Below are 166,428 nucleotides of genomic sequence, written 5' to 3'. Positions count from 1 at the left end.
TGGCTAGGCTGTACGCGATGTCCGGGCCTTTGTCGCGAGGATTCCGACGAGCCATTGCGAGGGCAAGCACCAAGGCATTCTCCGTGGCCATCCCACGCGCCGCATACGGCGTGCCACCGCCTACCTTGCCCGGCTCCCTCCACGCGGTAGAACCGGCAAGCTGACCGAGCCGCTCAAGGAACCCGGCTCGATTGTTCTGGATTTCGTTATTCATGGCTTCCCCTCGTGTGGTCGGAAGAACTGAACTCACGGTTCCGCAATTCGCGCGACATCCGTGCTACCTGTGATTGCGCTTTCCCGAGGCGATATCGCGCGGCGGCAAGCTGCCTGGCGATTTCGTGAGCAGGCCAGTCCTCGAATCCCGTTGCCGCCTTAGGACGCGCTTGGCCTGCTCCCTTAGCCACGGCCGGCACTCCGCCTGCTCTTCCTCGCTCAGCCGGTCGATCATCGGCCCCCACTTCATCGGGTCGGGTTCCCGGCGCATGATCTCGATGGCCCGGCCCAGGTGGTGATAGACGGTCATGCATGCTCGTCCCCGATCAGCGTCCACAGCTTGCGGGTGGGATGGTCATTACCCATGCGCTCCCCTCGCACCCGCCCGCGGCGCGCCATGGCACAGAGGTGCGCGACGAGTAGCTTGCGGGGCCACGCCAGTTCGGCGTTGATCTCGGCAGTGGTAGCCGGCCCTTCAGCGAGGACGCCGGCGATCTTGTCGGCTTGGGGCGCGGGCCGCTTCATGCCGCTTCGAGCACCACATCGAGGCGAGGATTGACCCTGTCGATGCCAGCTCGCCGAATGCGAAGGTCAACGATCTGGCTGTCGTCCTCGTACAGCCGAGCTGCCTGCATGGCGTCCTGGGCAGCCTTCAGGAGGTTGTCGAGGTCGCGGCGGCGGGCATCGGGCATGCTGGCATGGATTGTCAGCACAACGGGTGCCCGGCCGAGGCCCTGCACCCTGGCAATCATCACGGCTTCGGCTACTCGCGCACGGTACGCCCTGCCCTCCTTCGACAGCAGGACCTTGGCGCCGACGTGCCGCCATATGCGGTTGGTCGATGGTGGGAATGGAATCGACAGGCGGATCATGCGGCTTCCCTCCGGATGGCTTCCTGCGTCCGTAGCACGCCCTCGGCGTGCCAAAGGCGCAGTTCGGTTGTGGTGTGGATGGTCTTCAGGCGACCGTCTACTGCGTCGTGGCAGCGGGAGCAGCCCCATGCACCCTGCTCGTCGTCGGGCTTCTGGCCGGCGCCAGTGGCGAGGCGGTAGTGGCAAAGCACTACCGTGCCTACATCGTGCGAGCAGATGCCAGGGACGCGGATCATGCAGGGGCGACCTTCGGCAGCGCGGCGCGCAGCGGTCATCTTCGGCCGGGACCGTTTCACGACCTTCCGCTTCGGGAACGTCATCGCCTCGACTGCCTTGGCGCCGCCGTCGGCGCGGCCCATGGATGCCACCCGGCCAAGCGCCGGGCCGCGACGCATGGGTGTCTTGCGGGAGAGGTGCTTGGTGGTCTTCATGCGCGGCACCAGTGAGGTACTGGCAGCGTCGGATCTTCGGTGACATCAACACCAAGTATCTGCACCGACTTCACTGCGGAGCCAGGATTCACCAGCCGATCCCAAACGATTGTAGGAACCGTCAGGCTCGTGATCTGGAATCCGTCGCCTTGCAGAACGGCCATGATCGAGCATTCGATGTTGCTCATTGCCGTAAGGCGCCGCTCGTGCGCTTCTTGATGGCTTGTCATGCCGCCCACCTCTGCTCGCCATGGAATGGATCGGGGTCTGGCACGTCGATGCCTGCCTCGGCAGCGATGCGCTGCACTAGGTTGTAGAACTCGGCGAAATCGCGCTTACCGAGTACCTCGCGCTCGCCCTGCTCGTTTGTGGTCGTCGTGCGCCGTGGCCGACGGCGCTGCTGTCCGAAGACCGTCACGACGTCCCAGCCGAAGAACCGGCCGCAGAACTCGTGATGCAGCTCGTCGGGCGTGTATCCGGTCGCCTCGGTCAGGCGCGGATAGGCCAGCCCCCACAGGGCGGCGTTCTGCGGGGGCGTGCGCTCCTTACGCGCCTCCTTGATCTCAACCAGGAACGACTTGTGAGCGGGCAACCGATCAATGAACGCATGGACATTCGCCTTCACCTGCTCGCGCTCGGGGCCGTTGGCGTTGAGGGTGTACTTCTCGCTCATGCCATACCTCCGAGGCGAGCCGCGCCTGTGATCAGGTAGATTTCGTTGAGAACCGATGGGTCCAACGCCTTCGACTTTTCGATGGTATCGATCTCGTCGAAATCCACGCCGAGATCAGAAAGTCGCCGAGCTGCCCATTCCGCCACCTCGCGCGTTGGTGCCGTAACGGCCGCGCAGCCTGTTGCTGGATGCGTGGCAACCCACTTGCCCTTCCGGTCAAACACGCCGCGGTGAACGACGAAGTAGCCAATGGGATCACCCACCACTTCCGTATCAAACTGGGTGCCGCGAACAGTTACTTTGACCTTGGAGTTCATGCCCGCACCTCATTGCATCCCACACAGCGTAGATATGAAGAGCCATCACGGCGATGGGCGCGGCGCCATTCGTGGCCGTGGCGCAGACAGATGAGGGTTCGTGTAAGGAGATTGGAGAGCATCAGGCGGCCCTCGGAGGTTCGGGGGTTTCGTCGGCCGCCCTCTCCTGCTCAACCTGCGCAGCTCGCCGACGAAGAAACTCGGAGACCTCGGCAAGGTGCTTGGCGGCTACCTCGGGCGATGCTGGCTTGTGTTCTTCCGTGCCGTGGGAAAGCGCCCCGGCTACGGGCTCCGGAAGCGCCCCGCCGTTGATGACGTGCTCCCGGGCCAGCTCGTAGGCATCCCGGAGGATCTTCTCGGCCTTATCGCTGGTAGCGGCGCGGAAACGGTAGGCGTCCACATACGACCAGACCTGGCGCACGAACGGGGTCATGGGTCGCGTCTTGTCCCCAAGGATCAGCTGCACCGCTGCGATGCTGGGGATGCCCATGCAGCGCGCACGGAACTCAGATAGCGTCGGCGGCCAGGGATCGGATGAAGAAACACAGGCCTTCAGGCCGGCGCCCAGCTGCTCACCGGTGACGCCCGCAAGTCCACGCGCCCAGGTGTTCGCCGTCTCGGTCAACTTGCCGGCGTCGGTCTCCGCAGCAGCACCGTGGACGCTGGCCCACTTCGCGCCGTAGATCGCGACCATGCGCAACCAAAGCTGCCGCATCGCTGCTGAAGTCGGCATATCACCAGCCATGACCGAGTTCCCTCTGTTCGGCGGCGATGGCGGCTTCCCGGGCCTCGCCCTCTGCGTAGAGCCGCTCGGCCCGCTCGGCAAGGCTTTCTCGATGATCGTTTCGATCTGCTGCATGATTTCCTCCCGTCTTCGGGTCAAGCCACTTCGCCTCAAGGCCTTGCCAGCCGCGCAGGACGCAGGTCGCCAGCGCCTCGTCCACCGCGTAACCCTTCGCCGCCGCGCGATGCAGCTCGGCGCCCATGGCGCGTATCACGGTCTCGCTGACGTCGGCGCGTTTTTTCTTCCTCAGGGCAAGCCAGTCGGAGAAGACCTGCTCGGAGGGGATTGACGGCCAGGAGCCGAAATCGAACTGATGCAAAATTTGCACGGGCTCGCGTTTATTGGCGGATGCTCTACTGATGGATGCTTTTACTGGTGGTTGTATGGTGGTTTGGGTGACACCCATGTCACCCGTCTCTGTCGCAGATGTCACCCGTCTTGTCATAGATGTCACCCGTCGAGGTGCTTCGTTTGTCACCCGTGACAGATTGTCACCCGTGACACCCATGTCACCCGTCTCGATTGCTCGGACATTGAGCTGGTACTGGCGGGTTTGACCAGGAGCACCGCCGGAGTCATTTCCGACAACGGCCACCCAGCCTTCATCTATCAGGTCGTGAACGACACGCTTTGCCTGCCGCTCGCTGATCGACGCGCGCGTGGCAAGAGCCTTGATCGAAGGGTGGCAGCTAGACCCCTGATCGTTCGCCCAGTCGCACATGGCGAGCAGGATCATTTTCCGGGAGGCCGGCATGTTGAGACGCCATGCCGCTGTCATAAGAGCGATGCTCACGCAGGCCACCACGGCTCAGCAGCCCGACCAGTGACCATGCAGCGCCTTTTGAGGGCCCTCTTAACGAGGCCAGCGGTTTCGCACTCGCTGATGCGCCGCCCGAGCACGTAACGATCGATACCGGTGTGCTGGGACAGCTCAGCCATGGTGCAGCCTGGGTAATCGCGAACGGCAGCGGCGGTCAGCCTCTGCTGCTCTGCCCGCTTCCCACTGGCCGTGTGGGACTCAGCCGCAAGGTGCGACGTCACAGGGTCACTCCCGCGCGCAGCCGGTGTTTCCACGGTGCGCATCGGTCGATCCCAGTGCGATTCTTGTCGGATCATGTCAGTCATGAGTCCCCCGATGAGGGCCCCTTAGTGGGACCACGTTGGAGCGGTTCTTGGGCAGGATGTATCGAGCTTCGATGGCTCGTCGTGCCAGGTGAGCAGTGGCCAGCTCAACGCTGATGCCATGCTCGTTTGCGTACTTCTCGACCTTCGCGAATTCGTTCGGCGTCAGGTCTATGGGTTCGGTTTCACGCACGGGGCCTCCATAGGGCCTGGATTGGGGCCTTCAGGCGACGCGCTTTTCTTCGCTACCCTGTTCGAACAGAGCCAATCCCTGCAACACAAGATCGCGAAGAAGCACTGCCGGCTGCGTCTTGTTGATCCGCGCCAGTGCATCTACCAAGTCGCGCTCATCGTCGTTGAGGCGGACCTTGATGATCTTTGTGCGCAGGTGGGTCGGGTCGGCGTACATCGGCAAATCCTTTGAGGAACTGATATGTGGGGAAATGGACGAGCGGCGCCCTGCCGCCCGGGGGAGTTAGGCGAAGTCCGGCCTGGCAGAAACGTATGGGTGAACGGTGGGAAGATTTGCGCAGTGCTCGCACCATGCACGGTGCACAGCAATAGGGACTTCCCAGTAAGTTCCAAACTCCGGATGGACTTTCTGCTCCAGAAGCCCGCGCTCAATAAGCGGCTGAACTGTTCGGCGTTGCGGCCTAGGCAGCAAGGTCGACCCTTCAACGTATCCCTGATACGTCAAAATCCACTGTTGAGCGCGAGTAAGGCCGGAGAAGTCGTAGTCCATGGCTCAAGCCGCCTTCCGCTTGGTGGCGCGCTTGGGGGCTTCGCCGAAGACATCCGGCTTCAGCTCGTACCTCAAAGCAAGTGCGTGCTCCCTTGGGATTGGCTTGTCATCTGCCCACATGGAGACAGCCGTACGCGAAATGCCCAGCGCGTCAGCCAAGGCCTGCTGGGTTCGGTATGCCGCAACTGCGTCACGCTTGTAGATATCCATGGCCTCGGATTGTCAGGATGCTGACTTTAGAAGTCAAGACCCTGACCGTTGGGAACGGTAAATTTCCTGACATGGAAAATCCGGACCTAGGCGCCATTGCCAGATTGGCACGTACGCGCGCGAAGCTCACTCCTCAGGAGGCAGCCGACCTGATCGGTTGCTCCCGACCGCTCGTCCTCGCTTGGGAGAAGGGCGATAACACCCTGCAAGGGAGTAAGTACCTGCTCGCTGCTGCCCGTGCGTACGCGGTTCGGCCCGAGTGGCTATCGTCCGGCGAGGGAGACGATGGCTATCCATGGACGGACACCGCCGTCGACAAAAATAAGTCTCATGCAGTACCGAGATTTGAGACGAGCGGGTCCTATGTTGCCTTCCCACTCATGGAAGGATTCGCGGGAATGGGAAAAGGCGACTACGTGACGGACTACCCCGAGGTGGTCGAGAGCCTCCGCGTATCGCGGGAATGGGTCGAGCGGAAGCTGCCAGGTGTACCGCCGGAGGCGATCAGGGTAATCACCGGCCGCGGCGACAGCATGAAGGGCCAGTACAATGACGGCGACCTGATCTTCATCGACACCCGAATCAAAACGTTCGATCAGGACTCAGCGTATTGCTTCCGATGGGAAGGACGTGTCCTCGTGAAGAGGCTGCAATTCGTGGGTCGCAAGACGCTGCGCATCCTGAGTAAAAATCCAGACTATCCGGCGATCGACGCTCCGATGGAAGAGATCGAGATAGGCGGCCGCGCTTTGGCCGCTTGGACGCTCAAGGATTTTTGACCCTCGCCACTACATCTCCGGATCTCAACAAAGGACGTTACATGGCCCTCATCAACTGCCCAGATTGCAACTCGGAAGTCAGTGACGCCGCTCCGGCGTGCCCGAAGTGCGGTCGGCCTATCGCACCACCCGTACCTGACACTCGATCGGTTCGGCCGTCAGCATCCCCGAAGAAGAGCAGCAATGTTTCGGCCGCAACGGTAATCGTCGCATTCGGTTTTCTAGCGTGGTTTATCTACGGGAAGGCAACGGAGGATCAGCGGGCTAATCAGCAGCCAGTAGCAGCCGAAGCACCCCGCTCCGCCCCCACCATAGAGTCAACACCAGATCAGCTGCAATCTGCCTATGACACCAACGAGGTGGCGGCAGACAATATCTTCAAGGGTCACGCGCTTAGGATTGTTGGAAGAGTCGCATCTATCGACAAGGACTTCACTGACTCGGTAGTCATCAGGTTCGTCACAACAAGTCAGCTGCTTGGCGTTTCTGCGAGCCTGGAAGATTCTGAGAAGAATGCAGCCGCCAAACTTCGCAAAGGGATGAAAGTCTCCGTTGACTGCCAAAATATCATGCGAGTCGTTGGCTCACCTGCCGCGTCAAAGTGCGTCATCGCTCCGGGAACTTGATTACGAGGGAAGCCTCAATGCCCCACCCCGTCGTAGACTGGTCCCAAGCCCCGAAGCTCGCCCGATGGTGGGCGGTCGACGCCGATGGCACGGCCCACTGGTTCCTGGCCCCGAATGTCCAGGCCTTCACGACCTTCTGGTTCAGCGAGCCGGTGCCTGCGCCGGACTTCGGGCATGTGGGGGACTATAGGGAGAGTTTGACGGAGCGGGCGTCGATTTAGGCCGGTCATTTAACCCTGACAACTAATGAGCAAGGAGCAGGCCAATGGCTAGACGGAAAAAGGGCGGCATTCCGGGCGTATCGTTTTCATGGAAACGAGCCACCGGCATCTCCGCCGCGAAAGGAAAGCTCTCGCGTCAGCTAGGCATTCCGCTTACACGCTCGGGTCGCCAGAGGAAGCTCGGAAAGGCAATGGGATGCTGTGTGCCCGCCGCGTTCCTTCTCTGCTGCGGAGGAGCTTCGCTCTACGGGGCGATGCGGCTGGTCATCTACATGGCCGGATAGGCGAAGCCTATCCGCCAAAAAAGGACTGTCCATGCAGATCAGTGGCCGTATACACTGAAATCATGGTCAAGCCAAAGTAGGTGAAAAATGTCGCCCGACCTGAAGCCGACCATTGCCTTCATACCGCTGAAGCGAAGCGACCAAAGCTTCACATCCTCGGTTACGATCCGAGGAATTTCTTTCTTAATCGACGTTCTGGAAATATTCTCTTTCCCAGATCCATGTCTAGGCGCCTGCTCAATCTGACTCCAGTCCATCTTGCTAAGATGCCTGAGTTTAGCGATCAATTGCCTTTGATCTGCGTCTTCGCAATCACTTAGATCATGGCCGTTCTGTAGGTGACGAAGACAGAAGACCGGGTAATTTAAGCTGGCTGGCTTAGATGCGGATTGCTTAGGAGCAATGCGGCCACCGGCATCCTGCCTGTTCCCTTTGATCTTCATCAAGCGACAATCTGCCCCCGAAAGAAGTCCGTCATCGCAGCGGGAGTAATCTCTTCATTAATTTCAACGTTCGCCCAAGGTGCTTCTTCGTGTGTCATATTCCGAAGCTTCCAGGCCGAGTACTGGCCAAGCACTGTGTAGACCTCGTCCACAACGCCTCGGGCCTCATCATCAATCACATTACGATCAAATCCATCCGGCTTAGGAATCGGATTTGCCCCATGCCCTTTGTAGGCCTCCCACACTGACAGTGTGACCGGACCATGCTGCCAAGCGACAATCCTGTCAGCAAACAGCGGACGCCCCAAAATTGCAAGGCAATATCCCTGCGCGTAATAAACAAGCTTCTGAAGCTTGAGATGAGAAATCAACTCACCTGAGTCTTCGTCAGTGAGCGAAAGGATGTACTTGGCTACATCGATTGCCGTAGGCATGGATCAATCCTCCTGAGACACGCGCTCAGACAGCGCCCTCCCGAGCACTGCCCATGAGGCAACTCCGGGAAAAGCAAGCATTGTCAGCAGCGCGGCCTAATGGGAACCACATGGGTATCTCCAGCCGTCCAGAACTCCATTGTACCGGTTGTATCAGTACAAATACAGCTCCTTCTTATCGTGATCTCAATGCTTTTTCCTTGGCATTCAGGCAGTTCCGAAAACGCTTAGCTGAAGCTTTTCATGCCTCCTCTGGCACCCTCCCCGCCCGCACCAACACGACCGGCTCGCCGTACTCCCCGGCCTCGATATCGGCCGCCTGGCTCCAGGCCAGAACTCCCTCGCACGTTTCAACTAGGCGCTCAGCCTTGCCCCTCGCCTGGCTTTCCGTTTGAAGAGCCACCGCCGGCATAGGTGCCAGCTGGCCACGCTTGCCGGCCTTGAAGCCCTGTACGAAGTAGATGGTTTGCATGGTGTCTCCTAGATGGGGATCCATGGTGTCGCGAGGGCGTCGCACGAGGAGAGATGAAAATAAACGAACCCTGAATAATGTCAGTGCGCTGACAAAGGAATTCTGTCAGCTTGTTGACAGCAACTGTCAGCTTACTGACAATAGCTCCAACGCCGGCCCACCCGGCATGGAGACAGGCATGAACGCCAACGTGCACATTCGAGTTTGCGGGGTTGAGACCCCCAGCCCGGAGAAGCCCAGCCAGGCTATCCCGAGGATCTCTGTCCAGGTGAGCGGCAAGGGCGGTTTGGGTCCCTGCACCATGTTCAGCCTGAGCGAGTCGGAGACCCTTACGCTCATTGCCTCCTTGCAGGAAGGCCTTCGCCAGGCAAAGGCCAAGTGCGAAGCCCTGGATCAGGTCGAGGCTGCGCCATGAAGACCTTCGACGTCCTCGGTCTTCTCTGTCTCGGTATGGCCTACCTGATACCTTCACAGCGGATCGAAGCGTGGCTGACCTTCATCGTCCTGGCGCTGATCTGCTTCATCGTGGCTTTTGCCATGGCGGTCTGGGAAGCGACTCAGGAGGACGTGCTGTGAGCGCCTTCGAAGCCCGCACCGACCGTGCAATCGCTGACCACTACGACAGCGTAGATCGTTACGACGATTTCATTGAATCGACGACCCGCCGCCTTGGTGCCGACGACGACACGCTGGCCGATGGTATGAGCGACGCGCTGTATGACCCGCGCACCCGCTCGCAAGTACTGCGCCTCGTCCGCTCAGGCGACCTACTCGCCGCCATGACGCTCATCCGCGATCACGCCCAAACCACCTACATCAACGAACAGGCCGAAGTGGCTGCGCTCAAGGAGTTCCGGTGATGAACAACGTTATCCAGTTCCCCTCCAAGTACCTCGTCATCACCAAGCTGGTGAATGGCAAGCGCGTCACTCGTCCGTTCCGTGGCGACTTCAAGGACATCCCCAGGGGCTACAGCTGGTGCGGGCGCCGCGTCATCACCAAGGGAGCTGCGGCGTGAACAATATCCACTACCGAACTCAGTACTGGATGGATGCGTTTGAAGCGGCATGCGAGGAATGCGGTCTTGCCTCGGCATTCGATGCGCTCACGGACGAACAGAAGCTAGCCGCTGCCGAACTTATCGAAGGCGCGGTGGAATGCCAGGACCAAGCCTTCGGCCCGACTCCGACAAATCCCCTTATCGACGAAATTGCCGAACTCAAACGCTCTCATGCATCTGAACTAGCCAGAGAAGCAAAACGCTTCGACGTGCTTTTGAATGAAGCCTGCCGCGTCGCTCGCGTTGACCCATCAAGGGTTTCTGTGAGCGAAACAGAACTACTAGTGCACAGGAACTGATGGAATGAGCACCGAGAAGAAGGTGGATGTGCTCGGCATCCTCGAAGAAGTCCCCCACAAGATCAATTTCCGCTGGACGTTCCACAAGCAGGTGTCCAACGACCTGGATGCCTGCCGCCAGGTCGTAGCCGAGCTTATCGAAGCTGCGCGCGAGGTTGAAGCGGATGCGTCATCGCTCGGCATGAGCACGACGCGCCTCACCGCCGCCCTCGCCCGCGTCGGGGGTGCGCCATGAACGCCTTCGACCGCTACCTGGAAGAAGTTGGCCGGTCCGCCCAGAAGCGCCGCCCGATGACTCGCCCTGAATGGCGTGCCCTTATCGCAGGTATCGGAATTCCTCTCGCTTTCCTTCTGATTCTCGTCGCGTTCTGTCCGCGCTGAGCCCCGATCACAACACGCCGGGCGTGCCCGGCAAAGGAATCTTCATGGGCTACAACACGCGTTTCAACGGCACCCTGACCTTTACGAGCGAGCCATCGGCCGCCCAGTTGGCGAAGCTAAATACCTTTCTCGGCGAGGACTGTCGCGAGCACCCCGAGTGGAATGCGGGCGGCAAGGCTTCCTACATCGATCTGGTCATCGCCCGCGACTTCTCCGGCTTGGAGTGGGACACCGGCACAGAAAAAACCTACGGCCTTGAGGAGAGCGTGAACGTCATCGTCCGCGAGATGCGCAAGGAATGGCCGAGCTTCGGTCTCGCCGGCACGCTCATTGCCCAGGGCGAAGACTTTGACGACCGCTGGGCTCTCGTCATGGGGGAGGACGGGTTCGCATCTCGGCAGCCAATCGCGATCGCCGGAAACGTCGTTCAGTGCCCTCACTGCAAGCAGAAATTCGCCGTCGAATCGGCAGCTTCGTAATCCACCTCGCCCACCGCGCCGGCGGACACCGGCAAAGGATTCCCGTGAGCACCAACATGATCGTTGTGCAGGCCAGTGCGCTCGCCAAATCGCTCTCCATCGAAGCGGAGCCGCAGGAACTTGTCACTGTTCTCAAGGCAACCGCTTTTAAGGGCCAAGTCAGCGACGCCCAGATGATGGCGCTTCTGGTGGTGTCGAACCAGTATGGCCTCAATCCGTGGACGAAGGAAATCTACGCCTTTCCCGACAAGAACAATGGCATCGTGCCAGTTGTTGGCGTAGACGGCTGGTCCCGCATCATCAACACCAATGACCAGTTCGACGGCATGGAGTTTGAATACGGCCCACTGGATGGGAAGCACCACGAATGGATCGAGTGCATCATCTATCGGAAAGACCGCAGCCGGCCCACGCGCGTCCGCGAGTACTGGGATGAGGTCTACCGCAACGGCATCGGTCCATGGCAGAGCCACGGCAAGCGAATGCATCGCCACAAGGCGACGATCCAGTGCGCCCGCCTTGCTTTCGGCTTTGTTGGGATCTACGACCAGGACGAGGCCGAGCGAATCATCGAGGGTGATTACAAGGTCGTCGGCAACCGGCCCGGCATCGCAGCCGTTGAGCGCACCGTTCCCGAGGACTCCCCCGAACGCGACCTGCTGATCGCTGACCTGAATGCCGTGTCCGATAACGGCATGGACGCCCTCATGAAGGAATGGGAGCGCATCGGCAAGCCTTCCCGTCAGCTGGTAGCCGACCGCCTCGAAGGATTTAAGGAGCGAGCATCCCGCGCCGATTCGATCGCGGCGGGCAATGTGGCCACCGATTCCGGGGAGGTCCAGTGATGGAGCAGAACAGCCCCGAGTGGTGCGCAGCGCGTGCAGGGAAGATCACTGCAAGCCGCATGTGTGACGTGCTGGCCTACACCATCGGCGAAGGCGAATTTAAGAGCGGCCCGCGCAAAGGCCAGCCGCGTCCGTCCCTCGACCTACAGGCACGCCGTGATTACATCGGCGACATCCTTGCCGAAATCCTCACCGGTGAGCCCAAGGCACAGACGCGGGCAAAGACAATGGATTGGGGCCATGACGTAGAGGCCGCCGCACGGGCCGCCTACGAGGCCGAGACAGGCCAAATCGTCGAGCTTGCGGGCTTCGTGCTGCACCCGGGCATCGAATACCTGGGCTGCTCCCCAGATGGCCTTATCGGCGCCGACGGCCAGCTGCAGATCAAGTGCCCGGCCAATCCCGCAATCCACGTAGCGACGCTGAGCGGAGGCATGCCCGCCGAACACATGCCCCAGGTGCAGGCGGAGATGCTGGTCACCGGGCGCGGCTGGAACGACTTCGTGAGCTTCGACCCGCGCATGCCTCTGAACTGCCGTCTCTACATCGAGCGTGTTCACCGAGACGACGCCTACATCAACGACCGACTGATCCCGTCCTGTGCGTCTCTATGGGAATCGGTGCAGTCGCTGCTTGAACAACTGCGGCAGCGTGCCGCCTGACCCCTTTTCAACAGCGCCGGCGCCGCCGGCAAGGATTTCCCATGTCCAAGCGCACCGCACCTCAGATCGAAACCGCATCGGAAGAAGCTGCCCTGCATGACACTCCCATCCAGGTAGCGGAAGCCACGCTCCTCGGCGACATCATGAAATTCGTCGTCGATGAGCTGAAGGCAGCTCCTGATGTCTGGCAGAAGCTCAGCCAGCACAAGCAGGACGAAGTGATCTATCGCATCGACTCCCGCGCGCGGCAGCTCGTTGGCCAGGTGGTGGACATCATCGCCAGCAATGACCGCCCGACGATTGCGGCGACCGTCGAATCCGTGACCGTCAAGGAAGGCATCAAGGCCGTCCTGACCCTTTCGAAGACCGACGAGCAGCGTCATGAGCTGTTCGATGCTGCGGGTCGCCCGGTGTTGCTGGTAGTCGCCAGCAAAGAGGAATTCCTGGGCGGTGCTGATCGCGTGAAGTCGGATCCCGACCAGAAGCCGTTGAACGGCTTCGGCGACATGGACGACCTCGAAAACGCTGCCTGATCAATCGGGAGCGCTTCGCGGCGCTCCCTCTTCTTCACGGAACCGATGAGCATGACCACCGCCCCCGACAGCGCCACCCTTGCATCGCTTATCGAGGCATTCCGACATCGCGAGCAGATCGGCATCGCCAAGTATGGCGTGACGGTAGATCGTACTGACCTCACGCACGTCAAGTGGTTACAGCATGCCCTAGAAGAAGACATGGACCGGTGCCTGTACATGCAGCGCGCTATCGATACTGCGATCGCACTGATAGCCGAGCGGGACAGGATGAGAGACGCCTTGAATCTCATCGACTCCATGCGATTCGATCCACTTCCTATCGGTTGGGCCGCTGACATCGCCCACGAAGCCCTACAGGAGTCCGTTGCATGACCACCGACAAGACCAGCCAGAACGAGTTGTACGGCTACAGCCTGGACGGAGAGACGTTCCACGGCCGATATGCCACGCGCGCCGAAGCCCTTGCCGAGGGCATCAAGGCGGCCATTGAGGACGAGCGTGACACAGTTACCACCGGACGGCACGACGCCCCGCCCCACACATCCGAGTTCATGCCAGACATTGACGACATCCTGGAGCACATGGCTCAGAAGGCGTCTGACGATTACGACGGCGAGGATTGGCCGGACGTCGGCAAGGACGATGTGATGGAGGCTCGCCAGCAGCTGGAGGCCGCGCTCGATGCCTTCGCGAACGCAGTGCACGCCGTCTCGCCACCGTGCTTCCACTACGTAGTGGACGAGCAGACCCATGACGTCCCGGGAGCATCCGCATGACCGACAAGACCAGCACCGCGCCCGTGATGTCGTGGACAAGCCGCACTGCACTCCCGCGCGTCAACCCTGCGCAAATGGTTCGGATAGCCAAAAACTATGCACGCGTAGACCAGCAGCATAGTTACACCCAAGTCGATGACTTCATGCCGCACGATTGGGTTGTTGCTGCCATGTGCACGGCTTACGACGCCGGAAGGCAGAACATCATCGATGGGACACACACTGACGGGTTCACCCCGGAGGCCATTGAAAGCGTGCGACGCATCTTCGCCCCCACCCCCGATGTAGTGGGCGGGGATGTGGTGGGTTGGCACGCTCCCGATGAAATCCCAGCCACGAAGCCAAATGATCGCGACTTCTTCCAGATCGCGGTTCGCCGGAAGCGCTCGGACAAGGTTTTCTCCTTCCCCGCCGTTTACTGCAACTCACTCGCCCTGACCGTCGAATACGATCCTGAGGAGTCGTCAGGTAACAGGTGGAGTTCCCATTTCCTCTCTGAGGAACTAGCCGACGAAGGCGAGATGGGATTCACCGGATGGTGGGATATCAAGAGCAACAGCGAGTACGACACCTACTACGAGCCTGCCTTGGAAGATGGCGACGAACTGATCGGTTGGTGCGAGCTACCACAGTGGGGAGCCGCCCCGCGCGTACAGGGCGATGCCGACCACAATTTCGTCAGCCGACAGGTTGGTCTGGCGTGGGCTGAACTGCAACCCGATATGACGGAGCGCGAGCAGCGAGCGCGTGGTCATCTTGATGCGGCGCTATCTGCCCTCTCCGCCCAGCCGAAGGGCGAAGCCGAGAGTCAGTGGCGTGTCGATGTGATACGGGCCATGGATGAGATCGAACCTCAATGGCGTGATATCGGCGCCGCTGCATCCATCCGCGCATTGGGTTTGAGGTGTGCCAAGCGGATCACCATACGATCTGAGGACGACAGCAGTCCTGCCAATGCCGTCGCATACCTGGACATCGGTGTCGGGGGTTACGTGGATGTTGGCAGCGATCTAAGCGACGACCAGCTTGCCGAACTGCCGATGGGGCGGCATATGCTTGGGATCATCGGCACCTTTGGCGTCAACGGTTTTGCCGAAGCCCACCCTGCCGAGCAGACGAGGGGCGATGGGGTGGTGGAAGCAATGATTTCAGCAGCCATTTCGCTTATCAATGGCGCGGAAGAATGCGAGACCGCCGATGGCCTGATGAACGCTGCGCAGCTCCACCTTTGGCATGCGCTCGAAGACGCTATCGAAAAGGTTGGACCGGCCGAGATTTCGGATTTCGCCCCGCGACAGGCTGTGCCGGATGGGGTGCATAATCGACGACTGATGCAGGCGAGCGGCTTCGGTTCGCTACTGGCCGAAGTGCTTGGATCGAGCGCTCAGCTGTCGTCTGATCTGCGTGAGCGCGTGCGGCACGCTGTTGAAGACAACGAGGATTACTTGGCGCAGGTTCTCGCCGCCCCGTCAGCCGGGCGGATGGGGGTGGATCAATGAGCGTGCTGGATAAGGCAGTGGAGGATGCTGCACGGGCAGAAAGAAAGCGTCGCGCAAAGTTGATAAGAAATAGGACCATTAGAAACCCAAGATTTTATTTGCTCATTGTCGTTTCGGTTGCCCTCCTCCCCGTCTCGCTTTCAGTGTGGCTGACAAGCCTAATGGCCGATTGGATGAAGCGGTCATCGGACACCGTTGAACAATTTTTCGTCCGCCTACTTTCACCCCTAAACCGGTGGGTCGATGCCGGAGAACGCAAGGAAGACGCAGCATGACGACCAACTACATCGCCGCCGCGAGGGAGGTGACCAATGCGTAAGCTCACGCTGTACCGCGACGACAGCACGACGCAAGTCGTTTACGAGAACGTGAAGCACTACTTCTGGCTGGCTGCGAATACGGTTCTTTCGATCGCCATCGTGACGGATACCGCTACGGGAGCCCATTACTACGTGCAGTGGCCGCGCGAGCGATTCTGCTGGTTCAAGGATCAGCCGATGCCGCCTGCCGAACAGGAGGTGCCCAATGCGTGATCCTCGCATTCAACCCGTAGCGGGCGACGTGCTTCCCAGCGGTCGCCACACCTACTACGTCATCGACGCCCGCGATGGCGAGGTCCGCTACACGCAGGACCATCCACCCGTGCCAGTCGATACGGTGTCGCTGGACGAGTGGATAAGGTCAGCCGCGAAAGACACGGTTGTAACTCTTGGCGAACAGGAGGTGCCGGGACATGGCTGATTACTACGTCCACATCGTTACCGAGCATCAAGACGACGCGCTGGCAGAGCTACATATGCGAGCCATCCCTGCTGTTGGCGACGGCATCCGCCTTGGCAATATGAGCCTATGGCGCGTCACTTATCGCGTCTGGCAGCTCAACGAGGCTCGTGAGGATGGAGCGCAGCGAGTCAACATAGGAGTACAGCGGCTATGACCCTAACCTACTCCACCTACGAGCTGTGGCAGGACGAAAAGTATGCGGTTTCCGTCACTGGCCCTGAAGATCAGGCACTACAGCAGATCAAGCACTACGCCATGGTCTACGGTCAGGATGGCCCCGTGACCGTCTACAAACGCCAAGGACGCAAGCGCATCGAGGTGATGCCATGACCCTCACCCCTGAGATGGTGGAGACCGCCCTTGGCAAGATTGCCGAGGCCCAGACGGTACTGCGGGAGCTGGATGCCGGACTGCGGAAGGCGCGAGCCCAGGACTGGGCCGGCCACGGGCCACATGAGATGAATGTTGCTGGGTGCCTGGTCCGTGACGGAGCCTGGGTGGCTGCGAATTCCGGCCTCAACGACGTTTACGCGATGCTCCGCGCCCAGTCCCAGCGCGCGGCGGGGGTCGAGGCCAAGCTTGACGCTCCGGCGAAGGTCGGCGCGGTCGTCTTCAGCAAAGGCGTCTCCTGGTCATCGGTCATCGCCTGTGCCCAGCGAGCCTACGCCCATAAGGATGACCCGAATCCCTCGGCCGAGGATGTGGAGAAGCTGCGCGCCCTCATCGACAGGGTGGGAGGTGGCTCATGACTCACCTGCCGTTCTTCCTTGGCGGCCTTTATCTCGGCGGAATCATTGTATGGGCCGCAATGATGCGTTGGGCGATCACGCGGCAAGGTGAGCTGATAGACAAGCTGCAATCTTCGCGCGAAGACGTAGCTCGACTGAAGCTCCTGATGAAGCTCAACGGCTACGACGAACATTCACCGAAAGACAGGGCGGGAGGTGGGGTGTGAGCCGGACGAGGAAAGGTCGTAAGGCGCCAGGCTTCGAGTATTGGTCGCGTCGCCCCGGAAATCGACATGGGGGCGCCCCTGGATCCTTGACGAAGAGGAACACGCACAAGAGCGAGCGCCAGAAGGGTAGGAAGGACGAAAGGGAGAGCGCGTCATGACGACAACGCTCTGGCTCACGCCCGAGGAAGTGGCCGATCTGACGGGCTTGGATAAGCCCTGCAAGCGCCGCGACACGCAGTGCATTAGTGCACGACGCCGCCTACGCCCATGCGCTGGTGTTGGCGATGAAAGAAATCGACTTTGATGGTTTTTGTACGCCTGTGCAGGCAACTATCACCAGAGCAAAGCAACTCATGCGCGAATGGGGATATGGGGAGGACCAGAAGTGACCACTATTGGTGACATGGTTGCAGAAGTATGCGGCCCACTATCAAGCGAAGATGTGAGGCGTCTACTGTGGGGTGCAAGCAGCTACCCATTCGGAGACTTCGATAGCGTCAAAAATACGCTTAGTAAGTCTTGGTCCAAAGGTGGGCAGACTGTCGATGGCGCAATACAGCGGGCTGCCGATGAACTAGATCGAGCCTGGGAAGCAGGAAGGCCCGAACGGGAGGGGGTGGAAGATGGCGGCGGCTAACGACGATTCGATGTGGAATGCCGATGCTGTGGCAGCGTTCCTGGGCGGCGTCTCACGACGGCACTTTCTGGAGCGCATCGCCTGCAAGCCGGGTTTCCCTACCCCCTATCAGCTCAGTCGAAAGGTCAAGCTGTGGTATCCATCCGAGGTAAAGGATTGGGTGAAGCGGAATAGGATCAATCAAGCCGCTTAGCCATGTCCTCGGCTGATTCTTCGTAATAGAGCATGAGACTTTTCAGGTCGCGATGGCCGATAGCTCTGGCGAGCTGCATCACGTCGAGCTTCTTTGACAAACGCCAGATGGCTTCAGCTCGGGAATCGTGAAAGTGTAGATTTTCAATACCGCTTCTGTCCCTGACTTTTCGCCATAAAGCGTCGCGCTCGCGGTCGTCTAGGTCGAAAATCTTCCCATCGCCCTTCGGGAAGCATTTAAGGATTGTCACGGCCTCAGTGGATAGTGGGACGTCCCGGCTGTCCCCGTTTTTCGTCTTCGGAAGGTGAGCCACCCGCTTGCGAAGGTCTACATTGGCCCAGGTGAGTCCAAGTATCTCACTCGACCGCATGGCTGTTTCTAGAGCCAAGTGGAAGGCCATCATAGTTCGATCGGTAGCCGTCTTCACGGCGTACTCATTGGTCATTCCAGAGGCGATCTTCAGGGCCTCAATCTCTTTCTTCGTGATGCGCCTACGCCTGCCACCGGGCGGCTTGGGGAGTGAAAGGCCTTCTAGGGGGCTTTCATGCATCCATTGCCAGTCGCCAGCGCACATTTTGAAGACGGACCGGAGCAGGTTGATGTCCCGCAACACGGTCGCCGGCTTAACGGTCTTCAGCCGGGTATCTCGCCAAGTAGCCAAGTCGGACCGGTCTAGATCCTTCAGCAGGATATCGGCCATCTTCAGGCGGCACATGGCGTTGCACCGCGTGACCTCCCACGTCTCGCCAGGACGACCCGGAGAGACCTCTTTGGCGAATCGACGGAGGGCGTCCCCAAGCGTCCTGTTGGGCATCTTGCCGACCTTTCCAGCCGCTTCCTTGTCCATGGCCCAAGCGGATGCCTGCTGTTTCGTGGCGAAGACCTCCGTCTCGCGCACACCCCTGATAGACACCTGGGCGCGCCACTTCTTCCCTAGCTTGTAGATACTCGCCATCCCACCCTCCGTGCACACGCATGTGCAGCGATTGTGCACGAGCATGCGGGGCATGGGTATCGACGGTGGAGAAGGGCACATGCGAAAAGCCCCTAAATGCCTTATATATCGGGCTTTTAGGGGCTATCGAGGATCACTGTGGATCGGTATGTGGTGCCGGAAATAGGAATCGAACCTACGACCTCATCATTACGAATGACGCGCTCTACCAACTGAGCTATTCCGGCGAGAGGCGGAATTGTAGGTAACCCGACGCCCGGACGCAAGCCTCAACTGGCGAGGCGGAGCTCCTTGGGCAGCGCGAAGGTGATGTTCTCCGCCTCGCCGTCCAGTTCCCGCACGCTACCGGCGCCCCAGGACTGGAGTCGGGCGATGACTTCCTGCACCAGCTTCTCGGGTGCGGATGCGCCGGCCGTGACGCCGATGCGGGCCTTGCCGTCGATCCAGGCTTTCTCGATGTGCTGGGCGCCGTCGATCAGGTAGGCGGTGACGCCCTGCTTCTCGGCCAGCTCGCGCAGGCGGTTGGAATTGGAGCTATTCACCGAACCGACCACCAGCACGAGGTCCACGGCATCGGCCAAGCGGCGCACGGCATCCTGGCGGTTCTGCGTGGCGTAGCAGATATCGTCCTTGCGCGGGCCTTCGATGGCGGTGAACTTCTCGCGCAGGGCCTTGATGATGGCGATCGTGTCGTCCACCGACAGCGTGGTTTGCGTAACGAAGGCAAGCTTTTCGGGCTGCTCCGGCACGAGGCGAAGCACATCGTCGACCGACTCCACCAGGTAGATCTGGCCCGTGTTGGCCTGGTTCCACTGGCCCATGGTGCCTTCGACTTCCGGATGGCCTGCGTGCCCGATCAGGATCACGTCGTAACCGGCGCGACCCAGGCGGGCGACCTCCATGTGCACCTTGGTCACGAGCGGGCAGGTCGCATCGAACACCTTGAGACCGCGGCGATCGGCTTCCTCGCGGACGGCCTTGGGCACGCCGTGGGCGCTGAAGATCACCGTGGCGTTGTCCGGCACCTCGTCCAGTTCTTCCACGAAGACGGCGCCATCGGCGCGCAGGCGCTCGACAACGTACCGGTTGTGCACGACCTCGTGGCGGACGTAGATCGGCGCGCCATAGGATTCGAGCGCACGCTCGACAATGGCGATGGCGCGATCGACACCGGCGCAGAAACCGCGGGGATTGGCGAGGAGGATATCCAAGAGGTGCCTCGTGACGGCCTGGAGCCGCGAGTGGGGAGCCTGGGCATTATCGCATGGCTGCCCGTGACGTGTAGGAGCGCGCCTTGCGCGCGACCCGGCCGGTCGCGCGCAAGGCGCGCTCCTACAGGCGATCAGGGGCGCTTGGGGGAGCCGGAGAAGATACTGAACACGATCAGCGCCACGGCGCCCACACTGATGGCCGAATCGGCCACGTTGAACACCGGGAACGGGTAGCTGCCCAGGAAAACCTGGATGAAGTCCGTCACCTTGGCGGCGTGGAGACGATCGATCAGGTTGCCCAGGGCACCGCCCACGATCAGCGCCAGCGGCAGGGCCGTGCGCCAGTCGTTTCGCGATGTGCGGGCCAGCCACACACTGAGCATGGCACTGATACCCAGGGCCAGCAGGGCGAAGAACCAGCGCTGCCAGCCGGCGCTGTCGGCCAGGAAGCTGAACGCGGCGCCGGTGTTGAAGGTGAGCGTCCAGTTGAGGATGCCCGGAATCACCGGATGCGGCGTCTCCGCCGGCTGGAGAGCCGTGAGGGCCCACCACTTCGTGAGCTGGTCGAGCACGATCATGGCGGCGGCGAGCCACAGCCAGGACAGCGCATTGGGTTTGGGACGTAGGGTCATTCGGTCAGCCATGGTTTACGGGAGCGACCCGCGCCCTCCGGTGGCGCGGGTAAAGGGGACGACGTCGCCGGGTCAGAACCAGCGACGGTCCTCGCCCTGCCCCGTTACGTTCTCGACGCAACGGCCACAGAGTTCCGGATGGGCAGGATCGGCACCCACGTCGGGGCGGTGGTGCCAGCAACGCACGCACTTAGTGTCGTCGTTGACGCTGGCCGAAACGTAGACCTCGCCGAGCTCGGTTTCCACCTTCTCCGCCGAATCCGGGCGACCATCGACCGGCGCAAGGATCGCATCGGAGGTGATGAAGAAGAAGCGAAGCTCGTCGGCCGACTCCGCCAGCGCGGCCTGTACGGCCTTGTCCGCATGGATGGTCAGCGTGGCGTCCAGCGAGGCGCCGATCTGACCCGCCTTGCGCATACCCTCAAGCACGCGAGAAGCGGTTTCGCGGATAGCGATCAGGTTTGCCCACCAGCCGCGCTTGTCGGCGTCCTGGCGCACGTCGAGACCGTCGTAGAACGTGTTGAACAACACCGATTCATCGCGCGAACCCGGCAGGTGCTGCCAGATTTCCTCGGCGGTGAAGCTCAGGATCGGCGCGATCCAGCGCACCATCGCCTCGACGATGCGATACATCGCGCTCTGTGCGCTGCGACGACCCTTGCTGTCGGTCGGCATCGTGTAGAGACGATCCTTGGTCACGTCGAGGTACAACGCGCCGAGTTCGTTGGTGCAGAAGTTCTGCACGCGCTGGACGATCTCGGGAAAATCGTAGCGCTCGTACGCCGCGACGATGGCCGCCTGCGTGTCGGCCGCCTGCTGCACCGCCCAACGATCCAGTTCGAGGCAGGCGTCGGTGGCGAGCAGGTGCTTGTCCGGATCGAAGCCGTCGAGGTTGCCGAGTAGAAAGCGCGCCGTGTTGCGGATACGGCGATAGGTATCCGACACGCGCTTCAGGATCTCGTCCGACAGCGACATTTCATTGCGGTAATCGGTGGAGCAGATCCACAGGCGCAGGATGTCGGCGCCCAGGGTCTTCATGATGTCCTGCGGCTCAATGCCGTTGCCCAGCGACTTGGACATCTTGCGGCCCTGCGCGTCCACGGTGAAGCCGTGGGTGAGCACATGGTCGTACGGCGCACGGCCGTGGATGGCGGCCGAGGTCAGCAGCGACGACTGGAACCAGCCGCGATGCTGGTCGGAGCCTTCCAGGTACATCACCTTGTACTCGGACGCGCCGTTGGCCTGCAGTTCGGGACGTGCACCGATCACGGCGTGGTGGCTGACACCCGAGTCGAACCAGACATCGAGGACGTCGGTGACCTTTTCGTACTTGTCGGCGTCGTCGCCGAGCAGGTCACGCGGGTCGAGGGTGAACCAGCAATCGATGCCCTCGCCTTCCACGCGCTTGGCGACCTTCTCCATCAGCGCGACGGAATCCGGGTGCGGCTCGTGCGTGTTCTTGTCGATGAACAGGGTGATGGGCACGCCCCAGGTACGCTGGCGCGAGATGCACCAGTCGGGACGACCGTCGATCATGCCGGCGATGCGCTCTTCGCCCCAGCCCGGCACCCAGCGCACGCTCTTGATCGAGGTGAGCGCGGTGCGGCGAAGGTTCGCTTCTTCCATGCTGATGAACCACTGCGGCGTGGCGCGGTAGATCACCGGGGTCTTGTGGCGCCAGCAGTTCGGGTAGCTATGGGTGAGCTTCGCGGCGGCCAGCAACACGCCACGCGGACGCAGCAGGTCGACGATGACGTCGTTGGCCTTCCAGATGTGCTGGCCGGCCAGGGCCACGTCGCCCGCGAGCGGGACGTCGCTGCGATACACGCCGCGACCGTCCACGTAGTTGAGCGTGCCGATGCCGTAGTGGAGGCCCACGGCGAAGTCTTCCGCGCCGTGGTCGGGCGCGGTGTGCACGGCGCCGGTACCGTCTTCAGCCGACACGTGGTCACCGAGGATCACCGGCACCTTGCGGTCGTAGAACGGGTGCTGGAGCAGCTTGTTCTCGAGGACAGCGCCCTGCACATGGCCGAGCACGGTCACTTCGTCCACGCCATAGCGGGCGAGCGCCTTGGCGGCGAGCGCCGAGGCGAGCACCAGCAGCACGCGCTTGCCGTCGCGCGCCGGGCCTTCGACGAGGGCGTATTCGATCTCGCCACCGAGCGACACGGCCTGGCTGGACGGCAGCGTCCACGGCGTGGTGGTCCAGATGGGCACGGCGACAATGGCGTCGCCCACGTCCACGCCGAACTCCGCACCGATTTCCTTCGGATGGATCGCGTCATAGGCGACATCGACGGCCGGCGAGGTCTTCTCGCCATATTCGATTTCCGCCTCGGCCAGCGCCGAGCCGCAGTCGAAGCACCAGTACACCGGCTTGGCGCCGCGCACGACGTGGCCGTTGTCGACGATGCGCGCCAGGGCGCGGATCATGTCGGCCTCGTAGGTGAAGTCGAGCGTGCGGTACGGCTTTTCCCAGTCGCCCAGCACGCCCAGGCGCTTGAAGTCGCCGCGTTGCAGGTCGATCTGGGCCAGCGCGTACTCGCGGCACTTCTGCCGGAAGGCGGCGGCGTCGAGCTTGTCGCCCGCCTTGCCGAACTTTTTCTCGATCGCGATCTCGATCGGCAGGCCGTGGCAGTCCCAGCCCGGCACGTAGGGCGCGCGGTAGCCGGCCATCAGCTTCGACTTGACCACGACGTCCTTGAGCACCTTGTTGACCGCATGACCCAGGTGAATGGCACCGTTGGCGTACGGAGGGCCGTCGTGCAACACGAACACCTTGTCACGGCCGGCGGTCTTTTCCTGGATCTGCGCATAACGACCGACACGCTCCCAGGTGGCCAGCCACTCGGGCTCGCGCTTGGGCAGGTCGCCGCGCATGGGGAACGCGGTCTGCGGCAGATTGATGGTGGTCTTGTAATCCTGGGTCATCGCTGGGAACCGTGGTTGTTTCGGGTCGCGGCCCGGGGGCCGCGCATCGCGTCATGCATCGACAAGTATGGGGTTCATCCCAAGGGCCTGCCGGGCGGCGATCTCGTCCTTGCGCATTTGTGCGGTCAGGGCGTCGAGGCCGTCGAATTTTTCTTCGTCGCGCAGTTTCCGCACGAACTCCACGCCGATGCGCTGGCCGTAGAGGTCGCCGGAGAAATCGAAAAGGTGGGCTTCGAGCAGGGGCTCGCGCACCTCGTTCACCGTGGGACGGAAACCGAGGCTGGCCACGCCGGGCCAGCTGCACGGACCGTCGCCCACGCCCACGCGCACCGCGAAGATGCCCTGGATGGGGCTCACGCGATCGCGCAGGTGGACGTTGGCGGTGGGATAGCCCAGCGTGCGACCGAGTTGCTGGCCATGCTCCACGTGTCCGTCGATGACGAAGGGACGGCCCAGCAGGGTCGTCGCGTCGGCGAAGCGGCTTTCGGCGAGCAACGTGCGCACCTTCGAGGAGGAGACGCGCTCACCGTCGACGAGGACGGGGGCCACGGCGTGGGCTGTGAAACCTAGCTCGGCACCCATTCGCTGCAGCAGGGCGAAATCGCCACCGCGCTTGTGGCCGAAGCGGAAGTCCTCGCCCACCCACACTTCGCGGGCGGCGAGCCGCCCCACGATCACATGGCGGACGAAGTCCTCGGCGGACATCTCGGTGAGGGCCTGATCGAAGCGCAGGGACAACAGCTCGCGGATACCCGCCGCGCCCATGCCTTCGGCCTTCTCGCGGACACCCGACAGACGCGGCACCGACTCCTTCGAGAAGTAGGCACGCGGCAGCGGCTCGAAGGTGATCACGGCAGGGGCGAGCCCCTGGTCGGCTGCACGGCGACGGACCTCGGCGAGGATCGCCTGGTGGCCCAGGTGCAGGCCATCGAAGGCGCCGATCGCGACGACGCTGCCTTCGGGCGCTAGGCAGGCCCCGTCGACATCACGATGAAGTCGCAGGGTCATGCGCGGGCGTCCTGGAATCGATGCGGAATAAAAGCCATCGGGCCAGTATAGCGGCCCCATTGCGGCGCACAATGCGAGGCTAGGCCCCTCATCGCGCCCGCAGGTCGCGCAGGCGGAAGCCCATGGCGAACAACGCCACCACGTAGGCTCCGCCCCCTGCCCCGACCAGCACGGCGAGACGCCACACACGCTCCCACTTCTCCACGTCACTCCACTCCGGCCAGACGTACAAGCCAGCCAGCAACACCGCGACCATCACGGCGCAGGACACGCCCAGGCGAGCCAGATGACGCCCCCAGCCCGGCTGGCGGGTGTACACCCCGGCCTTGCCCAGCCAGCGCCAGAGCAGCACGAGGTTGAGGTAGCTGGCCAGCGCGCTGGCCATGCCCAGCGCCATGTGCAGGCCCGGAATGGTGGAGATCGCCTCGAACCACGAGCCCGCCTTCTGCGCCGGCGTGGCCCAGAGGAAGAACAGCACGGCCAGGAAGATCACGTTGAAGACCATGTTCGACACCAGGGACGCCACGCCCGCCCTCACCGGGGTGCGGGTGTCCTTGCGCGCGTAGAACGCCGGCAGCACCACCTTCACCAGGGCGAAGGCCGGCAAGCCGAAGCTCAGCGCGGAGATCGACATGGAGGCCATGCGGGTGTCGAACGCCGTGAATCGACCATGCTGGAAGATCGTCGCCACCAGCGGCACCGAGAGGATCATCAGGGCGAACATCGCCGGCACGGCGATCAGCAGCGTGGTGCGAAGGCCCCAGTCCAGCGCCTTCGAGAAGCCATCCTTGTCGGTGGCCACATGATGGCGCGACAGCGACGGCAGGATGACTGTGCCCAACGCCACGCCAAACACGCCTAGCGGCAGTTCGAGGAAGCGATCGGCCTGCGATAGCCAGCTCTGCGAACCCGCCACCAGCAGCGACGCGATGATCGTGTCGAGCAGCAGGTTGATCTGCGCGACCGAGGAGCCGAACAGCGTCGGCACCATCAGGCCCATGATCCGGCGCACGTCCGGCGACTGCCAGCCCCAACGCGGCATCGCCAGCAGGTCGAGCTGGCGCAGGGCCGGCAACTGGAACACCAACTGGAGGATGCCAGCGACCAGGATCGCCCAACCCATCGCCATGATCGGCGTATGCAGGCGCGGCGCCAGCCACAGCGCGCCGCCGATCATGCAGAGGTTGAGGATCACCGGCGTCAGCGCCGGCAGGCCGAAGCGGTGGAAGCTGTTGAGCGCGCCGCCGCACAGGGCGGTCAGCGAGACGAACAGCAGAAAGGGGAAGGTGAGCCGCAGCAGATTGACCGTGAGGCCGAACTTCTCGGGCGTCTCGACGGCCCCCGGGGAAAACAGCGCGGTGACCTGCGGCGCGAAGATCACGCCCAGCGCCACCACCACGAGCAGCACCCCACCCAGCGTGCCGGAGGTTCGCGACATCAGCTGCTTGAGGTCGTCGTGCGGGCGCGTCTCCTTCACCTCCGTGAAGACCGGCACGAAGGCCGTCGAGAACGAGCCTTCGGCGAACAGGCGGCGCATGAAGTTGGGAATGCGGAAGGCGACCCAGAACGCATCGGTGGCGGCGTTGGCGCCGAACGAGGCGTTGATCGCCATGTCGCGGACCAGGCCGAGCACACGGGAAACCATGGTCATGCCGCTGAAGGACAGCATGCCGCGAAGAAGGCTGGGGGTTTTCATCCGTGCAACGGTTACCTTGGGCGGTCGGGACGGCCCCGGAAAGGCCGCCGCAAACCCATAGTTTGACAGCGGGAGCCGGGCGCGGGACAGTCTGTCGTCTGGCGATTCACGGACGGGCAAGCCCCTCCCGCCACGACCCTTCATGGGAGAAAGGCTAACCTATTGACGCGCCCCATTTTTGGTCGCACAATGGGTGTCTTTTTTAAAACCAACCGAACTCTGGAGCTTTACCTTGGCCAACATCAAGTCCGCGAAGAAGCGTGCGCGTCAGTCGGAGCAGCGCCGGCTGCGCAACGTCAGCGCGCGTTCCATGGTGCGTTCCGCACTGAAGAAGGTCGTCAAGGCGATCGACGCCAAGGATAAGGCTGCTGCCGCCTCGGCCTACGCCGTTGCCGTGCCGGTCATGGATCGTTACGCCGCCCGCGGCCTGATCCACAAGAACAAGGCCGCTCGTCACAAGAGCCGCCTGAACGCGAAGATCCGCGACCTGGCTTAATCGCCTGCGCGACATCGCTGTAGCAAAAAAGCCGGCTTTCGCCGGCTTTTTTGTTGCCTCGCTACCCCTGTAGGAGCGCGCTTGCGCGCGATGGAGGTTACGACAACCCCACCCCACGCAAGCGCGCGCCCAGCGCTACAAATCCCTCATACGGACATCGTCCGCCGCTTCCGTCTTCTCGCGCATGGCAGCACGCTCGGCGTCGAAGAACTGCTGCACCTTCAGACAGACATCCCAGGTGCCCACCTGGCCAGCCGCCGAGACCAGGAACCAGGGACCCATCCACTCCAGGCGAGCCACGATATCGTTGGCCACGGCATGCAGCTCCTCCTCATCGGAGAACACGTCGGACTTGTTGATGACCAGCCAGCGCGGACGACCGACCAGCTCGGTATCGAATTGCTCAAGCTCGCGCTCAATGGTGCGCACCTGCTCGACCGGGTCGGAGCCGTCGATCGGCCGGATGTCGACCACGTGCAGCAGCAGGCTGGTGCGAGATACATGGCGCAGGAACTGGATACCGAGGCCCGCGCCGTCCGCCGCACCCTCGATGATGCCGGGGATGTCGACAATCACGAAGCTCTGGTCGATGCCGACGCGCACCACGCCAAGGTTCGGATGCAGGGTCGTGAACGGGTAATCCGCCACGCGCGGCGTCGCCGCCGACACGGCACGGATGAAGGTGCTCTTGCCGGCATTGGGGAAGCCCAGCAGACCCACGTCGGCCAGCAGGCGCAGCTCGAACTTGAGGTCGCGCACCTCGCCCGGCGTACCCGGCGTGGACTTGCGCGGAGCACGGTTCACCGAGCTCTTGAAATGGATGTTGCCCAGGCCGCCACGACCACCCTGCGCCACTTTCAGGCGCTGGCCATGGGCCGTGAGATCGCCGATCTCCTCGTCGGTATCGACATTGGTGACCACCGTGCCGACCGGCACGCGGATCTCGATGTCATCGGCGCCCTTGCCATACATCTGGCTGCCCATACCGCCCTGCCCGCGCTTCGCCTTGAACGAGCGCTGATGCCGGAAATCGACCAGGGTATTGAGGCCTTCGTCGGCAACCAGCCAGACGGAACCGCCATCGCCGCCGTCACCACCGTCGGGGCCACCAAAGGGGATGAACTTCTCACGACGGAAGCTCACGCAGCCGTTACCGCCGTCACCGGCTTGGACTCGAATCTGGGCTTCGTCGACGAATTTCATGGGACAACCTGCTGGAAGCGCCGACCGTGTCGGCAGGAGATGGAACGGCCTTACAAACGAAAAGCCCCGCCATGGGCGGGGCCTTCGCTATCGCATCGTGGAGGCTTACGCCTGGACGACGTCGACGAACTTGCGGCCCTTGTCGCCGCGGGTCTTGAACGACACAGTGCCGTCGACCAGCGCGAACAGGGTGTGGTCGCGGCCGAGGCCGACGCCCACGCCGGCGTGGAACTTGGTGCCACGCTGACGAACGATGATGTTACCGGCTTCGACAGCCTGACCGCCGTAGATCTTCACACCGAGATACTTCGGGTTCGAATCGCGACCGTTGCGGCTGGAACCTACGCCTTTTTTATGTGCCATGACTCATATCCTCCGGCGACTCAGGCGTTGATGCCCGTGATCTCGATTTCGGTGTAATGCTGACGGTGTCCCTGCGTGCGCTTGTAGTGCTTGCGACGACGGAACTTGACGATGCGGATCTTATCGGCGCGGCCGTGGGCGCGAACCTTCGCGCTGACGGTGGCACCGGCGACCAGCGGGGCGCCGACGGTGATCGACTCGCCTTCGCCGACGAGGAGGACCTGGTCGAACGTGACGGTGGCGTCGACATCGGCGGTGAGCAGTTCGACGCGCAGGACTTCGCCCTGCATCACTCGGTACTGCTTGCCACCGGTCTTGATGACTGCGTAGCTCATGGTTGTTTCCTGGTTTATGTAGTTCTTCTTGGGTGTTGCTGGTGTTACGAACCGCGAATTATAGCGGGAGGGAAAAGGCAAGGTCAATCAGTTGGTTAAGACTGAGGACTGACAGGCGGCCCTGAACTCCGCACAAAAAATACCTTACAAATCAACATGTAGGAGCGCGCTTGCGCGCGATCGCGCGCAAGCGCGCTCCTACAAGGAGGGTTACTTCTTGGGTGCGGGTGCCGGGGCGGCGCCGGTCGCCGGGCACTGGCCCTGGGCGTTCAGGGTGCCCTGGCCCTGGAGCTGGGCGATCATCTGCTTGCCGCGCTCTTGGCCCCACTCCTTGCCGATCTGCATGCCCTCGGCCATGGTCGCGGGCATTTCGCGGATCACCTTCTGGCCGGTCGGGGTGGAATAGAACTTCAGCAGTTCATCGATTTCCTTGTCGGTGAAGTGCTTCTGGTAGACCGGCACCATGCGGCCGATCAGCTGATTGGTGGCGTTGGCATCCACGAAGCCCTGCCAGTAGCTGGCGGGGATGCACGGCAGCGCGTTCTGCATCACGCCGGCCATCTGGCTGTTCATCTGGCTGAGCATGCGCCCCATGCCCACCACGTCCATCAGTTTCCGCACCTGCTGCTCACTGGGCTGGGCCGCCATGGCCTGCCCCGCCGTACACATGGCCAGCACGAGGCCGGTCGCGATCCCTGTCCACTTGCGCATGGGTATGTCCTCTTCGGATGGGTGGTGCCCCTCCCCGGGGCCGGCTCATGGTAGCCGGGGCGGACGGCAACGGGTAATCCCCGGACAGAACCGCATCGGCCGCAAAAGGTTTGTGAGGGTACGTCACATATCGCCCACGGATAGGGGCTGGACACCCTTGCTATAGTCGTCGTTTCCCCCATCTTTGTCGGCACATGGACAGCATTCGCATCCGCGGCGCCCGCACGCACAATCTCAAGAACATCGACCTCGACCTGCCCCGCGACAAGCTCATTGTCATCACGGGGCTGTCCGGGTCCGGCAAATCGTCCCTCGCCTTCGACACCATCTATGCCGAAGGCCAGCGACGCTACGTCGAGTCCCTGTCCGCGTATGCGCGACAGTTTCTCTCGATGATGGAAAAGCCGGACGTGGACACGATCGAAGGCCTCTCGCCGGCCATCTCGATCGAGCAGAAGTCGACCTCCCATAACCCCCGCTCCACCGTCGGTACGATCACCGAGGTGTACGACTACCTGCGCCTGCTCTACGCGCGCGTCGGCACGCCCCGCTGCCCGACCCACGGCACGCCGCTGGAAGCCCAGACGGTCAGCCAGATGGTGGACACCGCCCTGGCCCTGGACGCCGACAAGCGCTGGATGCTCCTGGCGCCCGTGATCCGCGAGCGCAAGGGCGAGCACGTGCAGGTGTTCGAACAGCTGCGTGCCCAGGGCTTCGTGCGCGCCCGCGTGGACGGCGCGGTCTACGATCTCGATGCCGTGCCGCCGCTCACCCTGCGCCAGAAGCACACCATCGAGGCGGTGATCGACCGCTTCCGTCCGCGCGATGACATCAAGCAGCGCCTGGCCGAGTCCTTCGAGACCGCCCTGCGCCTGGGCGATGGCATCGTCATCCTCGTGGACATGGACGACGCGAAAGCGCCGGAACAGCTGTTCTCGTCGCGCTATTCCTGCCCGCTGTGCGATTACTCGCTGCCTGAGCTGGAGCCGCGCCTGTTCTCGTTCAACTCGCCGGTGGGCGCCTGCCCCACCTGCGACGGCCTGGGCGTCACCCAGGTGTTCGACCCGGCCCGCGTGGTGAACCATCCGGAGCTGAGCCTGGCCGGCGGCGCCATTCGCGGCTGGGACCGTCGCAACGCCTACTACTACCAGATGATCGTCTCGCTGGCGAAGTACTACGGCTTCGATCCCGAGACGCCCTGGCGCCAGCTGCCGAAGTCCGTGCAGAACGCCGTGCTCAACGGCTCGGGCAAGGACCTCATCCCGTTCCGCTACGTCACCGAACGCGGTGGCAAGGTCACCCGCGAACACAAGTTCGAGGGCATCCTGCCGAACCTCGAACGCCGCTACCGCGAGACGGAATCGGCCGCGGTCCGTGAAGAGCTGAGCCGCTACATCGCCGACCATCCCTGCCCCGATTGCGGGGGACAGCGCCTCAACCCTTCGGCGCGCAATGTCTTCGTGGCCGACAAGGCCATTCCGGAGCTGACCTCGCTGGCGATCGATGTGGCCCTCGACTTCTTCGCCAAGCTCAAGTTGGCCGGCTGGCGTGGCGAGATCGCGGTGAAGATCGTCAAGGAGATCCGCGAGCGCCTCACCTTCCTCAACGACGTGGGCCTGAACTACCTCACGCTCGACCGCCAGGCCGACTCGCTGTCCGGTGGCGAAGCGCAGCGCATCCGCCTGGCCAGCCAGATCGGCGCCGGCCTCGTGGGCGTGATGTACGTGCTCGACGAGCCGTCCATCGGCCTGCACCAGCGCGACAACGAGCGCCTGCTCGGCACCCTCACCCGCCTGCGCGACCTCGGCAACACCGTGATCGTGGTGGAGCACGACGAGGATGCCATCCGCGCGGCCGACCACATCCTGGATATCGGCCCCGGTGCCGGCGTGCATGGCGGCGACATCGTCGCCGAAGGCACGCTCGAGCAGGTGTTGAAGGCGCCGCGCTCGGTCACCGCCAAGTACCTCACGGGCGAGCGTGGCATTGAGGTGCCGAAGAAGCGCCGCGAAGCGCGCGACGGCCAGTGGATCGAACTGAAGGGCGCCACCGGCAACAACCTGAAGGACGTGGACGTCCGCATCCCCGTGGGCACGTTCACCTGCGTCACGGGCGTTTCGGGCTCGGGCAAGTCCACCCTGATCAACGACACCTTCTATCGCATCGCGGCGATGGAATTGAACGGCGCCAGCGAACAGCCGGCCCCGTACACGTCGATCGAAGGCCTCAACCTGTTCGACAAGGTCGTGGATATCGACCAGTCGCCGATCGGACGGACGCCGCGCTCGAACCCGGCCACGTACACCGGCCTGTTCACGCCGCTGCGCGAGCTGTATGCACAGGTACCGGAGGCGCGCTCGCGCGGCTACACGCCGGGCCGCTTCAGCTTCAACGTGCGCGGCGGTCGCTGCGAAGCCTGCGAAGGCGACGGCATGATCAAGGTGGAGATGCACTTCCTGCCGGACGTGTACGTGCCCTGCGATGTCTGCCACGGCAAGCGCTACAACCGCGAAACGCTGGAAGTGCTCTATAAGGGCCACACCATCGCCGACGTGCTCGACATGACGGTGGAGGACGCCTTCAAGCTGTTCGAGAACGTGCCGGTGATCGCCCGCAAGCTGGAAACCCTGCGCGCGGTGGGTCTGGACTACATCAAGCTCGGCCAGAGCGCCACGACGCTGTCCGGCGGCGAGGCGCAGCGCGTGAAGCTGTCGAAGGAGCTGTCCAAGCGCGACACGGGCAGCACGCTGTACATCCTCGACGAGCCCACCACCGGCCTGCACTTCCACGATATCGAGCAGTTGCTCGACGTGCTGCACAAGCTCGTCGAGCACGGCAACACCGTGGTGGTGATCGAGCACAACCTCGACGTCATCAAGACCGCCGACTGGCTCGTCGACCTCGGCCCCGAGGGTGGTGCCGGCGGTGGACGCATCCTGGTCAGCGGCACGCCGGAGACCGTGGCGACAACGAAGGCATCGCATACCGGCCGCTTCCTGTTGCCGCACCTGAAGCCGATCCGCACCGTCGCCAAGCCGACCAAGCCCGTCGCCACGAAGAAGGCGGCGACCAAGGCGGCTCCTGCCGCGAAGACCGCCAAGACCGCGAAGAAGAAAAAGACCGCATGAGCCACGACGACACGACCACGCCCAAGCCGTTGTTCATCACTCCGATGGACGTCCGCTGGCAGGACCTCGACGCCTACAACCACGTCAACAACTCCAACTACCTGGTGTATTTGCAGGAAGCCCGCTTGAAGTGGCTGCAGGACCTTCCGGGCAAGTGGTACAGCCCGGAGGCCGCACCCGTCATGGCGCACAGCGAGATCAACTACCGCCTGCCGATCGAATGGCCGGCCAACGTCGAGATCGAGCTGTACCTCAACCGCCTCGGCACCAGCTCGATGACCATCGGCCATCGCATCCTGGATGCCGACGACGCCACCCGCATCCACGCGGACGGCAGCGTCACCATGGTCTGGATCGACACGAAGACGGGGCGGCCGGTACCAGTGCCGCAGGCGGTCAAGGATGCGGTTGGCGCCTGAAGCCTTCCTGTAGGAGCGCGCTTGCGCGCGATGGGGGTTGCCGCAAGCCCCCATCGCGCGCAAGCGCGCTCCTACAGTATTCATCTCGCCTCGGTATGATCCCTGACACGGGCATCCAAGGAGAGAGAGAAACATGCTTCGTCGTCCCCTCACCCTGGCGATCGCCCTTGCGGTCGCCCTTCCCGCTTTCGCCGCCGACGAGCGCACCGCGCTCACCCTGTACCGCGCCGATAGCGACCAGCTTTTCGCCACCAATGGCGACGCCGTCTCGGGCGACGGTTATGCCGTCGTCCACGAACGGCGCGCCTTCAACCTCACGGGCGGCACCCAGGACCTCTCCATCGGCGGCCTGCCGTCCGCCCTGGACAGCGAGGCGCTCAGCCTGCGCTTTCCCGGCAAGGGCGCGCACGTCGTCTCGCAGCGCCTGCTGCTTGGCCAGGGCTTCGACGCCGCCGTGAACGGCCTGGTGGGTCACGACGTGACCGTCATCGGCAGCAGCGGGCAGCCCATTGCCAGTGGCAAGCTCGTCCACGGTGGCGATGCGCTGGTGCTGCGCGATCCGAACAACGGCACCAGCGTCGTCAAGGAGTACGCCGCGCTGCACGTCACCGACGCCGCCGAGATCGCCCGCGGCTCGACGCTGCAGGTGCGTGTCACCGGCGGCTCGGCGGGCCAGACCGCCGCCCAGCTCGACTACCCCACTTCGGGCCTCGGCTGGCGTGGTGCGTATGTCGCCACCCTCGCGCCGGGCAACACCTGCCGCATGAGCTTCGACGCGTCGGCGAGCATCGCCAACCGCAGCGGTCGCGACTGGAAGGACGTGTCGCTCAAGCTCGTGGCAGGCGACGCCAACCGCGCCAAGGCCGCGCCGCAGCCGAAGATGTTCATGGCCCGCGCCATGGCCGCACCCGCGCCCATGGCGGCGGGGATGGAAGACGCGATGCCCGAGCAGGCCACGCTGGGTGACCTGCGCACCTACTCGCTGCCGACCGCCGTGGATCTGCCCGACGGCAGCGTCACGCAGACGCCGCTCTACGACAGCCGCACGATCGATTGCGAGCGCGAATCCATCTACGACGCGAACGGCGGCATGGGCTATATCCCGCCGCGCCCGCGCATGGAGCGCGAGATGGGCCTGCCCAACAGCACGCCCGTCGTGTCGCGCGTGAGCTTCAAGGCGTTCGACAGCCTGCCCGCCGGCTATGTTCGCGTGCTCACCGCCGACCGCGACGGCAACGCGGAACTGCTCGGCGAAGGCCGCATCGACGACACGCCGAAGAACAAGCAGGCCATCGTCACCCTCGGCAACGCGTTCGATCTTCGCGCCACACGCGAACAGACAGCGTTCACGGCCAGCGCGCCCGAACATCGGATCGACGAAAGCATCCGCCTGACTTTCACCAATGCCGGCAAGGACGCGCGCGTCGTCACCGTGCATGAGCATCCGAATCGCTGGCGTGCGTGGACGGTCACCTCCTCGTCGATCAAGCCGACGAAGACCAACCCGGAACAGCTGGAATTCAAGGTGACTGTCCCCGCAGGAGGCACCGCCACGCTGGATTATTCGGTGCGCTACACCTGGACAGACAACGATCTTTCAAAGGATTGATCGGCGTTTGACGATCACTGGCCCGCATGGCGTGCTCCGCCTTGTGGGCCAGCTACTGCCGGATCGGACGCTGAAGCGACTCCCATGACCTCCGATGGGCGGTCATAATGGCTTTCCATCCTCCATCCGGACAGGTCCATGCTCGATATCCTTCCTCACGACGGCGGCATCCACGAAATCCGCATGGCGCGTCCGCCGGTGAACGCGCTGGACCTCGCCCTGGTGAATGCGCTGCGTGACGCGGTCGAATCCGCACCGGCCAACGGTGCGCGCGGCATCGTGCTGTCGGGTACGCAAGGGATGTTCTCGGCGGGTGTCGATGTCCCTTCCCTGCTGCAGAAAGACCACGCCGGCGTCGCCGACTTCTGGAACGCCTTCTTTGCCCTGTGCGGCGCCATCGCCGCGTCGCCGATCCCCACCGTGGCGGCGATCACCGGGCATAGCCCGGCCGGTGGCGCGGTGCTGTCGCTGTTCGCCGATTACCGCATCATGGCGCACGGCGTCTACAAGATCGGCCTCAACGAGGTGCAGGTCGGCATGGCCATTCCGGAGCCGATCCAGTTCGCGATGCGTCGACTTGTCGGCCCGCATCGCGCCGAGCGCCTGCTCGTTGCCGGTGCCATGGTCGACGCCGAGCAGGCCCATGCGATCGGCCTGGTCGACGAACTGGCCACCGTAGAACAGGTAGTGACGCGTGCCGTGCTATGGCTGGGCGACATGCTGAAGCTGCCGCCGAAGGCGATGCTTGGCACGCGCGCCATCGCGCGAGCGGATCTGGTCAAGGTCTGGGGTGATACCGAAGGACTGCTCGATCCGTCGTTTATCGACGCGTTCTTCTCGGACGAAACGCAGGCGGTATTGAAGGCGCTGGTCGCCAAGCTCAAGGCCAAGTGATGTAGGAGCGCGCTTGCGCGCGATCGCACGCAAGCGCGCTCCTACAGGAAGCCTCGAATGCCGGCGATACCTTGTCCCGCGTGCATCCGCGCGTCGAACACGTCGCTCGGCCCCACGCCGCCCAAGGCGAACACCGGCAGCGACGCCGCCTCGGCCAGGCGCGCGAAGCGTGGCCAGCCCAGCGGTTCGGCGCCCGGATGGCTGGCGGTCGGCATCACCGGGGACAATGTCGCGAAATCGCAGCCCAGCGACGATGCCAGGGCCAGTTCGTCTGCGTCGTGGCAGGACGCGCCCACCCATTGGGTCCACGGCAGCGGGCGCTCGCGCAGCCCGCGCAATTGATCCGACGAAAGGTGCACGCCCAGTCCGAGCGTACGTGCCGTATCGATATCGCGATTGAGCAGCAATGACGCGCCAAAGCGTTCGATATCCGGCAGCAGGCTCGCGATCGCCTCGCGGCTCGTCGCCAGCGATGCATGCGGAACGCGCCATTGCAGCAGGCGCTCGCCACGCGCCAGCGCCACGCGCACCCGCGTGCACGCTTCCTCGACGGAAACGTCCGACGGCGTGATCGGGTAGTGCTCCGGCAACTTCAACGCGGCGAGGATGGGTCGATCGGCCGGGGCAAGCATGGCCGGATCGATATCGGCGGGAAGGCGCCAGTCGATGGCGGCAGCGTCGAGCGCGGCGGGTTCGCCACGCCATGCGCGCGCCACGATGGCTTCCAGGCACATGCCCTTCTCGCCATAGGACCAGGGCACGCGAATCAGGGGCTCGAAGGACAAGGGCTCGACGGCGATGCCGAGTTCTTCGTCCAGCTCGCGCACAAGGGCGCTATCGGGCGACTCGCCCGGCTCCAGCTTGCCACCGGGAAACTCCCACATGCCCGCCAGGTGCTTGCCTGGCGGACGCTGGGCGATGAGGATGCGGCCGGCCCCGTCCACGAGGACGCCGGCGACGACATGCATCATCCGTTGTAGACGTACTTGACCATGTCGAAGGAATGCGGATGGTCCTTGTCCTTCGCGTGATGGACGCGCGAGACCTCGGTCCAGTGCTTGAAGTCGACGCCCGGGAAGAACACGTCGGCCCCTTCGAACGCGTGGTAGACGTAGGTCAGGTAAAGCTCGCGGGCATACGGCAGAGCCTCGCGATACACCTCGCCGCCGCCGATGACCATCAGGCTGGTATGGCCGCAGCTGGCCTGGGCCTCGGCGACCGAGCGCACGGTGATCTGGCCGGGGTACGGCGCCTCGCCCTTGCGCGAGAGCACGTAGTTCACCCGGTTGGGCAAGGGCTTGCCGATCGATTCGGCGGTCTTGCGGCCCATGAGGACGGCCCGTCCCGTCGTCAGCTCCTTGAAGTACTTCAGGTCGTCCGGTAGATGCCAGGGCAGGTTGCCCTTCTTGCCGATGGCAAAGTTTTCGTCGAGCGCGGCAACCAGGTGAACGGCCATGGAACTTCCTTCGCAAAATGGGGACGGTACGAACCGACATGGGGACGGTGCGCTGCGGATAGTAGTCCTCCGCGTCCTGAGACGGAACTAACAATTGTTTAAGTTGAAATGGGGACGCGACAGGAGCACGGGTCGTCCGCCTGTCCGACGGACGCTGTCCGCGGACAGGGTCCCGCCAGCGCATGAACCCCGAAAACACCTCATCAGTCAGTGGCACAGCCCTTGCTTACCAGGTTCCAAGGAAACAGGGAGGCACCTCGATGTTCGCCTATTACGCCCAACTCGGCTTTCGCAGTCTCAAACGCAATCCGGTCCTCACGGCGCTGATGATCGTCGTGATCGCCGTGGGCGTGGCGGCAGCCATGACCTGCTACGCCGTGTTCCGGGCTACCTCAGGCGACCCCATCCCGCAGAAGTCGTCGCAGTTGTTTATCGCGCAGATCGACAACTACGGCCCCGATCCCGACGATCCCAGCGGCGAGCCCCTGCCCTGGATCACCTGGCGTGACGCCACCGCCTTGTACCAAGCGCACAAGGCGCCCCGCCAGACCGCGCTCTATCCGGTGGGCGGCTCCGTGGTCTTCGACCGCCCCGGGCAGTTGGCATGGCCTGTTCGCGGTTACGCCGTGCAAACCGACATGTTTCCGATGTTCGACGTGCAGTTCCTCTACGGGGGACCCTGGTCCTCAGCGGACGACCAGGCCGAGGCACGCGTCGTCGTCATCAGCCAGGACCTCAACGATCGCGTCTTCGACGGTGCCAACAGCGTCGGGCGCGAGATCAATCTCGACGGCACGCTCTTCCGCGTCGTCGGCGTCTCCCGTCGCTGGACCGCCCGTCCACGCTTCTTCGACCTGGATGCGGAGAATGGCTTCGGCGACATGGGCGACATGTACATGCCTTTCGGGCGTGCCATCACCGACGGGCGATGGCCCGATGGCGGAAATGTATGTAATCGCTCCTACCAACCGGGCTGGCAGAACTTCGTCCACTCCGAATGCGTGTTCATCAGCTTCTGGGCCGAACTGCCTGATGCCGCCAGCGCGGCGGCCTATCGGCAATACCTCGTCGATTATTCCAACGCGCAGAACCGCAGCGGCCGTTTCCACTGGGAGCCCAACGTACGCTTACGCGACGTGATGTCGTGGCTCGCCTACCGGCAGGTCGTCCCTCTCGAGGCTCGCATGGGCATGGTGATCGCCTTCGCCTTCCTGGGCATTTGCCTGATCAACGTGGTGGGCCTGCTGCTGGCGAAATTCATGCGTCGCGCCGGCGAGATCGGCGTACGTCGGGCACTGGGCGCATCCCGCCGGGCGATCTATGCGCAATTCCTGTTCGAGGCGGGCGTCGTCGGCCTGGCCGGCGCGTTACTTGGCGTGATCCTTACCGGTGTGGGCACGCTATGCCTTGGCCTGGTATTCAGCCCAGTGGTGGCCGATCTGGCCCGCATGAGTCCTGCCTTGCTCGGTATCACCATCGTCGTGGCGCTCGCCAGCACCCTGCTCGCCGCGTTCTATCCCACCTGGCGCGCGTCCCGCGTGCAGCCAGCATGGCAACTCAAGGCAGGCTGACACCATGGACATGCCTATCCGCCCCATCCTTTCCACCCTGCGCCACCACAAGGCCGGTGCGATGCTCATCGCCGCCCAGTTGGCCCTGACCCTCGCGGTGGTATGCAACGCGTTGTTCGTAATCCACGGACGCCTGGACCGCATGTCCCGCGAGACCGGCATCGCCGAGTCCGACATCATGATGGTCAACAACCGATGGGTGGCGCCGCTCAGTGACATACCGGCCCGGCAATCCGCGGACATCGCCACCGTACGCGCCCTGCCGGGTGTCGCCGACGCCTTCATTACCAACGCCATGCCACTCGTCGGCGCCAGCTGGCAAAGCGGTATTCGCCGCACGCCGACCGGCCCGAATATCGAATCGCGCGGTATTCCCATCATGTTCGTCGATGAGCACGCCGTGCCCACGCTGGGCGTGAAACTCGTCGAGGGCCGCAATTTTCGACCCGAGGAAGTCACGAGGATATCCGAGTCGGGCTCGCCCGACGCCGCCGCCATCATCGTCACTCGCACGCTCGCCCGAAAGGCCTTCCCAGACGGAGGTGCCCTGGGCAAGCAGATCTACATCGGCTCCATCGGCGCACGTCCGAGCACGATCATCGGCATCGTGGACCGCCTGCATTCGCCCCAGGTCTTCGCGACCAACGACGATCACTGGCAGGACGTGATCCTGGCCCCGATGCGCATGACCACCAAGGGCGGATTCCTCGTGGCGCGGGCCCAGCCCGGCCAGCTTCCCGCGTTGATGAAGCGCATTCCCGAAGCCTTGAAAGCCGCGAGCACGCAACGAGTGATTCCCCAGCCCCACGGCGTGCTGAGCTTCACGGATTTGCGGCAGCTGGCGTTCCGCGGCGATCGCGGACTCGCCTGGATGCTCGGGGGCATCAGCGTCGTCCTGCTGCTGGTCACAGCGGCAGGCATCGTCGGCCTCACCAGCTTCTGGGTCGGCCAGCGACGCCGTCAGATCGGCATCCGACGTGCGCTGGGCGCGACACGTCGCGACATCCTGCTCTACTTCCTGACCGAGAACGGACTCATCGCGATCGCGGGGATCGCCGTCGGCATCATACTGGCCCTGGTGCTCAACCGCTGGATGATGAGCCAGTTCGAGATCAGCCGTTTGAACATGTTCTATCTCGCAGGCGGCATCCTGGGCCTGCTCGGCCTGGGTCAGCTGGCCGTGCTGGCACCGGCGATACGTGCCTCGCACGTGCCGCCGGTGGAGGCCACGCGCACCATCTGATGCGTCAGGCTACCGGGAGGTCCGTGCGGATGAAGTACTGGCAGATCAACCGGTCTTCGCGCAGGCAGTACTCACTGGCCGGACATCCCGTCGCTTCCGAGAAAAAGGCGGCCATGGCCTCACAGACGCACGGCTCCTCGCGGACGGCACCGCCTACCGGGCAGCTGTAGTTGCGAACCATGATGCCGCCCGGCTGGGGCACAGCCTCGGTGCTGGCACCCAGCGCATCGACCATCGCCATGGCCTTGCGCAAACGGCTGTCGAAGTCGCGAGGCCCGGTATCGTCCAGCGATGCCGCAAGACCTCGCCCCGCCTTTTCCAGGATGTCGCGCAATGTCTCCGGACCGGACGTGGCCTTGGTCGCGGACAGGACCGCCAGCAGGACAGCACGATAGGCGGCGGACGCAATGTCCTCGCTGCCGGGCGCGGCCTCGAACGTCGAAGGCGGTTTACCGACGACGCCACGTTCCTTCTGCGTTCCCCGGCGAACCAGCCCCTCCGCTTCCAGCTGCTTCAGCTGCACGTTGACCGCGTTCCGGGTGACGCCCAGGCGCTCGCAAAGTTGCGCCACGGTAAGCGGTTGCCGTCTCAACAGGTCGAGGATGTCGCTCTTGGTGCTCACGGTACCGGGGTGGCGGCGGATGACCCGGGACTATAGCCCAGCACGCCCGTGGGAGGCCAAATCACTAATAATGCTAATTCATATTGTCGTTATTATCAAAAGGAACTAAGGTGGGCCACCTTCCCGACCCGGAGCCACCCGTGCGCCCCTCCATCCCGCTGACCGCCCTCGCCCTGATCCTGTCCAGCCAGGTCCACGCCCAGCCGCAGGCCACCGCCCCCACATCCCGCCCCGAACAACTCGTCGATGCCCTCAATGGGGTCTTCGGAAAGCACGCCGCCCGCGCCGTCCACGCCAAGGGCATCGTGCTCGAGGGAAGCTTCACCCCCTCGCCGGAGGCCGCCGGGATCAGCAAGGCGCCGCACTTCCTGGCCAAGGTTCCGGTCACCGTCCGCTTCTCCGACTTCGCGGGCATCCCCACCATCCCCGATAACGATACGATGGCGAACCCGCGAGGCCTGGCGATCAAGTTTCATCTGCCGAACGGCTCGGCGAGCGACATCGTCGCCCACTCGTTCAACGGCTTCCCCTCGCCGACGGCCGACGACTTCCGCCAGTTGCTTATTGCGATCGGCACCAGTGGTCCGGGTACGGCCAAGCCGACGCCGTTGGATACCTATCTCGCCGGCCACCCGGCCGCGAAGACCTTCCTCACCGCACCCAAGCCGACACCCATCAGCTTCGGCACGCTGCCCTACTACGGCGTCAACACGTTCAAATACACGAACGCCTCGGGCGGCATCACGTATGGCCGCTACCAGTTCCTGCCGTTGGCAGGCGAACACTACGTCGCCGATGCGAAGGTGGCCGGACTGGCACCGAACTTCCTGGCCGATGAAATTCGCCAGCGCGTCGCGAAAGGTCCGGTGAAGTTCAAGCTGATGCTCCAAGTCGCCGCGCCGGGCGACAAGCTGGACGACCCGTCCATCACGTGGCCGAAGCAGCGCCGCCTCGTGGAGCTGGGCACGATTTCCGTGGAGAAGACCGTGGCCGATAACGACGCCGCGCAGAAAGCCTTGCTGTTCCTGCCCAATGCGCTTCCCGACGGCATCGCGCCCGCCGATCCGATGATCGATGCACGGTCAGCCGCTTACCCGGTGTCGTTCGGCCGTAGGCAGTGACGCCCGTCAGGGCCGCAGCAGGGTTTCGATCAAGGGCGACAGCACGCGCCATGCCGAAGGCAATGAGGTCGTGAGCAGTTGCCGGTCGATGGAAAGCAATGCATAGCCATGGGCGGCGCTCCATGCGAGCGCCGTCCGTTCTTCGAGGAACACGTCGTCCGGCGATTGCCCATGTCGGGCGATCCAGGCGTCGCGGATGGCTTCGCGCAGGCGTCCCAGCGCCGCGCTGGCCGCTTCGCGCAGACGGGGCGACTCGCCCGCGCCACGATCCGTTCCCAGCATCAGGCGGAACTGTTGCGGATGGGTCGTTGCGAAACGGATGTACCCCAGCCCACAGCCGGGAAGTCGATCGCCGGCACGCTCGATCTCTTCATCCATGATCACGGCCATGCGCTCGTAGCCATCGGCCGCCACTTCGATGAGCAGGCCTTCCAGCGATCCGAAATGATGCGCGGGGGCGGCGTGCGATACACCCGCACGACGGGCGCATTCGCGCAGGGAAAGTCCTCGAACGCCGGCCTCTCCCACCATGTCCCAGGCGGCGCGACGCAACGCGCCCGGGAGATCTCCATGGTGATAGCGAGAGGAAGGACAGCTATCGGACATTGACGATTCCATGCATGACGTGCGGCGAGTGGAGCATATGATCTTGACGCTGACAAGATCAGGGTGCCAGACTGAATCTTGACACTGTCAAGTCACCCACCTCCCCACGACTCCCCGCCGTGAAAAAGACTTTCCGCAAGCTCCAGCTGGCCCTCGCACGCGCCTATTTCGGCACGGCCAGCCGCCTCGCCCCCGGCCCCACCGGCCGCGCCCTCGCCCGTCGTTTCGTCACCCCCGACAAAGCCGGCCGGCAACGCGCCAGCGAAGCCCTGACCCAGGTCAGGGACATGCAGCGTGGCGAGCTCACCATGGGCGACCAGCGCGTCACCACCTATACCTGGGGCGATCCCGGCAGCCAGCCGTTCGTGCTGATCGGCCACGGCTGGTCGAGCTTCGGCCTGCGCTTCGCCGCCTGGGTGCCCCGACTTCGTGCCATGGGCTACGCGGTGGTCTCGTTCGACCAGCCCGGCCATGGACTGAGCGAGGGCAAGGTCAGCTCGATGCCGCACTTCATCAACATGCTGCGCATCGTGGGCAGGCATTTCGGTCGCCCGGCCGCCTACATCGGTCACTCGCTGGGCGCGATGTCGATCGCCTTCGCGGAAGAATCCGACTGGCGTCCGGAACGCTTCGTGCTGCTGGCGCCGCAAGCCACGCCGGTCAACGGCGTGTGGCGCGCGTTCCGCATGCTGCGCGTGTCGCCACGCGTGTTCCCGCATTTCGAAAACTGGCTGCGCGACCTCACCGGCACCCGGCGCTTCACTGACTTCAACGCCGAGCACAAGGTGCCACACATCGATCGCCCCGCCCTGGTCATCCACGATCGCCTCGATCGCGAGACGCCGTGGGAGGAAGGCTCCCGCTATGCCAGTCTGTGGCCCGGAGCACGCCTCATGACGACCGAAGGTCTCGGCCATAACCGCATGGTCGACCATGTGTCGGTGATCGACGCGTCGCTGGATTTCGTGGGCAGAGCCGCCGCATAACGAAGCCGCTTCGATCACGCGGGAGGGACAACCGGAAGATCGACGCGTTCCGGCTGTCCTCCAAGCAGCTTGGGCACCATGCTTGCGTTGACGTCGTAAGGTGCCCCGAGCGCGGGCTGGCTGACATCGTCAAGCCGCGCCAGGATGTCAGCTGGAAGCGTCACATCGAGTGCCCGGAGGTTGTTGTCCAGTTGCTCGACGGTGCGGGGGCCGATGATGGGCAGCACGGACGTCGGCGATCGACGCGCCTTCGCCAGAATCCAGGCAAGCGACACCTCCGCCGCGCTGATGCCCAGACGTTCCGCGCTGTCCACGACCGCATTGAGGACGGCCGAGTCCCGCTGCGACCGTTCTGTCCGGATCACGCGTCCAAGACCCTGCAATCGACCTTGCTCGCCAGCGCGATACTTGCCCGTAAGCAAGCCACCCGCGAGAGGCGACCATAGCAGCGCCGCCAGGCCCAGGGCCTCGGCCATCGGCAGCAATTCGACGTCGCCACTGCGCTCGATCAAGCTGTACTCGTACTGGATGGCCACCAGGGGAGCCCATCCTCGCAGGTCGGCAAGAAGCGCCGCCCTGGATACGCGCCACGCAGGAAAGTTGGAAACCCCTGCATAAAGGATCTTGCCGGCACGAACGAGATCGTCCAGACCCCGGAGAATTTCCTCGAACGGGGTGACGTTATCGCAATGGTGCACCCAGTAGAGATCGATACGATCCGTCTTCAGGCGCCGGAGCGACTGCTCGACCGAATAGATCATGTTCTTTCGGCTGTTGCCGGTAAGACTGAGCGACGGCTCTTTCGCGGCGCCACCGCTGTACTTGGTCGCAAGAACGATGTCGTCGCGAATCGGTGCAATGAAGTCGCCCAACACCGACTCGGATTGTCCGAACTGGTAGCCATCGGCGGTGTCCAGGAAATTACCGCCAGCGGCAAGGTACCGATCGAAAACACGGCGAGCCTCCGCGGGCGCGGAGCCATAACCCCATTGCTCGCCGAACAGCGCCACGCCAAAGGCCATCTCGGAAACCCGCAAGCCCGAGTGCCGACCAAGTAATTTGTAACGCATCATCTATCTCCAAAGCCGGATAGTCCGCTCGAAGAGCCGGGCACATGCCACGGGATCAGCGGGTGACAGACCGTTCTATTCCATGACCGGCATCGCCTCGACAGCGGCCCCTCGCGCAACGGGCGCCGTATCGACAGCCTGGACGAGCATGAAGGTCAGCACGGCACTGACGGACGCTACGATGGCTGCGACGAGACTCGCGTCGCCGAAACCGCCGGCGAATGCCGTCGATGCAGCCGAATGGATCCTCAGTTGAATGGAGCGATCCAGCGTCTCGATCACGCCATGCAGGTCGCCGGATGCCACGCGCTTCGCTGCGCGGGCCACGAGATCCGGCGCCAGCCCTTGAATCGCCCCCGATGACAGGAAGCGCCTGACGACACCCATCGACAGGACTGCGCCCGTAACCGCCACGCCGAGTAGCAGACCGACGAAACGCGTGGTGGCGGAAATGCCGGACGCCATTCCAGCTCGCTGGGCGGGCACGGCCCCCTGCATCACCTTGGCGGTCTCGCTGTTGAGCAGGCCTGCACCGATACCCGCGACCAACATGCCGCATGCGAAGACCGGATAGGTGACGTGAGTGGAAGCAAAGACGCTCAGGGCGAGGTTGCCAACGGTCGTGACGACCAGGCCTACGGTAAGCAGCGTCCTTCCGGAGTACCGCGAACCCAGGCTGGCGCCAAGGCGGGGCGTAAGGAACATGGGCAACGCGAAGGGAAGCATCGCAAGACCCGCCATCGCTGGCGTGAAGTCGTAGGCGTTCTGAAGCAGGAGCGGCAGGAAGAAGATCAACACCTGGGCACCGCCCGCGTAACCGACCATCGCGAACGCCGAGCCCAGGAACGTCCGCTGGCGAAACAGCGCGAAATCCACCATCGGGCGAACCTGTCGCGCCTCGATGAAGTAGAATGCGACGAGAACCGCGCACGCGATCGTCAGGCGCACCACGATGACTTCACTGGTCCAACCGGCGTTGTTACCGTCGATCAGGGCCCAGATAAGAAAGAAAAGGCCCACGCTGAAAGAAAAGATGCCCGCGTAATCCAGACGCTTCGCTTCATGGTCGGCGGATTCCTCGACCACCTTGCAGGCCACGATGAACAACACGGTACAGATGGGCAGGTTGAGCAAAAACGCCCAGCGCCACCCGAACAACGTCGTGATGACGCCGCCGATGATCGGTCCGCACGTAATCGCAACACCGAGGCATGCACCCCAGAACGCGTACGCCTTCGCGCGTTCGGTACCGACGAACGTGTGGTTGATGACCGCCAGCGACGCCGTGAGCAACAAACTCGCTCCGACGCCCTGCAATGCCCTGGACAGGTTCAGCATCAGCGCAGACGTCGCCAGACCGCAAAGCGCGGAGGCCAGGGTAAAGATGCCGATGCCGATCAGCATGGCCAATTTCCGGCCGTGCTTGTCGGCATAGGACCCGGCCGCCAGTAACAGCGCCGCGAACGCGAGGATATAGGCGCTGACGACCCATTCGATCTCCGCGAACGAGGCGCCCAGCGAACGGGCGATGGACGGCAGCGCCACGGCCACGATGTTCGAGTCGAGCATGATCAGCGACGACACCAGGCCCATCGTGATCAGGATCAGCGACTTCTTCCTGCCGCCTTCGGAGGCAACGATTCGTTCGGGCTTAGTCATTGGCGTTGGCGATCGACAGGAGCTGGGAACGAAGCAGCGACGCCTCGTCGACCCCGAAACTACGCTCGAAGGTTTTCTGCGCCTGCAACCAGTACACCTTCGACTCCGCAAGCTTGGCCTTGCCCGCCGGGGTCAGGCCGACCAGCTTGCTTCGACGATCGACGTCGGACGGGCGCACGCTGACGTATCCCTCTCGTTCAAGAGGGCGAAGATTCCGGGCGATGGTGGTCCGGTCCATCACCAGGTAGTGCGCCAGCTCCCAGAGCGTGGGCGCCTGATCGCCCCATCGGGCGATTTCGGCCAGGATCGTGTGCTGGCTGGAGCCCAGGCCGGAGGGCGCCAGGGCTTCGTCGTACAGCCTGGACACACGTCGTGATGCCTTGCGCAGCGCGCCACAGTTGCAGGACGACTCTTCACGCTGTCGAACGGAGGTGGTCATGGGATTCCAGATACGTGCATATGCGCCTAATTGAAATTAAGCGTATATGCACGTATTTCCACTGTCAATCACTCCCGGATGTCAGATCGGACGATCGTCAACAGGCGCCTACGGTGGCGGCAACAGGCCGGCGGCCTGGTAGCTCTTGATCAGCGTGTCGTAAAGCTTGATGTCCGACCGTCCGCGCGCCATCAGCTGGGCACCCGCCACCGCGGCGAAGATGGCGTGAGCCCTCTTTTTCGCGTCCCTGGAACCGACAACGCCAGCCTCAAGCAAGGTCTTGCCCAACCAGTCGACGTTGACCTCGTTGAAGCGCTCGATTTCGCTCATCACCGTACCGGGAAGGTCATCAGACTCCGCCGTCATGAAACTGCACAGGCACATGCGATTGTCGTTCTCGAGCGCCTTGCGGAACGTTCCCGGGTATTTCCGCAGGCGCTCGGTGGGATCGGGCGTCCTCGACGTCAGCGCGTCGAGGCCAGCCGCCGCATCCTCCCAATAGCGTCGGGCGACGGCGGTGGCCAGGTCGGCCTTGCTCGGAAAATGGTGATAGAGGCTTGCCGCCTTGATACCCACCTGTTCCGCAAGCGCGCGCAGGTTCAATCCACCATAGCCATGCGCCTGGGCGATCTTCGTCGCGGCATCCAGGATCGCATCCCTGGAATTCCTGCCAGTTGGGTTTTCCACGAACCATGCCCTCGTTGAATGGAGCCCATCCCATGTGGGAGGGCCCATGCATTGACTGACGAGTGGCCTCGACCAGTGTCCGCGTGACGACATTCTCTCAAAAGCCAGGGCACAGGCCAAACCCGGACACAAAAAAAAGCGTTGACGAGCCCATGAAATGACGACTATCTTTCGCCTAACAAACGTTAGGTAGTCCAGCGCCTCGATTTGTTACCCCTCTCCCTTCGAGACATCCCATGACCAACGAACTTGTCCACCAGGACGCCACGCGGCTTGCCGAACTGATTCGCACGAGGAAAGTGTCCCCCGTCGAAGTCATGCAGGCGCATCTTGATCGCATCGAGATGACGAACCCGCACATCAATGCCGTCGTCACGATCTCCGACGACGCCATGAAAGCGGCGCGACATGCCGAGGCCCGCGTCATGGCCGGCGACGCATTGGGGCCGTTGCACGGCGTGCCCTTCACCGCCAAGGATTCGTACGACGTGGCCGGCGTGCTGACGCAACTGGGATCACCCATCTTCAAGGGCCGTATTCCCGACACCGACGCGACGGGTATCGCACGCATGAAGAGCGCGGGTGGGATCCTCCTGGCCAAGACCAATCTTCCCGAGTTTTCCTTCTGGATCGAAAGCGACAACCTGCTTTCCGGCCGAACGGTGAACCCCTGGAACCGCGACCGCTCACCGGGCGGCTCCAGCGGAGGCGAGTCGGCCGCGGTCGCGGCAGGCATGTCGCCGCTGGGGCTCGCGACCGACATCGCCATTTCGGTTCGCGGGCCGGCCGCCCTGACCGGCGTGGTGGGCCTCAAGGCGACCCACGGACGCATTCCCATGACAGGTGTCTGGCCGCGGGTGCCACGTCGTTTCTGGCATGCAGGTCCGATCGCGCGTTCTGTACGCGACGTCGCCCTGGCCTACGCGTTGCTGGCGGGGCCGGATGGCGCGGACGGCCACTCCACCACTCCGATCGCGGTGGACACGGGCGTCGGCGCGACGCCGGGCCGACCGCTACGTGTCGGCTGGCTCGTGGAACCAGGCTTCGGGCTCGTGGACGCGGACGTCGCTGCCACCGTCCAGGCGGCAGCCGAAGCGCTCAGGAGTGCGGGCGTCGCCGTGGAGCCCGTCCGTATTCCCGTGCTCGAGGACATCAATGCGCTCGAGGTGCTCTGGCAAATCCAGGCGATGGAAACCAAGCCCGCTTTTCGCCAGGTGACCGCAGGACACGAAGATCTCGTCTACAAGCATGTCCAGGCCGTCTTCGACACCCCCGACACCTCGATCGAAGACTTCGTCATCGCCGAACAGAAGATCGAACGGATGCGCGACGGCTTCGCCGAATATTTCCAACGCTACGATGCCCTGCTCTGCCCCGTAACGCCGGTGGCCGGACACGGCCACGACGCCGCCGAGTTCGTCATCGGCGGACAAACCGTGTTCTCATTGCATGTCATGGATGCCACTGCACCGTTGAACGTCACCGGCCTGCCCGGACTCTCGCTGCGATTCGGTACCAGCCACGAGGGCCTTCCCATCGGCGTGCAACTGGTGTCGCCCTGGTTCGCGGAGTCCACCCTCCTGCACCTGGGTGCCCTGCTGGAGAGCATGAGTCCGGTCCGCGACCTGCACCCGAGCCTCGCGAACATGGGTATCCCGTCGTAACGACGGCCGCGCCACGGGTCGGGAGACCTCCCGATCCGTGGCGGAGTAGCCTCAAACAGCGACCGGCGCCTTGATGGCCGGATGCGGATCGTAGTCGACGATGGACACGTCTTCGAAACGGAAATCGAAGATGGATGCCACGTCGGGATTCAACACCAGCTTCGGCAACGTGCGCGGTTCACGCGTGAGCTGTTTCTCCGCCTGTTCGATGTGGTTCGAATACAGGTGGGCATCGCCCAGCGTATGCACGAAGTCACCCGGCTCCAGGCCGGTGACCTGCGCGATCATGTGGGTGAGCAGCGCGTAGCTGGCGATGTTGAACGGCACGCCGAGGAAGATATCGCCCGAGCGCTGGTAGAGCTGGCAGGACAGCTTGCCGTCCGCCACATAGAACTGGAACATCGTATGGCACGGCATGAGCGCCATCTTGGGCAGCTCGCCGACGTTCCATGCCGAGACGATAAGACGGCGCGAATCCGGGTTGCGCTTGATCTCGTCCACCACCCAGGCGATCTGGTCGACTACCTTGCCGTCGGCCGTGGGCCACGCGCGCCACTGGCGGCCGTAGACCGGGCCCAGGTCGCCGTTGGCATCGGCCCATTCGTCCCAGATGCTGACCCCGTTTTCCTTCAGGTAGGCGATGTTGGTATCGCCCTGCAGGAACCAGATCAGCTCGTGCACGATCGAGCGCAGGTGCAGCTTCTTCGTGGTGACGAGCGGAAAGCCCTTCGACAGGTCGTAGCGCATCTGCCAGCCGAACACGCTGCGCGTGCCGGTGCCGGTGCGGTCCGACTTGACCGTGCCGTGGTCGAGGACGTGGCGGAGAAGCTGGAGGTAAGGCTGCATGGGCTGACGATATCAGTTCGTTGTCGCGGCCGGCTGGGCGACAGGCGCGTAAGGCGCCCGGCGCGACATGGCTAGCAACAGGATGCCCACGGCGATCAGCGGCAGCGACAGGATCTGGCCCATCGTGACCCAGCCAAAGGCCAGGTAACCCAGCTGCGCGTCCGGCACGCGGACGAACTCGATGGTGAAGCGGAAGATGCCGTAGAGCAGCGCGAACAGGCCCGACACCGCATAGCGACGGCGCGGCTTCATCGAGAAGATCCACAGCACGGTGAACATCACCACGCCTTCCAGCGCGAACTCGTAGAGCGGGTTCGGGTGGCGCGGCAGCGCGTCGGGCGCGTTCGGGAAGATCATGCCGATGGGCAGGTCGGTGGGCTTGCCCCACAGCTCGCCGTTGATGAAGTTGCCCAGGCGTCCCAGGCCCAGGCCCAGAGGGACCAGCGGCGCCACGAAGTCCACGGTGTCGAAGAATTTCACGCCGTTGCGCTTGGACCACCATAGGCCAGCCACCAGCACGCCGAGCAGGCCGCCGTGGAAGGACATGCCGCCCGTCCAGACCCGGAACAGGGCCAGGGGGTCGGTCCAGATCCAGTCGATGGCCGTGTAGAACAGCATGTAGCCGACGCGGCCGCCGATCACCACGCCCATCATGGCGTAGAACATGAGGTCGCCGAAGCGATCCGAATTGACCGGCAGGCGCCCCTTGCGGCGGCGATACTCGCCCAGCGCCCAGCCCCCCAGGAAGCCCCCGAGGTACATCAACCCGTACCAGTGGACTTCGATCGGCCCCAGCGAGAAGGCGACCAAATTGAATTTGACGACGAACGGGGAATCCATGGGCAGACCAGATCGGAACAGGCGGCAAGTGTAGCGCCTCGCCCCGGCGTCCCGCCGCCTTGCCCGGAAACGGCGAATCGGCTATATCCGAGGCCTGCGCCATCCGGGGGGATGGCGCCTCAAGGACGTAACCAGGGGAAACACATATGACGTATCGCGTCGCACGGCCGTTGCTGGCCGCGCTCGGGCTTGCCGTATCCATGGCCAGCGCCGCCGACATCATTCCCGTCGCCGACTTTGCCCGGCGGGCGCCGTTGACCTCGCCGCGACTATCGCCGGACGGCAAGTTCCTGTCGGTGATCTATCACGACCCGGACGGCAAGAATCACGGCATGGCGATCTACGCCGTGGACGACATGAGCCAGCCCAGGTCGCTCATCCGCATGCCACCCTACGAGCTCCCGGCCGCGATGGCCTGGGTCAGCCCGACGCGCATTGTCGTGGCCCGCGGCAAGCAGGACGGTTCCATCGGCAGCACCCGTTACACGGGCGAGCTGATGTCCGTTGACATGGACGGCAAGAACCCCGATTACCTCTACGGTTTCGAGAACGTGGGTCGACGCTCAGGTACCCGCGCCACCGACCGGGGCTGGGGCGAGATCGAGGGCATTCCGCCGAAGGCCAACGGCCACTTCTATATGCGGACCACGTCGTGGACCGACCAGAACCGCAGCACCCTCTACGACGTGGATGCCACGAGCAGCACGCGCAGGCAGATAGCCGACATTGGGCTGGGCGACATGAGCTTCATGCTCGCCGAGGACGGCAGCCCGCGCTTCGCTTTCGGCACCGACGAGGACTACAAGTACGTGGTGTTCCATCGCGACGGCGCTGGCTGGACCAAGCTGGGCGTCGAGGTGACGGGACAGCGCTTCCGCCCCGTCGCCCAGGTATCGGGCAGTCAGCGCATCTATGCGAAGTACAGCCCCGACGGCAAGGGTGGCGAACTGGTCGAGCAGGACGAGGACGGTGGCAACCGTAAGCGGCTGGGTGGTGACGCCTTCAGCGACGTGACCTCGGGCGGCCTGTGGACGCCAGCCCCGCTGCGCCCGTTCGGCATCGTGCCGGAAACCGGCGTCCCCACGGTGACCTACTTCGACCAGAACGAAACCGTATCCAAACTGCACCGTGCGCTGTCGGCCAAGTTTCCCGGCAGTTTCGTGAGCTTCGTGGATTTCAGCGAAGACGGCTCGCAGTTGCTCTTCGCCGTGATGAGCGACCGTGATCCGGGCCGCTACATGCTGATCGACACGCACACGTACAAGGTGCGCAACCTGTTCGCCGTCGCGCCGTGGATGGACCCGGCGAAGATGTCCGAGCGCCGGTCGCTGCGCTTCAAGGCCAGCGACGGCATGGAGCTGGAGGCCATCCTGACCTTCCCGAAGGGCAAGGCGGAAACCGACCTGCCCATGGTGTTGCTGCCGCACGGCGGCCCGCACGGCATCTCGGACAGTTGGTACTACGACGAGGATGCGCAGTTCCTCGCCAACCGGGGCTACCTGGTGCTGCAGGTCAACTATCGCGGATCGGGCGGTCGCGGCAGCGCGTTCGAGCAGGCGGGCTGGCTCAAGTGGGGCACGCGCATCCAGGAGGACCTGATCGACGGCGTAAAGTGGGCCATCGGCCAGCACTATGCGGACTCAAAGCGCATCTGTGTCTACGGCGCGAGCTTCGGCGGCTACTCGGCGATGATGACCGCCGCCCGTGCGCCCGACCTGTTCAAGTGCGCCGTGGGCTACGCCGGCATCTACGACCTGGACATGATGTACAACAAGGGCGACATCAAGACACGCAAGACCGGCCGCAGCTACCTCACCACGGTGATCGGCCGCGACGAGGCCGACCTGGCCGCCAACTCCCCCACCCACCTGGCCGACAAGATCACGATCCCGGTGCTGCTGGTGCATGGCGAAGACGACGAGCGCGCCCCGTTCGCCCAGTTCAAGGCCATGAAGGCCGCCTTTGACGCCGCGCACAAGCCCTACGAGACCCTGACCAAGTCAGGCGAGCGCCATGGCTTCGTCAAGCCGGAGAACGTCGAGGAGTTCTATACGAAACTTCAGGCCTTCCTCGACCGGAACATCGGCACCTCGACCGGAAACACCCCCGCCGCGCCCTGACTTCCGCCCAAGACAGTTGCCGCACCCCCGCCGGCCGCGCTATGGTCCCGGGATCGTCGACCCCGGGTGAGGGCTGGCGGGGGATCGGGAGATTTTCGTCGGTTATGTACGTCAGTTCCAGGCACGGGGGCCACTTCGGCGGGGGCCGAAGGTCGGCGCTGGTGCTGGCGCTCGTTGGCGGCCTCGCCGGCACGCCGGCGCACGCACAACAGGATCCATCGCCAGCCGCCATGCTCGCACCGGTGAACGTGACCGTCACCGGCTCGCGCATCCGTGGCACGGACGTGGAGACCGCCCAGCCGGTCTTCACCATGAATCGCGAGGCCATCCAGGCCACCGGGCTCACCAGCCTGGGCGACATCGTCTCGCGCATGCCCTTCGCAGCCACCCCCGAAGTCACCTCCCAGGACTCGCTCTCGTCCAGCAACGACGCGGGCGGGCGGTTCGCCAACCTGCGCAATCTCGGCGCGGTTCGCACGCTCGTACTGGTCAACGGCCGTCGATGGACGACCTCGCAGGGCGGCCTGACCGACCTGTCGACCATCCCCGTCTCCATCGTCGAGCGCATCGAGGTGCTCAAGGACGGCGCGTCGTCGATCTACGGCTCCGACGCCATTGGCGGCGTCATCAACATCATCACCACGGACCGCTTCGAGGGCGCGTCGGCCGATGTCTTCTACGGCGTCAACGGCAAGGGTGACGGCAGCCAGAAGAACGGCAACTTCACCTGGGGCAAGAGCACCGAGCGCTCGTCCCTGATCCTGGGAGCCACCTACGAGGACGGCGGTGAATTGATGGATCGCGAACGCGATCTCACCCGCTACGCCTCCGGTCCACGCCACCCGGGCGACGGTTACGGCATGGGCGGCTACGGCGGCGTGGTCGATCCGCGCGCGGCAGGTACGCCGGGCGCCGGGCACTACGCCCAGGATGGCCTGTGGGCTCCCAACCGCTACGTGATCGACCATCCCGGCGGCGTCGCGGGCAATCCGGCGAACCTTGCCGACTACCATCCGTACGACGCCAACAGCAACGCCGACAAATACGCCACCACGCGTGACACCACGTTCCGCAGCGGGACGAAGCTGCGCAACCTGTTTGCCACCGGGCGCTACAACCTTACCGACGACATCGCCCTGCGCGGCATGGCCAGCTACGGTGCGCGCGACACACGCTGGCGCACGGCCGGTTATCCGCTGCAAAGCGCCTCCGGACGCGCCGACGGCCTGTATATCGACCCCGCCAACGCCTACAACCCGTTTCCCGGCTACGCCACCTCGTTCTTCCGGCGCACGGTCGAGATGCCGCGCGTCAACTGGTCACAAAGCAAGACGCTGCATGGCGACCTCGGTGCCGAGGGCACGTTCCAGTGGGGCGAGCACACCTGGAACTGGGACGTCACGTACGCTTACTCCGAGGCGCGCTCGCGCCTGGTGTCCAGCGGCAACATCAACCTGGTCAACGCGCGCAAGGCACTGGGCCCTACCGCCGTGGTGAATGGCCAGGTGGTGTGTGCCAACGCCGCGGATCGCGCCGCTGGCTGCGTGCCGTGGAACATCCTGGCGGGCCCTGGCGGCACCGACGATGCCGTCTGGCGCTATGTGGGTTCCACCGGCACCTCGCACCAGGTGACCCGCACCAACGACTTCACGGCCAACCTCACCGGCGGTCTCGTCGACCTGCCGGCCGGCACGCTGCGCCTCGCCGGAGGCCTGGAGCATCGCAACGAGAACGGCCGCTATACGCCCTACCCCGCCGACTCCGCGGGGGACACGACACAGCTCGCCAGCGATCCGACGCGAGGCGGCTACATCGTCAACGAGGCCTACCTCGAATTCGACGTGCCGCTGCTGTCCAACCTGCCCCTGGCGCACGAGCTGGCGGTGAACGCCTCGTCGCGCTATTCGCACTACAGCGCCTTTGGCGGCGGCACGCGCAGCAAGTACAGCTTCCGCTGGAAGCCCTTCGACGACCTCCTGGTCCGCGGTACCTACGCCGAAGGCTTCCGCGCCCCCACAGTGGCCGACCTCTACGCTGGCACCAGCGAAAGCTTCGAAAGCTTCCTGGATCCCTGCGACAGCAGTTACGGCGCCGCCGCGAGCGACGCCTCGGTGCGTGCGCGCTGCGCCGCCGCGGGCATTCCCGCACGCTACCGGCAGATCGACCAGAGCGGGGCCGCGATCAACTCGTCGAGCGGCGGACAGAACCCCATCGCCTTCCGTACCGGCGCCAATCCCGCGCTGAAGCCGGAATCGTCGATCACCCGCACGGCCGGCATCGTCTATAGCCCGAGCTACGTCGATGGCTTCGACATGACGCTCGATTACTACAAGATCGCCATCCGCGATGTCATCACGCCGATCCTGGCGGCGGACATCCTGAATTATTGTTACGTTCGTAACGATCCGACCTACTGCGGCCGTTTCACCCGCGCCAGCGACGGCCATATCGTCACCCTGGACGAAAGCCTCGCCAACCTCGGCACGCTGCGCACCGAGGGCTACGATCTGGGCATCCATTACCGGCTGCCGAGCACGCGCCTTGGCGAATTCACCCTGTCGTCCGACAGCACCTACCTGAAGGACTACTCGCAGTCGACCAGCGCCGGCGCGCCACCGCGCCAGCTGGCGGGCTACATGAACAACATGCAGGGCCTGTACCGGCTGCGCTCGAACCTATCGCTGGACTGGGGTTGGCAGCGCTTCGGTGCCACCTGGACGGTGCGCTACTTCTCCGGCCTGAAGGACGCCTGCTGGTCGCCGTCGGTGGAATGTACGGATCCGGGCGCGACCAATGCGCTGACGGGTGCCGCCGGTTTCAGCCGCAAGGGCGCGGTCGCCTTCCACGATCTCCAGTTGCGTTGGCAGGCGCCGTGGAACGGCAGTTTCCGCATCGGCGTCAACAACCTGTTCGATCGCAAGGGGCCGCTGTACTACAACGTGTCCAGCGCCGGAAACGGCAGTCCGCCGTACAACCCCGCTTTCGACATCGATCGATACTTCTACATGGGATATCAGCAGAAGTTCTAAGAAATTGCCGCCGAAAGGCGGCAATTTGCGTTCATGACGCAAGTTTCCTACACGTCTTGTAGGAATACGCTGATGTCGCCCAACCTTTCTCTGATATATGCGCAAACTCTTGCGGAGTGGTGACGCTCGCGTTATGTTCGCGTTACGTCGCTATGCGCCCAGGGGTTGGCGCGACGTGGGTGTCCCCACACCCGACCCTTCATACCCACAAACGAGTGCCGCACGCGGCGCTTAATTAAAGCTGTTCAGCCTTGCTGTGAAGCAGGGCCAGGGAGACTTTTGACCATGACTAGCAGCACCCTGCTCAAGCGCACCGCGCTGGTGTCGGCGCTCGCCACCTGCATGCTCGCGGGTTCGGCCTATGCGCAGAGCACCGTTGGCGACATCTACGGCTCCGCCACCGCGTCGCAGACCATCCAGATCCAGAACCTCGGTTCGGGCGCCGTGCGCTCCGTGACCGTGGGCGAAGACGGCCGCTACCGCGCGTCGTCGCTGCCGGTCGGCAGCTACCGCATCAACGTCCAGCAGGACGGCCAGACCGTCTCCTCGCGTGACATCAACGTCGTCGCCGGCCAGTCCGCGCAGGTGAACTTCGCCGCCGCTGCCGGTGGCAACGCCAGCGCCCAGGCCCTCGACACCGTGACCGTATCGGCCAACGCCCTGGCCGCCATCGACGTCGCCACGGTCGAGTCGCGCACCAGCTTCACGGCCGACCAGCTCGACAAGCTGCCGGTGCCGCGCAACGTCGTCGACGTCGCCGCGCTGACCCCCGGCACCACCAAGGGCGACTCGCGCTTCGGCAACCTGCCGTCGTTCGGTGGCGCCTCGGTCGCCGAGAACAGCTACTACGTCAACGGCTTCAACGTCACCAACCTGTACAATAACCTGTCGTTCTCGGAAGTGCCGTTCCAGGCCATCCAGCAGCTCGACGTGCAGACCGGCGGCTACGGCGCCCAGTACGGCTTCTCCACCGGCGGCGTGACCTCGGTCATCACCAAGCGTGGTACCAATGAGTGGAAGGGTGGCGCCAGCTGGGTGTACACCCCGGGCTGGGCTCGTGAGAACGAGGACAAGACCTACCGCAAGAACGGCACCCTGTACCGCAACTACGACCGCAACTCCGATAACGACAACGTCTACTCGGCGTGGCTCGGCGGCGCGCTGGTCAAGGACAAGCTGTTCTTCTACGGCATCTTCCAGTCGCACAAGGAATCGGCGACGGTCTATCCGACCGCTCCGGGTTCGGGCGTGGGCAACTCCACGACGGCCACCCAGCGCAACACGTACAGCGATCCGTTCTACCTGATCAAGCTGGACTGGAACATCAACGACAGCAACATCCTCGAGTACACGGGGATGAACAACACCAAGCACACGACGAACAACTACTTCACCGCGACCTACGGCGACGACGGCACCCCGTCGACGACCGCGTTCCGCGGCCAGCGTCGCGTGAAGACCGGTGGCGACGTCAACGTCTTCAAGTACACCAGCTACATCACGGACGACCTCACCGCCACCGCGCAGTGGGGCAAGATGAAGAGCAAGAACTCTTCGGACTACATCAGCGCGGACGGCACGCACACCCGCTACAACGGTGACATCAACGGCGCCCGCAACGGCTGCCCGTACGTCATCGACGGCCGCGACAGCACTGCCCGTGGCCTGACCGCGCCGTACGGCTCGTGCTACCTGGCCTCCACCACCGACATCTTCAACGGTGAAGACCAGCGTACCGCGTGGCGCATCGACCTTGACTGGAAGATCGGCGACCACGACATCGCCGGTGGCTTCAGCAAGGAAAACTGGCGCTCGCAGATGGGCCAGAGCTACGCCGGTGGCGTGCTCTACTACTACCAGACCGACACCAAGGGCAAGCTGACCGGCACCCCGGGCAAGGACTACGTGCAGGTGCAGAACTACCGCACCGGCGGCTCGGTCCGCATCGAGCAGAAGTCCTGGTACCTGCAGGACAACTGGCAGGTCAGCGACAAGTTCCTCGCCTACATCGGCGTGCGCAACGACTCGTTCAACAACAAGAACGGCGACGGCCAGAACTTCGTCCGCCAGGGCAACATCTGGCAGCCGCGCCTGGGCTTCTCGTGGGATCTGTTCGGTGACTCCACCACCAAGATCTTCGGTACCGCCGGCCGTTACTCGCTGCCGATCGCCGCGAACGTCGCCCTGCGCGCTGCCACGGCTTCGTACTACACGCAGCAGAACTTCGCCTACGGCGCCGTCGATGGCCGTGGCATTCCGGTTCTCGGCAACGCCATCGGTCCGGTCGAGATCGTCAACGGCGAGAACGGCACCACGCCGAACCCGCGTTCGGTCGCCAGCCGCGATCTGAAGCCGTACTCGCAGGATGAATTCATCCTCGGCGTGCAGCACCGCATCACCAGCGATAACGAGTTCATCAACGACTGGGTGGTCGGCGCCAAGGCGATCTACCGCAAGCTCAACAACGCCATCGACGATACCTGCGACTGGCGTCCGTTCTACGCTTACGGCCAGTCGCAGGGCCTGAACGTCGGTAACAACCCGTTCACCCCGCCGTCGACCATGCCGGGCTGCTACATCTACAACCCGGGCAGCAAGCTCACCCTGGATATCGACGTCGACGGCAGCGGCCAGCTGCGTCACATCACCATCCCGGGCGACAAGTTCGGCCCGAAGGCCAAGCGTAGCTACCAGTCCGTCGTGCTGACCGCCGAGAAGGCCACCGACAAGTGGTACGTCAACGCGTCGTACACCTGGGCAAAGAACTACGGCAACACCGAAGGTCTGGTGAAGTCGGACAACGCCCAGACCGACACCGGCACCACCAGCGCCTTCGACTACCCGGAACTGATGTACGGTTCGAACGGCTGGCTGCCGAACGATCGTCGCCATAGCTTCAAGGCGTACGGCGGCTACAAGTTCACCCCGGAATGGTCCGTCGGCCTGAACGTCCTGGTCGAATCGGGTCGTCCGAGCAGCTGCTTCGGTGGCGGCCCGAACACCCCGTACACGATCCCGACCGGTTACCAGTCGGCGTACTTCTACTGCGAGGGCAAGGTCGACCAGCGCGGCCATGGCAAGCGCCTCCCGTGGACCTGGACGCTCAGCCCGAACGTCGTCTACACCCCGTCGTACGTGAAGGGCCTGACCGTTCAGCTCGATGCCATCAACATCCTGAACAACAGCAAGCCCATCGCGATCAACGAGATCGGCGAGCGTTCGAACCAGACGTTCTACGACACCACGTACCGCGTGCCGACCTACTACCAGACGCCGCGCTACTTCCGTCTGATGGTGCAGTACGACTTCAGCCTGTAATTTCGGCGAGTCGCGCGATATGGAAAAGGCCGCTCTCTGGGGCGGCCTTTTCTTTTCGGTTAACCGCGTTGCGGTTCGTGTCTTTTACGGCTTGCGCCGGACAACCGCTTCGTAGGTTGGGCTCGCCTGCGGCATTGCTCGCGGCGCTCGGGCGTGGCGGGGAGCCGTCGGGCCGCCGCCGAGGCGCTCCCGCTCCGCCGTCCCTCGGGAAAGGTTGGCCGCTGCGCGGCCCGTGTTTTATGGCTTCGCCCCTTCGGGCTCGGGCAGGTGGTCGGGATTTTTCGACTCGGCTCCTGCCTCGGCGAAAAAGGCCGGTCATCCTGACCGGCCCCGCTGCGCGGTCTTGTCCGCCCACCTACCCTCGGCTCCTCAAGTCGCGCCCCGGCGGCGGCCCGACGGCTCTCCCAACGTTACGGTGGCCTTGTAGGAGCGCGCTTGCGCGCGATGGGTGCTCGCGGCAACCTGGCATCGCGCGCAAGCGCACTCCTACAAAAGCCTTATATGCTTGGCGCCAATGGACGGAGAGGCGATATGTGGCGAATGACGACGATGGGTTTGCTGTGGGTCATAAGCTCGGCCACCCTTGCCAGGGAACCCGCCGATATCGCCACCATCGTCAGGAACGTGATGACCGATACGTACGGCAACGCATACGACGCGCGGAACGCGTGCTGGACGTATCGCTGGAAGAACGACCAGGGCGAGGAAGCCACCTATTGCATGCGTCCCGGCAAGCCCGAGGTCGTGGATGGCACGCTGTATCTGCGAACGTTCAACGCCACGGATACCGGCGATGCTCACTACGCGTATGCGCATGTCGAACCCGGGTTGATGGGTGCGTTCCGTATCCGCCTGCACGACAAGGGCGCATGGACCTACCAGGCGTTCGAACCCGCCATGGACTACGGCAGCGCCGGCGATTGCGGCTGCGCACAGGCACGTTTCGTCAAGCTGGGTGCACAGGGGCCCTACGGCTGGATGTTCACCAGCGGTGGCATCTGGAGCGGCGTGGTGGTGGAGAACCTGAGCATCGTCACCGATCTGCATGGCACGATGAAGGACATCGCCGGTCTTCCCATGCGAGCAGAAGACAACCAGGACACGAGCTATCGCTTCAGCATAGCCCCCGGTGCCACGCAAGGCATGTATCCGCTGCATGCGGTGAAGACGGTGAAGGGCAAGCCATCGACAACGTTCGATGTACCGTTCGATCCGGCGACTTCACGGTACATGTTGCCCAGCGCCCACTGAGTCCGCGAGAGGCGATCATCAGAAGCTCAGCTGCCAGCGTGTTTCAAAAACATCGGGATCGGTACGCACGTGCTTGCGGACGCTACTCACCCACACATAGTTGGCCTGCATCTTGATGTGTTCCCCCAGGTACCAGTTGGCGCCTAGCGTCCAGTCGCGTTCGTGGCCACCGGCGATACCTTCGTCATCAAGATCAACACGGCTATAGCGCAGCGCCAGCTCGATGGCACCCCATCGCTGTGCAGGCCTGATCGTCGCGAGGTCGCGGCTGTCGTAGCGGCGGTCGGCGACGTTGCCGTCGCTGTACACCCGCGATTCGCCCGTCAAGGTCCAGGTGGCGAAGGCGTACCAGCCGTCCGCACGATAGTCGCGTCGTGCGTCGGCCCGCTGGACATCGATAGCAAGATACTCGCCCTGGATCGACAGCGGGCCGTGGATGCACAACCCTTCGAGACCTCGTCGGTCCACGCGCCTCGCGTGATCGAGCACCCCCGTATCGGCCAGTCGTATCTGCGCAAGCCCGGCTTCCGGTCGTGCGCCGAAACGCACCGTATCCGCCAGCAAGGTTTCCCGTGAACCGGACACGCCCAGATGCAACACCTCGCCTGTTCGCCGCCATGGCACCCAGGCGACGCGCGCGGCGACGGTCCGCCCCGGATTGGCGTTGTTCAAATCCTTGCGCGCGAAGTACCAGCCCAGGTTCACGATCCAGTGCGTGGCGGGCAACGCCCAATCCACGCCCGTTCGTCGTCCTTCCCAGAAGGCCTGTATCGGTAGCGCGGTCTCGATGAACGTGGTGGCTCCCGCGGAGGTCACGCCTTCGAAACCGACGGGGGTCTTGGTGTATCCGAAACGAAGATTGCCGATGTCATGGTCGAGCAAACCCTGTGACCGGACACGCACGAAGGTGTCCACCCATTGCCGGGACTGGTAGTCGTACTGCACGTTGACGTCGTAGACGCCCGGCTTACGCAGGTAGAAGCCAAGGTAACGACGGCGATTCGTGTCGGCATCGCGCAAAGCGCCACGCTCACCATCGAATCGGTTGATGTCGTACTGGTAGAGCACCGACACGCCGACATCGGTGCCGTCGGGCAGCAGCCCATGCGTTGGCCAGTTACCGAAGGCGTCGTACGTCCCGGCGCGTACCGGGATTATCGCCTGAAAACCCATCGTGGCGCCCAGGAAAAAGGCGAACCACCTGCGCCACACCATCCGCCCTCTCCCGCCCATGCATGAGCGGGTCATCGTGCGGTAGAACGGCGCGGCTTAAGAAATGATCCGTGGATATAAGCTCATGCCGCGCCGTCATGGCACGAATCAGAGCAACAGCGGCCTGTCGGGCAACTGGTTCTCGCGGGCGGTGCCGTCACCGGGGTAATGCGTGGCGAGCAATGCGCCGGCCTCTGTAACGCCAGTGAGCACACCCTCATGGAAACGCTCGTTCGCGAAGGCGTCGCGCATGTGGTCGGTGATCGTCGCCCATTCGTCCGCCGACACGCGACTGGCGATGCCCCGGTCGGCGACGATCTCAATGCGGTGCTCGGAGAGCAGCACGTACAGCAGCACGCCGCAGTTTTCTTCGGTATCCCAGACGCGAAGATGGGCGAACAGCATCGCCGCGCGGTCGCGCGCCGTGACGCCCTGCGCGACCGCGGCCAGCGGAAGGCGGGATTCGATGGCCACGCGTAGCTCGCCACGATGCGTGGCTTCACCCTGGCTCACGGACGCCGTGATGGCATCCAGTACCTCGGGTGGAAACGCACGGCCCATGCGGAACCATTCGCCGAACAGGTTGCTGAGGATTCTGCGCGTCGTCATCACCAGCTCCCCGACGAGCCGCCGCCGCCGAAGCTGCCGCCGCCTCCGCTGAAACCACCGCCGCCTCCGCCACCACCGCCGAAGCCGCCGCCTCCTCCGAAGCCACCGCCACCCCAGCCGCCGAAGCCGCCACCGCCCCAGCCACCGCCGCCGATCGAGCGGCCGGCGCCGAGGGGAATGGCCATGAACAGCGCGCCGCCGATCAGGCCGATCACACCGCCGAGCAGGGAGTTGAGAAAAAGCCAGCCGAGACCACCGGCGATCACGCCGCCGAGCGGCATGCGCACGCCAAGCGGCGCGCGGCCGAGAATGCCGCGCATGAACAGCACGCCGAACAACAAGGGAAGGAACAGCTCGCCGCCACCGCGACGACGACGCTCATGGCTTTCGTCGGGCGCGACGGGCGCCGGCAGCGATTCGCCCTGCACGATCTGGGTAATCGCATTGAGCGCTTCGGTGATGCCGCCGAAGTAATCGTTGCTGCGCAGCTTGGGCGCCATGTACTCGCGGATGATTCGCGACGCGATGGCGTCCGGCAGCGCGCCTTCGAGGCCGTAACCGACCTCGATGCGCACGCGGCGATCGTTCTTGGCCAGCAGCAGGAGCACGCCGTCGTCGCTGCCCTTGCGGCCGACCTTGTTGGTTTCGGCGACCTTGAGGGAGTAGTCCTCCAGGTCGTCGGGCTGGGTGGTCGGCACCATCAGCACGACCACCTGGGCGCCCTTGGTCTTTTCCAGGTCGACCAGTCGCGCATCGAGCTGGTCGACCTGGGCGGCCGTCAGCGTGCCGGTGAGGTCGGTGACGTGACGTGCCAGCTTCGGCACGGCGGCGTCGTCCGCCAGCGCCGCCAGGGGCGACACCAGCAGGGCGACGACGAGCAGCAGCCGTGCCGCGAGGTAGCGCATCAGTGGGCGGCCGTACCAGCCGGGGCCGGGGTGCTATTGAAGTCGACGGTCGGCGCCGTGGAGATGGCTTTCTCATTCTCAACGCTGAAGTTCGGCTTCACCTGGTAGCCCATGACCTTGGCCGTCAGGTTGTTCGGGAACGAGCGGATCAGCGTGTTGTACGACTGCACCGCCTGGACATAGCGGTTGCGGGCAACGGTGATGCGGTTCTCGGTGCCTTCGAGCTGGGCCTGGAGGTCACGGAAGGAGCCGTCGGCCTTGAGCTGCGGGTAGTTCTCGCTGACCACGAGCAGGCGCGACAGCGCGCCGGACAACTGGCCCTGCGCTGCCTGGAACTTGGCCAGTGCCTCGGGATCGTTCGCCTGCTCGGGCGACAGCTGCACCTGGCCGACCTTGGCGCGGGCGGCGGTCACTTCGGTGAGCACGCGTTCCTCGTGCTGGGCATAGCCCTTCACGGTGTTGACCAGGTTGGGCACCAGGTCGGCGCGACGCTGGTACTGGTTGAGCACTTCGGACCAGGCCGCCTTCACGGCTTCGTCCTCGCGCTGCATGGCGTTGTAGCCGCAACCGGACAGGAAACCGGCGATCAGAACGAGGGCGAACGTACGGAAAAGTGTCTTCATGGCGGCGGTTCCTTGGGGTTTACGGTGCACAAGGTAGCGCAAACCCGCAGTTTCCTGCACAGCCCGGCCCATCCGCTGTAGGAGCGCGCTTGCACGCGATCCCAAGCCTTCAGAAAAACCGTGGAACCAGGATCAGGGCCCAGCTCAACACCACCATGACCAGCAGCAGGAACACGGCCGCCGAGCCCATGTCCTTGGCCCGTCCGGCCAGCTCGTGGAACTCGGGACTGACCTTGTCGACCACGGCCTCGATGGCCGAGTTGAGCAGCTCGGCGGAGAGGACCAGGATCGGGAAGGTGATCAGCACGATCTTCTCGACCCCGCCGTTGCCCAGCCACAGGCCCAGCGGCACGAAGACCACGGCGAGGAAGACCTCGAGGCGGAACGAGGCCTCGTGGCGGAAGCAGGCCTGCAGGCCCTTCATGGACCACTGGAAGGCGGCGTAGATCTGCCGGGGGCCGCGCGGGACGGTCGTCGCCATCGTCAGGCGACCTTGGCCGCGCGGGCTGGCCGGTTAAGCGAAGAAACGTGCGGCATGGCGGCAGGAAGGGCTGGAATCGGCCGGCTACTATGCCACAGGCCGCCTTTCGGGCGGCTTAAGCCGAAGGCCGTGGCGAATCGCCGCGCCCCTCTGGCGGTGCAGCACAACCCAGCGGACCATTTGGGGTAACCTTGAACGGTTATGGCCTCGTTCAGGGTCATGGCAACGGGAGCTACGCCCGGCGCAGCTCGCTGTTTCCAATGTGTACGGAATCTACATGGCAACTCAGAATCCACCGGTTTCACAGACCAAGTCGTTCAGCACGGTCTTCCTCATCGAAATGTGGGAGCGCTTCGGCTTCTACGGCATGCAGGTGCTGATGGTCACCTACATGGTGAAGAAGCTCGGCTTCCCCGAAGCCGACTCGAACCTGATCTGGGGTGCCGCCTCGGCGCTCATCTATGCCACCCCCGCCATCGGTGGCTGGATCGGCGACAAGTTCATCGGCACGCGCCGCACCATGCTCACCGGTGCCGTGGTCCTGATGATTGGCTACATGCTGCTGTGGGTTCCGACGAACAACAGCCTTTTCCTCTATGCCGCCCTCGGCGTCATCATCCTCGGCAACGGCCTGTTCAAGCCCAACGCCGGCAACCTCGTGCGCAAGATCTACGAAGGCGACGAGGTGAAGATCGACAGCGCGTTCACCATCTACTACATGGCGGTGAATGTCGGCTCGACCATCTCGATGCTGCTCACGCCCTGGATCCGCGACTACGTCGGCGCCCACTACAGCGACGCGCTGGGCTGGCACACCGCGTTCGGTGTCTGCTCCATCGGCCTGATCCTCGGCCTGATCAACTACTTCTTCATGCGCCGCACGCTGGCCCATATCGGCTCCGCGCCGGATGAGCGTCCGCTGGTGGCCAAGAACGTGCTGGCCGTGATCGCCGGTGGCATCGCCATCATCGCCGCCTCCACCTTCATCCTGCAGCACCAGGAAGTGGCGAAGATCTGCGTCTACGTCGCCGGCGTGATCATCCTGGGCATCTTCGTTCACCTCATCCGCTCGGTGGAACCGGGCGAGCGCGCCGGCCTCATCGCCGCGCTGCTGCTGACGGTGCAGACGATCTTCTTCTTCATCTTCTACCAGCAGATGTCGACCTCGCTGAACCTGTTCGCCCAGCGCAACGTCGATCTCGACTTCACCCTCTTCGGTATGCAGATCTTCCGCTGGATCCCGGAGCAGTTCCAGTCGCTCAACGCCATCTGGATCGTGATCCTGTCGCCGATCCTGGTCTGGATCTACAACTCCCTCGGCAAGCACGGCAAGGACTTCCCGGTCGCCGCCAAGTTCGCGCTGGGCTTCGCCGCCGTGGCCGCCGGCTTCTTCATGTACGGCCTGGGTGCCCTGACCGCCGTCGGCGGCCAGATCTCGTCGTGGTACATGGTGTGGGGCTACGGCTTCTACTCGCTCGGCGAAGTGCTGGTGAGCGGCCTGGGCCTGGCGATGATCGCCCGCTACGTGCCGGCCCGCATGGGTGGCTTCATGATGGGCGCCTACTACGTCGCGTCCGGCGTGTCGCAGTACACCGGTAGCGTGGTCGCCAACTTCGCGGCCATCCCCAGCGGCATCAACAACCCGCTCGAATCGCTGCCGATCTACACCAACCTGTTCAACAAGCTCGGCTTCGTCGGCGTGGGCTGCACGGTGATCGCCGTGGGCATGCTGCCGCTGATGCGCAAACTGTCCCTGAACCACGCGCTGGCCGGTGTCCCGCCGGTACCGCCGGTGCACAACGAAGACTTGTAACGCCCCGCGAAGGGCCGCCGCCCAGGCGGCCCTTCGATCTTGAGAGACCACCGTGAGCGACCACCTGCACTCCCCATCGTCCCGCTCCGGTCCCTTCGCGCTCGCGCGAACCCTCGCCTGGCTCCGCCTGTGCGCCATCGCCGGCCAAAGCGTCGCGATCCTCTCCTGCGTCACCCTGCTCCGTCTCGACATCCCCCTGCTGCCGCTGATGATCGGCGTCTGCATGCTGGCCGTGTTCGCCGCCGCGGCGTCTTTCCGCCTGGGCATGCCCTGGAAGATGACCGAAGGCGAGGCCATCGTGCACATCGCCCTGGACACCCTTGTCCTGGGCTACCTCCTCTACTTCACCGGCGGCGCCTCCAATCCCTTCGTGACCCTGCTGCTGGTGCCGATCGGCCTCTCGGCGGCGGCGCTGTCCATCGCCGGCGTGTCGCTGGTGGCGATCCTCACCGGCGTGGCCTACGTGCTGCTGGTGCCGTATCACCTGCCGCTGCCCACGCTGGGCAACAAGGGCCTGGATTTCGACCTCTACATCGCCGGCCTGGGCGTGAACTTCGTGATCATGGCGGTGTTGCTGGGCGTGTTCATCAGCAACCTCGCCAAGGCCATCCGCGTGCAGCAGGACGAAGTCCAGCGCATCCGCGAACGCGCCCTGCGCGACGAGGGCATCCTCGCCATCGCCACCCAGGCGGCCGGCGCGGCGCACGAGCTCAATACCCCGCTTGGCACCATGCGCACGCTGCTGCCCGAGATCCGCCGCGAGCACGCCACCGACAGCGCGCTGGGCGACGACCTGGACCTGCTCGAAGGCCAGGTGGAACGCTGCCGGACCATCCTGCGCGAGATGGTCGCCTTCGGCCAGGCGCAACTGTCGCAGGTGCCGGAACGCCTCACGCTCGACCAGTTCATCCACGGCTGCATGGAGCGCTTCCAGCTCCTGCGCCCGGAAGCCGACGTGCGCCTGGAGGTGGACGAGGCGGCCGCGCGCGTCCCGCTGCGCTCGCCGCCCGGCCTGCGCCACGCCCTGATCAACCTGCTCAACAACGCGGCCGACGCCTCGGCGATGAACGACAGCACGTTCGTCTCGCTGGCCATCCACACCGATGGCCGCTGGCTCGAACTGGTGGTCACCGACGAGGGCCCCGGTTTCGACGAATTCGACGAACTGGGTACCCTAGGCCTGTCGCAGAAAGACACCGGCCTCGGCATCGGCCTTGCGCTGGCCGAGGCCACGGCGGAGCGCCTCGACGGCGAACTCGCCGCCAGCAATACCGGCCACGGCGCACAGATGCGCCTGCGCCTGCCCCTTACGGTCATTGGAGACCCGACATGAACGACCTCGTCCCGCCCACCGGCCGCCCCCTGCTGATCGTCGATGACGACGCGACGTTCGCCCGCGTGCTCGGACGCGCGATGACCTCGCGCGGCTTCGAGGTGATCACCACCGACAACGCCGACGACGCCCGCGCCCTCACCCGTCGCCACCAGCCGCGTTACTGCGTGCTCGATCTCAAGCTCGGCGACGAGAACGGCCTGCGCCTGATTCCGGAATTGCAGTCGCTGGTGCCGGATATCCGCGTGCTGTTGCTCACCGGCTACGCGTCCATCGCGACCGCCGTCGAGGCGATCAAGCGCGGCGCGCACGACTACCTGGCCAAGCCGGTCGACGCCGACGCGGTGGTGCGCGCCCTGCTCGATGGCGATGCCGGTCCGGCCGACATCGACGACCTGGTGGATGCGCCGGACGCCCCACTGCCGCTACGTCGACTTGAGTGGGAGCACATCCAGCGCGTGCTCACCGAGTGCGAAGGCAACATCTCCGAAACCGCGCGACGCCTCGGCATGCATCGCCGTACCTTGCAGCGCAAGCTCAGCAAGCATCCTGTCCGCGAACGTCCCGACGAGCATTGACCATGCGCCGCGCCCTTCTCCTCGTCCCGCTGCTCTTCGCCGCCACCGCGCATGCCGACGACATGCACGGCATGGCCATGGGCCACGAAGCCCCGCTCGGCTTCGACGCGACCTTCGACGGCAGCGGTCACCTGTGGGTGGTGGATACGCTCGGCGAGCACGTCCGGGTGCGGCGCTCAGACGACATGGGAAGGGCGTTCACGCAGTCGACCATCGTCAACCCCGTCGGTGAACCGATCTACGCCGAAGGCGAGAACCGGCCGAAGATCGCGCTGGGGCCGCAGGGCGATCTGTACGTGACCTGGTCGCAGCCGAGGAAGACGCCGTGGTCGGGCTTCGTGCGCTTCTCGCGCTCGCTCGACGGCGGCACGCACTTCGATACGCCCGTCACCGTGCATACGGATCGCGCGGACATTACCCATCGCTTCGACTCGCTCGCCGTCGACGGCAAGGGAAACATCGTGGTGGCGTGGATCGACAAACGCGACCTGGAAGCGGCCAAGGTCACCAACAAGCCGTACCTCGGTGCCGCCACCTATTACAGCTGGTCGTCGGATCGTGGCGAACACTTCGCGCCGGAACGCAAGATCGTGGACCAGAGCTGCGAATGCTGCCGCATCGCGCTGGCTCGCGCGCCGGATGGAGGCATCGATGCCTTCTTCCGCGCGATCTACGGCGACAACATCCGCGATCACGCCTTCACGTCGTTGCCCATTGGTACCGGCACGCTGAAGGTGGAGCGCGCCACATTCACGCAGTGGCACATCGAGGGTTGCCCAAACCATGGCCCGTCGCTCGCGATCGATGCGAAAGGGACGAAGCATGCGGTGTGGTTCGCCGTGACCGACGGCAAGCCGACCATCAGCTATGGGCAGCTCGTGCCGGGGAAGGCGCCCATCCACACGTTCCCGGTTGCCACGCTCGGCGCGTCGCATGCCGACCTTGCGGTAGACGGTCGACACGTGTGGATCGTCTGGCACCAGATGACCGAGAAAGGCCTCGACCTCATGCTGCGCGAGTCCACCGACGGCGGCCTGCATTTCAGCGAGCCCCGGCAGATCGCGCACACCGACGGCGCATCGGGCTGGCCGCGATTGCTGATCCATGACCACCGCGCCTTCGTCGCCTGGAATCCGGACGGCCAGTTCCGCCTCGTGCCCACGGAGGCCCTGCAATGAAACCCCTCGTCGCACTCGCCATGCTGAGTCTCGCCCTGCCCGCCCATGCGGCGGCGCCGACGGCGCTGGGCATCGCCGACGTGCCTGCCCTGCTCGCGCCGCCCGCGAAGGGCACGAAGATCGTCGCCCTCTGGGCGCTGGATTGTGCGTACTGCGAGCAAAACCTGTCGGCGCTACGCGCATGGCAACGCAACCACGCCGATGTGGATCTCGTCTTCGTCGCGACCGATTCGATCACCCAGGCGGACACGCTGGAGAAACGCCTGCACGCGGCAAACGTCGACGACGTGCCCTCGCGCGCCTATGCCGAACGCACGCCCGACCGGATCAATTTCCTGATCGACCAGACCTGGGGCGGCGAGACGCCGCGCACGCTGGTCATCCACGCCGATGGGCGGCGTCGGGCGGCTAGCGGGGCGCTGGACGAGGGCAGGATCGCCAAACTGCTTCTGTAGGAGCGCGCTTGCGCGCGACCGGTCTTCGCGAAAACGGTCGCGCGCAAGGCGCGCTCCTACAGAATCCGTCAGGCCTCGACGGGCTGGGGGTTCGGGAAGCGGACGCTGGCGATGCGGCTGGCACCGGGCAAGGCCCGCAGTTCCAGCGGCCACTGGAAACGATCCGACAGGCGCCGTGCGATGGCGAGGTCGAAGCCGTGTCTGTCCACCGACGCATGCCGGCGACTGCCGGGCTCCGGCACGTCCATGGCGGGATTGATGACGCTCACGCTGCCCGGCATCACCGTGACCACGATGGTGCCCTGGTCGGTCTGTTGCAGGGCGTGGCGGATCAGCTGCCCGCACAACACCGCGAAGACCCGAGGCGACGCGTGCAGCGCGAAGGTCGCCGGTTCGTCGAGGATCAGCTCCACCGGCCTTCCGGCGATCAGCTTGCGAGCGTGGTCGACTTCCTGGCGAAGCACCTTGTTGACCACGAAGTCCTCTTCCGTGAGCCCCTGATCGGATTCGCGGGACAGGATCAGGAAGGCCTCCACCAGCGACTCCAGCTCACGCGTGGAGCGCCGAATACGGTCCAGCGAACGATGGCCGAACTCCGAAAGCTCCGTTTCGTCGGCCAGCATGTCCGAGGACATCTTGATCACCGTGAGCGGGCTGCGCAGTTCGTGACTGGCATCGCGGGTGAAGTTGCGTTCGCGTTCGCCGAAACCCTCGATACGCGAGGCCAACCCATGCAAACCACGGATCAGGGACGAGACATCGCCGTCCGAGCGCTTGCCGTCCTCGCCCTGAAGCCGGTCCATGTCCGGACGGTCCGGGTCCCAGCCATCCAGTAGCCGTGCCAGGGCCGCGATGGGCAGCCATTCGCGGGACACGGCCAACCAGGCCAGCCCGCCCGAACAGAGCATGATGGCAACCGCGGCGCCCAGGGGCGCCACGTTATGCGCGGCCATGATCGAGGCGATCACTACCACCAGCGTCTGCAATGCGAAGACGATGGCGACACGAGCGCGGAATGAACCACGCCGGCGCCGCGTCCCCTGCGAACGGCCCTCTTCCATCGATTACATCCGACCCCTCATCCGCCTCAACCCACGTGCTGCGAAGCCGTCGCGACTTCGGAGTCGAGGTCGGCCAGGCGGTAGCCGGCCGAATAGATGGTATGGAGCAGCGGGCGATCGAACGGCTTGTCGATCACGCGACGCAGGTTGTACAGGTGCGAGCGCAGGGTGTCCGAGTCGGGCAGCGTGTCGCCCCAGATTTCGCGTTCGATGTCCCGGCGGCTGACCACCCGCGGCGACTCGCGCATGAGGATCGCCAGCAACTTCAGGCCGATTGGGGACACGGTCAGCTCCTGGCCGCCACGGGTGAGGCGCAAGGTGGCCGTGTCGAGGGTCATGTCGCCCACCGTCAGCACCTCCGAGGACACCTGGCGGCGATCGCGGCGGATCAGCGCACGCAGGCGGGCTTCCAGTTCGCGAACCTCGAAGGGCTTGATGAGGTAATCGTCGGCGCCGGCTTCCAGGCCCACCAGCTTGTCTTCCAGGGTATCCCGGGCCGTCAGCATGAGGACCGGGGTGGACTTCTTGCCGTCCTTGCGCAGCTTGCGGCAAACGTCCAGGCCGTCCATGCCCGGGAGCATGAGATCGAGCACGATCACGTCGTAGCTGTTGGAGACGGCCAGGTGCAGGCCACTGACACCATCGGCGGCATAGTCGACGGAGTAGCCCCGACGCTCAAGGAACTCCCCCACCATCTCGGCGATCTGCCGGTTGTCCTCGACAAGGAGGATCAGGCCAGACTGTTCGTCACGTGTGCTCATCGCTCCACTCCTTTCGCTGATTCACAAATGTGAAGAGTTAACGGCCGGACCGGTGAGAACAGCGTGAAGACCGAAAACAACGATTCATTCTGGGTATGCGAACGTCGACGTTACGTCGTTTACTTGAGCATCGGCGCTAGCGCTTTCCATACATTCTCCGCCACGGGCACCTCGCCCTTGGCCGTGGGATGCAGCCCGTCGTCCTGCATCAGGGCGGGATCCAGGGCCACGCCGTCGAGCAGGAAGGGTACCAGCGGCAGGCCGTGCTTCTTCGCGGCGTCGGCGTAGATCTTGCGCAGGCCGTCACGGTATTGCGGGCCGTAGTTGACCGGCAGCTCGATGCCCAGGAGCAGGACTTTCGCCCCGGCTTTCGTGGAAGCGGCGATCATCGCCTCCAGGTTGTCGGCCAGTTGCCCCAGCGGCAGGCCCTGCAAGCCATCGTTCGCGCCCAGTTCGATCACCACGATGCCAGGTTGTTCCTTCTTCAATAGCGCGTTGAGGCGATTGCGGCCACTCAGGGAGGTTTCGCCGCTGATACTGGCATTGACCATCGTCCAGGGCGTCGCCATCTTCGAGGTACGCGCGTTCAGCAGACGCACCCAACCGGCTTCCACCGGGATGTTGTGCGCCGCCGACAACGAGTCCCCCAGCACCAGCACCTTTCGCGGCGCATCCGCCGCGGAGGCGACGGCGCCCCAGACCAACAGCAACAGGACCATCAGGCAACGACGCATGAGCGATTCTTCCCGTGTTCTTCTCGAAGTGAAGGATGTTAGCAAGTCGGTTTTCGGCCCGGAGGGCCAGTTGGATATCCTCACGGGGGTCAACCTCGCCGTGCAGGCCGGGGAAAGCTTCGCCATCGTCGGCGCGTCCGGCTCGGGCAAGACCACCCTGCTCGGACTGATCGCCGGCCTGGATGTTCCCACCGCCGGCAGCATCCGCCTCGACGGCCAGGCGCTGGAGGCCATCGACGAGGAAGCCCGCGCCGCCATCCGGCGCCGGCTCGTCGGCTTCGTGTTCCAGTCCTTTCACCTGCTCCCGGCGTTGACGGCAGAGGAAAACGTGATGCTGCCGCTCGAACTGGAGGGCGACAACTCCGCCCGCGAACGCGCCCACGCCGCGCTGGAGACGGTCGGCCTGGGCGGCCGCCGCCGTCACTATCCGGCCCAGCTCTCGGGCGGCGAACAGCAGCGCGTGGCCCTGGCCCGCGCCTTCGTGCACCGTCCACGCATCCTTTTCGCGGACGAGCCGACCGGCAACCTCGACCAGCACACCGGCGAGCACGTCGGCGACCTGTTGTTCGAAATGAACCGCCAGCACGCCACGACGCTGATCCTGGTCACCCACGATCCTCGCCTGGCCGCGCGCTGCGCGCGATCGGCGGAGCTGCGCGAAGGCCGCCTCGGGGTGAGCCCGTGAACGTCGCCCGGCTTGCCTTGCGCACGCTGAGGCGCGAATGGCACCTCGTCGAGTTGCGCACCCTCGCCGCCTCGCTGGTGCTGGCGGTGATCGCGCTCGGTGTGGTCGCCACGCTGTCCACGCGGCTGGAGCGCGGCATCCTCGCCAGCGCGGCTGAGTTGATCGGTGGTGACATGGGCATCACCGCACCCGCGCCGCTGCCCGACGACCTACAGCGCTCGGCGCAGGCCGATCGCCTGCGTACCACCCGGGGCGCCCAGTTCCGCAGCGTGGCGTTCGTGGGGGAACACAGCCAGTTGCTCGATGTGCTCGCCAGCGACAACGCCTATCCCCTGCGCGGCACGCTGGTGCTGCGCGGCGCGGACGGCAAGGAGCACGAGGCCCAGGGCCCCGGTCCGGGGCAGGTCTACCTCGACCACCGGGCCATGGTCGGCCTGGGCGTCGGCGTGGGCCAGACCGTGCAGATCGGCGGCCACGACCTCACGCTGGCCGCCGAACTCGTTCGCCAGCCGGACGGTGGCGAACTGTTCGCACTGGCGCCGCGTGCGGTGATGAACCTGGGCGATGCCGACAAGGCAGGCCTCCTGTCCGTCGGCAGCCGGGCGCGCCATCGCCTGCTCGTGGCCGGCGAGCCCGGCGACGTGGCCCGCTGGCGTTCGGCCGTCGAAAGCGCCCCGCTTCCCGCCGGCGCCGACCTGCTCACCCCCGAGAAAATGCAGGAGCGCATGCGCAGCGCGTTCGACCGTGCCAGCGCCTTCCTGCGCCTGACCGCTCTGCTATCGGCCCTGCTCGCGGGTGTCGCCATCGCGCTGGCCTCGGCCCGCTACGCCCGCCGCAAGTCCGCCGAGGTGGCCCTGCTGCGTGCGCTCGGCACGCCGAAACGTCGTGTCGCCGCCCTGCTGGTCGCCACGCTGGCCGCGCTGGCGATCCCCGCCGCCGCGATCGGCATGGCTGTCGCTCTGGGACTCGCCGAAGGCGCCTGGTATTTCGCGCGCCAGTTGTTCGACAACATCCCCACCACCTTGCCCATCGCACCGGCCCTGGCCGCTGCCGCGATGGGCTTGGCCGTGCTCGCCGGCTTCGCGTTGCCGCCCCTCGTCCGCCTGGCTGAGGTGCCGCCAGTGGCGGTGTTCCGGGATTCCATACAACGCAAGGTCCGCAGCTTCGACGCCCTCTACCTGGTGCCACTGCTCACCGCGGTGCTGCTGATCTGGTTGCAGAGCGACTCGCTGCGGCTCTCCGGCATCCTCGCGGTCAGCCTCGCCTGTGTCGCGGTCGTGGCCGCCGCGCTGGCCGCCCTGCTGTTGCTGGTGGCCCGGCGCGTCGCGCCAGGCGCGCACCCGGCGCTACGTCTCGGCCTCGCCGCGCTGGCACGTCGACGCGGCCTTTCGCTGGTACAGGCCACCGCGTTGTCGCTCGGTCTGTGCGCCCTGCTCCTGCTGGCCGTGATCGCACCTTCGCTGCTGGACGGCTGGCGGCGCGAGCTTCCTTCCGACACGCCCAACTGGTTCGCCCTGAACCTCCAGGACGACCAGCGCGAGGCCTTCTCGACCGCGTTGACGGGCATGGGGGCCAGCAAGATCAACATGATGCCGCTCGCCGTGGGCAAGCTGACGGCAATCAACGGCAAGCCCGTCGACAGCATCGCCTTCGACAGCGACGAGGCAAAAAACTCCGCCGACAACCAGCTACGCCTGTCGTGGAGCGCCGAGTTGCCGCCTTCCAACCAGATCGTGGCGGGTGCGTGGCCGGGCGCTTCACCTCCGGGAGCCGAAGTGTCGGTGGACACCTCATGGCGGGATCGCTTCCACCTCAAACTGGGCGACACGCTGAGCTTCGAGGTCGGCGAAGGCACGGTGCAGGCGAAGCTCACCAGCGTGCGCAAGGTCGACTGGACCTCGTTCCGGGTGAATTTCTTCCTAATGCTGGACCCGGCGCATGCCAGCGAGCTGCCGCATACCTGGCTCACCAGCTTCTACCTGCCGCGCGGCCACGGCGACCAGCTTTCGCGGGTGTCGCGCGATTACGGCAACCTGAGCTTGATCGACGTCGACGCCTTGCTCGACCGCGTCCGCGAAATCGTCGACCGCGTGGGCTCGGCCGTGCGCTGGGTGCTGGGCTTCAGCCTGCTGGCGGGTGCCCTGGTACTGGCGGCGGCGCTCGCCGCGAGCGCGCAGGAACGCCGCAAGGAGGCCGCCCTGCTACGCACGCTCGGGGCCACGCGGCGCCAGCTGCGTGCCGCGGCGGCGTGTGAGTTCGCCCTGCTGGGCCTGGTGGCGGGACTCACGGCGGCGCTGGGTGCGACCGGCGCGGGCCTGTGGCTGGGCAAGGCCGTGTTCCGCATCGAGCACTTCGTACCACCCCTATGGCCCCTGGTCGGCGCGGCCGTGCTGGCGGCGCTGGTGGTGATGGGCATCGGCCTACTGGGTACGCGTCGCGTGCTTCGCACCTCGCCGATGGCGTTGCTGCGCGAAGGCTGATCCTTGGAACCATCGCCGATAAATCGGCTCCCACCCCTTCGGTAGTCAGGCTTGGCTACCGAAGGGGTGGGAGCGGATCGCATCCGCGATGGGGCTCGCGGTACGCACCATCGCGCGCAAGCGCGCTCCTACAACACCGGGGAGGGGGTGTCGGGGTTCATGTCCAGGGCCATCACGATGGCCTCTTCGCGTCCGTTCCGCGCGGGGTAGTACGCCGGACGGCGGCCGATCTCGGCAAAACCGAGGGACTCGTAGAGCACCTTCGCCACGGGATTGGACGGCCGCACCTCCAGGAAGACCCGCTCGGCGCCGTACCAGCGCGCCAGATCCAGCAGGCGGCGCATCATGCAGCGGCCGTAGCCGAAGCCACGGTGCGCCTCGCCGATGCAGACGTTGAGCACATGGGCCTCGCCCGCGGCGACCGAGAGGATGCCGTACCCCGCGACCTCGCCATCGTGGACGATCACCCAGCAATTGTGTCCGGCCTGCAGGCAGTCCCGGAAAATGCCGGGGCTCCAGGGAAATTCGTACGACGCATGTTCGATGGCGGCCACGGCGTCGAGGTCTTCCCGTCGCATGGCGCGCACTTCGGTGGAGGGGCGAGTCACGGCGACCATCGGCGTCACTCCTTCGGCAAGGCCCGTCCCAGGGCGCGCAAGGCATTCCACAGGCGGCGCTTGGCCGCGCCCTCGGCGAGCAGCGCGGAAGGCGTATCGAGCAGGACGATCTGCGCAGCGCTCATCACCGACGCAGGCAGGTCGCGCCCAAGCGCCCTTGCCTGCGCTTCGCCGAAGGCGAGATAAGCCGCGGCGACCGGGACACGCCCAAGACCGCCCTCGCCCACCTCCAGCCGTGCCGCGCGCCCCGTGACGGGACCAAAGGCACGCAAGGCACGCCCGACGACGTCGAGCTCTCGAGCGCTGCACCCGGCCGGAAGAATCACGACACACGGCACGCCATCGATCGCTGCCATCGCTTCATTGGCGGCATCCGAGGCGTCCACGGCGACGGCTTCCGCCGAACGCAGGCGCCACGGGGTGACGCCCATGGCCTTCAGGAGACGCTCGCGACGGGGCTGGATCATCCGGTCACTCCGAGCGCGCGTGGCGACGCACGCGACGGCGATGGGTGGCGCGCCCCCAGACGGTCATCACCGGGCCCGAAATGGTGTAGATCACCATGCCGGCGAACAGCACGCGGGCGGTATCGATCAACAGCAGCACCACGATCAACACCGCCGCGATCAACCAGATGAACGGGACGCGGTCGCCCTTGGGCCATGCCTTGAAGCTGAAATAGCGGACGTTGCTCACCATCAGCAGGCCCGCGATCACGGCCAGCGGCATGGCGAAGAAAGCGACGGACGGGCCCGGGATGTCGAATTTCTCCATCGTCCAGACGAAGGACATGCACAGCCCGGCGGCGGCCGGACTCGCCAGCCCCTGGAAGTAGCGCTTGTCGGCCACGCCGACCTGGGTATTGAAGCGGGCCAGGCGAAGCGCGGCGCATACCGCGTAGATGAACGCGGCGGCCCAGCCGATCTTGCCCCAGACAGGGCCGTAGTCGGCCAGCGAGGACAGGGCCCAGGTGTACAATACCAGCGCGGGGGCCAGTCCGAAGCTGACCAGGTCGGACAGGGAGTCGTACTGGACGCCGAATTCGCTCTGCGTGTTGGTAAGCCGGGCGACGCGCCCGTCCATGCCGTCAAGGATGCCCGCCACGAACACCGCCAGCGCCGCCGTCGCGTAATGGCCGCCGATGGCGGAGACGATCGCGTAGAAGCCGGAGAACATGGCCCCGGTGGTGAACAGGTTGGGCAGGAGGTAGATGCCGCGATGGCGCGGTCCCCGGGCTTGGATCGGTTCGCTCATGGTCCAGTGGCTCGAAATGGGAGGCCAGTGTAGCCCAGGCGTCCGGAAGCGTCAGGCGCGGGGCCGCGCAAAGCGCGACCTGCGTCGCTTGCGGGGCCATCGGGCGGGTGCTACTTGTGTGCGCCACCCATTCGCCGGATCGCCATCATGCGCCGCTGTCTCGTTTTCGCCCTGCTCATCGTCGCCACGCCCCTCGCTTTCGCCCAGGCCTACAAATGGAAGGATGCCCAGGGCGTGACCCATTTCACCGATGCGCCGCCGCCCGGAAAGACGAAATACGAGACCATCAAGACCCCCGCCAGCGACGCCGCACCCGCGGCATCCCAGGCCAACACCCAAGCCGCTCCGACCGAGCAGGCCGATGCCGCCACGAAGGGTGGCACCCAGGACACCCCCTCCAATCGAGCGAAGCTCTGCGACCAGCTGCGCAAGAACGCCGAAATCCTGCATAACGAAAAGGTGGTGACCATGGACGACGGCAAAGGCGGCACGAAACAGGTCGACGATGCCACACGCCAGGCCGAACTGAAGAAGAACCAGGCCCAGACGACGCTGTACTGCGACGCCTGATCGCCGCTCCGGCCCTATAATCGATTCTTTACAAGCCCCGGATCCATCGCAGATGCGCCTCAGCCAGTTCCACCTCGCCACCGTCAAGGAAGTCCCCGCCGACGCGGAAGTCGCCAGCCACAAGCTGATGCTGCGCGCCGGCATGATCCGCAAGCTCGCCTCCGGCCTGTACACCTGGACGCCGCTGGGCCTGCGCGTGCTGCGTAAGGTGGAGGCCGTGGTGCGCGAGGAAATGGTCCGCGCCGGTGCGGTGGAAATGCTCATGCCGTCGATCCAGCCGCGCGAGCTGTGGGAAGAGACCGGCCGCTGGGAGAAGTTCGGCGGCCAGCTGCTGAAGATCAAGGACCGCAAGGAGCAGGAGTTCTGCTACGGCCCGACGCATGAAGAGGTCATCACCGACTTCGCGCGCAACGAGCTGAAGAGCTACAAGCAGCTGCCCTTGAACTTCTTCCAGATCCAGACGAAGTTCCGCGACGAGATCCGTCCGCGCTTCGGCGTGATGCGCGCGCGCGAATTCCTCATGAAGGACGCCTACTCCTTCCACATCACCCCCGAATCGCTCGGCGAAACCTACAAGGTGATGTACGAGGCCTACTCGCGCATCTTCACCCGCCTGGGCCTGGAATTCCGCGCCGTGGACGCCGACACCGGCGCCATCGGTGGCAGCGCCAGCCACGAGTTCCAGGTGATCGCCGATTCCGGCGAAGACGCCATCGCCTTCTCGGACACCTCGTCGTACGCGGCCAACATCGAAAAGGCCGAAGCCCTTGCTCCGACGACGGAGCGCCCTGCCCCGTCGGCCGCGCTGGCGCGGGTGGATACGCCCACCCAGCGCACGATCGAGGAAGTCACCGCCCACCTCGGCGTCTCCGCCGCACAGACCGTGAAGACCATCCTGGTCCGTGGCGTGGAAGGCCTGGTGGCCCTCTGCGTGCGCGGCGACCACGAGGTGAACGAAGTGAAGGCCGCGCACCTGCCTGAACTGCCGGACGAATCCGAGCTGGCCACCGAGGAAGAGATCCTCGCCGCTACGGGCACGCGTCCGGGCTTCATCGGCCCGGTGGGCCTGCCCGACGGCATTCCGGTCATCGTCGACCGCAGCGCCGCCGTGCTCGCCGACTTCGTCTGCGGTGGCAACCAGGACGGCACGCACTACACCGGCGCCAACTGGGAGCGCGACGCCCGCGTCACCCGCGTGGCCGATATCCGCAAGGTCGTCGAAGGCGACATCTCCCCGGACGGCCAGGGCACCATCCGTTTCGCCCGCGGCATCGAGGTCGGCCATATCTTCCAGCTCGGCCAGAAATACGCCGAAGCCATGGGTGCAGGCGTGCTCGACGAACAGGGCAAGATGCGCACCATGTACATGGGCTGCTACGGCATCGGCGTCAGCCGCATCGTCGCCGCCGCTATCGAGCAGCGCCACGACGACAACGGCATGATCTGGACGGACACCATGGCGCCGTGGCGCGTGGCCGTCTGCGTCATCAACCCGAAGAACGACGCCGCCGTCACCGAAGCCGCCGAATCGCTCTACAAGGAACTGGCCGACAAGGGCATCGAAACCGTGCTCGACGATCGCGGCCTGCGTCCGGGTCCCATGTTCGCGGACATGGAGCTCATCGGCATTCCGCATCGCGTGGTGGTCAGCGGCCGCGGCCTGGAAGGCGGCACGTTCGAGTATCGGGCGCGCACCGACGCCGAGGCCTGCAATGTCTCGCGCGATGAGCTTCTTGCCCTCCTCGGCTAAATCACGTGTTCGCCAATCCGATTATTCCTGTCGGTAATGGCTGATTTACGAAGCAAATGCCCGGTTCTGTGACCGGGCATTTTGCTTTTTTGCCGCCAATTGGTTAAAAATCCCGGCGCGGCTTCATTCAGTGATCATTCGTGGGGGATGATCCGGAGCCAAATGTCTTTAATGCAGCACCACTCGGGAGACCCTAATGGCCGTCGATATCAAGAATCTCAATCATAATCAGCTCACCGACCTGATCGCCAAGGCCCAGGCCCGGCAGGGCGAATTGTCGAAGGAACGGACCACCAAGGTGCGTGAGCAGATCCAGGCCATCCTGAAAAAGGAAGGCGTCACCCTCGACGACGTGTTCCCGTCCCGTGGCGCGGCCAAGTCCAAGCGCGCCGGCACCACCGTCGCCGCAAAATTTCGCGATCCGGCGAATCCGGATAACACCTGGTCCGGTCGCGGCAAGCGCCCGCGCTGGTTCAACGATGCGCTGAAGGCCGGCAAGAAAGAAAAAGACCTGCTGATCGCCTAATGGATCGTCTCCATTAATGCGTGAAAAGGCCCTGGAGCGATCCAGGGCCTTTTCATTTGTGTCACATGGTCATGGAGTGTCCAACGCGCGTTCGCCTCCAATTTACGTACCCGATAATCGGCTTGGCGAATACATCCGTGACGCCCTATGGCTCGACTCAAAGCGAGCGGCGGGGCGCCACCAGCAGATCGCCAAACAAAAGACCCGCGACCAGGGACACCAGCAAGGTAATGCCGAGCAGCCCGGTATCCATGCCGAGTGACGCGTCACGATCCAGCAGATACGACACACTGCGAAAACTCACCGAACCCGGCACCAGCAGGATGATGCCCGGTTCGCGAACTACGGCGCCCGGCTGTTGCGCGTAGCGCGCATAGACATTGCTCAGCGCACCAAGCATCACGCCGCCCACAAAGACGCCAAATGGCGCCCCGGGCAAGGAGCCGGAAATGCTTCCGCCCCACCGTGTGGCAAGGTAGCCGAGAATCACCGACCCCATCACCACCAGCCAGTCTCGCCGTGCCGCGCGGAACAGGATGGCGAACGAGAACGCACCGAGGATCAGCGACGGCCAGTCGGCCCACGCCGGCAACGGAGGCAAGGCGTAGTTGCGCGGATCGATGCCAAAGGCTTCGCATAGCTGACTGGCGGCCACGGCGCCGAACGTGAGCTTGAGCAGGGTAGCGACGGCACCCGCCATGCGGGCCGTGCCGGCGACGAGGTGCTGGCTGGATATCTCACGCACGGCCGTGGTAAGCGCCATGCCCGGCAACAGCACGATGAGGCTGCCCAGCACCACGGATTTCATGGCCAGCGGCACGATGTACGCGCTGACCAGGGTCGCGATGACGGTCGCCACCATGGCGCTGATGGCCTCGCTCGCCGCGGCGAGCCGGGGACGGCTGCCGGAGGCCACGGTGATGCAGCCGATGATCACGCCGATGATGCCGGCGGTAATGAGGTCGGGCCATGCGCTGTGCAACAGCAGTGCCACGACGCTGGCGGCGCACAGACCGTAGCTCGCGACGAGCCCGAGCTTCTCCCGGAAAGAGTCCGGCGCCCCCAGCTTGCGCAATAGGTGGAAGCCTTCGCGAAGCTCCATCTGTCCGTCGATGACCGCATCCGCGATGCGGTCGGCCTCGCACAGGCGCGCCAGGTTGACGTCCCCCGGCGGCAGGCGCATCACCTGGGTTACCTGGGCGACGCCGTCCTCGCCCTGGGCGAGGTCGGCGAACGACACGATGATCGCGGTGGGGCTGGACCAGACGTCGGCGGCCAGGCCCAACCGCTGCGCGGAACGGGCGATGGCCGTTTCCAGCCGGGGAGCGGTGGTGCCGTACTGGTGGAGTCGCCGGGCCAGCTCGGCGAGAAACGCGATACGGGTATTGATCGCCGTAGTGGCGAAGCTCACCGGAACGCTGAGCGGAACCGCGTCAGGCAACGTCCACCGCCTTCACGCGCAAGGTGGTGCCATCGACGCCGAGGACTTCCACCGTGGTGCCCAGCGGCAGATCCGGGCCCGTCACCAGCCACATGCCGTCGCCCACCCGTGCCTTGCCGCGCCCTTGCACGATGGGTTCGCACAACACGTATCGCTGGCCGATCATCTGCTCGCCACGACGGTTCAGTCGCTCGTTGCCCGACGGCGTGCGATCGATACGGGGACGCACCAGCGTCCAGTAGGCGAAGCAGGAGGCGAAAGCGAACGCCGTGAAGACGATGGCCTGGACCAGCACCGGCATGTCCGGCCATGCGAAGACGACGATGCCCATGGCCGCCGCCGCAATGCCGATCCACAGCATGAAGTAGCCGGGCAGGATCACCTCCCCGGCGATGAGCACCAGCGCGACGATCCACCAGAGGTAATGCAGTGCGATATCGCTCATGGCATCAACGCATCAGTGGCGGCGTACGCGGCGGCTCGACATGGCCTTTCTGCTGGCCGGCGAGCGAATCCTTCGCCAGTTCGGCGATACCTGCGAGCGAGCCCAGGATGCCGGTGGATTCCATCGGCAAAAGCAGCGTTTTCTGGTTGGGCGACTTGGCCATCTCGACCAGCGCTTCGACATATTTCGTCGCGACGAAATAGTTGAGTGCGTTGACGTCGCCACCGGCGATGGCCTGCGAGACCATGGTGGTGGCCTTGGCCTCGGCCTCGGCAAGACGCTCGCGGGCCTCGGCCTCGCGGAACGCGGCCTCCTTCTTGCCCTCGGCCTCGAGGATGGCCGACTGTTTCTCGCCGTCGGCCTTGAGGATCGCCGCCTGGCGAAAACCTTCAGCGTCGAGGATGTTGGCGCGCTTCTCGCGCTCGGCCTTCATCTGCCGGGCCATGGCATCGACCAGGTCGCGCGGCGGCGAGATGTCCTTGATCTCGATACGGGTGACCTTGACACCCCAGGGATGGGTGGCTTCGTCGATCACGCCCAGCAGCTTGGCATTGATGGCGTCACGCTGGCTCAGGCTTTCGTCGAGATCCATGGAACCCAGCACCGTACGGATGTTGGTCATGATGAGCGCCAGCGCGGCGGTCTCGAGATTGGCCACCTCATAAGCGGCCTTGGCCGCATCGAGGACCTGGTAGAAGACGACGCCGTCGACCTTCACCACGGCGTTGTCCTTGGTGATGACATCCTGCGAGGGAACGTCGAGCACCTGCTCCATCATGTTCATCTTGCGACCGATGGAGTACACGAACGGAATGAGGAAATGCAGGCCCGGCGTCAGCGTGCCCGTGTACTTGCCGAACATCTCGACCGTCCACTCGTAGCCTTGCGGCACGATGCGGATCAGCTTGGCGATGACGATCACCGCCACCACTATGACAACCAGTGCGACTACCGCTCCCATGACCCCGTTCTCCCTCTCCCGTGGATATCGTCAGGGAGTATAGGCGAACCGTGTCAGACCGGACCGGCAGGCAGCACCATGGTCACGCGCAGGCCTCCCCCATCCCTGTTCGCGAGGGAAATACGGCCGCCATGGGCCTCGGAAATTTCCCGCGCCAGCGCCAGCCCCAACCCCGTACCCGAGCGCTTCGTGGAGTAAAAGGGCAGCAAGGCCTGTGCCAGTACGGTTTCGCTCATGCCCGGCCCGCGGTCCGCCACCTCGATCAACACCTCGCGGCCCACGGTATGGACCGCGACGGAGACGTCGTCCGCCGCGCCGCCCGACTCGTGGGCGTTCTTGATGAGGTTGATCATCACCTGCTCCACCTGGCTCGGGTCGAACCAGCCGGGTTGCTCCGGTGGCGCGGCCCGCAGATGGAATCGCGCATGCAGGGACAGGGCGTCAAGGAATGGCCCCCACGGCACGTGGCGGGACTGCGGCGCAGGCAGCTTGGCGAAACTGGCGTAGCCGGCGATGAAGCCATGCAGGTGGCGGGCTCGATCGCCGATTGAGGCGAAGACACCCGGCAACCGCTCCAAATCGCCACGACGGGCCAGTTCGGCGCCGGAGTGCGACAGCGAGGTGATGGGCGCCAGCGAGTTGTTGAGTTCGTGGCTGATCACGCGGATGACCCGCTTCCACGTCTGCACCTCTTGCCGAGACAGCTCACGGGTCATGCGACGGTAGAGTTGCAGGCGGTGCGGACGCCCCTGAAGACGGAATCCGCGTTGGGACAGGTGGAAGGTCTCCTCGCTGCCGTCCATTTCCACCGAGAACAAGGCATCTTCGCCACCGGCGGCGGCCTCGCGCAGGTTCTCGGGCATGTCGGCCAGCAAGGTGTCGAAGTCCAGCCCGACAAGGCTCTTGCCCTGGTTGAACAACTGGCGGCCCGCGATGTTGGCGTAGGTGACCTTGCCGGAACCGTCGGTCAGAACGAGGGCCACGGGCGTGTTCTGCACCACGGTATCGAGCAGCAGCTCACGCTGGGCGAGGTGCTGGCGCTGGTCGCGCAGCGTCTGGCCCAGTTCGTTGTGCACCCGGATGAGGTCGCCCAGTTCGTCATGCCTGCGGGTGCCGATGGACATGCTGAAGTCGCCGTCCCGGTAGCTGGCCACGGCGCTTTGCAGGGCACGCATCAGGCGACGTAGCGGCTCGACGAGGGCGTGACCGGCAATGGCCGATAGCGGCAGCAAAACGAGTACACAGATGATCAGCGCGGTGGCGGCGTCAAAAGGCTCGGCGACGGCCGTGTGGATCACCTTTCCGCCCTTCACCGGTGCTTCCCGGATCCAGGCCAGCAACTGCGGGAACGGCCATACCGATACACCGGCGAAAACGAGGGCCCCCACGATCGCCGATCCCGCGACGACCAGGGTCATGCGTCCTTCCAGCGACAGCCCTTTCATGGCCAGGACTCAGACCACCAGTCCGTAACGTTCCATGCGCCGGTACAGCGCCTGCCGCGACAACCCCAGGTTGCTGGCGGCACGACTGACCACGCCACCGGCCGATGCCAGGGCGGCTTCCACGGCCTCACGGCTGGGTTCGTCCAGGTTGCGCGCAGCCACGGGCATGGGCGGCGGCAGGTTCAGGTGGACGGGCTCGATCCGACCATCCGCCGCCAGCAGCGCGGCGCGGGCGATGGCATTCTTCAGTTCGCGCACGTTGCCGGGCCACGCATGGGCCAGTAGCGCCTCCCGCGCGTCCTCGCTGAGCGTCGCCTTGCCGTCGAGAAAGAACTCCGCGAGAGGCAGGATGTCGTCGGTGCGATCGGCAAGCGGTGGCAGGTTCACCTCGATGACGTTGAGGCGGTAGTAAAGATCCTCGCGGAACGTACCCGCGGCGATCATGGCCTTCAGGTCCGCATTGGTCGCACTGACCACGCGTACCTTGACGTGCCGGGTACGCCCCGACCCCAGTCGCTCGAACTGCCCGGTCTCCAGCACGCGCAGCAATTTCATCTGGCCGGGCAACGGCAGGTTGCCGATTTCGTCGAGGAACAGCGTGCCGCCATCGGCCAGTTCGAACCGGCCTTCGCGGGCCTTGTTGGCTCCCGTATAGGCGCCAGCATCCGCGCCGAACAGCTCGGCCTCGATCAATTCCCCAGGGAGCGCCCCGCAGTTCACCGCGACGAACGGGCCGCCGCGGACCGCCGAGTTGGCATGCACGATCGCCGCGATACGCTCCTTGCCTGCACCGTTCGGCCCGGTAATCAGCACCGGGATATCCGAGCGCGCGACCTGGCCGGCAAGCTCGATCGTGCGGCTCATGGCTTCGGAGGCGAAGACCAGGCCATCGAGGTCGTAGCGACTTTCCAGCGCTTCGTGGCGACGCCTGCGCTCGACGCGCACACGGGTCACTTCGCGCGTGGATTCCGACAGCTCGAGCAGGTTCTCGACGGTCGTGAGCAGCTTGTTGTCGTCCCAGGGTTTGGCGAGGTAGTCGGTGGCGCCCGCCTTGACCAGTTCGACGGCGGTTTCGAGGTGGGTCCACGCCGTCAGCAGGATCACGGGCAGGTCGGGATACCGCGTGCGGATCGCCTTGTACAGGGCAACACCCTCTTCGCCGGACGTGGTGTCCGCCGTGAAGTTCATGTCCTGGATCACCACGTCGATACGCTCGCGCAACAGGGTGGCGAGCCCCTCCTCCGGCGTGCCGGCCACGAGCGGCCGGATATCGCGAAGGGAGAGCGCCAGCGATAGCGCCTCGCCTACGGCGGGGTTGTCGTCGACGATGAGTACGGTGCGCATCTTGATCCTGGGCATGGGGGTGCGATGCACCCCGTCGACAAAAGGTTGAAACCGACGTTAGCCGAGCGCCTGCGTCCGGTCCAGTCGCTCAGCCGCGGGTGGCGACGACCGGTGGCACGGAAGCCGCGCGAAGGGCGGGTGACAGCACCGCGCCCTGCCCGAGCAGCCAGAGCAACACGGCACCCATGGGAAGGTAATGGGCAGGTAGCCGCGGCAGCTCGTACTGGAGCACGAGGAACAGGCTGATGCCGTATGCCATGCCCATGCCGAGCACGATGCCGAACGTCGCCAGGAGGAAGTTCTCGGTCTGGAAGTAACGCAAGATATCCACCCGTCGCGCGCCTAGCGCGCGACGGACGCCGATCTGGCGACGACGCTGCGCCACCCAGAAACTGCCCAGGCCTACGATGCCCAGTGCCGTGACGACCAGAAGCGCGGCGCATGTTGCGATCAGCCATCCCGCGGTAGCACGATCCGCCGAGAAGAAGGTCGCGCGTTGCTTTTCGAGTGTCGACTTCTGCGTCAGCACACGGCGCGGATCCAGCCCCTTGAGCTTCGCGACGGCGGCATCCAGCACCCTGTCGCGCTGATCGGGTGAGGTGCGCATCACATACGTCCCACCCATACCCGCATCGGGACTGACCCGCATCGGCAGGATCATCGAATAGTCTTCCTGCCCGGGCACCCATTCCTGCGATGTCACCAGGTGGCGAACGATCCCGATGACGCGGGAGGGTTCGTCATAGATGTAGACATCCTTGCCCAGTGCGTTTCCATCGGGGAACAACCGCTTCGCGACGGCTTCCGTCACGATCACGCTTCGCGGCGAGCTACCGGGAAGCCCGAGGTTCAGGTCCTGCAACCAGTGGTATTCGTCCGCCGAGAAGTCCCTGCCCTGCACCAGTTCCAGGCCGAACGCGTTGACAACGCCTTCGCCGAAATAGGTGGACACGTAGCTGATGGTCGGCAACTTCTGGTCGCTCGACAGCTTGATGGAGGATGTCGTTCCCGAGTAACCGAACGGCGTCTGCGCAAGTATCGCCGCGGAACGTACCCCGGGTATGCCCCGCAACGCGGCAAGGTCTTCGAGCGTACGTGCCCGCACGTCGCTGCGTCCACCGATATTGGACATTCGCACCATGATCAGCTCGTTGTCCGCCACGCCGCTCGGCGTGTGGATGCGGTCGAGGCGCAACCCGATGAGGAAGACAGCATTGCAGACGATGGCGCAGGTGAGCGCGATCTCCAGGATGAGGAGGATGGCCGTCACCTTGTGGCGACGCAGGCTGGCGAGGATCGGAAGAATATCCATGGGCATCACTGCGTCTTCAGTTGCAAGGCTGGGGCGACACGGCATGCACGCAGCGCGGGCAGCAATCCGGCGACGACGGTGCTGGCGATGGCGAGCGCGAAGGTCGCGAGGAACATCGTGAAGTCGAGATGGGCGAGCTTCGCGTACTCGTGGGGTTGCATCCTCACGAGCCACAGGCCGAGGATGGCAAGGACGAGACCGCCGATGCCGCCGGCCAGTCCGATCATGCCCGCCTCCGTCAACAACTGCGTCAGTATTTCTCCACGGGTCGCGCCAAGCGCACGGCGCACACCGACCTCGCCCGATCGACGCAGGAACTTCGCCAGCATCAGACCCACCGTATTGACCAGGCAGACGATGAGGAAGCCGATGGCCAGCCATGCCTGGATCTTGACGTCGCCGGGCACGACCCGCTTGTAGTCCAGCCAGCTCATCACGTCGAACAGGCGGACATTGGGTGGACGTTCGAAACGGCCGTGGTCATGCTGGGCGCGCGAATAATTGACCAGGTACTCGTGATAGGCGTCGCGCTTCGCCGCCGTGTCCAGCTCCACCCAGTACTGCAGCCACGTGCACGACTGCGTTTCCAGCTCCTTCTCCGACGAGCGACCGTTGCCATAGCAGTTGGTCGACCCGGAGTGACCCAGACCCAGGTCACGCGATGTTCCCAGCGGCAGGTAGAGCCGCTCGGAATCGCCATAGGTATTCATGTCCAGGTCGTGGAAGTGCGGCTGCGGATCCCAATCGTCGATCACCCCGATCACCCGAAGGTCGGCATCGGATACCCGCAAATTGCGCCCCACGCTATTGGCGCCCCCAAAGACCTTGTCGTTGAGGCGACGCGTGATGACGGCCACCCTTGCACGACTGGCATCGTCTTTCGCCGTCCATGCGCCGCCGTAGATGAAATGAATGCCGAATAGCGAAAAGATATCGGATGTGCTGTAGCGCGCACCGATATAGAACGGATCGAGCGAGGCGTCGGGTGGCGTGACGGCGACGTTGCCGCCGGTCATCAGCGCCTGTCGATCCGCCTTCCCATCGCGCAACAGGTTCATGCCGTCGACCCATGTCACCTGGTCGAGCGGATTACCGTCCTTTCGGTACGAGTCCATCGGTTCGGCGTCCAGCAACACGCGATACACACGGTCACCCCGCCCCGGGAGGGGATCGCCCGAAAGTACGTGAACCACCGTCAACGTCGTCATGCACGCGCCGATGCCCAGCGCGACCGCGAAGATCATGAGCGCCGTGAGACTCTTGTTGCGTCGCAGGCTTCGCCATGCGAGTTCCAGGTAGTAGGCGAACATCAATCATCCTCGGGGTACGGCTGGCGATAAATCGACGGAAGGTTCAGGCGTGCGACGTCTGGGAGTGGAAACGAGGCTCTTCCGTCAGGTCCACGACCTGGCCATCGATGACGTGTACGTTGCGCTGGGCGCGTGCCGCGAGTTCCGGATCATGGGTAACCATGACGATGGTGGCGCCCTCGCGATGGATCTCCTCCAGCAGTTCCATCACGCCACGGGCCATCTGCGTGTCGAGGTTGCCGGTCGGTTCGTCCGCCAGCAGCAAGCGCGGGGAACCGGCCAGCGCACGGGCGATGGCGACGCGCTGCTGCTGGCCACCCGACAGCTCGGCCGGGTAATGCTTCGCGCGCGAAGCCAGGCCCACGCGCTCCAGCGCATCCATGATGCGTTGCTTGCGTTCGGCGGCCTTCATGCCGCGATAGCGCAGCGGCACTTCGACGTTGTCGAACACGTTCAGGTCGGGGATCAGGTTGAATGCCTGGAAGATGAAGCCGATCTTCTCGTTGCGGATGCGCGAACGAGCGTTGTCGTCGAGCTTGCTCACTTCCATCCCGTCGAGGTGATACTCGCCACCGGTGAAGGTCTCCAGCAGGCCGGCAATGGTCAGGAAGGTGGTCTTGCCCGAACCCGACGGACCGGTCACGGCGACGAATTCGCCCTCCTTCACGTCGATGTTGAAATCGCGCAGGGCGTACGTTTCGACCACTTCCGTGCGGTAGACCTTGGCCAGGTGGTTCATGGTGAGCATGTCGGTTCCCTCGGTTGAAAGATGATGAATCAGCGGCCGATGGCCACGTGCTTCGCGGCGCCGAAGGCATCCGCGCCGGAGACGACGATGCGGTCGCCTTCCTTGAGTCCGTCGAGTATCTCGACCTTGTCGATGCTACTGACACCCACGCGGATGTCGCGGCGATCGGCCATGCCGTCGTTGACCAGGTAAGCGTAGCGACCGCCGCTCTCGTCCACGAACGAGCCGCGCTGGACGGTCAGCACGTTGTCACGACGATCCAGCAGGACGCGAACGGAAAGACGCTGGCTCTGGCGCAATTGCTGCGGCGTGCTTCCGTCAAAGCGCAGGCGTGCGGCCACCTCGCCATTGACCACTTCCGGCGAGATCGCGCTCACCTTGCCTGACCAGGTCTTGCCATTGCCGGCGATCTCGCCGGGCATGCCGATTGCGAGATCGCGCGCGAAGCTTTCCGGCACCTTCATTTCCACTTCCAGTGCCGACAGGTCGATGACGCTCAGCAGTTGAGCGTCCTTGGCGACCGTGGCGCGCTCGGCGATGAACAACTGACCCACCTGCCCGTCCACCGGCGACTTCACGTTGAGGTCGTCCACCTGGCGCTCGTATTCCTTCACGATGAGCAACTGGCGCTCATGCGCCAGCTTCTTCGCCTGCACATCGAAGGTCAGGCTGTCGTTGTCCATGCCCATGTCGGTCTTGGCATGCATCACCGCCACGTTGGCCTTGTCCAGCGTCGACTTGGCCTTGTCCACGTCCATCACGGGCACGGCGCCCTTGTCGTAAGCGGTCTGGTAGCGCTTGATGTCACGCTGCGCAGCGGTCTGGTCGATGATGGCGTTATCGTAGGTCTTTTGCAGTTCGCCGCGCTTCTTGCGTGCTTCGATCTGCGCACGCAGGTAATCCACCTGCATGCCGTCGGCCGTCGAGCGTTCCTGCGCGAGCTTGTTGGTGAGCTCCGGGCTGCTGATGACGGCAAGTACCTGGCCTTTCTTCACGACGTCGCCCGCATGCACCTGCAACACCACCGCACCGGGCGATGCCGCATACAAGGTGGGGCTCACCGCTGCGATGACCTTGCCTTCCGCCGCAATGTCGCGCACGAAGGGCCCGCGCGTGACCGTGGCGATGGTGAGGCGCGATGCGCTGACCGAACTTTCCGCCGAGAACATCGACATGACCCGGGGGGCTGCCAGCACCACGAGCACCAGCGCGGCGACGCCGCCACCGATGAGCAGCAGCTTGCGACGTCCGTTGGGGCGAACTTCGACGAGGCGGTCCTGTGCGGAAGTATCTCGAATCATGCGTGCGGTCCCTGAGGCTGTAAGCCTGTGAAGCAGGGACCGTGCCAAGCAGAGGGGCCTTGCGCCCCAACGCCTCACCAGAAGTGGACATGTGTCCGCGGACACTCCGGACGGACACTCCACACCGAATCGCGCGCAAGCGCGCTCCTACAAGAGCATGGCGACTGCCTCTGTAGGAGCGCGCTTGCGCGCGACTGGCGTCAACTAGTGATCGCGACCGATTCGGAGACGGCGATGTCGCGGGCGACGCCGCGTCCCAGCGACGAGATGCGCACGTCCTGCGCGCCGAGCACGTCGAAGCCGACGAGGCGACGGCGCTGGAAGCTAAGCACCCGCGCGCGGCACGAGCGCAGCCATTCGCGATCGGGAGCGCGACGCTGCGGGGCCTCGATGGCGATGGCGTCGGCGAACAGGCCGTCCCAGGCCAGGTAGTCGGTATCGGGAAGCAGATAGACCCGCGCCAGCGTGTCGCCTTCGGCGCCCACGCAGTCGATCCATTCACGCGGCCCCTCCGCCGTTACGGCGCAGGTGAGGCCGACGTAGCGGGTGGCGAGCAAGGGAGCGAGCTCAGCCGATTCCACGAGGCAGCCCGTAGGCAGCGGCGTGCTGACCGGACAGGTGACGGGACGCGGCGCGAGGTAGAGCACGCCGCCCAGTTGGCCCAGGCCCTCGACCAGGGTACGCGGGGCCACCGCGAGCCAGCGGATGGTGGAAGCGGAACGATGGCGTGCGTTCACGCCGAAGGATGCGAGCCAGCCGAACATGGGCGTCTCCCGGTGACGGTCGTCGATGGAGTGCCTGGCTGGCCTGTCCGGGGGCGGCGGCGTGGCTTGGCGGGGAGATCGGGGTGTTACTTGGTGAGGATGAGCTTGTCGTTGCGCGTCAGGCGCAGGTGGTACTCGGCGCCCTGGTGCTCGATGACCAGTTCACGCGAACCGTCGAGCAGGTTCTTGCTTTCGATGCGGCGGGTGGTGACCGGTGCGGTACGCAGCGGGACGACCTTCTCGCGACCGGCGTTGTCGTTCAGGGGAAGCGTTCTCATCAGCATGTCAGGTACTCCGCAATGGGGGTGCGGAGTTGATGATAATGATTCTCAATTACTCGTCAAGCGTTCTTTGCCCATCGATAGGTCAATTCGGAATTTCCTTGGGGCTGGCTTCAAGACGTAGCTACACGTAAATGGCACGTTACCATCGCATTCCCCGACGAATAAGGGTAATAACCGTGGTTAAGCCTACGATAGCCATGCCCAGGCATGGTGCCGGGCCACTCACCACGGGAATCTACCCATGAAAAAGCGCGCCCTTCTCTCCTCCCTTCTGGTCGTCCTCCTCCCCGTCGCCACGAGCGCCCTCGCCGACACGCCTGCCGCAGCCGCCACGGGACTCGGTCAGTCCTGGCCCGCCGCCACGGACGTCAGCAGCAGCGGTCACTTCCGCGTCTATGTCTTCGAACGGGCGGGCGTCCGCTACGTCCAGGTCAACGACCTGGACGGCAAGGTTCGCGGCGCGTTCGGTGTGGTGGGCGGCCAGGTGTTCGCCCTGCCCATGGGCCTGGACGCAACTCGGCTCGCCACGCCGGCGGATACCACGCCCGCGCCGGCCGCGCAGGGCGGCGAAGTGGTCTATCGCTCGGATGACATGCAGGTGATCGCCTATCCGCAGCCGTCAGGCGACCTGCTGCTTCGCGCGATTCAGGGTGAATGCAAGGACCCCATGGAGTGCAACATCCACCTGCAGTGATTGACGACCAGGTCGTCGCGGGGCACGCCTACCGGGCGTGACCCGTGACGACATCGGCGGCCGTGGCTGCCCGTCGCGATGTCACCAGGAGGGTGGCCGACAGGGCGGCGGCGAATATCGCCTGGGCCTGAATCATCGCAGGATCTCGAACGGTTGCCGAAGTCATCGCCAGCGCGATACTCGCAAGCGTCGCACTCAATGCCGCGCCCTGCCAACCATGACGTATCGCAATGGCCACCACGGGCAAGGCCACGGAGATGCGGCAAAGCATCAACGACGCACCTTGTAAATGACCACTGGCGAATACCGCCATGCCCAAGAGCGCTACGACCACCCCAAGCTCGCGCGATAACGCCCCCTGCCAGAGGTTGCGGATGTCCTTGCGCTGAGCCGCCAGACGTAGCGCGACGAGGCTAGGTGCCAGGGTCAACGACCCGAGGTAAGCGCCCAGAAGATAGGTAAGGAAGCCTTGGGCCAGGCTTGCATAAGGCGGAGCGTGGCCTGGTTCGGTTGGCCAGATGGCGCCGGCCACCGCCACCTCGTTGAACAAGGCGGAAATGAGCGCGCAAGCCAGCGCCGCCGTGCCGAAAAGCAACATATTCACTGAACCGTCGGCCAGGAAGACCGAGGCGCGTCGCCGTAGCCACGCCATGACCGGCAGGCAGGGGAAGATCACGGGGATCGAGCCGACCAGGCCGTACCACCAGCCGAACTGGGGAATGTACATCAAGCCGTTGGTCATCACCGGAAGCGTTTCGCCGAGGGCCATCGCGTACCAGTAACGACGGGGTACCAGCAGGAGGCAGGCAAGCCGGATACCGGAGACCAGACTCCAGTGCGAGAACGAAAAATGGCGCGCGACTTCCCAGACCGCGGCATAAGCCGCGGCCACGGCGATCTGTTCGGGCCAATTGACCTGACGCACGTGGGGCCTGTCGTTCAAGAGGGCTTCCTTCCCGGGCGGGACGGGGGGATTCGCCCCCGTCATATCGCAGGGCCCGGACCGGCGTCAAACCGCCCCGGGCAAGCCGCCAGAATAGCGCGTTGCCGTCTCCCGTGTGAGAAAGCATGCGCCACGGATGCGTTCACATCCGGCCAAATATGTCTCAGGTGGTCGCGAGAGCGTCCGTCAGCGCCGCCTCGATGCCTTCCAGGTCGGGAATGACCGCCATGTCGTCACGCACGAGCACCCGGGCCCGCACGCCGAAGGGCAGCTCATTGCCGTCGTGGGTAGGTAGCAGAAATTCCGCATTCAGGGTGGTCAGGCGGGGGAAGCCGTGGGTCAGTACGGCGATGTAAGGCATCTCGGCCTGCTGACCGATGGCTTTCAGCACCGCCACGCGGGTCGCCTGGTCCTGGGCGTCCTCGGGCAAGGCGGCCACGTGGTCGAAGCTCAGCAAGGGAATCCGCCAGCCTCGCCACTCGATGAGCCCGTGCAGCCACTCAGGTGCATCCGGCAACGGCTCGACACCGGCCAGAGTGATCACCTCGGCTACCGCGGCGTTGGGCAGCAGCAGGCGTACGCCGCCGCTGGGAATCAGCACGCAGCGGATTTCACGGGGCAACGGCTCGCTCATCGGAGCTCCTCGGTCAGTTTGCGTACCAGGGCAGGAACATCGCCCGCAAAGCCGGCCACGCGCTCTTCGCGTACGCCCGACACCATCTGGCCATACTCCTGCTCGGCGGGCACGGTTTCGACCCAGACCCGACCGCCGGCGTCGTAGATCGCCTGGGAGCCCGCCACGGCGTCGTTGCCGCGACCGGCGAACACGATCGCCATGGCATCCGCACCGAACCCGCCGGCCAGCGTGCTGAGCACACCGTCGATCGATGGCCCACCCGCGATGCCATCCTCCCGGACCGAGACGCTGCCGTCGCGGCGGATCTGCACATGCTCGCCACGCGCCACCACCAGGACATCGCCGTGATTGGCATGCATGCCCTGCACGGCCACCCTGGCCTTGCCGAGGCTGGCGGCGAACGCTTCGCTGTCACCTTCGTGATGCGCCACCACCAACAGTACCGCCGGCAGCCGCGCTGGCGCGGCGGCGAGGAAGTCGGCGATGGTCGACGCGCTCTCCACGGCACCGGCAAGCGCCACCACGCGACGTACCGCACGCGCGCTTTCGTCGAGGAACATCTCGTGCACGTAATCGCCCGATCGCGCCGTCGGTGCAATCGCCTCTTCCATCGACTCCAACTCGAGCGTCAGCCCGGGGCGGATATCCACGCTACCGTCATCGACGACATCCTGGGCGAGATACTCGACGGCACTCACCGTTTCGATCCCGAACTCGGACGCATCCGGTTTCGCCGCCACGGGCTCGGGCACGATCTGGTCGTGGTCCACGAGATCCCATTCCGGCACGGGAGGCGGCACGTACTCGGTGGCGCGCCCCTCGATCTGCAACGACGAGGGCGGCAATTCGCCGGGTGCATCGAGGGACAGACCGCTGAGATCGAAATCGCGATGCTCGGCGACCGGTGCCGGCGGCGCCTCGTCGACCAGTTCGAAGGACGACAAGCTCAGCGATGCCAGTTCATTGAGTTCGACGGGCGTCGAAGGCACGTCCTCGAGCGAGTCGTGTCCGGGCAACGACATGTCGCCCTCCGCCAGCAAGGCTTCCAGTTCGGCAGCGAGATGACCCGAGTCGTCGTCTCCATCATCATTAACGGGAAGCGTGGTGGAGAAATCCAGGTCACCGGCCAGGTCGTCGTCCACGGGTGCGTCAGCAGGCGCATCGGTCGAATCCGGGTAGCCATGGCTCCCCGTGATCGCGAGCTCGGCGGTCAACGGCTCCAGGAAGAATTCTTCCACCGGCGCCGCGGGAGAGGCGATCGCCTCAATCCGCGGTTCGATGGCACGCGCGTCCTCTGGGCGTGGCGGATCGAGCACCGTGCCACCCACCAGTTTCGCGGCAAGATGCCGAGCCCACCGGGCGCGATCCCAGCCACTCAGATGGCGACTCGCGTCCGCGTCATTGAAGACAAGGCGTGGATGACCGCTTTCCACCGTGTCGTAGAGGCGATCCAGATCGTCGTCGCCCGGGTTGTCCAGGTCGACCACCACGACGGCCGGCGCAAAGGAGGCGAGATCCGATGCGTACACGATGCTGGCGCCCTGCTCCAGGAGAGCATCGCGCAGGTGCGCGGAAAGCGTCGCGTCGTCAAACAACAGGGCGACCGCGGTCCCGCGTTCAGCCATGGTGGCCTCCGAGGAGTTCATTGATCTGCACGATGAGGTCGCCTTCCTGGTACGGCTTGCCGATGTAGCGTGCCACGCCGATGTCGAAGGCACGCTGGCGATGCTTGTCGCCGGTACGCGAGGTGATCATCACAATCGGCACGCCGGCAAGGCGCTCCTCAGCCTTCATCTGCGTGGCGAGCTCGTAGCCGTCCATGCGCGGCATCTCGATGTCGAGCAGCATCAGGTCGGGAACGCGCTCGTTGAGTTTCTCGAGCGCATCCATGCCGTCCTTCGCCGTCATCACTTCGAAGCCGTGACGTTCCAGCACGCGACCGGTGACCTTGCGCATGGTGATGGAGTCGTCCACCACCATCACCAGCGGCTTCACGCGAACTTCGTCCTGCGCGCGTGGTGCATGCGGCAGTTCGGCCTCCGCTTCGAAGGCGCGGCGCGCGACGCCGTGGCGCACCAGCGGCGCGAGATCAAGGATCACCAGCACCGAACCATCGCCCATGATCGTCGCGCCGAGGATGCCCGGTACCGAACTGACCTGGGGGCCCACTGGCTTGACCACGATTTCGCGGGAACCGAGCACCGAATCCACGCGAATCGCAGCACGCAGGTCGCCCGCGCGCACCATCAACAGCGGTACCTCACCCTCTTCCACCGAGGAAATGGTATGCAGGCCCAGAAGCTGCGGCAGGTCGTGGATCGCGTAATCCTCGCCGGCGTACTCGAACGTCGGCACGTCGTCCGCCATGCGATGCGCCAGCTCATTCGGCTCCACCTGCGACACGCCATGCACGGACGTCATGGGAATCGCGAAGCTGACTTCGCCGATGCGCACGATGAGCGCCTGGGTCACCGCGAGCGTGAACGGCAGGCGCATCACGAAGGTGCTGCCCTGGCCCTTCTGCGATTCGATATCCAGGGTGCCGCCAAGCTGCTTGATCTCGTTGGCGACCACGTCCATGCCCACGCCGCGTCCCGCCACCTGGGTGACCTTCTCGGCGGTGGAGAAGCCGGGCACCTGGATGAGGCGGAACAACTGCTCGTCGGAGACACGGGCATCGCCGCGCAACAGTCCGCGCTCGATCGCCTTGCTGCGGATGGCCTCGCGATCCATGCCGGCACCGTCGTCCGACAGGCGCACCACGATCTCCGTCGCCTAGCGGGCGACCTGGATGCGCACCGTACCTTCCGGCGACTTGCCGGCGGACTCGCGGTCCGCTGGCGTTTCGATGCCGTGCGCCACCGCGTTGCGCAGCATGTGCTCGAAAGGCGCCTTGATGCGCTCGAGCATGTTGCGATCCATTTCGCCGTTGGCGCCTTCCACGACCAGCTGCGCGCGCTTGCCCACGTCGCCGGCCGCCTGGCGCAGCGTACGCCGAAGGTTCGGCACCATTGCGTCGAAGGGCAGCATGCGGGTCTGCATGAGGCCTTCCTGCAGTTCCGCGTTGACGCGTTGCTGCTGGAGCAGCAGGTTTTCGGTCTGGCGGGTCAGGTCGTCGAGAATCGTCTGCAGCGAGACAAGGTCGGACACCGACTCGGCCAGTGCACGGGAGTACTGCTGGAGCTGCGAGAAGCGGTCCAGTTCCAGCGGATCGAACGCGGAGGTGCCGCTGTCGCGGTGCTCCTGGTGGTAGCGCGCGATGATCTGCGCTTCCGTTTCGATTTCGAGCATGCGCAGCTGGCTGCGCAGGCGGTCGACGGTCTGTTCGTGCTCGGTGAGCGCCGAACGGAAGCTCGCCGTCTGCTGCTCCAGGCGTGCCCGGTAGATGGAGACCTCACCGGCGTGGTTCACCAGCGTATCGAGCATGTCCGCGCGAACGCGGATCTGCTCCTGCGACGCACGCTGCAAGTCTTCTTCTTCGAATTCCGGCAACAGGTCCGGTAGTTCGCGGAGCGGGACAGGTACGGATTCCCTGGCTGCCGCCTCGCGTTCGTCGCGGTAGCTCTCGGCCGAGAGCGTATCCGGGGCGATGGGCGCACCGGCCAGGCGAGCGAACGGTTCGATATCCGCCTCGGACAAGCCGATCGAGCGCCCCTGCGCAATCGCCAGTACCATGCCGTGCAGTCGATCGAAACCGGCCTCCGTCGCCTCGATGGCAGCGCGGTCGCCTTCGCGCTGGCCGGCGGCCACCGCGTCGAGCAGTGTCTCCATCGCATGCGCGAGGTCGCCGACCGGCGCCATGCCGGCCATGCGCGCACTACCCTTGAGCGTATGCAGGTCACGCTGCAACGAGGCGACGTGCTCGGGCTGATGCGGTTCCGCACGCCATGCGGCAAGCGCACCATCCGCGTGATCGAGGATCTCGCGCCCTTCTTCGACAAAGACTTCGAGGAGGTCGGGATCGATATCGGCGTAGGGTGACAGTTCGGGCATGAGGGAAGCCTCGTGTTCGAACGGGGCCGGCTCGGCCTCTTCCTCGCCAACGGCATGGATGTCCGCCGGAGCCTCGATGGCTTCCGGCGACGAGACCGGCTCGACAGGAGCTGACTCCGTGGACGATTCCAGCACCGTGTCACGGTCATCAAGAGCGTGATCGGCCGGCGTTTCGGCCTCACCAGCAGCGAGCGTCTCGGCGTCCGCCGAAACAGCGGATGGCTCGGACGATTCGTCTTGCGAGACGGGATCTTCGTTATCCAGTTCGAGAGGTGTCGGCGTCTCGGCCAACGGCTCGACCTGCCCGTCGTCGGTGTGCAAGACGTCGCCATCGTGCGACATCGGCTGCGGCAACGGTGACGCGCCGGCTTCGATATCGAGCTTGCGCCACTGTGCTTCTTCCGCCGGATCGAACGCGAGGATCGGCTTCACCTCGCCTTCCGGCGATGCCGGAGACGGTTCGTCGTAGGCGGCCAGCAGATCGCCCGTAAGGTCGCCTTCGGCAAGCAGGCTTTCGAGGCTCGGCAGATCGACGGGCGGCAAGTCGTCGGACGGCGGCGCCGCATCGTGCGCCGCCAGTTCGTCGGCAAGCATCGCTTCGAACGTGGGATCGAGCGACGTGGAGGCGACATCCTCGTGGGATGCAGCAGCTTCGTCCGCATCGAACGGTTCCTCGTCCTGCACCGACGACACGAAATCGTGATCGCCGTCGAGCGGCATCGGATCGGGTTCGTAAAGGATGTGGGCGACCGTGGCTTCCGGCTGTTCGTCGCGCAACGCAGCGATTCGGGCGGCCAGGTCGAAAACATCCGGCACCGGCGCCTCGGGCGTGTCGAACAAGGCCATCACATGATCGACCAGGTCGGCGGCTTCGCCCAGCACGTCCACGCCGGCGCGATGCAGCGGCTGGCCCGACGCGCGGACGCGCTTGATCAGCCCTTCCAGCGGCGCGAGCACCTGGATCAACAGCGGGATGTCGACCATGCCAATGGCGCCGTGCAGCGTATGCACCGCGCGCAGCAGCGCATCGTCCACCGGCAGCTCGCCCTGGCCCGCACGGGTCAGGTAGGCGCGGATGACGTGGAGATACTGCGCCACTTCCGTGCGCAGGATGTCGAGCAGCACGGCGTCCACCGGCGGCAGCGCCGGCACGGCGAACGAGGGTTCGACCGACTCGGGCTGCACGTCCTCGACCGGTGCATGACCGAACGAGGCGAAGGCAGCCGTCGGCACAGCGGCGATGGTGTCACGCAGGACACGACGCTTGACGCGCGTGCGTACCGTGTGGACGGAATGCTTCGCGACGTCCTCGACGAAGGCGTTGTCGCCCATCGCGAGACGATCGGCCGTCTCCATGATTGCGGCGATCGGTGCTTCGGGAGCGCCCGCACCTTCCAGCGCCGCCTTCAACTCTGGCAAGGCATCCACCGCGTGGCGCACCAGCGCCTGCACGCCCTCGTGCGGCCCGATGCTGCCTTCAAGCACGCGGTTGAGCATGTTCTCCACCTTCCAGGCGAACTCGCCCAGCAGGCGTGCGCCCACCAGGCGGCCTGAGCCCTTGAGGGTGTGGAACGACCGACGGATCGACGTGAGCGCTTCGGGCTTCTCCACGTCGGCGAACCAGCGACCGAGCGCGGCACGCAGGTTGTCGATCTCTTCCTGGGTCTCTTCCAGAAAGATCTCGCGGATCTCCTCGTCGATCCCATCGACGGTGATCTGGAACCCGGCGAACTCGGCCATGCCGTGGCCGCCGACCTCCTGTTCGATCTCTTCCTCGACCTCGACCCATTCTTCCTCGGGCGCCGCGGCTTCCGCGACGGCTTCGGCGGCATGCACGGGCTCCGGCGCGGCAGCGGCGGTCATCGCCTCCACTTCCTCGTCGGTCGGCGGCTCGTCGATCAGGTCGAAACTGTCGGCGAAACTGGATACGGTCTCGCCTTCGTCCACGCTGGTGGACGGTACGGCGATATGTTCGATGGCGGCGGATTCGATGTCTTCCAGCGCCTCGTCGCCGAAGGATGCCTGCGCACCGTCGACCGGCACCGGCCAGTATCCCAGCTCGGTGAGGCTCTGCTGGGTGACATCAAGGATGTGTTCCAGCCCGCCGCGATGTTCGCGCGCGGCTTCGAGGTAGTACTCCAGCGCGGCCAGCGCATCGGCAAGGCGATCCATCTGCGTGCTGTTCGGCACGCGGCGATCGCCCAGCAGCTCGCGATGGATGAACAGGCCGATACCGTCCGCCAGTTCGGCGGGACGGTTCGCGCCAAGCATGCGCAACGCACCGCCGATCTCGCCCATGAGGTCGGGCGCGCCATCCAGCTCGGCATGCGACCACGACGACTCGACGAAGCCGACGATGGCCTCCTTCACCTTGGCGGTGTTCGCTGTCGCCTCACGCATCAGCGTGGACAGGATCTGTCGCGCCTCGCTGCGCGGCAGCGGCGACGGACCACCCTCGCCCGCCAGCGTCTCGCCTTCGGCGCCGAGGCGGTCGATATGGTCGTCCAGCGACGCTTCCACATAGAGAAGTGCGCCCGCTACGTCGAGCAAGGATTCTTCGTCCGGCGCGCGGACACCCGAGGCGATCTCGCCCAGGATGCGGCGCTGCTCACCGACGACGCGGCGCGGCACGCCAAGCGCCAGCATGCCCAGCGTGTCGCCGACGCGCTCGAGCACATCGGCCTGCTGGCCGAGCTGGCCCGGGTCGCTATCGGAGCGCCGCAGGAAAAGGTCCAGTGATTCCTTCACGCGTAACAGGTCTTCCTTGATGGCACCGGACACCGTGTCCAGCAAGGCCCGGTTGTGCCCCGACATCGAGCCGCGGGCGTGTTCCAGCTCCGCCTCCTGCGGCAGGAGGCCGTCGAGGCGATAGGTTTGGCGCAACTCGTCGATACGCTCGCTGCCCGGGCGGGCCTGGGCGACGTAATAAAGCAACTTGCGCGCGAGATCGTCCGCGTCACCGCCCATCAGGGCGTCTTCGCCACGATCCAGCAGTTCACGGATGGAGCGATCGACGCGGCCGATCAGCTGTCGAACGTCCTTTTCGTGGCCGCGCAGCACGCCGCGTTCAAGGCCTTCGAGCACGCCGGCCGCAATCCACCACAGGCGACGACCGGCGATGCTGTAGCAACGCGCCGAAATACTGTCGAGCGTGGCGCGCATGCCGAGCAACTGACGCTCGCCACCCTGGCCACGGAACCACGCCAGAAGCTGTTGCTGGAAGCGGACGCGCAGATCGGCGATCTCGCCCCTGGCGGCCTCGGCCTGTGCAGGATCGTCGGCGCCCGGGGCACCGAGCGGCAGCGCTGCGTCAAGGTTCGGGGTGAACAGTACGGATTCATGCAGCGACTGCTCGCCACGGCTGGCGCGCAGGTCGTTGAGCAGCGGCAGCAGCACGATGGGGACGTCGCGATGACCGCTCTGCAGGCGCTCGAGGTAATCGGGCATCTGCATCATGCCGCGCATCAGCGCGGCATAGGCCTCGTCGCGCTGGGCCACGTCGCCGTCGATCAGGGCGGCAACCAGTGCCTCCATTTCGCCCACGACCATCGCGGCGCCGTAGAGCTCGACCATGCGCAGTGTGCCGTGCACCTGGTGCAGGTCGGCGGCGCAGGTGTGCATCACGTAGGTATCGCGTGGATCCTCGACGTAGGACTCGAGGGCCTGGCGCGCCTTGGCCAGGGCGTCGTCCAGCTCCGCCTTGACCCAGTGCAGCGTGGTGAAATCGGTGTGGTCTTGAAGTCTCACTGCATCAGCCCGGCAGCTTGAAGTTCGCGACGGAGAGGCGCAGGTCGTTGGCGAGCTGGGCCAGGTTGCCGATCGACTCGGCCGTCTGGCTCGCACCCAGTGAGGTCTGCGACGTGATCTCCTGGATCACGTTCATCGTCGCCGAGGTATCGGTCGCCGCCGCCGACTGCTGGCGGGCCGCCGCGGAGATGTTCTGAATCAGCGCGGACAAGTCGTTCGACACGCGTTCGATGTCGCCCAGCGCGGTACCCGCGTCCTCCGCGAGTCGGGCACCGGCCACCACCTCGGCGGTGGTCTGTTCCATCGAGCTGACCGCCTCGTTGGTATCGGACTGAATCGTCTGCACCAGCGTTTCGATACGCTTGGTCGCGCTCGCGGAGCGCTCCGCGAGGCGCTGCACTTCGTCTGCCACCACCGCGAAACCGCGACCCGCCTCGCCCGCCGACGCCGCCTGGATGGCGGCGTTCAACGCGAGGATGTTGGTCTGCTCGGCGATGTCGTTGATGAGTTCCACGATGGAGCCGATCTCCTGCGAGGATTCGCCCAGGCGCTTGATGCGCTTGGAGGTTTCCTGGATCTGGTCGCGGATGGAGTCCATGCCCTGGATCGTCTCGCGCACCACTTCGGCGCCACGCGATGCGATCTGCACCGAGCGCTGGGCCACGTCGGCCGATTCGGCCGAATCCTTCGACACCGTGTCCATCGAGGTCGCGATCTGGTTGATCGCGGAGGTCGCGGAGGTGATCTGCTGCGCCTGCTGCTCGGCCGCGTCGGCCAGGTGCATCGCGGTGGCCTGGGTTTCCTGAGCCGCCGCCGACACACGCACCGCGGTCTCGTTGATCGTGGTGACGAGATTGCGCATCTCGTCCACCGCGGAGTTCATGGCGTCCGCGATGGCGCCCGTGATGTCCTCGGTCACCGTGGCCTTGATGGTCAGGTCGCCTTCGGCCAGCGTGCCCATCTCGTCCAGCAGCCGCATGATCGCGGTCTGGTTACGCTGATTGAGTTCGGAGGTGGTCTCGAAGCGGCGACGCTGGTCGCGCACGAGGTTGTAGACCAGCAACAGCGCGAAAAGCACCGCGCCGATGGCGCCGAGAAGACCCCACCAGACGTTCGGGAACAGACGGGTAAGCGGCAGCTTGGCGATCTGGTCGGCAGACTCGTTCGCGCGCAACAGCACGGTCTGCGAATCCAGCGAGGCCTGGTTGCCCGCGCGCTTCACGTCCTGCAGGTTGGGCGAGGCGGCCACGAGCTGGGTCACCGGGTCGACCAGTTCGGCCCAGGAGCCCTGCATGCCATCGAGGATCTTGTGGGCGTTGGCGTCGCCGATGGCGCGCACGCCGCCATCCGGGTTGCCATCGATCAGGCCCTTGAGCACCGAACCGTAGAGCTGCGCGTCGCGCGACAGGCCGTCGGCGGCGGACTGGGCGGCGTCGCCACCCTGGAGGATCTCCTGCACGCGGCGGATCATGCGGTCGGCCATGAGCATCCAGCGCGCGAGGGTGAAGGTCTGCTCCACCGAGGCGTTCTTCTGCTGGACGATGTTCATGACCTCGTCGGCGCGCGCGTTGAGCAGCGGCATCTGCTTGGCGAAGAGGTCGGCGCGCTCGCCGGAGGACAGCACCAGGTCCTTGTTGTTGAGGATCTTGCCGATGTCCGCGTCGAGCTGGTGCCAGGCGTTGGCCAGGTTGGCGATGGTGCGGCCGGACTGGGTGGCGTTGTCGTCGGCGTAGGCCGGCATGCCCGTCTTGGCGTCGCCCTTCACGAGGCGCTGCACCGCCGAGTCGATGGTGTTGCGCGTGGCCGCCAGCTCGCGGAAGGAGTCGCGGTTGCCGTCGGAGGCTTCCAGCGCGTACTTCGCCGTCTGCTGCGAGAGCACCTGCACCTGCGTGGTGAGCGCGATGGCCTCGCGGTCCTCGCCGTTCTTGTTGTTGAGCCACCAGAAGTCGACCGACGCCAGGCCGATCGCCAGCAGCAGGAACACGATGACGATCGTGTACCCGCGTTCCCGGCCCGCGCCGCTTGCTGTCGTACTCATAACCACCTCACCCAAACCTGGCCAGACGAAACGGTCCGGCGGACCGCTTCCCACAGTTCCTGTACCGGCGCGGCCTGCACGGCCGTGCCATCCCCCCCACTTGAGGCGCCCTAGAGCGCCGCCTGCCGGAAATCCGGCGCACGAACCAGACGGCTCATGCTGAATAGCCCGAACGACTGCTCGCCGAGCCGGATGTTCTCCGAAACGAATCGCGACACGCGCGGATCCTGTTCCTGCTCGCCCTCTTCGCGTCGCGATTCGTCCATGGTGCGCTGGCCGAACACCTCGTCCACCAGCAGGCCCACGATGCCGCCATGCTGGCGGACCAGCAGCAGGCGGGAACGTTCGGAAGACGGCGTCCGCTCGTCGAAAAGGAACCGGCCCAGGTCAATGGCCGGGACAAGGTTGCCGCGCACGTTGGCGACGCCCATCAGCCACGGCTGGGTACCGGGGACGTTGGTCAGCGGAGGCACCGCGAGCAGTTCGTTGATCTCGTCGATGCCGCTGACGAAATGGCGGCGCCCCACGCGGAAGCCGATACCGCGCCACAGGCCCGTCTCTTCCACCCGTTCGGGCGTACCGGCCGAGTGCGCCACGCAGGCGCGCTCGTAGCGGGCAAGGAGCTCGAAGGGGGTAAGTGCCACGTTCTCGCTCATGGCGTCCTCAATGCGTACGCTGCGACAGCAACCCGTTGATGGTCGAGAGCAATTCCTTCTCGTTCACCGGCTTGGTGATGAAGGCCTTGGCGCCCTGGCGCAGCCCCCATACACGGTCAGTCTCCATCGACTTGGTGGTGATCATCACCACCGGCACGTCGGCGGTGGTCGGGTCGCGGCTGAGCGTGCGCGTGGCCTGGAAGCCGTTCATGCCGGGCATGATGACGTCCATGATGACCAGGTCGGGCTTGCTGGCGCGGATGCGGTCGATGCTGGCTTCGGCGTTGTCGACGCTTGAAACGGAAAAACCCGCCTTCTCCAGCAGCGTGGTGAACACGCGGACGTCGGTGGGCGAGTCGTCGATGATCAGGATGTTTGCCACACGTCCCCCTGGACGCAGTTACATGACATTGGGTGGGATCAGTTCGCCGTCGCGTAGCGATGGATCGCGCCGAGGAGTTCGTCGCGGGTGAACGGCTTGGTGAGGTACTGCTCGGCGCCGACGATGCGGCCACGGGCCTTGTCGAACAGGCCGTCCTTGGAGGACAGCATGATCACGGGCGTACCCCGGAACTGGGCGTTGTTCTTGATGAGCGCGCAGGTCTGGTAGCCGTCCAGGCGCGGCATCATGATGTCGACGAAGATGATGTTCGGCTTCTGGTCGGAAATCTTGGCCAAAGCCTCGAAGCCGTCCACCGCGGTGAGTACGTCGCAGCCTTCCTTCTTCAACAGGGTCTCGGCCGTGCGTCGTATGGTTTTCGAATCGTCGATGACCATGACCTTCAAACCGGCCAGGTCCGTGCCACGTTCGTTGTCGTTCACTACGCCCCCGTACCACACCAAAAAACGCAAATCCCGCCGCAGGATAGCCGGTTGCCGCCGGTTATTCCGTGCGCCAGGTCGAAAGTCCGGAGTCAGGGACCCCGTGGGACCGCTCGGTTGGCTGTCCTCGGTCCGCTGTTTAAAGGGTGGATGGGATGGCGTCAAGGAGAAATGTTCTTACGACGGGTGAGGGATGGGCCCAGCGCGGTCCCTCCGAGGGTTCCCGAAAGACGCCGCCCCTCTCCCGCCTTGCTTCTCCCGGCTACACTTTCCCCATCACGCTTCCGGACTCTCCCCCATGCCCCTCTCCGTCGCGGTCCTCATGGACCCCATCCGCGCCATCAAGATCGCCAAGGATTCCACCTTCGCCATGTTGCTGGAGGCCGCGCGGCGCGGTCATGACCTTTACTACATCGAGCACGGCGACCTGGCGTTGCGCGACGGCGACGCCTGGGCCCGGATGCGCCCCCTCACCGTGAAGGACGACCCGGCGGGCTGGTACACCCTGGGCGAATCCGCATGGCGACCGCTCGGCGAGATCGACATCCTGCTGGCCCGCAAGGATCCGCCGGTCGACGCCCAGTTCATCTACGACACCATGGTGCTGGAGGCGGCGCAGAAGGCCGGCTGCAACGTCGTGAACGACCCGCGCAGCCTGCGCGACTGCAACGAGAAGCTGTTCGCCCTGCAGTTCCCACAGTGCATCGCCCCGACCCTGGTCTCCCGCGATCGCGGCGAGCTGAAGGCGTTCGTGGCCCACCACGGCGAAGCCGTGCTCAAGCCGCTGGACGGCATGGGCGGCCGCGGCATCTTCCGGGTGAAGGCCGGCGACAGCAACCTGAACTCCATGCTGGAAACCCTGCTGGACGGCGACCGCCACTTCGCGATCGCGCAGAAATACATCCCGGAAATCACCCAGGGCGACAAACGCATCCTGCTGATCGACGGCGAACCGGTGCCGTACGCGCTGGCCCGCATCCCGCAGGGCGACGAATTCCGCGGCAACCTCGCGGCCGGTGGCCGCGGCGAGGGCGTCCCCCTCTCCGAGCGCGATCGCTGGATCGCCGCCCAGGTCGCCCCGGAACTGCGCCGTCGCGGCCTGCGCTTCGTCGGCCTGGACGTGATCGGCGACTACCTGACCGAGATCAACGTCACATCTCCGACCTGCATCCGCGAACTGGATGCCCAGTTCGGCCTTAACATCGCCGGGCTGATGTTCGACGCGATCGAGGCCCGATGACCACCCGAACCACCGGCGCCGACCTGTTCGGCGCCACGTTGCTGTTCTCGCTGCTGTTGCACGGTGTCGTCATCCTCGGCATCACCTTCGAGGCGGAGAAGCCCAAGCCCAGCTTGCCGACGCTGGACGTCACCCTCGTGGACGTCGCCAACGCCGAGCAGCCGGACAAGGCCGACTTCCTCGCCCAGGCCAACAACAGCGGGGGTGGCGAGCACGACAAGGCGCGGCGCCCCGCCGAGCCGGTCTCCGGCCCGTTGCCCACGCCCAACCAGGGCGTCACCCCGGAGCCCAAGGACGCCCAGGCGCCCGCCCCGCGTGAGAGCACGCCGACCCAGTTGCTCACCACTTCGGGCGAATCCTCCTTCGCGGTCGACACGCAGAAAGAACAAAAAGAACAGACGCCCCAGCCTCTGCCCGTCTCCGATGAGGACGTGCGCCGGAAGCTGGAGATGGCCAAGCTGGCCGCCGAGGTGCGCGACCAGTCGGAGGCCTATGCCAAGCGCCCCAAGAAGAAGTTCATTTCATCCAATACGCGCGAATACGCCTACGCCGCCTACATGAAGGGCTGGGTGGGTCGCGTGGAGCGCGTGGGCAATCTCAACTACCCCGACGAAGCGCGTCGCCAGGGCCTCCACGGTGAGCTGGTGCTTACGGTGGGCCTCAACCGCGATGGTTCGATCCACAGCATGGATGTGATCAAGAGTTCGGGCAACAAGCTCCTGGACGACGCCGCGCAGCGCATCGTCCGCCTCTCTGCACCCTTCCCCGCCCTGCCGACGGACAAGAACCGGGTCGATGAGCTGTACATCACGCGAACCTGGCAGTTTTTGCCGGGGAACGTGCTTCGGAACTACTGAGGCGGGGTCGCGCGCAAGCGCGCTCCTACAACAGCCATCGCCCTTGCGCGCGATTCACGGTTTCGGCAAAAGCTGATCGGCTTCGCTCACATACGCCTTCTTCGCCTTCCGGTCCCACACGCACAGCTCACGCCCCGGCGCGTTCTTCATGTGCGCCTGCGGATAACGCCCCGCCAGCACCAGCGCGGTGACCGGCACGCGGTCGTCGTACTGGATCGTGCGGCCCACCGGCTTCGCGTCCTTCAGCCCGCTGGCCGCCACGCAGGCCTTGACCACCGTCTGTTCATACTCCGCCCAGGCATCCGGCGACGACGCCTGGGCCGCGATCGGTGCCAACACCCCGAAGACCATAAAGAATCCCTTTGCAAACATAGCCTTTCCCATGAACATGCCTCCTTGTGAGCTTCTTCACACCCTACGCGAAAGGCCCTGAATACCGGCCCACGCCTCTCCCGTAACGGCTACAATGAGGCCATGACGATCGCCAACACCTTCGCGGGACAGTTCCTCATCGCGATGCCCTCGCTCACCGAGGCACCGTTCGCGCGTGGGGTCGCCTTCCTTTGCCAGCACGGTGAAGACGGCGCGGTCGGATTGCTCATCAACCAGATCTCCGAATACCGCCTCGGCGATGTCCTCGCCCAGATGAAACTGCACTGCGAAGACCCGGAGATCGCCGACTACCCGGTGCTCATCGGCGGCCCGGTGCAGCAGGAGCGCGGTTTTGTACTGCACCGCGAACCCGGTCACTGGGACTCCAGCTATCGAGTCAACGAAGACTGGTCGGTCACCACCTCACGCGACATCCTGGTTGCCATGGCCAAGGGCGAAGGCCCTCGCCGCGCGGTGGTCACGCTGGGCTATTCGGGCTGGGACGCCGACCAGCTCGAGCAGGAGATCATGGACAACGCGTGGCTTACCACGCGCGCCGACGAGCGCATCGTCTTCGACACCCCCCTCGACGAGCGCTGGGTCGCCGCCACCCGCAAGCTGGGCGTCCGCGAACCCATGCAGTTGACCGGCTACGCCGGGCACGCCTGATCCCATGAGCTGTCTGTTCGGTTTCGACGTCGGCACGAAGATCGTCGGCGTCGCCGTCGGCAACCGCCTGACGGGCACCGCCCGCGCGCTTGCCGCGATTCCCGTCCGCGATGGCCAGCCCGACTGGCAGGCGCTCGATGCCCTGCGTTCCGACTGGCTGCCCGCGGAACTCGTGGTCGGCCTGCCGCTCGACAACGACGGCAAGGAGCAACCGATGACGCGCACGGCGCGCCGCTTCGCGCAGCGCCTGACGGAACGCTACAAGCTGCCGGTCGTCTTCGCCGACGAGCGCATGAGTTCACAGGAGGCCGCGCGCCGCTTCGCCGCTGGCCGCGCCGCCGGCACGCGCAAGCGCTCCGACGCCAAATCCATCGACGCCGAGGCCGCCGCGGTGATCCTCGAGTCGTACCTCGTCCAAGAATGATCCGTTCAACCCCTGCTTGAGGAAGTCATGTCACATCGCCTCCGCCACCTGACCACCCTCGAGAACCTGCCGCGCGAAGCCGTCGAGCGCATCCTCGACCGCGCCAACAGCATGCGCGACGCCACCGCGCACGGCACGCGCAAGCTCGACCTGCTCGCCGGCCGCACCGTGCTCAACCTGTTCTTCGAGCCGTCCACGCGCACGCGCACCTCGTTCGAACTGGCGGCGCGCCGGCTCGGCGCCGACGTCATCAACTTCGACATCGGCCTCTCCTCCACGAGCAAGGGCGAGGAATTGTTCGACACCCTGCACACGCTCGAAGCCATGCACCTGGACGCGATCATCGTCCGCCACAAGGTTTCCGGCACGCCAGAGGAACTGGTCAAGCACGCCATGAGCGGCGTCTCGGTGGTCAACGCCGGCGACGGTAACCGGGCACATCCCACCCAAGGCCTGCTCGACGCCCTGACGATCCGCAACCACCATCCGGATTTCCGCAAGCTCAAGATCGCCATCTGCGGCGACGTGCGCCATTCGCGCGTCGCCCGCTCCGATGTCCACGTGCTCACCGCCCTGGGTGCCAAGGATGTCCGTCTCGTCGGTCCGTCGTCGCTGCTGCCGCCCGAGGGCGAAATGAAGGGCGTGACCTACCACGACGATTTCGACGAGGCCATCCAGGGTGTGGACGCCGTGATCATGCTGCGCCTGCAGAAGGAGCGCATGGCCTCCACCGACCTGCCCGACGAAGCCGCCTACTTCGAGCGCTACGGCCTGGACACCCGACGCCTGGCCCGGGCCGCCAAGGGCTGCCTGGTCATGCACCCCGGCCCCATCAACCGCGGCATCGAGATCGCCCCGGAGGTCGCCGACGGCGCCCAGTCACGGATCCTCGAGCAGGTGGGCAACGGCGTGTTCGTCCGCATGGCCGTGCTGGCCGAGGTCATGGGGCGCTAGGCGTAGGAATTTGCGCCTGCGCGATGCCGTAGGCGCCTTCCTCACCATGTCTTCCGGCATAATGGGGAGACAAGGGACCAACTCAACCAACGGGATAGACAATGCGACCGACGAAGCGACTCATTGCGCTCGGCGTCGCCGGCGTGCTGCTGGCGGCCTGCGGCCACAAGGACAAGGATGCACCGCTGGCCTTCGTGCCGGCCGATACGCCCTACGTGGCGGCCACCCTCGACAAGCTCGACGATGACGCCTACGCGGCCATCATGGCGCAGGCCAACAGCGAACTGCCGGGTCAGGTGACCCAGATGAAGTCGTTCGCCCAGGACCTCGACGCCAAGGGCAACAAGGACGGCGCCAACCTCCTGCGCGCGCTCGCGACCGAGTTCGACGGCAAGTCCGCCGAGGACGCCGTGAAGAACATGGGCCTGGACGTCAAGACCGGCTCCGCCTTCTACGGCTACGGCCTGGCACCGGTGGCCCGCGTCTCGCTGGCCGACACCGCCGCCTGGGACGCCTTCGTGGGCCGTCTCGAGACCGCCTACGGCAAGAAGCTCGAAACCGCCGACGCCGGCGGCCAGTCCTATCGCCATGTCACCCTGTCCGATTCCGGCATCCAGCTGGTGATCGCCACCGTCGGCAAGCAGGCCGTGGTCACGCTGCTCCCGGCCGACGCCGGCCAGCCGCAGATCCGCCAGGTGCTCGGCGCCGATCGCCCGGAGAAGAACCTCCAGGATGACGGCCGCCTCGCCGACATCGCCAAGGACAAGGGCTACAAGAACTACGTCGTCGGCCAGCTCGACCTCACCCGCCTGCTGCCGCTCGTCGCCAGCGGCAAGGATCCGCTGTTCTCCACCTTCCTCAAGCAGCAGGCGAAGAAGACCGGCGAACCGGAACCGCAGCTGCCGCCGTCGTGCCAGGCCGAGGCCACCCGCATCGCCGCGCGCGTGCCGTCGCTCAGCTTCGGCTACACCCGCCTCGACGCGAAGCACCAGGACCAGCGCGTCGACATTGCCCTCGCCGACGACATCACCAAGGCCTTCTCGGGCCTGAAGGTGGAACTGCCGGGCCTGGGCACCGACGCCACCGCCGCGTTCGACGTGAGCCTCGCCCTGCCGATCGAGCAGATCCGCACGTTCTTCACCGCGCAGGCCGAAGCCGTCGCTGCCAAGCCGTTCGAGTGCCCTGCCTTCGCCAGCATGAACGACAGCTACGCGAAGCTCGGCCAGACCATGCAGCAGGCCGCGATCCCGCCGTTCGGCGACGTCCGTGGCGTGCGCATCGTGCTCGACTCGTTCAAGCCGGCCACCCCGCCGGCGCAGCTGCCGGCCATCACCGGTCGCGTCGTGCTTGCCACGCGTAATCCGGCCGGCCTGGTCGCGATGGGCCAGGCCGTGCTCGGCGGCGACTTCAAGCTGTCGGCCGACGGCAAGGCCACCCCGCTCCCGCAGAACGTCGCCGCCTCGCTCGGCATGCCGGCCTGGGCCGCCATGAACAACCAGGCGATCGCGATCGGCGTGGGTGCGGGCGAAGACGCCAAGCTCGGCGACGTGCTCACGGCCTCCACCGGCGATGCCGGCCGCCTGAGCCGCCTGCATCTCAATGGCGACATGTACCGCTCGTGGGTCGACGTCATGGCTGAAAAGGCACAGACGTATGCCGAGAGCACCGCGAACGATGCCGACAACAATGATGATCCTCAGGTGGATCTCTCCGCCCACGCCAACGCGGCCGCCCGTTCCAAGGCCCAGTTCGACGCGATGAAGGCCCAGGCCGCGCGCGTCCAGCAGATCTCCGGCGAAGCCCACATGGAAGACAAGGGCCTGGTGTTCACCGGTTCGGTGGAATACAAGTAAGCCGCTTTCCTACTGGAAAGAACGAAAAAGAGGGCGCCCCATGGGCGCCCTCTTTTTTTGTCGAAGACAAAGCTGAACGCAATGATTTCCCGGGCACGGATCGTTCACGGATGCGCTGTTTCCATAGCTCCGCGACTACGGCAGCCACATCGTGTGGCGCCGCTCGCCATCCTCACAGTGTGTAAAGGAGTTCATCCATGAACCATGCCAACCTTCGTAAGGCCCTGTTCGCTGCCGCCCTCGTCGCCGGTCTCGGCACGGTCCCGTTCGCGCAGGTGAATGCCCAGGACTCCGCCGCGGCCGCCTCCAAGGGCGACAACCAGACCGTCGCCGGCAAGGCCGACGATACCTGGATCACCACGAAGGTGAAGTCCGAGTTCGCCGCCAACAAGAGCGTGAAGGGTTCCGAGATCTCGGTGAGCACCACCGAAGGCGTCGTGACGCTGACCGGTACCGTCGCTACGGCGAAGGAAAAGAGCCACGCCGAAGCCATCGCCAAGAAGATCAAGGGCGTGAAGAGCGTCGACGCCAGCGGCCTGACCGTGTCGGCTGCGGCCAAGTAACAACGACTACAGTTGGTGGATCGACTTTAGGGCGCCCATTGGGCGCCCTTTTTTTGGGTCTGAACGCTTCACGCTGCCATTTCCTTGTAGGAGCGCGCTTGCGCGCGACGGGGCGAAGCACAAAGTCGCAAGCCACCCGTGCAGCCAGCTCACCGCTCCGCCCCGTCGCGCGCAAGCGCGCTCCTACAGAGAAGCCGATGGCGGCCGTCAGCGGCGGAGCATGCCGCCGCCGAAACCGTTGCGGTCGTCCGGCTTCTCGATCTCCACGCCTTCCAGGCCCTGCGACAGCGTGTGCGCGTCGCCGCCCTGCGCCAGCTTGATGCGCAAGCGCACTTCGTTGGCGCTGTCCGCATGACGCAGCGCGTCTTCGTAGCTGATCTCGCCCGCGTGGTACAGCTCGACCAGGCTCTGGTCGAAGGTGCGCATGCCGAGCTGGTTCGAATCGCGCATCAGCTCCTTCAGCTTGTGCACGTCACCCTGGCGGATGTAGTCCTGCGCCAGCGGCGTGCCCAGCAGCACTTCGACCGCCACGCGACGGGCCTTGCCGTCGGGCGTGGGAATCAGCTGCTGCGCCACGATGCCCTTCAGGTTCAGCGACAAGTCCATGAACAGCTGCTGGCGACGGTCTTCCGGGAAGAAATGCAGGATGCGGTCCGGCGCCTGGTTGGCGTTGTTCGCATGCAGCGTGCACAGGCACAGGTGGCCGGTTTCCGAGAAGTTGATCGCGTGCTCCATCGTCTCGCGCGTACGCACTTCGCCGATCATGATCACGTCGGGCGCCTGGCGCAGGGTGTTCTTCAGCGCGTTTTCCCAGCTGTCCGTGTCGATGCCCAGCTCGCGCTGCGTGATGATGCAGCCTTCGTGGCGGTGCACGTATTCGATCGGGTCCTCGATGGTGATGATGTGCCCGGTCGAATTCTGGTTGCGGTAGCCGATCATCGCCGCGAGCGAGGTGGACTTACCCGTACCCGTACCGCCGACGAAGATGATGATGCCGCGCTTGGTCATCGCCAGTTGCTTCACGACCGCGGGCAAGCTCAGCTCGTCCACGGTGGGGATCTTCGACTCGATCCGGCGCAGCACCATGCCCACGCAGTTGCGCTGGTAGAAGCACGACACGCGGAAGCGACCGATACCCGAGGCGCTGATCGCGAACTGGCACTCGTGGGTCTTTTCGAATTCCTCGCGCTGGGCGGGCGTCATCACATTGAGCACCATGTCGCGCGACTGCTGCGCGGAGAGCGGGCTCTGCGTGATGGGCACGATGCGCCCCTGCACCTTCATGGAAGGCGCCACGCCAGCGGTGATGAACAGGTCCGAGGCCTGTTTGTGCACCATCAGCTTGAGGAAGGAAGTGAAGTCGAAGTCGCTCATCAGCGGAACCCTTCCTTGTTCTTGGCATACATGGCGCCTTCCTGGCGCGTGATCAGGCCGCGCTTCACCAGGTCGAGCAGGTTCTGGTCCAGCGTCTGCATGCCGTACTGCTGGCCGGTCTGGATGGCGGAGTACATCTGCGCCACCTTGTCTTCGCGGATAAGGTTACGGATGGCGGGGATGCCCACCATGATCTCGTGCGCCGCGAGGCGGCCGCCGCCCACCTTTTTCAGCAGCGACTGCGAAATCACCGCGCGTAGCGACTCGGACAGCATGGAACGCACCATCGGCTTCTCGCCTGCCGGGAACACGTCGATGATACGGTCGATGGTCTTGGCGGCCGACGAGGTATGCAGGGTGCCGAACACGAGATGGCCCGTCTCGGCGGCGGTGAGCGCCAGGCGAATCGTTTCCAGGTCGCGAAGCTCGCCGACCAGGATGTAGTCCGGATCTTCGCGCAGCGCGGAACGCAGCGCCTCGTTGAAGCCGTGGGTGTCGCGGTGCACCTCGCGCTGGTTGACCAGGCACTTCTGCGAACTGTGCACGAATTCGATCGGGTCCTCGACGGTGAGGATGTGGCCGTATTCGGTCTTGTTGATGTGGTCGACCATGGCCGCCAGGGTGGTCGACTTACCCGAACCGGTGGGGCCGGTGACCAGGATCAGGCCCTGGGGCTGCTCGATCAGCTCGCGGAAGATCCGCGGCGCGCCCAGGTCCTCCAGGGTCAGCACCTCCGAGGGAATGGTACGGAACACCGCGCCCGCGCCACGGTTGTGGTTGAAGGCGTTGACGCGAAAGCGCGCCAGGCCGGGGATTTCGAAGGAGAAATCGACCTCGAGGAATTCCTCATAGTCGCGGCGCTGCTTGTCCGACATGATGTCGTAGATCAGCGAATGGACCTGTTTGTGCTCCAGCGCCGGGATATTGATACGGCGCACATCGCCGTCCACGCGGATCATCGGCGGGAGACCGGCGGAAAGGTGCAGGTCGGAGGCCTTGTTCTTCACGGAGAAGGCAAGGAGTTCGGCGATGTCCATCAGTGTCCCCTATCTGGAAGGGGCATAGGTAAGCATGCCCGGGGGTCGGCGGCAAGGCGCGGGGCATATATGCTTTGCCCAATGTGAAAAGCGTCGCGAACGGAGCACACCACCCATGAATCGGATCGCCTTTATCGGCGGCGGCAATATGGCCCAGGCCCTCATCGCGGGCATGATCCGCCATGGCGCCCAGCCCGGCGGCATCGCCGTCGCCGAGCCTCGCGCCGAGGCCCTGCAGGAGCTATCCCGCGAGTACGGGGTGGCCACCTATACCGACAACCTCGATGCCGCCGAGGGTGCCGCCATCCTGGTGCTGGCGGTGAAGCCCCAGATGCTGGCCGAGGTCTGCCGCCTCCTGCGTCCCGCCGTGCAGAAATACCGCCCGGTGGTGATCTCCATCGCCGCGGGCATCCGCATCGCCCAGATAGAGCGCTGGTTCGACGCCGCCCTGCCCGTGGTGCGCTGCATGCCGAATACGCCCGCCATGTTCGGCGCTGGCGCCACCGGCCTCTATGCCAACGCCCGGGTCAGCGCCCCGCAGCGCGCCGAGGCGCAGCATGTGCTCGACGCCGCCGGTCTCAGCGTCTGGGTGCCGGACGAGGACCAGCTGGACATCGTCACGGCCCTCTCGGGCTCGGGCCCGGCCTATTTTTTCCTGATGGTCGAGGCGCTGGAGAACGCCGCCTTCGCCCAGGGGATGTCGCGCGAGACCGCCCGCGCCCTGGCGACGCAGACGGCGCTCGGCGCCGGCCGCATGCTGGTTGAAAGCGGCGAGACCGCCGCCACCCTTCGCAAGCGGGTCACCTCGCCCAACGGCACCACCCAGGCCGCCCTGGAGAGTTTCCAGGCCGACCATTTCCCCGCCATCGTGGGGCGCGCCGTCGATGCGGCGCGCCGCCGTGGCGTCGAACTTTCCGAAGCTATGGAATCGATCAAGTGAATTACCTGACCAACGCCGGCGCCCTGATCCTGCAGTTCGCCTTCGGCGCCCTCGTCACCCTGTTCGTGCTGCGCATCCTCGCGGAGGCCTGTCGCGCGGATTTCAACAATCCGCTATGCCAGTTCCTCTACCGCTTCACCAACCCGGTGCTGCGGCCGCTGCGCAAGGCGCTGCCGAACTTCCGCCGAATCAATACCGCCGCGCTGCTGATCGCCCTGCTGCTGGAATGCCTGAAGGTGCTGCTGGTGCTGGCCCTGGGCGGCATCCCGCTCGCACCGGTCGGTATCCTGGTGATGGGCTTCGCCGAACTGCTCGACTTCTTCCTGCTGACCTGGATCGTGATCGTCTTCGCCTGGTCGCTGCTCAGCATGTTCTCGTCCGACCGCTACCACCCGGTGGCCCGCCTGCTGTCGAGCCTGGCCGAACCGCTGGTGCGCCCGCTGCGTGGCCGGATGACCCTCGGCGGGCTGGATTTCTCGCCGACGGTGGTGCTGTTGGGGTTGTTCCTGGCTCGCATCCTCATCGCGCAGCCGATTCTGGACCTGGGTGGTCGGCTGGCCATGGGGGGCTGAGGCCCTAGGGTCGCGCGCAAGCGCGCTCCTACAACAGCGGTGTGGCGTTATCAGAACCGCCTGTAGGAGCGCGCTTGCGCGCGATCACGGTGATGAAACACGGCGGGTGGGGGGCCTATCGCCCCCCGACCCTCCGGGCATCCGTCACGTTCGGCAAGGCCGTCAAGCGGCCCAGCAACATCGACAGCTGCTCGTAGTCCTTCACCCGTAGCGTGAAGCGCATTTCCACCTCGCCCGTGCGCACGTGCACGCGGCTCGACGACGCCACGATATGCGGGCCGACGTTGCTGATGGTGGTGGCAACATCCTTCTGCAGGCCCTTGCGGTCGTAACCACGCAGCTCGATGTCCACTTCGTAGTTCTGCACCTCCACCCTGCCCCAGCTCACCTCGATCACGCGATCGGGATCCTTGCGGGCCAGGCGGGACAGCGATGCGCAATCGGCCCGATGCACCGACACGCCGCGCCCGCGGGTGATGAAACCGCGCACCGGATCGCCCGGCAGCGGCTGGCAGCACCGCGCCAGGGTCGTCAGCAGGTTGCCCACGCCCTCGATCGATAGCGCACCGCGATCGTGCTGCGCGCCACGTGAGGCGACCGGCGAGGCCGACTGCGTGACCTCCGGCGTCACCGGCTCCTGTAACGCGCGCGCCACCTGGCCGAGACTGACCTCGCCCAGCGCGACGGTGATGAACAGTTCTTCCACCGTCTTCAGGCGGAACGTGGTGGCGAGCTTCGCCAGGTCCACATCGTCCACCGCGAGGCGGCGCAGTTCCTTTTCCAGCGCCAGCTTGCCCGCCGCCACGTTGGCATCGTGCGCCGTGCGACGGAACCACGAGCGGACCTTCTCCTTCGCTCGCGTGGTGTTGAGGTAACCGTGATGCGACGACAGCCAGTCGCGACTCGGCTCGGAGACCTTGGTCGTGAGGATTTCCACGCGGTCGCCGCTGCGCGGCGAGGTGGTCAGCGGCACGATGCGGCCGTTGAGCTTGGCGCCCCGGCAGCGATGACCGACCTCGGTATGGATGTGGTACGCGAAGTCGAGCACGGTGGCGCCGCGTGGCATGTCGATGACCTCGCCCTTGGGCGAAAGCACGTACACGCGGTCTTCCATCAGCTCGGTGGCGAAACCGGCGGCGAGGTCGGTGTCGTCCTCACCTTCGCCACGCGGTTCCAGCAGCTTGCGCATCCAGGCGATCTTCGCCTCGAACTCCGCGTCGGCACCGCCGCCTTCCTTGTAGCGCCAGTGCGCGGCCACGCCCAGTTCGTTGGCGCGGTGCATCTCGTGCGTACGGATCTGCACTTCCAGCGTCTTGCCTTCCGGGCCCAATACGGCGGTATGCAGCGAGCGATAGCCGTTGCCCTTGGGTCGGGCCACGTAGTCGTCGAACTCGCCCGGCAGGTGCGGCCACAGACTATGCACCAGGCCCAGCGCGGCGTAGCAGTCGGCCACGTTATCCACGAGGATGCGTACCGCGCGGATGTCGTAGAGGTCGGAAAACTCCAACCCCTTCTTCTTCATCTTCTTCCAGATGGAGAAGATGTGCTTGGGACGACCCGCCAGGTCGGCGCGGATGCCCGATTCTTCGAGCACGTCGCGCAGCTGCGCGAGGCTGTCGGCGATGAAGCGCTCGCGATCCGTGCGACGCTCGTCGAGCAGGCGCGCGATGCGGCGGTAGGTATCCGGCTCCAGGTAGCGGAACGCGAGGTCTTCCAGCTCCCACTTGAGCTGCCAGATACCGAGGCGGTTCGCCAGCGGTGCATGGATATCCGAGGTGAGCTGGGCCAGTTCGCGGCGCTCGTGGTCCGGCAGGGACATCGCCGTGCGCATCGCCGCCAGTTGGCGGGCGAGCAGTACGAACACCACGCGCAGGTCGCGGATGATCGCCAGCAGCAGGCGGCGCAGGCCCTCGGCCCCGCTCGCCTTGCCACGCTGCGCGTGCAACGCCCAGACCTTCTCGGCCTCGCCCTGCCCGTCCACCAGACGGCGCAGGGTCGGTGCCCAGCTGGCCATCGCTTCGTCGGCGGCACCGGGCATGCCACGCATCAGCAAGAACCACAGCGCCGAGGCACAGGTTTCGTCGTCGCACCCGAGCAGGCGCAGCAGTTCGATGACGGTTTCGCCTTCGGCGCGCGCGGCCACCGGCAGCACCGCGCATGCCTCGCGTGCCGCTTCGGTGAGCGGCGTCTTCGCGTCGCTGGTCGTCGCCTCTTTCGCCGTCTTCATCGTGTCGCCGCCTCGGCCGATTCCAATGCGCGCGCCAACCGCTTGGCCGATACGGGCTCGGCGGTCTTCAAATCCTGCGCGAACAGCGAGACACGCCATTCTTCCAACAGCCAGCGCAGTTCGCTCCACGCATGCGCGTCCCAGGCGGTACCGCCGCCGTTGAGCAGCGCCCGCCAGTACGGCAGCACCTGCAGCATACGCGACTGATCGCGCTGCGGGTCCTGGCGCAAGCGTTCGCCACGCAAACGCATCGCCTTGAGGTAACGAGCGAAATGCGCCAGCCGCGCCGTCGGCAATTCGCGCAGGAAGCCTGGCTGCATCAACGCCACCAACTGCTCGCGCAGGTCGTCGTAGCTGGCCTTGGCGAAGCCCATCAACGGCGGCTCCATCCAGGGCTTCAGCTCGGCCTGGGCCTCGATGATGGGTTCGGCGAGCTTCTGCCGCTCCATCGCGGCGCCGAACAGTTCGCGGCCCAGTTCCGTGCGCAAGGCATCGAATTCGCCTTGCGTACGCACGTCGAGCTTGTGGGTGGCGAGCAGGTCGGCGAACCCGCCTTCCACCAGGTCCTCGCGCAAGCCGTCGACGCTACCGAGCGGCGCATATTTCAGCGACAACGGATTGCCGATGGGCAACTGTCGCCTTGCACGCTTGAACTCCGGCGCGAGGGCCTGGCGCAATAGGCGTTCCACGCCACCGACATGCGCCTCGGCCGCTTCGTCGGCACGCTCGAACACGCGCAGCGCCACGGCTTCGCCAAGATCGACCAGCGCGGGATAGGCCTTCAGGCCACCCTCGGAACGCACTTCACGCGGGATCGCCTCAAAGTCCCACGCCACGATGTCCTCGCGGGTAAGCTCGATATCGGTCTTGCGCGAGAACGCCTCGCGCGCACGGCCTTCCCATTGCGCGCGGATCGCCGCCAGGTCGCGCCCTTCGGCCACCGTGCGACCGTTCTCGTCGTGCACGCGATAGCGCATCAGCAGGTGCGCCGGAGCCTCCGCATCGGCGAACGCGGAGGCGTCGATGTCCACGCCCGTGGTGCGCTTGAGGAAGGTAGCCAGCGCCTTCACCAGCGGCTCGTCGCGGGGCGTCTCGGCCTCGGAGAAGGCCTTGGCAAAGTCGGGCGCGGGTACGAAGTTGCGGCGCAGCGCCTTGGGCAAGGCGCGGATCAGTTCCGCCACCTTGTCCACCAGCAGTCCACCGACCAGCCATTCGCAGCGCGCGGCAGGCAAGGCATTGAGGAAGGCCAGCGGCACTTGGATGGTGACGCCATCGGCCGGATCGCCCGGCACGAAGCGGTATTCCAGGCGATAGCGATGCTGGCCGATGTCCAGCGACGCCGGGAAGGCCTTCGGGTCGAGGCCCGCACCGCTGTCCATCACATCCGCCAGCGTCCAGCGTAATGCGGCCTGTTCGCCCGGCGCCGCCTTGCGGTACCAGGCGTCGAGCGCGCGCGTGTCGGCGACGCTTTCCGGCAGCTTGCCGTCGAAGAAGGCGGCCAGGGCCTCGTCGGAACGCAACAGGCCGGCACGACGCTGCTTGGCCTCGATGTCGTGGGCCTGTTCCAGCACGCGCGCGTTGGCGCGCACGAAATCGGCACGGCTATCGAGGTCACCGCGCACCAGGCCCTCGCGGACGAAGATAGCGTGGGCCAGCGCCGGGTCCTGGCGATGGAAGGTCACCGGGCGGCGCTCGACCAGCACCAGGCCGAACAGCGTGACCTGCTCGTAGGCGACCACGGTGCCGCGCTTGCGCGACCAGTGCGGATCGCGCGCCGTCGAACGCACCAGATGCGCGCCCTGCGACTCGACCCACGCCGGATCGACGCGGGCGCACATCATCGCCCACACCTTGCCGCCGATATCGAGGATCTGCGCGGCGAAGATCCAGGCCGGCGGCGCCTTGGACAGCGCGGAGCCGGGGAACACCTGGAAACGGCGCTCGCGAGTGCCACGGAATACGCCCTTCTCGTCCTTGTGGCCCACCTGCGTGGGCAGGCCGGCAAGCAGGCTGCGATGCATCGCCTCGAACAAGGCGTCACCTTCCAGCGGCGCCGTATCACTGTAGGAGCGCGCCTTGCGCGCGACAGGGACCTCGACGGCGCTCGTGGCAGGGCGGCGGTCTTTCCCTCGACGTGCCGGGCCTTGCTCCGACGGGTCGCGCGCAAGACGCGCTCCTACAGGAGGTTGCTCAACCTTGTCCCAACCGAGGTCGCGCGTCACCAGCACCAGCTGGCGATGCAGCTCGCGCCACTCGCGCATGCGCATGAAGCTGAGGAAGTTGCGCGAGCACCAGTCGCGCAGCTTCGAGGAGGTGAGTTCCTCAGCGGAGGCCAGGTAGGCCTTCCACAGGTTCACCACACCGACGAAGTCCGACTTGGGGTCCGCGAACTGGGCATGCGCCGCATCGGCCTGCCCCCGGGCCTCCGGCGGCCGCTCGCGCGGATCCTGAATGCTGAGGAAGGCGACGATGGTCAGAAGGTCGGCCAGGCTGCCCAGGCGACGGGCCTCCACCAGCATGCGCGCCAGCTGCACGTCGATGGGCAAGCGCGCGACAGTGCGGCCGATCTCGGTGAGGCGACGATCGTCGTCGATGGCGCCGATCTCCGCCAGGCGACGGTAGCCATCGGCCACCACGCGCGGGTCCGGCGCTTCCAGGAACGGGAAATCGTCCACTTCGCCCAAGTCCAGCGCCAGCATGCGCAGGATGACGTTGGCCAGCGATGAGCGCAGCAGCTCCGGATCCGTGTATTCCGGGCGCAGGCTGAAATCCGTCTCGTCGTAGAGGCGGTAGCAGATGCCCGGCCCCACGCGACCGCAGCGGCCCTTGCGCTGGTTGGCGGCGGCCTGGGAAATCGGTTCGATATGCAAGCGTTCGAGCTGGCCACGCTGACTGTAGCGCTTCACGCGCGCCGTGCCCGAGTCCACCACGTAGCGGATGCGCGGCACCGTCAGCGAGGTTTCCGCGACGTTGGTGGCAAGCACGATGCGCCGCTTCGGACCCGGCTTGAACACGCGATCCTGCTCGTTGGCCGAGAGGCGCGCATACAGGGCCAGCACCTCGGTCTCGCGGTACTGCTTGCGCGAGAGCAGGAGGTGGGTGTCGCGGATCTCGCGTTCGCCGGGCAGGAACACCAGCACGTCGCCACGCGGATCTTCGCGGGTGATCTCGTCCATCGCGTCGGCGATCTGCTGGGCGAGATTGCCGTCGCCGCGCTCACCCGGGGGCCGATAACGGACCTCCACGGGGTAGGTGCGCCCCTCCACCGCGACCACGGGCGCGTCGCCGAAATGGGTCGCGAAGCGCTCGGTGTCGATGGTCGCCGAGGTGACGATAATCTTGAGGTCGGGGCGCCGCTCGGCCAGCCGCTTGAGGTAGCCCAGCAGGAAGTCGATGTTGAGGCTGCGCTCGTGGGCCTCGTCGATGATGATCGTGTCGTAGGCCGACAACCAAGGATCGGACTGGGTCTCCGCCAGCAGGATGCCGTCGGTCATGAACTTCACCAGCGCATGGTCGGACACCTTCTCGGTGAAGCGGACCTGGAAGCCCACCTTCTCGCCGATGGGGCTGCCCAGTTCCTCGGCCACGCGCGTCGCCACCGAGCGGGCGGCCAGGCGGCGTGGCTGGGTGCAGCCGATCAGGCCGGCTTCGCCGCGACCGGCGGCAAGGCACAGCTTCGGCAACTGGGTGGTCTTGCCCGAGCCGGTCTCGCCGGCGATCACCACGACCTGGTGGTCGCGGATGAGCTTGACGATGTCCTCGGCGCGGGCGGCGATCGGCAACGACGCGTCCACGGTGATGGCCGGCTTGGAAGCGGCGCGCGCGGCGCGCCTGCCCATCGACGTGGCGATGTCGGCGGCCAGCGCGTCGAGCTTCGCCGGATCCGGCTTGCGCGACAGTCCGCGCCAGCGGCCGAGCAGGCGACCGAAGTCACGGCTCGATACCTGCGACAACGCGTCGCGCAGCTCTTTCAGGCGCGGCGGGGGGGATGCGGGGCGGGAGGGGGTTGTAGAGATGCTCATGGGAACGCAAATAATAGCGTGCGTCTATCAATGGGATCGAAACGTTTCATTTCACGTGAACCGGACCGCTCGTTAAAATTTCTATCCAGAACCCCACGGAGAGTCGAAACATGGCCAAGCAGATCGATATCGGCATCGACAAGAAAGACCGCGATGCGTCCGCCAAGGAGCTGTCCAAGCTTCTCGCCGACACCTATACCCTGTATCTGAAGACCCACAAGTTCCACTGGAACGTGACCGGTCCGCATTTCAACAGCCTGCACACCATGTTCGAGACCCAGTACAACGAGCTGTGGCTCGCCGTCGACGAAGTCGCCGAGCGTATCCGCATCCTCGACGTGTACGCCCCGGGCTCCTACGCCGAGTTCGGCAAGCTCACCAAGATCAAGGAAGAAGCCGGCGTGCCGGACTGGAAGGACATGGTCTCCCAGCCGGTCGACGGCCATGACATCGCCGCCGCGACCGCTCGCGAAGTGATCAAGGTCGCCGACAAGGTGGGCGACGAAGGCACCGCCGATATGGTCACCGGCCGCCTGAAGGCCCACGAGAAGACCGCGTGGATGCTCCGCTCGCTGCTCAAGTAAGCGTTAAGTAACCGTGAAAAAGCCGCCGCCCCAGGGCGGCGGCTTTCTTGTGTAGGAGCGCGCCCTGCGCGCGACCCACCTTTCGCGACAAACGGTCGCGCGCAGGGCGCGCTCCTACAAGGGGCCTGAGCTATCCCTGACCGTCCGTTCAGCCCGACGTTGAGCCATCCCTCACCGTTCGTTAAGCTCCCCCGGTTACCTCGTCATTGAGATCCACTCGGGGGCCGACCGGTCCGGGGATTGTTTTGAGCGCCGCAACCAAGACCGAAAAGAGCCACCCGATCCTCGCCGCGCTGATCCTCGCGATCCTCGTCGCCGCGCTGAATGTCGGCCTGTGGTACGTCGCCAACCTGCCCAACGGCCCGGAAGACTGGAAACAGCCGATCTCCGGCTTCGCCTTCACGGCCTACCAGCGCTACCAGAACCCCATGAAGGGCGACGTGTCCTCGGACGCGGAGATCGACAAGGATCTGCAGCTGGTCAAGAAGTACTCGCCGCGCATCCGCACGTACTCGATGCTGGAGAACCCGCAGACGATCCGCCTGGCCGACAAGGACGGCCTCGACGTCATGGCCGGCGCCCAGATCGACAAGCGCCTTGAGAACAACGAGCGCGAGATCGAGGCCCTGATCGCCCAGGCGCATCGCTATCCGAAGACCATCAGCCGCGTCATCGTCGGCAACGAGGTGCTGTTCCGTGGCGACCTCACGCCGGAACAGATGATGAGCTACCTCGACCGCGTGCGCGCCGCCGTACGCCAGCCGGTGTCCATCGCCGAGCCGTCCTACGTCTGGATGCAGAATCCTGAGCTGGCCAACCACGTCGATTTCATCACCGTCCACCTGTTCCCCTACTGGAACGGCATCGAGGTGCATGCCGGCGTTGCCGACTCCATCGGCACGCGCAACCCCGATGGCAGCAACAACTCGGACGGCACCTACCAGACCCTGGTGCGCACGTTTCCCGGCAAGCATGTGGTCATCGGCGAGGTGGGCTGGCCGTCGAACGGCGATCGCTACAAGTACGCGTATCCCAGCGTGTCGAACGAGGCGATCTTCCTGCGTGAGTTCTTCAACGTTGCCAAGCGCAAGGGCATCGACGACTACTACGTGCTCGAAGCCATCGACCAGCCCTGGAAGGAAAACCTCGGCGAAGGTCGTACCGGCGCTTACTGGGGCATGTTCGACGCCAACCGCCAGCTGAAATTCCCCTTCACCGGCCCGGTCACCGAAGACGTGAAGTGGCCGTGGAAGGCCATTGCCGCCTCCCTGCTGGCCTTCGTGCCCATGGTGTGGTTCGCCAGCCGCTTCCGCCGCTTCAAGCTCACCGGCCGCCTGTTCTTCATGGGCCTGGTGCAGCTGGCCTGTGGCCTGATCGTCTGGTCGGCCACCCTGCCCTTCAATTTCTACCTGAGCCCGTTCGACTGGGCGATGCTGATCCTGCTGTTCCCTGCGCAGGTGGCGATCCTCGGCATCCTGCTCATCAACGGCTTCGAGTTCACCGAAGTGCTCTGGCGACGCAGCTGGATACGCCACGCAGGCATGCTGCCACCTGATCCGGTCGAGAGGCAGCCCTTCGTATCCATCCACCTGGCTTGCCACAACGAGCCGCCGGAGATGGTGCAGATCACCCTCGACTCGCTGGCCGCCCTCGACTACGAGAATTTCGAGGTGCTGGTGCTGGACAACAACACCAAGGATCCGAACGTCTGGAAGCCGGTGGAGGAGTACTGCGCCAAGCTCGGTCCCAAGTTCCGCTTCTTCCATCTGGAACCCTGGCCCGGCTACAAGGCCGGCGCGCTCAACTTCGGCCTCACCGCCACGGACGAGCGTGCCGAAGTGGTCGCGGTCATCGATGCCGACTACGTCGTGCGCGAGGACTGGCTATCCACGCTTACCGGCTACTTCCACGATGCCAAGGTGGCCGTCGTGCAGTGCCCGCAGGCCCACCGCGATTTCGAGAAGAACCGTTTCCGCCGCATGACGGCCTGGGAATACGACGGCTTCTTCCGCATCGGCATGCACCATCGCAACGAACGCAACGCGATCATCCAGCACGGCACCATGACCATGGTGCGTCGCTCGGCGCTGGAAGGCACCGGCGGCTGGTCGGAGTGGACGATCTGCGAAGACGCCGAGCTGGGCCTGCGCCTGATGCACGCGGGCTACGAGCTGGTGTACGTCGACGAACTGATGGGCAAGGGCCTCACCCCCGCCGACTTCAAGGCGTACAAGAGCCAGCGCTACCGTTGGGCCTTCGGCGCCATGCAGATCCTCAAGGGTCGCTGGAGCTGGATGACCCGCAAGGGCCCGCTCAGCGCCGGCCAGCGCTTCCACTTCCTCACCGGCTGGTTCAGCTGGTTCGCCGACGCGCTGCACTACGTGTTCACGATGATGGGCCTGCTGTGGACGGCCGGCATGATCGCGGCGCCGGATTACTTCAACCTGCCGATGCAGTTGTTCCTGATCCCCGTGATCGGCTTCTTCTTCGCCAAGGCGATTTTCGGCGTGGTGCTCTATCGCGCCCGTGTCCCATGCAGCTGGTACGACACCCTCATGGCCTCCGTGGCCAGCATGGGCCTGTCGCATGCCATCGCGCGCGGTATCCTGCATGGCTTGACCCGCGAGAAGACGGCCTTCGTCGTCACTGCGAAGAGCCGCCGCATGGGTGGCAGCAGCTTCGCCGCTTTCAGCCCCGTGCGTGAAGAGGTGCTGATGGCCGTGGCGCTGCTGCTGGCGATCATCGGCATGGCCACGCACTACGGCACCAGCTACGTCGAGAGCACGTTGTGGATATTCATCCTCGCGGCCCAGTCCATTCCCTACGTATCGGCGATGGTGGGCGCATGGATCGCCTTCCGCTCGGGTGACGAAGCCGGCTGAGGAAACACGCCGACGAAGCGACGCGAAAGACGGCCTCCCTCGGGAGGCCGTCTTCACATCCAGCACTCAAATCCTTCAACCTGTTCAGGTTTCCGCCGTCCGCTCTATCGACACTTCCGCATGCCGCGCGGTAAGTTACGTCCAGACACACACTTCAGGGGATGCCGGGCGCGCCCCCGTTAGCGGCCCTGTCTCGTGCACGGCCTTGGACCACGACCGGACCGGGACGCTCATGCGCCTAACCAGACGCCATGGACTGCTGCTTCTGCCGTGGTTCTTCCTGCCTTCGCTCGCGCATGCGGGCGTCGTGCTCAACGTCGACGGCGTTGACGACAATCTCAAGGGCGCCGTTTTTTCCGGCGTCAGCCTGACCCAGTACGCCAAGCGCGACGTTACCGCCGCGCAGGTCCGTCGCCTTTACGAAAAAGCGCCCGACGAAGTGCAGGCCGCGTTACGCCCGTACGGTTATTACGAAGCTACCGCCACCGGCGACCTCAAGCAGGTCGGCAACGACTGGCAGGTGACGCTGCACGTGGTGCCGGGCGTTCCCGTCACCGTGAAAAACGTGTCGGTGGAACTGGACGACGATGCCGGCAAGGTGCCTTCGGTGCGTCATTTCGTGCGCGCCATGAACGACCTCAAGGGCAAGACCCTCAACGATGGCGAATACGACGCCGCGCGCGACGCCATCGGTGGCGCGCTCACCGCCACCGGCTTCCTGGATGCCAAGCTGGTCACCCGCCGCGTCGAGGTCAATCGCGCGGAACACAGCGCGGACATCCAGCTAAAATGGGAGGCCGGCCAGCGCTATCGCTACGGCAAGATCGTCTTCAAGAACTCGCAGTTCCGCGAAGGCTTCCTCGAGCGCTACGTGCCCTTCAAGAGCGGCGACTACTTCTCGCAGGGCCAGTTGCTCCAGCTCCAGCAGGCGCTCAACGGCGCCGACTATTTCTCGGTAGTGAACGTCATCCCCGATACGGACAACGCGAAGGAAGGCCACATCGACATCGACGTGGAGCTGGCACCCGCCAAGCGCACCATCTACACCGGCGGCCCGTTCTTCGGCACGGACACCGGCCCGGGCCTGCGCGGCGGCATCGAGAAACGCTGGATCAACGACCGCGGCCACAAGTGGAAGAACGAACTGGTGGCCGCCCAACGCCTGAAGACGCTGTCCACGCTGTACCAGATTCCCATGCCCGGCCCGAACCAGCGTAGCTTCAACTTCGGCGCCAACTTCCGCGACGCGAACACGGTCACATCCAAATCGCGCACCTTGCAGCTGGTCGCCAACGAAACGCGCCTTTGGCACGGCTGGCAGCGCACGATCGGCATCAACGCGCTGTCCGGCACCTTCACCGTGGGCAAGCGCGGTGGCGAGGGCGACAACGCCGAAGGCCTGGAACGCGGACGAAGCACCCTGCTCTACCCCGAGATCTCGCTGAGCCGGAAAAGCGGTGACAACCCCACCTTCGTACGCAACGGCTGGTCGCTGACCATCACGGGGCGCAGCACCGTCGGCACGTTGCTCTCCGACGCCAGCTTCTCGCAGGTGATCGGCGACGCGAAATGGATCCGCTCCTTCTGGGGCAACAACCGCCTGATCCTGCGCGGCTCGGCCGGCAAGATCTGGACGAACAACTTCAGCGACCTGCCGCCCCAGCTGCGCTTCTTCGCCGGTGGCGATCGTTCGGTGCGCGGCTACGATTTCGAGAGCATCGGCCCGCGTAATGCGTTCAACCGCGTGATCGGCGGCGAAGGCCTGCTCGTGGGCAGCACCGAGGTGGAACACTACTTCACGAAGAACTGGGGCATGGCCGCCTTCGTGGACGCGGGCAACGCGTTCACCGGCACCAATTACAGTCCGCGCGTGGGTGCGGGCCTCGGCGTGCGCTGGCTGTCCCCGGTGGGCATGATCCGCGCCGACGTGGGCGTCCCCGTCGGTGACAAGAACGAACACGGCATCCATCTGCATGTCGTCATCGGGCCCGACCTGTGAGGAGCGCCGGCATGAAATGGTTGATCCGCATCGGCGTGGTGCTCGGCGTCCTGATCCTCGTGGTGGCGCTGGGCGTCTGGTGGCTGGTGGGCACGGCGTCCGGCCTGCGCTTCGCGCTGGAGCGCGCCAAGGGCTTCACCGATAACGCCCTCTCGGTCGACCAGGCCGAGGGCAGGTTGGCCGGGCCGCTCGACCTCAAGGGCGTGCGCTACCAGGACGGCAAGGGCATGGATGTCCGTGTCGCCACCGCCCATCTCGATTTCTCGTTCGGCGCCCTGCTCCGCCAGCGTGCCCATATCTTCGACCTGTCGGTCGACGGCGTCGACGTGGCGCTGCCGCCGAGCCAGCCCGAACCGGATAAATCCTCCGAACCGTTCTCGCTGAAGCCGCCGCTCGATCTGGTCTTCGACAAGGTGCGCGTGGGCCATGTGAAAGTGACCCAGGGCGGCCAGCCGCTGTTCGAATCGAACTCGCTCGACCTCGCGGGCTCGTGGACCGGCAAGGGCATCGAACTGAAGACGCTCGCCCTGCGCGCGCCCGACGGCCAGGCCGACCTCGGTGGCAAGCTTGCCGTGGGCAAGGGCTACAGCGGCGACGGCAAGGCCTCGTTCGCGTGGAAGGTGGGCGATATCGAGTACGCAGGCGACCTCGAAGCGCACAGCGACGGCGCAAAGGCACACACCATCGTGAAGCTACGCCTGCCGTTCGTCGCGCAGGTGGATGCCAACCTCGTGCAGAGTGGCGACTTTGCCTGGACAGCGAAGATCGACGCCCCGCGCTTCGATCCCAAGCCGCTGCTCGGCGAGGGCACGCTGCAATCGCTGGGTGTGGCGGTGGAAGGCTCGGGCGATCGTTACAGCGCGAACCTCACGGGCAACGTCGACCTCAACGACTACCGCGTGCGCCTGGCGCCGATGAAGGCCGCGTTCGACCACGAGTACAAGCGTCTCACCCTCGACGAACTCACGGTCGGTTCGCCGCAGATCAAGGGCTCGCTTACCGCGAAGGGCACGGTGGAGATCGCGGCGCAGCCGCTCACCGCCGACCTCGCCCTGGTCTGGAAGGATGTGCTGGTGCCCGCCAACGTGGCGGGCCAGGATCTCGCCAGCGCGGGCCGCCTTACGTTTAAGGGCGGCGCCGAGGCGTATCACGCCGATGGCGATGTCGATATCGGTCCGCCGGGGCACATCGGCAAGTTCACGCTGAACCTCGACGGCAAACCCGAGGCCATCACGCTGCACACGCTGGATCTCAAGCAGCCCAACGGCGATCTCGCGGCCAGCGGCACGGTCACGCTGAAGCCCGAGATGGCGTGGAAGCTCGACCTCAAGGGCCAGCACTTCGATCCGGGCCAGTTGCTCGCCGAATGGGGCGGCGCCCTTGATCTGGACCTGTCCACCGAGGGTCACCTCGCGAAGGACGGTCCGCTGGGTACGCTTGACCTGCGCAAGCTCGACGGCACCCTGCGCAAACGTCCGCTGCGCGGCAACGGCAAGCTGGAGCTCAAACCCAACGAGGTGGTGAACGGCTCACTGGACCTTGCTTCCGGCGGTAGCACCATCCGTCTCGACGCGAAGGGGGATACGTCCAACGACGCCACGCTGAAACTCGCTATTGCCTCGCTGGGCGATTGGTTGCCGGATGCGGGCGGTCGCGTACAGGGCGATGTCGGCGTAAAGGGCCGCTGGCCCTCGCTGGCCGTGAAGGCGAACCTGCGCGGCAATGCCATCGTCTACGCAGGACAGAAGCTCGACGCGGTGAGCATCGACGCCGACGTGCCGGATATCGGCAAGCCCGGCGGCAAGCTCGACGTGGTCGGCACCAACGCGGTGACCGGCGGGCGGGTGTTCGATCGCATCGCGATCAATGCGGACGGTAACGAGCAGCGCCATCAGCTCACGGTGGATGCGAAGGGCCGCCCCCTCGCCGCCGACCTGACGCTGTCGGGCTCGCTCAAGGACGGCGCGTGGAACGGCAGCCTGTCTCGTCTGGATATCGATTTCCAGGGCCTGCCGCGCTGGCGTTTGCAGAACGCCAGCCAGCTGGCATGGAAGGATGGTGCGGCGAGCATGAGCGATCTCTGCCTCACGGCGGGCGATCCCCTGTTGTGCGTCGCGGGCAAGCAGGACAAGGCGGGCAATCTCGATGCGAGCTATCGCCTGCGTCGCGTGCCGCTGGCGTTGCTGATGTCGCTGGCCGAGGCGTCCAACGTGCCGATGCGCGCCGAAGGCATCCTCGAGGGCGACGGTAATGTGCGTCGTACGGCGGCCGGCGCGTTGTCGGGCCAGGCTAACATCACCAGCACGCATGGCTCGGTGGCGTATACGGATCACGCGGACCAGCCGTTGTTGGTCTACAACGACCTCAGCGCCAACGCGCAGCTGGCGCCAGACAACCAGCGACTGACGCTGCGTGCCGCGATCAACGATGGCGGCAGCATCGATGGCAACGTGTCGATCACCGGCGCCCAGCAGGCGCTGGGCGGCAACATCGCGTTGCACCTGAAGAGCCTGTCGTTCGTGGAGCTGTTCACCACCGAGATCGCCGAGGTCAAGGGTGGACTGGATGGCAACTTCGGCCTGGGCGGTACCGTGGCGGCACCGGCGGTCACCGGTCAGGCAGTGTTGGGTGGATTCGCGGCGGAAGTACCGAGTGCGGGCCTGAAGCTGAAGGATGGTCGGATCAGCGTCAACACCACCGACGCGAAGAATTTCATCGTAGACGGCACGATCCGTTCGGGCGAAGGCACACTGTCGGTAAAGGGCAATGCGGCGCTGGGCGAAGGCGCGCAAATGCGCCTGGGCATCGAGGGTTCGAAGTTCACGGCGGTGGATATTCCGGCCGCGAAGGCGGTGATCTCGCCGGATATCCAGATCGTGCAAGATGCCAAGGGCATGAATGTCAGCGGCAAACTGGGCATCGACATGGCGGATGTGAACGTCGAAAAATTGCCGGGTGCCGGTGCGACGAAGGCGTCGAGCGATGTCGTCGTGGTGGATGAGAAGCAGCAGGAGGCCGCTGCGCAGGCATCGCCGATCACCGCCGATATCCGGGTCGACCTGGGGCAGAAGGTGCACCTGGTGGGCTTCGGCATCGACGGTCGCATCACGGGTCTACTTGATGTGCGTGAGCGTCCGGGTCGCGCAACGACGGGCCAGGGCCAGATCGGCGTCGATGGTACGTACAAGGCGTACGGTCAGGATCTGCGCATCGAGCAGGGTCAGTTGCTGTTCGCATCCACGCCGATCGACAACCCGGGCCTGAACATCCGCGCGTCGCGCACTCTGAATCCGAACGCGACGATCGACGACGGTCAGAAAGTTGGCCTGTATGTGTCGGGTACCGCGCGCCGTCCGGTGCTGACGGTGTTCTCGAATCCGGTGATGGAGCAGTCGGATGCCCTCTCCTACCTGGTGACGGGCAAGCCGCTGTCGCAGGTGAAGGGTGGCGAAGGCAACATGGTGGGCGCGGCCGCGCAGGCGTTGGGTTCGGCGGCGGGCGATCTGCTGGCGAAGAGCGTGGGCTCGAAAATCGGCGTGGACGATATCGGCGTGAGCAACAACGACGCGCTGGGCGGCACCTCGGCCTTCACCGTAGGCAAGTACCTGTCGCCCCGCCTCTACCTCAGCTACGGCGTGGGCCTGTTCGATCCAGGCCAGGTCATCACCTTGCGCTACATCCTGAGCCACCGCTGGAACTTCGAGGCACAGAACGCGACGGATTTCTCGCGGGCTAGCTTGAACTATCGACTGGAGCGTTGAGCGCGTTGCTTTGGAAGAGGTTGGCTGCTTTGCAGCCCGTGTTTTGAACGGCTTGCGCCGTACAGTCGCTTCGTAGGTTGGGCTCGCCTTCGGCCTCGCTCGCGGCGCTCGGGCGTGGCGGGTGGAGCCGTCGGGCCGCCGCCGGGGCGCGCCGGCTCCGCCGTCCCTCGGGAAAGGTTGGCCGCTGCGCGGCCCATGTTTTATGGCTTCGCCCCTTCGGGCTCGGGCAGGTGGCCGGGATTTTTCGACTCGGCTCCTGCCTCGGCGAAAAAGGCCGGTCATCCTGACCGGCCCCGCTGCGCGGTCTTGTCCGACCACCAGCCCTCGGCTCCTCAAGTCGCGCCCCGGCGGCGGCCCGACGGCTCTCCGGACGGTGACGCACCCTTGTGACAATCGCCGATGCGATCGGCTCCCACCCTTCGGTAGCCGGTCATCGCTACCTGCCTACCGAAGGGTGGGAGCCGATCGCATCGGCGATGGGTGCTCGCGACCCCGTACACCTGTAGGAGCGCGCTTGCGCGCGATCCGCGGCAGCGGCAATCTGGCCCGCTACGCGGGATCGCGCGCAAGCGCGCTCCTACAACTCGGGTTCCCGCGAGATGAACCACATCCAGATCGCCCCCAACGTCGAGCCGATCAGCAAGGCGCCGGAGAATTCCAGCCAGTTATCCGGCCATTCGTATTGGTGAGGACGCAGATCATAGCGACCGGCAAAACTGCCTAACGCGAAGGCCGCGACAATGAAGGCGATCAAGGAAATCCCGGTGAATACCTTCGCGCCGATGGCCAACGAACAATGCTGGTAGCGACGTGCGATGAAGATCAGCGCATTGATCGGTAACAGGATCAGCGCGATCGCGATCTCCCATAATTCGATCGTCATTTCGCACCGCCTAATGCGCGCACTTCATCCCACATGCGCCGAACATTTGCCTGCTTTGTGCATTGCAGGCTCATCCGATGTAACAGATTCACGCCCGACATCGCCCGCGTGAGATACCGCCGATTCGGCACCTCGTTCTCCATCATGTACTCGGTCAACATCGCCTGCATGGCTTCGGCATAGGCCTGCATCGCCGTGGCATCGTTCATCAGCATGTCAACGCTGGCGTCCAGATTCAGGGCAAAGCTGCCCTCGCCGAGGACGCTGTCGTCTTTCGGTTCAGTCATTTCTCAAATCCTCATCCACCGCTTCCGAGCGGGGCACGCCAACGGCCGTGCCCCTCATCGACTCGGGCGGTTCGATCTCACAAGGTCCGACTATCCGATGTTCTCATTCGCCCACGGCGCTACGCGCCGGGTGGCTCGGCGGAGGGAAATACCATGAGAAAAGCGGACAGGCCGGGCGTTTAGCCGCGTCCGGAGGGGCTCCGGGACGTCCGTGGACCGCGTGGGTCGGGCGGTGGGTGTGAGAATGCCTTACTATTTGGCACAGCCATAGCAACTCCGAACAGTTGATTGTGGTTAGCGGGTCGGAGGTGTTACTAGCACCTGCGGCCCGCGCTTCTTACCGCTTACGAGCGATGGTTGTTTGCCGACACGTGACACGAACCCGCAAACAACGCATGCACGGTAACAAATTACGTGCGTGCTTGCCTATGGAAGGATTCTCAAAAGTTACCTCACCGTCGTTCCTGCGTACGCAGGAACCCACCGCCTCGGTTTACCAGTAACACGACGGCATTGCATCGGCTTTTACGTAGGTAACGCACTCGCGACAACCCAGCGCCTCGATTCACCAGCAACACGACGACGCTGCACCGGCCTTTACGTAGGTAACGCGCACTCGCGACAACCCATCGCATCGCGCTGGGTTCCAGCGTTCGTTGGAACGACGTGGGGCGCGATCAGACGGTAACGATGACCTGGCCCGCTGCGCGGGATCGCGCGCAAGCGCGCTCCTACAAGAGAGGTGATGTAAGAACCGAATGCATCGCCGTGGGCACCGGCCTTCGCCGGTGCGACGACGCGCTTCGTCGTTCCGGCGCAGGCCGGAACCCACCGCCTCGGTTTGCCAGTCATGCCGCGGCGCTGCATCGGCTTTTACGTAGGTATCGTTCCGGTTAGGGAAAAGCCGGTCTATCCGGTCAGCAAAGGCGCTTCAGGCCAGTCCCGCCGCCCGTTCAGCTTCCCGGATACCCCCCTGTCATTCGCGTGTAAAATGCCCGTTTTTTCGCAGCGGGACCCTAAGTGCAGGTACCTGAACGAGCGACGGTCCGCGGGCCGACGTTCATCCGCTTACTCGCCCGGATCGCCGGGGCTCATGCTCCGCAGCCCGGGGGATCGCTCCCGGACCGGCTAAGCCGCTGGCTGGCCTGGAATCAGGCCATCGCGCTGTCCACGGCGCTGGACGGCCGGGTGCCTGAGGCCGATCCGGACGCCCCCGCCTTCGGTTCCGCCGAGGAGGACGAGTGCGTGCGGGTCAGGGCCCAACTGGCCCAGGCCATCGTCACCGGCCGTGAGCCGGTGGCCGTGCCGGCCCGGGGTGGGCAGGTGCCGGCGGCGGATGCGCCGCCCGAATACATCGTGTTTCGCCAGCGCTACCTCACCATGCAGCGTGCCATGCAGGCCGCCACGGGCCGCCTGCGCGGCGACCTGCGCGACATGCTGGCTGGCCGTTCCGCGGCCATGGCTCGGCTGGCGGAGGTGGATGCCGTGATGGAGCGGTCGCTCAGCCCGCTGGAGCACAGCCTGCTGGCCAATGTGCCGATCCTCCTGGCCGACCATTTCGAGCGACTGCGCGCTGCCGCGCCGGATGCCTCGTTGGGGTGGGTCGATGTCTTCCGCAAGGACATGCAGAGCGTGTTGCTCGCCGAACTGGATGTTCGTTTTCAACCGATCGAAGGCCTGCTCGTGGCGCTTCGTACCAGCTAACCGGGAAATCATGTTCAGAAACCTCCTTTATCCCGTCGTATTCCTTGCCGGCCTGGCCGTGGTGTGCTGGATCGGCGTGGGCTATGTGGGCTCCAATCCGCTGGGGGCGGCCGTGGCCGCCCTGGTGGGGGCCTGCTATCTGGCCGGTGCGCTGGAGCTGTATCGCTACCGTCAGGCGACGGTGGCGCTGCGCCGTTCGGTGGCGGACCTGTCGTCGTCACCGACCAGCCTCGATACCTGGCTGGGTGGCCTGCCGCAGGGGCTGCGTAACGCGGTCCGCCTGCGCGTGGAGGGCGAGCGCGTGGCGTTGCCGGCGCCGACGCTCACGCCGTACCTGGTGGGCCTGCTGGTATTGCTGGGCATGCTGGGCACCTTGCTGGGCATGATGGCGACGCTGCGTGGTACCGGCCTGGCGCTGGAAAGCGCCACGGATCTTCAGGCCATGCGCGGTTCGCTGGCGGCGCCGGTGAAGGGGCTGGGTTTCGCGTTCGGTACGTCGATCGCGGGTGTCGCCACGTCGGCGATGCTGGGCCTGCTTTCCGCGCTGTGCCGTCGCGAGCGCGTGGACGTGGTGCAGGCGCTGGATACGAAGGTGGCCACCACCTTGCGCGTGCACTCGCAGGCCTATCGCCGCGAAGAATCGCTGCGTCTGGCGCGTGAGCAGGCGGAGGCGATGCCGGCGCTGGTCGATCGCCTGCAGGCCATGATGACCTCGATCGAGCAGCACAACGCGGCCGCGACCGAGCGTCAGCTGGCCAGCCAGCAGGCATTCCATACGACGGCCGAAGCCATCTACACGCGCCTTGCCGTCTCGGTGGAGCAGTCGCTGAAGGAGGGCATCGCCGATAGCGCGCGTGCCGCCAGCGCGTCGATCCAGCCTGCGGTGGAAGCCACCATGGCGGGCCTGGCCAGCGAATCGAACGCCTTGCGCGATACCGTCACGCAGGCCGTGCAGCGACAGCTCGATGGGTTGTCCAGCGGTTTCGAGGCGTCCAGTAAGGCCATGTCGTCGGTGTGGAGCGAGGCGCTTGCGCAGCAGCGTCAGGCCAACGAAACGCTGGTGGCCGATCTGCGCGGCTCGCTCGCGCAGTTCAGCGAGACCTTTGAGCAGCGTTCGGCCGGCTTGGTCGAGCATGTGGCCTCTCGCGTGGATGCCGCCGCCGGTTCGGCAGCGCAGGCCTGGACCGACGCCCTGGCGAAGCAGGAGGCCGCGAACGATGCGCTGGCCACGCGCCATGCGCAGGCGCTGTCGGGCGCGACGACGTCGCTGGGCGAACAGGCCGCGTCGCTGGTGGATGCGGTAACCCGCTCCCATGCCGACATGCAGTCGGTGCTGGAGTCGCGTGACGCGCAGCGTCTGACCACCTGGAAGGACACGTTGGGCGAGGTCGCCTCCACGCTGCACACGCAGTGGCGCGAGGTGGGTGAACAGGCGGCAAAGCGTCAGCAGGATACGTGCGAGGCGTTCGAGCGCACCGCGAATGCGATCGCCACCACGTCGCAGGCGCGCGCGGACGACACCATCGCGGAAGTGGCGCGTACGGCGAAGGCGTCGTCGGAAGCCGTCGCCACCGTGGCGTCTACGCTGCGTACGCAGATAGAAGAAGCCGGCGAACGTGCGGCGGCGCGCGACGAGTCGATCCGCGAGAGTTTCGAGAGCAGCGCAAAGGCCATCATGGAAGGCCAGCAGGAGCGTACCGAGCAGACCATCGCCGAAGTCGCGCGTCTCGCGCAGTCGTCGTCGGAAGCCTTCGGTTCGGTCGCCTCGACGCTGCGCGCGCAGTGGGACGAAGCGAGCGAGCGTGCATCGGCACGCGACGCGTCGATCCGCGAGAGCTTCGAGAGCAGCGCGAAGGCGGTCATGGACGGCCAGCAGGAGCGCACCGAACAGACCATCGCCGAGGTGGCACGCCTCGCGCAGTCGTCATCGGAAGCGTTCGGTACCGTGGCCTCCACGCTGCACGCGCAGTGGGAGCAAGTGGGCGAGCAGTCGACGCAGCGTCAGCAGGCCATCTGCGACACGCTGGAGCGTACGGCCGACGCCATCACTGCCAGTGCGAAGGTGCACGCGAACGACACCATCGCGGAAATCTCGCGCCTGGTGGAAGCGGCCGCCGAGGCGCCGAAGGTGGCGGCCGAGGTCGTCGGCGAGCTACGCCAGAAGCTGTCGGACAGCATGGTCCGCGACACCGCCATGCTGGAAGAACGCACGCGCCTGCTGGCGACGTTGGAAACCCTGCTGGACGCGGTGAATCACGCCTCGGTGGAGCAGCGCACGGCGATCGACGCGCTGGTCGGCAGCTCGGCGGAATTGCTGGAACGTGTGGGCACGCGCTTCACCGACCATATCGAAGCCGAAACCGGCAAGCTGGAGACGGTGGCCGCGCAGGTCACTGGCAGCGCGGCGGAAGTGGCGAGCCTGGGCGAGGCGTTCGGCGCGGCGGTGCAGTCCTATGGCGCGTCCAACGACCAGCTCATGGAACGCTTGCAGCAGATTGCCGAAACGCTGGACCAGTCCTCCGTGCGCAGCGATGAACAGTTGGCCTACTACGTCGCACAGGCGCGCGAAGTGGTCGATCTCAGCGTGCTGTCGCAGAAGCAGATCCTCGATGAGATGCAGCGTCTCGCATCGCAGCGAGAGGTCGCCGGGAACGACGCGGCATGAACGACGAGATCGAAGTCGAGGGTGAATCGAGCACGCCGATCTGGGCCGCCTTCGGCGACCTGATGTCGGTGTTGCTCGGTGCCTTCGTGCTGATCCTCGTGGGCGTGATCGGCGTGCAGTTGCAGCTGACGAGCCGACTCGACCAGGAGGTGAAGCAGCACCAGGCCGAGGCGCAGCGTCGCATGACGCTGGAACAGGCGCTGGCCGGCCCGCTCGCTGCCGGGCGCGTCACGCTGGTGAATGGCCGTATCGGGATCAGCGGCAGCGTGCTGTTCGCCTTGAACTCCGACCAGCTCCAGCCCGAAGGGCGTGAGTTGTTGAAGAGCCTTGCCGGTCCGCTTATCGCCTATCTGCGCACGCGTGACGAGATCCTCATGGTCAGCGGCTTCACCGACGACCAGGTGGTGCATGAAGGCAATCGCCGTTATGCGGATGACTGGGAGCTCTCGGCCCAGCGTTCGTTGACCGTCACCCGTGCGCTGGTCGCCGAAGGCGTGCCCGCCTCGTCGGTGTTCGCGGCGGCGTTCGGTGCCGAACAGCCGGTTGCTTCCAATGCGGATGACGATGGTCGCGCGAAGAACCGTCGCGTGGAGATCGCACCGATGCCGAAGCCGTCGAACGCCCATGGCCCGTGATGCGTTCAACACGATTCGCCTCACGCTGATCGAGGCGCTGGACCGTCGTGCGGCTTTGCATGAGGGTGCTGCGCGCAAGGCGATTGCCGCGAAGCTGGCGATGCTCGAGGATGTCGACGAGACATCCTCCGATGCCGCATCGACCGAGCCTGCGCGCGGCCCGTTGGGCCTGCTGGTGGACGCCATGCGCCCACCAGCACCGTCGTATCCCGAGCTGCCGGCGCTGGACGATATCCACCGCACTTGGGATGTACTGCGTTCGGAAACCCAGTTCCGCCAGTCGCTGGCGCACGCCCCACGCGATGCCGGTCCGTTGAATTCCAGCGCGCTGGTGCATCGCTCGATCGCGCTGATGCGCGAACTGTCGCCGGACTACCTTCGCCACTTCCTGTCCTACGTGGACGACCTGTCGTGGCTGGAGCAGATGGGCGCCGCGGCGGCGCCGGCGGTGAAAGACACCCCGAAAGCCACCAAGACCGCGCCAAAGAAGCGAGCGCGAAAGCCACGCAAAGAATCCTGACTCCCCTACTGACTGTAGGAGCGCGCTTGCGCGCGATGGGTGCTTGCGGCAACCCCCATCGCGCGCAAGCGCGCTCCTACAACAGCGTGTCGCGGATCAGCGGACGCTCTTCGCCGCGTCCAGGATCACGTTCGCCACCGCTTGCGGGTTGGAGACCATCGGCACGTGGCTGGTCTTCAGTTCGGTGGTCTTCGCGTGGATCTTCTTCGCCAGCGCGCGCTCGGCGCCCGGATCGATCATCCGGTCATTGGCCGCCACGATGTACCACGACGGCTTGCTGCTCCATGCGGCGACGCTGACCTTCTGCTCGAAGTTAGCGGCGCGCACCGGCCCCTGCGTGGCGGCGATAAGGCTGGATTCCGACTTGGGCACGTCCTGGGCGAAGTCGCTGGCGACCGCCTCGGCGGGCAGGGTGAGGTAGCCGTCCGGGCTCTTCACCACTTTGGCCAGGCCCGGGGAGGCCGGGAAGCCCTTCACGCTCTCGACCGAGGTTTCATCCTGCGCGGGAGCGAAGGCGGCGACATAGACCAGCGCCTTGACCTTGTCGTCCGCGCCGGCCTGGGTGATCACGGTGCCGGCCCAGGAGTGGCCGACCAGCACGACGGGGCCAGTCTGCGCGTCGATGATGCGCTTGGCGGCGGTGACGTCGTCTTCGAGCGAGCTGAGCGGGTTCTGCACGGCGATGGCCTTGTAGCCCTTGGCCTGGAGTAGCGGAATCACCTTGTTCCAGGACGAGCCATCGGCGAAGGCGCCGTGGACGAGCACGATGGTCGGTTTGGCTTCGGTGGCCGAAGCGGTGTCCGCGGCGAGGGCGGGCGCGGCGGCGCTGCCGGCCAGGGTCAGGGCGAGGAGGGCGGAAGCGAGGCGGTTGCGGATGGTCATGGCGGTATCTCCGGTGGGCGTGACGGGCGATGAGTAGTTAATCGCGATAAACATTATCGCGATAAGAAATAGATTGCCGACGCCCCAATTCCTTGTCAAGCACTTTTTTATCGTGATAAGCTTTTCGCCATCAAGTCATTGATATATCGGGCAACACGATGTCGAACAACGCGCCATTCCCCCTCGACGACCAGCTTTGCTTCGCCATCTATGGCGCCGGCATCGCCATCAACCGCACCTACAAGCCGCTGCTCGACGGCCTCGGCCTGACCTATCCCCAGTACCTGGTGATGAGTGCGCTATGGGAGACCGACGGCCTCACCGTGGGCGGCATCGGCACGCGCCTGGCGCTGGAACCCAGCACCATCACGCCGCTGGTGAAGCGCCTCGAGCAGGCCGGTTTCGTCGAACGCCAGCGCAGCCCCGCCGACGAGCGCCAGGTGAACGTGCGGCTTACGTCCACCGGCCGTGCGCTGCATACGAAGACCCGCTGTCTTGCCGACGCGCTCGCCGCGCGCGCCGGCATGACGGGTGAGGAGCTGAGCACGCTCAATCAGCAGATCAAGCGTCTGCGCGATGCCTTGTCCGTGGGCGAGTGATCGCACGTCGTCATGATGTCGGCTGCGCTCCGCGTTCGTGCCGGCGGAGGGTCGTAGCCAGTCCCGCCGCGGCACCCAAGGCGATGGGTACGCCGAGCATCCAGGGCAGCGACGCGGATAGGCCGTAGAGAAACATACCCGTCGCCGGTCCGGCCGAATCCTTCAGGTCGTTGACCGTCGAGACGGCCGCCATGTACGAGGCGCGGGCCTTCGGTGGTGCGAGGGCGTTCACCGTCACCGGCACCAGCGGGCCGAATAGCACCTGTGCCAGCGCGAACAACGTGACGCTCGCATAGAGGGTGAGCGGTACCGGTGGCAGCAGCAACAGCGCGAAGGCGCCGGCGAGCGCTACACCGGAGCCGAGGACGAGCGGATACGACGACATACGCTCACTCCACTTCGATACCGGCCATTGCAACACGGCCATGACCGCCGCCGCGTAGGTGAACAACAGGCCCACGCCCGATGGCGACAAGGCATGTTCGCCGTTCGCGTAAAGCGGGATCACCGCCGCGGACCACCCGTCCACGATTTCCAATGCCAGGAACCAAAGCAATAGCGTAGCGAGGCGACGATCGCGAAACGCGGGAAACAAGGCGGAAAGGCCTTCTTCGTCTTCCTCGTCGTCGTGCGCCGCACGCGCATGATCCGGGCGTGTTTCGGGCATCAGGCAGAACACCAGCAGCGCGGCGAGCAACAGCGTGACGCCGCAGCCGACGAACACGGTGTTCAACGACAGCAACGCCAGCGCCGCGCCCAGCGCGGGACCGACGACATGGCCGACACCCGAGGCGATGCGCGCGGACGCAAAGCGCATGCGCAGCTGATCTTCCGACACCACATCGCCGATCACCGTCTGCACGGTCGGGTGCAGGGCGCATTCGAATACGCCGATGGCGAGCAGGCAGGCCGCGATGGCGATCACGCCATGCATATGCGAAAGCAGTACGAAGCCGAGACCTACGCCAAGCGTGGAGCACAACAGCACGGGGCGCCTGCCTATACGGTCGGCGATGCCGCCGAGCAGGGGCGTGGCAACCAGTTCGCCGCCCGCGTAGCAGGCGAGCAGCAGGCCGATGTAGCCGATGGGGATATTCGCCTCGTGCTGCGCCCACAGGGCGAAGAACGGCATCAACGCGCCGTCGGCGAGGCTGGCAAGGAAAAAGAGGAACAGGCTCAGCCGATCGGGTGCGATGGCGCGGCCAAACAAGGGTGTCGCGAGAAAGGATGGCGTTTTCATGTCGTCAACTCGGGCGCAAGTTCGCGAACGTGGAATTCGCAATACGGATGCGCGTTGGTTGACGTGAACGCTTACGACAGTCCGGTCAGGACCGCGTGCGAAACGTAACAGGGAGGATGGGCGCGTTTCAAGCGTGCCGTGCGCGCAGGTCGTCCAGGTAGGCGCAGAGCATGTCCGCCACGGCCTCCGCATAGGTGGCGATGGCGTCGTCGGTTCGCGGGGTATCCGAGAACTCCTTGCCCACCGCTTTCAGCGTCGTGGCGATCAGGTTGGCCGAGAGGGCGAACACGGTGTCCGGCACGCCGGGCAGGGCATCGCGCAGGAAGTTCTCGAAAATGCGCTGGCCCTCGGCGCGCACCTGGTGCGACTCGGGGGCGTCGCGATACAGCGGCACGGCGTCGTTGAGCGCGGAGCGCATGTCGGCCTCGTCGCATTCCGAGCGGATAAACGCGTGTACCAGGCGGCGCAGGCGCACCGACGGCGGTCGCGAGGCGTCCTCCAGTATGTCGCGGATCATCGCGGAGGTCTGCTGCCATTCATCGCTTTGCAGGCGGAACAGGATCGCGGCCTTGTTGGGGAAGTACTGGTAGATCGAGCCGACACTGACGCCCGCCTTCTCGGCCACCCGGGCGGTGGTGAATCGCTGGGCGCCTTCCTTGGCCAGAACCTGAGCCGCCGCTTCGAGAACGATGGCGACAAGGCCCTCGGAACGCGCCTGCTTCGGCGTTTTCCTTAGTGAAATCGTTGGGTTGCGGCGGTCGGGCATGGGCGGCTCGCAATGCGATTAGAAAACCTGACGAACTGATCGCATTCTATTCGAGCGTCGAGAAGAACGCATCTGCCCCCGGAGATCACCCCCATGTCCACCCTTACCAGCGCTCCTGTGGCGCCCCTGATCGATCGTCTGTTTGCCGAGGCATCGGCGGTGTCGCCGATGAGCGCTCTGGCCTTGGCCGGGCTGTCCGCCGAGGATCGCGGCCGCATGATGCGCAGCAAGACCGATTACCTCGATTTCTACGGCCACCTCAAGGACATGCCGCTCGCGGTGTCGCGCGAGACGGGCCTGCTGCTTTACATGCTGGCGCGTCACTGCCGTGCGCGCAGCATCGTGGAGTTCGGTACCTCGTTCGGCATTTCCACCCTGTACCTCGCCGCCGCGCTGCGCGACAACGGCGGTAGCCATATCGTCACCTGCGAGTTCGAGCCATCGAAGGTGGCGCGTGCTCGGAAGCACCTGACGGAAGCCGGTCTGATCGATCTGGTCGAGATCCGCGAAGGCGATGCGTTGAACACCCTGGCACAGGGCCTGCCGACTTCGGTGGACCTGCTGCTGCTCGACGGTGCCAAATCACTGTATGGCGAGGTGCTGGATCTCGTGGAAGGCCACCTGCGTCCGGGTGCGCTCATCGTCGCCGACAACGCCGAGTACAACCCGGATTACCTCGCACGCATGCGTTCGCCCGCAGGTGGTTACCTTTCCATTCCGTTCGCCGACGATGTGGAACTGTCGATGCGCCTGGGCTGAGGGTCAGGCCTCGGTGACGACGATCACGTCGCGCAGCTCGCGCTCCACCTCGTCCATGGGTTGCCAGTGATCGCTGGCGAGATCGAAGAAGGCGTCCGGTACCTCCATGGCGAAGGTGGGGCCCTTCTCGCGATTGCGCCGCTGCACGCGTTCACGGCGCACCTCGCGCGGGGCGTCGAGCAGGTAGACGCTGATGTCGTAGCCGGCCTCGTCCGCCATCGCGTAGAAACGTTCGCGGTTGGCGCGCTCCACGAGGCCGAGTTCGAGCACCACGTCATGGCCGCGACCGAGGATGTCGCGCGCCGTGGTCCATATCTGCGTGAAGCAGCGCTCCTTGCGCTCGACATACCAGGCCATCAGCCCTTCCGCCGGACGATCCGGGCTGAACAGGCGGACGAACCAGGCGTCGAGGATCAACGCGGGTGCCGCATGTTTCTGCTGGAGTGTGGCGACATAGGTGGACTTGCCGGCGCCGACGGGGCCTTCGACGAGATGGATCCTTGCCATGGTCTTCCTTGGTTCCAAAAAGGGAAGTCTAGCGTCATGTCATGTCAGGAGGATATCGGTCGGGTTGCGAAGGCCATGGCGTCATCCAGCCGGTCGTCGCCCCAGAACATCTCGTCGCCGACGAAAAACGTCGGTGCGCCGAAGATGCCCAGTGATGCGGCACGGGCGGTCTGCGCATGCAGCGCCTCCTTGTTCGCCGGGGAAAGCGCGCGTTCAAGGAGGTCGTTCGCTGGCAGGCCCAGTCGATCGAGCACGCGGGCGATGGTGTCGGCACCGTCGATATCCCGGTCCGCAGCGAAGTTGATCTGCATGACCTGGCGACAAAACTCGCCGATCCATGGCTCCCCGGCGCCAAGCAAGGTGACCCTGGCGGGCAGGATGGAGCGACGCGGAAAGGTCGTGGGCACGGTCCACGGCAGGTCATACGCATCGCAGCGTCTCGCCATGTCGCGCCACACATAGCGTAGCTTCTGTGCCTGGGCGAGGAATGGCGACGACTCCCATCCCAGCGAGCGGAAGATCGGGCCGAGCAGGAACGGACGCCACGTCACGGTGACGCCATGGCGCCGTGCGAGCGCCTCGATGCGCATCACCGAGAGATAGCTGTAGTTGCTGCCGAAGTCGAACCAGAACTCGATCATGGTCGTCCTTCATCGAAGATGACGAGACAGCGCGCCTCGATGCTTTCGCGCAGCGGGGTGCCTTCGGGGACATCCGGAAGCTCGAAGGCCGCGTGTGGCGTGTAGCGCGCGACGCCGCTCACCTGCGAATCGTATTGCTTGAAGACCAGGGCCTCGTGCCGATCCATCTGAGGAAAGTACGACCAGCGGTGTCGCTCACCGTGGCGTAAAAGATAGATCTCGCCCTTGCGTCGCGGATACAGCACGTCGGCCGCGACGAGTTCGGAGGCATCGATGGTGCGCGCATCACACACCGCCAGCGGTGTGTCTCGTACCGGGCCACGGATGGAGCGCCAGACATTGACGATGGCGTAGCGCGAGCCATTGGCACAAGCTTCGGCGTCGCCGATCACGAGGCCGAGCCGCCGCTGCCCGGATTGCTCGGTGTAGTCATTATGGATGCGCCCGTTGGCTGCCGCTGCCTGCCCACGCGACGCACGACCGAACGACAAGGCGCGGCGATCCGCTTCACGCTTGCGGACAAGATGGTCGAAAACATGGGCTTGCCGGGCGCCCGTCGCGGCCAGGGCCAGCGCAGCCACTTCCGGGTAATACATCCGTTCGACCTCGTCCCTGTCCTCGAAGTCGCGTACCTCGGAGGGCGCGTCGCGCAGTTCGAAGCCGCGATCGTGTACCGTGCCGGCGATCCGCCGTGCGTCGGCGATGAACGTCGCGCGCTCGTCGAAGCGATCGCTTTCCCAGGGTTCGCCCTCCGGTGGTGGATAGGCGTACTGGAATGGACGTTCGTGGGTCTGCACCAGATAGCTCATGCTGGCGATGACGCCAGGCGTTCGCTCCGATACGGGAAGGTACATGGCTAACTCCGGTGGAAACCTCGGTCGCATTCGACCCTCACCGGCGCCACGCTTCAAACGCTGATTCGTCATGCGAGGCATGCGCGTCGCGCATGCCTCAGCGGGACGGGTTCGCCTCGGCGACCAGCCACTCCACCACCGCGCGTGTCGCGTCTCCGTTATCCGTGCTGAGTAACCAGTAACCGTGATCGTTGTCGTGCGGGGCCTCGGGCGCGGACAGCATCACCAGCCGACCGTCGCCGAGCATCGCGTCGAGCAGGGGAGTGCGCCCCAGTGCGATGCCCTGGCCGGCCATGGCGGAATGCGCGACCTGGTCATATTGGTTGAAGCGCAGAATGCCGCGTGGTGTCACGTCGGGAGCATGTCGCTTCAGCCAGGCATCCCAGCGCAGCCAGGGGCGGCCGGGGTCATCGAATTCGAGCAACACCTGGTCAGCGAGCGATGCCGACGCCAGCGAGGGATGGGCGACGGGTGCCAGCGCCTCGTCGAACAGGTGGATCGCCCCCTCCGGTGCCGCCTTGCGCGAGCAATAGCGGATGGCGAGGTCCACATCCTCGCGCTCGATGTCGACGAGGCGATTCTGCGCGGCGATGCGTAGTTCGATATCGGGATGGCGTGCCTGGAGACGACCCAGGCGTGGCAGCAACCAGAGGCCTGTCACACCGATGCTGGCGGTAAGGGTGATGGCGCGTCGACGCGTCTCGTCACCGAGGGCCTCCACCGCGTCCTGCAATTGCTGCAAGGCGGCGTCGGCCGTGCGGAACAGTGTCTCGCCTTAGGCCGTGAGCGAGATGCCGCGATGGCCGCGCACGAGCAGCTTCACACGCAGCCGGCTTTCCAGCGCGGCCACTTGCCGACTGATGGCGGACTGGGTCAGGCAGAGATCTTCGGCGGCGCGAGTGATGCTCATGCGTCGACCCACGGCCACGAAGCCGCGCAGCGGGTCCATCAAGGCGGAAAGCGATAGCAACGAGACAGGCATGGTGCCGGCATTGTAGGGGCTGGGCTGGGGCTGTGCGTCCTTGGTCTGCGGATGGCCCGGCAAGCGCCCCGGAATCGCCACATCTCGGTGATGCCATGGGTGGCGACATCCATGCCAGGGAGACAGGTCATGTCCTTGCGTTTCATTCCCGTCGCCGCCGCGGCGTGGCTCGCCCTTGCTTGCCTGCCGTCGCGCGCCGCCGACAAGGTCCATCCCGACGCACCGTGGCAACCCCCGGCGCCGTTGACCCAAGTACCGTTATGGCCGGACGCCCTGTCCATCGCCAGGCCACCGGTGAAGGGGCCGGAAGGCACGGTGGACGAACACAAGCCGGTGCAGGGCAAGCCATGGGTATCCGTGGTGAATGTGACCCGCCCCACGATGACGATCTATCCGCCGAAGGGCGCGAACACCGGAGCAACCCTCGTCGTATTTCCCGGCGGCGGCTATCGCGTACTCGCCATCGACCTGGAAGGCACCGAGATTTGTGACGCCTTCTCGGCGAAAGGCACGACGTGCGTCGTGCTGAAGTATCGCGTGCCGGGTTCGGGGCCGTGGTGGAACGACGATTGCAACTGTGCGAAGGAACCCACGGCGCCGATGGCGTTGCAGGATGCACAACGCACCGTCGTCCTGCTTCGCCACCAGGCGAAGGCCTTGCATATCGATCCGCATCGTATCGGCGTGATCGGCTTTTCTGCGGGCGGCCACATGGTGGCCGATATCAGCAACCATCCTCGTCTGAGCTATAAGTCAGTGGACGATGCGGACAAGGAAAGCCCCGTTCCCGATTTCGCGATCGCGATGTATCCGGGGCACCTGTGGGACCAGGACGAACATGGCGCGAAGCTGCATCCAAGAAACAAGATAAGCACCAAGGCGCCGCCGACCTTCATCGTGCAGGCACAGAACGACCCGGTCGACGACGTGCGCAATTCGGTGAGCTACTACCTCGCACTGACCAAAGCCGGCGTGCCGGTCGAGATGCATCTGTACGCGACGGGCGGTCATGCCTTCGGCTTGCGCGGGACATCGACGATCGCAACGCAGTGGCCTTTACAGGTGGACCGTTGGTTGCGCGATCTCGGCATGCTTTCGCCCGAAACAGGGCAGTGAGGCCGCGCCATCGGCCTCGCCGTGCTCGCCACAATCAGCAGAAGCGTACGTCATCCCCGTTTCTGCTGATCGTAAATCGATGACCTCTGGGGCTGGTTGTCGTTCTCTACACGCACGCCGCCTTGCGTACGGATGCTTTCAATGTTTCGACCGTTTCGCCTAATCGATCTCTTGCTTTTTCAAGGCGGGACGATCGCGAGGCCCTTGCATGATCAGAGTAGAAACGTTGGAAGATGCTCTGTTTTTGTTCATCGGATGATGCCAGAGCGCTAGGCAGGTCAGTGGCGTGGAATGGAAGTATCTGACCGCCATCCTTTCTATATGCGATCGACTTGAGTGGGTAAAGATCCATCACTTCAATGAATCTCTTGTCGAATGTAAGAAGCGCAGGAAGGAGATATCTGGCCGACGGGCTGACATTCAGGGTCATCGTCTCTTCCAGTTGACGAACGTGATACAGGTCCCACGCCATGTTATCCAGGGCGTCAAGGATATCCGACTTGTTCTTCTGTATCTTGCCGAAGAAGGTAAGGTTCTGGCCGCGCAGGAAATAGGCGCGAGCTAGCACTGCTTCACGACCAAACATACATGCCAGTTCCTTGTCACAAAATTCCAGGAACTTCATCGTCATTTCATCGATGCTCGATGATGGTGAAGATAGCTTGATGTCAACCATCTTGAGAAGGATCGCGTATAGGTAGCGGTGGCGCTGAACCAGGGCGCCATAGAACACCGCGTCAGCGCGATGACTTCGCATGCGATTCAAATGGGCGTCGGTAGAATTTTCCAGTTCGATCTCGGAAAGTGTGGATCGAACGAGTCCTGCAGATTGAAGGTGCTCGACATCGATTGTCCTTAGTATTTCATAGCAGTTAAGGATTTCCCTTATGGGTTTCTCGCGATTATCGACGCCCATGTTGCGCAGGTTCTCGAACACGTAGGGCATCGGATCGATTTGCACATTGGGTTTCGATATGAAACGAAATACTTCGTCCATGTCGGAGGGAAGTCGATGATTTTTCCCGTGCATATGGGGTCTCAGGTAGCTCACAGCCTGGGTATCCAGCGATAGGCTCTGGTCCATATGGAATGTAGCCGTTCCACTTGCCATTTCGTTGAATGTGTCGCTGTCGATGACGACGACATTCGTTGACGAAAACAAGCCTCTGACCGCCGCGCCGCTCGAAAATGACTTGTTCGTGGTGAAGCCGAGCGATGGGCCGCTATCGGATGCGAATACGAATTTGTAATCCCCTAGAAGGGATTTCGAGACGGCGTACTTATAGAGCGCTTCTTTCAGTGAAGATGAATTGCAAATAGACGACACGATGTGAAGCAAATCCATATGGCATCCATGATGTGCTGATGGGATAAGGGCATGGGATTTCACGTGGCCCGACTGACATAAACGGGTAGGCATGCACGGTAGGCGTGCATTTTGTAGGAGTGATGTTGCCCGTCTTGGACGCAGACTAATGGATGGCCGATGGCGATGGGAGGGGCGTCTGTTCACACGGCGGGGCTAAAAGGAGGCCGGCTCACCGGGATGAAGCTCCTGTTGCGGCATGCCTTGACACCGGTGTCAGTCCCGTTACACCCTGATGTCCAATCCGGTGCGGGGGCATGCGGATGACATGATTCACCCAGGGGCACACGAGGGGTGGGGGGTACATCGGGCATGCAATTTCTTGCGGGCGATATCGGCGGCACGAACGGCCACGTCGCGCTTATGCGCGTCGCCGACGATGGGTCGGGCGTCATTGAGACGCTCGCCTATCGGGTGTTCTCCTGTGCCGCGTTTCCGTCGCTCGCCGCACTGCTCCAGGCGTTCATCGACACCGACGTGCATACGCCGGTATCGCGCTGTGTGCTGGCGTGCGCCGGCCAGGTGATGGGCGACGAGGTGGTGAACGACAACCTTCCCTGGCCTGTCCGACTCGATGCGTTGCGCGCCACGCTGGGCCTGGTCGACGTCGCACTTCTCAATGATTTCGAAGCCTTGGCGTATGCCATCGAGGGTCCGTTGGCCGCGAGCGGCCGGCATCTGTGCGGTCCTCCGGGCCGTGGCCTGGGACCATCCCTGGTGGTCGGCCCAGGCACGGGGTTGGGTGCGGCGGTGCATGTGCCCGGCGTCGCCGGGGCGACGGTCCTGACCACGGAAGCCGGCCAGATGGATTTTGCCCCGCATTCGCTGCGCGAGCGCGAGGTGCTGGCGTGGCTCGCGCCGGATGGGGGTTACGTAGCCGTTGAAACCATCGTGTCCGGGCCCGGTTTGCTGACTGTCTACCAGGCGTTGTGCGCGCTCGATGGCGAGGAGCCCGTGCTGATGACGCCGAAGGCCGTTACGCAGGCGGCTTCGACGCAAGACAGTCGGCATGCGATGGAGGCGGTGGAGATGTTCTGCGCCGCCCTGGGGAGTTTCATCGGTAGCCTCGCGATGACCTACATCCCGACGGGCGGTATTTTCCTCGCCGGTGGCTTCCTGTCGTCCCTGTTCGACCAGCTCAAGGCCAGCGCGTTCGAAGAGCGATTCCTGCATGGGCGTAGCGTGCGCGCCTTGCTGGCGCAGGTACCGGTGTGGGTCACCGAGCATGGTAACCACGGCGTACAAGGCGCTGCGCGTTGGTACCTGCGCCACCGTGAAGCCCTGCCGCAGGGTGCCGCCGCATGAGCCCGCGCGTGTCGACGACATGTCGCCGCCTTGTCCTGGCGTGCCTGGCAGTGGCCATCGCCGTACCGGCGACCCATGCATTCGCCACTGCCGTACCTACGCCGTCGTGGTCCCTGGTACCCGCGCCTGCGGTCGCCAAACCGGCGAATGCCGGCGTATTCGACATCGGCGACGGTGCGGGAATCTCCGTGCGCGGAACGGATGACGCCGCCCTGGCAACCGTCGTGGATAACTTCACGCGTCGTGTCGCCAGTGTGCGCGGGCTGGCGATGCGCAAGACGACGAGCGCGGGTGCTCCTGCGGCGGTGACGTTCGATGTACGTCCCGATGCGAATGTCACGGGCGACGAAGGTTACGCGATCGACGTAGGCCAGCACGGCATCGTCGTCACGGCCCGCACGACACGCGGCGCCTTCTACGGAAGCGTGACGGTATGGCAGTTGCTGACCCCGCCGGGCTGGACGCGTGGCGCCGTGGCACATGTGCCCTACGGGACGATCCAGGATCATCCCCGTTTCGCCTGGCGTGCCTTGTTGCTCGACTCCAGCCGGCACTATCAGGATGCCGCCGACATCAAGCGCCTGATCGACGCCATGTCGCTCGACAAGCTGAACGTGCTCGTGTGGCATATCACCGACGACCAGGGCTGGCGCCTGCCGGTCCCGAAGTATCCCGAGCTGTCCACGGCAGGGGCGTGCCGCGAAGCCGTCGGTAACGATAGCGAGGTGTCGGGCGGGCGATCGAAGCCGTATTGCAAGGTCTATACGGCGGCCGAGATCACAGACATCGTGCGCTATGCGGCCGAGCGCTATGTCGAGGTCGTGCCGGAGATCGATCTTCCCGGGCACTCGCAGGCCGCCATCGCCGCCTATCCGTGGCTTGGCGTGACCGGCAAGCGTCCTCCCGTGTGGACCGATTGGGGCGTCAGTCCCTGGTTGCTGAATCCGAACGCAAAGACGCTGCGGTTCGTCGACGACGTGATGGACGAGGTGATGCGGCTGTTCCCGTCGCGCTACGTATCCATTGGCGGCGACGAGGCGGACAAGCAGCAGTGGAACGCCTCGGCCGAGGTCAACGCGCAGATGAAGGCGCTGAAGCTCGCCAACATGGACGAGCTGCAAGCCTGGTTCATGCAGCAGGTCGCCGCGTATCTCGTGGCCCATGGTCGTACGCCGGTAGGCTGGGACGACGAAGTGGCGGCCGGCGTCGCGCTGCCTCGCGAGCAGGTGGTGATGTCCTGGCATGGCGATCACGACGAGCGCGTGGCGCTCGCCGCCTTGCGCCAAGGGCACGACGTGGTCATGACGCCCCAGGAAACGCTGTATTTCGATCACCTGCAATCCGGTCATCCGGACGAATGGGCCGGCCCGCCACCCGAAGTGACGCTTCGCCAGGCCTATGACTCGCAGCTGGTGCCCCCGGGCACGAGCGCCGAGGAAGCCAAACACATCATCGGCGTGCAGGCTGGCCTCTGGGCCGAGCAGATGCTGACGTTCGCCCATACCCAGCACGCCACGTTCCCGCGCATCGCCGCGCTGGCGGAGCGGGGCTGGTCGCCATCCGAGGCCCATGACTGGAACGGATTCCTGGCGCGGCTTCCTGCTGAAGTGGCGCGGTATCGCGCCCTGGGGATCGGCGCGGCGGATAGCGCATTCGCGCCGACGTTCGAGATATCGCACGCAACCGATGGCCGGCTTCGTGTCGTGATCGACAACCAGGTCCATGCCGGCGTCATCCGTTACACCATCGATGGCGCGGAACCCGCCACGGCCTCGGCAACGTATGCGCAGCCACTCGCGCTGCCGGCCGGCACCACCTTGCGCGCGGCGACGTTCGCGCCGGATGGCAATGTGCTGGCCGCGGCCCGCTCGATACGGCTCGACGACGAGACGCCTTGGCGCCGTGACGGTACCGCGCTGGATAGTTGCTCGGGCGAACCGCCATCCCGATTACAGGGTGCCAGGCCGACGCACGGGCCCAGCCCGGTGTACGCCGTGGAGATCGGCAACGCCTGCTGGATGTGGCGCACGGCGAACGTCACGGGCGCCACGCACGTCTCCGTCACGGCTGAAAAGCTTCCGTGGCGCTATGGCGACGAAGCGCGCGGCGCCGTAGTGCGTGGCGGCCACGATGGGAAAGACGCCATCGAGATCCATGCGAATGCGTGCGACGGTCCACGGCTGGCCACCTTGCCGCTGGGCCACGCCACGCCATCGGTCGGGCAAGTGCACCTGGAGGCGAAGCTATCCGCGCCCGTTCCAGGCGATGTGCATGCCTTGTGTGTGTTTGCGACGGGCGACCCGCGGCAGGGGCAGTGGGCGCTGGGAAAGATGTCGTTCTCGAAGTGAAGAAACGCGGTGCGCGGGGGCGCGCCGTGGTTTGGGGAAAACCAGCATCGGCACCACGACGGCGTGCTCCTTCGGGCGCGTCCGGGCATTACGCGTTCCCGACAGGCAACAGTCACGAGGTTACGGCCCATGTCCACACCACTTTGTAAGCATCCCTTGTCGTTCGCCATCGCGATGACACTACTGGCCATCGCGTCGCCGAGGGCGGGTGCTTCGATTCTTTTCGACGTACCGCAAGACACACCCAATCCGCCGCCAGCCGCGACGAAGAAGGACGATGGCAAGGATGGACAGGACGGCGCCAAAAAGGCGGTGGACCTGTCCGGGGTTACCGTCACCGGTGTGCGCGCGTCGCAGATGAAGGCCATCGACGTAAAACGCGATGCCGACCGCATACAGGACAGCATTACGGCCGAGAACATCGGTGCGCTGCCCGACACGACGATCACCGATTCGCTTCAGCGCATCACCGGCGTGCAGATCAATCGCGATGCGGGCGTGGGCACCTCGGTGGACGTTCGTGGCCTGCCCCAAGTGGGCACGATGCTCAACGGCGAGATGTTCATCACCGCCGACCAGATCGACTCCCAGCAACCCGACTTCAGCATGCTGCCGTCGACGCTGTTCCACGGCGCGGACGTGGTGAAATCGGCCACCGCGAGTGAAACCGATGCGGGCATCAGCGGCGCCATCGACCTGCATACCTACCGTCCGTGGGACCTGCCTTCCGGTTTCACCTATAGCTACTCGGCCAACGGCGAGCGCGGATCGACCACGAAGCATACGGGGCCCGAGGCCAATGGCTTGATCTCCTATAACGACAAAGGGCGGTGGGGTTTCCTGATCTCGGGTGACTATTCCGATACCCGGCGCATGAATTCCACCGAGGGCCTGGACCAGTACGGCGCGGTGCTCAATGGCGAGAACGCCGTGAGTTCCGGTGGCTACAACGGCTTCCTCTCGCCGTGGAACGGCGCGCCCATCCCGTCGAAGATCGTGCAGAACGCCGACGGCAGCGTGGACGTGAACGGCGACGGCAAGTCGAACGGTGTTTTCCTTGGAAGTCAGGACTTCGGCATCAACCAGATCATCACCCAGCGCAAGCGCAAGTCGGGCAATGCGTCCTTCCAGTTCGACATCGGCAACGGCTTCAGCCTGACCAGCGACTACTTCTACTCGCAGCAGCACGAGTTCGACCGGAACGTCGGCATCCAGTTCAACTCGACCAACTGGCAGGGCGCGACCTATGTGCCGTTGCAGTCGCAGGATACCGGCCGCCCAGCGCTCGGCGCGTACGGCACGCCGCAGCCCGGCTGGGAAGGGTCGAACATCTACACGACCCAGGTGTACCAGAAGTGGCCGGGCGACGTGGAATCGTACTCGCAGATGATCCGCAAGTTCTCCGTGGCGAAGAACCTGAACCTGCAGCTGGACTATGACGACGGCGGCCCCTTCACCGCGACGCTGCGTGGTATCCACGACACGGCATCGCAGTCGCTCCAGGAAACCGATGTCAACATTTCCGATTCGAACGGAGCGCTTTGGCCCAACGTGCTCAAGGATGGCGTTCCTGATGACGCGGTACCTCCCGGGACGATGGTGTACCCCGCCGAACTGGGCGGAAACCGTGTGTTCAATCCCACCGGTATTCCGCAGAACACCGTGCCCATCGTGGCGGACTTCCGCGGCCGCTATCTGAAGATCGGCACGCCGGCCGAACTCGCGGCGGCATTCTCCAATCCCGCCGCATGGACGATGAAGACGCTGGAATCGTCGGGTAACTACGATCGCAAGGTGGCCCTCAACGCCTTGCGTTTCGACGGAAAGTTCGACTTCAACGACGGCTTCAAGCTCGAATTCGGCGTGCGTAACAGCATCCGCGATGCGAGCAACAAGGGATGGACCTTCGAGACACCGGTGTACGGCGGCATGGGCGCGAGCGATCCGAACGGTTGCCTGGTGCGCTATGTGGGCGCCGACGTGGTGCTTAACAGCGGATCGTGTACGGCCGGCAACGACCTGGGGTACTTCCGTGCCGGCCCGCAATCGGCTATCTCCATGCCGAATACGGCCGCGCCGCTCGCCAATAACTTCAAGGCCTACAACAACCTGCTCGGCTCAGGCATCAATTTCTGGGCACTCGACCCCGATGCCATGAAGAACCCCGAGGCCTTCTGGAAGTCGCTGTATCCCAATACTGTGCGGGTAGGCGAACCGGGTACGACCTGGGGCGTGCGGCTCAAGGAGCTATCCGGTTATCTGCAGGGTGACTTCAACGGCACGATTGGCGACATGACCTACAGCGGCAATGTGGGTGTGCGGCTGATCCATAGCAAGCTCGATGTGACGCAACACCTGAGCGGTGCCCCGGGTTCCTATGGCGACGAGCCGGAGGACGTGGGCACGGAGATCACCCGGCGTTCGTATCGCGACATCCTGCCTTCGCTGAACTTCGCCCTGGACGCGACCGACAGCCTGAAGTTCCGTTTCGCCTATTCCAAGAACATGATGCCGCTCAACCTGAGTACCTGGGCGGGTGGCCTGACGCTGAACTATTCCTTGTCCGAAACGCCCGATGGCCCCTTGTTCCGCGTCTCCAACGGCACCTCCACCGGCAATCCCAACCTCAATCCCTGGCGTTCCACCAACTTCGGGGCTTCGGCGGAGTACTACATCAATCCCACCAGCATGGTCAGCCTGTCGCTGTTCCGCATCAACGTGGACAGCTTCATCAAGAACGGCAGCGTCACCAACTGTACGTTACCCGACGAAGATGGCGTGGTGCGCAACCATTGCATCGTCATTACCCAGCCCGTGCAGGGCACGGGCAACAGCATCAAGGGTGCGGAGCTGGACTATCGCCAGGGATTCACCTTCCTGCCGGGCATCCTCTCCAAGACGGGCATGGAAGTGAACGCTACGTACGCGCCCAGCAACTCCGGCGAGCGTGACCTGGCCGGCAAGAAGATCCCGTTCCAGGACAACTCCACGAAGTCCGGAAACTTCATCCTGTGGTACCAGGACGACCGCTTTCAGGCGCGTGTGGCCTACAACTATCGTTCGCGGCGCGCCGTGTCCGACAGCGTGGGCGGCATCACCGGGCTTGAGCTGTACGAGGCTCCGCAGGCGTACATCGACGCATCCGTCTCCTATAAATTCGCCAAGCAGATGGAAGTGTTCCTCAACGGTACGAACCTGACCAACGAGTACCAGCGTTACTACCTGACGTGGTCGAACCAGCCCGGGCACTCGACGTTCTCCGAACGCATGTTCATGTTCGGCATCCGTGGCCAGTGGTAGGGGGACCCATGAGCGAGCGTAGTTTTCACCGATCGATCGGCGTCTTCTCGGGCACCGCCATCAACATGACGCAGATGTGCGGCATCGGCCCGTTCATCACCATCCCGCTCATGGTCGCAACCATGGGCGGTCCGCAGGCCATCGTCGGGTGGGTCGTCGGCGCCTTGTTGGCGATGGCGGATGGACTGGTCTGGGCGGAGCTGGGCGCGGCGATGCCGGGTTCCGGGGGGACCTATGTGTACCTTCGCAGGGCTTTCCAGGAACGGTCCGGCAAGCTCATGCCGTTCCTCTTCATCTGGACGATGCTGCTCGCCATCCCCTTGTTGATGTCCACGGGCATCATCGGCATGGTGGAGTACCTGCAATTCTTCTTCCCGGGCATGGGCTGGTGGACGTCGCATCTCGTCGGCGTGGCCGCGACGGCGCTGGTGACCTGGCTGCTGTATCGACGCATCGAATCGGTACGCGTCATCACCATCGCGCTGTGGGTGATCATGCTCGTCTCGATCATCGGCGTGGCGGCCGCCGGGTTCTCGCATTTCGATGCCGGGCTGGCTTTCGACTTTCCGCCGGATGCGTTCGGTCCGCGCTTCTTCGTTGGTCTCGGTGGCGGCCTCATTATCGGCGTCTACGACTACTTGGGCTACAACACCACGGCGTACATTGGCGACGAACTGCGCGATCCCGGTCGCACCATGCCACGCACCATCATCATCTCGATCACGGCGATGATGGTGGTCTATCTCCTTCTCAACATCAGCGTGCTGGGCGTGGCGCCATGGCGGGAGATCGCGACCTCCAAGTCCGTCGCGTCGCTGGTGGTGGAGCGAAGCTGGGGCCACGCCGCTGCGGCGGTGATGACGGCCCTGATCATCATCACGGCCTTGGCCTCGGTGTTCACCGGCCTGCTCGGCGGTTCGCGGGTGCCGTTCGAGGCGGCGCGGGACAAGGTGTTCCTTTCGACGTTCGGTAAGCTCCATGCGAAGGACGGTTTTCCCCATGTGGCCCTGCTGACCATGGGCGCCATCACGGCCATCGGCACCTTCTTCGACCTGACCGAAGTCATCAACATGCTGTTGACCGCGATCATCCTGGTGCAATCCATTGCCCAGGTAGCGGCCCTTATCGTGCTTCGACGACGCGAGCCCGGGCTTCATCGGCCGTACCGGCAGTGGCTTTATCCGGTGCCTTGCATCATCGCACTCGTGGGCTGGGTGTATGTCTATGTGTCCGCCTCGGCGCTGTCGCTGATGTTGTCGGGCGCGTGGATCGTCGCTGGCCTGGTCGTCTTCGCCTTGTGGGCGCGCGTGAACGGTGCGTGGCCTTTCGCACCGATCGAGATCCAGCCAACGGCCGCCAGGGAGCATTGACGCCATGCCGAACGCAGTACGCACGGCCTTTGTCGCCGCCATCGTGATGAGCCTGGTTCCGGGCTCGGCGGCTGTGGCAGGTACCACGTATGCCGATACGCGCCTCGCCGCTGAGATGGGCGTCGTCAGCCCCATCGGGCAGTGGCAGATCCAGGACGACGCGAAAGCCCAGCAGGGTGGGGCGGTGATTTCCGCCAGTGGATTCACGGCCAAGGAGTGGTATCCGGTATCCGGTCGTGCCACGGTCATGGCCGGGTTGCTGGAGAACGAGGTCTTCAAGACCGACGTGTTCCACAGCGACAACCTCCGCGCCGTGCAGGTGCCCGATGCCAGCGGCAACCTGTTCGTGACGCCATGGTGGTACCGGGCGGGCTTCGAGCTGCCGAAGGTGGCCGGAAAACGCCACATTCTTTTGCGCACCCACGGCATCATCTCTGGTGCGGACGCGTGGGTGAACGGGCAGAAGGTCGCCGATCGCGCAGATCTCTCAGGAGCCTATCCCGAGCACGATATCGACGTGACGCGATGGGTGCGCGCGGGTTCCAACGCCGTGGCCTTGAAGGTGTATCCCGGCGATCCGCGGATGAGCCTGTCCATTGGCTGGGTAGACTGGAATCCCACGCCGCCGGACAACAATATGGGGCCGTGGCGCGGGGTGGACATTGTGCAGACGGGGCCCGTGGCGTTGAGCGCACCGCATGTGGCGTCCACGCTATCAACGGATCTTACGCAGGTGACGCTGGCCGTGAGCGTGACGGCGAAGAACCTGGACACGGTGGCCCATGACGTCACCGTCTCCGGCACGGCGGCTGACAAGCCGGTGCAACAGACGGTCCATCTCGCGCCTCGCGAGGTGAAACGGGTGTCGCTGGCTTCCGGATCGGCGCCGGCCGTGACGCTGGACCATCCCAAGGTGTGGTGGCCCATCGGCATGGGCGAGCACCCGCTCTACCAGATGGCGGTGACCGCGACGGTCGACAATGCATTGTCGGATCGGGTGACGACGAGTTTTGGCGTGCGCCGCGTTGAATCGACGTTGACGCGCCAGGGCTATCGCCAGTTCACCATCAACGGTCAGCCCCTGCTGATACGCGGTGGCGGCTGGGCACCCGACATGTTCCTGCGCGACGATCCCGCGCGCATGGACGCCGAGTTTAGCTACGTGGTGAACCTCGGCATCAATACGATTCGCAGCGAGGGCAAGCTGGAGAACGACCGGTTCTACGATCTGGCCGATCGCAACGGCATCCTCGTGCTGGCCGGCTGGGAGTGTTGCGACAAGTGGGAGGCTGCCGCGAAGACCGGTGGCGAGCCGTGGAACGATGCCGACATGCGCGTCGCCAAGGCCTCAATGGCCAGCGAGGCTCGGCTGCTGCGCAACCATCCGTCAGTGATCGGCTTCTACATCGGCAGCGACCATGCCCCTCCGCCGGCCCTGTCGAAGATGTATACGGATACGCTGCGCGAGGAAGGCTGGACGTTGCCGGTCATTTCCGCGGCCGTGGCCGAGGCGACGGCGGAAGCCGGTCCGTCCGGCATGAAGATGGCGGGCCCCTACGATTGGATACCGCCGTCGTACTGGTACGCGGACAAGCTGGGTGCGGCCTTCGGCTTCGATTCGGAGGTGAGCGCAGGTGCGGTCATCCCGCGCCTGGAGGACTTGCAGCGCATGTTGTCGGTGCAGGAACAGGAAGCCCTGTGGAAGTATCCGGAGGCCCGGCAATACCACGCGTCGGCTGACTGGTCGACCTTCGCCGTGCTCACGCCATTTGATATCGCACTGGCAAAACGCTATGGCGCGCCGCATGACCTGGCCGACTACGTGGCCAAGGCGCAGCTCGACAACTACGACAACGTGCGCGCGCAGTTCGAGGCCTTCAACGCTCGCATGGGCGCCGACAACCCGGCCACGGGCGTCATCTACTGGATGCTCAACAGTGCATGGCCGTCCCTGCACTGGCATCTGTACGACTACTACATGAATCCAGCCGGTGCGTACTACGGTGCGAAGAAGGCCAACGAGCCGGTGCATGTCCAGTACTCGTACGATTCGCGCTCCATCGTGGTGGTGAACCACACGCTGGATGAGCGTCATGGATTGCAGGCCTCGGTGAAGGTCCGCAACCTCGACGGCAGTGTGCGCTTCCAGAAACACGTGCAGGACATCGAACTGCCGGGCAACCGTGCACAGTCGGTGCTCGACTTGCCGTCGGTTACGGGATTGTCCACGGTCTACTTCATCGAACTGGAGCTGGCCGAGAAGGACGGAAAACCCCTGAGGCGCAACGTCTACTGGCTATCCACGCGAGCGGACACGCTCGATTGGGCGAAGTCGAACTGGTATCTCACGCCGGTCACGGAGTATGGCGACTTCACCGCCCTGGCGTCCTTGCCCAAGGCGATCCGTGAGGTCCGAGCCTCGACCGTGCGCGAGGGGAGCGAGGAGGTCACCACCGTGACGCTTTCCGTGCCTTCCTCGTCGCCGTCGGCCGCCGTGCAGGAGCATCTGACGATACGGCGCGGCGCGCAGGGCGAGCTTGCGCTGCCCGTGAGGTGGACTGACAATGACGTCACGCTCTGGCCCGGCGAATCCGTCGTGCTCACGGCGCGCTACCCGGCGCAGGACACGGCCGGTACGGTGGTCGAGGTATCCGGTTGGAATACGCCCGTGGAGCAGGTGGCCGCGGGAGTCACCCAGGGAACGAAGCATTGAAGAGGCCTTCATGTCGCGCGTGACCATCAACGATGTGGCTCGTGCGTCCGATACGTCGAAGAAGACCGTTTCGCGCGTGCTCAACCAGGAGCCCGGCGTGCGCGCGGAGGTGCGTGACCGAGTGATGGCCGCCGTGGCCGAACTCAACTACCGGCCGCTCGCATCGGCGCGCAGCCTGGCCTCCAATCGCTCGTTCATGATCGGGCTGCTCTACGACAACCTGTCGCCCAGCTACGTCATGGAAGTGCAGGCGGGCGTGCAGGAGGCCTGCGAGGCGCAGCAGTACAGCATGATGGTGCAGCCGCTGGACTCCAAGGCGCGCGATTTCATGGAACGCGTCGAAGGCATCCTGTGGCGGCATCGTCCCGATGGCCTGATCCTCACGCCACCCATTACCGACCACCCGGCGTTGCTCGCCCACCTGCGCGCCACGGAGCTTCCATTCGCCTCCATCGCGCCGCGCAAGTCCAAGGGCATCGCCGGTATCATCCTGCAGGAGCGCGAGGCCGCCGCGGCAATGGTGGATCACCTCGTCGCGCTGGGGCATCGTCGCATCGCGCATATCATCGGCGATCCGAAGCATGGCGCCGGCGTATGGCGCCTCGCGGGATACCGTGACGGGATGAAGCGCGCGGGATTGGCGGAGCGCGCCGACTACATGGTGCAGGGCCAGTTCTCTTTCGAATCGGGCGTGAAGGCCACTCGCCAGTTGCTCAAGCTGAAGCAACGGCCCACCGCGATCTTCGCGGCCGACGACGATATGGCCGTGGGTGCCATCTGGGCCGCCGCCGAAGCTGGCGTGCAGGTGCCCGACGAAGTCTCCATCTGCGGTTTCGATGACACCACGATCGCGACGCGGGTGTGGCCCCTGCTCACCACCGTGCACCAGCCGGTGCGCGACATGGGCAAGCGGGCGACAGAAGAATTGTTGATGGGCCTGCTTGGCAAGGGAGAGCCGCGCATGGTCGAAGTCGATTACCAAATGCGCCTGCGTGCATCCACGGCGCCCGCACCCCGATAGAGGAAGTACCGCATGTCAGAGCGCCGGTTCCATTTCATCTCCGGCCTGCCGCGCGCGGGCACCACATTGCTCGCCGCCATCCTCAACCAGAATCCGCGTTTCCGCGCCGGCATGACCAGCCCCGTCGCCGACATCATGGGCGTGGTGGTGGCTGAGGCCAGCAGCAAGAACGATTTTGCCTTCGATGTCACGGACGAACAGCGCGTGGCCGTGCTGCGCGGCCTGGTGGAAAACTTCTATTCGACCGATCCCCGGCCCGAGGTGGTATTCGACATGAGCCGGCTGTGGTGCAGCCGCATGGGCCTGCTCAAGGCACTGTTCCCCGAGGTGAAGGTCATCGCCTGTGTGCGTCAGCTGGCGTGGGTGCTCGACAGCATGGAGCGACTGGTGCTCAAACAGCCGGTGAGCGTCAGCAAGGTGTTTCGCTATGACACGAATACGACGGTGTACGCTCGCGTCGAGGCCCTGACCGATCCGCGTGGCATGGTTGGTTTCGCCTACCAGGCGACGAAGGAAGCGTTCTACGGCGATTGCGCGCGCGATCACCTGATGCTGCTGACCTACGAGAGCCTGGTACGCAATCCCGAGGCCTCCCTGCGCGCGGTGTATCGATTCCTGGGCGAGCCCTGGTTTGAGCACGACTTCGACCATATCGAATACCGCGCCGACGAATTCGATGCCCGCGTGGGCATGCCGGGGCTGCATGTGGTCCGCGCCAAGGTCGAGGCCGTCGAGCGCGCGCCCGTCCTGCCGCGCGAGGTCTTCGGGCGGTTCGCCAACGAAGCGTTCTGGGCGGACCCGAAAAACAACATCAACCAGGTGACCATCGTTTGACCACGCTGGTCGAGCCGCACGGTGGGGTGCTGAAGGCGCTGTACCTGCCGGAGGCCGAGGCCCTCGCTATGAGGCGTGCCTCCGGTACGCTGCCCAGCGTCGTGCTCGATCATCGACACCTGTGTGATCTGGAACTGCTGCTCGATGGCGCGTTCTCGCCACTGGATGGCTTCATGGGTGAAGCGGACTACGATGCCGTGGTCGAGGGCCTTCGCCTGGCCGATGGCACGCTCTGGCCCATGCCGATCACGCTCGATATCTCCGAAGACGCCGCGGCATCGCTGTCGATCGGCCAGAAGGTTGTGCTTCGCGACGGGCAGGGCACGGCGCTCGCGATACTCACCCTGTCGGATATCTTCCGCCCAGACAAGGCGCGCGAGGCGTTGCAGGTCTACGGCACGCTGGATGCGCATCATCCCGGTGTCGCCGACCTGCAGAGGCGGGGCCCGGTGTACCTGGGCGGCCGCGTTCACGGCGTGCAACGGCCGGCTCATCACGACTTCGTCGATCTGCGGATGTCGCCGCGCGAGATGCGCGCCCATCTTGCCGATCAAGGCTGGGAACGCGTCGTCGCCTTCCAGACACGCAATCCGCTGCACCGCGCGCACGTCGAGCTGACGCGCCGTGCCATGGCTGCGGTGGATGGCAAGCTCCTGCTACATCCTGTCGTCGGGCGGACCAAGGACGGGGATATCGATACGTATACGCGTGTCCGCTGCTATCGCGCCTTGGTGCAGCACTATCCGCCAGAGGCGGTGAAACTGTCGGTACTGCCGTTGGCCATGCGTATGGCGGGCCCGCGCGAAGCGCTATGGCATGCCATCATCCGCAAGAATTTCGGCGCGAACTTTTTCATCGTCGGGCGCGACCATGCCGGTCCGGGAAAAGATGCGGCGGGGCGGCCGTTCTATGACGCACGAGCCGTGCAGACTTTGGTTCAGGCACACGCCGACGAACTGGGTATCACGGTGCTTCCTTTCGCCCCGATGGTGTATTCGCCATCACGGCAGGCCTATGTCGGCACCGACGAACTGCATCCCGGTGAAGCCGTGAGCGACGTCTCGGGCACCGAACTGCGCAGGCACCTGCGCGACGGTAACCCTATCCCGGCCTGGTTCACGTATACGGACGTAGAGGCCATCCTTCGCGAGCGTTTCCCGCATCCGGAAAAGCGCGGATGCGCTATTTTCTTCACGGGGCTGTCCGGTGCCGGCAAGTCGACCCTCGCACAGGCGCTCATGGCCAGCATCCTCGAAACCACCGGGCGGCAGGTCAGCTTGCTCGATGGTGACGAAGTGCGGCAAACCCTGTCGGTAGGTCTCGGCTTTTCACGGGCCGACCGTTCGGCGAATATCCGCCGCATCGCCTACGTGGCCGCGGAAATCGTCCGGCATGGCGGTATCGCCATCTGCGCCCCGATCGCTCCCTATGGCGAAGACCGGGACGCGGCACGCGCGTTGGTGGAGGCGCACGGCGATTTCATCGAAGTGCATGTCAGCACACCCCTCGATGTCTGCGAAGCGCGCGATGCAAAGGGCCTGTATGCGCAGGCACGATCGGGGACGCTCAAGCACTTCACCGGCATCAGCGATCCGTATGAAGTACCGGATAGCCCGGAACTTCGTCTGGACAGCTCGGAGCAATCGCCGGCTTTTCTCGCGGCCCGGATTGTCGAGCTGCTGCGGGAACGTCGCTTGATGGGCTGATCTCCCGCCGGCCCATGCCTAGTCATCGGACTCCGCAAGGCCCCAGCCCAGGCCGAGCAGCGACATGCCGGCCACGACCAGCAACAGCGTGACGGCGGTAGTCGAGGGGCGGTTATGTAGCCAGTCGCTCCAACCGGCATGCAGCACCGGGCTCGGCCACAGGCTGAGACAGCCTGCGATCAATCCGATACCGGCACCGGCCACCGCTAGCCACGGCACCGGGCGGCGGCGTGGCGGCAGGCGTTGCATGAGTCGGTCCGTGAAACCGTCGTCCGCGACCGGGCCGTCGAACCCTGCGCGCAGCAGTGCGTTGATCGCATCGTCGTTGTCGGGTGTCATGCGGTGTCTCCGTGGTGATCAGGATGTTGCCATGCGGTAAGCCATAACTTCAGCTTCTGCTTGCCGCGTAAGGCGTGGCTCTTCACCGTGCCCAGTGGCATGTCCAACACATAGGCCGTCTCTTCATGACTCAGGCCGAGCTGAAAGCAATGCAGCAACACCGACTGCTCGCCATCGGACAGGAGTCGCATGGCACGGGAAAGATCCAGTTGCAGGTCAAGCCGTTGCGGCGGTGCTGATAGGGAGGCCGTAGCTTCGTCATCGCCGCGGACATCGCCCCAGTTTGACCGGCGTCGTGCCTGGAGAAAACAGCTGTAGGCGATGCGATAGAGCCACGTGGAAAACAGCGCATCGCCGCGAAACTGATCCAGCTTCTTCCAAGCCAGCAGGAAGGTTTCCTGCGCGAGATCGTCCGCCGCGGCGTCGTCGCCATGCGTCAATCGCCTGAGCTGGGCGCGCACCATGCCCTGGTACCGACGCACCAGCTGGTCGAATGCCCGTCGATCGTCGCTGGCCAGGACGCGCCTGATGAGCGCCCTGTCCATGTCGCCGATGCCGCGCTCAGCCATGCGCCTCACCACGCTGGTTCAACCACCAGCTGGCGAGATAGCCGAGTCCGGTCATCAACGGCAGGAGGCCGAGACCCCAGAGGCTGCGGATGCTCAGGCCATCGTCCAGGTGGCCGGGTAGGGCGAGCAGCATCATCGTCAGGCCGAGGCCTCCGCTGATGAGCACCAGGGCACGGCGGCGTTCCGAGTACTCCATGCGCTGTTCAACAAGCAGCTCGTGGGGCAGCGTAAAGCCCTTGTCGGCCAGCTCCAGCAGCATGCGGTAGCGCGCCTGCGTCTGCATGTGGCGATAGCGCAGTACGAAGAAGATGGCCAGCACGGGGGCGGCCAATACGATGAGGGGAATCAGGTAGACGGCATCCATGGGTTCGCTCCGGTCGTAATCGAATATGGGTTCAAGGCGTCGGTGATGCCGGCGCCTCGGTGGCAAGCAGGTCGGCGATGTGTTCGGCGAGCATCCAATTCTGCGTCGGTCCTTCGTTGCTGGTGAGCGCCACGACGGCGCCGGTCTCCCAGACGATCTGCAGATTGGCTGTGGTCCCCTCGATGCCGCCCGTATGGCCACGGATGTGCGCGCCGTGGGACAGCCGGTCGCCGAAGCCCGCGGCGTAGGCCCCTGGCCCCGCCGGCACCTCATCGTCGAAGAGTGTCGACAAGGTGGCCGCCTTGAGCAAGGTGCCGTCGCGCAGCGCCGTGGCGAAGGCGATCAGGTCGGTGTTGGTCGAGTAACCACCACCGGCCGGGCCACCCTTGGCACCCAGCTTCATCCATGCGGCCTTCCAGTCGCGGGAGAACACGCCTTCCCGGTAGTAGCCAGTGGCAAGGTTGGGCACGACATCGTCCAGCCTGTCGAAGCCACTGGATGCCATACCGGCGGGGGCGAACACATGGTGCTGGATGTAGTCGTCGTAGGTTTCGTGCGACGCCTTCTCCACGATCCGGCCGAGCAGGACGTAACCGGCGTTGCTGTAGCTCCACTGCTTGCCAGGCTCGCTGGTGACGGGCTGGTGCGCGATGAGATCCAGGTAGTCCGCAAGGTCGATATAGCGTTCGCGGTGCTGGAAATACTCGTCCACCATGAAATCGCCCAGGCCAGCCGTGTGGTGCAGCAGTTGCCAGAGCGTGATGCGCTGGGCGAGTGGCTGATCCGGATACTCGGGCAAGGCCTGCGCCAGGGTTGTCTTCCACGAGAGCTTGCCGGACTCGACCAATTGCGCGATCGCGACGGCCGTGAACATCTTGCCGATCGATCCGACGTGGAAGCGGGTGCGATCGTCGATGGGCACGGCGAAGGACCGCTCGGCCATGCCCCGGCACTCATTGACCAGGATGGTCCCGGAAGCCTTGACCGTCACGCAGCCTGAAAACTCGTCTGCGGCGGCGAGCCTGTCGATCGCGGCTCGTACGAGCTCGGCGATCCGCTCGTGGGATAGCGGCCCCTTCGGCCATGCCGCATAAAGGCCGGGATCCTCCATGGGGAAGAGCGTGGCCTGGGCGAGCTTGTCGGGCTGCTTCGGATCGACGCCGAGGACAAACAGGCCCTGCCGGCCGTCGCGGCGCGCCTTGACCGCCAACTGGAGCATGCCGGGTTGGCGTGGATCGGTGCGACGGTCGACGACCTCCAGGCCGCCGCTCTCGCGGTTGGCGATCATCAGCTCGCTCACGAAGGCCGCCCGGTCGTCCTTGGGCATGGTGGGCGCGACGACACGCTCCGCCCATGCCCGGAGCGCGGCTGGGCTATCCGTATCGATCCGCTGGACCAGCTGATCGCCCAGCTTTCCTTCGGGCGAGTCCCGGACGACCGCGGCGGCGCCTACGGTGAAGGGCAGGGCAGCCAGGGCCCCCGCCAGGGCGGCAACGCGGAGTGTGTAGCGGCTTCCATTACGACGTGCCAAGTGCGACGCAAGCATCTCGGTACCTTCCGTTGGGTGGTCTCGAAGGCTTGGATGCGTCGGTGGCGGTGTTTGGATGCAGTCGACGTGGACGTCGGGGGTTTGGTTGTTCCCGGAACGCGATCCACAGGCCGTCAGCCTGTTCAGGTGGCACGAAAACGCTAGTCCGCCCCTTCGATCTGACGACCCGGGTAGCAGGCAGATGCGCTGCGGCGAGTGCCGCAAGGACATGGCCTGCATCGTTTGTACGCACCGTCACGCTGACGATACGGTGACCGGGAATACGCGTGTAGGTGGCAGGGGCAACCGGACTTCATCTCTACCCAAGCGCAGAACCTGCGTACCCCCGGCGTAGAATGGCAGGATCGCCCATTCGCTCAGAAAATCTGTTTCATGACGAAGAAAATCCTTGGCCCGGTGGGTACCACGACACACGGCCTCGCGCGTACGCCGTCGAAGGGCCAGCAGGCTTTCAACACGTTGATCGAGAAGATCGAGAAGCGCCGTGCGACGTTGGCCGACTGGGAAGCTTTCGGTACCGACTTCCGACGCAAGTTCAACGACGAGCTGCTGCCGCTGCGGGGCAGCTTCAATGCATTGCGGTCTCAGCTGGTGAATCGCCTGGATCAAGCGCACGATACCAAAGGCCTGACGAATGCTGAGCGACAGACGGTCGAGGACCTGATCATCCTTGTCGCCAGCGATTTGCTCGCCGTCGTCGACGATCCCGCTATCGAGGAAATCTTCCAGCGCTACAACGCGTCAAGTGCCGAGGAAGAAGCGGCCGCGATCCATGCGATGCGCGACGTGATGCAGGATGTACTCGGCGTCGATATCCCGGAAGACATCGAATTCGCTTCTGTCGACGACTTGCATCTTCACTTCCAGGAGCAGCTGGATCAGGAAGAGGAGCGCGAGCGCGCCCGCCATGAGGCGAAAGCAGCGCACCACGCGAAGCGCAAGCAGTCACCCAAGCGTGCCGCAGCCGAGGAGCGAGCACGCGCCGAGGAGACGGAGGTGCACCTGTCGATCCGGGAGGTCTACCGTAAGCTGGCCAGCGTGCTCCATCCCGATCGCGAGCCCGACCCCGTTGAGCGGGAGCGCAAGGCCACGTTGATGCAACGGGTCAACCAGGCTTACGCCAACAAGAGTCTTCTCGACTTGCTCGAGTTACAGCTGGAGCTGGAACACATCGATCAGTCCGTGCTGGAGAGCGTGAGCGAGGAGAGGCTTACGCGCTGGAACAAGATTCTGAAAGAGCAGTTGCGCGGCCTCGATCAGGAGCTGTCCGAGGTCAAGATCGAGTACGCGATACGAGTCGGTATGAGGCCGGGGTATCCCGTGTCGCCAAGGAACGTCAAGTCCATGTTGAACACGAACATCAACCAGCTGCGCACCAGCGTCCGCGTTTTCGAACAAGACCTGCGTGTGTTTGATGACCCCAGGCAACTGAAGCCCTGGCTCAAGGCCATGAAGCGCGAACTGGCCGCGCAGGCCGACTACGACATGCGGTTTTGAGCGAAGATCAAAGGCGGTAGAGGGCGGCAGGTACGGAATTGAGCAAGGTCCGAGCGACTACCAGCTATAGTGGATCGCGCACTGGTGTGCGATGTCACCTATTCTGGCCGCTCGCATCCAGCATAGTTTGATCTTGCCCCTGATTTACGGACACCTATCTAAGCGACATTGGCCAGCTCGTACTGCTCTGGGCTGAGGTAGCCCAGGGTCGAGTGCAGCCGGATCCGATTGTAGTCAACCTCAATGTAGTCAAACACATGAGCCTTGGCCTGCTCCCGTGTGGCGAGGTGTTCACCATGGATGGCCTCGACCTTCAGACTGTGGTTCCAACTCTCCATTGCTGCGTTGTCGTAGCAGTTGCCTCTGGCACTCATGCTGGCGATCAAAGCGTATTGCTCCAACAGGGCGCGGTGCTCGCGC

The 166,428-nt window shown here is 64.8% G+C and carries 164 protein-coding genes and 1 tRNA gene; 77 read left to right on the top strand and 88 right to left on the bottom strand.

The genetic code is table 11. The features are described 5' to 3' along the window. From GAK28_RS12185 to GAK28_RS12130, 12 genes are all read right to left on the bottom strand, one after another. Positions 1-214: hypothetical protein (locus GAK28_RS12185; RefSeq protein ID WP_291779209.1), on the bottom strand; the 214-nt coding region annotated here is incomplete at its 3' end. Between the two features lie 63 nt (positions 215-277). After that, positions 278-523, bottom strand: a complete 246-nt coding sequence (locus GAK28_RS12180; RefSeq protein WP_291779206.1) for a hypothetical protein — start codon at positions 521-523, stop codon at positions 278-280. Further along, on the bottom strand, positions 520-738 hold the full coding sequence (locus tag GAK28_RS12175; RefSeq protein ID WP_291779204.1) for a hypothetical protein: 219 nt from the start codon (positions 736-738) through the stop codon (positions 520-522). The genes GAK28_RS12180 and GAK28_RS12175 overlap by 4 nt, the downstream gene beginning before the upstream one ends. After that, positions 735-1,085: a RusA family crossover junction endodeoxyribonuclease gene (locus GAK28_RS12170; RefSeq protein WP_291779201.1), complete on the bottom strand. Its 351-nt coding sequence runs from the start codon at positions 1,083-1,085 to the stop codon at positions 735-737. The genes GAK28_RS12175 and GAK28_RS12170 overlap by 4 nt, the downstream gene beginning before the upstream one ends. Then, positions 1,082-1,516 carry a DUF1364 domain-containing protein gene (locus GAK28_RS12165; protein ID WP_291779198.1) on the bottom strand — a complete coding sequence of 145 codons (435 nt, stop codon included), beginning with the start codon at positions 1,514-1,516 and terminating at the stop codon, positions 1,082-1,084. The genes GAK28_RS12170 and GAK28_RS12165 overlap by 4 nt, the downstream gene beginning before the upstream one ends. Then, entirely contained in the window at positions 1,513-1,746 is a 234-nt protein-coding gene (locus tag GAK28_RS12160; RefSeq protein ID WP_291779195.1) for a hypothetical protein, read from the bottom strand. Before GAK28_RS12160 ends, GAK28_RS12165 begins: the two co-directional genes overlap by 4 nt. Further along, positions 1,743-2,189, bottom strand: a complete 447-nt coding sequence (locus GAK28_RS12155) for a hypothetical protein (RefSeq protein WP_291779191.1) — start codon at positions 2,187-2,189, stop codon at positions 1,743-1,745. Before GAK28_RS12155 ends, GAK28_RS12160 begins: the two co-directional genes overlap by 4 nt. Then, positions 2,186-2,506, bottom strand: a complete 321-nt coding sequence (locus tag GAK28_RS12150) for a hypothetical protein (protein ID WP_291779188.1) — start codon at positions 2,504-2,506, stop codon at positions 2,186-2,188. Before GAK28_RS12150 ends, GAK28_RS12155 begins: the two co-directional genes overlap by 4 nt. Positions 2,507-2,627: 121 nt before the next feature. Then, positions 2,628-3,251 (bottom strand): hypothetical protein, encoded by a 624-nt coding sequence (locus GAK28_RS12145; RefSeq protein WP_291779185.1) that lies wholly within the window; start codon positions 3,249-3,251, stop codon positions 2,628-2,630. Continuing rightward, positions 3,241-4,083, bottom strand: a complete 843-nt coding sequence (locus GAK28_RS12140) for a helix-turn-helix domain-containing protein (RefSeq protein WP_291779184.1) — start codon at positions 4,081-4,083, stop codon at positions 3,241-3,243. Before GAK28_RS12140 ends, GAK28_RS12145 begins: the two co-directional genes overlap by 11 nt. A gap of 552 nt (positions 4,084-4,635) precedes the next feature. After that, entirely contained in the window at positions 4,636-4,821 is a 186-nt protein-coding gene (locus GAK28_RS12135) for a hypothetical protein (protein ID WP_291779181.1), read from the bottom strand. Positions 4,822-5,157: 336 nt separating this feature from the next. Continuing rightward, positions 5,158-5,364: a YdaS family helix-turn-helix protein gene (locus GAK28_RS12130; RefSeq protein ID WP_291779178.1), complete on the bottom strand. Its 207-nt coding sequence runs from the start codon at positions 5,362-5,364 to the stop codon at positions 5,158-5,160. Positions 5,365-5,381: 17 nt separating this feature from the next. Here GAK28_RS12130 and GAK28_RS12125 point away from each other — a divergent pair, with 17 nt between their 5' ends. Beyond that, the gene (locus GAK28_RS12125) at positions 5,382-6,143 is read left to right on the top strand and encodes a S24 family peptidase (RefSeq protein WP_291779175.1); all 762 of its coding nucleotides are present in this window, start codon (positions 5,382-5,384) and stop codon (positions 6,141-6,143) included. A gap of 41 nt (positions 6,144-6,184) precedes the next feature. Next, a complete protein-coding gene (locus GAK28_RS12120; protein ID WP_291779172.1) occupies positions 6,185-6,769 on the top strand; it encodes a hypothetical protein in 585 nt (194 codons plus the stop codon). A gap of 543 nt (positions 6,770-7,312) precedes the next feature. Here GAK28_RS12120 and GAK28_RS12115 read toward each other — a convergent pair. From GAK28_RS12115 to GAK28_RS12105, 3 genes are all read right to left on the bottom strand, one after another. Continuing rightward, positions 7,313-7,717, bottom strand: coding sequence for a hypothetical protein (locus GAK28_RS12115; protein WP_291779170.1), 405 nt, complete (start codon positions 7,715-7,717; stop codon positions 7,313-7,315). Further along, on the bottom strand, positions 7,717-8,151 hold the full coding sequence (locus GAK28_RS12110) for a type II toxin-antitoxin system antitoxin SocA domain-containing protein (RefSeq protein ID WP_291779167.1): 435 nt from the start codon (positions 8,149-8,151) through the stop codon (positions 7,717-7,719). The genes GAK28_RS12115 and GAK28_RS12110 overlap by 1 nt, the downstream gene beginning before the upstream one ends. 241 nt (positions 8,152-8,392) lie before the next feature. Continuing rightward, positions 8,393-8,623 carry a hypothetical protein gene (locus tag GAK28_RS12105; RefSeq protein WP_291779164.1) on the bottom strand — a complete coding sequence of 77 codons (231 nt, stop codon included), beginning with the start codon at positions 8,621-8,623 and terminating at the stop codon, positions 8,393-8,395. A 178-nt stretch (positions 8,624-8,801) separates the two neighbouring features. Here GAK28_RS12105 and GAK28_RS12100 point away from each other — a divergent pair, with 178 nt between their 5' ends. The 21 genes from GAK28_RS12100 (at position 8,802) to GAK28_RS12000 (ending at position 17,287) form a co-directional block, all read left to right on the top strand. Beyond that, entirely contained in the window at positions 8,802-9,038 is a 237-nt protein-coding gene (locus tag GAK28_RS12100; protein ID WP_291779161.1) for a hypothetical protein, read from the top strand. Continuing rightward, the gene (locus GAK28_RS12095; RefSeq protein WP_291779159.1) at positions 9,035-9,199 is read left to right on the top strand and encodes a hypothetical protein; all 165 of its coding nucleotides are present in this window, start codon (positions 9,035-9,037) and stop codon (positions 9,197-9,199) included. The genes GAK28_RS12100 and GAK28_RS12095 overlap by 4 nt, the downstream gene beginning before the upstream one ends. Continuing rightward, positions 9,196-9,483: a hypothetical protein gene (locus GAK28_RS12090; RefSeq protein WP_291779157.1), complete on the top strand. Its 288-nt coding sequence runs from the start codon at positions 9,196-9,198 to the stop codon at positions 9,481-9,483. Before GAK28_RS12095 ends, GAK28_RS12090 begins: the two co-directional genes overlap by 4 nt. After that, the gene (locus GAK28_RS12085; RefSeq protein ID WP_291779155.1) at positions 9,483-9,641 is read left to right on the top strand and encodes a hypothetical protein; all 159 of its coding nucleotides are present in this window, start codon (positions 9,483-9,485) and stop codon (positions 9,639-9,641) included. The genes GAK28_RS12090 and GAK28_RS12085 overlap by 1 nt, the downstream gene beginning before the upstream one ends. Then, positions 9,638-9,982: a hypothetical protein gene (locus tag GAK28_RS12080; protein ID WP_291779152.1), complete on the top strand. Its 345-nt coding sequence runs from the start codon at positions 9,638-9,640 to the stop codon at positions 9,980-9,982. The genes GAK28_RS12085 and GAK28_RS12080 overlap by 4 nt, the downstream gene beginning before the upstream one ends. A gap of 4 nt (positions 9,983-9,986) precedes the next feature. After that, complete coding sequence (locus GAK28_RS12075) at positions 9,987-10,217, top strand: hypothetical protein (RefSeq protein WP_291779149.1); 231 nt, start codon at positions 9,987-9,989, stop codon at positions 10,215-10,217. Then, a complete protein-coding gene (locus tag GAK28_RS12070; protein ID WP_291779146.1) occupies positions 10,214-10,363 on the top strand; it encodes a hypothetical protein in 150 nt (49 codons plus the stop codon). Before GAK28_RS12075 ends, GAK28_RS12070 begins: the two co-directional genes overlap by 4 nt. A 44-nt stretch (positions 10,364-10,407) precedes the next feature. Next, complete coding sequence (locus tag GAK28_RS12065; protein ID WP_291779143.1) at positions 10,408-10,842, top strand: hypothetical protein; 435 nt, start codon at positions 10,408-10,410, stop codon at positions 10,840-10,842. A gap of 56 nt (positions 10,843-10,898) precedes the next feature. Continuing rightward, positions 10,899-11,687, top strand: a complete 789-nt coding sequence (gene bet, locus GAK28_RS12060) for a phage recombination protein Bet (RefSeq protein WP_343161868.1) — start codon at positions 10,899-10,901, stop codon at positions 11,685-11,687. After that, a complete protein-coding gene (locus GAK28_RS12055) occupies positions 11,687-12,349 on the top strand; it encodes a lambda exonuclease family protein (protein WP_291779140.1) in 663 nt (220 codons plus the stop codon). Before bet ends, GAK28_RS12055 begins: the two co-directional genes overlap by 1 nt. A gap of 41 nt (positions 12,350-12,390) precedes the next feature. After that, positions 12,391-12,882, top strand: a complete 492-nt coding sequence (locus GAK28_RS12050; RefSeq protein ID WP_291779137.1) for a hypothetical protein — start codon at positions 12,391-12,393, stop codon at positions 12,880-12,882. Between the two features lie 51 nt (positions 12,883-12,933). After that, positions 12,934-13,257: a hypothetical protein gene (locus GAK28_RS12045; protein ID WP_291779134.1), complete on the top strand. Its 324-nt coding sequence runs from the start codon at positions 12,934-12,936 to the stop codon at positions 13,255-13,257. After that, positions 13,254-13,661 carry a hypothetical protein gene (locus GAK28_RS12040; protein ID WP_291779131.1) on the top strand — a complete coding sequence of 136 codons (408 nt, stop codon included), beginning with the start codon at positions 13,254-13,256 and terminating at the stop codon, positions 13,659-13,661. Before GAK28_RS12045 ends, GAK28_RS12040 begins: the two co-directional genes overlap by 4 nt. Continuing rightward, on the top strand, positions 13,658-15,160 hold the full coding sequence (locus GAK28_RS12035; protein WP_291779128.1) for a hypothetical protein: 1,503 nt from the start codon (positions 13,658-13,660) through the stop codon (positions 15,158-15,160). The genes GAK28_RS12040 and GAK28_RS12035 overlap by 4 nt, the downstream gene beginning before the upstream one ends. 311 nt (positions 15,161-15,471) lie before the next feature. Then, entirely contained in the window at positions 15,472-15,693 is a 222-nt protein-coding gene (locus GAK28_RS12030; protein ID WP_291779125.1) for a hypothetical protein, read from the top strand. After that, entirely contained in the window at positions 15,686-15,901 is a 216-nt protein-coding gene (locus tag GAK28_RS12025; RefSeq protein ID WP_291779123.1) for a hypothetical protein, read from the top strand. The genes GAK28_RS12030 and GAK28_RS12025 overlap by 8 nt, the downstream gene beginning before the upstream one ends. Next, positions 15,894-16,097, top strand: coding sequence for a hypothetical protein (locus GAK28_RS12020; RefSeq protein WP_291779121.1), 204 nt, complete (start codon positions 15,894-15,896; stop codon positions 16,095-16,097). Before GAK28_RS12025 ends, GAK28_RS12020 begins: the two co-directional genes overlap by 8 nt. Beyond that, positions 16,094-16,273 (top strand): hypothetical protein, encoded by a 180-nt coding sequence (locus tag GAK28_RS12015; RefSeq protein WP_291779117.1) that lies wholly within the window; start codon positions 16,094-16,096, stop codon positions 16,271-16,273. Before GAK28_RS12020 ends, GAK28_RS12015 begins: the two co-directional genes overlap by 4 nt. Beyond that, complete coding sequence (locus tag GAK28_RS12010; RefSeq protein WP_291779113.1) at positions 16,270-16,692, top strand: hypothetical protein; 423 nt, start codon at positions 16,270-16,272, stop codon at positions 16,690-16,692. Before GAK28_RS12015 ends, GAK28_RS12010 begins: the two co-directional genes overlap by 4 nt. Further along, positions 16,689-16,898, top strand: coding sequence for a hypothetical protein (locus GAK28_RS12005; RefSeq protein ID WP_291779110.1), 210 nt, complete (start codon positions 16,689-16,691; stop codon positions 16,896-16,898). The genes GAK28_RS12010 and GAK28_RS12005 overlap by 4 nt, the downstream gene beginning before the upstream one ends. Positions 16,899-17,143: 245 nt before the next feature. Continuing rightward, positions 17,144-17,287: a hypothetical protein gene (locus GAK28_RS12000; RefSeq protein ID WP_291779107.1), complete on the top strand. Its 144-nt coding sequence runs from the start codon at positions 17,144-17,146 to the stop codon at positions 17,285-17,287. Positions 17,288-17,711: 424 nt separating this feature from the next. Here the strand turns inward: GAK28_RS12000 and GAK28_RS11995 are convergent, their stop codons facing one another. From GAK28_RS11995 to murJ, 7 genes are all read right to left on the bottom strand, one after another. Further along, the gene (locus tag GAK28_RS11995) at positions 17,712-18,683 is read right to left on the bottom strand and encodes a site-specific integrase (RefSeq protein ID WP_291779104.1); all 972 of its coding nucleotides are present in this window, start codon (positions 18,681-18,683) and stop codon (positions 17,712-17,714) included. 151 nt (positions 18,684-18,834) lie between these two features. Then, positions 18,835-18,910: transfer RNA gene (locus tag GAK28_RS11990), tRNA-Thr, on the bottom strand. A gap of 42 nt (positions 18,911-18,952) precedes the next feature. After that, the gene (gene ispH / locus GAK28_RS11985) at positions 18,953-19,894 is read right to left on the bottom strand and encodes a 4-hydroxy-3-methylbut-2-enyl diphosphate reductase (RefSeq protein ID WP_291779101.1); all 942 of its coding nucleotides are present in this window, start codon (positions 19,892-19,894) and stop codon (positions 18,953-18,955) included. 131 nt (positions 19,895-20,025) lie between these two features. After that, positions 20,026-20,526, bottom strand: a complete 501-nt coding sequence (gene lspA / locus GAK28_RS11980; protein WP_291779098.1) for a signal peptidase II — start codon at positions 20,524-20,526, stop codon at positions 20,026-20,028. A gap of 72 nt (positions 20,527-20,598) precedes the next feature. After that, positions 20,599-23,457 (bottom strand): isoleucine--tRNA ligase, encoded by a 2,859-nt coding sequence (ileS, locus tag GAK28_RS11975; RefSeq protein ID WP_291779095.1) that lies wholly within the window; start codon positions 23,455-23,457, stop codon positions 20,599-20,601. Between the two features lie 51 nt (positions 23,458-23,508). Continuing rightward, on the bottom strand, positions 23,509-24,465 hold the full coding sequence (locus GAK28_RS11970; protein ID WP_291779091.1) for a bifunctional riboflavin kinase/FAD synthetase: 957 nt from the start codon (positions 24,463-24,465) through the stop codon (positions 23,509-23,511). An 88-nt stretch (positions 24,466-24,553) separates the two neighbouring features. Continuing rightward, on the bottom strand, positions 24,554-26,161 hold the full coding sequence (gene murJ, locus GAK28_RS11965; RefSeq protein WP_291779088.1) for a murein biosynthesis integral membrane protein MurJ: 1,608 nt from the start codon (positions 26,159-26,161) through the stop codon (positions 24,554-24,556). 232 nt (positions 26,162-26,393) lie between these two features. On the opposite strand from murJ, the gene rpsT reads away from it, so the two are divergent. After that, positions 26,394-26,657: a 30S ribosomal protein S20 gene (rpsT, locus tag GAK28_RS11960; RefSeq protein WP_090052307.1), complete on the top strand. Its 264-nt coding sequence runs from the start codon at positions 26,394-26,396 to the stop codon at positions 26,655-26,657. Positions 26,658-26,792: 135 nt separating this feature from the next. On the opposite strand, the gene cgtA is transcribed toward rpsT, so the two are convergent. The 4 genes from cgtA to GAK28_RS11940 form a co-directional block, all read right to left on the bottom strand. Continuing rightward, the gene (gene cgtA / locus GAK28_RS11955; RefSeq protein WP_291779080.1) at positions 26,793-27,860 is read right to left on the bottom strand and encodes an Obg family GTPase CgtA; all 1,068 of its coding nucleotides are present in this window, start codon (positions 27,858-27,860) and stop codon (positions 26,793-26,795) included. 105 nt (positions 27,861-27,965) lie between these two features. Continuing rightward, a complete protein-coding gene (gene rpmA, locus GAK28_RS11950) occupies positions 27,966-28,223 on the bottom strand; it encodes a 50S ribosomal protein L27 (protein ID WP_072321611.1) in 258 nt (85 codons plus the stop codon). A gap of 20 nt (positions 28,224-28,243) precedes the next feature. Then, on the bottom strand, positions 28,244-28,558 hold the full coding sequence (gene rplU / locus GAK28_RS11945) for a 50S ribosomal protein L21 (RefSeq protein WP_291779063.1): 315 nt from the start codon (positions 28,556-28,558) through the stop codon (positions 28,244-28,246). A gap of 210 nt (positions 28,559-28,768) precedes the next feature. Then, a complete protein-coding gene (locus GAK28_RS11940; RefSeq protein WP_291779061.1) occupies positions 28,769-29,269 on the bottom strand; it encodes a DUF2059 domain-containing protein in 501 nt (166 codons plus the stop codon). A 194-nt stretch (positions 29,270-29,463) separates the two neighbouring features. Here GAK28_RS11940 and uvrA point away from each other — a divergent pair, with 194 nt between their 5' ends. The 4 genes from uvrA (at position 29,464) to GAK28_RS11920 (ending at position 35,319) form a co-directional block, all read left to right on the top strand. Next, positions 29,464-32,397 carry an excinuclease ABC subunit UvrA gene (gene uvrA, locus GAK28_RS11935; protein WP_291779059.1) on the top strand — a complete coding sequence of 978 codons (2,934 nt, stop codon included), beginning with the start codon at positions 29,464-29,466 and terminating at the stop codon, positions 32,395-32,397. Next, a complete protein-coding gene (locus GAK28_RS11930) occupies positions 32,394-32,816 on the top strand; it encodes a thioesterase family protein (protein ID WP_291779057.1) in 423 nt (140 codons plus the stop codon). Before uvrA ends, GAK28_RS11930 begins: the two co-directional genes overlap by 4 nt. 133 nt (positions 32,817-32,949) lie before the next feature. After that, a complete protein-coding gene (locus GAK28_RS11925) occupies positions 32,950-34,425 on the top strand; it encodes a DUF4139 domain-containing protein (RefSeq protein WP_291779055.1) in 1,476 nt (491 codons plus the stop codon). Between the two features lie 138 nt (positions 34,426-34,563). After that, positions 34,564-35,319, top strand: coding sequence for an enoyl-CoA hydratase/isomerase family protein (locus GAK28_RS11920; protein ID WP_291779053.1), 756 nt, complete (start codon positions 34,564-34,566; stop codon positions 35,317-35,319). 41 nt (positions 35,320-35,360) lie between these two features. On the opposite strand, the gene GAK28_RS11915 is transcribed toward GAK28_RS11920, so the two are convergent. Next, positions 35,361-36,290, bottom strand: a complete 930-nt coding sequence (locus GAK28_RS11915; protein WP_291779051.1) for a Nudix family hydrolase — start codon at positions 36,288-36,290, stop codon at positions 35,361-35,363. Then, positions 36,287-36,775, bottom strand: coding sequence for a dihydrofolate reductase (locus tag GAK28_RS11910; RefSeq protein ID WP_291779048.1), 489 nt, complete (start codon positions 36,773-36,775; stop codon positions 36,287-36,289). The genes GAK28_RS11915 and GAK28_RS11910 overlap by 4 nt, the downstream gene beginning before the upstream one ends. A gap of 260 nt (positions 36,776-37,035) precedes the next feature. Here GAK28_RS11910 and GAK28_RS11905 point away from each other — a divergent pair, with 260 nt between their 5' ends. Both GAK28_RS11905 and GAK28_RS11900 read left to right on the top strand, forming a co-directional pair. Beyond that, positions 37,036-38,346 carry an ABC transporter permease gene (locus GAK28_RS11905; RefSeq protein WP_291779045.1) on the top strand — a complete coding sequence of 437 codons (1,311 nt, stop codon included), beginning with the start codon at positions 37,036-37,038 and terminating at the stop codon, positions 38,344-38,346. 4 nt (positions 38,347-38,350) lie between these two features. Continuing rightward, positions 38,351-39,589, top strand: a complete 1,239-nt coding sequence (locus GAK28_RS11900) for an FtsX-like permease family protein (RefSeq protein ID WP_291779042.1) — start codon at positions 38,351-38,353, stop codon at positions 39,587-39,589. Between the two features lie 4 nt (positions 39,590-39,593). On the opposite strand, the gene GAK28_RS11895 is transcribed toward GAK28_RS11900, so the two are convergent. Next, positions 39,594-40,211 carry an ArsR family transcriptional regulator gene (locus GAK28_RS11895; RefSeq protein WP_291779039.1) on the bottom strand — a complete coding sequence of 206 codons (618 nt, stop codon included), beginning with the start codon at positions 40,209-40,211 and terminating at the stop codon, positions 39,594-39,596. 140 nt (positions 40,212-40,351) lie between these two features. On the opposite strand from GAK28_RS11895, the gene GAK28_RS11890 reads away from it, so the two are divergent. Then, positions 40,352-41,332, top strand: coding sequence for a catalase family peroxidase (locus GAK28_RS11890; RefSeq protein WP_291779036.1), 981 nt, complete (start codon positions 40,352-40,354; stop codon positions 41,330-41,332). A gap of 6 nt (positions 41,333-41,338) precedes the next feature. Here GAK28_RS11890 and GAK28_RS11885 read toward each other — a convergent pair whose 3' ends face one another. Further along, complete coding sequence (locus tag GAK28_RS11885; protein WP_291779033.1) at positions 41,339-41,938, bottom strand: TetR/AcrR family transcriptional regulator; 600 nt, start codon at positions 41,936-41,938, stop codon at positions 41,339-41,341. Positions 41,939-42,057: 119 nt separating this feature from the next. Between GAK28_RS11885 and GAK28_RS11880 the strand changes: the two genes are divergently transcribed. Then, positions 42,058-42,924, top strand: coding sequence for an alpha/beta hydrolase (locus tag GAK28_RS11880; RefSeq protein ID WP_291779030.1), 867 nt, complete (start codon positions 42,058-42,060; stop codon positions 42,922-42,924). A 14-nt stretch (positions 42,925-42,938) separates the two neighbouring features. On the opposite strand, the gene GAK28_RS11875 is transcribed toward GAK28_RS11880, so the two are convergent. From GAK28_RS11875 to GAK28_RS11860, 4 genes are all read right to left on the bottom strand, one after another. Continuing rightward, positions 42,939-43,994 (bottom strand): aldo/keto reductase, encoded by a 1,056-nt coding sequence (locus tag GAK28_RS11875; RefSeq protein ID WP_291779027.1) that lies wholly within the window; start codon positions 43,992-43,994, stop codon positions 42,939-42,941. A 75-nt stretch (positions 43,995-44,069) separates the two neighbouring features. Continuing rightward, a complete protein-coding gene (locus GAK28_RS11870; RefSeq protein ID WP_291779024.1) occupies positions 44,070-45,653 on the bottom strand; it encodes an MFS transporter in 1,584 nt (527 codons plus the stop codon). Next, on the bottom strand, positions 45,646-46,092 hold the full coding sequence (locus GAK28_RS11865) for a MarR family winged helix-turn-helix transcriptional regulator (RefSeq protein WP_291779022.1): 447 nt from the start codon (positions 46,090-46,092) through the stop codon (positions 45,646-45,648). The genes GAK28_RS11870 and GAK28_RS11865 overlap by 8 nt, the downstream gene beginning before the upstream one ends. Before the next feature lie 108 nt (positions 46,093-46,200). After that, positions 46,201-46,779, bottom strand: coding sequence for a TetR/AcrR family transcriptional regulator (locus GAK28_RS11860; RefSeq protein ID WP_291779019.1), 579 nt, complete (start codon positions 46,777-46,779; stop codon positions 46,201-46,203). A 236-nt stretch (positions 46,780-47,015) separates the two neighbouring features. Between GAK28_RS11860 and GAK28_RS11855 the strand changes: the two genes are divergently transcribed. Beyond that, positions 47,016-48,443 (top strand): amidase, encoded by a 1,428-nt coding sequence (locus GAK28_RS11855; protein ID WP_291779016.1) that lies wholly within the window; start codon positions 47,016-47,018, stop codon positions 48,441-48,443. 51 nt (positions 48,444-48,494) lie between these two features. On the opposite strand, the gene GAK28_RS11850 is transcribed toward GAK28_RS11855, so the two are convergent. After that, positions 48,495-49,289: a thymidylate synthase gene (locus GAK28_RS11850; protein ID WP_291779013.1), complete on the bottom strand. Its 795-nt coding sequence runs from the start codon at positions 49,287-49,289 to the stop codon at positions 48,495-48,497. 12 nt (positions 49,290-49,301) lie between these two features. Further along, positions 49,302-50,129 (bottom strand): prolipoprotein diacylglyceryl transferase, encoded by an 828-nt coding sequence (lgt, locus tag GAK28_RS11845; protein ID WP_291779010.1) that lies wholly within the window; start codon positions 50,127-50,129, stop codon positions 49,302-49,304. Between the two features lie 146 nt (positions 50,130-50,275). Here lgt and GAK28_RS11840 point away from each other — a divergent pair, with 146 nt between their 5' ends. From GAK28_RS11840 to GAK28_RS11825, 4 genes are all read left to right on the top strand, one after another. After that, positions 50,276-52,249 carry a S9 family peptidase gene (locus tag GAK28_RS11840; protein ID WP_291779007.1) on the top strand — a complete coding sequence of 658 codons (1,974 nt, stop codon included), beginning with the start codon at positions 50,276-50,278 and terminating at the stop codon, positions 52,247-52,249. Between the two features lie 161 nt (positions 52,250-52,410). Next, positions 52,411-55,278, top strand: coding sequence for a TonB-dependent receptor (locus GAK28_RS11835; protein ID WP_291779005.1), 2,868 nt, complete (start codon positions 52,411-52,413; stop codon positions 55,276-55,278). 285 nt (positions 55,279-55,563) lie between these two features. Beyond that, positions 55,564-58,596: a TonB-dependent receptor gene (locus GAK28_RS11830; protein ID WP_291779002.1), complete on the top strand. Its 3,033-nt coding sequence runs from the start codon at positions 55,564-55,566 to the stop codon at positions 58,594-58,596. 540 nt (positions 58,597-59,136) lie between these two features. Beyond that, a complete protein-coding gene (locus GAK28_RS11825) occupies positions 59,137-59,847 on the top strand; it encodes a hypothetical protein (protein WP_291778999.1) in 711 nt (236 codons plus the stop codon). A gap of 18 nt (positions 59,848-59,865) precedes the next feature. Here GAK28_RS11825 and GAK28_RS11820 read toward each other — a convergent pair whose 3' ends face one another. From GAK28_RS11820 to GAK28_RS11800, 5 genes are all read right to left on the bottom strand, one after another. After that, a complete protein-coding gene (locus tag GAK28_RS11820) occupies positions 59,866-61,062 on the bottom strand; it encodes a porin (RefSeq protein WP_291778997.1) in 1,197 nt (398 codons plus the stop codon). Positions 61,063-61,167: 105 nt separating this feature from the next. Further along, positions 61,168-61,668 carry a TPM domain-containing protein gene (locus GAK28_RS11815; protein WP_291778993.1) on the bottom strand — a complete coding sequence of 167 codons (501 nt, stop codon included), beginning with the start codon at positions 61,666-61,668 and terminating at the stop codon, positions 61,168-61,170. Continuing rightward, positions 61,668-62,573, bottom strand: coding sequence for a TPM domain-containing protein (locus tag GAK28_RS11810; RefSeq protein ID WP_291778990.1), 906 nt, complete (start codon positions 62,571-62,573; stop codon positions 61,668-61,670). Before GAK28_RS11810 ends, GAK28_RS11815 begins: the two co-directional genes overlap by 1 nt. Next, on the bottom strand, positions 62,573-63,196 hold the full coding sequence (locus GAK28_RS11805) for a LemA family protein (protein ID WP_291778988.1): 624 nt from the start codon (positions 63,194-63,196) through the stop codon (positions 62,573-62,575). Before GAK28_RS11805 ends, GAK28_RS11810 begins: the two co-directional genes overlap by 1 nt. A 109-nt stretch (positions 63,197-63,305) precedes the next feature. After that, positions 63,306-63,677, bottom strand: coding sequence for a diacylglycerol kinase (locus GAK28_RS11800; protein WP_291778985.1), 372 nt, complete (start codon positions 63,675-63,677; stop codon positions 63,306-63,308). Positions 63,678-63,954: 277 nt separating this feature from the next. Here GAK28_RS11800 and GAK28_RS11795 point away from each other — a divergent pair, with 277 nt between their 5' ends. The 5 genes from GAK28_RS11795 to GAK28_RS11775 are packed head-to-tail and all read left to right on the top strand — an operon-like array spanning position 63,955 to position 69,034. Beyond that, positions 63,955-65,490, top strand: coding sequence for an oligopeptide:H+ symporter (locus tag GAK28_RS11795; RefSeq protein ID WP_291778982.1), 1,536 nt, complete (start codon positions 63,955-63,957; stop codon positions 65,488-65,490). A gap of 52 nt (positions 65,491-65,542) precedes the next feature. Further along, the gene (locus tag GAK28_RS11790) at positions 65,543-66,823 is read left to right on the top strand and encodes an ATP-binding protein (RefSeq protein WP_291778980.1); all 1,281 of its coding nucleotides are present in this window, start codon (positions 65,543-65,545) and stop codon (positions 66,821-66,823) included. Then, on the top strand, positions 66,820-67,401 hold the full coding sequence (locus GAK28_RS11785; protein ID WP_291778978.1) for a response regulator transcription factor: 582 nt from the start codon (positions 66,820-66,822) through the stop codon (positions 67,399-67,401). The genes GAK28_RS11790 and GAK28_RS11785 overlap by 4 nt, the downstream gene beginning before the upstream one ends. 2 nt (positions 67,402-67,403) lie before the next feature. Further along, on the top strand, positions 67,404-68,579 hold the full coding sequence (locus GAK28_RS11780) for an exo-alpha-sialidase (protein ID WP_291778976.1): 1,176 nt from the start codon (positions 67,404-67,406) through the stop codon (positions 68,577-68,579). Then, positions 68,576-69,034, top strand: coding sequence for a hypothetical protein (locus tag GAK28_RS11775; RefSeq protein WP_291778973.1), 459 nt, complete (start codon positions 68,576-68,578; stop codon positions 69,032-69,034). The genes GAK28_RS11780 and GAK28_RS11775 overlap by 4 nt, the downstream gene beginning before the upstream one ends. A 68-nt stretch (positions 69,035-69,102) precedes the next feature. Here the strand turns inward: GAK28_RS11775 and GAK28_RS11770 are convergent, their stop codons facing one another. From GAK28_RS11770 to GAK28_RS11760, 3 genes are all read right to left on the bottom strand, one after another. Continuing rightward, positions 69,103-70,095, bottom strand: coding sequence for a HAMP domain-containing sensor histidine kinase (locus GAK28_RS11770; RefSeq protein ID WP_291778970.1), 993 nt, complete (start codon positions 70,093-70,095; stop codon positions 69,103-69,105). Positions 70,096-70,121: 26 nt separating this feature from the next. After that, positions 70,122-70,856, bottom strand: a complete 735-nt coding sequence (locus tag GAK28_RS11765) for a response regulator transcription factor (RefSeq protein WP_291778967.1) — start codon at positions 70,854-70,856, stop codon at positions 70,122-70,124. A 119-nt stretch (positions 70,857-70,975) separates the two neighbouring features. Then, complete coding sequence (locus tag GAK28_RS11760; protein ID WP_291778965.1) at positions 70,976-71,590, bottom strand: arylesterase; 615 nt, start codon at positions 71,588-71,590, stop codon at positions 70,976-70,978. On the opposite strand from GAK28_RS11760, the gene GAK28_RS11755 reads away from it, so the two are divergent. Beyond that, positions 71,589-72,275: an ABC transporter ATP-binding protein gene (locus GAK28_RS11755; protein ID WP_291778962.1), complete on the top strand. Its 687-nt coding sequence runs from the start codon at positions 71,589-71,591 to the stop codon at positions 72,273-72,275. The genes GAK28_RS11760 and GAK28_RS11755 overlap by 2 nt on opposite strands. Continuing rightward, positions 72,272-74,755, top strand: coding sequence for an FtsX-like permease family protein (locus GAK28_RS11750; RefSeq protein WP_291778960.1), 2,484 nt, complete (start codon positions 72,272-72,274; stop codon positions 74,753-74,755). Before GAK28_RS11755 ends, GAK28_RS11750 begins: the two co-directional genes overlap by 4 nt. 128 nt (positions 74,756-74,883) lie before the next feature. On the opposite strand, the gene rimI is transcribed toward GAK28_RS11750, so the two are convergent. The 3 genes from rimI to pssA are packed head-to-tail and all read right to left on the bottom strand — an operon-like array spanning position 74,884 to position 76,626. Next, positions 74,884-75,372, bottom strand: coding sequence for a ribosomal protein S18-alanine N-acetyltransferase (gene rimI, locus GAK28_RS11745; RefSeq protein ID WP_291778956.1), 489 nt, complete (start codon positions 75,370-75,372; stop codon positions 74,884-74,886). Between the two features lie 5 nt (positions 75,373-75,377). After that, positions 75,378-75,839 carry a hypothetical protein gene (locus GAK28_RS11740; protein WP_291778953.1) on the bottom strand — a complete coding sequence of 154 codons (462 nt, stop codon included), beginning with the start codon at positions 75,837-75,839 and terminating at the stop codon, positions 75,378-75,380. A gap of 4 nt (positions 75,840-75,843) precedes the next feature. Beyond that, on the bottom strand, positions 75,844-76,626 hold the full coding sequence (pssA, locus tag GAK28_RS11735; protein ID WP_291778950.1) for a CDP-diacylglycerol--serine O-phosphatidyltransferase: 783 nt from the start codon (positions 76,624-76,626) through the stop codon (positions 75,844-75,846). A gap of 147 nt (positions 76,627-76,773) precedes the next feature. Between pssA and GAK28_RS11730 the strand changes: the two genes are divergently transcribed. The 3 genes from GAK28_RS11730 to GAK28_RS11720 all read left to right on the top strand — a co-directional run bounded on the left by GAK28_RS11730 (position 76,774) and on the right by GAK28_RS11720 (position 79,472). Beyond that, on the top strand, positions 76,774-77,196 hold the full coding sequence (locus GAK28_RS11730) for a DUF4124 domain-containing protein (protein ID WP_291778948.1): 423 nt from the start codon (positions 76,774-76,776) through the stop codon (positions 77,194-77,196). A gap of 52 nt (positions 77,197-77,248) precedes the next feature. Further along, complete coding sequence (locus GAK28_RS11725) at positions 77,249-78,946, top strand: proline--tRNA ligase (protein WP_291778946.1); 1,698 nt, start codon at positions 77,249-77,251, stop codon at positions 78,944-78,946. 196 nt (positions 78,947-79,142) lie between these two features. Continuing rightward, positions 79,143-79,472 (top strand): H-NS histone family protein, encoded by a 330-nt coding sequence (locus GAK28_RS11720; protein ID WP_291778942.1) that lies wholly within the window; start codon positions 79,143-79,145, stop codon positions 79,470-79,472. A gap of 157 nt (positions 79,473-79,629) precedes the next feature. On the opposite strand, the gene GAK28_RS11715 is transcribed toward GAK28_RS11720, so the two are convergent. From GAK28_RS11715 to GAK28_RS11665, 11 genes are all read right to left on the bottom strand, one after another. Next, positions 79,630-80,913 (bottom strand): threonine/serine exporter family protein, encoded by a 1,284-nt coding sequence (locus GAK28_RS11715; protein WP_291778940.1) that lies wholly within the window; start codon positions 80,911-80,913, stop codon positions 79,630-79,632. Then, entirely contained in the window at positions 80,906-81,358 is a 453-nt protein-coding gene (locus tag GAK28_RS11710) for an NfeD family protein (RefSeq protein ID WP_291778937.1), read from the bottom strand. Before GAK28_RS11710 ends, GAK28_RS11715 begins: the two co-directional genes overlap by 8 nt. A gap of 4 nt (positions 81,359-81,362) precedes the next feature. Beyond that, positions 81,363-82,319 carry an SPFH domain-containing protein gene (locus GAK28_RS11705; protein WP_291778935.1) on the bottom strand — a complete coding sequence of 319 codons (957 nt, stop codon included), beginning with the start codon at positions 82,317-82,319 and terminating at the stop codon, positions 81,363-81,365. 53 nt (positions 82,320-82,372) lie between these two features. Next, positions 82,373-83,737, bottom strand: a complete 1,365-nt coding sequence (locus tag GAK28_RS11700; protein ID WP_291778933.1) for an ATP-binding protein — start codon at positions 83,735-83,737, stop codon at positions 82,373-82,375. 36 nt (positions 83,738-83,773) lie between these two features. Next, complete coding sequence (locus tag GAK28_RS11695; protein ID WP_291778930.1) at positions 83,774-85,108, bottom strand: sigma-54 dependent transcriptional regulator; 1,335 nt, start codon at positions 85,106-85,108, stop codon at positions 83,774-83,776. Between the two features lie 88 nt (positions 85,109-85,196). Next, entirely contained in the window at positions 85,197-86,420 is a 1,224-nt protein-coding gene (locus tag GAK28_RS11690) for an FtsX-like permease family protein (RefSeq protein WP_291778927.1), read from the bottom strand. Positions 86,421-86,425: 5 nt separating this feature from the next. Continuing rightward, positions 86,426-87,730 (bottom strand): FtsX-like permease family protein, encoded by a 1,305-nt coding sequence (locus tag GAK28_RS11685; RefSeq protein WP_291778925.1) that lies wholly within the window; start codon positions 87,728-87,730, stop codon positions 86,426-86,428. Positions 87,731-87,773: 43 nt separating this feature from the next. Beyond that, on the bottom strand, positions 87,774-88,478 hold the full coding sequence (locus tag GAK28_RS11680) for an ABC transporter ATP-binding protein (protein WP_291778922.1): 705 nt from the start codon (positions 88,476-88,478) through the stop codon (positions 87,774-87,776). Between the two features lie 29 nt (positions 88,479-88,507). Further along, on the bottom strand, positions 88,508-89,779 hold the full coding sequence (locus GAK28_RS11675) for an efflux RND transporter periplasmic adaptor subunit (RefSeq protein WP_291778919.1): 1,272 nt from the start codon (positions 89,777-89,779) through the stop codon (positions 88,508-88,510). 200 nt (positions 89,780-89,979) lie between these two features. Beyond that, the gene (locus GAK28_RS11670; protein ID WP_291778917.1) at positions 89,980-90,543 is read right to left on the bottom strand and encodes a hypothetical protein; all 564 of its coding nucleotides are present in this window, start codon (positions 90,541-90,543) and stop codon (positions 89,980-89,982) included. Between the two features lie 86 nt (positions 90,544-90,629). Then, on the bottom strand, positions 90,630-90,827 hold the full coding sequence (locus GAK28_RS11665; RefSeq protein WP_291778914.1) for a hemin uptake protein HemP: 198 nt from the start codon (positions 90,825-90,827) through the stop codon (positions 90,630-90,632). 241 nt (positions 90,828-91,068) lie between these two features. Between GAK28_RS11665 and GAK28_RS11660 the strand changes: the two genes are divergently transcribed. Further along, positions 91,069-91,521 carry a hypothetical protein gene (locus GAK28_RS11660; RefSeq protein ID WP_291778910.1) on the top strand — a complete coding sequence of 151 codons (453 nt, stop codon included), beginning with the start codon at positions 91,069-91,071 and terminating at the stop codon, positions 91,519-91,521. A 28-nt stretch (positions 91,522-91,549) separates the two neighbouring features. Here the strand turns inward: GAK28_RS11660 and GAK28_RS11655 are convergent, their stop codons facing one another. The 9 genes from GAK28_RS11655 to pilG form a co-directional block, all read right to left on the bottom strand. Then, entirely contained in the window at positions 91,550-92,464 is a 915-nt protein-coding gene (locus tag GAK28_RS11655) for an MASE1 domain-containing protein (protein ID WP_291778907.1), read from the bottom strand. A gap of 163 nt (positions 92,465-92,627) precedes the next feature. Then, positions 92,628-93,098 carry a chemotaxis protein CheW gene (locus tag GAK28_RS11650; RefSeq protein ID WP_291778903.1) on the bottom strand — a complete coding sequence of 157 codons (471 nt, stop codon included), beginning with the start codon at positions 93,096-93,098 and terminating at the stop codon, positions 92,628-92,630. Further along, positions 93,095-94,726: a chemotaxis protein CheB gene (locus GAK28_RS11645; RefSeq protein ID WP_291778900.1), complete on the bottom strand. Its 1,632-nt coding sequence runs from the start codon at positions 94,724-94,726 to the stop codon at positions 93,095-93,097. Before GAK28_RS11645 ends, GAK28_RS11650 begins: the two co-directional genes overlap by 4 nt. After that, positions 94,719-95,861: a response regulator gene (locus GAK28_RS11640; RefSeq protein ID WP_291778898.1), complete on the bottom strand. Its 1,143-nt coding sequence runs from the start codon at positions 95,859-95,861 to the stop codon at positions 94,719-94,721. Before GAK28_RS11640 ends, GAK28_RS11645 begins: the two co-directional genes overlap by 8 nt. Positions 95,862-95,876: 15 nt before the next feature. Continuing rightward, positions 95,877-100,841 carry an Hpt domain-containing protein gene (locus tag GAK28_RS11635; protein ID WP_291778896.1) on the bottom strand — a complete coding sequence of 1,655 codons (4,965 nt, stop codon included), beginning with the start codon at positions 100,839-100,841 and terminating at the stop codon, positions 95,877-95,879. Positions 100,842-100,845: 4 nt separating this feature from the next. Then, the gene (locus GAK28_RS11630; protein WP_291778893.1) at positions 100,846-102,879 is read right to left on the bottom strand and encodes a methyl-accepting chemotaxis protein; all 2,034 of its coding nucleotides are present in this window, start codon (positions 102,877-102,879) and stop codon (positions 100,846-100,848) included. A 110-nt stretch (positions 102,880-102,989) separates the two neighbouring features. Continuing rightward, on the bottom strand, positions 102,990-103,535 hold the full coding sequence (locus tag GAK28_RS11625; RefSeq protein ID WP_291778891.1) for a chemotaxis protein CheW: 546 nt from the start codon (positions 103,533-103,535) through the stop codon (positions 102,990-102,992). Between the two features lie 7 nt (positions 103,536-103,542). Next, positions 103,543-103,917, bottom strand: a complete 375-nt coding sequence (locus tag GAK28_RS11620) for a response regulator (protein WP_291778888.1) — start codon at positions 103,915-103,917, stop codon at positions 103,543-103,545. A gap of 38 nt (positions 103,918-103,955) precedes the next feature. Next, complete coding sequence (pilG, locus tag GAK28_RS11615; RefSeq protein ID WP_291778885.1) at positions 103,956-104,357, bottom strand: twitching motility response regulator PilG; 402 nt, start codon at positions 104,355-104,357, stop codon at positions 103,956-103,958. A gap of 298 nt (positions 104,358-104,655) precedes the next feature. Here pilG and gshB point away from each other — a divergent pair, with 298 nt between their 5' ends. Further along, positions 104,656-105,597 (top strand): glutathione synthase, encoded by a 942-nt coding sequence (gene gshB, locus GAK28_RS11610; RefSeq protein ID WP_291778882.1) that lies wholly within the window; start codon positions 104,656-104,658, stop codon positions 105,595-105,597. After that, positions 105,594-106,454, top strand: a complete 861-nt coding sequence (locus GAK28_RS11605) for an energy transducer TonB (protein WP_291778879.1) — start codon at positions 105,594-105,596, stop codon at positions 106,452-106,454. The genes gshB and GAK28_RS11605 overlap by 4 nt, the downstream gene beginning before the upstream one ends. 54 nt (positions 106,455-106,508) lie before the next feature. On the opposite strand, the gene GAK28_RS11600 is transcribed toward GAK28_RS11605, so the two are convergent. Continuing rightward, the gene (locus GAK28_RS11600) at positions 106,509-106,793 is read right to left on the bottom strand and encodes a hypothetical protein (protein ID WP_291778876.1); all 285 of its coding nucleotides are present in this window, start codon (positions 106,791-106,793) and stop codon (positions 106,509-106,511) included. A gap of 135 nt (positions 106,794-106,928) precedes the next feature. Here GAK28_RS11600 and GAK28_RS11595 point away from each other — a divergent pair, with 135 nt between their 5' ends. The 5 genes from GAK28_RS11595 (at position 106,929) to GAK28_RS11575 (ending at position 111,289) form a co-directional block, all read left to right on the top strand. Then, entirely contained in the window at positions 106,929-107,495 is a 567-nt protein-coding gene (locus tag GAK28_RS11595) for a YqgE/AlgH family protein (protein ID WP_291778875.1), read from the top strand. Between the two features lie 4 nt (positions 107,496-107,499). Next, positions 107,500-107,919: a Holliday junction resolvase RuvX gene (ruvX, locus tag GAK28_RS11590; RefSeq protein ID WP_291778872.1), complete on the top strand. Its 420-nt coding sequence runs from the start codon at positions 107,500-107,502 to the stop codon at positions 107,917-107,919. A 27-nt stretch (positions 107,920-107,946) separates the two neighbouring features. Then, positions 107,947-108,873 (top strand): aspartate carbamoyltransferase catalytic subunit, encoded by a 927-nt coding sequence (locus GAK28_RS11585; protein ID WP_291778867.1) that lies wholly within the window; start codon positions 107,947-107,949, stop codon positions 108,871-108,873. A 101-nt stretch (positions 108,874-108,974) separates the two neighbouring features. Then, positions 108,975-110,726, top strand: a complete 1,752-nt coding sequence (locus GAK28_RS11580; protein ID WP_291778864.1) for a hypothetical protein — start codon at positions 108,975-108,977, stop codon at positions 110,724-110,726. A gap of 197 nt (positions 110,727-110,923) precedes the next feature. Then, entirely contained in the window at positions 110,924-111,289 is a 366-nt protein-coding gene (locus tag GAK28_RS11575) for a BON domain-containing protein (protein ID WP_291778861.1), read from the top strand. Between the two features lie 207 nt (positions 111,290-111,496). Here GAK28_RS11575 and GAK28_RS11570 read toward each other — a convergent pair whose 3' ends face one another. Then, positions 111,497-112,663 (bottom strand): PilT/PilU family type 4a pilus ATPase, encoded by a 1,167-nt coding sequence (locus tag GAK28_RS11570; protein WP_291778858.1) that lies wholly within the window; start codon positions 112,661-112,663, stop codon positions 111,497-111,499. Then, the gene (locus GAK28_RS11565) at positions 112,663-113,700 is read right to left on the bottom strand and encodes a type IV pilus twitching motility protein PilT (protein WP_291778855.1); all 1,038 of its coding nucleotides are present in this window, start codon (positions 113,698-113,700) and stop codon (positions 112,663-112,665) included. The genes GAK28_RS11570 and GAK28_RS11565 overlap by 1 nt, the downstream gene beginning before the upstream one ends. A gap of 115 nt (positions 113,701-113,815) precedes the next feature. On the opposite strand from GAK28_RS11565, the gene proC reads away from it, so the two are divergent. Next, on the top strand, positions 113,816-114,640 hold the full coding sequence (proC, locus tag GAK28_RS11560) for a pyrroline-5-carboxylate reductase (protein ID WP_291778851.1): 825 nt from the start codon (positions 113,816-113,818) through the stop codon (positions 114,638-114,640). Then, entirely contained in the window at positions 114,637-115,212 is a 576-nt protein-coding gene (locus GAK28_RS11555) for a YggT family protein (protein WP_291778848.1), read from the top strand. Before proC ends, GAK28_RS11555 begins: the two co-directional genes overlap by 4 nt. 115 nt (positions 115,213-115,327) lie before the next feature. On the opposite strand, the gene GAK28_RS11550 is transcribed toward GAK28_RS11555, so the two are convergent. Together GAK28_RS11550 and hrpA are read right to left on the bottom strand one after the other, a co-directional pair. Next, positions 115,328-117,439 (bottom strand): bifunctional (p)ppGpp synthetase/guanosine-3',5'-bis(diphosphate) 3'-pyrophosphohydrolase, encoded by a 2,112-nt coding sequence (locus GAK28_RS11550; protein ID WP_291778845.1) that lies wholly within the window; start codon positions 117,437-117,439, stop codon positions 115,328-115,330. Beyond that, positions 117,436-121,461 carry an ATP-dependent RNA helicase HrpA gene (hrpA, locus tag GAK28_RS11545; RefSeq protein ID WP_291778841.1) on the bottom strand — a complete coding sequence of 1,342 codons (4,026 nt, stop codon included), beginning with the start codon at positions 121,459-121,461 and terminating at the stop codon, positions 117,436-117,438. The genes GAK28_RS11550 and hrpA overlap by 4 nt, the downstream gene beginning before the upstream one ends. A 110-nt stretch (positions 121,462-121,571) precedes the next feature. Between hrpA and GAK28_RS11540 the strand changes: the two genes are divergently transcribed. From GAK28_RS11540 to GAK28_RS11525, 4 genes are all read left to right on the top strand, one after another. Then, the gene (locus GAK28_RS11540; RefSeq protein WP_291778838.1) at positions 121,572-122,045 is read left to right on the top strand and encodes a Dps family protein; all 474 of its coding nucleotides are present in this window, start codon (positions 121,572-121,574) and stop codon (positions 122,043-122,045) included. A gap of 239 nt (positions 122,046-122,284) precedes the next feature. After that, positions 122,285-124,927: a glycosyltransferase gene (locus GAK28_RS11535; protein WP_291779212.1), complete on the top strand. Its 2,643-nt coding sequence runs from the start codon at positions 122,285-122,287 to the stop codon at positions 124,925-124,927. 232 nt (positions 124,928-125,159) lie between these two features. After that, positions 125,160-126,926: an autotransporter assembly complex family protein gene (locus GAK28_RS11530; protein WP_291778835.1), complete on the top strand. Its 1,767-nt coding sequence runs from the start codon at positions 125,160-125,162 to the stop codon at positions 126,924-126,926. Between the two features lie 11 nt (positions 126,927-126,937). Then, a complete protein-coding gene (locus tag GAK28_RS11525; RefSeq protein ID WP_291778832.1) occupies positions 126,938-130,687 on the top strand; it encodes a translocation/assembly module TamB domain-containing protein in 3,750 nt (1,249 codons plus the stop codon). 577 nt (positions 130,688-131,264) lie between these two features. Here the strand turns inward: GAK28_RS11525 and GAK28_RS11520 are convergent. Together GAK28_RS11520 and GAK28_RS11515 are read right to left on the bottom strand one after the other, a co-directional pair. Further along, the gene (locus GAK28_RS11520; RefSeq protein WP_291775385.1) at positions 131,265-131,570 is read right to left on the bottom strand and encodes a hypothetical protein; all 306 of its coding nucleotides are present in this window, start codon (positions 131,568-131,570) and stop codon (positions 131,265-131,267) included. Further along, positions 131,567-131,857, bottom strand: coding sequence for a hypothetical protein (locus GAK28_RS11515; protein ID WP_291773606.1), 291 nt, complete (start codon positions 131,855-131,857; stop codon positions 131,567-131,569). The genes GAK28_RS11520 and GAK28_RS11515 overlap by 4 nt, the downstream gene beginning before the upstream one ends. Positions 131,858-132,877: 1,020 nt before the next feature. Here GAK28_RS11515 and GAK28_RS11510 point away from each other — a divergent pair. The 4 genes from GAK28_RS11510 to GAK28_RS11495 are packed head-to-tail and all read left to right on the top strand — an operon-like array spanning position 132,878 to position 137,381. Continuing rightward, a complete protein-coding gene (locus tag GAK28_RS11510) occupies positions 132,878-133,561 on the top strand; it encodes a DUF3348 domain-containing protein (protein ID WP_291778829.1) in 684 nt (227 codons plus the stop codon). Positions 133,562-133,571: 10 nt separating this feature from the next. Further along, complete coding sequence (locus GAK28_RS11505; RefSeq protein WP_291778826.1) at positions 133,572-136,226, top strand: DUF802 domain-containing protein; 2,655 nt, start codon at positions 133,572-133,574, stop codon at positions 136,224-136,226. Next, a complete protein-coding gene (locus GAK28_RS11500; RefSeq protein WP_291778824.1) occupies positions 136,223-136,861 on the top strand; it encodes an OmpA family protein in 639 nt (212 codons plus the stop codon). Before GAK28_RS11505 ends, GAK28_RS11500 begins: the two co-directional genes overlap by 4 nt. Beyond that, a complete protein-coding gene (locus GAK28_RS11495) occupies positions 136,851-137,381 on the top strand; it encodes a DUF2894 domain-containing protein (protein ID WP_291778821.1) in 531 nt (176 codons plus the stop codon). Before GAK28_RS11500 ends, GAK28_RS11495 begins: the two co-directional genes overlap by 11 nt. 96 nt (positions 137,382-137,477) lie before the next feature. Here the strand turns inward: GAK28_RS11495 and GAK28_RS11490 are convergent, their stop codons facing one another. Further along, positions 137,478-138,263: an alpha/beta hydrolase gene (locus tag GAK28_RS11490; RefSeq protein ID WP_291778818.1), complete on the bottom strand. Its 786-nt coding sequence runs from the start codon at positions 138,261-138,263 to the stop codon at positions 137,478-137,480. 158 nt (positions 138,264-138,421) lie between these two features. Between GAK28_RS11490 and GAK28_RS11485 the strand changes: the two genes are divergently transcribed. Further along, on the top strand, positions 138,422-138,862 hold the full coding sequence (locus GAK28_RS11485; RefSeq protein ID WP_291778815.1) for a MarR family transcriptional regulator: 441 nt from the start codon (positions 138,422-138,424) through the stop codon (positions 138,860-138,862). A gap of 10 nt (positions 138,863-138,872) precedes the next feature. Here the strand turns inward: GAK28_RS11485 and GAK28_RS11480 are convergent, their stop codons facing one another. Both GAK28_RS11480 and GAK28_RS11475 read right to left on the bottom strand, forming a co-directional pair. Then, positions 138,873-140,102: an MFS transporter gene (locus GAK28_RS11480; protein WP_291778812.1), complete on the bottom strand. Its 1,230-nt coding sequence runs from the start codon at positions 140,100-140,102 to the stop codon at positions 138,873-138,875. Between the two features lie 127 nt (positions 140,103-140,229). Next, the gene (locus tag GAK28_RS11475) at positions 140,230-140,868 is read right to left on the bottom strand and encodes a TetR family transcriptional regulator (RefSeq protein WP_291778809.1); all 639 of its coding nucleotides are present in this window, start codon (positions 140,866-140,868) and stop codon (positions 140,230-140,232) included. Between the two features lie 93 nt (positions 140,869-140,961). Between GAK28_RS11475 and GAK28_RS11470 the strand changes: the two genes are divergently transcribed. Next, the gene (locus GAK28_RS11470; protein ID WP_291778806.1) at positions 140,962-141,627 is read left to right on the top strand and encodes a class I SAM-dependent methyltransferase; all 666 of its coding nucleotides are present in this window, start codon (positions 140,962-140,964) and stop codon (positions 141,625-141,627) included. A 3-nt stretch (positions 141,628-141,630) separates the two neighbouring features. Here GAK28_RS11470 and GAK28_RS11465 read toward each other — a convergent pair whose 3' ends face one another. The 5 genes from GAK28_RS11465 to GAK28_RS11445 form a co-directional block, all read right to left on the bottom strand. After that, positions 141,631-142,134 (bottom strand): AAA family ATPase, encoded by a 504-nt coding sequence (locus GAK28_RS11465; protein WP_291778803.1) that lies wholly within the window; start codon positions 142,132-142,134, stop codon positions 141,631-141,633. Positions 142,135-142,178: 44 nt separating this feature from the next. Beyond that, complete coding sequence (locus tag GAK28_RS11460) at positions 142,179-142,775, bottom strand: 2-hydroxychromene-2-carboxylate isomerase (RefSeq protein ID WP_291778801.1); 597 nt, start codon at positions 142,773-142,775, stop codon at positions 142,179-142,181. Beyond that, the gene (locus GAK28_RS11455) at positions 142,772-143,629 is read right to left on the bottom strand and encodes a CmcJ/NvfI family oxidoreductase (protein ID WP_291778798.1); all 858 of its coding nucleotides are present in this window, start codon (positions 143,627-143,629) and stop codon (positions 142,772-142,774) included. Before GAK28_RS11455 ends, GAK28_RS11460 begins: the two co-directional genes overlap by 4 nt. Positions 143,630-143,726: 97 nt before the next feature. Beyond that, positions 143,727-144,371: a LysR substrate-binding domain-containing protein gene (locus GAK28_RS11450; protein WP_291778795.1), complete on the bottom strand. Its 645-nt coding sequence runs from the start codon at positions 144,369-144,371 to the stop codon at positions 143,727-143,729. A 33-nt stretch (positions 144,372-144,404) separates the two neighbouring features. Continuing rightward, positions 144,405-144,692, bottom strand: coding sequence for a LysR family transcriptional regulator (locus GAK28_RS11445; RefSeq protein WP_291778792.1), 288 nt, complete (start codon positions 144,690-144,692; stop codon positions 144,405-144,407). A gap of 48 nt (positions 144,693-144,740) precedes the next feature. On the opposite strand from GAK28_RS11445, the gene GAK28_RS11440 reads away from it, so the two are divergent. After that, positions 144,741-145,727 carry an alpha/beta hydrolase gene (locus GAK28_RS11440; RefSeq protein ID WP_291778790.1) on the top strand — a complete coding sequence of 329 codons (987 nt, stop codon included), beginning with the start codon at positions 144,741-144,743 and terminating at the stop codon, positions 145,725-145,727. A gap of 106 nt (positions 145,728-145,833) precedes the next feature. On the opposite strand, the gene GAK28_RS11435 is transcribed toward GAK28_RS11440, so the two are convergent. Continuing rightward, positions 145,834-147,072, bottom strand: coding sequence for a hypothetical protein (locus GAK28_RS11435; RefSeq protein WP_291778787.1), 1,239 nt, complete (start codon positions 147,070-147,072; stop codon positions 145,834-145,836). A gap of 333 nt (positions 147,073-147,405) precedes the next feature. Here GAK28_RS11435 and GAK28_RS11430 point away from each other — a divergent pair, with 333 nt between their 5' ends. From GAK28_RS11430 to GAK28_RS11395, 8 genes are all read left to right on the top strand, one after another. Next, positions 147,406-148,398: a glucokinase gene (locus tag GAK28_RS11430; RefSeq protein ID WP_291778784.1), complete on the top strand. Its 993-nt coding sequence runs from the start codon at positions 147,406-147,408 to the stop codon at positions 148,396-148,398. Then, positions 148,395-150,746 carry a family 20 glycosylhydrolase gene (locus tag GAK28_RS11425; protein ID WP_291778781.1) on the top strand — a complete coding sequence of 784 codons (2,352 nt, stop codon included), beginning with the start codon at positions 148,395-148,397 and terminating at the stop codon, positions 150,744-150,746. The genes GAK28_RS11430 and GAK28_RS11425 overlap by 4 nt, the downstream gene beginning before the upstream one ends. 129 nt (positions 150,747-150,875) lie before the next feature. Then, positions 150,876-154,046, top strand: a complete 3,171-nt coding sequence (locus GAK28_RS11420; protein ID WP_291778778.1) for a TonB-dependent receptor — start codon at positions 150,876-150,878, stop codon at positions 154,044-154,046. A gap of 8 nt (positions 154,047-154,054) precedes the next feature. Continuing rightward, the gene (locus GAK28_RS11415; protein ID WP_291778775.1) at positions 154,055-155,416 is read left to right on the top strand and encodes an APC family permease; all 1,362 of its coding nucleotides are present in this window, start codon (positions 154,055-154,057) and stop codon (positions 155,414-155,416) included. 4 nt (positions 155,417-155,420) lie between these two features. Continuing rightward, positions 155,421-158,129, top strand: a complete 2,709-nt coding sequence (locus GAK28_RS11410; protein WP_291778773.1) for a sugar-binding domain-containing protein — start codon at positions 155,421-155,423, stop codon at positions 158,127-158,129. A gap of 10 nt (positions 158,130-158,139) precedes the next feature. Continuing rightward, positions 158,140-159,150, top strand: a complete 1,011-nt coding sequence (locus tag GAK28_RS11405) for a LacI family DNA-binding transcriptional regulator (RefSeq protein WP_291778769.1) — start codon at positions 158,140-158,142, stop codon at positions 159,148-159,150. Between the two features lie 12 nt (positions 159,151-159,162). Next, the gene (locus tag GAK28_RS11400; protein WP_291778766.1) at positions 159,163-159,984 is read left to right on the top strand and encodes a sulfotransferase; all 822 of its coding nucleotides are present in this window, start codon (positions 159,163-159,165) and stop codon (positions 159,982-159,984) included. After that, positions 159,981-161,690: a bifunctional sulfate adenylyltransferase/adenylylsulfate kinase gene (locus GAK28_RS11395; protein ID WP_291778764.1), complete on the top strand. Its 1,710-nt coding sequence runs from the start codon at positions 159,981-159,983 to the stop codon at positions 161,688-161,690. The genes GAK28_RS11400 and GAK28_RS11395 overlap by 4 nt, the downstream gene beginning before the upstream one ends. Before the next feature lie 18 nt (positions 161,691-161,708). Here the strand turns inward: GAK28_RS11395 and GAK28_RS11390 are convergent, their stop codons facing one another. Genes GAK28_RS11390 through GAK28_RS11375 form a run of 4 tightly spaced genes read right to left on the bottom strand, consistent with a single transcriptional unit; the run spans position 161,709 to position 164,508 of the window. After that, positions 161,709-162,029 (bottom strand): hypothetical protein, encoded by a 321-nt coding sequence (locus GAK28_RS11390; RefSeq protein WP_291778763.1) that lies wholly within the window; start codon positions 162,027-162,029, stop codon positions 161,709-161,711. Continuing rightward, on the bottom strand, positions 162,026-162,598 hold the full coding sequence (locus GAK28_RS11385) for a sigma-70 family RNA polymerase sigma factor (RefSeq protein WP_291778758.1): 573 nt from the start codon (positions 162,596-162,598) through the stop codon (positions 162,026-162,028). Before GAK28_RS11385 ends, GAK28_RS11390 begins: the two co-directional genes overlap by 4 nt. Further along, positions 162,591-162,962 (bottom strand): DUF6249 domain-containing protein, encoded by a 372-nt coding sequence (locus GAK28_RS11380; RefSeq protein WP_291778755.1) that lies wholly within the window; start codon positions 162,960-162,962, stop codon positions 162,591-162,593. The genes GAK28_RS11385 and GAK28_RS11380 overlap by 8 nt, the downstream gene beginning before the upstream one ends. 31 nt (positions 162,963-162,993) lie before the next feature. Next, positions 162,994-164,508 carry a serine hydrolase domain-containing protein gene (locus tag GAK28_RS11375; RefSeq protein ID WP_291778753.1) on the bottom strand — a complete coding sequence of 505 codons (1,515 nt, stop codon included), beginning with the start codon at positions 164,506-164,508 and terminating at the stop codon, positions 162,994-162,996. Positions 164,509-164,883: 375 nt separating this feature from the next. Here GAK28_RS11375 and GAK28_RS11370 point away from each other — a divergent pair, with 375 nt between their 5' ends. Continuing rightward, positions 164,884-166,008, top strand: coding sequence for a J domain-containing protein (locus GAK28_RS11370; protein WP_291778750.1), 1,125 nt, complete (start codon positions 164,884-164,886; stop codon positions 166,006-166,008). Positions 166,009-166,166: 158 nt separating this feature from the next. Here the strand turns inward: GAK28_RS11370 and GAK28_RS11365 are convergent. After that, positions 166,167-166,428, bottom strand: a 262-nt coding sequence (locus GAK28_RS11365) for an IS3 family transposase (protein ID WP_291774508.1), incomplete at its 5' end; no start/stop codon positions are given.

It is taken from the genome of Luteibacter sp., from assembly GCF_009912395.1.
Taxonomy (GTDB): domain Bacteria; phylum Pseudomonadota; class Gammaproteobacteria; order Xanthomonadales; family Rhodanobacteraceae; genus Luteibacter.
Note: the sequence above shows the minus strand (reverse complement) of the source record. Positions and strands in the feature narration are given on the sequence as shown.

Bases quoted from the DNA above. Each gene is read 5' to 3' on its own strand.
- GAK28_RS11755 (WP_291778962.1), top strand. From the start codon at position 71,589: ATGAGCGATTCTTCCCGTGTTCTTCTCGAAGTGAAGGATGTTAGCAAG.
- GAK28_RS11425 (WP_291778781.1), top strand. From the start codon at position 148,395: ATGAGCCCGCGCGTGTCGACGACATGTCGCCGCCTTGTCCTGGCGTGC.
- GAK28_RS11630 (WP_291778893.1), bottom strand. From the start codon at position 102,879: ATGAGTACGACAGCAAGCGGCGCGGGCCGGGAACGCGGGTACACGATC.
- GAK28_RS12155 (WP_291779191.1), bottom strand. From the start codon at position 2,189: ATGAGCGAGAAGTACACCCTCAACGCCAACGGCCCCGAGCGCGAGCAG.
- GAK28_RS11815 (WP_291778993.1), bottom strand. From the start codon at position 61,668: ATGACGACGCGCAGAATCCTCAGCAACCTGTTCGGCGAATGGTTCCGC.
- GAK28_RS11770 (WP_291778970.1), bottom strand. From the start codon at position 70,095: ATGGAAGAGGGCCGTTCGCAGGGGACGCGGCGCCGGCGTGGTTCATTC.
- GAK28_RS11370 (WP_291778750.1), top strand. From the start codon at position 164,884: ATGACGAAGAAAATCCTTGGCCCGGTGGGTACCACGACACACGGCCTC.
- GAK28_RS11410 (WP_291778773.1), top strand. From the start codon at position 155,421: ATGCCGAACGCAGTACGCACGGCCTTTGTCGCCGCCATCGTGATGAGC.
- GAK28_RS12160 (WP_291779195.1), bottom strand. From the start codon at position 1,746: ATGACAAGCCATCAAGAAGCGCACGAGCGGCGCCTTACGGCAATGAGC.
- GAK28_RS12165 (WP_291779198.1), bottom strand. From the start codon at position 1,516: ATGAAGACCACCAAGCACCTCTCCCGCAAGACACCCATGCGTCGCGGC.
- GAK28_RS11675 (WP_291778919.1), bottom strand. From the start codon at position 89,779: ATGATTCGAGATACTTCCGCACAGGACCGCCTCGTCGAAGTTCGCCCC.
- GAK28_RS11455 (WP_291778798.1), bottom strand. From the start codon at position 143,629: ATGTACCTTCCCGTATCGGAGCGAACGCCTGGCGTCATCGCCAGCATG.
- GAK28_RS11710 (WP_291778937.1), bottom strand. From the start codon at position 81,358: ATGAGCGATATCGCACTGCATTACCTCTGGTGGATCGTCGCGCTGGTG.
- GAK28_RS11625 (WP_291778891.1), bottom strand. From the start codon at position 103,535: ATGAGCGAGAACGTGGCACTTACCCCCTTCGAGCTCCTTGCCCGCTAC.
- GAK28_RS12170 (WP_291779201.1), bottom strand. From the start codon at position 1,085: ATGATCCGCCTGTCGATTCCATTCCCACCATCGACCAACCGCATATGG.
- GAK28_RS11660 (WP_291778910.1), top strand. From the start codon at position 91,069: ATGAAAAAGCGCGCCCTTCTCTCCTCCCTTCTGGTCGTCCTCCTCCCC.
- proC (WP_291778851.1), top strand. From the start codon at position 113,816: ATGAATCGGATCGCCTTTATCGGCGGCGGCAATATGGCCCAGGCCCTC.
- GAK28_RS11515 (WP_291773606.1), bottom strand. From the start codon at position 131,857: ATGACTGAACCGAAAGACGACAGCGTCCTCGGCGAGGGCAGCTTTGCC.
- GAK28_RS12115 (WP_291779170.1), bottom strand. From the start codon at position 7,717: ATGAAGATCAAAGGGAACAGGCAGGATGCCGGTGGCCGCATTGCTCCT.
- lgt (WP_291779010.1), bottom strand. From the start codon at position 50,129: ATGGATTCCCCGTTCGTCGTCAAATTCAATTTGGTCGCCTTCTCGCTG.
- GAK28_RS11595 (WP_291778875.1), top strand. From the start codon at position 106,929: ATGACGATCGCCAACACCTTCGCGGGACAGTTCCTCATCGCGATGCCC.
- GAK28_RS12010 (WP_291779113.1), top strand. From the start codon at position 16,270: ATGACCCTCACCCCTGAGATGGTGGAGACCGCCCTTGGCAAGATTGCC.
- GAK28_RS12015 (WP_291779117.1), top strand. From the start codon at position 16,094: ATGACCCTAACCTACTCCACCTACGAGCTGTGGCAGGACGAAAAGTAT.
- GAK28_RS11645 (WP_291778900.1), bottom strand. From the start codon at position 94,726: ATGGCTGAACGCGGGACCGCGGTCGCCCTGTTGTTTGACGACGCGACG.
- GAK28_RS11385 (WP_291778758.1), bottom strand. From the start codon at position 162,598: ATGGCTGAGCGCGGCATCGGCGACATGGACAGGGCGCTCATCAGGCGC.
- GAK28_RS11480 (WP_291778812.1), bottom strand. From the start codon at position 140,102: ATGAAAACGCCATCCTTTCTCGCGACACCCTTGTTTGGCCGCGCCATC.
- GAK28_RS12055 (WP_291779140.1), top strand. From the start codon at position 11,687: ATGGAGCAGAACAGCCCCGAGTGGTGCGCAGCGCGTGCAGGGAAGATC.
- GAK28_RS11690 (WP_291778927.1), bottom strand. From the start codon at position 86,420: ATGGATATTCTTCCGATCCTCGCCAGCCTGCGTCGCCACAAGGTGACG.
- GAK28_RS12085 (WP_291779155.1), top strand. From the start codon at position 9,483: ATGAACAACGTTATCCAGTTCCCCTCCAAGTACCTCGTCATCACCAAG.
- GAK28_RS11650 (WP_291778903.1), bottom strand. From the start codon at position 93,098: ATGAGCGAGCCGTTGCCCCGTGAAATCCGCTGCGTGCTGATTCCCAGC.
- GAK28_RS11910 (WP_291779048.1), bottom strand. From the start codon at position 36,775: ATGGCCGTTCACCTGGTTGCCGCGCTCGACGAAAACTTTGCCATCGGC.
- GAK28_RS11575 (WP_291778861.1), top strand. From the start codon at position 110,924: ATGAACCATGCCAACCTTCGTAAGGCCCTGTTCGCTGCCGCCCTCGTC.
- GAK28_RS11475 (WP_291778809.1), bottom strand. From the start codon at position 140,868: ATGCCCGACCGCCGCAACCCAACGATTTCACTAAGGAAAACGCCGAAG.
- GAK28_RS12075 (WP_291779149.1), top strand. From the start codon at position 9,987: ATGAGCACCGAGAAGAAGGTGGATGTGCTCGGCATCCTCGAAGAAGTC.
- GAK28_RS11830 (WP_291779002.1), top strand. From the start codon at position 55,564: ATGACTAGCAGCACCCTGCTCAAGCGCACCGCGCTGGTGTCGGCGCTC.
- GAK28_RS11900 (WP_291779042.1), top strand. From the start codon at position 38,351: ATGGACATGCCTATCCGCCCCATCCTTTCCACCCTGCGCCACCACAAG.
- bet (WP_343161868.1), top strand. From the start codon at position 10,899: ATGATCGTTGTGCAGGCCAGTGCGCTCGCCAAATCGCTCTCCATCGAA.
- GAK28_RS11420 (WP_291778778.1), top strand. From the start codon at position 150,876: ATGTCCACACCACTTTGTAAGCATCCCTTGTCGTTCGCCATCGCGATG.
- GAK28_RS12005 (WP_291779110.1), top strand. From the start codon at position 16,689: ATGACTCACCTGCCGTTCTTCCTTGGCGGCCTTTATCTCGGCGGAATC.
- GAK28_RS11925 (WP_291779055.1), top strand. From the start codon at position 32,950: ATGCTTCGTCGTCCCCTCACCCTGGCGATCGCCCTTGCGGTCGCCCTT.
- pssA (WP_291778950.1), bottom strand. From the start codon at position 76,626: ATGAGCGAACCGATCCAAGCCCGGGGACCGCGCCATCGCGGCATCTAC.
- GAK28_RS11605 (WP_291778879.1), top strand. From the start codon at position 105,594: ATGACCACCCGAACCACCGGCGCCGACCTGTTCGGCGCCACGTTGCTG.
- GAK28_RS11390 (WP_291778763.1), bottom strand. From the start codon at position 162,029: ATGACACCCGACAACGACGATGCGATCAACGCACTGCTGCGCGCAGGG.
- murJ (WP_291779088.1), bottom strand. From the start codon at position 26,161: ATGAAAACCCCCAGCCTTCTTCGCGGCATGCTGTCCTTCAGCGGCATG.
- ruvX (WP_291778872.1), top strand. From the start codon at position 107,500: ATGAGCTGTCTGTTCGGTTTCGACGTCGGCACGAAGATCGTCGGCGTC.
- GAK28_RS11695 (WP_291778930.1), bottom strand. From the start codon at position 85,108: ATGCGCACCGTACTCATCGTCGACGACAACCCCGCCGTAGGCGAGGCG.
- GAK28_RS11505 (WP_291778826.1), top strand. From the start codon at position 133,572: ATGTTCAGAAACCTCCTTTATCCCGTCGTATTCCTTGCCGGCCTGGCC.
- cgtA (WP_291779080.1), bottom strand. From the start codon at position 27,860: ATGAAATTCGTCGACGAAGCCCAGATTCGAGTCCAAGCCGGTGACGGC.
- GAK28_RS11705 (WP_291778935.1), bottom strand. From the start codon at position 82,319: ATGGGAGCGGTAGTCGCACTGGTTGTCATAGTGGTGGCGGTGATCGTC.
- GAK28_RS11490 (WP_291778818.1), bottom strand. From the start codon at position 138,263: ATGACCATCCGCAACCGCCTCGCTTCCGCCCTCCTCGCCCTGACCCTG.
- GAK28_RS12100 (WP_291779161.1), top strand. From the start codon at position 8,802: ATGAACGCCAACGTGCACATTCGAGTTTGCGGGGTTGAGACCCCCAGC.
- GAK28_RS11485 (WP_291778815.1), top strand. From the start codon at position 138,422: ATGTCGAACAACGCGCCATTCCCCCTCGACGACCAGCTTTGCTTCGCC.
- GAK28_RS11540 (WP_291778838.1), top strand. From the start codon at position 121,572: ATGGCCAAGCAGATCGATATCGGCATCGACAAGAAAGACCGCGATGCG.
- GAK28_RS11820 (WP_291778997.1), bottom strand. From the start codon at position 61,062: ATGGTGTGGCGCAGGTGGTTCGCCTTTTTCCTGGGCGCCACGATGGGT.
- GAK28_RS11995 (WP_291779104.1), bottom strand. From the start codon at position 18,683: ATGGCGAGTATCTACAAGCTAGGGAAGAAGTGGCGCGCCCAGGTGTCT.
- GAK28_RS11940 (WP_291779061.1), bottom strand. From the start codon at position 29,269: ATGCGCAAGTGGACAGGGATCGCGACCGGCCTCGTGCTGGCCATGTGT.
- GAK28_RS11740 (WP_291778953.1), bottom strand. From the start codon at position 75,839: ATGATCCAGCCCCGTCGCGAGCGTCTCCTGAAGGCCATGGGCGTCACC.
- GAK28_RS11725 (WP_291778946.1), top strand. From the start codon at position 77,249: ATGCGCCTCAGCCAGTTCCACCTCGCCACCGTCAAGGAAGTCCCCGCC.
- GAK28_RS12095 (WP_291779159.1), top strand. From the start codon at position 9,035: ATGAAGACCTTCGACGTCCTCGGTCTTCTCTGTCTCGGTATGGCCTAC.
- GAK28_RS12035 (WP_291779128.1), top strand. From the start codon at position 13,658: ATGACCGACAAGACCAGCACCGCGCCCGTGATGTCGTGGACAAGCCGC.
- GAK28_RS12040 (WP_291779131.1), top strand. From the start codon at position 13,254: ATGACCACCGACAAGACCAGCCAGAACGAGTTGTACGGCTACAGCCTG.
- GAK28_RS12050 (WP_291779137.1), top strand. From the start codon at position 12,391: ATGTCCAAGCGCACCGCACCTCAGATCGAAACCGCATCGGAAGAAGCT.
- GAK28_RS11810 (WP_291778990.1), bottom strand. From the start codon at position 62,573: ATGCGCTACCTCGCGGCACGGCTGCTGCTCGTCGTCGCCCTGCTGGTG.
- GAK28_RS11415 (WP_291778775.1), top strand. From the start codon at position 154,055: ATGAGCGAGCGTAGTTTTCACCGATCGATCGGCGTCTTCTCGGGCACC.
- GAK28_RS12120 (WP_291779172.1), top strand. From the start codon at position 6,185: ATGGCCCTCATCAACTGCCCAGATTGCAACTCGGAAGTCAGTGACGCC.
- rplU (WP_291779063.1), bottom strand. From the start codon at position 28,558: ATGAGCTACGCAGTCATCAAGACCGGTGGCAAGCAGTACCGAGTGATG.
- GAK28_RS11685 (WP_291778925.1), bottom strand. From the start codon at position 87,730: ATGTTCGCCTACTACCTGGAACTCGCATGGCGAAGCCTGCGACGCAAC.
- GAK28_RS11920 (WP_291779053.1), top strand. From the start codon at position 34,564: ATGCTCGATATCCTTCCTCACGACGGCGGCATCCACGAAATCCGCATG.
- GAK28_RS11930 (WP_291779057.1), top strand. From the start codon at position 32,394: ATGAGCCACGACGACACGACCACGCCCAAGCCGTTGTTCATCACTCCG.
- GAK28_RS11800 (WP_291778985.1), bottom strand. From the start codon at position 63,677: ATGGCGACGACCGTCCCGCGCGGCCCCCGGCAGATCTACGCCGCCTTC.
- GAK28_RS11805 (WP_291778988.1), bottom strand. From the start codon at position 63,196: ATGAAGACACTTTTCCGTACGTTCGCCCTCGTTCTGATCGCCGGTTTC.
- rimI (WP_291778956.1), bottom strand. From the start codon at position 75,372: ATGGTCGCCGTGACTCGCCCCTCCACCGAAGTGCGCGCCATGCGACGG.
- GAK28_RS11870 (WP_291779024.1), bottom strand. From the start codon at position 45,653: ATGACTAAGCCCGAACGAATCGTTGCCTCCGAAGGCGGCAGGAAGAAG.
- GAK28_RS11665 (WP_291778914.1), bottom strand. From the start codon at position 90,827: ATGCTGATGAGAACGCTTCCCCTGAACGACAACGCCGGTCGCGAGAAG.
- GAK28_RS11550 (WP_291778845.1), bottom strand. From the start codon at position 117,439: ATGAAGACGGCGAAAGAGGCGACGACCAGCGACGCGAAGACGCCGCTC.
- GAK28_RS12135 (WP_291779181.1), bottom strand. From the start codon at position 4,821: ATGTACGCCGACCCGACCCACCTGCGCACAAAGATCATCAAGGTCCGC.
- GAK28_RS11585 (WP_291778867.1), top strand. From the start codon at position 107,947: ATGTCACATCGCCTCCGCCACCTGACCACCCTCGAGAACCTGCCGCGC.
- GAK28_RS11865 (WP_291779022.1), bottom strand. From the start codon at position 46,092: ATGACCACCTCCGTTCGACAGCGTGAAGAGTCGTCCTGCAACTGTGGC.
- GAK28_RS11500 (WP_291778824.1), top strand. From the start codon at position 136,223: ATGAACGACGAGATCGAAGTCGAGGGTGAATCGAGCACGCCGATCTGG.
- GAK28_RS11970 (WP_291779091.1), bottom strand. From the start codon at position 24,465: ATGACCCTGCGACTTCATCGTGATGTCGACGGGGCCTGCCTAGCGCCC.
- GAK28_RS12150 (WP_291779188.1), bottom strand. From the start codon at position 2,506: ATGAACTCCAAGGTCAAAGTAACTGTTCGCGGCACCCAGTTTGATACG.
- hrpA (WP_291778841.1), bottom strand. From the start codon at position 121,461: ATGAGCATCTCTACAACCCCCTCCCGCCCCGCATCCCCCCCGCCGCGC.
- GAK28_RS11430 (WP_291778784.1), top strand. From the start codon at position 147,406: ATGCAATTTCTTGCGGGCGATATCGGCGGCACGAACGGCCACGTCGCG.
- lspA (WP_291779098.1), bottom strand. From the start codon at position 20,526: ATGACCCTACGTCCCAAACCCAATGCGCTGTCCTGGCTGTGGCTCGCC.
- GAK28_RS11495 (WP_291778821.1), top strand. From the start codon at position 136,851: ATGGCCCGTGATGCGTTCAACACGATTCGCCTCACGCTGATCGAGGCG.
- GAK28_RS12130 (WP_291779178.1), bottom strand. From the start codon at position 5,364: ATGGATATCTACAAGCGTGACGCAGTTGCGGCATACCGAACCCAGCAG.
- GAK28_RS12065 (WP_291779143.1), top strand. From the start codon at position 10,408: ATGGGCTACAACACGCGTTTCAACGGCACCCTGACCTTTACGAGCGAG.
- GAK28_RS11470 (WP_291778806.1), top strand. From the start codon at position 140,962: ATGTCCACCCTTACCAGCGCTCCTGTGGCGCCCCTGATCGATCGTCTG.
- GAK28_RS12125 (WP_291779175.1), top strand. From the start codon at position 5,382: ATGCTGACTTTAGAAGTCAAGACCCTGACCGTTGGGAACGGTAAATTT.
- GAK28_RS11580 (WP_291778864.1), top strand. From the start codon at position 108,975: ATGCGACCGACGAAGCGACTCATTGCGCTCGGCGTCGCCGGCGTGCTG.
- GAK28_RS11720 (WP_291778942.1), top strand. From the start codon at position 79,143: ATGGCCGTCGATATCAAGAATCTCAATCATAATCAGCTCACCGACCTG.
- GAK28_RS11775 (WP_291778973.1), top strand. From the start codon at position 68,576: ATGAAACCCCTCGTCGCACTCGCCATGCTGAGTCTCGCCCTGCCCGCC.
- GAK28_RS11400 (WP_291778766.1), top strand. From the start codon at position 159,163: ATGTCAGAGCGCCGGTTCCATTTCATCTCCGGCCTGCCGCGCGCGGGC.
- GAK28_RS11375 (WP_291778753.1), bottom strand. From the start codon at position 164,508: ATGCTTGCGTCGCACTTGGCACGTCGTAATGGAAGCCGCTACACACTC.
- GAK28_RS11765 (WP_291778967.1), bottom strand. From the start codon at position 70,856: ATGAGCACACGTGACGAACAGTCTGGCCTGATCCTCCTTGTCGAGGAC.
- gshB (WP_291778882.1), top strand. From the start codon at position 104,656: ATGCCCCTCTCCGTCGCGGTCCTCATGGACCCCATCCGCGCCATCAAG.
- rpmA (WP_072321611.1), bottom strand. From the start codon at position 28,223: ATGGCACATAAAAAAGGCGTAGGTTCCAGCCGCAACGGTCGCGATTCG.
- GAK28_RS11435 (WP_291778787.1), bottom strand. From the start codon at position 147,072: ATGGATTTGCTTCACATCGTGTCGTCTATTTGCAATTCATCTTCACTG.
- GAK28_RS12145 (WP_291779185.1), bottom strand. From the start codon at position 3,251: ATGGCTGGTGATATGCCGACTTCAGCAGCGATGCGGCAGCTTTGGTTG.
- GAK28_RS11785 (WP_291778978.1), top strand. From the start codon at position 66,820: ATGAACGACCTCGTCCCGCCCACCGGCCGCCCCCTGCTGATCGTCGAT.
- GAK28_RS12045 (WP_291779134.1), top strand. From the start codon at position 12,934: ATGACCACCGCCCCCGACAGCGCCACCCTTGCATCGCTTATCGAGGCA.
- GAK28_RS11460 (WP_291778801.1), bottom strand. From the start codon at position 142,775: ATGATCGAGTTCTGGTTCGACTTCGGCAGCAACTACAGCTATCTCTCG.
- GAK28_RS11530 (WP_291778835.1), top strand. From the start codon at position 125,160: ATGCGCCTAACCAGACGCCATGGACTGCTGCTTCTGCCGTGGTTCTTC.
- ileS (WP_291779095.1), bottom strand. From the start codon at position 23,457: ATGACCCAGGATTACAAGACCACCATCAATCTGCCGCAGACCGCGTTC.
- GAK28_RS11795 (WP_291778982.1), top strand. From the start codon at position 63,955: ATGGCAACTCAGAATCCACCGGTTTCACAGACCAAGTCGTTCAGCACG.
- GAK28_RS11730 (WP_291778948.1), top strand. From the start codon at position 76,774: ATGCGCCGCTGTCTCGTTTTCGCCCTGCTCATCGTCGCCACGCCCCTC.
- GAK28_RS12025 (WP_291779123.1), top strand. From the start codon at position 15,686: ATGCGTGATCCTCGCATTCAACCCGTAGCGGGCGACGTGCTTCCCAGC.
- GAK28_RS11855 (WP_291779016.1), top strand. From the start codon at position 47,016: ATGACCAACGAACTTGTCCACCAGGACGCCACGCGGCTTGCCGAACTG.
- uvrA (WP_291779059.1), top strand. From the start codon at position 29,464: ATGGACAGCATTCGCATCCGCGGCGCCCGCACGCACAATCTCAAGAAC.
- GAK28_RS12105 (WP_291779164.1), bottom strand. From the start codon at position 8,623: ATGCAAACCATCTACTTCGTACAGGGCTTCAAGGCCGGCAAGCGTGGC.
- GAK28_RS11405 (WP_291778769.1), top strand. From the start codon at position 158,140: ATGTCGCGCGTGACCATCAACGATGTGGCTCGTGCGTCCGATACGTCG.
- GAK28_RS12030 (WP_291779125.1), top strand. From the start codon at position 15,472: ATGCGTAAGCTCACGCTGTACCGCGACGACAGCACGACGCAAGTCGTT.
- GAK28_RS11380 (WP_291778755.1), bottom strand. From the start codon at position 162,962: ATGGATGCCGTCTACCTGATTCCCCTCATCGTATTGGCCGCCCCCGTG.
- GAK28_RS11905 (WP_291779045.1), top strand. From the start codon at position 37,036: ATGTTCGCCTATTACGCCCAACTCGGCTTTCGCAGTCTCAAACGCAAT.
- GAK28_RS11850 (WP_291779013.1), bottom strand. From the start codon at position 49,289: ATGCAGCCTTACCTCCAGCTTCTCCGCCACGTCCTCGACCACGGCACG.
- GAK28_RS11825 (WP_291778999.1), top strand. From the start codon at position 59,137: ATGACGACGATGGGTTTGCTGTGGGTCATAAGCTCGGCCACCCTTGCC.
- GAK28_RS11525 (WP_291778832.1), top strand. From the start codon at position 126,938: ATGAAATGGTTGATCCGCATCGGCGTGGTGCTCGGCGTCCTGATCCTC.
- GAK28_RS11520 (WP_291775385.1), bottom strand. From the start codon at position 131,570: ATGACGATCGAATTATGGGAGATCGCGATCGCGCTGATCCTGTTACCG.
- GAK28_RS11780 (WP_291778976.1), top strand. From the start codon at position 67,404: ATGCGCCGCGCCCTTCTCCTCGTCCCGCTGCTCTTCGCCGCCACCGCG.
- GAK28_RS11875 (WP_291779027.1), bottom strand. From the start codon at position 43,994: ATGCGTTACAAATTACTTGGTCGGCACTCGGGCTTGCGGGTTTCCGAG.
- GAK28_RS11760 (WP_291778965.1), bottom strand. From the start codon at position 71,590: ATGCGTCGTTGCCTGATGGTCCTGTTGCTGTTGGTCTGGGGCGCCGTC.
- GAK28_RS12175 (WP_291779204.1), bottom strand. From the start codon at position 738: ATGAAGCGGCCCGCGCCCCAAGCCGACAAGATCGCCGGCGTCCTCGCT.
- GAK28_RS12070 (WP_291779146.1), top strand. From the start codon at position 10,214: ATGAACGCCTTCGACCGCTACCTGGAAGAAGTTGGCCGGTCCGCCCAG.
- GAK28_RS11885 (WP_291779033.1), bottom strand. From the start codon at position 41,938: ATGTCCGATAGCTGTCCTTCCTCTCGCTATCACCATGGAGATCTCCCG.
- GAK28_RS11570 (WP_291778858.1), bottom strand. From the start codon at position 112,663: ATGAGCGACTTCGACTTCACTTCCTTCCTCAAGCTGATGGTGCACAAA.
- GAK28_RS11840 (WP_291779007.1), top strand. From the start codon at position 50,276: ATGACGTATCGCGTCGCACGGCCGTTGCTGGCCGCGCTCGGGCTTGCC.
- GAK28_RS11440 (WP_291778790.1), top strand. From the start codon at position 144,741: ATGTCCTTGCGTTTCATTCCCGTCGCCGCCGCGGCGTGGCTCGCCCTT.
- GAK28_RS11670 (WP_291778917.1), bottom strand. From the start codon at position 90,543: ATGTTCGGCTGGCTCGCATCCTTCGGCGTGAACGCACGCCATCGTTCC.
- GAK28_RS11915 (WP_291779051.1), bottom strand. From the start codon at position 36,290: ATGATGCATGTCGTCGCCGGCGTCCTCGTGGACGGGGCCGGCCGCATC.
- GAK28_RS12180 (WP_291779206.1), bottom strand. From the start codon at position 523: ATGACCGTCTATCACCACCTGGGCCGGGCCATCGAGATCATGCGCCGG.
- GAK28_RS11565 (WP_291778855.1), bottom strand. From the start codon at position 113,700: ATGGACATCGCCGAACTCCTTGCCTTCTCCGTGAAGAACAAGGCCTCC.
- GAK28_RS12110 (WP_291779167.1), bottom strand. From the start codon at position 8,151: ATGCCTACGGCAATCGATGTAGCCAAGTACATCCTTTCGCTCACTGAC.
- GAK28_RS11465 (WP_291778803.1), bottom strand. From the start codon at position 142,134: ATGGCAAGGATCCATCTCGTCGAAGGCCCCGTCGGCGCCGGCAAGTCC.
- GAK28_RS12020 (WP_291779121.1), top strand. From the start codon at position 15,894: ATGGCTGATTACTACGTCCACATCGTTACCGAGCATCAAGACGACGCG.
- GAK28_RS11700 (WP_291778933.1), bottom strand. From the start codon at position 83,737: ATGACCCTGGTCGTCGCGGGATCGGCGATCGTGGGGGCCCTCGTTTTC.
- GAK28_RS11680 (WP_291778922.1), bottom strand. From the start codon at position 88,478: ATGCTCACCATGAACCACCTGGCCAAGGTCTACCGCACGGAAGTGGTC.